Source organism: Runella sp. R5_40, from assembly GCF_057652295.1.
This window is the reverse complement of the sequence record NZ_JBYFCH010000001.1, coordinates 1-230,686: the sequence shown is the minus strand read 5'-3', so window position 1 is coordinate 230,686 and position 230,686 is coordinate 1. Positions and strand designations below refer to the sequence as shown.

The 230,686-nt window shown below is 44.3% G+C and carries 204 protein-coding genes and 1 tRNA gene (1 of these 205 cut by a window edge); 114 read left to right on the top strand and 91 right to left on the bottom strand.

From position 1 onward, the window contains the following. The 10 genes from AC23N5_RS01025 to plsY all read right to left on the bottom strand — a co-directional run. On the bottom strand, nt 1-728 hold the beginning of the coding sequence (locus AC23N5_RS01025) for an amidophosphoribosyltransferase (protein ID WP_183972131.1). 1,180 nt of this gene lie to the left of the window's left edge; the window shows 728 of its 1,908 coding nt (coding positions 1-728); the start codon lies at nt 726-728; its stop codon lies off the left edge, out of view. A 125-nt stretch (nt 729-853) separates the two neighbouring features. Then, the gene (locus tag AC23N5_RS01020) at nt 854-2,137 is read right to left on the bottom strand and encodes a UDP-N-acetylmuramoyl-tripeptide--D-alanyl-D-alanine ligase (RefSeq protein WP_487754164.1); all 1,284 of its coding nucleotides are present in this window, start codon (nt 2,135-2,137) and stop codon (nt 854-856) included. 250 nt (nt 2,138-2,387) lie between these two features. After that, the gene (locus tag AC23N5_RS01015) at nt 2,388-3,089 is read right to left on the bottom strand and encodes a membrane or secreted protein (protein ID WP_183972129.1); all 702 of its coding nucleotides are present in this window, start codon (nt 3,087-3,089) and stop codon (nt 2,388-2,390) included. A 142-nt stretch (nt 3,090-3,231) separates the two neighbouring features. Further along, entirely contained in the window at nt 3,232-4,158 is a 927-nt protein-coding gene (locus AC23N5_RS01010) for an AraC family transcriptional regulator (RefSeq protein ID WP_028524107.1), read from the bottom strand. Between the two features lie 189 nt (nt 4,159-4,347). Continuing rightward, nucleotides 4,348-5,505: an acyl-CoA dehydrogenase gene (locus AC23N5_RS01005; RefSeq protein WP_183972128.1), complete on the bottom strand. Its 1,158-nt coding sequence runs from the start codon at nt 5,503-5,505 to the stop codon at nt 4,348-4,350. 86 nt (nt 5,506-5,591) lie between these two features. Continuing rightward, entirely contained in the window at nt 5,592-6,326 is a 735-nt protein-coding gene (fabG, locus tag AC23N5_RS01000; RefSeq protein WP_122932327.1) for a 3-oxoacyl-[acyl-carrier-protein] reductase, read from the bottom strand. Between the two features lie 20 nt (nt 6,327-6,346). Then, on the bottom strand, nt 6,347-6,805 hold the full coding sequence (locus AC23N5_RS00995) for a MaoC family dehydratase (RefSeq protein ID WP_183972127.1): 459 nt from the start codon (nt 6,803-6,805) through the stop codon (nt 6,347-6,349). Between the two features lie 6 nt (nt 6,806-6,811). Next, nucleotides 6,812-8,416, bottom strand: coding sequence for a M28 family peptidase (locus AC23N5_RS00990; protein ID WP_487754163.1), 1,605 nt, complete (start codon nt 8,414-8,416; stop codon nt 6,812-6,814). Between the two features lie 30 nt (nt 8,417-8,446). Continuing rightward, entirely contained in the window at nt 8,447-9,067 is a 621-nt protein-coding gene (locus AC23N5_RS00985; RefSeq protein WP_183972125.1) for a rhomboid family intramembrane serine protease, read from the bottom strand. Between the two features lie 87 nt (nt 9,068-9,154). After that, nucleotides 9,155-9,799: a glycerol-3-phosphate 1-O-acyltransferase PlsY gene (gene plsY / locus AC23N5_RS00980; protein WP_028524113.1), complete on the bottom strand. Its 645-nt coding sequence runs from the start codon at nt 9,797-9,799 to the stop codon at nt 9,155-9,157. A 133-nt stretch (nt 9,800-9,932) separates the two neighbouring features. Between plsY and AC23N5_RS00975 the strand changes: the two genes are divergently transcribed. From AC23N5_RS00975 to AC23N5_RS00945, 7 genes are all read left to right on the top strand, one after another. Then, nucleotides 9,933-10,643 carry an SDR family oxidoreductase gene (locus AC23N5_RS00975; protein WP_487754162.1) on the top strand — a complete coding sequence of 237 codons (711 nt, stop codon included), beginning with the start codon at nt 9,933-9,935 and terminating at the stop codon, nt 10,641-10,643. Between the two features lie 88 nt (nt 10,644-10,731). Beyond that, a complete protein-coding gene (locus AC23N5_RS00970) occupies nt 10,732-11,640 on the top strand; it encodes an ROK family protein (protein WP_183972123.1) in 909 nt (302 codons plus the stop codon). A gap of 190 nt (nt 11,641-11,830) precedes the next feature. Further along, the gene (locus tag AC23N5_RS00965; RefSeq protein ID WP_487754161.1) at nt 11,831-12,949 is read left to right on the top strand and encodes a glycoside hydrolase family 130 protein; all 1,119 of its coding nucleotides are present in this window, start codon (nt 11,831-11,833) and stop codon (nt 12,947-12,949) included. A 3-nt stretch (nt 12,950-12,952) separates the two neighbouring features. Next, nucleotides 12,953-13,564, top strand: a complete 612-nt coding sequence (locus AC23N5_RS00960; protein ID WP_487754160.1) for a PH domain-containing protein — start codon at nt 12,953-12,955, stop codon at nt 13,562-13,564. Nucleotides 13,565-13,855: 291 nt separating this feature from the next. Further along, complete coding sequence (locus AC23N5_RS00955) at nt 13,856-14,545, top strand: 3-keto-disaccharide hydrolase (RefSeq protein WP_183972120.1); 690 nt, start codon at nt 13,856-13,858, stop codon at nt 14,543-14,545. Nucleotides 14,546-14,548: 3 nt separating this feature from the next. Continuing rightward, complete coding sequence (locus AC23N5_RS00950) at nt 14,549-15,430, top strand: tyrosine-type recombinase/integrase (RefSeq protein WP_028524120.1); 882 nt, start codon at nt 14,549-14,551, stop codon at nt 15,428-15,430. 12 nt (nt 15,431-15,442) lie between these two features. Further along, the gene (locus tag AC23N5_RS00945; protein ID WP_487754159.1) at nt 15,443-16,759 is read left to right on the top strand and encodes an Nramp family divalent metal transporter; all 1,317 of its coding nucleotides are present in this window, start codon (nt 15,443-15,445) and stop codon (nt 16,757-16,759) included. A 55-nt stretch (nt 16,760-16,814) separates the two neighbouring features. On the opposite strand, the gene AC23N5_RS00940 is transcribed toward AC23N5_RS00945, so the two are convergent. Then, nucleotides 16,815-17,810, bottom strand: coding sequence for a cation diffusion facilitator family transporter (locus AC23N5_RS00940; protein ID WP_487754158.1), 996 nt, complete (start codon nt 17,808-17,810; stop codon nt 16,815-16,817). Nucleotides 17,811-17,914: 104 nt separating this feature from the next. Between AC23N5_RS00940 and AC23N5_RS00935 the strand changes: the two genes are divergently transcribed. Both AC23N5_RS00935 and AC23N5_RS00930 read left to right on the top strand, forming a co-directional pair. Next, complete coding sequence (locus tag AC23N5_RS00935; RefSeq protein ID WP_487754157.1) at nt 17,915-18,472, top strand: NUDIX domain-containing protein; 558 nt, start codon at nt 17,915-17,917, stop codon at nt 18,470-18,472. 31 nt (nt 18,473-18,503) lie between these two features. Further along, a complete protein-coding gene (locus tag AC23N5_RS00930; RefSeq protein WP_183972111.1) occupies nt 18,504-19,130 on the top strand; it encodes a LysE family translocator in 627 nt (208 codons plus the stop codon). A gap of 59 nt (nt 19,131-19,189) precedes the next feature. On the opposite strand, the gene AC23N5_RS00925 is transcribed toward AC23N5_RS00930, so the two are convergent. From AC23N5_RS00925 to AC23N5_RS00915, 3 genes are read right to left on the bottom strand one after another with little or no spacing between them, the layout of a single operon-like run. Continuing rightward, a complete protein-coding gene (locus AC23N5_RS00925; protein ID WP_487754156.1) occupies nt 19,190-20,557 on the bottom strand; it encodes an alpha/beta hydrolase family protein in 1,368 nt (455 codons plus the stop codon). Continuing rightward, on the bottom strand, nt 20,554-21,198 hold the full coding sequence (locus AC23N5_RS00920) for an SdpI family protein (RefSeq protein WP_183972109.1): 645 nt from the start codon (nt 21,196-21,198) through the stop codon (nt 20,554-20,556). The genes AC23N5_RS00925 and AC23N5_RS00920 overlap by 4 nt, the downstream gene beginning before the upstream one ends. Beyond that, a complete protein-coding gene (locus AC23N5_RS00915; RefSeq protein WP_028524127.1) occupies nt 21,195-21,452 on the bottom strand; it encodes an autorepressor SdpR family transcription factor in 258 nt (85 codons plus the stop codon). The genes AC23N5_RS00920 and AC23N5_RS00915 overlap by 4 nt, the downstream gene beginning before the upstream one ends. Before the next feature lie 179 nt (nt 21,453-21,631). On the opposite strand from AC23N5_RS00915, the gene AC23N5_RS00910 reads away from it, so the two are divergent. The 13 genes from AC23N5_RS00910 (at nt 21,632) to AC23N5_RS00850 (ending at nt 37,139) form a co-directional block, all read left to right on the top strand. After that, nucleotides 21,632-22,855: an OmpA family protein gene (locus AC23N5_RS00910; protein ID WP_487754155.1), complete on the top strand. Its 1,224-nt coding sequence runs from the start codon at nt 21,632-21,634 to the stop codon at nt 22,853-22,855. A gap of 101 nt (nt 22,856-22,956) precedes the next feature. Continuing rightward, the gene (locus AC23N5_RS00905) at nt 22,957-23,625 is read left to right on the top strand and encodes a CBS domain-containing protein (RefSeq protein WP_487754154.1); all 669 of its coding nucleotides are present in this window, start codon (nt 22,957-22,959) and stop codon (nt 23,623-23,625) included. A gap of 50 nt (nt 23,626-23,675) precedes the next feature. Then, a complete protein-coding gene (locus AC23N5_RS00900; protein WP_487754153.1) occupies nt 23,676-24,551 on the top strand; it encodes an NAD kinase in 876 nt (291 codons plus the stop codon). Nucleotides 24,552-24,638: 87 nt separating this feature from the next. Continuing rightward, nucleotides 24,639-25,637 (top strand): DUF6089 family protein, encoded by a 999-nt coding sequence (locus tag AC23N5_RS00895; protein WP_183972105.1) that lies wholly within the window; start codon nt 24,639-24,641, stop codon nt 25,635-25,637. Between the two features lie 54 nt (nt 25,638-25,691). Continuing rightward, nucleotides 25,692-26,381 carry a type IX secretion system protein PorG gene (porG, locus tag AC23N5_RS00890; protein ID WP_487754152.1) on the top strand — a complete coding sequence of 230 codons (690 nt, stop codon included), beginning with the start codon at nt 25,692-25,694 and terminating at the stop codon, nt 26,379-26,381. A 57-nt stretch (nt 26,382-26,438) separates the two neighbouring features. Then, the gene (locus AC23N5_RS00885) at nt 26,439-27,449 is read left to right on the top strand and encodes a dipeptide epimerase (RefSeq protein WP_487754151.1); all 1,011 of its coding nucleotides are present in this window, start codon (nt 26,439-26,441) and stop codon (nt 27,447-27,449) included. An 18-nt stretch (nt 27,450-27,467) separates the two neighbouring features. Next, complete coding sequence (locus AC23N5_RS00880; RefSeq protein ID WP_487754150.1) at nt 27,468-28,550, top strand: aminotransferase class I/II-fold pyridoxal phosphate-dependent enzyme; 1,083 nt, start codon at nt 27,468-27,470, stop codon at nt 28,548-28,550. Between the two features lie 123 nt (nt 28,551-28,673). Continuing rightward, a complete protein-coding gene (locus tag AC23N5_RS00875) occupies nt 28,674-29,372 on the top strand; it encodes a DUF2306 domain-containing protein (protein WP_487754149.1) in 699 nt (232 codons plus the stop codon). A gap of 78 nt (nt 29,373-29,450) precedes the next feature. Beyond that, nucleotides 29,451-29,921, top strand: coding sequence for a MarR family winged helix-turn-helix transcriptional regulator (locus AC23N5_RS00870; RefSeq protein WP_487754148.1), 471 nt, complete (start codon nt 29,451-29,453; stop codon nt 29,919-29,921). A gap of 403 nt (nt 29,922-30,324) precedes the next feature. Next, nucleotides 30,325-30,975, top strand: a complete 651-nt coding sequence (locus AC23N5_RS00865) for a TetR/AcrR family transcriptional regulator (protein WP_183972099.1) — start codon at nt 30,325-30,327, stop codon at nt 30,973-30,975. A gap of 51 nt (nt 30,976-31,026) precedes the next feature. Further along, nucleotides 31,027-32,388, top strand: coding sequence for a TolC family protein (locus AC23N5_RS00860; protein ID WP_487754147.1), 1,362 nt, complete (start codon nt 31,027-31,029; stop codon nt 32,386-32,388). A gap of 17 nt (nt 32,389-32,405) precedes the next feature. Further along, the gene (locus tag AC23N5_RS00855; protein WP_487754146.1) at nt 32,406-33,593 is read left to right on the top strand and encodes an efflux RND transporter periplasmic adaptor subunit; all 1,188 of its coding nucleotides are present in this window, start codon (nt 32,406-32,408) and stop codon (nt 33,591-33,593) included. A gap of 87 nt (nt 33,594-33,680) precedes the next feature. Then, nucleotides 33,681-37,139, top strand: coding sequence for an efflux RND transporter permease subunit (locus AC23N5_RS00850; protein ID WP_183972096.1), 3,459 nt, complete (start codon nt 33,681-33,683; stop codon nt 37,137-37,139). 82 nt (nt 37,140-37,221) lie between these two features. Here the strand turns inward: AC23N5_RS00850 and msrB are convergent, their stop codons facing one another. From msrB to AC23N5_RS00820, 6 genes are all read right to left on the bottom strand, one after another. After that, on the bottom strand, nt 37,222-37,731 hold the full coding sequence (gene msrB / locus AC23N5_RS00845) for a peptide-methionine (R)-S-oxide reductase MsrB (protein WP_487754145.1): 510 nt from the start codon (nt 37,729-37,731) through the stop codon (nt 37,222-37,224). A 15-nt stretch (nt 37,732-37,746) separates the two neighbouring features. Then, nucleotides 37,747-38,112, bottom strand: coding sequence for a DUF5615 family PIN-like protein (locus AC23N5_RS00840; protein ID WP_487754144.1), 366 nt, complete (start codon nt 38,110-38,112; stop codon nt 37,747-37,749). Further along, nucleotides 38,113-38,340, bottom strand: a complete 228-nt coding sequence (locus AC23N5_RS00835) for a DUF433 domain-containing protein (protein WP_487754143.1) — start codon at nt 38,338-38,340, stop codon at nt 38,113-38,115. Nucleotides 38,341-38,445: 105 nt separating this feature from the next. Then, the gene (locus AC23N5_RS00830; RefSeq protein ID WP_487754142.1) at nt 38,446-40,155 is read right to left on the bottom strand and encodes an alpha/beta hydrolase-fold protein; all 1,710 of its coding nucleotides are present in this window, start codon (nt 40,153-40,155) and stop codon (nt 38,446-38,448) included. Between the two features lie 4 nt (nt 40,156-40,159). Further along, entirely contained in the window at nt 40,160-41,155 is a 996-nt protein-coding gene (locus tag AC23N5_RS00825) for a glycosyltransferase family 2 protein (protein WP_487754141.1), read from the bottom strand. A gap of 6 nt (nt 41,156-41,161) precedes the next feature. Further along, entirely contained in the window at nt 41,162-42,196 is a 1,035-nt protein-coding gene (locus tag AC23N5_RS00820; protein WP_487754140.1) for a hypothetical protein, read from the bottom strand. A gap of 136 nt (nt 42,197-42,332) precedes the next feature. Here AC23N5_RS00820 and AC23N5_RS00815 point away from each other — a divergent pair, with 136 nt between their 5' ends. After that, complete coding sequence (locus AC23N5_RS00815; protein ID WP_487754139.1) at nt 42,333-43,055, top strand: class I SAM-dependent methyltransferase; 723 nt, start codon at nt 42,333-42,335, stop codon at nt 43,053-43,055. 49 nt (nt 43,056-43,104) lie between these two features. On the opposite strand, the gene AC23N5_RS00810 is transcribed toward AC23N5_RS00815, so the two are convergent. From AC23N5_RS00810 to AC23N5_RS00770, 9 genes are read right to left on the bottom strand one after another with little or no spacing between them, the layout of a single operon-like run. Continuing rightward, nucleotides 43,105-44,607: a lipopolysaccharide biosynthesis protein gene (locus AC23N5_RS00810; RefSeq protein ID WP_487754138.1), complete on the bottom strand. Its 1,503-nt coding sequence runs from the start codon at nt 44,605-44,607 to the stop codon at nt 43,105-43,107. 2 nt (nt 44,608-44,609) lie between these two features. Next, nucleotides 44,610-45,674 carry a pseudaminic acid synthase gene (gene pseI / locus AC23N5_RS00805; RefSeq protein WP_487754137.1) on the bottom strand — a complete coding sequence of 355 codons (1,065 nt, stop codon included), beginning with the start codon at nt 45,672-45,674 and terminating at the stop codon, nt 44,610-44,612. Continuing rightward, a complete protein-coding gene (locus AC23N5_RS00800) occupies nt 45,674-46,798 on the bottom strand; it encodes a tail fiber domain-containing protein (RefSeq protein WP_487754136.1) in 1,125 nt (374 codons plus the stop codon). Before AC23N5_RS00800 ends, pseI begins: the two co-directional genes overlap by 1 nt. Continuing rightward, nucleotides 46,795-47,805, bottom strand: a complete 1,011-nt coding sequence (locus AC23N5_RS00795; RefSeq protein WP_487754135.1) for a GNAT family N-acetyltransferase — start codon at nt 47,803-47,805, stop codon at nt 46,795-46,797. The genes AC23N5_RS00800 and AC23N5_RS00795 overlap by 4 nt, the downstream gene beginning before the upstream one ends. Beyond that, nucleotides 47,792-48,487, bottom strand: a complete 696-nt coding sequence (gene pseF, locus AC23N5_RS00790) for a pseudaminic acid cytidylyltransferase (protein WP_487754134.1) — start codon at nt 48,485-48,487, stop codon at nt 47,792-47,794. The genes AC23N5_RS00795 and pseF overlap by 14 nt, the downstream gene beginning before the upstream one ends. Before the next feature lie 3 nt (nt 48,488-48,490). Continuing rightward, on the bottom strand, nt 48,491-49,138 hold the full coding sequence (locus AC23N5_RS00785) for a pseudaminic acid biosynthesis-associated methylase (protein ID WP_122932287.1): 648 nt from the start codon (nt 49,136-49,138) through the stop codon (nt 48,491-48,493). A gap of 7 nt (nt 49,139-49,145) precedes the next feature. Further along, complete coding sequence (gene pseC, locus AC23N5_RS00780; protein ID WP_487754133.1) at nt 49,146-50,330, bottom strand: UDP-4-amino-4,6-dideoxy-N-acetyl-beta-L-altrosamine transaminase; 1,185 nt, start codon at nt 50,328-50,330, stop codon at nt 49,146-49,148. Next, complete coding sequence (gene pseB / locus AC23N5_RS00775; protein WP_183972081.1) at nt 50,327-51,337, bottom strand: UDP-N-acetylglucosamine 4,6-dehydratase (inverting); 1,011 nt, start codon at nt 51,335-51,337, stop codon at nt 50,327-50,329. The genes pseC and pseB overlap by 4 nt, the downstream gene beginning before the upstream one ends. Before the next feature lie 50 nt (nt 51,338-51,387). Beyond that, nucleotides 51,388-53,868, bottom strand: a complete 2,481-nt coding sequence (locus AC23N5_RS00770; protein WP_487754132.1) for a hypothetical protein — start codon at nt 53,866-53,868, stop codon at nt 51,388-51,390. Nucleotides 53,869-54,002: 134 nt separating this feature from the next. Between AC23N5_RS00770 and AC23N5_RS00765 the strand changes: the two genes are divergently transcribed. Both AC23N5_RS00765 and AC23N5_RS00760 read left to right on the top strand, forming a co-directional pair. Further along, nucleotides 54,003-54,587: a Uma2 family endonuclease gene (locus AC23N5_RS00765; protein WP_487754131.1), complete on the top strand. Its 585-nt coding sequence runs from the start codon at nt 54,003-54,005 to the stop codon at nt 54,585-54,587. A gap of 2 nt (nt 54,588-54,589) precedes the next feature. Continuing rightward, nucleotides 54,590-56,527 carry a c-type cytochrome gene (locus tag AC23N5_RS00760; RefSeq protein ID WP_183972079.1) on the top strand — a complete coding sequence of 646 codons (1,938 nt, stop codon included), beginning with the start codon at nt 54,590-54,592 and terminating at the stop codon, nt 56,525-56,527. An 85-nt stretch (nt 56,528-56,612) separates the two neighbouring features. On the opposite strand, the gene AC23N5_RS00755 is transcribed toward AC23N5_RS00760, so the two are convergent. Next, nucleotides 56,613-57,437, bottom strand: a complete 825-nt coding sequence (locus tag AC23N5_RS00755; protein WP_487754130.1) for a mechanosensitive ion channel family protein — start codon at nt 57,435-57,437, stop codon at nt 56,613-56,615. Nucleotides 57,438-57,543: 106 nt separating this feature from the next. Here AC23N5_RS00755 and AC23N5_RS00750 point away from each other — a divergent pair, with 106 nt between their 5' ends. Together AC23N5_RS00750 and AC23N5_RS00745 are read left to right on the top strand one after the other, a co-directional pair. Beyond that, a complete protein-coding gene (locus tag AC23N5_RS00750; RefSeq protein ID WP_487754129.1) occupies nt 57,544-58,035 on the top strand; it encodes a dihydrofolate reductase in 492 nt (163 codons plus the stop codon). Between the two features lie 43 nt (nt 58,036-58,078). Then, nucleotides 58,079-59,536, top strand: coding sequence for a M20 family peptidase (locus tag AC23N5_RS00745; protein ID WP_487754128.1), 1,458 nt, complete (start codon nt 58,079-58,081; stop codon nt 59,534-59,536). Nucleotides 59,537-59,623: 87 nt separating this feature from the next. On the opposite strand, the gene AC23N5_RS00740 is transcribed toward AC23N5_RS00745, so the two are convergent. From AC23N5_RS00740 to AC23N5_RS00725, 4 genes are all read right to left on the bottom strand, one after another. Beyond that, nucleotides 59,624-62,686, bottom strand: coding sequence for an efflux RND transporter permease subunit (locus AC23N5_RS00740; protein WP_487754127.1), 3,063 nt, complete (start codon nt 62,684-62,686; stop codon nt 59,624-59,626). A 45-nt stretch (nt 62,687-62,731) separates the two neighbouring features. Further along, nucleotides 62,732-63,799, bottom strand: a complete 1,068-nt coding sequence (locus tag AC23N5_RS00735) for an efflux RND transporter periplasmic adaptor subunit (protein ID WP_183972073.1) — start codon at nt 63,797-63,799, stop codon at nt 62,732-62,734. A 15-nt stretch (nt 63,800-63,814) separates the two neighbouring features. Beyond that, nucleotides 63,815-65,182: a TolC family protein gene (locus tag AC23N5_RS00730; RefSeq protein WP_487754126.1), complete on the bottom strand. Its 1,368-nt coding sequence runs from the start codon at nt 65,180-65,182 to the stop codon at nt 63,815-63,817. A 72-nt stretch (nt 65,183-65,254) separates the two neighbouring features. Then, a complete protein-coding gene (locus AC23N5_RS00725; RefSeq protein ID WP_183972071.1) occupies nt 65,255-65,872 on the bottom strand; it encodes a TetR/AcrR family transcriptional regulator in 618 nt (205 codons plus the stop codon). Between the two features lie 195 nt (nt 65,873-66,067). On the opposite strand from AC23N5_RS00725, the gene AC23N5_RS00720 reads away from it, so the two are divergent. From AC23N5_RS00720 to AC23N5_RS00605, 24 genes are all read left to right on the top strand, one after another. Beyond that, entirely contained in the window at nt 66,068-66,580 is a 513-nt protein-coding gene (locus AC23N5_RS00720) for an HNH endonuclease (protein ID WP_122932275.1), read from the top strand. 127 nt (nt 66,581-66,707) lie between these two features. After that, complete coding sequence (gene rpsA, locus AC23N5_RS00715; protein ID WP_183972070.1) at nt 66,708-68,528, top strand: 30S ribosomal protein S1; 1,821 nt, start codon at nt 66,708-66,710, stop codon at nt 68,526-68,528. A gap of 110 nt (nt 68,529-68,638) precedes the next feature. Beyond that, a tRNA-Cys gene (locus AC23N5_RS00710) sits at nt 68,639-68,709 on the top strand. 293 nt (nt 68,710-69,002) lie between these two features. Further along, nucleotides 69,003-70,202: a c-type cytochrome gene (locus AC23N5_RS00705; protein ID WP_472488925.1), complete on the top strand. Its 1,200-nt coding sequence runs from the start codon at nt 69,003-69,005 to the stop codon at nt 70,200-70,202. A gap of 42 nt (nt 70,203-70,244) precedes the next feature. After that, nucleotides 70,245-73,334, top strand: coding sequence for a TAT-variant-translocated molybdopterin oxidoreductase (locus AC23N5_RS00700; RefSeq protein WP_487754125.1), 3,090 nt, complete (start codon nt 70,245-70,247; stop codon nt 73,332-73,334). A gap of 110 nt (nt 73,335-73,444) precedes the next feature. Then, the gene (nrfD, locus tag AC23N5_RS00695) at nt 73,445-74,872 is read left to right on the top strand and encodes an NrfD/PsrC family molybdoenzyme membrane anchor subunit (protein WP_122932272.1); all 1,428 of its coding nucleotides are present in this window, start codon (nt 73,445-73,447) and stop codon (nt 74,870-74,872) included. A 50-nt stretch (nt 74,873-74,922) separates the two neighbouring features. After that, nucleotides 74,923-75,450 carry a DUF3341 domain-containing protein gene (locus AC23N5_RS00690; protein ID WP_122932271.1) on the top strand — a complete coding sequence of 176 codons (528 nt, stop codon included), beginning with the start codon at nt 74,923-74,925 and terminating at the stop codon, nt 75,448-75,450. A gap of 15 nt (nt 75,451-75,465) precedes the next feature. Further along, a complete protein-coding gene (locus AC23N5_RS00685) occupies nt 75,466-76,056 on the top strand; it encodes a c-type cytochrome (protein ID WP_084332209.1) in 591 nt (196 codons plus the stop codon). Nucleotides 76,057-76,160: 104 nt separating this feature from the next. After that, entirely contained in the window at nt 76,161-77,477 is a 1,317-nt protein-coding gene (locus tag AC23N5_RS00680) for a quinol:cytochrome C oxidoreductase (RefSeq protein ID WP_183972067.1), read from the top strand. 66 nt (nt 77,478-77,543) lie between these two features. Next, on the top strand, nt 77,544-78,653 hold the full coding sequence (locus AC23N5_RS00675) for a cytochrome c oxidase subunit II (RefSeq protein ID WP_183972066.1): 1,110 nt from the start codon (nt 77,544-77,546) through the stop codon (nt 78,651-78,653). A 31-nt stretch (nt 78,654-78,684) separates the two neighbouring features. Next, a complete protein-coding gene (locus AC23N5_RS00670) occupies nt 78,685-80,562 on the top strand; it encodes a cytochrome c oxidase subunit I (RefSeq protein WP_028524171.1) in 1,878 nt (625 codons plus the stop codon). Continuing rightward, entirely contained in the window at nt 80,540-81,562 is a 1,023-nt protein-coding gene (locus AC23N5_RS00665) for a COX15/CtaA family protein (RefSeq protein WP_487754124.1), read from the top strand. Before AC23N5_RS00670 ends, AC23N5_RS00665 begins: the two co-directional genes overlap by 23 nt. A 2-nt stretch (nt 81,563-81,564) precedes the next feature. After that, nucleotides 81,565-82,440: a heme o synthase gene (gene cyoE, locus AC23N5_RS00660; protein ID WP_487754123.1), complete on the top strand. Its 876-nt coding sequence runs from the start codon at nt 81,565-81,567 to the stop codon at nt 82,438-82,440. 43 nt (nt 82,441-82,483) lie between these two features. Then, complete coding sequence (locus tag AC23N5_RS00655; RefSeq protein ID WP_183972063.1) at nt 82,484-83,068, top strand: cytochrome c oxidase subunit 3; 585 nt, start codon at nt 82,484-82,486, stop codon at nt 83,066-83,068. Between the two features lie 42 nt (nt 83,069-83,110). Then, nucleotides 83,111-83,872, top strand: coding sequence for a cytochrome c oxidase subunit 3 (locus AC23N5_RS00650; RefSeq protein WP_183972062.1), 762 nt, complete (start codon nt 83,111-83,113; stop codon nt 83,870-83,872). Between the two features lie 65 nt (nt 83,873-83,937). Beyond that, a complete protein-coding gene (locus AC23N5_RS00645; RefSeq protein WP_028524176.1) occupies nt 83,938-84,252 on the top strand; it encodes a cytochrome C oxidase subunit IV family protein in 315 nt (104 codons plus the stop codon). A gap of 4 nt (nt 84,253-84,256) precedes the next feature. Beyond that, entirely contained in the window at nt 84,257-84,775 is a 519-nt protein-coding gene (locus tag AC23N5_RS00640; RefSeq protein ID WP_487754122.1) for a hypothetical protein, read from the top strand. Nucleotides 84,776-84,777: 2 nt separating this feature from the next. After that, nucleotides 84,778-85,320, top strand: coding sequence for a DUF420 domain-containing protein (locus AC23N5_RS00635; RefSeq protein WP_183972060.1), 543 nt, complete (start codon nt 84,778-84,780; stop codon nt 85,318-85,320). 21 nt (nt 85,321-85,341) lie between these two features. Continuing rightward, nucleotides 85,342-85,620 (top strand): hypothetical protein, encoded by a 279-nt coding sequence (locus tag AC23N5_RS00630; protein WP_487754121.1) that lies wholly within the window; start codon nt 85,342-85,344, stop codon nt 85,618-85,620. A gap of 24 nt (nt 85,621-85,644) precedes the next feature. Continuing rightward, nucleotides 85,645-86,508, top strand: a complete 864-nt coding sequence (prmC, locus tag AC23N5_RS00625; RefSeq protein ID WP_183972058.1) for a peptide chain release factor N(5)-glutamine methyltransferase — start codon at nt 85,645-85,647, stop codon at nt 86,506-86,508. 24 nt (nt 86,509-86,532) lie between these two features. After that, nucleotides 86,533-87,240: a LolA family protein gene (locus AC23N5_RS00620; protein ID WP_487754120.1), complete on the top strand. Its 708-nt coding sequence runs from the start codon at nt 86,533-86,535 to the stop codon at nt 87,238-87,240. Nucleotides 87,241-87,249: 9 nt separating this feature from the next. After that, nucleotides 87,250-87,708: a membrane protein insertion efficiency factor YidD gene (yidD, locus tag AC23N5_RS00615; RefSeq protein ID WP_487754119.1), complete on the top strand. Its 459-nt coding sequence runs from the start codon at nt 87,250-87,252 to the stop codon at nt 87,706-87,708. Next, nucleotides 87,705-88,547: a hypothetical protein gene (locus AC23N5_RS00610; RefSeq protein WP_487754118.1), complete on the top strand. Its 843-nt coding sequence runs from the start codon at nt 87,705-87,707 to the stop codon at nt 88,545-88,547. The genes yidD and AC23N5_RS00610 overlap by 4 nt, the downstream gene beginning before the upstream one ends. After that, nucleotides 88,492-89,364 carry a hypothetical protein gene (locus AC23N5_RS00605; RefSeq protein ID WP_487754117.1) on the top strand — a complete coding sequence of 291 codons (873 nt, stop codon included), beginning with the start codon at nt 88,492-88,494 and terminating at the stop codon, nt 89,362-89,364. Before AC23N5_RS00610 ends, AC23N5_RS00605 begins: the two co-directional genes overlap by 56 nt. 36 nt (nt 89,365-89,400) lie before the next feature. Here AC23N5_RS00605 and AC23N5_RS00600 read toward each other — a convergent pair whose 3' ends face one another. After that, complete coding sequence (locus AC23N5_RS00600) at nt 89,401-89,844, bottom strand: TM2 domain-containing protein (protein ID WP_164490112.1); 444 nt, start codon at nt 89,842-89,844, stop codon at nt 89,401-89,403. An 84-nt stretch (nt 89,845-89,928) separates the two neighbouring features. After that, nucleotides 89,929-90,456, bottom strand: coding sequence for a hypothetical protein (locus AC23N5_RS00595; protein ID WP_487754116.1), 528 nt, complete (start codon nt 90,454-90,456; stop codon nt 89,929-89,931). Nucleotides 90,457-90,769: 313 nt separating this feature from the next. Between AC23N5_RS00595 and cmk the strand changes: the two genes are divergently transcribed. From cmk to lpdA, 17 genes are all read left to right on the top strand, one after another. After that, nucleotides 90,770-91,477 (top strand): (d)CMP kinase, encoded by a 708-nt coding sequence (gene cmk / locus AC23N5_RS00590; protein WP_487754115.1) that lies wholly within the window; start codon nt 90,770-90,772, stop codon nt 91,475-91,477. Further along, nucleotides 91,474-92,553 carry an NAD(P)/FAD-dependent oxidoreductase gene (locus tag AC23N5_RS00585; protein WP_183972052.1) on the top strand — a complete coding sequence of 360 codons (1,080 nt, stop codon included), beginning with the start codon at nt 91,474-91,476 and terminating at the stop codon, nt 92,551-92,553. The genes cmk and AC23N5_RS00585 overlap by 4 nt, the downstream gene beginning before the upstream one ends. A gap of 44 nt (nt 92,554-92,597) precedes the next feature. Next, complete coding sequence (locus tag AC23N5_RS00580) at nt 92,598-95,807, top strand: hypothetical protein (protein ID WP_487754114.1); 3,210 nt, start codon at nt 92,598-92,600, stop codon at nt 95,805-95,807. Between the two features lie 468 nt (nt 95,808-96,275). Beyond that, nucleotides 96,276-96,542: a hypothetical protein gene (locus AC23N5_RS00575; RefSeq protein WP_183972050.1), complete on the top strand. Its 267-nt coding sequence runs from the start codon at nt 96,276-96,278 to the stop codon at nt 96,540-96,542. 69 nt (nt 96,543-96,611) lie between these two features. Further along, nucleotides 96,612-108,299, top strand: a complete 11,688-nt coding sequence (locus AC23N5_RS00570; protein WP_487754113.1) for an SdrD B-like domain-containing protein — start codon at nt 96,612-96,614, stop codon at nt 108,297-108,299. Between the two features lie 5 nt (nt 108,300-108,304). After that, nucleotides 108,305-109,309, top strand: a complete 1,005-nt coding sequence (locus tag AC23N5_RS00565; protein WP_122932248.1) for a PorP/SprF family type IX secretion system membrane protein — start codon at nt 108,305-108,307, stop codon at nt 109,307-109,309. Between the two features lie 101 nt (nt 109,310-109,410). Then, nucleotides 109,411-111,795, top strand: coding sequence for a carboxypeptidase regulatory-like domain-containing protein (locus AC23N5_RS00560; protein WP_183972048.1), 2,385 nt, complete (start codon nt 109,411-109,413; stop codon nt 111,793-111,795). Between the two features lie 159 nt (nt 111,796-111,954). Then, entirely contained in the window at nt 111,955-113,961 is a 2,007-nt protein-coding gene (locus AC23N5_RS00555) for a carboxypeptidase-like regulatory domain-containing protein (protein WP_487754112.1), read from the top strand. A gap of 51 nt (nt 113,962-114,012) precedes the next feature. Continuing rightward, complete coding sequence (locus tag AC23N5_RS00550; protein WP_487754111.1) at nt 114,013-115,110, top strand: redoxin domain-containing protein; 1,098 nt, start codon at nt 114,013-114,015, stop codon at nt 115,108-115,110. Nucleotides 115,111-115,250: 140 nt separating this feature from the next. Next, entirely contained in the window at nt 115,251-116,546 is a 1,296-nt protein-coding gene (locus tag AC23N5_RS00545; RefSeq protein ID WP_487754110.1) for a TlpA family protein disulfide reductase, read from the top strand. Between the two features lie 20 nt (nt 116,547-116,566). Beyond that, nucleotides 116,567-117,946, top strand: coding sequence for a TlpA family protein disulfide reductase (locus AC23N5_RS00540; RefSeq protein WP_487754109.1), 1,380 nt, complete (start codon nt 116,567-116,569; stop codon nt 117,944-117,946). Nucleotides 117,947-118,073: 127 nt separating this feature from the next. Beyond that, entirely contained in the window at nt 118,074-119,753 is a 1,680-nt protein-coding gene (locus AC23N5_RS00535; protein WP_487754108.1) for a 7TM diverse intracellular signaling domain-containing protein, read from the top strand. A gap of 137 nt (nt 119,754-119,890) precedes the next feature. Further along, nucleotides 119,891-120,313: a nuclear transport factor 2 family protein gene (locus AC23N5_RS00530; RefSeq protein WP_487754107.1), complete on the top strand. Its 423-nt coding sequence runs from the start codon at nt 119,891-119,893 to the stop codon at nt 120,311-120,313. A gap of 114 nt (nt 120,314-120,427) precedes the next feature. Beyond that, the gene (locus AC23N5_RS00525; RefSeq protein ID WP_487754106.1) at nt 120,428-121,342 is read left to right on the top strand and encodes a PorP/SprF family type IX secretion system membrane protein; all 915 of its coding nucleotides are present in this window, start codon (nt 120,428-120,430) and stop codon (nt 121,340-121,342) included. 83 nt (nt 121,343-121,425) lie between these two features. Then, on the top strand, nt 121,426-124,200 hold the full coding sequence (locus tag AC23N5_RS00520; RefSeq protein WP_487754105.1) for a 2-oxoglutarate dehydrogenase E1 component: 2,775 nt from the start codon (nt 121,426-121,428) through the stop codon (nt 124,198-124,200). Nucleotides 124,201-124,248: 48 nt separating this feature from the next. Next, nucleotides 124,249-125,811, top strand: coding sequence for a 2-oxoglutarate dehydrogenase complex dihydrolipoyllysine-residue succinyltransferase (odhB, locus tag AC23N5_RS00515; protein WP_487754104.1), 1,563 nt, complete (start codon nt 124,249-124,251; stop codon nt 125,809-125,811). Between the two features lie 125 nt (nt 125,812-125,936). Next, nucleotides 125,937-127,340: a dihydrolipoyl dehydrogenase gene (lpdA, locus tag AC23N5_RS00510; RefSeq protein ID WP_183972042.1), complete on the top strand. Its 1,404-nt coding sequence runs from the start codon at nt 125,937-125,939 to the stop codon at nt 127,338-127,340. A gap of 39 nt (nt 127,341-127,379) precedes the next feature. Here the strand turns inward: lpdA and AC23N5_RS00505 are convergent, their stop codons facing one another. After that, on the bottom strand, nt 127,380-128,669 hold the full coding sequence (locus tag AC23N5_RS00505) for an McrC family protein (RefSeq protein ID WP_487754103.1): 1,290 nt from the start codon (nt 128,667-128,669) through the stop codon (nt 127,380-127,382). A gap of 114 nt (nt 128,670-128,783) precedes the next feature. On the opposite strand from AC23N5_RS00505, the gene AC23N5_RS00500 reads away from it, so the two are divergent. The 7 genes from AC23N5_RS00500 (at nt 128,784) to AC23N5_RS00470 (ending at nt 137,072) form a co-directional block, all read left to right on the top strand. Continuing rightward, nucleotides 128,784-129,251: a ribosome maturation factor RimP gene (locus AC23N5_RS00500; protein WP_487754102.1), complete on the top strand. Its 468-nt coding sequence runs from the start codon at nt 128,784-128,786 to the stop codon at nt 129,249-129,251. Nucleotides 129,252-129,314: 63 nt separating this feature from the next. After that, nucleotides 129,315-130,559: a transcription termination factor NusA gene (gene nusA / locus AC23N5_RS00495; protein ID WP_122932228.1), complete on the top strand. Its 1,245-nt coding sequence runs from the start codon at nt 129,315-129,317 to the stop codon at nt 130,557-130,559. 186 nt (nt 130,560-130,745) lie between these two features. Then, the gene (infB, locus tag AC23N5_RS00490) at nt 130,746-134,078 is read left to right on the top strand and encodes a translation initiation factor IF-2 (RefSeq protein WP_487754101.1); all 3,333 of its coding nucleotides are present in this window, start codon (nt 130,746-130,748) and stop codon (nt 134,076-134,078) included. A 224-nt stretch (nt 134,079-134,302) separates the two neighbouring features. Then, nucleotides 134,303-135,199 (top strand): CPBP family intramembrane glutamic endopeptidase, encoded by an 897-nt coding sequence (locus tag AC23N5_RS00485; protein WP_487754100.1) that lies wholly within the window; start codon nt 134,303-134,305, stop codon nt 135,197-135,199. Between the two features lie 54 nt (nt 135,200-135,253). Further along, a complete protein-coding gene (locus AC23N5_RS00480) occupies nt 135,254-135,466 on the top strand; it encodes a DUF2007 domain-containing protein (RefSeq protein WP_028524209.1) in 213 nt (70 codons plus the stop codon). Continuing rightward, nucleotides 135,447-136,280: a phosphatidate cytidylyltransferase gene (locus AC23N5_RS00475; RefSeq protein ID WP_183972037.1), complete on the top strand. Its 834-nt coding sequence runs from the start codon at nt 135,447-135,449 to the stop codon at nt 136,278-136,280. Before AC23N5_RS00480 ends, AC23N5_RS00475 begins: the two co-directional genes overlap by 20 nt. Nucleotides 136,281-136,337: 57 nt before the next feature. After that, a complete protein-coding gene (locus tag AC23N5_RS00470; protein WP_183972036.1) occupies nt 136,338-137,072 on the top strand; it encodes a carboxypeptidase-like regulatory domain-containing protein in 735 nt (244 codons plus the stop codon). On the opposite strand, the gene AC23N5_RS00465 is transcribed toward AC23N5_RS00470, so the two are convergent. Beyond that, on the bottom strand, nt 137,073-137,888 hold the full coding sequence (locus AC23N5_RS00465) for a UDP-2,3-diacylglucosamine diphosphatase (protein ID WP_487754099.1): 816 nt from the start codon (nt 137,886-137,888) through the stop codon (nt 137,073-137,075). It lies immediately after the preceding gene. A gap of 84 nt (nt 137,889-137,972) precedes the next feature. Between AC23N5_RS00465 and AC23N5_RS00460 the strand changes: the two genes are divergently transcribed. From AC23N5_RS00460 to hemJ, 7 genes are all read left to right on the top strand, one after another. Next, complete coding sequence (locus AC23N5_RS00460; protein WP_487754098.1) at nt 137,973-138,479, top strand: cupin domain-containing protein; 507 nt, start codon at nt 137,973-137,975, stop codon at nt 138,477-138,479. Further along, entirely contained in the window at nt 138,479-139,009 is a 531-nt protein-coding gene (locus AC23N5_RS00455; RefSeq protein ID WP_487754097.1) for a YfiT family bacillithiol transferase, read from the top strand. Before AC23N5_RS00460 ends, AC23N5_RS00455 begins: the two co-directional genes overlap by 1 nt. Before the next feature lie 82 nt (nt 139,010-139,091). After that, nucleotides 139,092-139,532: a YkvA family protein gene (locus tag AC23N5_RS00450; RefSeq protein WP_183972032.1), complete on the top strand. Its 441-nt coding sequence runs from the start codon at nt 139,092-139,094 to the stop codon at nt 139,530-139,532. Nucleotides 139,533-139,711: 179 nt separating this feature from the next. Next, complete coding sequence (locus AC23N5_RS00445) at nt 139,712-139,912, top strand: Sec-independent protein translocase subunit TatA/TatB (protein ID WP_028524216.1); 201 nt, start codon at nt 139,712-139,714, stop codon at nt 139,910-139,912. Between the two features lie 155 nt (nt 139,913-140,067). After that, on the top strand, nt 140,068-141,522 hold the full coding sequence (gene gatA, locus AC23N5_RS00440) for an Asp-tRNA(Asn)/Glu-tRNA(Gln) amidotransferase subunit GatA (protein ID WP_487754665.1): 1,455 nt from the start codon (nt 140,068-140,070) through the stop codon (nt 141,520-141,522). A 78-nt stretch (nt 141,523-141,600) separates the two neighbouring features. Beyond that, nucleotides 141,601-143,064 (top strand): lytic transglycosylase domain-containing protein, encoded by a 1,464-nt coding sequence (locus AC23N5_RS00435; RefSeq protein WP_487754096.1) that lies wholly within the window; start codon nt 141,601-141,603, stop codon nt 143,062-143,064. 11 nt (nt 143,065-143,075) lie between these two features. After that, on the top strand, nt 143,076-143,612 hold the full coding sequence (hemJ, locus tag AC23N5_RS00430; protein ID WP_487754095.1) for a protoporphyrinogen oxidase HemJ: 537 nt from the start codon (nt 143,076-143,078) through the stop codon (nt 143,610-143,612). A gap of 3 nt (nt 143,613-143,615) precedes the next feature. On the opposite strand, the gene AC23N5_RS00425 is transcribed toward hemJ, so the two are convergent. Then, entirely contained in the window at nt 143,616-144,710 is a 1,095-nt protein-coding gene (locus AC23N5_RS00425; RefSeq protein ID WP_487754094.1) for a C1 family peptidase, read from the bottom strand. A gap of 204 nt (nt 144,711-144,914) precedes the next feature. On the opposite strand from AC23N5_RS00425, the gene AC23N5_RS00420 reads away from it, so the two are divergent. The 3 genes from AC23N5_RS00420 (at nt 144,915) to AC23N5_RS00410 (ending at nt 147,612) form a co-directional block, all read left to right on the top strand. Continuing rightward, nucleotides 144,915-145,919 carry a Gfo/Idh/MocA family protein gene (locus AC23N5_RS00420; RefSeq protein ID WP_487754093.1) on the top strand — a complete coding sequence of 335 codons (1,005 nt, stop codon included), beginning with the start codon at nt 144,915-144,917 and terminating at the stop codon, nt 145,917-145,919. A gap of 3 nt (nt 145,920-145,922) precedes the next feature. Beyond that, entirely contained in the window at nt 145,923-146,780 is an 858-nt protein-coding gene (locus AC23N5_RS00415; protein WP_487754092.1) for a LytTR family transcriptional regulator DNA-binding domain-containing protein, read from the top strand. A gap of 118 nt (nt 146,781-146,898) precedes the next feature. Continuing rightward, on the top strand, nt 146,899-147,612 hold the full coding sequence (locus tag AC23N5_RS00410) for a hypothetical protein (protein WP_487754091.1): 714 nt from the start codon (nt 146,899-146,901) through the stop codon (nt 147,610-147,612). Here the strand turns inward: AC23N5_RS00410 and AC23N5_RS00405 are convergent. The 4 genes from AC23N5_RS00405 to AC23N5_RS00390 form a co-directional block, all read right to left on the bottom strand. Then, nucleotides 147,594-149,291 carry an ATP-binding protein gene (locus AC23N5_RS00405; protein WP_487754090.1) on the bottom strand — a complete coding sequence of 566 codons (1,698 nt, stop codon included), beginning with the start codon at nt 149,289-149,291 and terminating at the stop codon, nt 147,594-147,596. The two genes, AC23N5_RS00410 and AC23N5_RS00405, sit on opposite strands and share 19 nt — an antisense overlap. 170 nt (nt 149,292-149,461) lie before the next feature. Then, nucleotides 149,462-150,592: a sensor protein KdpD gene (locus AC23N5_RS00400; protein ID WP_183972025.1), complete on the bottom strand. Its 1,131-nt coding sequence runs from the start codon at nt 150,590-150,592 to the stop codon at nt 149,462-149,464. 4 nt (nt 150,593-150,596) lie between these two features. Continuing rightward, nucleotides 150,597-151,670 carry a porin gene (locus tag AC23N5_RS00395; RefSeq protein ID WP_487754089.1) on the bottom strand — a complete coding sequence of 358 codons (1,074 nt, stop codon included), beginning with the start codon at nt 151,668-151,670 and terminating at the stop codon, nt 150,597-150,599. A 21-nt stretch (nt 151,671-151,691) separates the two neighbouring features. Further along, a complete protein-coding gene (locus AC23N5_RS00390) occupies nt 151,692-152,255 on the bottom strand; it encodes a K(+)-transporting ATPase subunit C (protein ID WP_487754088.1) in 564 nt (187 codons plus the stop codon). 28 nt (nt 152,256-152,283) lie between these two features. Here AC23N5_RS00390 and AC23N5_RS00385 point away from each other — a divergent pair, with 28 nt between their 5' ends. Beyond that, nucleotides 152,284-152,511, top strand: a complete 228-nt coding sequence (locus AC23N5_RS00385; protein WP_487754087.1) for a hypothetical protein — start codon at nt 152,284-152,286, stop codon at nt 152,509-152,511. A 14-nt stretch (nt 152,512-152,525) separates the two neighbouring features. On the opposite strand, the gene kdpB is transcribed toward AC23N5_RS00385, so the two are convergent. After that, nucleotides 152,526-154,583: a potassium-transporting ATPase subunit KdpB gene (kdpB, locus tag AC23N5_RS00380; RefSeq protein ID WP_487754086.1), complete on the bottom strand. Its 2,058-nt coding sequence runs from the start codon at nt 154,581-154,583 to the stop codon at nt 152,526-152,528. 35 nt (nt 154,584-154,618) lie between these two features. Here kdpB and AC23N5_RS00375 point away from each other — a divergent pair, with 35 nt between their 5' ends. Next, a complete protein-coding gene (locus AC23N5_RS00375; RefSeq protein WP_487754085.1) occupies nt 154,619-154,915 on the top strand; it encodes a hypothetical protein in 297 nt (98 codons plus the stop codon). Nucleotides 154,916-154,917: 2 nt separating this feature from the next. Next, on the top strand, nt 154,918-155,274 hold the full coding sequence (locus tag AC23N5_RS00370; RefSeq protein WP_487754084.1) for a toxin-antitoxin system TumE family protein: 357 nt from the start codon (nt 154,918-154,920) through the stop codon (nt 155,272-155,274). Here the strand turns inward: AC23N5_RS00370 and kdpA are convergent. The 20 genes from kdpA to AC23N5_RS00270 form a co-directional block, all read right to left on the bottom strand. Continuing rightward, nucleotides 155,261-157,003 carry a potassium-transporting ATPase subunit KdpA gene (gene kdpA, locus AC23N5_RS00365; protein ID WP_487754083.1) on the bottom strand — a complete coding sequence of 581 codons (1,743 nt, stop codon included), beginning with the start codon at nt 157,001-157,003 and terminating at the stop codon, nt 155,261-155,263. The genes AC23N5_RS00370 and kdpA overlap by 14 nt on opposite strands. Before the next feature lie 10 nt (nt 157,004-157,013). Further along, nucleotides 157,014-157,094, bottom strand: coding sequence for a potassium-transporting ATPase subunit F (locus tag AC23N5_RS00360; RefSeq protein ID WP_183972260.1), 81 nt, complete (start codon nt 157,092-157,094; stop codon nt 157,014-157,016). A 281-nt stretch (nt 157,095-157,375) separates the two neighbouring features. Further along, nucleotides 157,376-157,969, bottom strand: coding sequence for a hypothetical protein (locus AC23N5_RS00355; protein WP_183972017.1), 594 nt, complete (start codon nt 157,967-157,969; stop codon nt 157,376-157,378). A gap of 36 nt (nt 157,970-158,005) precedes the next feature. Beyond that, nucleotides 158,006-158,227: a hypothetical protein gene (locus tag AC23N5_RS00350; RefSeq protein ID WP_183972016.1), complete on the bottom strand. Its 222-nt coding sequence runs from the start codon at nt 158,225-158,227 to the stop codon at nt 158,006-158,008. A gap of 67 nt (nt 158,228-158,294) precedes the next feature. After that, the gene (locus AC23N5_RS00345) at nt 158,295-159,629 is read right to left on the bottom strand and encodes a sigma-54-dependent transcriptional regulator (protein WP_487754082.1); all 1,335 of its coding nucleotides are present in this window, start codon (nt 159,627-159,629) and stop codon (nt 158,295-158,297) included. A gap of 87 nt (nt 159,630-159,716) precedes the next feature. Beyond that, nucleotides 159,717-160,592: a UTP--glucose-1-phosphate uridylyltransferase GalU gene (galU, locus tag AC23N5_RS00340; RefSeq protein ID WP_487754081.1), complete on the bottom strand. Its 876-nt coding sequence runs from the start codon at nt 160,590-160,592 to the stop codon at nt 159,717-159,719. A 15-nt stretch (nt 160,593-160,607) separates the two neighbouring features. Next, entirely contained in the window at nt 160,608-160,826 is a 219-nt protein-coding gene (locus AC23N5_RS00335; protein ID WP_487754080.1) for a PIN domain-containing protein, read from the bottom strand. Nucleotides 160,827-160,856: 30 nt separating this feature from the next. After that, entirely contained in the window at nt 160,857-161,018 is a 162-nt protein-coding gene (locus AC23N5_RS00330; RefSeq protein ID WP_487754079.1) for a PIN domain-containing protein, read from the bottom strand. Beyond that, nucleotides 161,015-161,242 carry a hypothetical protein gene (locus AC23N5_RS00325; RefSeq protein WP_487754078.1) on the bottom strand — a complete coding sequence of 76 codons (228 nt, stop codon included), beginning with the start codon at nt 161,240-161,242 and terminating at the stop codon, nt 161,015-161,017. Before AC23N5_RS00325 ends, AC23N5_RS00330 begins: the two co-directional genes overlap by 4 nt. A gap of 42 nt (nt 161,243-161,284) precedes the next feature. Beyond that, complete coding sequence (locus AC23N5_RS00320; protein ID WP_487754077.1) at nt 161,285-162,769, bottom strand: M28 family peptidase; 1,485 nt, start codon at nt 162,767-162,769, stop codon at nt 161,285-161,287. A 55-nt stretch (nt 162,770-162,824) separates the two neighbouring features. Then, on the bottom strand, nt 162,825-163,211 hold the full coding sequence (locus AC23N5_RS00315) for a helix-turn-helix domain-containing protein (protein WP_487754076.1): 387 nt from the start codon (nt 163,209-163,211) through the stop codon (nt 162,825-162,827). 86 nt (nt 163,212-163,297) lie between these two features. After that, nucleotides 163,298-164,233, bottom strand: a complete 936-nt coding sequence (locus AC23N5_RS00310; protein ID WP_183972010.1) for a homoserine kinase — start codon at nt 164,231-164,233, stop codon at nt 163,298-163,300. Continuing rightward, a complete protein-coding gene (locus AC23N5_RS00305) occupies nt 164,220-164,633 on the bottom strand; it encodes a HEPN domain-containing protein (RefSeq protein WP_487754075.1) in 414 nt (137 codons plus the stop codon). Before AC23N5_RS00305 ends, AC23N5_RS00310 begins: the two co-directional genes overlap by 14 nt. Beyond that, the gene (locus AC23N5_RS00300; protein WP_487754074.1) at nt 164,630-164,965 is read right to left on the bottom strand and encodes a nucleotidyltransferase family protein; all 336 of its coding nucleotides are present in this window, start codon (nt 164,963-164,965) and stop codon (nt 164,630-164,632) included. Before AC23N5_RS00300 ends, AC23N5_RS00305 begins: the two co-directional genes overlap by 4 nt. Nucleotides 164,966-165,061: 96 nt before the next feature. Continuing rightward, complete coding sequence (locus AC23N5_RS00295; protein ID WP_487754073.1) at nt 165,062-166,519, bottom strand: hypothetical protein; 1,458 nt, start codon at nt 166,517-166,519, stop codon at nt 165,062-165,064. A gap of 12 nt (nt 166,520-166,531) precedes the next feature. Continuing rightward, nucleotides 166,532-168,025, bottom strand: coding sequence for a hypothetical protein (locus AC23N5_RS00290; protein ID WP_487754072.1), 1,494 nt, complete (start codon nt 168,023-168,025; stop codon nt 166,532-166,534). Between the two features lie 12 nt (nt 168,026-168,037). Then, nucleotides 168,038-169,405, bottom strand: coding sequence for a hypothetical protein (locus tag AC23N5_RS00285; protein ID WP_487754071.1), 1,368 nt, complete (start codon nt 169,403-169,405; stop codon nt 168,038-168,040). Nucleotides 169,406-169,417: 12 nt separating this feature from the next. Beyond that, nucleotides 169,418-170,878 (bottom strand): hypothetical protein, encoded by a 1,461-nt coding sequence (locus tag AC23N5_RS00280; protein WP_487754070.1) that lies wholly within the window; start codon nt 170,876-170,878, stop codon nt 169,418-169,420. Between the two features lie 12 nt (nt 170,879-170,890). Beyond that, nucleotides 170,891-172,174 (bottom strand): hypothetical protein, encoded by a 1,284-nt coding sequence (locus AC23N5_RS00275; RefSeq protein ID WP_487754069.1) that lies wholly within the window; start codon nt 172,172-172,174, stop codon nt 170,891-170,893. Between the two features lie 4 nt (nt 172,175-172,178). Then, entirely contained in the window at nt 172,179-172,823 is a 645-nt protein-coding gene (locus AC23N5_RS00270; protein WP_487754068.1) for a hypothetical protein, read from the bottom strand. A gap of 76 nt (nt 172,824-172,899) precedes the next feature. Here AC23N5_RS00270 and AC23N5_RS00265 point away from each other — a divergent pair, with 76 nt between their 5' ends. Next, nucleotides 172,900-173,154, top strand: a complete 255-nt coding sequence (locus tag AC23N5_RS00265) for a hypothetical protein (protein ID WP_487754067.1) — start codon at nt 172,900-172,902, stop codon at nt 173,152-173,154. Between the two features lie 90 nt (nt 173,155-173,244). Here the strand turns inward: AC23N5_RS00265 and AC23N5_RS00260 are convergent, their stop codons facing one another. The 3 genes from AC23N5_RS00260 to AC23N5_RS00250 form a co-directional block, all read right to left on the bottom strand. Beyond that, complete coding sequence (locus tag AC23N5_RS00260; protein ID WP_487754066.1) at nt 173,245-173,808, bottom strand: hypothetical protein; 564 nt, start codon at nt 173,806-173,808, stop codon at nt 173,245-173,247. 13 nt (nt 173,809-173,821) lie between these two features. Continuing rightward, nucleotides 173,822-174,331: an RNA polymerase sigma factor gene (locus tag AC23N5_RS00255; RefSeq protein ID WP_183972003.1), complete on the bottom strand. Its 510-nt coding sequence runs from the start codon at nt 174,329-174,331 to the stop codon at nt 173,822-173,824. 101 nt (nt 174,332-174,432) lie between these two features. Then, nucleotides 174,433-175,326 carry an alpha/beta hydrolase gene (locus AC23N5_RS00250; RefSeq protein ID WP_487754065.1) on the bottom strand — a complete coding sequence of 298 codons (894 nt, stop codon included), beginning with the start codon at nt 175,324-175,326 and terminating at the stop codon, nt 174,433-174,435. A 129-nt stretch (nt 175,327-175,455) separates the two neighbouring features. Here AC23N5_RS00250 and folK point away from each other — a divergent pair, with 129 nt between their 5' ends. Both folK and AC23N5_RS00240 read left to right on the top strand, forming a co-directional pair. Further along, a complete protein-coding gene (gene folK, locus AC23N5_RS00245) occupies nt 175,456-175,959 on the top strand; it encodes a 2-amino-4-hydroxy-6-hydroxymethyldihydropteridine diphosphokinase (RefSeq protein WP_183972259.1) in 504 nt (167 codons plus the stop codon). Nucleotides 175,960-175,967: 8 nt separating this feature from the next. Beyond that, nucleotides 175,968-177,338, top strand: coding sequence for a flavin monoamine oxidase family protein (locus AC23N5_RS00240; RefSeq protein ID WP_487754064.1), 1,371 nt, complete (start codon nt 175,968-175,970; stop codon nt 177,336-177,338). A gap of 379 nt (nt 177,339-177,717) precedes the next feature. On the opposite strand, the gene AC23N5_RS00235 is transcribed toward AC23N5_RS00240, so the two are convergent. Then, complete coding sequence (locus AC23N5_RS00235) at nt 177,718-179,259, bottom strand: YifB family Mg chelatase-like AAA ATPase (protein ID WP_028524247.1); 1,542 nt, start codon at nt 179,257-179,259, stop codon at nt 177,718-177,720. Between the two features lie 244 nt (nt 179,260-179,503). Between AC23N5_RS00235 and AC23N5_RS00230 the strand changes: the two genes are divergently transcribed. The 7 genes from AC23N5_RS00230 to AC23N5_RS00200 all read left to right on the top strand — a co-directional run bounded on the left by AC23N5_RS00230 (nt 179,504) and on the right by AC23N5_RS00200 (nt 189,225). Further along, nucleotides 179,504-179,977, top strand: coding sequence for a DUF4293 domain-containing protein (locus AC23N5_RS00230; protein ID WP_028524248.1), 474 nt, complete (start codon nt 179,504-179,506; stop codon nt 179,975-179,977). Between the two features lie 329 nt (nt 179,978-180,306). After that, nucleotides 180,307-182,547: a DNA helicase RecQ gene (gene recQ, locus AC23N5_RS00225; protein ID WP_487754063.1), complete on the top strand. Its 2,241-nt coding sequence runs from the start codon at nt 180,307-180,309 to the stop codon at nt 182,545-182,547. A gap of 80 nt (nt 182,548-182,627) precedes the next feature. Further along, on the top strand, nt 182,628-183,917 hold the full coding sequence (gene purD, locus AC23N5_RS00220) for a phosphoribosylamine--glycine ligase (RefSeq protein WP_487754062.1): 1,290 nt from the start codon (nt 182,628-182,630) through the stop codon (nt 183,915-183,917). A gap of 77 nt (nt 183,918-183,994) precedes the next feature. Beyond that, nucleotides 183,995-185,467 (top strand): PSP1 domain-containing protein, encoded by a 1,473-nt coding sequence (locus AC23N5_RS00215; protein ID WP_487754061.1) that lies wholly within the window; start codon nt 183,995-183,997, stop codon nt 185,465-185,467. Nucleotides 185,468-185,862: 395 nt separating this feature from the next. Next, a complete protein-coding gene (locus AC23N5_RS00210; protein ID WP_487754060.1) occupies nt 185,863-186,615 on the top strand; it encodes a hypothetical protein in 753 nt (250 codons plus the stop codon). 24 nt (nt 186,616-186,639) lie between these two features. After that, the gene (locus AC23N5_RS00205) at nt 186,640-188,190 is read left to right on the top strand and encodes a TlpA family protein disulfide reductase (protein WP_487754059.1); all 1,551 of its coding nucleotides are present in this window, start codon (nt 186,640-186,642) and stop codon (nt 188,188-188,190) included. A 42-nt stretch (nt 188,191-188,232) separates the two neighbouring features. Then, the gene (locus AC23N5_RS00200) at nt 188,233-189,225 is read left to right on the top strand and encodes an OmpA family protein (RefSeq protein WP_487754058.1); all 993 of its coding nucleotides are present in this window, start codon (nt 188,233-188,235) and stop codon (nt 189,223-189,225) included. A 269-nt stretch (nt 189,226-189,494) separates the two neighbouring features. On the opposite strand, the gene AC23N5_RS00195 is transcribed toward AC23N5_RS00200, so the two are convergent. From AC23N5_RS00195 to AC23N5_RS00170, 6 genes are all read right to left on the bottom strand, one after another. Beyond that, the gene (locus tag AC23N5_RS00195) at nt 189,495-190,658 is read right to left on the bottom strand and encodes a serine hydrolase domain-containing protein (RefSeq protein ID WP_487754057.1); all 1,164 of its coding nucleotides are present in this window, start codon (nt 190,656-190,658) and stop codon (nt 189,495-189,497) included. A gap of 15 nt (nt 190,659-190,673) precedes the next feature. Continuing rightward, on the bottom strand, nt 190,674-191,273 hold the full coding sequence (locus AC23N5_RS00190) for an outer membrane beta-barrel protein (RefSeq protein ID WP_487754056.1): 600 nt from the start codon (nt 191,271-191,273) through the stop codon (nt 190,674-190,676). A 37-nt stretch (nt 191,274-191,310) separates the two neighbouring features. Continuing rightward, the gene (locus AC23N5_RS00185) at nt 191,311-191,940 is read right to left on the bottom strand and encodes a DUF2306 domain-containing protein (RefSeq protein ID WP_487754055.1); all 630 of its coding nucleotides are present in this window, start codon (nt 191,938-191,940) and stop codon (nt 191,311-191,313) included. 90 nt (nt 191,941-192,030) lie between these two features. After that, nucleotides 192,031-193,164: a helix-turn-helix domain-containing protein gene (locus AC23N5_RS00180; RefSeq protein ID WP_487754054.1), complete on the bottom strand. Its 1,134-nt coding sequence runs from the start codon at nt 193,162-193,164 to the stop codon at nt 192,031-192,033. A 73-nt stretch (nt 193,165-193,237) separates the two neighbouring features. After that, complete coding sequence (locus AC23N5_RS00175; protein ID WP_122932181.1) at nt 193,238-193,516, bottom strand: Txe/YoeB family addiction module toxin; 279 nt, start codon at nt 193,514-193,516, stop codon at nt 193,238-193,240. After that, nucleotides 193,513-193,737: a DUF2683 family protein gene (locus AC23N5_RS00170; RefSeq protein WP_122932180.1), complete on the bottom strand. Its 225-nt coding sequence runs from the start codon at nt 193,735-193,737 to the stop codon at nt 193,513-193,515. Before AC23N5_RS00170 ends, AC23N5_RS00175 begins: the two co-directional genes overlap by 4 nt. 157 nt (nt 193,738-193,894) lie before the next feature. Between AC23N5_RS00170 and AC23N5_RS00165 the strand changes: the two genes are divergently transcribed. The 3 genes from AC23N5_RS00165 to AC23N5_RS00155 all read left to right on the top strand — a co-directional run bounded on the left by AC23N5_RS00165 (nt 193,895) and on the right by AC23N5_RS00155 (nt 196,430). Next, nucleotides 193,895-194,482 (top strand): NifU family protein, encoded by a 588-nt coding sequence (locus tag AC23N5_RS00165; RefSeq protein WP_183971991.1) that lies wholly within the window; start codon nt 193,895-193,897, stop codon nt 194,480-194,482. Nucleotides 194,483-194,653: 171 nt separating this feature from the next. Next, nucleotides 194,654-195,439 carry an N-acetylmuramoyl-L-alanine amidase family protein gene (locus tag AC23N5_RS00160; RefSeq protein ID WP_183971990.1) on the top strand — a complete coding sequence of 262 codons (786 nt, stop codon included), beginning with the start codon at nt 194,654-194,656 and terminating at the stop codon, nt 195,437-195,439. A gap of 28 nt (nt 195,440-195,467) precedes the next feature. Next, nucleotides 195,468-196,430 carry an MlaD family protein gene (locus AC23N5_RS00155; protein WP_183971989.1) on the top strand — a complete coding sequence of 321 codons (963 nt, stop codon included), beginning with the start codon at nt 195,468-195,470 and terminating at the stop codon, nt 196,428-196,430. A gap of 38 nt (nt 196,431-196,468) precedes the next feature. Here AC23N5_RS00155 and ruvA read toward each other — a convergent pair whose 3' ends face one another. The 17 genes from ruvA to AC23N5_RS00070 form a co-directional block, all read right to left on the bottom strand. Continuing rightward, nucleotides 196,469-197,059, bottom strand: a complete 591-nt coding sequence (ruvA, locus tag AC23N5_RS00150; protein WP_183971988.1) for a Holliday junction branch migration protein RuvA — start codon at nt 197,057-197,059, stop codon at nt 196,469-196,471. A 3-nt stretch (nt 197,060-197,062) separates the two neighbouring features. Continuing rightward, entirely contained in the window at nt 197,063-197,389 is a 327-nt protein-coding gene (locus AC23N5_RS00145) for a Dabb family protein (RefSeq protein WP_374757996.1), read from the bottom strand. A gap of 101 nt (nt 197,390-197,490) precedes the next feature. After that, nucleotides 197,491-197,691: a hypothetical protein gene (locus AC23N5_RS00140; protein WP_028524266.1), complete on the bottom strand. Its 201-nt coding sequence runs from the start codon at nt 197,689-197,691 to the stop codon at nt 197,491-197,493. A gap of 73 nt (nt 197,692-197,764) precedes the next feature. Next, nucleotides 197,765-198,643 (bottom strand): hypothetical protein, encoded by an 879-nt coding sequence (locus tag AC23N5_RS00135; protein ID WP_183971986.1) that lies wholly within the window; start codon nt 198,641-198,643, stop codon nt 197,765-197,767. Beyond that, nucleotides 198,643-199,293, bottom strand: a complete 651-nt coding sequence (locus AC23N5_RS00130) for a DUF2306 domain-containing protein (protein ID WP_487754053.1) — start codon at nt 199,291-199,293, stop codon at nt 198,643-198,645. Before AC23N5_RS00130 ends, AC23N5_RS00135 begins: the two co-directional genes overlap by 1 nt. 21 nt (nt 199,294-199,314) lie before the next feature. Further along, on the bottom strand, nt 199,315-200,511 hold the full coding sequence (gene trpB / locus AC23N5_RS00125) for a tryptophan synthase subunit beta (RefSeq protein ID WP_487754052.1): 1,197 nt from the start codon (nt 200,509-200,511) through the stop codon (nt 199,315-199,317). 10 nt (nt 200,512-200,521) lie between these two features. Next, the gene (locus tag AC23N5_RS00120) at nt 200,522-201,163 is read right to left on the bottom strand and encodes a phosphoribosylanthranilate isomerase (protein ID WP_183972257.1); all 642 of its coding nucleotides are present in this window, start codon (nt 201,161-201,163) and stop codon (nt 200,522-200,524) included. Between the two features lie 55 nt (nt 201,164-201,218). Beyond that, entirely contained in the window at nt 201,219-202,025 is an 807-nt protein-coding gene (gene trpC / locus AC23N5_RS00115; RefSeq protein ID WP_487754051.1) for an indole-3-glycerol phosphate synthase TrpC, read from the bottom strand. Beyond that, nucleotides 202,025-202,624, bottom strand: a complete 600-nt coding sequence (locus AC23N5_RS00110) for a Uma2 family endonuclease (RefSeq protein WP_487754050.1) — start codon at nt 202,622-202,624, stop codon at nt 202,025-202,027. The genes trpC and AC23N5_RS00110 overlap by 1 nt, the downstream gene beginning before the upstream one ends. 48 nt (nt 202,625-202,672) lie before the next feature. Beyond that, nucleotides 202,673-203,662, bottom strand: a complete 990-nt coding sequence (trpD, locus tag AC23N5_RS00105) for an anthranilate phosphoribosyltransferase (RefSeq protein ID WP_487754049.1) — start codon at nt 203,660-203,662, stop codon at nt 202,673-202,675. 108 nt (nt 203,663-203,770) lie between these two features. Further along, entirely contained in the window at nt 203,771-204,694 is a 924-nt protein-coding gene (hemC, locus tag AC23N5_RS00100) for a hydroxymethylbilane synthase (RefSeq protein WP_487754048.1), read from the bottom strand. A 157-nt stretch (nt 204,695-204,851) separates the two neighbouring features. After that, complete coding sequence (locus AC23N5_RS00095; RefSeq protein WP_183971979.1) at nt 204,852-205,832, bottom strand: bifunctional heptose 7-phosphate kinase/heptose 1-phosphate adenyltransferase; 981 nt, start codon at nt 205,830-205,832, stop codon at nt 204,852-204,854. 4 nt (nt 205,833-205,836) lie between these two features. Then, nucleotides 205,837-206,403 carry an anthranilate synthase component II gene (locus AC23N5_RS00090; RefSeq protein WP_028524277.1) on the bottom strand — a complete coding sequence of 189 codons (567 nt, stop codon included), beginning with the start codon at nt 206,401-206,403 and terminating at the stop codon, nt 205,837-205,839. Nucleotides 206,404-206,447: 44 nt separating this feature from the next. Beyond that, nucleotides 206,448-206,897, bottom strand: coding sequence for a methylglyoxal synthase (locus AC23N5_RS00085; RefSeq protein ID WP_183971978.1), 450 nt, complete (start codon nt 206,895-206,897; stop codon nt 206,448-206,450). A 173-nt stretch (nt 206,898-207,070) separates the two neighbouring features. Beyond that, nucleotides 207,071-207,889, bottom strand: coding sequence for a DUF3800 domain-containing protein (locus tag AC23N5_RS00080; RefSeq protein ID WP_487754047.1), 819 nt, complete (start codon nt 207,887-207,889; stop codon nt 207,071-207,073). Between the two features lie 27 nt (nt 207,890-207,916). Then, nucleotides 207,917-209,941 carry an NAD(+) synthase gene (nadE, locus tag AC23N5_RS00075; RefSeq protein WP_487754046.1) on the bottom strand — a complete coding sequence of 675 codons (2,025 nt, stop codon included), beginning with the start codon at nt 209,939-209,941 and terminating at the stop codon, nt 207,917-207,919. A gap of 79 nt (nt 209,942-210,020) precedes the next feature. Further along, complete coding sequence (locus AC23N5_RS00070) at nt 210,021-210,527, bottom strand: thioredoxin fold domain-containing protein (RefSeq protein WP_487754045.1); 507 nt, start codon at nt 210,525-210,527, stop codon at nt 210,021-210,023. A 322-nt stretch (nt 210,528-210,849) separates the two neighbouring features. On the opposite strand from AC23N5_RS00070, the gene AC23N5_RS00065 reads away from it, so the two are divergent. The 13 genes from AC23N5_RS00065 to AC23N5_RS00005 form a co-directional block, all read left to right on the top strand. Beyond that, entirely contained in the window at nt 210,850-213,912 is a 3,063-nt protein-coding gene (locus AC23N5_RS00065; RefSeq protein ID WP_487754044.1) for a SusC/RagA family TonB-linked outer membrane protein, read from the top strand. A 23-nt stretch (nt 213,913-213,935) separates the two neighbouring features. Next, the gene (locus AC23N5_RS00060; RefSeq protein WP_487754043.1) at nt 213,936-215,315 is read left to right on the top strand and encodes a RagB/SusD family nutrient uptake outer membrane protein; all 1,380 of its coding nucleotides are present in this window, start codon (nt 213,936-213,938) and stop codon (nt 215,313-215,315) included. A 345-nt stretch (nt 215,316-215,660) separates the two neighbouring features. After that, the gene (locus AC23N5_RS00055) at nt 215,661-216,536 is read left to right on the top strand and encodes a hypothetical protein (RefSeq protein ID WP_487754042.1); all 876 of its coding nucleotides are present in this window, start codon (nt 215,661-215,663) and stop codon (nt 216,534-216,536) included. Nucleotides 216,537-216,549: 13 nt separating this feature from the next. Next, complete coding sequence (locus tag AC23N5_RS00050; protein WP_487754041.1) at nt 216,550-217,038, top strand: hypothetical protein; 489 nt, start codon at nt 216,550-216,552, stop codon at nt 217,036-217,038. A gap of 33 nt (nt 217,039-217,071) precedes the next feature. Then, the gene (locus AC23N5_RS00045) at nt 217,072-219,444 is read left to right on the top strand and encodes a M43 family zinc metalloprotease (protein WP_487754040.1); all 2,373 of its coding nucleotides are present in this window, start codon (nt 217,072-217,074) and stop codon (nt 219,442-219,444) included. Between the two features lie 177 nt (nt 219,445-219,621). After that, a complete protein-coding gene (locus tag AC23N5_RS00040) occupies nt 219,622-221,793 on the top strand; it encodes a nitrite reductase (RefSeq protein ID WP_487754039.1) in 2,172 nt (723 codons plus the stop codon). A 4-nt stretch (nt 221,794-221,797) separates the two neighbouring features. After that, complete coding sequence (gene cobA, locus AC23N5_RS00035) at nt 221,798-222,541, top strand: uroporphyrinogen-III C-methyltransferase (protein ID WP_183971969.1); 744 nt, start codon at nt 221,798-221,800, stop codon at nt 222,539-222,541. A 130-nt stretch (nt 222,542-222,671) separates the two neighbouring features. After that, on the top strand, nt 222,672-223,922 hold the full coding sequence (locus AC23N5_RS00030; protein WP_487754038.1) for an MFS transporter: 1,251 nt from the start codon (nt 222,672-222,674) through the stop codon (nt 223,920-223,922). Between the two features lie 56 nt (nt 223,923-223,978). Next, the gene (locus tag AC23N5_RS00025; RefSeq protein WP_487754037.1) at nt 223,979-224,167 is read left to right on the top strand and encodes a C1orf53 family protein; all 189 of its coding nucleotides are present in this window, start codon (nt 223,979-223,981) and stop codon (nt 224,165-224,167) included. A gap of 154 nt (nt 224,168-224,321) precedes the next feature. Beyond that, nucleotides 224,322-227,366, top strand: a complete 3,045-nt coding sequence (locus tag AC23N5_RS00020) for a sensor histidine kinase (protein ID WP_487754036.1) — start codon at nt 224,322-224,324, stop codon at nt 227,364-227,366. Then, a complete protein-coding gene (locus tag AC23N5_RS00015; protein WP_487754035.1) occupies nt 227,363-228,151 on the top strand; it encodes a LytR/AlgR family response regulator transcription factor in 789 nt (262 codons plus the stop codon). The genes AC23N5_RS00020 and AC23N5_RS00015 overlap by 4 nt, the downstream gene beginning before the upstream one ends. A gap of 97 nt (nt 228,152-228,248) precedes the next feature. Beyond that, complete coding sequence (locus tag AC23N5_RS00010; RefSeq protein ID WP_487754034.1) at nt 228,249-228,524, top strand: LytR/AlgR family response regulator transcription factor; 276 nt, start codon at nt 228,249-228,251, stop codon at nt 228,522-228,524. A 164-nt stretch (nt 228,525-228,688) separates the two neighbouring features. Further along, nucleotides 228,689-230,686: Ig-like domain-containing protein (locus AC23N5_RS00005; RefSeq protein WP_487754033.1), on the top strand; the 1,998-nt coding region annotated here is incomplete at its 3' end.

Genomic DNA, 230,686 nt, shown 5'->3' with positions numbered 1-230,686 from the left:
CACATGGCAAAGCCACCGTCGAAATCGCGACATGAGCGGTGCAATACGCGTACCATGTCCATGTTGTCTTCGATGACGTCCGAGAGATCTGGGTTTTCGTAGATTCCTTTAAAACGGTCAAAAACGCGTTGGTTTTCTTCGTCCAAGAAGTGCCCGATTTTTTCCATCACCGTCACCGTGTCCACGCGGTCTTTGGGGTGCTGTCCCAACGAAACAAGCTTGTTAAAGAGCGTGTCAACGTTGGTCATGTTGAAGTTTCCTGCTACCACCAAGTTGCGGCTACGCCAGCTATTTTGACGGAGCATGGGGTGGCAGTTCTCGATTTCGTTCGCCCCGTGGGTACCGTAGCGAAGGTGTCCGAGCCAAACCTCACCCGTAAATGCCACGTTTTCTTGTAGCCATTTAGCGTCGTAGCGAAGGTCTTTGTCGTCGCCTTTGAGTTCTTTGAAAGCCTTTTTGAATTTCTTCTGGACTTTCGTAAAAATCTCTGCTACAGGTTGTTGATCGACCGAACGGTAACGGCTAATGTAGCGGTGCCCAGGTGGAACTTCGATTTTGATGTTGGCCACGCCCGCGCCATCTTGACCGCGGTTGACCTGTTTTTCCATCAAAGTGTGTAATTTGTAAACTGCGTAGAGGGGTGTGCCGTATTTGTCAATATAATATTGAAACGGCTTCCGGAGGCGAATGAGGGCAATGCCACATTCGTGCTTGATTACGTCGCTCATCAGAGGGTATGAAGTGTGTGACGGATTGTTAACACAAAGTTAAGAAATCAGATTCCAAAACCTTGTGTTAAATTACAAGAAAGTTGAAAAATATAAAAAGGTAAATGATTAATGCAATTTAATACCTACAAATACGGAACAACGGTCTCCAATCCCATTCCTCTTGAGCCTTTGATAAGCACATGGGTGTTTTGTTGAGGATGATCAATAACCCAGTTGTGTAATGAGAATTTATCGGGGAAATAATAGGCTTTAGGCAAAGCAGACAAAGCATCTTGCATGAGCTTACCCGCCAAAATGACAACGTCAAATTTTTGTGCTGCCACCAATTTTCCCAGTGCTAAGTGTTCCGCAGGCGATTCGTCGCCTAGTTCGAGCATATCGCCCAAAATCACCATTTTACGCTCAGCTTTCAACTTTCCAAAGTTTTCAATAGCGGCTGCCATCGAGGAAGGGTTGGCGTTGTAGGCGTCCATAATCACCGTATTGCTTCCTTTTTGAAGGATTTGAGAGCGATTATTCGTCGGATTGTACTCCGCCACGGCGTTGTTGGCGTTTTGGTCCGAAACGCCAAAGTAAGCGCCAATTGCCAAGGCTGCGGCGATATTTTCAAAATTGTATCGGCCTGTCAGATGCGTATGAACGGTTTGTTGGTGGGCATCTTTGTAAATCACCAAAGGAGCATCTTCCAACAGTTGCGGGGCAGTGGCATCGGCTAGGTAAAGTACCTTTTCACTAAAATTACGCTCGTCGGCCATTTCTTGGAGGGTAGCATTGGCGCCGTTGACAAACACCGTACCGCCCGAAGTCGAAAGCCAGTCAAACAATTCTCCTTTGCCTTTACGCACCCCTTCGATTCCTCCAAAACCTTCCAAATGGGCTTTGCCAATGTTGGTAATCATGCCGTGGGTAGGCTCGGCGATGCTGCTTAGAAGCGCAATTTCTTGTTGGTGGTTTGCACCCATTTCTACGACAGCCATTTCGTAACTTTTGTCGATGGCCAACAGCGTGAGTGGTACCCCGATATGGTTATTGAGATTGCCTTTGGTCGCGTAGGTGCGAAATTTTTTACTTAAAACGGCCGCAATCAGCTCTTTTGTGGTGGTTTTACCGTTGGAACCCGTTAAGCCCACTACTGGGATATTGAGTTGACGACGGTGGTGGTTGGCCAATTGTTGAAGCGCTTCTAAACTATTTTCCACCAATAGGAAACGGTTATCCACAGCGTACTCAGAGTTATCCACAATGGCGTATTTGGCTCCTTTTTCTAACGCGTCTTTGGCATAGACATTTCCATCAAACTTATCGCCGCGCAGGGCTACAAACAAACAACCTTCAACAATTTGTCGAGTATCGGTTGAAACGCCATTACAGGCCAAAAAGCAATCGTATAATTGAGAAATCGTCATTTGCGTTTAACTTCATTTTATGTTTTTAAAAAGGGCTACTGCAGGAGAGGGTCGGGTTTTGAGAAACCCTCTTCACGAGAGGGTCGGGTTTTGAGAAACCCTCTTCACGAGAGGTCGGGTTGTGAGCAACCCTCTTCACGAAGGGGCGGATTGTGAGCAACCCTCTTCACGAAGGGGCGGGTTTTGAGCAACCCTTTGCACGGCACATTTGCCTCTTGCCCTTTTTGCCTTTTGTTCCTTGCCCCTTGCACTACTGCTCCTTACTCCAGACTTCATAAATTTTAGCTCCTGCACTGCTGAGGCCACTGTGGTGCCAATCTTTGCCGTCTTTGAGTTCGTAATCAAAGGTGAGGGATGCACCTACGCGGCTATTGTCGCGGCTAAAAAATTCAATCGTTTCGGTGTATTTACCATCTTTGATGACATAACTACCGCCTCCCGTACCCGAAAACTGCTTGGTTTCGGGGTTGATGGCCGCCCATTGAAAACGCGTTCCTGTGAGCATTTTGAGGGTTTTACGAGGGCCGCGTTGCATGGGAGAAATATTCCCGTCGTTGCCCATGCGTCCTGTGATGCGGTATAAGGCCGAGGCAGGCGTACTACCGTCGTCCATTTGCTGCCATTCTCCTACGTTTTCAACCGATAATTTTTTTCCCGAAATCGTTATTTTGAAAGTTAAGGTCTTGCCGACTCTGGAGGTATCCGCAGAATTGAACTCACTTTTGTAGGCAATGGTGCCGTTAGTGATTTTGTACGTTCCGCCTTCGGTATAAATAAACTCTTTTTCTTTGTATCGGGTCATCATTAAGTAGTCGTCCGAGCAAATGAGCGAAGTGATAACTCCATCGTCACCTTTTTGCTGCCAAGTGCCTTTTAATTGGGCAAAAGTGGGGGAGCTGAGCAAAAGCCCCATACCTAACATCCAGCAAGAGAAGCGAACTAGTGTTTTCATACGAGTGAAAGGGTTTTTTATTTTGAGCAAAGTTAATCCAAAACCTCCCAGAAACAATAAAGCAACTCTCACGAATGAAAGTTGCTTTATGGGGTAATTCATTTTTTCACTTGTATCGTCAGCGATGAAAACGCTATGAAAATTAGACGTTCATGAGCGATTCGCGGCGGCGCATTTTGCCCGCAGGAATGCCGAACATCATTTTGAAACGACGGCAGAAATAGGCCGTGTCTTTGTAACCAACTTCAGCACCGATGGCACGAATACTTTTCTTTGACGTACGAAGCAAGTTAACGGCTTCTTCCATGCGTTGGTATTCGATGTAGTCTTGTGGGTTGATTTGGGTCAACATTTTGAAATACTGTCCTACGTAATCTTCCGATACGTTGGCGACGTTGGCCAATACCTTGTTTGATAAATCGCCTCCCAAGTTGTCTTTGATGTAGGCAAAAATATCAATCAAACGAGGGTCTTTGAAGTAGGTACTGTTGGTGACCAATTGCTCCACAAACAGACGGTTTTTCAAAATGTAGCGAATAACTTCAATCGCAAGTTCTTCGGTTTTGATTTTGATGATACGTCCGCGACCAGCTACGTCGTTGAAATCTTCCTGCAAGATTTCACCAATCAACCGACCAAGGTAGGTGTTGTGCTTGATGATAAATGGCGGAATGTCCAATGAGGTAAAGAAGTTGACCGAGTCAAATACTTTGGCGTCAAAAGCCACAAGCCCAAACGAGTGAGGTATTTTACCCACCTGTGACGAATCGCGCAGTGTATCGAAATACAATTCGCGGCGGGTCAAGAACTCTTCGTTGCTTACTACCTTTGGTTGCACATTGTCACCGCTGCTGTAAGTAACAGTGGCGTGCTTTCCACCTGGTATAAAAAGCATGTCCCCAACGTCTATTTTTTCGTTGCCAAAAGACACTTCCCCGTCGTAAAGAATCATCAACGAGTTCTCTACGTCATAAAAGTTTTTAATGGTAATAGTTTGCAACATCCGGATGTGACGAGCCTTGATGAACTTCACTCCCAGCGATTCGATGATTTTATTATAATCTTCCATTTGAAAATGGGTTAAGTGCGTCCCGTTTAAGTAAATGCAAAATTAGCGTTTTTCTGAAAATTTGTACAAAACTAATAATTGTACAAATCTAATACAAGTGTGGAATTTTTTTCAATATAAAAAAAAGTGCGCGAATCCCGCAAGGAAACGCGCACTTTTTTTTTGAAAAACCCCCTAAAATTGGATTATTCAGGCTTTTTGCAATTCTCGGGCTATCACCAATTTTTGTATTTCTGAGGTACCTTCGTAGATCTGAGTTATTTTTGCATCCCGCATTAATCGCTCTACGTGGAATTCTTTCACGTATCCATAACCACCGTGAATCTGTACGGCTTCGGTGGCAGCCCACATTGCTACTTCCGAAGCAAAGAGCTTGGCCATCGCGGCGGCTTGTACGTAGTCTTTGTGCTCGTCTTTGAGGCGTGCTGCTTTATATACCAATAAGCGTGCTGCTTCGATTTTTGTGGCCATTTCGGCCAATTTAAACTGAATGGCTTGGTGTTCAAAAATAGCTTTTCCGAAGGCTTTGCGCTCGTTGGCGTATTTGAGAGATAGTTCCAACGCTCCTGCGGCAATACCGAGGGCTTGGGCGGCAATCCCGATACGGCCACCGTTGAGGGTACTCATGGCAAACTTAAATCCGAAACCATCGTTGCCAATGCGGTTTTCTTTGGGCACTTTCACGTCGGTAAACATCAACGAATGCGTATCCGACGCACGAATTCCCATTTTATCTTCTTTTTTACCCACCACAAATCCGTCCCAGCCTTTTTCGACAATCAGGCAGTTGATGCCTTTGTGTTTGAGTTCGGGGTGAGTTTGGGCCATCACCAAGCATACCGATGAAATATTTCCATTGGTAATCCAGTTTTTGGTACCGTTGAGCAGGTAATGGTCGCCTTTGTCTTCGCCAGTGGTATGTTGAGAGGTCGCATCCGAACCTGCTTCGGGTTCAGAAAGGCAAAACGCTCCAATGATTTCCCCCGACGCAAGTGGCGTAAGGTATTTTCGTTTTTGCTCTTCGGTACCGTAGGCTTCCAAACCATAGCATACCAATGAGTTATTGACCGATACCATCACCGAAGCCGACGCGTCCACTTTCGACAATTCCTCCATCGCCAGCACGTACGAAACCGTATCCATTCCACCTCCGCCGTATTCGGGCGAAACCATCATGCCCAAAAAGCCCAGCTCACCCATGCGTTTGAGGAGTTTTGGGTCAAATTTTTGTTCGTTGTCGCGTTCGATAATCCCAGGAAGAAGTTCGTTTTGGGCAAAATCGCGTGCCGCCTCCTTAACCGCCAAATGCTCTTCGGTCAAGTTGAAGTTGAGTCCTTCTAATACCATCGTGCTTTACTGTTTGTGAAGTGTAAGAGTTTGTTTTGACTTTGGGTCAAATGTACAATTTTGGAAAATAGTATGCAAGCATACTTTTAAGCAACTCCACCATTTACACTCAGGGTATGGCCATTGACGTAGCCCGCTTCTTCGGAGGCCAAATACAGGTACGCATTGGCAATGTCTTCGGGAAGTCCCATCCGTTTTACAGGGATGCCCGCTACGGTTTGGTTACGGACTTCTTCTGGAATCAAATCGGTCATTTCGGTTTTGATGAAACCAGGCGCTACGGCGTTGGCCGTAATGTTGTATTTACCGAGTTCTTTGGCCCAGGTTTTCACCATTCCGATGATGGCCGATTTGGTGGCTACGTAGTTGGTTTGGCCAAAATTTCCCGTTTGACCCACCACCGACGAAGTACAAATAATGCGGCCATATTTTTTCTCTACCATGTACGGAACAATGGTTTTGGTACAATTGAAGACCCCGTTGAGGTTGATGTCAATGACTTGTGCCCATTCTTGGTACGACATTTTGAGCAACGATTTGTCGCGGGTGATGCCTGCGTTGTTGACCAAAATATCAATTTGTCCGTAGCGTTCGTAAATATCGCGGGCGGCGGCTTCGATGGCAGGTACGTCGGTGACGCTGATTTTGGTAAATTCAGCTGAAAAGCCTTTGTCGCGGAGTTCTTGGGCGGTTTGTTCGCCCGCGTCGAGCATATCCCAGATAATGACTTTGGCGCCTTCGCGCGTAAAAATTTCGGCAGTGGCTTTCCCGATTCCTCGGGCTCCTCCCGTAATGATGGCAACTTTATCTTGTAAACGCATGGTTAAAAAAGGTTTTAGGGCTATTCAAAGGCTAAACTTATCATCTCGGCCACGCAGGCAGGTTTGGAATGTCCTTCTATTTCAAAGACAAGCGCCATGGTTGACTTTACGCCGTTGGGCTCTTGGTCTTCCACTTCTTTGAGGGTGGCGTGCATTCGTACGCGGCTACCTGTGGGTACGGGCGACGTAAACCGAACTTTGTTGGTGCCATAATTGAGCCCCATTTTTGCCGATTTTACTTGGTACAATTCATACATGAACTTGGGCGCTAAGGAAAGCGTCAAAAAACCGTGGGCAATGGTCGTTTTGAACGGGGAGTACTTCGCGGCCATGTCGGTATCTACGTGAATCCATTGGTGGTCGCCAGTGGCTTTGGCAAAATCATTGACCATTTCTTGGGTAATTGTCACCCATTCACTTGTGCCAATTTCTTGACCTACGTGGGCCCGAAATGCGGCGAGGTTTTCAAAAATGAGCATTTGTCTTTAAGGTTTATTGCTATCGACTTTGATACGTTCGTCGCGGTTGGCCAATTCCCACGCAGTGTGAAAAACAAGCTGAACAATTTTTGACTGCTTGTCAAACATAATTTTTTCGACGTCATCGCCAGGGCGGTGGTAGTCTTCGTGAACCCCCGTAAAATAGAAAATAACGGGTACTTTGTTTTTGGCAAAGTTGTAGTGGTCGGAGCGGTAATAAAAACGATTGGGGTCGGTAGGGTTGTTGTAGGTATAGTCTAGTTTGTAGTTGGTGTATTTTTCGTTGGCGGCTTCGCTAATGGTGTGAAGCTCCGACGAAAGTTTATCAGAACCAATCAAATACACGTATTTTGGGTCATTTTTGTGAGCAACGTCCACGCGGCCAATCATGTCGATATTGAGGTCACAAACGGTATTTGCCAACGGAATGACGGGGTTGGAAGTGTAATATTCGGAGCCCCAAAGCCCTTTTTCTTCGCCCGTTACGGTCATAAACAGAATGCTACGGCGGGGGCCATTTCCTGCGGCTTTGGCTTTAGAAAACGCCTCGGCCAATTCAAGAATAGACACCGTGCCAGAGCCGTCGTCGTCGGCACCGTTGTTGATTTGCCCATCCGAAGAAATGCCAATATGGTCTAAATGCGCCGAGATGACGATGACTTCGTCTTTCTTGTCGGTACCTTCCAAGAACCCAAGCACATTCTCGGTCATTATAATGTTGTCTTTGCGTTCAGCTTTGAGGCGAATGGTTCTTTCGGAAATGGCGTTGACAGGTGGTTTGCCCGTTTTCGTAATTCCCTGCTTGATTTTTGACCATTTTTTTTCTTTGATTCCCAATAAATCAAGCGCCATTTTTTTAGAAACAGTAAAGGTGGCGTAGCTGCTAGGCGTTTCGTTATAAGGCTTCATCGAAAGGCGGTTGAAGCGTTGGCTCATCAACATTCGGCGATTGAGTTCTTTGGTAAAATCGTCGCCCGTTAGTTCCGAAACAATCAAGACGTATTTGGCTCCTTTGCTGCTGGCGAGGTTAGCTTTGCGTTGCCAAGACATGTTGTCGTTACTCCATTTGGTGGCTTTATCGTCGCCCGAAAGCAAAAAATTGCCTTTGCTGTCTTTGGGTTCACCTTCCCAAATCAGCACGGCTTTGCCCGTGACGTTTAGGTTGGCGTAATCGTTGTACTTGTCTGACTCGATGCCGTAGCCCGCAAAAACAACAGGGATTTTTTCTTCCGAAAGCACATTAATGATGCCGTTCAGGTAAAAATCATGTTGGAGTTCGTAGCGCTCTTTTTCGGTGGCCAAATACACTTCGCCCCAGCTTTTTTGGTAGAGGGCATAAGGCTGAAAGTACGATTTTGAGCCATCGACGGCGGGAACAATCGGTTGTAGGCCGACCGATTTGAAGAAATTGGCGACGTAATTGGCCGCTTTTTTTTGCCCTGGCGAGCCCGTATCGCGTCCTTCGAGGCTATCGTGCGCAATGACGCGCAAATGGCGTTCGAGGTCTTGGGCCGTAATCGTTTGGGCAAATTGGGTAGAGGCGTCTTGGGCAATTGCCTGCGTAAAGCACAGCGCCAACAGTGGTACTGCTTTAAAAAAAAGTTTGGTCATGGTTTTGGTTTGGATGAATGAAAATATCAACTACCACAATCTCCAAGAGGCGATTTGGCTGATAAAATTAGGAATAGATTCGGGCAGAAGAAAGGCCATAAATACAATGCCGAAAAGCGCACCGTACAAGTGGGCGTCGTGGTTGACACGGCCGCGATTTTGGCGAGATTCATAAAACGAATAAGCCATGTAAATTCCCCCAAAAATGAAGCCCGGTACGCAAATCGCGAAATAGAGACACACTTTTTGGAGCGGAGCCAATAGAATAAACGCAAACAAAAGCGCCGATACGCCACCCGAAGCGCCAAGGGAATTGTAATTACTGTTGTTGCGGTGCTTCAAAAAAGTAGGAATGTCCGACACCACGATTCCTGCCAAAAAGAGAAGGAGGTAATAAATAGTGCCGTTGCTGCCAAAATACCCCCCCAAAAACATCTCCATCGCTTCCCCAAAAAAGTAAAGGCTGAACATGTTGAAAATGAGGTGTCCGACGTCGGCATGGATAAAGCCCGAAGTAAGAAAGCGGTAATATTCGTTGTATTTAGAAACACGAACGGGATTAAAAACCCACTTGTCGAGCAACGAAGGGTTTTGCCAAGCGTACCAGCTTAGACCAATAGAAACAAGAATGATGACGATAGTAAGCGACATTACAGCGAGGGTAGTTCAAAAAGGTGTTGAAATTGATACCATTACAACACAAACATAATGGAACTACCGTAAACCGCCAATGTTTCGTTATTTATTGCGACGTCGCCACAGATAGACCCTACTTTCGCTGCCGTTGAAGAGGCGAACGATGTTTTTTTGGTGGGTTAAGACTACAATCGCAAACAAAAGAAACCCAAAAACGATTAAAAGAGTACTGGCTTGTCCAAAGACCCCCAAGACCAACATCATGGGGAAGGCAAAAGCGGCGACAATGCTGCTCAAAGAAACGTAGTTGGAAGCCAATAAGACCAAGACAAATATGGCAATACAGACGGAAGCAACTTGCGGATCAATCGCAAGCACCATTCCCAACGAAGTCGCAACCCCTTTCCCGCCTTTAAAACGCGTGAAAACGGGGTATAAATGGCCCAAAACCGCCATTACACCGAGTAAAAGCTTGAATGTTAGAATTTGGGGGCCGTCGATTACCTCTAAGAAAAAAAGAATGTTGGCGAGCATCGTCGCTGTCCAACCCTTCAAGACGTCAATCAAAAGAACAATGGTCCCTGCGCGTTTCCCCAACACTCGAAATGTATTGGTGGCACCTGCATTTCCACTACCAAATTTCCGAACATCAATCCCAAAATACGCTTCACCGTACCAAATGGCAGAGGGAATAGATCCCAACAGGTAAGCGGTCACAAAGGCCGAACACACGTGCCAGAAATTCATGAAAGAAGTGTAAGTTTTTTAAGTTGAATCAAAATCGTATTTATGAGCTAAATATTGCTTTTTATTCTAAAAAAGCCAACAAAAGTAAAACTTTATCTTAACCTTTGTTTAACGAAAATAACATTTTTTTAAGATGACCCCTATTGTAATTGTCAGTGGAGGAACAAAAGGAATCGGAAAAGCGACCATCGAACGTTTTATGGAAGCTGGATTTGACGTCGCTACTTGTGCGCGCCGTGAAGCCGATTTGGTTCAGCTCCAGCAGGAACTTCAAACGACATTTCCCCAACAACAACTTTTTTATAAAACGACCGATATGGCCATAAAGTCTGAAGTAGAGGCATTTGTGGCATATATTCATAGTTTAGAGCGGCCCATTGCGGTTTTGGTTAACAACACGGGCTTGTTTGCACCTGGGCAAATTCACAACGAACCCGAAGGCACGCTCGAAAGCATGATTGATACCAATTTATACAGTGCGTATTACCTGACGCGTGGGGTGATTGAAAAGATGATTTTGGCCAAAAAAGGGCATATTTTTAATCTCTGTTCTACGGCAAGTATCACCGCCTACACCAACGGCGGGTCGTATTGTATTTCAAAGTTTGCGCTCTACGGCATGACCAAAGTTTTGCGGGAAGAACTCAAGCCGCACGGGCTCAAAGTAACGGCTATTTTGCCAGGAGCTACCCTAACGGCAAGTTGGGAAGGAGTAGAATTGCCCAAAGAACGCTTTATTCAAGCAAGAGACGTGGCTGAATCCATTTGGTCGGCCTATAACCTAACTCCTGGAGCGGTGGTAGAAGAGATTTTGATACGCCCGCAATTAGGAGATATTGGATGATTTTAGGAATTTTGGGTCGAAAATTGGTAACTTGCGCACTTAGTCTCCTTTTTTATTATCATTCACCGATAACGATTTACACGCACTGATGGAACAATACTTGGGTATAGACGTTGGTGGCACCAACGTTAAAATGGGCGTTGTTGACACCGAAACGGGTCGAATTTCTAATTTCTACAGCCACGATACGGCAAGCTGGAGAGAAATGGGACACTTCGAAAAACATTTAGGTGACGCTATTGCGATTCAATTGCACGAATACCCCAACATTAAAAAAGTAGGTATAGGTCTCCCTGGGATGATTAACCGCAAACGTACCGTACCGTTAGAAATTACCGCTATCCCCGAAATTGACAATGTTCCGTTGGTAGATTACCTTTCTGGCCGTTTTGAAGGTGTGCAGTTTTTCCTTGAAAACGATGCAAATGCGGCGGCACTTGGGGAGTTTTATTTTGCCGAAGAAAAAATCGACGAAAATTATATTTTCATCACTCTGGGAACAGGCGTAGGTGGAGCGGCAATCATCAACCGCAAGGTTTTTGTGGGCGGCGATGGCAACGCCATGGAGCCTGGGCACGTTCCGTCGAAAAACGGAAAAGTGTTGGAACGTAACATTGGTAAAAAAGAATTGCTCGATCTTGCCAATGACATGCGTAGCCGCTATACAAGCGAAACCCAATTGCCAGGCGATGGCTCAATTTCAACCACAGGTTTGGTGGCTGCCGCCGCAGAAGGCGACGAGTTGGCACTCAGCATTTGGAACGAAGTAGGCGAAATGCTAGGCGATGGCTTGGTAGCCATGATTCGCATTTTGGACATTAAATTAATCTTGATTGGTGGTGGTTTGTCCGCGTCGTTTGAGTACATCCTCCCAGCCGTTGATCGTCGTCTCAACTACTGGTTGACGCCCTATTATTTGAAAGACCTTACGATTAAGCGTGCTACGTTGGGCAACGATGCGGGCCTTCTGGGCGCGGCGTCTCTTTGCTTCGATTAAGCAAGCTTTAGCATTCAATAGCTTTATTGATAGCCGTAACAAGAGTCAGTCTGCTGATTTTTGTTACGGTTTTTTTTTGTTTAGGAGGGTAAAAACGCGAATGAAATAGGTTTGTGAAAATATCAGGTTGTGAGCAACCTGATGCACAACGGTGAGCAACCTGATGCACGAAAATTCGATACGTAAAACCATGAAACAACTAGTGCTTATTTTGGGCTTAACAAGCTCGGTGTCATTTGCCCAAAAGACACAACCGTGGATGATTGGCCCTTTCCAAAAAGCGGATGCCGCCAATCCTATTTTGGAGGCCAAAGCAGGTACGACTTTTAAATGCCCTGTGCGAAACGAAGTGGTTAACTGGGAAGAAAAGGACGTTTTCAACCCCGCAACGGTCGTGCGAAATGGCAAGGTGTATATGGTGTATCGTGCTGAAGATAAAGTGGGTAAATATGCGGGTACGTCGCGTTTGGGGTTGGCCGTTAGTGCCGATGGTATTCACTTTAAACGGATGCCCGAACCTGTCTTTTATCCCGACAACGATTTTATGAAAAAGTACGAATGGGAAGGGGGCTGCGAAGATCCGCGCATTGTCGAAACCGAAGACGGGCGCTATGTAATGACCTATACGTCTTACGATGGTAATTTGGCGCGTTTGTGCGTGGCGTCATCTGCTGATTTAATTCATTGGCAAAAACATGGATTAGCTTTTGGAAATTTTATCAAATCAACCCGCGATTTTTGGTCAAAATCAGGGGCGATTGTGTGTCGAAAAGTAGGAGATAAATTCATTGCAACCAAAATCAACGGTAGGTATTGGATGTATTGGGGCGACCAAGCGCGGTTGTACGTGGCTACTTCTGACGACTTGCTGAATTGGTACCCCGCCACTCGACCTACTCAAGCCGATTATAAACCGTTGGACGTCTCGGATGTCAATTGCGTGGCCGTGGCCACTACTCGCAATGGCAAGCACGATTCGCGTTTGTTGGAGTCGGGGCCGCCTGCATTTTTAACCAAAGATGGAATTGTGTTGATTTACAACGGCATGAATTACAACCAAACGGGAGACGGCAACTTGCCCGAAGGTACCTACGCCGCAGGACAGTTTTTGTTTGACCCCGAAAACCCAACGCAGTTGAAAGACCGTTCGGAAAACTATTTTTTAAAACCCGACAAACCATACGAAATTGCGGGGCAAATCAACCAAGTATGTTTTGTCGAAGGGTTGGCGTCGTTTAAAGGAAAATGGTTTTTATATTACGGCACGGCCGACTCTAAAATCGGGGTGGCAGTGAGCAAACAGAAATAAGCTATGTTCGTTTTCTGGATTTTTGCCTTCATTTTTGGGCTATTCGGCTGGCTGGTGTACGGCAGCAAAAAACTCATTGAAGGAGTAGAAAAAGAGTATGAGTTAGTGGAGCAAGTACAAACCTACGACATCTCGGATAAACAGTATTGGAGATGTTTTGATACGTTTGCTGGCGGCTTTTTTATTTTCATGGGGCTTATGTTTATCTGGAGGTTTCTGCGCAATTTTCCACGTACCAATAATGCTGAAACAATGTTAGCGGTGGGTTTGATAGCTTCAATGTTGTTTGGTGCAGCTATGTTGTTTATTTACCCCAACTACCATTATCGCGTATTGACCAAAAACCGTCCCGTGACTTTCGACCCCGTCCACAAAATGATGGGAGTGGGGGAGGCGGATGATGAGCGTGTTTTTTCGGTGAATGAAATCGAAAAAATAATCATTCATGCAACCGATTCACGCCTCGATATTAGGTATTGGGAAATGAAATTAAAAAGTGGCGAAACGCTTTTACTCGACCCCCGCTTTTGGATGGGAATGGCAACCGAAAAGTTCTTTGAAGGAGTTCCCCGAGAAAGAAAAACGTATTGGATTCCGTGGTTTCGGCATGAGTAAAAGAACTAACTTCAGATGGCGCGAGGTTGTGCCTCGTGCCGATGATAGGAAGGCTTCTAGCCTTTCGTGTTATTGAGGCTGGAAGCCTTACCATAGTGAGCACGAGCGTGGACGCTCGCGCAATCGGTGAAAGAAAAACGTATTGGATTCCGTGGTTTCGTCATAGAGAAGTATAGGAGTCAGCAAAAGATTTACGTTATTTACTATTTCTTACAGGTTAAACGCATTTTTTTAAAACAGCCTCGAAGAGGCGAAACATTTGTAGAAAATTAAAACCAATTTATACAAAAGATGAAAAAGAGTCGTATTGTATTATTCCTCTCGCTCCTGATTGTTGGGGGTACTGCGCAGGCGACGAAGCCAGGCCCTTGGAAAAATTTGTTTGATGGAAAAACAACCAAAGGGTGGCATACCTACGGGAAACAAGGAGTGACGGGCTGGATGGTCATGGACGGTTCGTTGATGACCCACGGAAAATCGGGTGATTTGGTCACCGATGAAGAATTTGAAAGTTTTGAGCTAGAGTTTGAGTTTAAAATTCCAGCGAAGATGAACAGCGGTGTGATGTACAAAGTCATTGAAGATCCCAAACATCCACCTTATTACTCAGGTCCTGAGTTTCAAGTGATTGACGATGAAGGGTATCCGCCATTTAACGATAACGGTAAAATGGTGAAAATCAACGATAAACAAAAAACAGGCGCGAATTACGACATGCAAGCCCCAAGCAAGTGGGTAGCAAAACCTGCGGGTCAGTGGAATAAAGCTAAAATTGTTATCGATGGCAATCACATCGAACACTGGGTCAATGGCGTAAAAGTGGTTGAATACGAGTACGGTGGCGATGCGTGGAAGGCGCAATTGGCCAAAAGTAAATTTACGAAATGGGCCTACGCGACTCCGCACGCCAAAGGTAAAATCGCTCTCCAAGACCACGGGGATGAGGTTTGGTACAAAAATATGCGCATTAGAAAACTCTAAAAAATGATAGAAACCTTCTTACAACACCTGACCTTCGAAAAACGCTTGAGCCAGCATACCCTCACCGCGTATGCCAAAGACTTGGAGCAGTTTAAGGAGTTTTTGGAGAAAACCTACCAACTGCAAGACTTGGCCAAGGCCGATTTTCGAATGATTAGAGGGTGGGCAGTAAGCATGGTGGAAGCCGAATTGCACCACCGCAGCGTGAACCGAAAATTGGCCACGCTGCGGTCGTTTTATGGGTATTTGTTGCGTTGTAAAGCCATCACGATTAATCCGATGCTGCGGGTGTCGTCGCTCAAAACCGACAAACCATTGCCGCAGTTTGTGGAAGAAAAAAGCCTACAATTGCTTTTTGACGAAATTACGTTTCCGCTCGATTTTGAAGGCACGCGCGACCGTTTGGTGTTGGAGTTGTTGTACGGCACAGGAATGCGTTTGGCCGAGTTGATTACCCTCCGCGACGGCGACGTCAATGCCTATGACCAAACGTTGCGAGTCTTTGGAAAACGGAGCAAAGAGCGCGTGGTGCCAATTTATAAAGGCTTGGTTGAGATGATTAAGCAATACCAGCAATTTAGAAACGAGCAGTTTCCGAATCCTCCAGATCAAAGCCTGATTTTGACCAACAAAGGCGAACCCGCCTATCCCGTCCTGATTCAGCGCATTGTGAAAAAATACTTGTCGGCGGTGACGTCGCTCCAAAAACGTAGCCCTCACGTACTGCGCCACACCTTTGCGACGCATTTGCTCAACAACGGTGCCGACCTTAATTCGATTAAAGATTTGCTGGGACACAGTAGCTTGGCGGCGACGCAGGTTTATACCCACAATTCGATTGAAAAACTCAAAAAAATCTACAAACAAGCCCATCCCAAGGCATAAATCCCCGTTGCTATGCTTGCGCCTCCCCAAACCCTCTTTCAACGTTTTCGTTACCTTGGCCCTGGTTTTATTCTTTCGGCAGCCATTGTGGGGTCGGGCGAGCTGATTGCGACGACGGCGTTAGGAGCCAAAGCAGGTTTTGTGACTTTTTGGGTGGTGTTGGTGAGTTGCTTGGTCAAAGTAACCTTGCAATTGGAGTTTGGAAAAAATGCGATTTACACGGGTGTGCCTACCATGCAGTCACTCAACCGCCTCGATGGTAAAAAGTGGGGAAAGGCGCATTGGAGTATTTGGCTGTGGTTGTCGCTGCAAGGCTTAAAACTGCTACAAGTCGGTGGGATTGTGGGCGGCGTTGCCATTGTACTCAATATGGCGTTTCCGTTTTTAGGAACAAACCTTTGGGCAGCAATTGCAGCGCTCGTTACGGCTGTGTTGGTCTATCGTGGTTTTTACAAACCCGTCGAGCAAGGGTCGTTGATTATGATTATTCTGTTTACCGTTACGGTGCTCATTTCCCTTATTTTGTTGCAATTTACTCCTTACGCCATTAGCTGGGAGCAACTTAGCAGCGGGTTGTCTTTCTCACTTCCGCCTGCGGTGACAGGCGTGGCGATTGGGGCTTTTGGAATCACGGGCGTCGGCGGCGACGAAATCATGTTTTACAACTATTGGTGCATCGAAAAAGGCTACGCGGCCTACGCAGGCCCCAACGACGGCAGCCCCGAATGGGCCGACCGAGCCAAAGGTTGGATAAAAGTGATGTACTTGGATGCCGTGTGTTCGATGATTGTTTATACCCTCGTAACGGCGGCTTTTTATTTGTTGGGAGCGGCATTGCTGCACCAACACGGCGAAGTGCCCGAAGGCTACGCCATGATCGAAACCCTTTCAAAACTGTTTACCCAAACGCTGGGCGAATGGGCCAAAGTGATTTTTTTGATTGGTGCTTTTTTTGTGCTTTACTCTACCCTTTTTACCGCGACGGCCAGTTGGTCACGGATTTTTGGCGATGCGTTTGGACAACTCGGCTGGGTCAAATTCGACGACGAAGCCTCGCGCAAACGCGTGATAGGAATGCTTTCGTGGGCTTTTCCTATCATTTGGTGCGTGCTTTTTTTGGTTATTCAGATGCCCGTTACGATGATTCTTTTGGGCGGAATTGCAACTTCTATTTTGCTGCTATTGGTACTTTGGGTAGCGTTGGTGTTTCGCTACCGAGAGTTGCCCGTGTCTCTTTCACCCACACCTACCTACAACTTCTTCTTCTGGTTAAGCGTCGTGTCGATTTTAATGGTGAGTTTTTACGGAGTTTGGCAGGTGGTAAAATAAATCAAAATACTACTTCTAGTTCTTGCTGTTCTTTTCCCTCTAGTTGGCCTTGTAGTCAATCGGCTTCTACGAAGTGCTTTTGATTTTTCGACAAGTTGTGGATGCTCCAATCAATGTCTTTCTTGAAGGCTTTGCTTCGTACGGGGCAGCCTTCGAGGCGGCAGTACTTGCAGCAGTCGGGAAGGCAAGGGTCGGCATGGATAAAAAGCTCCACGTTGCCAACGTAATTGGCTTCAAGCGCGTCCTCAAATTCATGAACAGCTTGGTGGACTTGTTGCAAATCCCAATAATAAGGGAGCGTCAAATGGCAGTCGATGTGGAGGTCTGAGCCGTACTTTTGAATCCGCATGTTGTGCACATCCACCCAATAGTCTTGTTTGTGGTTGCGCAAAATATCAACAGCATGTTCAAACAACTCGGGGTCGGTTTCGTCCATCAATGCCCCTACTGAGGTACGAATAAGTTTAAAACCGTTGTAAAAAATCACTAACGACAACACCAACGATGCTGCGCTATCAATCCACTGAATTTTGGTAAGCATCAACAAGCCCAAGCCGACCAAAATCAAAACGCTGCTCAAGCTGTCGGTAACAAGGTGTTTGCCGTCGGCAATGAGTGCTTCCGAGCGAGTCGTTTTTCCTACTTTTTGTAAATAATAACCCAACGCTCCGTTGATAATAACGGTCAATAGAATCAGCAAAACGCCCCAGTCGAGGTGTTCAACGGGCTGAGGATGAAGTAGATGCTGAATAGCCTCAACGGCAATCCAGACCCCAGCTATGATGATAAGTGCTCCTTCAAAACCTGACGAAAAAAACTCAATTTTGCCGTGTCCATACGGGTGGTCATGGTCTTTCGGTTGCGAAGAAAGGTAAATGCTATAGAACGCAAAGGCACTAGCAATGACGTTAATGATGGATTCGAGAGCGTCGCTAAGAATGGCGTTGGAATGGGTCAAATAGAACGCGGCGAACTTGATACTCATCAAGATTATGCTCAACACAAGGGAGACGATAATCCAGCGAAATTTAGATTTTTGGCTAACTTGCACGACTTTTTTAAAAGTAATTGGCCGCAAAGGTACGAGTTTAGGGGGAAACAATTGCCCTGTACAACACTTATTCGACCATTAAAACTTGTCAATCGACCAAACGTATGTCTTTACCGAACGAAACAATAAACCCGTGGAAAACCCTTAAAAGTGAAGTGGTTTACGATAATAAATGGATTCAAGTACGGCACGAAGATGTCATAAATCCCAGCGGTGGTGAAGGGATTTATGGGGTAGTCCATTATAAAAATAAAGCCATTGGCGTGATTCCTATCGACAGCGAAGGCTACACGTACTTGGTCGGTCAGTATCGCTATCCGTTGAACGAATACTCGTGGGAAATTCCCGAAGGCGGTGGCCCGATGGACGAAGACCCGATTGAAGGCGCTAAACGAGAATTGTTGGAAGAAACGGGTTTAATAGCGGCCAAATGGACAAAAATTGCGCGCGTTCACCTTTCCAATTCCGTGGGTGACGAGGAGGGCTTTTTGTACATCGCCGAAGACCTTACCCAAGCCCAAGCCGAGCCAGAAGATACCGAACAACTGCACGTTCGGAAAATAGCATTGTCGGAGGCCATTGAAATGGTGATGCGCTCCGAAATTACAGATTCACTCAGCGTCATGGGCTTATTAAAAATAGCCCGACTGCGAGGGATTTAGAAAGTAGATATTCAACAACAACTAAAAACGAATGCTTATTGCTGCACTTTACGGCCTCATTACGGGGGTTTTACTCTGTCTTACTTTTGGAACTGTCTTTTTTTCATTGATTCAAACCAGCGTTGAGCGCGGCTACCGAAGCGGAATTCAAATCGTTTTGGGCGTGGTGGCGAGCGATGCTTTTTTTTGCTTTACAGCTATTTTCGGAACGTCATTTTTGCCCCAAATTGAACACTTTGACAAATGGGTAGGGGCCATTGGGATTATTTTTTTGGTGGTTTTGGGGGTTAAAAACTTCTTTCGCGTCCCGACCATTGCGTCGGAAGATAAAGAAGACGAACCTCGTAGTAAGCGTTCGATGGTAAAATTGTTTTTAAAAGGCGTGGCTCTCAATGCCCTCAACCCCGTCAATTTTATGTCGTGGGCGGCCATTGCTACGTACCTTCGCACCAAAGGCCGTTATGATTTGGCCGAAATGATTATTTTCTTCAGTATGAGCCTCGTAGGGGTGTTTGGCACTCAGACTGCTTTGGCCGTTTATGCCCAGCGCCTTCGCCAGTTTATCACGGTTAAGCGCATGAAGTACGTCAACGTCATTACGGGCGTGGTATTTTTGGGCGTAGCGGGAAAACTCCTTTGGGAGCAGTTTTTGAAATAACAGCACCTTCCCGAAAGTTTTAAACTTTCGGGAAGGTAAAGAACTTTCGGGAAGGTGTTTTATCTCTTCTTCACCCAATTAGTGACCAACTCAAGGGCTTCTACGGAGAATGTTTCCTCCAAAAGACCGTATTCGGCGGAGGTGCACTTAGTACATTTTTGGAACAAATGGTTCAGGCCAGGCAGTTCAACCGTCTCAAATTGTTTATTGCCAGCAGCCGTCAAACCGCTTTTAAAACCCTCTAAATTGGGTTGAGAAGCCACCTGAACGTCCTTACTGCCGTTGAGGGCAAGGACAGGAATCGTGATTTTTGACAAAACAGGCTGCGGGTCATATTTGATAAAATACCGATACCAAGAGGAGTTCATGGTTTCGATTTGTTTCAGAAAACCCTTGCGACCTTGTTCCGTTCGGTAGCCAAGTTGCCCCAACACGCTTTCGGGTTGGCTTTTTACCCATTGGTCAAAGGTAGCTTGAAGGCTATCTTTGATGTCGCCTTCCAGTGGTAACCTAGCTACCGTTGAGTAGATGACTTCGTTGAGGCTACGCACTTGATTTCGGTAGGTTTCATTGCTACCCATTTGTTTCAAAATATCGTCGCTTTGGCGGAGAAGTAACTCTTTGCCACTCATTCCCAAACCCGCCAAGGAGACAATAAACGCCACGTCTTTTGATTGTACCGCTGCAAGAGGTGCAATGACACCGCCTTCGCTGTGGCCGATTAAGCCTATTTTTTTTGGGTTAACTTCTTTTCGCGTTTTGAGGTAACGAATGGCATTTAAAACATCTTGGGCGTAGTCGGCCGACGTTCCTATCGAACCCGTCGTTTCACCTACCCCTCGGTCGTCAACGCGCAACACGGCGATGCCTTGTCGGGTTAAGTGGTCGGCGATGACCCAGAACGCTTTGTGCCCAAAAAGGCTTTCATCTCGGTCTTGCTGACCAGAACCTGAAATAAGCACCACTGTTTTGAACGGGCCTTTCCCTTCGGGCAAAGTGAGTGTTCCGCCAAAAGTAATCGAACCCTCATTGTTCGTAAATTTGACCTTTTCATCGCGGTAGGGAAAAGGCGCTTTAGGCATTTGGGGGCGTTTAAAAAACGATAATTCTGCCACTCGTTTTAGGCGCAACGGGGTAGGAAAACTATTTTGTTTCCACTGACCTTCAAACGACAAAGAATCTATTTTACCACTGAGCAAAACGTTGACACTTTTCAGCTCACCTCGCAAACTATCTCCCTGAAATACAGTGTTTTTTAAGGGTTGCTCAAACATTCCCTGCTCAGGAATAAAAACCTGGGCGGTTTGGGAAGTAGTAGTTATTTTGAGCCCAAATTTGAGCGTTGAGATTGTACCCTCGTACCACGTTTGCGAAAAACTCGTGTGTCCAATTCCTAAGCACAAGAGTACTTTTATCCACTTTTTCATTTTTTTTCTTGTTGATATACACGGTATGAATATGCCACAATCCAGATTGTTGAGCCAAAAATTAACCCTAGCGTCCAAAAAAGTTTCCACAATTCGGGCAACCAGATGACGACAAACGCTCCTAATAACCCCATTCCAAAGTACAATTTGGCGGCCAATTGGTGGGTTTTACGCCACACGGTTTCGCTTTCGAGTGTCCACGGAGTACGGAAGCCCACAAAATAATTGGACTTGATGTTGTTGAAGTAGTTCCCAATCCCTGCAAACAGTAAAAATACCCCGACCAGCAAAATCGTCGTAAAGTTCTCGCCTGCCATTTCCGAGAGAGAGGCGCGAATAACCAAGCAATGCACCAACGCTAGAAAGGTCACAATCAGCAGCACTAACTTGGGATAATGTTCTGATAAACTAGCTTTGTTGAGACGAGGATCAAGCTGTGGAACGTACCGCAACAAAAAATATACGCCAATGGAAACGGCGCTTAATATGGTAAGCGTCCATTTGGGGCCGTAGGCATCGGGTTTACCACTTGGGCCAAAGTGCGTTGGGACGATGTCGGGAAGTTGGTTCCACACCAAAAACAGATAAACAAGGGGAAGCACAATAGCGACCCAGGCGAGGTATTCTAAGGTCTTTTTCATTGGTTTTTAAGGGTGAAAATCCAGGATAATAATTCGTCTAAAACGGTAGTGTTGAGGGTGTAATAAATAAACTGACCTCGTTTGTCGGCACTGACAAGTTCGGCTTGCTTGAGCAAATCTAAGTGGTGAGAAATGCTCGGTTTGGTCATGTCAAACCGTTCGGCAATTTCTCCCGCAGTAAGGTCGCCTTCCCGCAAGATTTCTAAAATTTGCCGTCGAGTGGGGTCGTTAAGGGCACGGAAAAGGGTGTTCATAGTTGATTAAATAATTAGACAATTATCTAAATACTTTTTCATTTAAAAATATACATTGGTAGAAATGGTCAAAAAGTGGAGTTGAATGGCGGAGAATTAACGATTTTTAACAAACAAATAGCACTAATCTTTTTTCAGAGACGTTATTCGGGCGAGTAAAAAGAATCTTTGCTAAGACCATGAAACGACTACGCTACTCCTTTTTATTATTTTTATGGGTTTCATTTGGGGCGATGGCTCAGAAAATTACCACGTTAAGCCCCTACGTTGAAGAACAATCGCAGCCAGATGTGGCACTTACTAAAGTGGAGCTGACTGATGACTACACGATATTGCATTTTAGGTTTGAGTCTGCGCAACGTAATCCCACCCTTCGCGATTTTTTTGGCGAGCGTCAAGGAAATTTAGATAGAAACTATATTGAGGTTGACCCTAAAAGCCGTTTGTACGAACCTAAAAATACAACAAAAAAATACAGGTTTATCAAGGCAGTAGGGATTCCTGTAGCCCCAGAAACCCGCACGGTTTACCCTGGCGATGTGGTGAAATTTTCGGTTTACTACGAAAGACTCGACCCAGGCATCGAGGTATTTGATATGTTTGAGGGAAAAGATTACGGAACAAAGCGGTATTGGAACTACTTTGGCGTACACATTCGTAACCCAAGGAGAGTGCCGCCCAAACCCAAGCCTGAACCTAAAAAAGAAGAACCGCCCGTTATTGCCAATACACCCACACCCGTGCCGCCAATTGAGAGCAAATCAGAAGCGCCCGTAGCCAAAGTGGTGACATTGCGGGGAACGGTGATAGATGCTAAAACGAAAAAACCGATTGCCGCAAAAATAAGCTACGTCGTACCGAGTGAAGACAATGGACTGGACTCGATGCAGTTGTCTGCGTCGTCGGGGAAATTTAAAATTAGCTTGGATGCGGGCAACAAATACGCATACGTGGCCGCAGCGAAAGGGTATTTTCCTGTTAGTGGTGCGTTTGATTTGACAAATGCAAAGGCTGGAGAGGAAGTCGCCAATGAAATTACCCTAAATCCCGTAGCGGTGGGAGAAAGCATTACGCTCAACAATATTTATTTTGATACGGGTAAGTATGATTTGTTACCTGCTTCGTCATCTGAGCTTGACCGCCTTGTTCAACTCATGCGCGAAAATACCAACATGGAAATTCGAGTGGAAGGGCATACCGACAATCTGGGTGATTTTGATAAAAATGTAGAATTGTCGCAAAACCGCGCCAACGCCGTGAAAAAGTATTTGGTAGCCAAAGGAATTGACTCCGCGCGGGTGGGAGCAAAAGGCTTGGGTTCTACCCGCCCTGTTTCCAAAGGAACATCCGAAGCAGAGCGCCGTCGCAACCGTAGGGTTGAGTTCATCGTAGAGAAACTTTAAGCTACTATTGGTGCTCATTGGTACTGTTTGTAATAAATTCACACAATATTTTTGGAAACTTTAAATAACTTTTCTAAGTTTTCCAAAAAATACACATCAACATGCTCGCTGAAGAACTTATTAACTCTACGACGCCCGTTTTACGACCGTACGATTCGGTGGGGCAGGCGGTTGACTTAATGGACGAGTATGGCCTACGTCAGTTGGCCTTGGTGGAAGAGGAAGAATATAAAGGACTGCTCAGTGAGGACACGTTGTTGAGTTTACCTGACGACGAAAAGCAGCTTTCGGACTTAAACCTTCCGCCCAACCCAGTTCATGCAACATCATTTCAACACATTTTTGAAGTAATGGGAATTGCTAACCATTACCAATTAGATACGGTTCCCGTACTGGACGAAGACAATTTGTACGCAGGTACGATTTTGGTAAGCGATATGATTTCTAAGTTTGCCAACTTGCTTGGAGTTCAAGAAAAAGGGGCGGTGGTCGTGCTTAAAATGGCCAACCGAGATTATTCATTGACCGAAATTAGCCGATTGGTCGAATCCAATAGCACAAAAATTATTAGCAGCTTTTTTTCGGGAGCCGAGTACGGCGCGCTTGATGAAGCCACGCTGACTTTGAAGCTAAATCGTACAGAAGTGTCGGCCGTAGTAGCCACCCTAGAACGCTTCGGCTACACGGTAGAGAACGTCTTTGGCAATGCACCCGTGGAAAACCCTGACCGTCATCGCCTTGATTTATTGTTACGGTATTTAGAAACCTAATCGTAGAAAGTTCTACCTTTGCGTCCTTACTTATTTGAGAAGCGATACCCATGAAAATCGCCATTCACGGACGTATTTTTACCACAGAAACGCAGCCTCACGTACAGGCTTTATTTGATATACTTCAACAAAAAGGGGTAGATTTCTCAATTTCTGCGTCCTTTTATACGCATCTTCTTCAAGCAGGAGTAGAGCCACATACGCCCAAAACGTACCCCCATCCGCACGGGGCTCCCGATGCTGATTTTATTTTTAGCATAGGTGGCGATGGTACGTTGTTGGAGTCGGTCATGCAGTCGCGTTCGCGCCAAATACCCATTTTGGGGATAAATACGGGGCGTCTAGGTTTTTTAGCGACCGTTTCCCCTGAGTGTATTCCTACCCAATTAGCAGCGCTTTTTGAAGGAAATTACCAGATTGAAGAGCGTGCATTGGTTAGTGTAAATTCGGACAACGATTTATTTGAAGATTATAACTTTGCCCTGAACGATTTTACCATCACGAAAACCGATACTTCGTCGATGATTACCATTCATGCGTACTTAGACGGGGAGTTTTTAAATTCGTATTGGGCTGATGGACTTATCGTTTCTACTCCTACGGGCTCGACTGGTTATTCATTGAGCTGCGGAGGGCCTGTTGTATTACCAACCAACGACGTTTTTGTCATCACCCCCATTAGTCCGCATAACCTGAACGTTCGCCCCATGATTATTCCCGATGGAAGTCAGTTGACTTTTCGGGTAGAAAGCCGTAGTAATAATTTCCTTGTTTCGCTAGACTCGCGGTTTCGGATTGTGGATTCTACCATTGCGTTGACCGTAAAAAAAGCAGTTTTTAAAGCGCGACTTGTCAAGTTTAAACAAGATAATTTTGTACAAACCCTACGTACAAAACTACATTGGGGGTTAGACGCCCGCAATTAATCTTAGGCGCGATTTTTGCGGGGATATTCAATAAAAAGATTCATTTTTGCGTTGAACACAAAGTCACGCATCAATCCAGTAAAGCGAATGAATTATAAGATAATTGTCGGAATCGTGTTGTTTACGCTGTTTGTGACGCTCCAATCGGAAGCACAACGCCGTCGTCGAACGCCATTTGAGCAGTACTCTACCGTGAGTTTTGGGGCGGGGACGTCTAGCTATGCAGGTGATTTGGCCCCCTATCGAAGTCCAGTGAATACCTTGTTTAAAACCATGCGCTGGAACATTAATGCCGCTTATACGAAGCATTATACACCGCATTTGGCAGCCCGTTTTGGGTTTACGTGGGCACAAATTTTTAGTGACGATGAATACTATAACCGCGGAGGTACGCCGTTTTCAGGGGCGTATGTTCGAAACTTACATTTTCGTAATAACCTCAAAGAATTTAGCTTAGTAGGTATTTACAAATTTTGGGGAGATGGACGTAGCCCAAATCGTCGCGCAAAGTTTACCCCCTACATTTTTGCTGGAGTTGCGCTGCTTGCTCATAATCCGAAAGCAATGGTTCCTGATTCAACATCTTACGACAGGTATCCTAAAAACAAGCGCTGGATAGCCCTCCAACCACTAGGAACGGAAGGCCAAGGACAGCCAGGGTTTGAGAAACCTTACTCATTGGTAACCTATTCTATTCCTTTTGGATTGGGCTTTACTTGGAAAATCAATGACCAGTGGAACGTTGGGGTAGAAGGTGGCTTCCGTTTTTCGGGGTCAGATTTTTTGGATGATGCAAGTGGGTTTTATCCAAATCCTGACATTCTTAAAAATGACATGGCACGAGCGATGTCAAACCGTACGCTTGAGCAAATTGCAGCACGTACTGGACGTGATCGTACTGAAACTGTAGCCAGAATTGTCGATCCCAATAACCCAACAGCTAATCCGTTTGCAAATGGTCCTTTGGGAGGATGGCAACAGGGTGATTTTAGAGGAAATCCTGTTCGGAAAGATACCTACATGCTTTCCAGTATCACAGTAACCTATGTGTTACCAACTAAAATTAAATGCCCGCCGATTCGTTAAGTTATTGGACTTCGTTAAAAGTTAACAAGGGCAAAAACCAAGAATTCATCATACGTGGATAGCAAACTGCACACTTATTTTATCGGCTTCCTTTTGGGAGCCTTTTCTTTACAGGCCGAAGCCCAGCGGTGGAATATTGGCGCTGGACTAGGAGGGTTTAATTACAAAGGAGACTATGCTCCTTTTTTTAACCCTAAAAACTATTTGCCTGGAGGCCATGCTTTTGTGCGTTATAATGCGTCGCCAGCAGTTTCGTTGCGATTAGGCGGAAATATGGGCATTATTGGAGCAAAAGACAGTCGCTCGTCTGACCCTTTCAATCAGGCCCGTAATGGCTCGTTTCGTTCTAGGGTAGCTGAAGGAGATTTGATACTTGAGTATAACTTTCTGAATTACTCGCAACGCCGTAAAGACGTCAACTGGACGCCCTACCTGATGGGTGGATTGGGGTTTTATAAATTTAAACCGCGCACAAAAACGGCCGAATATAAAACAACCCAAATGAATATTCCTTTTGGAGCGGGAGTGAAGTGGGAGTTTAAACGCCCTTGGAGCTTAGAGTTTGAATTTGGTACTAGGGTTCTTTTTACCGATTACTTAGACGATTTGGGAGATAACGTGCCATTGGGTCAAAAACTCCAGCTTGGCAATCCAACTACCCGCGATAAATACTACTACACGTCAATTACCCTGAGTTATACATTTTATAGTATTATTTGTCCGCCAGGATTTTCGACGGATTAAGCAACGCAAAGAGGAGAGAAAAGATGTACTTTTGTCTCCTCTTTTGTTTTTAGACGTATGCAATTATACTTTCATCGCTTCGACTTACGGCTTCGCCACACCTTTACCATCGCTCACGATTCACGCGATGTGCAACCTACGCTCATTGTAGAACTCCGAGAAGGGAGCTTTCGGGGCTTTGGAGAGGCTACTTCCAACAAATACTACGGTATTACGATTGAAGGAATGATAGGCCGCCTTGAGCAAATACGAAATGTGATTGAAAACGATACCCTAACATCTCCCGAGGAGTTTTGGCAGTTGACCAACCAATACTTGCACGATATGCCGTTTGCGCAGTGCGCTTTGGATGAAGCTGCCAACGACCTTTGGGCCAAAAAACAAGGGAAAAAGCTCTACGATGCCTGGGGGCTTTCAGCCGATGCAATACCAATTACTGATTACACCATCGGAATTGATAGCATTGATAAAATGGTGGCAAAAATGAAGGAGTTTCCGTGGCCATTGTACAAAATTAAATTGGGTACAGCAGAGGATTTGGAGATTGTCCGAACCCTACGTAGCCATACTGATGCGGTGTTTCGAGTAGATGCGAACTGCGCTTGGACGGCGACGCAAGCCATTGAGTATAGCCATGAATTAAAAAAATTAGGCGTTGAATTTATCGAACAACCCCTGCGTGCGGACGATTGGGCGGGGATGAAACAAGTTTATGCGGAAAGTGCGTTGCCCTGCATTGCCGACGAAAGTTGCATTGTAGAAGCAGATGTGGCCAAATGCGCAGGTTACTTTCACGGAGTCAATGTGAAGTTGACCAAATGCGGTGGCCTTACGCCCGCACGACGAATGTTGGCCGAAGCCAAAACCCTTGGCCTGAAAACGATGGTAGGCTGTATGAACGAAAGCAGCGTGGGTATTTCGGCGATTGCGCACTTGCTTCCCATGCTCGACTACGTGGACATGGACGGTACGTTGCTTATTGCCAATGACCCTGCAACGGGAGTTCAGTTTGATTTTGGAAAAATTATTTTTGCCACCGAAAACGGTACAGGTGCACAATTGCATTAGTACCAACGTTGACCTGTTTTGAATTCTGCTAGTTATCACCAAATCACCCACTTGCCTAATCGGACGATTGAGCTCGATGGAAAAACGTACTTGTATTTTAGCGGTACGGCGTACCTAGGTCTGCCGCAACATCCTGCTTTTCAAGCCTTGATTCAAGAAGGGTTGCAGGTGTACGGAAGTGTATATGGGAGTTCGCGTAATGGAAATCTCCAGTTACGTATCTATGAACAAGCGGAGGCTAAATTAGCGGCTTGGACGGGTTCGGAGGCGGCGCTGACGTTATCGTCGGGGATGTTGGCAGGACAGGCCGCAATTCGGCAGTTGATGTTAGATGGGTACGAGTTTGTGTATTCTCCCGATGTCCACCCTGCGGTGTGGCATTTGCCTCAAGTGTCGATTCCAGCCGTGAGTTTTGAGGAGTGGGTTGAAAACTTAGTGAAACCATCGTCTTTTCAGGATACAGCTAAAGTATGCTTAGTCACTAATTCCGTGGATGCTTTACGCGGAAAATTATACGCGTTTGATTGGATAACACGCCTTCCCGACGACCGAGAATGGGTCTTGCTCGTTGACGATTCGCACGGATTGGGGGTGATTGGCGAGGAAGGAAAAGGTATTTGGGGGCAAATTCCGTCGTTACCTCACGTTCGGATCATCGTTACGGCGTCTTTGGCCAAAGCGATGGGGTTGCCTGGCGGGGTCATTTTTTCGGACAAAATCACACTCCAAAAAATTCGTTCGACGGCTTACTTTGGCGGTTGCTCACCCATTGCCCCTGATCACCTGTACGCGTATTTACACGCTACCGACTTGTATGCTGAGGCATACCAGCGTTTGGCGTATAATGTTCGTCAATGCGCTACGCAACTTGCTTCTTTGGGGCTTTTTAATGCTTCCAACGCGTTATTTCCAGTATTTTACACTCCTCACGACGACTTGTATCCATTTTTGCTTCAGCGGGGTATTTTTGTGTATAGTTTTGCTTATCCCAAGCCAACGGACAGGGCCAATACCCGCATTGTATTGAGCGCTTGGCATACCGACGAAGACATTGAAAATTTGGTAGAAGCGTGTCGTGTATTTGCAGAGACTAAGCGCTAATTTCTCCACTCTCTCGGGGCGACACTTCACGCCAAAGATGCGACGCTTCGTCGTGTTTTGCTATCCTTGTGCCTGATTTTGTACGAGTTTTGGTTCATCAATCAACCAATAACCAGTCAGGCCATGAAAACTTTTTTCCTTATCACGCACATTGTTTTTGGGTTTTTAGCCCTTGGAGTAGGAATTGTTCCGATGCTTTCCAAAAAAGGCAATACCCTTCACAACCGAACAGGGTTGGTGTATTACTGGTCGATGGTGGTTGTGGCGTTTTCTTCGGTAGGTTTGGTGTTAGTAAGCCCTTTTACAGATGGACGCTTGTTTTTGACAGGCATCGCTGTTTTTAGTTTTTACATGTGTTTTACGGGAAAACGAGCCTTGCAACAACGTGGAAGTGAGCCAGTTCGCTGGTATGATTGGGCGATTTCGTCTGTCATGGGGGCGGCGTCAGTGATAATGATGGCCTATGGTTTGTATTTTGTGCAGCGTTCATTTCAAACGGGGCACTTTTCATCGATGAGTATATTATTTTTGGCTTTTGGTTTTTTTAGCGGCACCAATGCGTTGTACGATATTCGAAAGTACCTTGCTCCCGAAAAAGCAAAGTATGGTGCGAAAGAATGGTTTTTTATCCACATTGAGCGGATGGGTGGGTCGTACATTGCTACGTTTACCGCGTTTGCGTTAGTAAACATCCGTTATATTTTTCCCGAAGCGCCTCAAGCAGTCTATATTGCCACTTGGATTATGCCAGGTCTGATGGGTGGGTTATTTATTGGCCGTGCCGTTCGTAAGTACGCTACTAAATTTCGTTTGGCAGTATAATAAAAATAGTATGCAAGCCTACCAAGTTAAAGATTAACTTCTATATTTGCCTAAACTGATACCAACTCACAATAGGCAATGCGCAAGGAAAAAACGGTGGATTTTCATATTAAATGGGCTTGGCACGCCATTTCGAGAATGTACAATACCTATGCGTCTCGTCGCTACGACATGACGATGGCCATTGGATATGTGCTACTAAATATTGACCTCGATTACGGGACGCCTGCTACCAAGATTGGGCCGTCAATCGGGATGGAGCCCCGCAGTCTGACCCGAACACTGAAAGCACTCGAAGAACGCGGCTGGATACGTCGAGAAACGGACGAAACAGATAAACGTTTTGTCAAAGTGTTTTTGACCGACGTGGGTAAGCGCAAACGCGAACAAGCCCGCGAAGGAGTCATCTCGTTTAATACGATGTTGCGTGATCAAATTCCTTTGGATAAGTTGGTTGTGTTTTTTGATGTAATTAAAGAAATCAATCGGTTGGTTGAAGAAGAAAATAACAAGCTCAAGGCGGAAAATCTCCTAAACGAAGAATTGTAAATATAGGTTTATCCTCCTTTTCTTCCCTTTCGTCCCTGTTTTTACCCACTTTACGTAGTTTTTGTACGCTACCGTAAAGTGGGTTTTTACTTTTGTAGCGGTTGATTTTTCAGGACATCGTCCAATTTTTGAAAAACAGCTATGGTTAAATTTATTATTTGAAAAGTACAAAATTTATTTTTTGTGTACCACCTCAAAATTTCATAAAAAAAAGTTAACCCTACTGACATAGGGTTGTCACTAGCGCCCATTTATTTTGTATTATAGATAATAATCAACTTACTAGATACTTAGAGCCTAAAACACAGCCATGACTTTTTTTAAAAAAACTTCGGAAACTTTGAACTTTCATTAAGTTTCCTAAGTTTCGTATAAAAAAAGTGAAAAACTAAGTACAGTAAGAGTGAGAGAAAGAATCTTAGATAAAGCCCAAGAATTGTTTTTTCGGTACGGAGTGAAAAGCGTAACGATGGACGACATTGCAAGGGAATTGGGCATTTCTAAAAAAACCATTTATCAGCATTTTGAAGACAAAAACGCAATAGTGTATGCAGGAGTTGAGCACCATTTTGCTTGTGACCGCACCATTGCCGAACAGATGCAAAATGAAGCACCCGACCCGATTGCAGAGATGGTAATGACTTCTGAAATGATGCGCCAAACGATGGCGGGCATGAACCCAACGGCCATTTTTGACATCAAGAAGTATTACCCACAAGCGTGGGATTTGTTCTCTAAGTATAAAAAAGAATTTATTCTTGAGATGGTCAAGAAGAACCTTTTGAAAGGCATCGAAATGGGCTTGTACCGCTCCACTGTCAACGTAGATATACTATCGCGTTTGAGACTCGAACAGGTAGAAATGGGGTTAGACCCGTATCTCTTTCCACTTGGACAGTTTAACCCATTGGATACTCAATTGGAACTGCTCGATCACTTTTTACGCGGAATTGTGACCATTGAAGGACTAAATCTGTATGAAAAATATATAACCAAACAGCTTTCAACGCCTATATCCACCATGGCTTTTTTTAGCCAAAAGAATACCTATTAACAGCTCATTTTTTTTAACAACCCCACAATTTTATAATCAACACTTTACTATATGCCACAATTTCGACCGCAATGGAAATGGCTGGTACTGCTTATGCTGCCACTGTTTCCGACGTACAGCCAAACGCGTTATTCTCTTCAAGAAGCCATTCAATACGGATTAACGCACAACATCAATGTAAAAAATACCCAAACTGACGCGCAAAGTGCCGAGTCGCGCATTGGAGAAATTAGAGCTGTAGGGCTTCCGCAAGTTAGTGCTTCGGTCAGTCTTATGGATAACCTAATTATCCAACGTGCTTTTTTACCAGCGGTCTTTTTTGACCAAAATGCTCCTGCTGATGCTCCTCCAATTGCAGTTCAATTTGGGGTAAAATATTCGGGTAATGCGGCATTACAACTTTCTCAAATCTTGTTCAATGCACAGTGGTTGTTGGGTTTAAAAGCAGCCCAAGCGTACCGCGAATTGGCAGTTAAAAACGTGACTCAGTCTAAAATTCAGGTGGCTGAAAGCGTTTCTAAAGCGTACTACAGCGTGTTGGTTGCCGAAGAGAGAGCCAAAGTGCTCGATTTAAACATCCAACGGTTGGACAGCTTGACCCGCGAAATGAGTGCCATGAACCAAAAAGGGTTTGTTGAAAAACTCGACGTTGACCGTTTGGAAGTGTCACTTAATAATCTCAAAACAGAACGGACGAAAGTACAAAACCTAGTGGATTTGAGTTACTACATGCTCAAGTTCCAAATGGGAATGAAACTTGACGAACAAATCATCTTAGCTGACCGAATCAGCGAAAGTGATGTAGAACGAATTGGACGAGAAATCAAAGCCGATGATGGTAGCGGTTTTAGCTATGACCAACGCGTTGATTATTCTATTCTGAAAAGCAACTTGTTGCTTTCTGAAATGGACGTTGAAAACAACAAGCGCGGCTATTATCCAACGGTAGCTTTGTTTGGTGGCTACGGCTACAACACAGGTCGTAATAGCATTGGAGATGTTTTTGGTTCACCTTGGTTTAACAATGCTAATATCGGTTTGAGCGTGAACATCCCTGTCTTTGATGGTTTTACGAAGAAGTACAAAATCCAACAAGCCAAGTTTACGGTGGATAAAGTAAAACAAAGTTTGAGTTTGGTAGAGCAGTCGATTGATTTGCAGATTCGGAGTGCCAACATTACCATCATCAATGGCCTCGAAACGCTGAAAAACCAAAAGCGTAACTTGGATTTGGCCCAAGAAGTAGTACGGGTTTCTAAAATCAAATACCAATCAGGAACAGGTTCAAACATTGAGGTTATCAACGCCGAGTCGGCCTTGAAAGAAGCTCAAACCAACTATTTCGCTTCGTTGTATGATTTGCTACTTGCCAAAATCGACCTCGACAAAGCAAAAGGAAAATTATCCTTCTAATCTTTAAAAACTTTATTATGAGCACATTGACAACATATACTACCAATAAAAAAACTCCTTTTAATACAGGGCTTCGCGCGGGTGTAGCGGTGCTGTTCCTCTCGGTTTTTGTGACTGCCTGTGGTGGCGGAAAAACAGATAATTCGTTGGCGGGTAAAAAAGAAGAACTTGCCAAATTGAAAGCGGAGTCAAAGACATTGACCGAAAAAATTGCCAAGTTGGATGCCGAAATCAAGGCAGCTGACCCAAGCATGAAAGCGGCAGAGAAAGTATTCCCTGTACTAACAGAAGCCTTGCAGGCGCGTAGCTTCAAAAGCTTTATCGAAATTCAAGGAACGGTTGAAACCAAAAATACGGCAACAGCAACGCCTCGTATGGCGGGTACTTATACCACTGTTTACGTAAAAGAGGGCCAAACGGTGAAAGCGGGCCAGTTGTTGGCTAAAATCGACAACGCTATTTTGCGCGACCAGATTGCGGCGTTGAAACAGCAAATGGAATTGGCGAATGTTGTTTTTGAAAAACAAAAAGGACTTTGGGATCAAAAAATTGGAACAGAAATCCAGTATTTGCAAGCCAAAAACAACAAAGAAGCGTTGGAGAAAAACTTGGCCGTTCTCGAAACACAAGTGGATTTGTACAACGTGTATGCGCCTATCAGTGGTGCCGTGGAGCGTGTGATGGCCAAAACGGGTGAAGTTGCTGCGCCAGGAATGCCGTTGGCAAGCATCGTGAACTTGGGAAGCCTCAAAGCAACCGCCAACGTGCCTGATGTTTATATCAGCCACATCAAAATGGGCGATGCTGTAAAGGTTGTTTTGCCTGATTTGAACCGTGAAATCAACGCCCGCGTGACGTTCATTAGCAAGTTGGTAAACCCAGCTAACCGTACCTTCAAAATCGAAGTAGCGATTCCGACCAGTTCAGACATTAAGCCAAACATGCTTTCGGTGTTGAATATTGCCGATATCAATAAGTCTAATGTGTTGGTAATTAAGCAAAATTACATTCAGAGTACTGAGTTTGGAGATGTGGTGTACGTAGCAACTACCGAAGGCAACAAAAAAGTAGCCAAAGGGCGTAAGGTGAAAATGGGGGTAGCTTACAACGGTGACGTCGAAATTTTGGATGGACTCCAAGCAGGCGATTTAATCATCACAGACGGCTATCAAGACTTGGTCGATGGTCAGGCAATCAGTTTCTAAAAACTGTTAATTGTTATTCGTTAATGGTTAACCGTACTGATGTTGGTAACCAATTAATTGACAACGATTAACCTAAACCGTAAGGTTATGACAACCCTAAAAGACTTCAAAGTGACGCGTTGGTGTTTAGAAAATAAAACCACCGTCTATCTTTTTACAGCTATAATTTCACTAGCGGGTTTGTTCGTGTATTTCACGATGCCCAAAGAACAGTTTCCCGAAATCGCCGTTCCGACGGTGATTGTCTCGACGATTTATCCTGGCGCGAGCCCCTCGGATATTGAAACTGTCATTACAAAACCCATCGAAAAGCAAATCAAAGCGGCGAGTGGGGTAACAAAAATTAAATCAAACTCGATTCAAGACTTCTCGTTGATTACGGTGGAGTTTTCGACGGGAATCAAGGCGCAAGAAGCCAAACAACGCGTAGCGGATGCCGTTGACAAAGCGTTGGTGGACCTCCCGTCTGACCGCAAACAAGACCCTTCGGTGCAGGAGGTAAACTTCTCGGAGTTTCCGATTATGAACATCAACTTGGCGGGGAATTACTCGTTGAAAAAGTTGAAAGATTATGCCGAACAACTCAAAGACGAAATCGAGTCGTTGCCCGAAATCACGCGGGTGGACATCGTAGGGGCGCTTGACCGTGAAATCCAAATCAACCTCGACTTGTACAAAATGCAAGCGGCGGGGGTATCGTTTTACGAAATTCAAAACGCGATTCAGGGTGAAAACATCAACGTATCGGGTGGTGAGCTAAACGTGGACAACGTTCGCCGTAACTTACGCGTAGTGGGAGAGTTCAAAGATGTGCGCCAATTGGAAAACATCATTGTTCGTTCTTCGACAGGTGCTACGCTTCGTTTGGCCGAAATTGCGGAAGTGAAAGACGGTTTTGCCGAAAAACAAAGCTATGCAAGTTTGGATGGAAAAACGGTAATTACGCTCAACGTCATCAAGCGGGGAGGGGAAAACCTTATTTCGGCGGCAGATGAAATCAAGGCAATTTTGAAAAAATACGAAGAAACGAAGTTCCCTGACGGCTTGAAAGTAAGTTTGACCAACGATAGTTCGGAGCGTACCAAAGTAGAGTTGAACGACCTACTCAACACCGTTATCTTGGGCTTTATCTTCGTAGTATTGGTACTGATGTTCTTTATGGGGGTTCAAGATGCGATTTTCGTAGGACTTTCGGTGCCTTTGTCCACGCTAGTAGCGTTTGTGTTGTTTCCCGTTATTGCTTCGGCAACGGGTATTACGTTTACGCTTAACACGATTGTACTCTTTGCGTTTTTATTGGGACTTGGGATTGTGGTGGACGACGCGATTGTGGTGATTGAAAACGCCCACCGCGTTTATAACGACGACAAAAAACTGACCCGTACCGAAGCCATTTCGTATGCGGCTGGTGAGGTATTTATCCCCGTATTGTCGGGTACACTGACGACTATCGCGCCGTTTTTGCCATTGTTGTTTTGGCCAGGTATTGTGGGTGAATTTATGAAATTTTTGCCATTGACGCTGATTATTACCTTGTTTGCGTCGTTGTTTGTGGCTTACGTGATGAACCCTGTTTTTGCCGCGTCTTCACTAAAACGCGTTGAAGAACATGCCAACGAGGACAAATCATTCAAGTCGATTCGCACCCCATTGTTTGTGTTGCTAGGACTTGCGGCAGTAGGATATTTAATCAACTTTGGGATTGGTAACTTGCTTTTATTTATTGCCATTCTATATGTATTTAACCACTACATTCTGACCCCAAAAATCATTGTTCCTTTCCAAGAAAACGTGTTTCCGCGTCTTAAAAATGGCTACCGTAAAGTGATTGCGTGGGTAATTACGGGTCGCCGCCCTTACGGTGTATTTGCGGGAGTGATTGGTATATTGGTTGGAACGTTTGTGTTGATGGGAGCTTTTCCTCCAAAATCAGTTTTCTTCCCAAGCGGTGACCCTGATTTTGTGTATGTGTATTGCGTGATGCCACAAGGAACGGACGCTTCTAAAACCAACGAGGTAATGAAGCAATTGGAAGACCGAGTGTATAGCGTAATCGGGAAAAATAGCCCAGCAGTAGCCTCGGTCATTACGAACGTTGGTATCAATGCGGGTGACCCTTTCAACCCTGACCGTACGGTAGTCCCGCACAAAGGGAAAATTACGGTGGCTTTCAAGAGCGTAGAAGAACGCCTTCACCACGGAGTATCGACTTCCGACATTTTGGCGAAAGTGCGTGAAAAAGTAAAAGGAATTCCAGGCGCACAAGTAACAGCTGAACCCGAAAGTAACGGCCCTCCAACGGGGAAACCAGTGACGATTGAGATTGCGGGCGAAGATTTTGGCCAGTTGGTAGAAGTAACCGCAAAAGTAAAAAATGCCATCGTCAAATCAGGAATTCAAGGAATTGAAGAATTGAAATCGGATTTGGTGTTGAACAAACCTGAAATTGTGATTGACATCAACCGCGAGCAAGCAGCCCGTGAAGGTATCAGCACGGCGCAGATTGCGTTGCAAATTCGTGGGGCATTGTTCGGAACTGAAGTATCTAAATTCCGAGATGACAAGGATGATTATCCGATTATGGTGCGATTGAAAGAAGGCGACCGCAACCAGATTGAGAAATTGTTGAGCATGAACGTGGTATATCGCGATATGAACCTTGGTGGTGTATTGCGCCAAGTTCCTTTGAGTACATTGACCAACATTCGTTACGCAACTACTTACAGTGGTATCAACCGAAAAGACCAAGAGCGCGTAGTGACGTTGTCGTCGGATGTACTTGGTGGATTCAACGCCAACGAAGTAAACGTACAAGTGCAAGAAGTAGTGGATGGCCTAGACCTTCCACAAGGTTATACGATTCGTTTGGGGGGTGAACAAGAAGAACAAATGAAGTCAATGCAGTTCTTAGGAGCAGCCTTTTTGGGAGCTATCTTGTTGATTTTCTTGATTCTAGTGACACAGTTTAACTCCACCAGTAAGCCACTTATCATCTTCTTTACGGTACTGTTTAGCTTGATTGGGGTGTTCCTTGGATTCATGCTTACGGGCAAAACCATGTCTATCATTATGACAGGGGTGGGTATCTTTGCCTTGGCGGGGATTGTGATTAAGAACGGTATCTTGTTGATTGAGTTTACGGACGAATTGAAAACCCGTGGCTACCCAACCCGTCAAGCGTTGATTGAAGCAGGAGCCGCTCGTTTGACGCCCGTATTATTGACGGCCTCAGCTTGTATTTTGGGTTTGATTCCGCTGGCATTGGGGATGAACATCAACTTTGTGACGTTGTTTACCGAATTTAATCCACAAATTTTCATCGGAGGTTTCAGTGCCTTGTTCTGGGGGCCATTGGCTTATACCATTATCTACGGGTTGTTGTTCAGTACTACCCTTACGTTGATTGTAGTTCCAACCATGTACTGGATTGTGGAGCGTTTGAAGTTTCGTTTGGGCAAAAAGTCAGCAGCTGAAGCAGTGTATGTTTTCAACAATGGTACCTCAAACGGCAACGGCCACCACGTTGAAGAAGAAGTAGAACATTAATTATTTTGAAGGTTTAGAGAAGCTTGTTAAGAAAAAAGCCGTTCCACTGGAGCGGCTTTTTTTGTGGAGTTTTTGGAAATTATCAATGGTTATTTGAAGCTATTTTTACAAACTTCAACGCCAACGAGTTCATACAATACCGTTGACGAGTAGGAGCGGGACCGTCGTAAAAAAGGTGGCCTAAGTGCCCATTACACCGCCTACAGCGTACTTCAATGCGTTCTTCGCGTTCTGAATAGTCCTTGCGAAACAACAGACAATGGGGAGTAGCGGGTTGCCAAAAACTGGGCCAACCTGTGCCACTGTCGTATTTTTGGGCTGAGTGAAACAGCAAATTTCCACAGGCGGCGCAGTGATAGTTGCCTTCGCCTTTAAAATCATGGTATTCGTTGGTAAAAGGAGCTTCGGTTGAACCCTCCCGTGTGACAGTATAAACGCCGTCGTCCAGAACTTCTTCCCAAACACCGTTCGGTACTCGTATTTCCATGGTATCAGTCAATGAAAAGTACGGGTTTTGTTTGGGTACTTTGCTGGCTCGCTGACAGCCAGCTACCATCAATAATCCTACTAATCCTCCCCAAAGTAGTTTCATACGATTTAGGAACTGTTAGAGATTTGGTAGTTTGTATATATTGGTACCGTGCCCTAATTCAATATAGAAGGAACCTTCTTGGTGTAACTTGCTTATTAGAAGTAAATTCTGTTCAAATAAAGTGAGTAATTCTTGATTAGAGATGTTACCTAAAATTACACGAACCAATTTGCGCGGGCTATGCCTAAGAAAAAAGGAATTTCGGAAGTCTTCGTCTTTTGTAACAACAATCAAATCGTTTTTATCCGCAAATTGACAAATTTCTGAATCTTTGGTGTACCACTTATTTTCTAATGAGTTGACATGAAATGCTTCAAAGCCGCTGTTCGACAAAAATTTGACGAGCTTAAAGGAAATATGAACATCGCAAAGAAATTTCATTTAGGCAGCTTCTTTCAATGAAAATCCAGAAACCAATAGTTTTGCGTAACTCAGGCAAGCAAGAATATCTTCACGTTCCAGTTCTGGATGATCGCTCAAAATATCATCAAAAGACATTCCTGACCCTATCATATCTATCATAACTTCTACTGGCCAACGCATCCCACGGATGACAGGCTTCCCATGGCATATTTCTGGGTCGATCGTAATTCTTTCAAGGTGCTGCATTGTATTAGTCTATTGGTTATGCAAGTTACTAACAACTGGCTGGATAAACAATCGTTTGCCTAGCACTTCTACCGTTATAAAAGCCAATAGAAGTGCTAGATAATATCAATACCGCCAACTCTTTAAATCGGCTCCTGCGGGGGCACCAGCTTCGATACGCTTCAGGATTTTAGGAATGTACATGGTATTATAACGAAGCCGCGACACGTAATTCGGCACGTTGGGGTCGCCGTTCCAGCAGTGTTCAAAACGGTCGCCGTATTTTACTTCGCCGTCGTAATGCGGGTTCTTGGTTGTTTTCAAGAAATCCTCCATTAAATAGACCGCATTGTTGAGGTAATAATTGTCCATATCGCCGCAGTAGATGTGGATTTTTCCTTGCAATTTTTTCCCAACAGTGGCCCATTGGCGTTTGAGAATGTGCATCAAATCGTAGTTTTCTGACCAGTATTTTGCTACACTATGGTCGATTTTACCCGTTTCTTTGTCCCAAATGGGCTTAGGATACCCATTTTCGCCCATTGGTGAGTAGGTTGCTTGCCAAATGTCCCATTGGTCGCCCGAACGTGAGTTGTCACCAATGGCCAGTTCGCGTTGGTTGATTTCTTCAATGGTGCACTTTACCTGACCTAGATAACTGCGCATCCCTGGGCGTGCAGTTTTCTTGAAGTCGCTAGGCAAAAAGTACGCGTTTTCGTCTTTGTAAATATTAACAACCGTGTAGGCTTCAAACGTAATGGGGTCAGGACAAGCCGCAAAACAGCCGTTAAACTCATCGGGATAAAACACTTGGGCTGCAAGAGCCTCCCAGCCTCCTGTGCTGCCGCCGTAGAGAAAACGTGCCCAACCTTGCCCAATGCCTCTGAATTGTTTCTCAATTGCGGGAATCAACTCGTACATGATGGCGTCGCCATAAGGCCCCATATTGGCCGAGTTGACGGCGTATGAATCGTCATAGTAAGGCGTAGCGTGTTGGATTTCGACGATGAGCATTCGAGGGAAATCTTTGCTCGTCCATTGTTTGTAAAAATTGTAGGCTTCTTGCCAAACGAATTTTTTATACCCATAAATCCCAAAACGAGCGATGTAATCCGTCGTGTCCATGTCGGCGGGAGGAGGTGTTTCTTTGAAGCCATCAAAGTCGGCGGGAAAGTGGCCGTGGTTGATACAAATGGGGTATTTTGCTTCTGGGTGTTCATCAAAGCCATGCGGCAATAGTACGTGAGCCCCCAAATACATAGGCCGCCCCCAAAATTCAGTCAAGAGTTTGCTCTGAATTTTGATGTGTTTGATGTACTTCGTGTCTTTGGGCTCGGGCAGAAGCGGGTTTTCTTGGTCAAGTACAATTTTTACTACCTGCTTGGCCTTGGGGTCGTACTTGATTTTGAAGGGTTTTGAAAACAAATTACCAGGAGCTGTGCGGTAGTTTTGGCCTTCACCGCGGTCCATCGGTAGTTTTACGGTATGTCCCGTTTTTAGCTTAAACGTTTCGTATTTGTGCAAAAGGGCCTGTACCCAATACTCACCCGCAGGAAAATCTTTGAGGGCTTTGACAGGGTAGCCATAAGCGCTGGCGCTTACCAATGCAGGTTTGTCGGCTTGCCAAGCGTCCACATTTTGTCCAAAAAGCTGTTGGGAGTTGGCTTCATCGCTCACTTGGAAGCGCGGCTCAGATTTGTTGTCTTTGGCCAAAAAAAGCATCAAGCGCCCGTCGAAGGTATTTCCTTTTGATTTGGGAAAACTGACCGAAAATTGCGTTTGAGCTACGGTAATGTAGGCACAGAAAAGTAGTAGAAATAAAGGTACGGTTCTCATAAGTTTACTTTTTAAATACCCAGTGATAAAAACGTTTGTGAAATGAACGCTGGAGTTGAAGAAGCTTTACTGTCCACGTTGGCGGTAAGGCAAAAAGTAAAACACTCCACCCGAGTAAAATACTACTTTTTCGTTCAATAGACAAGTAAAATGCTTCGCGTATCGCAGCCTTACGCCCTTCACGTTCGAGGGTTAAGATACATTTTTCAACAAAATCATTATTTAATAACGTTTCGTTGAGCTTGACTAGCTGAGGGGTGGGTAAAATGGGGCGTAACCGTTGCCGAACTTCAATAAAACTGTTGACCATAACGATGCGGTTACGAGTCATGCTGGTATGATGCAAGCGCATGAGCGGCAAGGTATTAGGTAAGTCTAGGTACTTAAATTGGATGTTTTTATAACAACACCGAATCCAAAACTCCCAATCTTCACAAGAAGGTAAATCTTCCGTAAAAAGCCCCGTTACTTTTTCTATCGTCGTTCGCCGCATCACGGGCATGGGAGGCATAATGACGCAGGAAATCACTAAAAATGGCAAAAGAGCTATTCCTTCGCCCGACTTATCGAGGGTCCAAGGGGTGTTTTTATGTTGGGGAGAAAAAATAAGTTCTGAGGTGCCGTCATAAAAATAGCGTAGCCCGCCATAAACAAGCTCAACCTCAGCATGTTTTTCCAAATACGCCGCATGGTGTTGGAGCTTGTCGGGTTGTAATAAATCATCAGAATCCAAAAACTGAATATATTTCCCTGTTGTGGCCCTAATCCCCGTATTGCGAGCGGCAGGAAGTCCCTGATTTTGCTGATAAACGTAACGAATACGGGGGTCGCTTTCTACAAATTTTTGTACAACCTCAGCACTATCGTCGGTAGAACCGTCATCGACAACGACGCACTCCCAATTTTGAAGTGTTTGATTTTGAAGACTTTCTAGCGTTTCGGCAATAAACCGACCGTAATTATAACAAGGGACAATGACTGAAACCAATGGTTGATTCATTGGGCATTAAGTTTGAGATGGATACGACAAATAAGTGACATTTTCGAGGTAAAAACTCGGCAACAAATGACCAAAATCCTGAAAAACGGGCTGGTCTTGGCAACAGATTTTGTAGATACTCACAACCTCCGAACCAGCCAAATGAGCATAAAGCCCAACGCTACTTATACAAACATAAATAACAGGGCGCTGACTGAGGGAAATTTGTTCGATAGAGTCAGAGGCGCCTAGCGTGTAGAGACTGGCCTTCCCAGCGACTTTTTGCTGCATAAACGCTTCAATGGCTTGCAATGAAGCTTGTCCTTGAGCGGGGTGAAATTTTTGATGAATACTGGTAAAACCACGTTTGAGGGCATCGGTTACAATCACGTCAATCCATCGAAGGTAGGTAGTTGGCGTCAAACCATGGTGGTCATAGATATTGTCATGAACAATAACGCACTGGTACTTTTCCTCAGATTCAATCTTAGGAAAAGGTAAACCAACTATTTGGAGGTTGGTAAGCGTAGGAAAAGAGTGTTGTGATACGCCAAATGCACCCAAATAACGTCCCAATTTTGTCGTAAAAAAACTACGGTTTGGAAGGTTCCTTTGACCGAAATTAAGATAATAAAGTACCGAACGAAGCGGATTAAAGGGCTTCTGAATGTCCCAATCGGCGGGAGGTCGATAAGCCACTAACCCTTCTTCAATATAATAATAGCCCTGACACATCGGATGCGTCACCATGAGGTGAAAAATACTGCTGTAAGCATGGGCAGCGTAGAGAACAAAGGGCTGCTGTTGCGTTATTTTTTCAAGCCATTGGTCAAATTCTCTCACCTTCTTCCAAGATTTCCAAAAAGTGATTTGAACAGCAAACGAATCTATCGGATAGTGCGAAAAAGGCAGTGGTATAGCTTGGTAGGTGCCGTCTGGAGGCAAGAAATTACGGCTAACGAGAAGGGTAACTGCTTCGAGGGGAATCTTTTCGATGCGAATCACTTCCAGTGCCATAAAGTACGTGATTGGACTGTGGACGTTGAATAAATGTCGAGTCATGAAAATGATGTCGCTTAGTCACAAAATAGGGATTCACTAATTGTCAAAGGTAGGAATAAATGTAGCCTAGGCCAAAAAGGACTGCTATTTGCTTTATCTTTGTACCTTCTTTCAACTATTCACTTAAAGAAATATTATGTCGCTTATCGGGAAGATATATCGCCAATTAGAACCAATTATCGAGGTCTTTTTTCGAACAACACGTCAATCTAAAACGGCTGCCGACCCTAGTAAATGGAAAGCAGAGGCCCAAAAAGGAGAGTTCGCTTTTCATAAAAACGACACATGGCGCCAAACGGAAGGCTTCTTACAACAAACAAGCGTCTTGTTTAAAGCATGGGGTTTTGAAGCAGATGAATTTGCGGGCAAGGTAGTTTTGGATGTGGGAGCAGGGAGTATGCTGCGTGGTAAATACTTTAAAAATGCCAAATTGGTGGCGTTGGAACCAATGGCTGACGACGTATTGCGCGAAATTCCGTGGACGGATTTACGTGACGCGTGGAAAGTTTTTTCTACGCCCGCCGAAGAGTCTATTCCTGAATTGGTAGGGCAAGTTGACTTTATCTTTAGTATCAACGTGCTTGACCACTGTTATAATTTTGACGAAATCATCGCCAATTTATATACCTATCTAAAACCTGGTGCAAGGGCATTTTTGTCGTTTGATGAGCATTACGTGACCAACAAAATGCACCCGTTGATTCTAACTGAAACCATTTGCCCTCCGATTTTTGAAAAGGCTGGCTTTAAAATTGAAAAATTTAACAAAGGTTTTGAAGGAAAAGCAGCGGAGGTAATGAAAGTGTCAACCTACGGTCACGGACAAACTTGCCTCAATTATTGGTTAAGAAAACCATAAGTTAGGGCCAAATAGACTTTCCAAGTTTTTAATTTAAACCTGGAAAGTCTTATTTTATTATTCCCCAGATTTTTTGATAGATAGTCTTGCACTGTTGGTTAAACTCTGGGGAGTAGCCACTCATATAAAAACCACCGACAAACAGCAACGTAATGGTAACGGAACGGTAAGCCATGTCTCCTAGTATGGCAATCGGGCTGCCTGTTAAACTTGGTAGTAAACTTACTAGCCCAAAAGAAGCAATTCCCATCCCAATAACAATGGCATTTTTGGAATTAAAAGGTTGAAAACCAAACAAGTACCAAAGGAGCCCATAACGGCAAAGGTTGTAGATGAATACCGAAACAACCGCTCCAATCGCCGCCCCTTCAATCCCGAACGTAGGAATCAATTGGTGGTTTAATAATACGGTACAAAAAATAAGGACGATAAAGAAAATCGTATCGAGGTAGTAATACTTTGAGGTATTAAGAATCGTACCGTTAATGCCCGTTGCCATGTCCAACACTTTTGAAAGACCAATCCAGACGATTACCCAGCGGCCTGCTTCGTAGGCGGGAGGTAGAAACTCGAAAATGTTGTCGAGGTTGACGCAGATTCCGAGAAATACCCACAGCCCTACGAAAAGTTGAACCAAACAGCTCTTTTGGTAAATTTTGGCAATATTTTCGTGGTCGTTATTTTTCCAGGCTTCTGCTACTATCGTGCCCGCAATAAGCTGCATCGCAATCATTGGCATGGCTATGACTGTTCCAAAAAACGACGCTGTGCTATAAACTCCCACTGCATTCAAGTCAATCATATCGGTAATCATGATTTTGTCGATGTAGAGGACAATTTGCGAAGAAAGTGAGGCGATAATGGAGAGCGCGCAAAATTTAAGAATGGGAATCAATAAATGGGATTGTTTCAAAAAACCAAAATCAGGGCGTAACGAAAACCGCCCTTCTCGAATGGTTTTGAGCACAATAAGTACCATTGGTAACGAAATTCCCGCGCACCAAATCATCATAAACTGGTCGAAGTTTATCCATCGAAAGGCGTACAGAAGTGCAACCACGAGGTTGTTGAGACGTAATACAAATTGGCTTAAAAACGTACCCGTCACGGAGTCGTAATGCAAGCGAGAATAAACATCAAATACGTTGAATATCAACATAAAAGCCACGATAGGTAGCAAATACGGGTAATATTTGACTAACAGAATGGACTTCTTTTGGTATTCTTCGATAAGCCCTTCTTTGAAAAACCAGAGCGCAACAACGACGATAATAAAACCAATAAAGGAAAACAACAGGGCTAAAAATAGGTAGCCATGGTCGTTGGTTTTAGCATCACGAAAATAGGGGAAGTAGCGTGTTCCCGCTCCGTTGAATCCAAGGTTAGCAAATAAGGGCAGCAGTAGCATCAACGACAAAAACAGGCTGATGAGCCCATTTTGGTCAGTTGCAAAGAAATTAGGGATAACATACCCCTGAGTTACCAAGCCAACTGCTGCGCTTAAGTAAGAATAGATGGTACTTTGAAAGGTCTGTTTTTTGATTTGGGCCATTCCTATGACGAGGCAATTAGCCCCCATTCTAATGCAGTACCAGCTTCAATGTCGCGCGAAGCATGGCTTTCTAAAATTTGATCATAATAACGTGTATGCAATCCATTAGCAGGACGAATACTGCGAACATTCTCGGCCGTAAAAGCCTCACCTGCTTTGATGTCTTTGACTACGTACAGCGAGCGTTTGAATTGTAGGCTTTTTTGTTCTTTGGCCGATAATTCGTAGTTGACTCGCCCCATTGCTAAAAACGCCCGTTCTGATTCAACCACCAAAGCGTTGATTTCCTCAGGTTCAAGGGAAAATGCGGAGTCCACGCCCCCATCAGCTCTACGTAACGTGAAGTGTTTTTCAATCACCCGTGCGCCCAACGCTACTGAAGCTACTGCCGCACCAATACCCATGGTGTGGTCTGAAAGACCGACAGGGCATCTGAAAAGCTCGCGCATGTGCGGAATGGTCAGTAAGTGGGTATTTTCGGGGGTTGCAGGGTAAGTGCTGGTACATTTTAGGAGTACTAATTGAGTACAACCATTGGTTTTTAGCACTTGTACGGACTCTTGGATATCAGCAATACTCGCTACACCTGTACTCATAATGACAGGCTTACCCGTTTTGGCCACTTTTTTGAGAAGCGTATGGTCGGTATTCTCAAACGAGGCAATTTTGTAACAAGGCACTTCCAACGACTCTAAAAAATCAACGGCCGAAAGATCGAATGGGCTACTGAAAGCAATCATCCCGAGGGATTTAGCACGGTCAAAAATAGGCTTGTGCCATTCCCAAGGGGTATATGCTTGTTGGTACAGTTGGTGTAAGTTTTGATTCTTCCAGAGTGAATTATCGTCGCGGATGTAAAATTCGTCCGATTTACCATTAAATGTGATGGTATCGGCCGTGTAGGTTTGAAGTTTAAGTGCATGAGCACCAGCTTTGGCCGCAGCATCCACCAGCTCAAACGCTCGTTCGAGCGATTGATTGTGGTTGCCCGACATTTCAGCGATAATAAACGGCCGATGATCAGGGCTAATAGTTACATGACCGATTTGAATTTCGTTGGCAAACATTATCGTTTTTTTAATTTCTCAATCTCTTTTTGAAGCTCTTTTATTTGGGCAGCTTGCAGTTGGAGAAGTTGTTGTTGCTCTTTAATAGCTTCTACTAGAACGGGGGTAAGGCCGTCATAGTTCAGAAACTTAGTACCGCTTTCGTTGTGCGATACTAACTCAGGTAATACATTCTCAACTTCTTGAGCGATTAACCCTACTTGTTTTTCGTCGGAAGTATTCCAGTTGTAGTAGTAACCATTCAATTGGTTCACCATTTGTAACGCATTACCTATTGGGGCAATATTACGTTTGGTACGAGCGTCAGAGAGCGCATTTATGGTGCCATAGACGGTCACTTTGGCGTTTGGAACAGGAACGCCGCCAATGCCTATATTGGTACCATTGTCGTACAATTGACTATTAACCAGTACGTTCGATTGATTAAATCTTGGCAGACTATTGATAGCAGGAGAGGTAGTAGCTATCGCAACGGTTGAATTGTTTGGCAAGAAGTTTCTCAACAAAGTTCCTTGAGCATCAGTCGTAAGAAGTACACTTCCTAGTCCTACCTGTACACCTTCAAACCGAACAGAACCTGTGGTATGTAATTGGGCTTGAGGAGTGATGGTACCAATGCCTAGTGAACCATTGGCTGATAAAATCATTTTTATCACGTTTAGGTTTGTCCACGAAAATAAAGGTCGGTTCGTAACAAAACCGGGTCCTAAGAGCGCTTCTCCATTGGTGTATGTTCGAGCATCAAACTTGACAATAGGCTCATTACCAAAATCATTTTCAGGGGTTGTTGAAACGCTGAAAGACATAGAAAAACGTCTGTCTGTTTCATTATGTGCAAGAATAGAGGGCATAAAGCGCCCGTTTAAAACCGTAGAATTGGTAAATGCCAAGAAATCTTTGGGTGCATCAGCAACCTTGATTTTAAGAATTTGCTCCAATGTAGAATCACTAGGTGTTTTAAGAATAGATATTAACCCTCTTAAATTGCTACCTACCCCCAAGTTTGGAGGTAAAGTAATAGCCGTATTTGAATTGTCTTCCACCCAAGCGTCTGGGGTAGGGTCTTGTCCTTTACCAGTTAGGTGCAGAACTATAAAGACGAAAAAAAAGAACACTTTTCTCATGGCTGACGATTGGTTTGTAGTTTGTAATAATCGGCGGTGCTTTCTAATTCATGAAATCCTGCCCGTTCAAAAGCTTTTTTGGAAGCAAGATTAGCGAGCTTGATGTAAGCAATGACACTACTTTCGGTTTCAAACGTTTCAAAAAATGCTTGAATACTTTGCGCTATCATGGAAGTGGCAAAGCCATTACCTCGAAAATGGTTAGCAATTGAGATGCCAATGACAGATTCATCGTTGTTTTTGTCAATTCTAACTTGTCCAACTGGCTGTTTTAAATGGTTCTCAAATACCAACATCAGGCTATTAGGTGCCTGTATTTTTTTTACAAACCAGTCAACATGCTTATCGTACGGAATCGGGTCGGAATTGAAAGAGTTTTGTCGAGTTCCCTCATCATTGGCCCATTCAAAATACAAATCAACATCGGAGACTATTGCCTTTCGGAAGCTGAGCGTTCGATTCAATTTTGAATGAATGAGTACGTCAATAAATCGCCCATCAAAAAAACAATGTTCCTTGAGGCGAGCCTCAAGCGGAAAACCTGCCTTTTCAAGAACTGGATATAAATGAGGTCTTACATCAAAAGCATAGGTAAATAGCTTGTGAAAGTTGGCTTCGCTAAAACCTACTTTTTCAATTAATTGTAGATAATTTAGCCAAAACTCCTCGAAATAGTCTTTTTCAAGACTCGTATTCATCAGAAAAGAAATTTCGGCATATTTATCAACCCAGTTAATATGAACCAAACCACCATAAGCAACAAGTTGCCCGTCTTTGAGAAAGGAAAAAAGCAGCTGAGAAGGTTGATTTTGTTCAAACAATGAACTCACCACCGTTGAAAAATAGGCTTCCTGCGCTTCAAGGGTAAGGGGCTTTGATTGACGTAAATGATAAATTTGCTCATTTCGCCATTGCCTGATTAAATATTTGTCTTCGTCTCTTAGAGGTACTAGCTGATACGATTCATTCTCAAAAATTTGACGAGATAAACATTTATAATTTCTCATATAATAGCATGTATTTCAACTCCGCCAATTTCCAATCTTGTTCATTATCAATGTCTTGAGCTTCTAGTTCTGAAATTTCAATGCAGCTCGTATTGTCGGTCATGAGGCGCTGATTGATGAAAAAACGAGCAACGTCAAAGAAATAAAACTGCCCTGCATCGTGGTAGCATGGTTCTAAATCTTGCGAACGGGCACTAAAATACTGTGGCTCACGGAGTACGAACCGCTGGTCAGTTTTTTGGACGAGGCATCGTTGTATAGGATACGAAAACCGCATGACAGGAAACACCGCATCGAATTCTCCCTCTTTTAGTGTTTGAGAAGCCTTTTGCAATAGCTCTTTTGTGACAAAAGGCGCTGTTGGGTAAAGGCAACAAGCTGTGCTAAAATGTTGCCCGATTTGTTGATAGGCTTCCAGAACTTCATTGATTACATCTGCCGTTGTTGCAAAATCATCAGATGCTTTTTCTGACCGCTGAAAAGGAACTTTTGCGCCGTATTCTTGGGCAATTTGGGCAATTTCAGCGTCGTCTGTCGATACCATTACTTCGTCAAAAAGATTACTAGCAAGCGCTGCTTCAATGCTGTACGCAATGATTGGCTTCCCCAAAAAATCTTTGATGTTTTTACGGGGAATGCGCTTGCTGCCTCCTCGGGCCGTAATGATGGCAATACAACTCATCGGCTATTGTTTTTCCAAAAGATACATATAGTCCACATTTCCTTGCTGTGAAGCAGAGACGTATGGGTACATTTTGCGATATATTTCTTGGAGCTGAGGGAAATTTTCTTGGAAAATTTTGCTGTAGTCTGCCTTCCAAAGAAACCCTTCGTTGCCGCGGTAGTTTATGTTAACCAAAGAGCTGGCGAAGTACTCAAAACCCCAAACGTATTTTTTGCTACAACGCACCATTTCTGACATGATTCGTGGTAGGTCGTCGGGAGCAATGTGAATAAGCACGCCGTTTGTTACTACCACATCAAAGTAGCTGTCTTTGAAAGGAATATCAAACCCTGACCCTTGAATGATGTTTACGTTTTTGACGATTTCTTTAGCTTTTTCTACCGCGTAGTGCTGTAGCTCAATTCCGTATAAATTGGTGAAACCCATTTCTTGGAGACACCGTAATTGTAGCCCAATGTTACAGCCCACTTCTAAGATTTTGGCATCTTTGGGGAGGTCACGAAGGCAATCCTCGTTCATTTGAGTCTTTGTAATCCCCCATTCGTGTCGATAAAAGTCGTCATATTGAGCTGACGTCCAGTTGTTTCTATCGGAATAGGCTTTGCCAAACTCTCCGCTCCAAAACGCTTCCTGTGTGGTGGTTGACATGATGTATTTATGAGTGATAAAAATCAATAATTGTTTGAATAACGAACGCTTGTTGGGCTTCTGTGAGGGTAGGGTACATCGGCAAACTCAAGCAGTGGCGGTAATAGTTCTCGGCAGCAGGGAAATCACCTTCTTTCCAGCCTTGAGCGCGGTAATACGGCATCAAATGGCACGGAATGTAATGAACTTGGGCAAAAATCTGCTGTTCGCGTAAGTGGGTATAAAGCCCCAAACGGTTCTCGACTTCTACCACATAAAGGTGGTACGCATGGCCCTCAACCACGCCCGATTGTCCTTTGATAAACGATAATCCCTCAAAAGCTGCGTTGTAAACTTGCGCAATTTCGCGTCGTCGAGCGAGCCCTTCGTCGGCCCTAGCCAGCTGAGAAATTCCCAATGCTGCCTGAAAATCGGTAAGTCGGTAATTATAGCCTAGCGTTTGCATTTCCATGTACCAGCCTGGGTAGTTGGTGGCTTGCTCGTCGCCTGCGGCAAACGCAATGGAGTTTTGGAAACCATTGGCATCGCGACTGATGCCGTGGGTACGAAGTGTCAGCAGCTTTTGGTAAAGGGAAGCATCATTGGTAGTAATCATTCCTCCTTCACCGCAAGCAATGTGCTTTACGGGGTGAAATGAGAAAATGGCTAAATCGGCAAATTGACCATTTCCGCAACGTTGTAGGTGCCCTTGGCTATCGTTGAAATAGCCCCCTGGCGCGTGACAAGCATCTTCAATAATCCACAGGCCGTATTCATCAGCTAGGGCTCGAAAAGCCTCTAAATCAACTGCGCGTCCTGCAAAATCAACGGGGACAATTCCCTGATAGGTTCCTTTAGGAGCGGAAGCAAGCAGGTTGCGCACCGCCTTGATGTCCAATAAATAGGTGTCGGGGTCAATGTCGGCAAAAACAACCTCCCCGCCGCAGTAGCGAACACAGTTGGCTGATGCCGCAAACGTAATGGGCGTGGTAATCACTTTTTGGCCTTCGGTTACGTCCAACGCTAGCGCACACAAGTGCAACGCGGCTGTTCCGTTGGCCACAGCCACGGCATATTTTGCGCCGACATATTCCGCAAATGCGACTTCAAATTGATGAATAGTGGGGCCTTGCGTCAGAAAATCAGCGCGTAAAGCCTTGGTCACTACTTCAATATCGTCGTCGGTAATATTTTGTCTTCCGTAAGGAATCATACTTCAAAATTGGGGTCAACGTGCTGCTTGATTTGTTGGCGTAAATCATCGACTGTAAGCCATTCGTCGTTAGTGCCCGAGTTATACTCAAACCCGTACGGGACTTTGCGGCCGTTGAAGGCGTTGACGTAATCGTCCATGCTCCAAATCGGTGTACTTGGGCAAATAACGTAGTACTTGTCAAGTTCGATGGTATTGAGCGAATCGGTTTCGGTAATCATTTCCTCGTGGAGTTTTTCCCCAGGACGAATCCCCACCACTTCTTGACGTGCGTTAGGCGCAATGGCTTCGGCTACGTCAGTAATGCGGTAAGAAGGAATTTTTGGGACAAATATTTCGCCTCCCCAAGCATTTTCGAGGGCAAACAGGACCATTTTTACCCCGTCTTCGAGCGAAATATTAAAACGAGTCATGTCGGGGTGAGTAATGGGCAAAACTCCTTCTTTGCGTTTCTGCAAGAAAAAAGGAATCACCGAACCGCGCGAGCCAATGACGTTTCCGTAACGCACGACTGAAAAACGAATATCACGAGCGCCTTTAATGTTGTTGGCCGCCACAAACAATTTGTCGGAACAAAGTTTGGTTGCGCCATACAGGTTGATAGGAGCCGCCGCTTTATCGGTCGAAAGGGCTACTACTTTTTGGACACCCGTAGCCAAGGCCGCCGTGATGACATTTTGACCGCCTAAAATGTTGGTCTTGATGCACTCCATCGGGTTGTACTCCGCCGCAGGAACTTGCTTGAGGGCTGCCGCATGAATGATAATGTCGATGCCTTCGCACGCCATCGTGAGGCGGGCTTCGTCGCGAACGTCCCCAATAAAATACCGTATGACGGGGTATTTGCTGTGGCTAAATTCTTGTGACATTTCAAACTGCTTCAATTCATCGCGCGAATACACCACCAAACGCTTAACGTCAGGGTATAGCTTGAGAATCGTTCTAATAAATTCCTTGCCAAATGAGCCCGTTGCTCCAGTTACAAGGATTGATTTTCCATTTAACATTATTTAATCAAGAGGATTATTCGGTGGTTGATACCTGCACGCGAACTGCGTTAGGCTTGTTTTTTGGTACGAAAATCTAGGAACAAAGCCCCGCCGATGAGCAGTAGCCATGCTATAGAAGCGTACAAATCTATTTTTTGACCTTGGCTAACCGTTTTTGCATCAAATTTGAATTCGATGGTGTGCTTTCCTGCTGGAATAACCATGGCTCTAAGCACGTAGTCAGCTCTAAAATGAGGGGTTTCTTTTCCATCAATGTACGATTTCCAATCTTCGTTCCCTTTGTAGTACATTTCTGAGAAAACAGCTATTTGAGGGCTCGATGTGTTGGATTCGTACGCCAATTTTGTGGGGTGATAACTCGTCAAACGAATCGTCCCTGTGCTGTCAGCCGACGGCTGTGCTCCTTTTAGAATATCCGCAAAACGCTTATCTACAACGGCGGTTTTACCTGGGTTGAAATTATCTAACGCGGCCATTTCTTCGTCGGGATTGTTGACCATTTTCAACTCGCGAACAAACCAAGCGTTTCCAAGCGCCCCAGGGTTTTGTTGTACTACAGGTTGTTTTTTCTCGTCAGGTACAATGAAGTATTTTGTATTGAGCATGTTGAAAACAGCCATGTTGTTTTTAACCATCTGGCGCTCAATCAGGTCTTGGGTACGGCGCAGTTTTGAAGCACTGTAACCTCCCACCGACTTGTGGAATGCCGATGCCCGAGGGTCGGCAAAAGGATTGCTGGTAACATCTAATACGCGGTAGTCAGGGTCGGTATCTCTCAAAATTTGCTGATCTGCAGCGTTAGGTTCTACGTTTTGAGCCGATTCAAATTTAGGACGGAAATCGTCGTTGTTGAGGTAACGCTTGTTGACACTCCACATGTCTATCAACGTCAGCGCCGAGATGATTCCGACAACGGCCGTCGTATTTTTAAGTTTATTGGTAACAAAAGCCCAAAGAACTGCCGCCGCCAACAGAATGAAAAGCACGGTGCGTAAGGCATCCGAACGAAGCATAGAAGCGCGGTCTTCGACAAGCGCATTGTAAAGGTCATTAGCGGCGGCTTTGTTGTTGCCAAAGCTTTGGGTCATTTGCTCCACAAACGCGGCATCGTTGTCGCTTCGTAAACCGACCAAACTTGGAACAATGGCCAAGATAAGCGCAAGACCTGCCGTTGAGCCTAAACTAATAAAGAACGGCTTTTTGAATTCTTCCCATGAAGGACGGTTTTCAATGAGTTGCTTTACCCCGAGCGAAGCGATGATAATCATACAGAACTGCGTCAATGAGAGAATCATGCTTACTGAACGGAACTTATTGAAGCCTGGAATGTAGTCAAACAAGAAGTAGTTGAGGGCGGTGAAATTGCCTCCCCAGCCGAGCATTAAGGTAAAAACACCCGCGATTAGGAACGGAATGCGGTAGCGTTTTTCGGCATAAAATAACCCCAGTACAAACAAGAAACAGATAATCGCTCCTGAATATACCCCGCCGCCAACGAAGGTCTGGTCGCCCCAGTAAGTGGGTAATTGATAGGCAAACTGAGCGGCATTTTGCCCATCTACGCCGTAGCGAGTAAGGGTTTTGTACGATTCTGATTTGGTATCTAATTCACCGCCCGAACTACCTCCCGAAAAGTCAGGAATCAAAAGCGTTAGTGATTCAAGCTTACCATAACTCCATGCAAAAGCATAGTCTTTGGTGAGCCCTTTACTATCGTTATTGCCTGCACTTGCGGCTTCGCCTTTTACAGGGGTAAGTTCTGACCCACCGCGAATGGTCTCTTTGGAGTGATCATAAAGTGTCCAAAGCCGTGAGGTATTGGTCGCCAATGCTAATGCACAGAAAATAGCCGAAGCACCAAAAAAGATAATGAGCGATTTTACTGCTCCATTTTTTACCGCTCTAATGGTTTCAAAAATGGCTAAAATGCCTAAAACGATGGCAGAATAATACGTAATCTGAGGGTGATTGGCGTGAATCTGCAAGCCAAGCCCCAAACTAAGCAGGACGGCTCCCAACCAAGGTCGCTGATTAAACCCAAAGATAACCCCTGCGGCCATCAGAGGAAGGTAAGCAACGGCATATACCTTGGCGGTGTGCCCTGCTTCAATAATTTGAAAGTTATACGTAAAAAATGCGTACCCAATGGCGCCCAAAATGCTGGTCCAAAGGTCACAGCGAAAGCCTCTCAGCATCAAATAGGCACCAATCAAATACATCCCAATGAAGGTCGCTTTGATATTGAATAGGGTATAAATCAGTCCGTGAATTTTGATAAAAATACCGTTTGAATAATCGCCTCCTACCAAAAAAGTAGGCATTCCTCCAAATAAACTATTGGTCCAGCCAATGTATTCGCTGGCGTATTTGCGTATCTCGCTTTGAAGCGCTATGAAACGATCAACATCGCCCATCGCCAATTGCTGCCCTTTCAAAACAGGGCTCATGTACATAATGGCAAGTGCTAAAAAGCCAATAATGGCAAGTAGGTGTGGTAAAAGACGACGGAAGTCAAACTGGTTTCTCATATAAAGGTTTTATAGATTGCACAAAATTATAAAAAAACTCCAAAGGTGGTTGTTTCAAGGCTTGGATGGCTGAAATTGGGAATGATTCTCTATCTTTGCTCAACGAATGAGAGATTCCTAATTGATAGCAACCCATGCTGATTCCATTGCATCTTCCTTCTCGCGAGCAATTTACTGATGATGAATTGGTAAACTTCTGCCTTTCAAACCCCGATTTGATGGTAGAACGTAACGAGTTTGGACAAATTTTTATCAATATATCTCCCACCTATCTGCTAACCAGTTCAAACAATAGCGAACTGAATGGTGAAATAGGTATTTGGAATCGCCGTACAAAAGCTGGAAAAGTGATTGATTCTAACGGCGGTTTTTTCTTGCCCGATCGCTCCATGCGCGCTCCTGACGTGGCGTGGATTCGGAAAGAACGCTGGGCTGAGTTATCAACGGCCGAAAAAAAATCGTTTCCGTATTTAGCCCCTGATTTTGTGCTTGAGTTGGAATCTGACACGGATAATTTGGAGGATTTGAAACAAAAAATGCAAAAATGGATTGACAATGGCGTGCGATTAGGTTGGCTAGTAGCCATGAGTGAACAACGAACATACATCTATCGGCCGTATGCGGCTATTGAAACTAAATTGTTTAGTGAAACCCTAACAGGCGACAACGTTCTCGTCGATTTTGAAGTAGTATTGACCAATATCTTAGAAATACCGTAGTAATGAAAAAACAAGTTATCTGCACAATCACCTCCCTTTTACTGAGTTTAGGCGTATCCTTTGCGCAAGAGTCCCCTTCAGAAGAAGATTTTTACAAAATTGTTACGCCACCTGTCCCTGAGGGTATTTTGCTCGAAGTAGGAGGGATGACCACCCTTCCTGATGGTCGTTTGGCCATTGGAACGCGCCGAGGCGATGTTTGGTTGCTCGAAAACCCTACTGGTTCGAAGCCGTACTACAAAAAATTTGCCTCTGGCTTACACGAAATCTTAGGGCTTGTTTACCAAAACGGCGCGATGGTTTGTGCGCAACGTGGAGAATTGACAAAATTGATTGACAAAGACCACGATGGCAAAGCCGATGTTTATGAAACAATCTACGCTTGGCCGTTGTCTTCGCACTACCACGAGTACAGTTTCGGCCCCAAAATTGCTCCAGATGGTTCGTATTTTGTATCGGGTAACGTCGCTTTTGGGGACGAAGAGTGGTGGGCAGGTGAAAGCCGTCGCCCGTTGCGTGGTTGGATTTTTAAAATTACGCCTGATGGCCAAATGGAACCGTGGGCAACGGGCGTTCGCTCTCCTTGCGGTTTAGGAATGGTGGATGGGGAGTTGTTTTATGACGACAACCAAGGAGACTGGATGGGTTCAGGCGGTATTTGGCACGTGAAAAAAGGGGCTTTTATGGGCCACCCTGCGGGCTTGAAGTGGGCTAACAGCCTTACTAATTCTCCCATCAAAATTACCCAAGAAGAAGTATATGCGATGGTAGATCCGCGCAAAACGCGTGACAAAAACGGTAACGCCATCAAGCCTGAAAACGTACAAAATGAGAAATTTTTGACGTTGGCCGATATGAAGAAAAAATATCCTGAAACCCAACTTCCAGCAGTGTGGCTGCCACACGGTATCTTAGGGGTTTCAAATGCTGAAATTTTAGCGGATCAAACGGGTGGTAAATTTGGCCCTTTTAGTAACCAACTTTTTGTGGGCGACCAAGGACAAAGTAAAGTGATGCGCGTTTTCTTAGAAAAAGTAAAAGGCGAGTACCAAGGAGCCGCGTTTGATTTCCGTTCGGGTTTCCAGTCGGGGGTGTTGCGTATGGCGTGGGCTAACGACGGCGGCTCACTTTACATCGGAGAAACCAACCGTGGTTGGGGCTCGTCGGGTGATGCTAACCAAGGCTTGCAGCGTTTGGTGTGGAATGGCAAGACACCGTTTGAAATGAAGGCGGTTCGTGCCATGCCTGATGGTTTTGAAGTTGAATTTACGCTTCCAGTGGATAAAAAATCAGCTGAGAACTTAGCTTCTTATGCCGTTCGTAGCTTTACTTATAAGTACCATCCTGTCTATGGAAGCCCGACGGTGAACGAAGCTAAATGTGCTATCAAAGGGGTAAAAGTATCGGAAGATGGCTTGAAAGCGCGTATCGTAGTGGACAACTTGCGTGAGCACTACATCCACGAATTGAAACTTGACGGCGTGCGTGCTTCTACGTCGTATTGGTCTTTGGTACACCCAACGGCTTTCTATACATTGCATAATTTGCCCGACGGCGAGAAGCTGAAAGCGGCTGACATGAGTACAAAATCGTCGGCTACTACAACGACAGCCACTGCCAAAGTAACGGAGAAAAAAGCAACGACAACCGCATCGGGCAAAGCACCAACGTTTGAGGAAGTTAAGCCTTTATTGGCCAAAAATACGTGTTTGGCTTGCCACGCGGTTGACAAACGCCAAGTGGGTCCTGCTTACACAGAGGTGGCAAAACGTAAGTATTCCAACGAAAAAATTGTAGAGCTTATTTATAATCCTAAGCCTCAAAACTGGCCTGATTATGCTACACCAATGGCTCCTATGCCGCAGGTACCGCGTGATGAAGCGCTCAAAATTGCCGCTTGGATCAACTCACTAGCACCTAAGTCGGCTCCAAAGCCGTAAGTGAAATAGATTTTAAATAAAAAGTGCGTAACCCACCTAAATTCAGGGTTACGCACTTTTTATTTTTAGGCTTATTTGGATAAAATTATGCTTTCGTAGGCTGCATCACTACGTGAACCTCGGCAGGAGCAGGCGCTAAAATGGTATCGGTTGCAAATTGCTTGCTAATGTGTTCGTGAATAAAGTAATAAACATCCCAGTAACGGTCTGGGTGTGTCCAAACGCGAACGTCGAAGAAAATAGCATTTTCGGTTAATTTTGTTACCAAAACATCATGTTCGATGTCTTTGAGCGCACTAGGGCAACTAGCAATAACTTTTTGAATCGAAGCCCTAATCTTGTCAACCCCATTGGGAGCACCTGCTGCAAAAACCATGTCCACGCGAATTTTACCTTTGCCAGAAATATTTGTAATGGCTCCTGTAGAAAGTCCGCCGTTAGGTAGGGTAATGGTTTTGTTATCGGGAGTAAGTAAAACGGTATCAAAAATACGAATGGCTTCTACGTGCCCAGTAAAGCCTTGGGCAGAAACTAAATCTCCGACACGGAATGGTTTAAAAATCAGAATTAATACGCCACCAGCAAAATTGGCCAAACTACCCTGAAGTGCTAAGCCAACGGCTAATCCAGCGGCACCTAAAATAGCCACAAATGAAGTAGTTTGAACACCCAGGACGCCTGCACAACTTAGCAACAACATGATGTTGAATGTGACACTGGTGAGAGAAAGTAAAAAAGGCTGAACATCGCGGTCAATTTTTGCACTGTTCATCCGCGTGCTTAAAAAGCGCATGATAGTGCCAATTAGCATTCGCCCAATAATGAAGGCAAAAATAGCCAGTAATACTTTGCCTCCGTACTGCGTGACGGCTGCCATAAGTTGATTTTTAAACGTAGTTAAGTCTAGCATTGTCGTACGATGTTTGGTGTAAAATGGAGAATTTGCCTTTTGACCACGTCACTTTCTATTAGTCACGTTAAATTTGCGTAATTATAGAATTAACAGAATTGAACTTATGCTTCTTTCCTTGATTGTAGCCGTTGCCCAAAACGGCGTTATCGGGCGCGATAACCAGTTGATTTGGCATTTGCCCAATGATTTAAAACAATTTAAACGCCTTACTACGGGCCATCCCATCATCATGGGGCGCAAAACGTTTGACTCTATTGGAAAACCGTTGCCAAATCGTACCTCCATTGTTATTACTCGCAGTAAAGAATGGCAGCATGAAGGGGTAGTGGTGGTACATTCCGTGGAAGAGGCCATCGCAGCGGCACAACAGACCCAAACCGACGAATCTTTTGTCATTGGTGGGGCGGAGATTTATCGTAAAATGTTGCCTTTGGCAGATAAAATTTATTTGACCGAGGTCAAAGCAGATTTTGAAGGAGATGCGTATTTTGAAGCCATTTCTAACAACGAATGGAAAGAGGTAAGTCGGGTTGCTCATTCGGTCGATGAAAAGCATTCGATCCCGTTTGATTTTGTGGAATTAGTTCGTAAATAGCGCTGAATACGCTTTATTTTCAACTAATTACCCCTAACGCCCGATGAAAAAGATTTTCCTTTCGCTTGCCGTATTGTTGTTGGCGCTGATTTCTGTGTTGGTTTTTAATACGTTTCGACTAAGCTCCAAACAGATGCAAGGAGTTGCGCCTTTGCCCGTGCTTACGCTCAACGATTCGGTCGTGAGTCACTTATCGGAAGCGATTCAATTTCGGACGGTTTCGTACGAAGACTTGTCGTTGATGGATAGTACGCAATTTGAAAAATTTGTGGGGTATTTGGCAAAAACGTATCCCTTGGTACATAGCCGTTTGAAGTTAGAGCGAGTGAATTCGTATGGGTTGTTGTACGAGTGGAAAGGGAAAAGTACTAGTCTAAAACCTGCCCTTTTGATGGGGCACTACGACGTAGTTCCTGTAGTGCAAGGCACCGAAAAAATGTGGAAACATCAGCCTTTTGCGGGCGATATTGCAGAAGGATTTGTGTATGGACGCGGAACGCTCGACGATAAAGTAACGGTAATGGGCGTGCTGGAAGCGGTCGAATACCTTTTAAAGTCAAACTTTACTCCCGAAAGAAGTTTTTACTTGGCATTTGGGCACGACGAAGAAATTTCGGGAAGAAATGGCGCGCAGCAAATCGCGGCTTTATTGGAAAGCCGTAAAGTGGAGTTAGAATATGTAGTTGACGAAGGGGGAGTGATAAAAATCGACGGTGTTTCGGGAATTAACCAACCTATCGCGCTGATTGGTGTGGCGGAAAAAGGTTATACAACCTTGCAGTTGAGCGCGACAGGTGACGGTGGACATTCGTCTATGCCTCCCGCCCAAACCAGTATTGGAATGCTCGCGGAGGCGATTGATAAACTTCAAAAACATCCGTTTCCTGCGCGATTGGAAGGCGCCGCAGGGTACATGCAAGATTATTTAGCCCCAGAAATGCCCTTTTCAACCAAGTTGGCGATGGCAAACCGCTGGTTGTTAAACTCGGTCATTATTGGCATTTTGGAAAAAACAAATGCGGGAAATGCCATGGTACGAACCAGCATTGCCCCGACGGTTATCCATGCGGGTGTTAAAGACAATGTTTTGCCCGTAGAAGCAATTGCCAAAATTAATTTTCGGATTTTGCCAGGTGATTCGGTCAAAACAGTGATTGATTATGTGAAGAAGGTTGTTGGAAACGAACGAATTACGGTAGAGTCGCTCAAACAGTTTGACTCAGAACCTTCGCCCGTTTCGGACACTGCAACGGTAGGTTTTCGCGCCCTTCACCGAACTATCAAAGCCTGTTTTCCTACGTCTATTGTAGCGCCTTACTTAGTGGTTGGAGCTACGGATGCGCGTTACTACAAAAATGTCTCTAAAAATTTATACCGTTTTATGCCCGTACGCATGAACGACGAAGACCTAAAGCGCCCGCACGGCACCAACGAACGTATCAGCATCGAAGACTTCAAAAATGTAGTGCGTTTTTATGTTGAGTTGGTGAAGGGAAGTTAGATAAAATTTGCTTTTAACCATGAAAATTGAAAATCAAACTTTCAATTTTCATGGTTGATGATGAACACGCTCTACATTTAATTCATCTTACTGTTTCACCTCCACCTTCGGCGGAATCAACCGATACAAAACAGGCGTCACAATCCGTGATAACAGCGTCGAGCTAATCAAGCCCCCAATCAACACCCAAGCCAGCGGCGAATAGAGCGGGTTGCCTTCGATGGCCAATGGAATCAATCCACCAATGGCCGTGAGCGACGTCAGTACAATAGGAACAAAGCGTATTTCGCCCGCTTCTTGAATTGCTTCTAACAACGGCCTGCCTTCTTCTCGAAGCTGATTGGTAAAATCCACCAGCAAAATGGAATTTTTTACCTCAATCCCAATCAAAGCAATAAGACCAATCACCGCTACAAACGAAAGCGGATAGCCCACAATCCAGAGCATTGTAAAAGCCCCAATAATCCCTAATGGAATGACAGAAAGCACAATTAATGAGCTTTTGAACGTGCCAAATTCAAGAATTAACACCCCTAAAAAACCAAAAGCAGTAATCAAAATGATGGTGCCGAGACCGCCAAAGGATTTTTCACGGGCTTCGAGTTCTCCCGCTGCCTTGTAGCTAAAGTCTTTCGGAAACGGATGTTTTTCAAGTTTGGCCAAAATATCGTTATAGACGTTGTCCACCAAAAAACCGCTTTTCACAAAGGCCGAAATTGTCACAAAACGGTCGCGGTCAAAGTGGCGAATTTGGTTGGTTGAGGTTTCAAATTGCACATCTGCAATTTGGCGAAGTGGTACAGCCGAGCCCGTCAATGTGTTGATATATAGGCTGTTTAAAACGTCAGGCGTGGTGGTTTTTCCTTTGGGAAGTGTAACATTGATGGCGTAGTCGTCGCCGTCACTATCTTTGAACGTTCCAATGTTTAAACCTGCAATGGCCAAACGAACCGTGCGGTTAATATCGGCAATCGACATTCCCAACAAACCTGCTTTTTCTTTGTTGATTTTTACCCGCAAATCGGTTCGGCGAGTGGTGAGTGGATTTTTTACGTAAATGGTGCCTTGCGTATCTTTCAAGATTTTTTCTACGTCTGCCGCTACCGTGCGCAATTGCTCCAGGTCGTCGCCCAAAACGCGAATGGCGATAGGCGCTTCGGTGTTAGGCCCTTGCTCAAAATCAACTACTTCGACGTTGGCATTGGGAATGTAACGCAGCTTTTCGCGGAGTTTGTCAATGATTTTCTCTTTTTGAGGTGGATGAATTTCATCTTGAAGTTGGACAAATACCTCCGCATAATTGCTTGCCTCAGAGCGCTCGATGACGTTGTAGTACATCCGAGGGTTGCCTCGTCCAACGCTGGTTGAAAAGTACTTAACCTCAGGGACTTGTTTCAGTTCGTTCTCGACCAAACGAGCTACGCGGTTGGTTTCGTTCAAGCTACTTCCTTCAGGGGTTTCAAACGTCACCCTAAACATGGGTTTTTCTGACTTTGGAAACAGTGCAAAACCAATTTGTTTTGGAATCATTAACGAGGCACCAAAAATGACGCCTGCAAATAAAAGAGAAGGCAGTGGATGACGTAATGCCCAGTTGAGCAAACGACTGTACGAACCAGAAATTACTTTTTTCAATGCTCTCAAGAAGATATTACCTTCGGACGGTCCGCCGCCGCGGGTGTGGCTATTTTCTAACAAACGACTGCTCAAAAATGGTACAATCGTGAGCGATACAATCATGGACGCAATGATGGTCATGGTGACAGCGGTAGGAAGACTTCGAATAAAATCGCCTGACGCCTCGGGCAAAAACATCAAAGGTAAAAAGGCCAACACAAGCGTAACCGTACAACCAATGACGGCCAGGGTAATTTGTCGGGTGGCTTTGATAGCGGCTTCACGTTTGCTAAATCCATCCCGAATCCAACGCTCGATATTTTCAACTACGACAATGGAGTCGTCCACCAAAATTCCTAAGGCAACGATTAAACCTACGACACTCAACTGGTTGATGCTGTAACCCAAATAGTTGACGGCGGTAAGCCCAATTGCCAGTGAAAGCGGAATCGAAATCATCACCACCAACGCGGCCCTGAAACCGAGTGGTAGGAGAGTGAGTGCCACCAGCAAAATGGCAATGCCGAAGTCTTTGGCAAAGCGTTCGAGGCGTCGGTCCACACTCACCGATTGGTCAAAGTACTTCACCATTTTGATGTGCTTTGGCATCGTTTTTTCAAATTCGGTCAGGCTTTGGTTTAGTTTCTTACCCGTTTCTGAAATGTTTTTACCCGATTTTTGAGCGGCCACCACCAACACCGCCCGACGGCCGTTGAGTCGGGTCAAATTGGTTTCTTCTTCGTAATTGAAATCAACGTCGGCTACGTCGCGGAGGTAAATGATTTTTTGGCCATTGGTAGCTACAACTGTATTTCGTATTTGGTCAAGAGATTCGTAGTCACCGCTGGTTTTTACGTTAAAACGCCGCGCACCTTCCTGAACACTTCCTGCGGGGATATTGAGGTTTTCACTTTGCAATGCTCCTAGTACTCGGTTGACCGCAATGCCTTCTTGCGCCATTTTTTCAACATTGAGCGAAATCCGAACGTTTTCTTTGGGAAAACCGTAGTCTTTCACTCCGCGTAAATCTTTATTTTTCTCAAGTACTTTTCTCAAACGTTCGGAGTACTGAGCCATTTCTTTGTACGAGGCTACCTCCGATACCAAAGCGACTTGTACGATGTTGACCAAACCAGGGTCAAATTGAAAATAACGAATATCGAAAATATCATTAGGCAAAATACCCCGCATCGAATTGACTTCACGAGCGATTTCTTGCTTCTTTTCGTCGTTGTCAACTGCATAGTCGTATTCCAGCATAAACACCGCCAAACCGTCGTCGATGGTGGTACGGATATTGCGAACATCTTTTAGCTCATTGAGGCGTTTTTCGACGGGGTCCACCACCAGTTCCTCCATGTCTTTGGGGTCAGTACCAGGGTAAATTACCGATATAATAAATGTAGGAGCCTCGAAAGTCGGGTCTTCGGAGCGAGGCATGGTGAAAAGTGAGTTGAGCCCCAGCGCGACCACTCCCACAAACATCACCAGCATAAACTGCCAGTTTTTGACGGAAAATTCGGATAGATTCATTGTTTTTAGCGTCTTTGCGTGATTAAAAATTGGTTCATCAATGCGTTATTTTACAATCACGGTAGAGGACTCAGTTAGGAAAGCGCTACCCGAAGTGATTACTTCTGAGATGCCTTCTAAGCCATTTGTAATCAAAACTTTATCCCCGTCCACAAAGCCGATTTGTACAGGCAAGCGCTTCACTTTTTTGCGGGTTTCATCCAATACATAAATGAAAGCTTCTTTGCCATTTCCTTCTACAATTGCCTCTAGGGGCACAACGGTGTAAGTGCGGCTTTGGACGGGTTTTAATTCAACTTTGGCAAAAAGTCCTGTTGCAAGGCGCTTTCCTTTGGGCGCAATCCGTACTTCAATGTCGTACAACTTATTCATGGGGTCGGCGGCAGGGGCGAGTTTGGTAATTCGACCTTCAAAAGCTTCTGTGGGGTAAGCATCAAGCTGCACATTGGCTTTGTCGCCTACTTTTAAGCGCGCCCAATCTTTGTCCGAAACTCCCACACGCACCACCCAGTCGCCTTGACGATTGGACGTAATGTAAAAAATAGGCGTCCCAGGCCCCGTCAATTCACCTTCGTTGCCCATTTTTTTGACAACTGCGCCGTCGATGGGCGAAATAATTTGGGCGTACGAACGGTTAAACTGAGCGATTTGTAGATTTTGCTTGGCAATGTCCAGTGCGGTTGTCACGTTTTGCATTTGCTCTAGCGTCGCGGCGGTGTCCTTTAGCATATTTTCGACGCGTTTAAAATCTCGTTCAGATTTTTCAACGCCGTATTTGGCCTGATTCACTTGCGCGTCGATTTCAGTCGTATTAAGCGACGCAAGAAGTTGGCCTTTGCTGACTTTTTGGCCTTCGGTCACATAGACTTTTTGGATTATTCCGCCAATTTTAAATGATAACCTCGCTTCTTCTGACGAGGCTACCAACCCAGACGCAACGATACTTTCAGAACGGGTAGCTTGGTCAACTTTGGTGAGTGAAACGGGCACCAATACCTCATCAGTTTCGGCGGTTTTTTGCTGGGTTTCGTCTTTTTTATTACAACCAATAAGAAGCAAACTCAATAATAATGAGCTACTTATCAAGCGGAATGTGTTATATAAAGAGTTCATAGTCAGAGAAGTAGATTAGTTGACGGCTGTGATTTTATTGAGAGTTGCTTGTTTAGAAAGTATATCAAACTGTGCCAAAGATTCTTGCAATTGAGCATTTAGCACTTCGTTTTGCGCCTTGACATACTCAATTAGAAGAACATTGCCATTACGATAGCGACTGTCGATGACCTTGAAATACTGCTCGGCTTTACGGACACCGTCGGCCAATGATTTCATTGATTCTTTGGCGGCTTGAAGCTCAAAATAAGCCTGCGTCGTTTGGAGTTCAATCTGTTTTTCAACTTCCGATTGCTTCGTTTTTAGCAACTCCGTTTGAATTTTAGCCTGTTGAATTTTTGATTTTCGCTCGTATCCCTTAAAAATATCCCATTGTAACCCTATTTGAGTAACAAGGTAGGCTTGTCCCGAAAATTTATAGCCATATCCCTGAAAACCAGTATTCCCACCAATGAAAACAGAAGGCCGTTTTGCAGCTTTTTCATGGAGCGTAATGGCAGTTTGCGAAGCTAAAATGGATTGAGCAAGCTGTTTTAATTCTTGACGATTTTGAGTGGCTAAGCTAGTCAAGGAATTTAAAGCGGGCGAGGGGGCAATGAATTGCTTTTGATTAGAAGCTAAAAGCAAAGAATCGGTTTTAATGTCGCTTCCGAGCTCGCGATTGAGCAAAAAATTAAAATAAGCTTTGGCTACGTTTGAGTTTTTTGCGGCCACAATCGCTTGTTGTTCGAGTTTACTTAGCTCATATTCAGCACCTACCACGGCATCTTTGGTAACCACATTGTTAGAAACAAGCTTTTGGTTGAGCCGTACAAGTTCATGCAGGGTTTTCTTGGCGTTTTCAAAAATCTGTAAAGCCTCCTGCGATTGTAAATACTGAAAATAGGCCGTTTCGATGGTATATCTTAATTCATTCTCAACCACTCGCTTGCGAGCCTCTTGGGCTGATAACAACGTTTTCTGAATCAGATAATTGTACTGAATTTCAGGGTTATAAACGGAATATTGGAAGCTGAGCTTTGTATCATGAAAATGATTGGGTGCCAATAGTTCATTGACGTTTTCCACTTGGGGAAAATTGTTGGTCTGAGTGAGTTTGTTGAGCGTCGTATATACTGGATTCAACAAATCCCCGACGGGAAACGCCAACCGACGCCCACCTGCGGCCAAGGAGTAGGTGGGGTTGAAGCTAACTTTTGGATAAAAAAGTGATTTTGCTTGTACGATGGCTTCATTCACTTTTTGAATTTCAAGCCCTTCTTGTTTGAGGGAAAGGTTGTTTTGCAAACCTTCTTGTACGTACGTTTCCAAAATGGCCGATTGTTGGGCTACTGCTCCTAAACTACAAAGAATCAGTAACCACAGGTAGATAGTTCTAATCATATATTATTTAATAAACAGTGTTCAGATAGTAAGCAAAAAAAACGAATTTAATCGAGTGCCAATCGTAGGTAATTAAAGGGTTTCCTTAATCATTTTGGTAAACAGGACAAACGACTGCTGCATTCGTTGCAATTGTTGGTTGTCTTGAAACATACTCATGCGATTTTTTAAGTAAATAGATACCAAACCGTGCATATAAGACCAAATAGTAATGGCCGAAACCTCAATATCCGTATTTTTAAAATAGCCTGCATTGACACATTCTTGGATTGCCCATTTGAGTAATCCGAACGATTTTAGCCCATCTTCCCACACTTCATCGCGACAGGCTAAGGCTTCAATGGGGGCTTTCATAATAAACATAAGATCGTATAACTCAGGATTTTCGACTGCAAACTTGATGTACCGATGCCCCATTTCAATCAAGCGAGCAAAGGAGTCTTGGATGGTTTGTAGCGAACTCAGTTCCTCCATCAGTTTTAAGAACGCTTCTTCATGGAGGGCAAAAAATAATTCGTTTTTGTCTTTATAGTATAGATAAATGGTGGCTGGACTGTATTCTATGACGTCTGCGATGTTCCGAATACTTGTTTTTTCATACCCTTGCTCCAAAAAAAGCTCCCGTGCGGCGTTCAAAATGAGCCGTCGCATGTCTTCTCTCTCTCGTTCTTTTCGCTCTAGTATTCCCATGAAATAGAATAAATTGTTGATTGATAGTGCAAATTTACTGAACAGTGTTTAGTAAACAATAGATGTTTATTTTTTTGTTCCAAAGCCAGCCCAAAAATTTCCTAGCAAGAAGATTATGTTAAGATATTGACTGAGGGAGAGGATATTACCTCAGAATTTTATAAATTGCAAAAACCTAAAAAACTTGATGTCGGTATGGGTAGGAAAGTCTTAATTTTGAATCAAGATTACTCCGCTTTAGGCATTTGTTCGGTTCCTAAAGCCTTTTTACTCGTCTATTTAGACAAGGCCGAATTGGTTGCTGCGTCTTCGGCGTTTCAATTACACACCGTAAGCACTTCATTTCCGCTGCCAACTGTTATTCGCCTGAACCGTTACATTAATCTTCCCTACAAAGGCGTGATGCTCACGCGGCAAAATATTTTCAAACGAGACGGGCATCGGTGTGTGTATTGTAGTTCGACGGAAGACCTTACGTTAGACCATGTGATGCCAAAATCCAGGGGAGGGCGAACAAGCTGGGAAAATCTGGCTACGGCCTGCAAGCGCTGTAATGCCAAAAAAGGGGATTGCACCCCCGAAGAAGCCTCCATGCCCATGCGTCATCGACCCTTTAAACCTTCATTTGTGCTATTTTTGCGCGATTATTCTGGGGCTGTAGAAGAATCATGGATGCCTTTCCTAACAAAGAGAGAAAAGGTGTATTAAAAATTGCATTTTTTTTGGAAAACATCTACCTTTGCACTCCGTTTTGCGAAAGGCGGAGGTTTGTTTCACCAAATTTCAACCTAAATGCCGATAGGTTGATGTATAAAAGGCAATTTTAAAACTTATCATGAGTAAAGCTCAATTAGCTGATTTTGATTGGGATAGAATTGATAACCGTGGCTTTGGTAGCGGTTACTCAGTAGCTGAAAAAGCCCAGCTAGAACAATTGATTAACGGGACTCTTGCACCCGTCGCCGAAAAAGAAGTAGTTAAAGGTGTCGTGGTCGGTATGAATGACCGCGAAGTGATTTTGAATATTGGTTCAAAATCGGACGGTATCGTACCGCGTTCAGAATTCCGCGATTTGTCGGATTTGAAAATCGGCGACGAAATTGAAGTATATATCGAAAACCAAGAAGACCCTAACGGTCAGTTGGTTCTTTCTCGCAAAAAAGCACGCGTTATTACAGCTTGGGATAACATCCAAAAGTCATTCGACGAGGATTTGGTTATCGATGGTTTTGTGAAGCGTCGTACAAAAGGTGGTCTTATCGTGGATATCTACGGTATCGAAGCCTTCTTGCCAGGTTCACAAATTGACGTTAAGCCAATTCGTGACTTCGACATCTTCGTAGGTAAGAAAATGGAAGTGAAAGTTGTGAAAATCAACCACGCTAACAACAACGTGGTCGTGTCTCACAAAGTTCTTATCGAGAAAGACCTTGAAGCACAACGTCAACTTATCCTTACAAACCTTGAGCGCGGTCAAGTACTTGAGGGTGTAATTAAAAACATGACTAAGTTCGGTGTGTTCATCGACTTGGGTGGTGTTGATGGTTTGTTGCACATTACAGATATTTCTTGGGGACGTATCAACGATCCTTCGGATTTGTTGAGCCTTGACCAAAAAATCAACGTAGTAGTACTTGACTTCGACGAAGATAAGAAGCGTATTTCACTTGGTATGAAGCAACTCCAGCCTCATCCTTGGGAAGCACTTTCTACCGAGGTTGAAGTTGGCTCGAAAGTAAAAGGTAAAGTAGTAAACGTAGCTGACTACGGTGCTTTCCTTGAAATCATGCCAGGCGTAGAAGGTTTGATTCACGTTTCAGAAATGTCGTGGTCACAACACCTACGTAACCCACAAGATTTCTTGAAAATCGGTGACGAAGTAGAAGCAGTTGTATTGACATTGGATCGCAACGAGCGTAAAATGTCTCTTGGCTTGAAACAATTGACCGCTGATCCTTGGACACGCCAAGAAATCATCGAAAAATATGCAGTTGGTTCAAAACACAAAGGTGTAGTTCGTAACTTGACTAACTTTGGTCTTTTCCTTGAATTGGAAGAGGGTATCGACGGTCTAGTTCACGTATCTGACCTTTCATGGACAAAGAAAATCAAGCACCCAAGTGATTTCATCAAAGTTGGTGAAGAACTTGAAGTAATGGTACTTGAACTTGACGCTGATAACCGTCGTTTGTCTTTGAGCCACAAACACCTTGAAGAAAACCCATGGGATACTTTTGAATCAGTATTCGCAGTAGGTTCAGTTCACAAGTGTACTGTCGTTGGTAAAGGTGACAAAGTAGCTACGCTCGAATTACCTTACGGTATCGAAGGCGTTGCAGTGTTGAAAAACCTTGCTAAAGAAGATGGTTCGGTTGCGGAAGTAGGCGAGTCACTTGATTTCAAAGTAACTGAGTTCTTGAAAGAAGAAAAACGCATCGTTCTTTCTCACGCCAAAACTTGGCAAGATAAAGAAGAGCCTAAAGTAGAAGAGAAAGCGGCGAAACCTGCTAAGGTTGAAAAAGCAAAAGACGCAGAGAAAGCTACACTAGGTGACCTTGAGGCACTTTCGGCATTGAAAGAACAATTAGAAGAAGGCGAAAAAAAGAAAAAATCGACTACTTCTAAGAAAGTTTCAAACGAAACAGACGCTGAATAGTGAATTATTCAAAATAAAACACTATATTTGCACTTGGATATGAGTTAGCGATTTCGCTAACACTTTTAACAAAGTTTAGTATTTATCTAACACATTATCCAAGTGTTTTTGGTCCTGTGGCCGAGTGGCTAGGCAGAGCTCTGCAAAAGCTCGTACAGCGGTTCGAATCCGCTCGGGACCTCACTAAAATACATATTTCTAAAAAAAGTACCATTCAGCTATGATAACCATTTCACAAGCTGAATGGTATTTTTGTTTTTAATTCTACCTGTTTTTCCTCAAATACAGAATAAAATTAGGTTTTAGGTGGGTTCTGCTCTTTAATTAGAAGAAGTCTAAATAATTAAATTATTGCAAATTAAGAATAGAAATACTTTGGCACGTACCTATTAGTGCATTACTTTTGTAGGGTCAAGAAGTATCATGTTTTTGTTAATTCATACACGAATGAAGAGTAGTTTATTTTTCAAAAAAATGCGCAACATCAGTCGGCTATTAGTAGTAGCAATGTTGACTACTGTTGGATTCAGTGCAGTAGCTCAAGATGGTGATGCAGCCAATGGCGAATCACTATTTAATAACAACTGTAAAGCTTGTCACTCAGCAAAAGACGAAGTAGTCGTCGGGCCAGGATTGAAAGACATTCAGAAACGTCGGGACTTAGCTTGGCTTGTTAAGTGGGTAAAAAACCCGAACGGAGTAATCCAGTCAGGTGACGAATATGCAGTTGCTTTGTACAACAAATTCAACAAAGCGCAGATGACTGCCTTCCCAGCATTTGGTGAAACGGAAGTAAAAGACATCGTAGCTTACATTGAAAAAGCAAATACAGCAGTGGCGGCAGCTCCTGCAGCGGCGGGTGCTACTGCGGCAGCGGGTGGAGCAGCAGCTGAGTCGTCTGATTTGTTTACGTACATTTTGGTTGCATTATTATTAGTGATGCTACTTGTTCTTGGAGTATTGCTGGCAATTGTATCTATTCTCTCAAAAGCAGTGAGCGGAGAAGTAGGTGCTGGTGATGGCGGTTCTTTTGGCGACAAACTTCGTAACGGTTTGGTAGCCATGAGCAAAAACTCAGCTATCCGCAGTGCAACAGTATGGTTCTTTGTATTGATGGTGACGAAAGCTACCCTTGATGGCTTGTATGGCGTAGGTATCCAACAAGGATACGCTCCAAAGCAACCAATCGCTTTCTCGCACAAACTGCACGCAGGTCAATATAAAATTGATTGTAACTACTGCCACACAGGGGTTAACCGTGGTAAGTCTGCGACAATTCCTTCGGCAAACATTTGTATGAACTGCCACGGAGTTATCAAAAAAGAATCTCCAGAAATTCAAAAAATTTACTCGGCTATCGAGGAAAACAAGCCAATCCAGTGGGTACGTGTTCACAACTTACCTGATTTGGCGTATTTTAACCACGCCCAACACGTAAACGTGGGTGGTCTTCAGTGTCAGCAGTGCCACGGTGAAATCCAAACGATGGAGGTTGTTCAACAACGTTCAACCTTGACAATGGGTTGGTGTATCGACTGTCACCGCAAGACAGACGTTAACACAAAAGAAAACGCCTATTATGACAAGCTAGTTCAGCTTCATGCTGAGAAAAGCGATAAGCCATTGAAAGTGGCTGATATTGGCGGCTTGGAATGTTCAAAGTGTCACTACTAGAACTAGAAAATATAAGAATCCAGAATCTACATTCATAAATATATGGAAAACCAAACGAAGAGGTATTGGAAAGGACTAGAGGAGCTTCGGAATGATGAGACTTTTGTAAAAAACGCCCATAACGAATTTGGTAGCTTTGAACCTACTAATTCCAGTGAAAACAAGAGCATCGTCGATGGTATTGGTTCAGACCGTCGCGATTTCTTGAAAGTGCTGGGATTTGGCGTTGCTGCCGTGTCGTTGGCTGCGTGTGAAGCTCCCATAAGAAAAGCTGTTCCTTATCTCAACAAGCCAGTAGATACCTTCCCGACTATCGCAGATTGGTACGCATCGACGTACGCTGAGGGCGGAGATTATGCTAGTATTCTAGTAAAAACTCGCGAAGGACGTCCAGTCAAAATTGAAGGGAACAAACAATCGAGTGTAAGCAGAGGAGGGGTTAGTGCTCGCGCACATGCCTCTTTGTTGGCGTTATACGATATTGAAAAATTGAAAGGCCCTAAAAAAGGGGATGCTGATGCTGACTGGGATGTAATTGACAAAGAAATCTCAGCTCAATTGGCAAAAGGCGGACAGATTCGTATCGTTTCTTCTACCATTTTAAGCCCTTCAACAAAAGCTGTTATCGGCGACTTTGCTGCAAAATATCCTACAACAAAACACATTTCTTACGATGTAAATTCAGCATCTGGCTTAATCAAAGCGAATGCTGAGTCTTTTGGCAAAGCAATATTGCCATCGTATGATTTTAGTAAAGCAAAAGTAATTGTAGGTTTAAGTTGCGACTTTTTAGGTACTTGGGTTGCTCCAGATGCGTTCTCAACCCAATATGCCAAAGGCCGTAAAATAAGCAGTGCAAAAGGCGGAAATAAATCAATGTCGCGTCACTTCCAGTTTGAGACAACATTGTCACTTACTGGTTCAAACGCTGACTATCGCACAGCCATCAAACCTTCACAAGAAGGTCTTGTAGCGTTGGCGTTATATAATAAGATTACTGGCAACGGAAGCGCTTCGTTAGGTGCTGAGGTTGACAAAATGCTTGATAAAGCAGCGAAAGAATTAAAAGCTGCTCAAGGGGCTTCGTTGGTCGTATCTGGCTCAAACGATGCGAGTGTTCAAGTTGTAGTAAATGCTATTAACCAAACACTTGGTTCGTATGGCGCTACGATTGATTTGGGCACACCAGCGTACTTCCGTCAAGGAGATGACGCTGCCATGAACACGTTGATTGATGAAGTAAAAGGTGGTTCAGTAAGCGCCGTGATTTTCTACGGTTGCAACCCTGTCTATGATCATCCACGTGGAGCTGAATTGAAAGAAGGACTTTCTAAAGTAGCGCTTTCGGTTTCATTTGCTGATCGTGCCGATGAAACATCTTCACTTTGCAAATACATTGCACCTGCTCCTCATTATTTAGAAAGCTGGGGTGATGCACAACCAGTTGCTGGATTCTACAGCTTACAGCAACCTGCCATTTCACTGATTTATAAAACGCGCCAAGCACAATCAAGCTTATTGAAATGGGCTGGTTTGAATCCTGACTTTTACGCTTATTTGCGTAACTACTGGAAAGCCAACGTAATTGGTGGGGCAGATTTTGAAAATGCTTGGACAAAAGCATTGCATGACGGTGTTTATGAAAAAGGAGCCGTAGCAGCTAGTGGTGCTGGAACAGTGGCAGGTGTAGAAGCCGCAGTCGCTGCAATCAACGGTGCCTACAAAGCAAATGCTTCTGGCCTTGAAGTGGTTCTTTATGAAAAGGTAGGAATGGGAACAGGTGCATTAGCCAACAACCCTTGGTTGCAAGAGTTCCCAGATCCAATCACAAAAGCTTGCTGGGATAACTACGCATGTGTTTCTCAAAAAACAGCAAAAGAACTAGGAATAGCGCAAGACGACGTTGTTAAGGTAGAAATAAAAGGTAAATCTGTTGAATTACCAGTCGTAATTCAGCCAGGTCAAGCCAACGGAACCGTCGCTATTGCGATTGGGTACGGTCGCGAGAAAGCTGGAAAAGCAGGTAATGGTGTAGGGGTAAATGTATATCCTCTGGCTCAACTGAAAGGCGGAGCTGTTAGCTTCAGTGCAGGTGAAGGTACCCTAACTAAAACTGGAAATACACACAAAGTTGCGCAAACACAGACTCACGACACCGTAATGGCGCGTAAGTCGGTGCTTCAAGAAGCTCGTCTTGCTGAGTATCAAAAAGATAGCAAAGCAGGTCGTTACTTCCCGCACGTTGTTACTTCAGAAGGGGTGAAAGCACCAGGAGAAATTTCATTGTGGAATGGTTATGAAAAACCAAACCATTCTTGGGGATTGGCGATTGACCTTAACTCATGTACAGGTTGTGGTGCGTGCGTAATTAGCTGCCAAGCAGAAAATAACGTTTCGGTAGTTGGCCGCCAAGAAGTAATCAACCGCCGTGAAATGCACTGGATTCGTATCGACCGCTATTACAGCAGCGATGCACCAGTGGATGATTTGAGTGGTTTGGAAGTTGCCTCTGAAAACCCAGAAGTAACATTCCAGCCGTTGATGTGTCAGCACTGTGGAAACGCTCCTTGTGAGACGGTTTGTCCAGTATTGGCCACAACCCACAGCACAGAAGGTTTGAACCAAATGGCTTATAACCGTTGTGTAGGTACACGTTATTGTGCAAACAACTGCCCATACAAAGTACGTCGCTTCAACTGGTTTAAGTACTTCGATAACGATAAATTCGATTATCACTTCAATAACGACCTTGGTAAAATGGTCATCAACCCAGACGTAACTGTACGTTCGCGCGGGGTTATTGAAAAATGCTCAATGTGTGTGCAACGTATCCAAGAAGGTAAGTTGAATGCGAAGAAAGAGCGTCGTCGCCCAATTGACGGAGAAATTGAAGTAGCATGTTCGCAATCATGCCCAACAGAAGCGATTGTGTTTGGTGATATGAATGATCCAAGCAGCCGTATCTCTAAGTTGTTGGCAGAAGAGAAAGAAGGACGTGCATTCCAAATGTTGGATGAAATCAACGTCAAACCGCAGATTTCTTACTTGACTAAGATTCGTAACAAAGATGTGGATACTTCTAAAGCTACGGCTCACGAAGGGCACCAACATGCTGAGCACGGAGGTCACTAATAAATCAAAGCCCCTGCTTTTCGGAGCAGTGGCTCTCGATAAAATAGTCGAGCTATTTTGTCAAAATACATAGAGAAAAATCAATAAAATAACTATTAACTCTTAAAAATATGCACGTTACTTCACCCGTAAGAACCCCTCTTGTAACAGGTGGCAAGACGTACGCTGACGTAACAGAGGATATCTGCAAGCAGGTGGAAGGTAAACCAACCAAAGAGTGGAAAATAGCATTTGCCATTTCTGTTGTGGTTTTACTGTATGGTACTTGCTGTCTCTTCTGGACTTGGTGGGAAGGTTTGGGCGTTTGGGGCCTTAATAAAACTGTAGGTTGGGCATGGGACATTACCAACTTCGTATGGTGGGTAGGTATCGGTCACGCTGGTACACTTATCTCCGCAATCTTGTTGTTGTTCCGTCAAAAATGGAGAACTTCTATCAACCGTGCTGCTGAAGCGATGACGATTTTCGCCGTTATTTGTGCGGCTTCGTTTATCTTGATGCACATGGGCCGTCCGTGGATGGCGCACTGGGCTTTGCCTTTGCCAAACACATTCGGATCATTGTGGGTTAACTTCAACTCTCCATTGGTTTGGGACGTATTCGCGATTTCAACGTATTTTTCAGTATCTTGTTTGTTCTGGTATGTAGGTCTTGTGCCTGATTTGGCTACTATCCGTGACCGCGCTCAAAACAAAGTATCTAAATTTATTTATGGTACATTGGCAATGGGCTGGAATGGTTCAGCCAAAACTTGGGCACGTTACGAGTACATCAGCTTAATCTTGGCTGGTTTGTCAACACCACTCGTACTTTCAGTACACACGATTGTATCCATGGACTTTGCAACCTCGGTTATTCCTGGTTGGCACACGACCATCTTCCCTCCTTACTTCGTAGCAGGTGCGATTTTCTCTGGTTTTGCCATGGTACAAAACTTGATGCTTATCGCTCGTGTCGTATATAAGTTGGAAGATTATATCACATTTGAGCACATCGAAATGATGAACAAAATCATCACGTTGACAGGTTCGATTGTGGGGGTAGCTTATTTGACTGAGTTCTTTATCGCTTGGTATTCAGGCGTTGAGTACGAAAGCTACGCATTTATCAACCGTGCTACGGGGCCATACTGGTGGGCATACTGGGCGATGATGACGTGTAACGTAATCTCTCCACAGCTTTTCTGGTCACGTTCCCTTCGTCGTAGTGTTAAATGGACGTTCTTCATTTCCGTTATTGTAAACATCGGTATGTGGTTTGAGCGTTTCGTAATTATTGTGACGTCACTTCACCGCGACTATATTCCGTCGAGCTGGGCAATGTTTTCACCAACAATGTTTGACATCGGTGACTATATCTTCTCATTTGGTTTGTTTGGCACTCTTTTCTTATTGTTCTCTAAGTATTTGCCAGTAATCAACATGGCAGAGGTGAAGGGTGTATTGCGGACAACTTCTGAGCAATTGCCCAAAAAAATCGCAGGCGTTTCTAAAGCAGACAGATTAGCTTCTCCTGCCTACAAAAAAGATGCAGAATAAGAGAGTAAGGGAAGTTAAAATTGAGTTTTCAAAAAATAATTGAGACAACAATGACGGACGCAAATAAGAAGTTTTTGGTAGGTGTTTATGACGATGATGACGTAGCACTCGCCGCAGTAAATAAAATTAAAAGCGCTGGGGTGAAAATCTACGAAGTGTATTCACCTTTTGCTATTCACGGAATGGACATAGCAATTGGCCACCCACGGACTCGTATCGGTATTGCGGCATTTTGCTTTGGTTTGACTGGGTTTTTATGCGCAATTACGTTGACTACTTGGACAATGGGAATCGATTGGCCGATGGTTATTGGTGGAAAGGATCCCCTTTCTTTTCCAAACTACATTCCAATTATGTTTGAGCTTACGGTACTTTTTACGGCTTTTGGTATGACAATTACCTTTTTCCTGTCAAATGGATTAGGGCCAACCGTTGAGCCACTTTTGTTTGACCCACGTTGTACTGACAATAAATTTGTGATGGCGATTGACCTAAGCAAAAACAAAATGTCAGAAGCTGAAATCGCTAGTTTGGTAAAAGCTTCAGGAGCAGAAGAGGTGAGTGTTAAACAGGTTTAATGTTTTTAAATGAAGATGAAAAAAATTAATACATTAATTGCTGGTACGTTTGCTGTCGTCGCTGCTTTGAGTTCTTGCCAACGTGGTCACGATGATGCAGGTTTAGAATATGCTCCTAACATGTACAACTCGGTTGGTTATGAGCCATATACCCAAATTGAGAAAAACCCTATCAATGCTGATGGTAAAAACATGCGTGAGCCTGTAGCAGGAACGGTATCTCGCCGTAACTACAAAACTCAATTTGACAGCTCAAGCGTGGACTTGATGATTTACCACATAGGTAAAGATGAGCTCGCTACTGCGGAAGCCGTTTTGAAAAACCCTGTTCCAAATACTGCAAAAACACTTGCAGAAGGAAAAGCACTATATGGAAGATATTGCCAACACTGCCATGGTGAAACAGGGGCAGGGGATGGCCCAGTAGCTGACATGTACAAAGGGGTACCTAATTACAAAGCAGATGCTTACCTCAATATGAATGATGGACATATTTTCCACGTAATTACGCACGGAAAAGGTCGCATGTGGGCACATGGTTCACAAGTGACTCCCGAAGAGCGTTGGAAAATTGCTCACTATATTCATAAATTACAGAAAGGCTAGTACTAAGTTACTGTAATAAACCGAAGCGGCAAACCGCTAATTACGAACAAGTTAGCGGTTCGCCGCTGCGATAACCAACAACAACTTAAAGATAAAGATTTATAATGGGCGCACATCATCACGAAGTTGTTTCTGTCGAAGAACAATTTGAATTTACCGCCGAATCAAAACGCAATTTGCTCATTGGGATGGGTATTGGCGCTGCGCTGGTATTGATCGGAGCATATATGTTATCTCAAGGTGGTGGACATGGGCACGAAGCTCATGGGGCTGCGGGTCATGCTGCTGAACATGCACACGACCATGCCGAACACGCTTACCACTGGTCACAACGTATCATTTCTAACCTTTGGGTAAATAGCGTCTATTTTGCTGGTATTTCTGTCATTGGCTTATTCTTCTTAGCTTATAATAACCTTGCTCAGGCGGGTTGGTCGGCCGTATTTAGAAGAATCCCAGAGGCAATGCCTGCATTTTTGCCAGTACCAGCTATTATTATTTTGGTGCTTGCTGTAGGCTTTGGAGATAAATTATTCCACTGGATGCACGAAGGTATTATGGATCCCAATAGTCCACACTACGATGCCATCATCGCAGGTAAAAAAGGATTTTTGAACAAGCCATTTTATTTCATTCGTCTCGTATTGTATTTCGGTTTGTGGTATGGCTTGTGGAAAGTATTGAGAAATTTGTCGCTTCAAGAAGACGAAATTGGTGGAACTGAGAATTACGAAAAAGCCATCAAATTCGGAACGGCATTTTTGTTAGTTTTTGGCGTAACTTCATCTACTTCAGCTTGGGATTTTGTGATGGCAATCGATACTCACTGGTTCTCAACCATGTTTGGATGGTACACACTCGCTAGTTGGCACGTAGCAGGTTTGGCAACAATGACGCTTACCATTGTTATGTTGAAAGAGCGTGGCTATTTGAAAGCAGTAAACGAAAGCCACCTACACGACTTAGGTAAATTCTGTTTTGCCTTCTCAATTTTCTGGACATACGTTTGGTTTGCGCAGTTCTTGCTTATCTACTATGCTAACCTTCCAGAAGAAGCTATCTACTACCGTGAGCGTTTTAGTGGTTATGGTGGTATTTTTAAAGCACCATTTTTCATCAATCTTTTCTTAAACTTTGTTACCCCTTTCCTAGTTTTAATGACAAGGGATTCGAAGCGTACGCCATTGATTTTGAAAATCGCTTGTTGGTCAATCCTTGTAGGTCACTACTTCGATTTTTATACCAACATCATGCCAGGTACGGTAGGCGAACATGCTGGTTTTGGGCCTGTTGAGTTTGGCTTTATTTTATTGTTTGCTTGTGCGTTTATTTGGTCAGTTTCAACTCAGTTGACGAAAGGCAATCTAATCCCTCGCAACCATCCAATGTTAGAGGAGTCTCTTCACCATGATGTTGCGTAATTTGTAGAAATTGATTTTGTCGTAACTAGCAAAATCTCTAAATCAATATAAAACGACACAATAACAATGATTTATTTAGTTGGATTACTACTGGTTGTGCTGCTTGGAATTGCAATAGCCGTAGCAGCAAAATTGCAAAAGGTAATGGGTAGTACTCAATCAGAAAGTGATGCTCCTGTACCAAACAACAAAGTCAATGCCGCACTTTGGATGGTGTTTTTGGTTGCAGGTTCAGTAGCAATGGTATGGTCTTACCTCGCATCGAGAGATGCTTTTTTGCCAGAAGCGTCTTCCCCACATGGTCGGGAAACAGATAGCCAATTTTGGCTTGATATGGGTTTGTTAACGATTGCGTTCTTTATCGTAAACTTTTTGCTTTTCTTCTTCTCTTGGAAATATCAGTACAAAAAAGGCTATAAAGCTACTTTTTACCCTGAAAACCACAAGTTGGAGTTGATTTGGACTGCGATTCCTGCCGTAATCATGGCATCATTGGTATTTTTAGGATTCCGTTCATGGACTAAAATTATGGCCGATGCTCCAGCTGATTCTCAGGTGGTCGAAATTATGGGAAAACAGTTTGGTTGGATTGTTCGTTATGGAGGTGTTCAGGACAATAAGCTTGGAGCCTATAACTACAAGTTAATCACTTCAGATAACGAAATGGGCGTTGATTATTCAGACGAAGCATCAATGGACGACTTTATCAATCCAAGTGAAATGCACGTGGAAGTAGGTAAGCCTGTCTTGTTGAAAATCCGTGCTCGTGACGTTTTGCACAGTGTGTATATTCCTCACATGCGTGTTAAAATGGATGCAGTTCCTGGTATGCCAACAAAATTTTGGTTTATTCCAGATAAGTCAACGGAGCAAATGCGTGCAGAATTAAACAATCCTAATTTCGATTACGAAGTTGCATGTACAGAGGTATGTGGACGTGGTCACTTTGCAATGCGCTTGCGCCTGATTGTTGAAGACAAGGCTTCTGCTGATGCTTGGAAACAACAACAAAAACCTTTGCTATCGACTATTTTGGAGGCAAACCCTAAGTTTATCTCTAAAATCCCTGAAAAATTGCGTGCAAAGGCAATGAATTATGCTCCTTACGTAGAAGAAGCTGATAGTACCACTGCTTCTACAGGTTCGGCTGCGGCTGCAAGTGCATCGATGCGTTAATAGAAATTATAACTTTAAAATCTAAATAAAAATGTCAGTAGTAGAGGCTAACTTGGGACATGATGTCCACTCTCACGATGAACATGAGCACCACGAGTTAAACTTCTGGCGCCAATATATCTTCTCTGAAGATCACAAAGTGATAGCCAAACAGTACATGATAACTGGTATTTTTTGGGCTATCATTGGAGCTGCGATGTCGGTTATCTTCCGTTTGCAACTAGGGTTTCCTGGCGCAGACTTGAGCTGGCTAAAGCCATTTCTAGGTGATTGGATTACTGAAACAGGCGCATTAGACCCTAACTTTTACCTTGCCCTTGTAACCATGCATGGTACCATCATGGTATTCTTTGTATTGACGGCAGGTTTGAGTGGAACTTTCAGTAACTTCTTGATTCCATTGCAAGTTGGAGCTCGTGATATGGCATCAGGGTTCTTGAACATGCTTTCGTTTTGGTTGTTCTTTGTTTCAGGTTTATTGATGTTTATCTCTATCTTCCTTGAAACAGGGCCAGCAGCAGGTGGTTGGGTAATTTACCCGCCATTAAGTGCATTACCACAAGCCCACATGGGTTCTGAAATGGGGATGACGCTTTGGTTGTCAAGTATGGCGATTTTTATCATGTCTTCGTTGTTAGGAAGTTTGAACTACGTTACAACCGTAATCAACCTTCGTACACGTGGTATGACTTTCACTCGTCTTCCATTGACAATTTGGGCGTTCTTAATCACGGCCGTATTGGGAATTATCTCTTTCCCTGTATTGCTTTCAGCAGCTTTGTTGTTGATTTTTGACCGTCACTTCGGAACAAGTTTCTACTTGTCAGAAATTTATATCAACGGTGAAGCTTTGCCAAACGTTGGTGGTAGCCCAATCTTGTTCCAACACTTGTTCTGGTTCTTAGGACACCCAGAAGTATATATCGTATTGTTGCCAGCCCTTGGTATCACGTCAGAAGTAATTGCAACAAATGCCCGTAAGCCAATCTTTGGTTACCGTGCGATGATTGCCTCTATCATGGCGATTGCATTCCTTGCCTTTATCGTATGGGCGCACCACATGTTCGTAACAGGTATGAATCCATTCTTGGGCTCAATCTTTATGTTCTTGACGTTGATTATTGCGGTTCCATCGGCGGTAAAAGCGTTTAACTACATCACAACTTTGTGGCGTGGAAACATCGTCTTTACGCCAGGTATGTTGTTCTCAATCGGTCTGGTATCGTTGTTCGTATCAGGTGGTTTGACGGGTATCATTCTTGGAAACTCGGCATTGGATATTCAATTGCACGATACTTATTTTGTAGTAGCTCACTTCCACATTGTAATGGGTGCTGCTTCTGCCTTTGGGTTCTTCGCGGGTATTTACCACTGGTATCCAAAAATGTTTGGCCGTATGCTTAACAGTACACTTGGTCAAATTCACTTCTGGCTTACTTTTGCTGGGGTATATTTGGTATTTATGCCAATGCACTACATCGGTATTGCAGGTTTCCCACGTCGTTATTACCAATTCACAAGCTTTGACTTTGGTAAGTCGTTCACTGATTTGAACATGTTTGTTTCGATAGCTGCCATCTTTACTTTCTTTGCTCAGTTTATATTCCTTTGGAATTTCTTCTACAGCATGTTTAAAGGTAAAGTAGCACCTCAAAACCCTTGGAATTCAAATACTTTGGAGTGGACAACACCAGTAAACGTAGGTCACGGAAACTGGGTAGGAGAAATTCCTGCGGTATATCGTTGGCCATACGATTATAGCAAGCCAGGATCTGACGTTGATTTTATTCCTCAAAATATTCCTCACTCTCAAACGCTCGAATCTAACTTCCCGCATGAGAATGAGTATATAGCGCAGGAAAAAGAAATTGAGGCTCAAAATTATAATGACCAGTTTGCGTCACACTAATTCTGATACAAATAATCGCTTATTTCAGAAGCTAGCACTTCTAACAGTAGTTGTCGTTTATGTTTTGATAATAATCGGCGGGATTGTTAGAAGTACTGGCTCTGGGATGGGTTGCCCCGATTGGCCAAAATGTTTTGGCTCTTGGGTTCCTCCAACGGAAGTTTCTGAACTACCTGCCAACTACCAAGAAATTTTTGGTGCCAAATTAAAAGGAGAGGTAGAATTTAATGTAGTTAAGACGTGGACAGAATACCTTAATCGGCTTTTTGGGGTATTTACCGGGCTCTTAATTTTTGCTACTCTTCTCGCTTCTATTCCTTTTTTTAAACGCGACCGACCTATTTTTTACATGAGCTTACTGGCATTTTTGCTAGTAGGGTTTCAAGGTTGGTTGGGTGCAAAAGTGGTATCTTCGGAGCTTGCGCCCGTTATGGTCACTTTGCACATGTTGCTGGCGATTGTCATCGTATTTGTACTGATTTATACCATGGCAAGGTCGTACGTTGGGGATGTGCAACTCGCTGAAATCAAAAAGAAAACGTTCATAAATAAGTGGCTTATTTGGACGTTGATTTTATCACTTGTACAGGTCTTACTAGGAACACAAGTGAGAGAGGTAATGGATGTGGCGATAAAAGAACTTGGAGAAGCTGGCAGAAATCAGTGGATAGAGCATTTGGGCGTGAAATTTTACATTCACCGATCTTACTCCATTTTGCTTTTTGGGTTGCACGTAGGTTTACTTTATTGGCTACGAAAAGCGGTCTCTCAAAGCGGTATCATTTATAAGTTGACGCTGGCGTTGTTGGTGATGGTTATCATTGAAATAGCTACTGGGATTATCATGGCATATTGGTCAGTCCCTGCATTTGCGCAACCTCTTCACTTGACACTCGCTACAATTGCACTGGGATTACAGTTTGTTCTTTTGTTGTTAATTAATGCCGAAGTAGTCTTCAACAAAAGACAATTATTCACTACTGAAAATATTAACGCCTAACAATGACATTGGCAATCAATTTATTTTTTGAAAAAGTACGCAGCTATTTGGAGTTGATGAAACTTCGCTTGGCGTGGTTAGTGGCTTTTTCGGGGGCGTTTGGATATAGCCTAGCGGTCGAAAAAGTAAACTGGCCTAGCCTATTACTTTTTATTTTGGCGGCTTTTTCAATCACTGGTGCGGCAAATATCATCAACCAAATCATTGAGAAAGATTTGGATAAATTGATGAAAAGAACCCAAAATCGACCACTTCCTAGTGGCCGTGTTTCGGTGAATGAAGCTACTATGTTTGCCTTAGTCTTATTCGCTTTTGCGACGTTCATATTTTTGACAGAGTTCAATGTAAGAGCGTGTGCTTTGGCCATCCTTTCCACGATTTTATACGGCTTTGTTTACACACCTCTCAAACGCGTGGGGACGATAGCAGTTTTCGTAGGAGCCATTCCTGGGGCATTTCCGCCAATGATTGGCTGGGTAGCTGCCACAAATCAGTTTGGACTAGAACCAGGCATTTTGTTCGCGATTCAATTTTTCTGGCAATTCCCACACTTCTGGGCCATTGCTTGGGTGTTGGATGAAGATTACAAAAAAGCAGGCTTTAATCTTTTACCTTCAAAAGGAGGAAAAGACCTAAATACGGCGATTCAAATGATGATTTATACCTTATTTCTCTTGCCAGTAGGGTGGTTGCCGTACGAGCTTGGAATGACAGGAATTAACTCAGCGCTGGTCGCTATGCTGTTTGGCGTGTTGTTTTTGGCTCAAACGTTTCATTTGATGCGGAAGTGCTCAGACAAAACAGCCCTACAGCTTATGTTTGGCTCATTTGCGTATTTGCCCATTGTACAAATCGCTTATTTGTTGGATAAGGCTTAGTTGTTGAAAACTAAGTTAATGACTTAAAATAATTTTTAAAACTATGGCAAAGGTTGAAAAACTAAGGATAGAGGAAGCGCCAGAAACCTTGTCGATGGATCCCAAGAAGTTTATCTTGTGGGGTTTTATCGTAACAATTATCATGCTTTTTGCCTCGCAGACAAGTGCCTATTTGGTGCGTAGAGCAGAAGGAAACTGGGTTGAATTTGAGGTTCCTCAAATTTTTTGGACAAGTTCTGTTGTCTTGATTATTAGCAGTATTGCCATGCACTGGGCATATTTAGCTGCAAAAAAAGACAATTTCAATACGCTCAAAATCGCAATTTCTATTACTTTTGTGCTTGGACTGGCGTTTTTGTGGATGCAAGTAGAAGGATGGAAAGACCTAGTGGCCCAAAACATTTATTTTGTTGGTAACCCCTCAGGTTCGTTCTTTTACGTTTTTACGCTTCTTCACGGCGTTCACTTGGTAACAGGTCTGATTGTGTTGTGTGTTACTTTTATCTCAGCAATGCGCCTAAAAGTTCACGCAAAAAACTTGAGAAGAATCGAGATTTGTACCACATATTGGCATTTTCTTGATATTCTTTGGCTTTATTTATTTGCATTTCTTTTGTATTTCCGTTGATTAAACATTTTACTTAAAACCTGAATTTTTAATAGAATAACGATGGCTGCTACTGCACAACCGAATGTGAAAAATGTATGGCTAGGTGGAGTTGAGCCCATGAAGGCTAGCTACGGGAAGTTGATGATGTGGTTCTTTTTAGTATCAGATACATTTACTTTCTCGGCCTTGTTGGTTTCTTATGGCTTAGTTCGCTTCAGTTATCCTGCCTATGCGGGTAAGGTCGCTGATTTTGTATCATCACCTGCCTATTGGCCAATTCCTGAAAAGGTATTTGATGCCCTGCCATTTATGCACGGCCTTCATGCCCCACTCGTTTTTGTAGGGATTATGACCTTCATTTTGATTCTTAGCTCGGTTACAATGGTACTTGCAGTAGAAGCAGGTCACCGTATGGATCGCGCTGCGGTTGAAAAATATATGTTGTGGACAATCCTCGGTGGCGCTACTTTCTTGGGTTGCCAAGCATGGGAGTGGACGCACTTTATCCACGGTACAGACAATGGCACTGTGATCAAAGAATTGGTGGATGGCTCATGGGTGTCTAAAACAGTTTTTGGCGCTAACTTGACCCAAAACCAATACGGCCCTCCAGCGTTTGCTGATTTGTTTTTCTTCATTACAGGATTCCACGGTACACACGTATTCTCAGGAGTAGTGCTTAATTACTTGATTTTCTACAGAACCTCAACTGGTTTTTATGATCGCCGTGGGTCGTATGAAATGGTAGAAAAAGTAGGTCTTTACTGGCACTTTGTTGACTTGGTGTGGGTATTCGTATTTACATTCTTTTACTTGGTATAAAATGCTGTTGGGAAGGCTTTATTTCCTACTACCTAATTTCTAATCTCCTTTAATTAAGAAAAAATATGGCACACGTTCACGAACACGACGAAAACGCTGGCGCAGAACAACGCAAAGCAATTTGGCGTACATTTTGGATCTTACTTATCCTTACGGCTTTAGAGTTCTTGATTGCATTCACATTGACCGCAGGTACGCTTAAAACAGCTATCTTCGTTGGAATGACGATTGTAAAGGCGTTCTATATCGTAGGTGAATTTATGCACCTTAAACACGAAGTAAAGTCGTTGATTTGGGCAACTTTACTTCCTTGTATTTTCGTCGTTTGGTTGCTAATAGCATTAATGACAGAAGGCGGTTCTATTTTTGATTTGAGATAGTACGATGCAAAAGTATATAAAAGCCGGAATGCTGACCTTGGTGTTGGCATTACCGGCTTTCATTGTTTTATTCTTACATAGCTTTGGTGAAAATCACTTTGAGCTACCCTATTTTGTCCCCGCAGTTGATGCTGCTGGAAAGCCAATTTTAAACGGAAAAGATACCGTTTTTTATCAGGTTCCATCGGCTGCCCAAGGGACGATAAAAGTTGTTGGATTCTTCCATCCAGATAGTGATGCGGTAGTAAGACAGCATTTTGACAGGGCAAAAAAGCTATTTGACAAAGAAGCAAGCTTTAGTGTGGAGAAAGGAACTCCCGAACTACTGATAGATACGTACAAGCTTGGTAATTTAAAAAATGGGAAATCAAAACAAACCATTCCCTACAACGAACAGTTGGTGTTAGTGGATAAACAAGGCTATATTCGAGGTTTTTACAATGGTAAAGATGAGAAGGATGTAGAACGTTTGGTGACCGAAATAAGCGTACTGTTAGATATCTATCAAAAAAAGGAAAAATAAGTATGTCAACTATCACTGTTCCGCAAAATAAAAAATTCAATCAGTGGATCAACATAATCGCCGTTGCGATTCCCGTTGTGGTCGCTATTTTGTTGAATCCAAGTATCCCAAAAGTGAACTTGGGCGAGTGGACAAAAATATTACCTCACGTCAATGGAGTGATTAATTCTCTCACGAGCGTGTCGTTACTTGCTGGGTTTTATTTCATCAAGCGTAAAAATATCGCCGCGCATCGGGTTATGATGACCATTTCCTTTTGTTTAGGGGCACTTTTCTTGGTGAGCTACGTCTTATATCATTTATCGAACGAATCTACCGTCTTCGGAGGCGAAGGAATCATTCGTCCAATTTATTATTTCTTGCTCATTACGCATATCACGCTTTCGATTGGGGTCGTGTGGTTTGTGCTACGCGCAGTATATTATGCGTTTAGCAATCAGATAGACCTGCACAAGAAAGCTGTCAAATGGGCGTTTCCTATTTGGCTCTATGTCAGTATAACGGGCGTAATCGTTTATTTAATGATTTCGCCTTACTATCAATAACCGATATTAATCAACAACACTATGAAAAAGTATGGTATTCTTTTAGTGGTGATGCTCCTGTTTGTGGTAAGCACTGACGGGGCGTTTGCTCAATGTGCCATGTGTAAAGGGGCGGTTGAAACCAATATGAGCACTGGAAAAAACGTGATTGGAAATGGCATCAACATAGGCATCGCTTATCTGTTTGTTTTTCCCTATCTAACGGTGGCTGTGATTGCTTATTTGTGGTACCGAAATAGTCGTAAAGCCTTAGAACAAAAAATGGCGCTACAGGCACGTATGCGCGAAGTGCTTAAATAAAACCAACACGTGTCGAAGAGCTCTATGTATTCCTCAGCCAAACCTCTTTTTGATTATATCGTTCAAAACATAACTGCGTATCCTCACAAGGAAGCGAGGGCCATGGCATTTATGCTGATGGAACATTTCTTACGGCTTCGCAACGTGGATGTGCTCGTAGATAAGCCTATCCCCGCCAATGCTTCGCAGCCTGACTGGGATACCATCGTCAAACGTTTAAACCAAAGTGAGCCAGTACAACACATCATCGGTTCGACGTATTTCTGCAATTTGGAGTTTAAAGTATCGCCGTCGGTGCTTATTCCTCGTCCAGAAACCGAAGAATTGGTGCGGTTGATTGTCAAGGATTGTTATTGGGAGGAAAACCCCGTTAAAATCGTTGATATTGGCACAGGAAGCGGCTGTATTGCAATTGCGCTCGACCGATTTATGTCGTTTGCCAAAGTGTGGGGTTGGGATGTGTCGGAAGATGCCTTGGCGATTGCGCAAGAAAATGCCCACCGTTTGTTGTCAGAAGTAACGTTTGAAAAATACGATATTTTAAGAGAAGACACTTTCGCGGGTGAGTTTGATTGTGTGGTGAGTAATCCGCCCTACGTGACTTATTCCGAACAGTCGAGCATGGAGCCTAATGTATTGCGTTTTGAGCCGCATTTGGCGTTGTTTGTGGAAGATACCGATCCCTTACTTTTTTATCGTGCCATCGCCGATTTTTGCCTCAAACACCTGAAAAAAACGGGTGCTTGCTACGTCGAAATCAACGAACATTTTGGACAGGCAACCAAGCAACTTTTCTTAGAAAAAGGCTTTGTTAAGGTTGATGTCATTCAGGATATGTACGGAAAAGACCGCATCGTGAAAGCAAAGTTGTCGATAGAGGGTCTGTAATACTACATCGGTTTTTGTTTAAAAATGAGTATCCCAGTGAGTTATTGGAAATTATTTGTAGCGTTTTTCGTTGTAAATCAGCTTGTTGCTCAAAGCGTACGTAAAGTTAGTGCAACGATGACAATGCGCACGGCCCACAAAGGAAAAACCATCAATACCCGTGCTGAATTGTGTTACGCAACTTCTGGGCGGATGGTCACGCTTTTTCCTAAACCTGCTGAATTGTACGTCTTTAACAACTCCAACGGCGAAATTAAGGTTTTTGACCCCACTAAAAATACGGTATTGCAGCAGCAAAACGCGACTTATAGTACCGAAACAACCCAGTTTTTCTATTTTCTACATAATCGGAAAGCAGATTTGGGGTTGTCGAGCATGGGGTTTTCGTTGAGCCAAACAAAGTTTGAAGATGGCCTTATGATTTCGACTTGGAAATCACCTACGCCGATGGCAAAAAGTATCAAACGCGTTGAATTGGTACACAAAGGGCAGAACCCTATTTTTATGAAATACATAGACCCCTCCGAACGGACGATAAAAAAGGTCTATTACTACGAATATACCAAACTAGGAAGCGTTGATTTTCCGCAGACAATCACGCAGATTGACTACGTAACTGCCAGGGATTCGATTATCACCAAAACGGCCTATGGCGCATTAAAAATCAATGAGCAAGTAACTTCTACCTTGCTTGATTTTGTGATTCCTGCTAACGCGAAGATTCTCAAATAACGTTGTTGGATGGCTAACAAGACCAGAAATATACTCCTGTGCGGAATGCTGTTGTTGGCTTGTACAATGGGCCAATTGCGGGCGCAGGTGTCAGACCTAGAGCTGCTGGCTGAATCTGGATCGGCCCCAACGGTTTCGTTTGGGAAGGTAGAAAAGCCCAAGCTATCCCCTTTCTTGCGTTATAATCCTGTTTATTGGTTGCTCAATGGCGCATTGACAGGCTATCAAAAAGTAATTTCACCCCAAATATCAGCCGATTGCCTTTACGAATTATCTTGCTCGCGTTTTAGCAGGGTGGCGATACAAGAATTTGGCGTTTTTAAAGGCATTGCCCTCACTGCCGACCGAATTTCACGCTGCAACCGTGTGGCTGCCACAAGCATTGAATTGCTCCGAATCAATATGCAGACAGGGAAAGTGGTGGATACGCCCGCTATGTATCGGATAACCCCCAAAAAGACTCCATGAGGTATTTGAAAGAATGGATATGTATTGGGTTGGTAGTAGGGCTAGGCTTGGCAACGATGGCGCAGCAAACCCAATCGTCGGATTCACTTTTTTTGGAATATTTGCTGGAAAAAAAAGCGTATAACGATGTCCTCAACTGGACAAAATACCGAAAAGCATTTCCCTATTATCGGGGTTTGGCTTATTACAATCAGCTTCAGCTTGATTCCGCTATTTCTTGCTTCCGTCAGCTTCCTGTCATACATCCCCATTTTGAAAAAGCTCGCTTTTTGGAAGGAATTGGGCATACGTTTTTAAAACGTTATGACAAAGCACAAGTGGCATTGACGGATTTTGTCCCCAAAGATTCGTTGTTTATTGCTTTGCAAAATTTCCAGTTGGCGGGAGTTGCATTGCTGAAAAGAGACACAGCAGGCTTTGTAAGGCGCCAAAAGTCCTTCACAGGGCATTATTTCGCATTTAGTCAAGAGGAAGACAACCTCGAAAAAAACTACCGTCAGATTCGGACACATCGACGCAAATCTCCTTGGGTGGCGGGGATGATGTCGGTGGTGATTCCTGGAAGTGGGAAAATATACGCTGGAAAAACGGGGCAGGGAATTATTACATTCATTCAAAATGTAGCGCTAGGGGTTCAAGCCTACGAGGCATATCGCCGCGATGGATGGAAAAGTCCTCGCTTTTTGATTTATGGAGGATTGTTTTCTTTCTTCTACGTGGGCAATGTGTGGGGAAGTGCGTTAAGCGTGCATGTACGACGACAAGAATTTAATGATAAGGTGAATGAACAGATTCTATTCAATATGCAAATTCCTATTCGTACTGTGTTTAATCAGTAGGGAAGGACTTACGCAGTCGCCTGATAGTCTGATGGCCCAACAAAACTATGGGCTGGCGGCGGTGTTGTATGAGAAACAAATTTTTGAATTGACCCAATCAGCCTTGTCGGAAGATTCACTTCGGCAAACGTATAATCAATTGCTTACCCGAAAGATTCAGGCGCAAAAATCTGAGCGCAGTTTTGAAGATGCTTGGCAAACCGCCCAACGTTTTGATTTGAGCGAACCAGATAATTCCATTGCTTTTCGGATGCGGTATGAAACTATTTTGTGCGGGTATTTGGCCCAGCACTACAACGAGACGTACGGGCTGTTGCAACAAACCAAGTTTTATACCCAAGATTCACTGCTTTCAGAATCGCTGCAGGTAATAGAAATCTTCACGTTGAATGAACTAGAGCGCTGGACAGAGTCTAAAGCCGTATTTCAGCAATATGCCGCGCGTAAGGGCCTAAACATAAATGCGGACGAGCTGTATAAGTTTTTGAAGAAAAAGCCTAAGAATCCAGATAAAGCCCAATTGCTGTCGTTCTTGATGCCAGGGCTGGGGCAGGTGTATGCAGGGTATCCTAAGGAAGGAATAGTTTCGTTAGGCTTACAAGCCATTGCCCTCGGATTTGGGGTGTATCACGTCTGGCACAAGTATTATTTTATTGGCTTTTTTACGGGTGCAGGAATGTTTCAAACGTTCTATTTTGGAGGAGGGCGCAGGGCGGCCATCATGGCAGAAACAACCAATAAAAAGCGAAAAGCCGCTAATAACCAGCGAATACGAACGGTGGTGATTGGGGCAGAAACAAAAAAGGGAAGTGAGTAACTCACTTCCCTTTTTTGTTAACTTGTTCTGTTTTGCTTAGTTGGCAAACATGAAGAACTTCTTGTTGTTGACGTACTTGTCAAAATTCTTCTCTTCAATTACTTCTAAGAGAAGAACAATCCAGTCAATCAAAGCAACAATACCCAAACCACCGCAGGTAAGGATATAGCCAACGATAACCCCACCAGCAGTTCCAAGGTAAGCACGGTGGATACCTAAGAAACCAACTACCCATGCCAAAATAAATGCAACAACTGGTTTTTTGTCACCTGCCATTACTTTTGTCATTTCGTTTCCTTGGCCCATTAGGCTTTCAAGCGCTGTGGCAGCTTGTTCAACGTTTGCTACGTCCAACTGATCGCCTGAGTTAAGCGTTTGTTCAACAGAAACTGCATCAACATAATACTCAGCAGTAGTAGCGTGGCTCTTTGTAACAAGAAGTACAGCAAAGCAAAAAACAAGTGCAAATAGTTTTTTCATAAAATTACTTGGAGGTTTAAAGTTCGATTACGTCCCAAAAATAACCTATGAGACGTAATCAACAAATGGACAATGAAAGATTTTTTAAAATTTAAACGAAATACCTGCTTGAAGCGATGAACCACCCGAGCCCAATTCAGCAAAACCAGATAGATTATTCGTGAATTGGAAGCCAGCGCCTACACGTGCCAACAATCGAATAGAACCATAAGACGAGTCAATGCCACTGCCGTACCAGTAGTCATAAGGATAAGTAACGTGGCGGTAAAGAACTCCACCAGCTACGTAAAGATCAAATTTGTCGTCTTTCATGTTAAGAACGCGATTCAAGTGATACGCAGCACGTGGGCCGATGTTGATTTCGTTATAGCTGTAACGCACACCCAAAGCAGCACCGATAAGACCAGTATTAGGGCGTTCATAAGAGGCAAACAAACCTACGCCGAGGTCGTCCATGATACCGTATTCTACCGATGCGTTGGCACCAATAGAACCAAGGCCAACGCCAATGTTGACTTTCTTATCACCTTTTGAGAATTGGGCTAATGAAGATGTGGAGGCACAAAAGAAAGCTGTGAGTGCCAATAATGAAGATAATAACACCTTTTTCATGGTAAATTGTAATTTATGGTTGTAAAACGCTTCAAAGAAAACACAAAAAAAGTTTGCTTGCATAAATAGGATACCGAAAATTATTATTCGGTATTTTTTTATGCTTTTTACCGAGCATGGAACGTAAATGTACAAAAATGAAATACGTAAATACAATGACTTTTGTAATTTTAATGTACAGAAAACTAGCCAATATGCGTAAAAATGTACCGATGAAAAGAAAAGGAAACTGACAAAATTCATTTTACCACAAAACGGTGGAGTGGGATAGGGCATTCTGCGTATCTTTGCCCCAACTATATTAATCTGTTTCATGCCAAAAATTATTATTGCTGTTGACGGCTATTCGAGCTGTGGAAAAAGCACTACGGCCAAAGGGGTAGCCGCCTATCTGGGCTATGCGTACATTGATACGGGGGCGATGTACCGCGCCGTTACGCTTTATTTTATGACGCAACATGTCACATTGACCAACCCCAAGGAAGTCGCCAAAGCACTGGAAAATATCAAAATAGATTTTAGACGAAACCCCGAAACAGGCCGCAATGAAACTTATCTGAACGGACTGAATGTGGAAGACGAAATTCGTAAATTGTACATTGCCAACTGGGTAAGTGAAGTGAGTGCGGTGTCGGAGGTGCGCCGTGCGATGGTGGCCCAGCAGCAACGAATGGGTAAAGCCCGTGGTGTAGTCATGGACGGGCGTGACATAGGCACCGTGGTGTTTCCTGATGCTGAGCTGAAAGTATTTATGACCGCCGAGCCCGAAATCAGGGCGGAGCGTCGTCAAATTGAATTATTGGCCAAAGGAGAAATGTTGGACCTTGACGATATTCTTCAAAATATAAAAAAACGAGACCACATTGATACCACGCGTAGCGATAGCCCACTCCGTCAGGCGTCGGATGCCGTAAGTGTTGATACGTCGTTTATGACGCTTGACGAACAAATAGATTTGGTAACACAATTGGCAGATGAACGCATAAGCCGTTCGATGCGAAAAAGAACAAACGCTTCATGAAAGCCGATTACTTAATTGTAGGGCAGGGGATAGCTGGTTCGGTCTTGGCTTGGACGTTGGAGCAACGAGGCTATCGAGTCGTCATTATTTCAAGTGCTGATTTGCCAACGGCGTCCAAAGTTTCAGGAGGAATCTTTAATCCGATTACTGGGAAGAAATTGGCACGTACTTGGAAGGTCGAGGAGATTTTTCCGTATGCACGTACATTTTACCAGGAAATGGAAGAAACGTTCCAAACGGAGTTAGTTCACTTGTGTGATGTATATCGCCCGTTTCGCTCCATTGAAGAACAAAATACGTATTTGGCCCAAACCGCCGATCCCAACTTGGCGAAGTATGTAGCTGCGGAGGCAAATGACGAAAAATTTGCTCCATTTATCGAAAATCAGTACGGAGGACTCCAAATTACGCATTCGGGCTGGGTCGATTGTCCTGAGATGCTTGAAAAAATAAAAGCGTATTTTGTTGAAAAAAGTCAATATTTGGTCGAAAATTTCGATTACAATAGCATTGTTTTTCAGGAAAATAGCGTGATTTACAAAGAATGGGAGATTAAAAAAATACTATTTTGTGAAGGCTATGAAGCGCTTCAGAATCCATTTTTTAATTGGCTGCCGTTCAATCCTGTAAAAGGACAGACGCTGATAACGCACGTAGAGGGCTATTCGATTGAAGAAATTGTGAACCAAGGAACGTTTATTCTGCCCATCGACAAAAAAGGAAAATGTCGATTTGGGGCAACTTATACCTGGCATGATTTGAATTGGGAAACAACTGAGGACGCTCGTCAGTTTCTAATAGATAAGATAGGTGTATATTTCAAAAAACCATATACCATTCTTGAACAGCAAGTCGGGATTCGTCCGTCCACCAAAGACCGTCGGCCATTGGTAGGGATACATCCAGAGCATCCTCAATTGGGGATTTTCAACGGGCTTGGAACAAAAGGCGTAACACTCGCTCCCTTTTTTGCCTCCCAATTTGTGAATTTTTTAGAATTAGGTGAAGAATTGGACCCAGAGGTGAATATTACGCGCGTTTTTTCGTTATATTTTCGTTCTAAATCAAGTCAATAATTGACTCACCCTGAAAGTTATTGGCAGACAACAGTTTCGATTCTATGAAAAGGTGTTCTATTTTTCGGATTTTTTGGATTGGACTTATCCTTTGTGGAGCAATCGCACAAGGCCATGCCCAAAACTATCCTTCGCAAGAGCAATTTGGTAAAAACCGAGTTCAGTATCAGAGATTTGATTGGAAAATCCTCAAAACCAATAACTTTGAGATTTACCACTACGGAAATGGAACGCCCTTGGCGACCTTGGCTGCCCAATATGCGGAGTCAGAAATAGATCGTATCACGGAGGTATTGGGTTATACGCTCTATAACCGCATCAAAATCTTCTTGTATAATTCTCCTCAAGAGCTTTTGCAAAGCAATATGGGGATGGCCAATAGCTCCGATTTAAGTGAAACAGAGCTAAATCTCGCCAAATCTCGCTTAGAAATTGCATTTACGGGCGACCAAATCAGTTTTAAAAAACAGCTCATTAGAGAAGTTTCGAGGCTAGTCGTATATGATATGTTGTACGGCGGAAGCCTTAAAGATGCCCTACAAAGCTCGCTGTTATTGACCCTGCCAGATTGGTTCATGTCAGGAATCGCTGCCTATATCGCCGATGGTTGGAGTACCGAATTGGACGATTATATGCGCGATGCTATTGTGAATCGCCAGATGAAAAAACCTTCTTTATTGACTGGAACGGAGGCAACGATTGTTGGACAATCCATCTGGAACTACATTGCTGAACGATACGGGAAAGACAATATTTCTAACATTTTAAACCTTACCCGTATTATTCGTACCGAGCAAACAAGTGTAGCCAGTACCCTTGGGGTATCGTTTACCAAGTTTCTGAAAGATTGGCGTGATTTTTATTCCAACATGGCCACGACAGTGAGTGCAACCAACAAAGAACCGACGGGCGATTGGCGGGAAGAATTGGATTTGCCGCTGGGAGGGTTAGCAAACTCTGTACGATTAAGCCTTGATAATCAGTATGTAGCGGTTACAAATCGGAAAGAAGGAAAATACACAGTAGAGGTTATCAATGTCGAAACAAAAGCAAAAACGACCATTCTCAAAGGGAAATATTCACTGGAGAAAAAATCATATTTGAGCCGTGTTCCGCTCGTTGCTTGGAGTCGAAACAATGGGTTAGCAATTATTACGGAAGAAAATGGACGCGTATTTTTGGAGATTTTTGACATCCTAGAAAAAGGAAAATACAAGCTTCGGATGAGCCGCGAAATTAGGGGCATTAACCAAGTCACGGACTTTGATATTTCTAACGATGGCTCAACATTAGCCCTCAGTGCAGATAGCCGTGGACAAAACGACTTGTATTTGTTTAGCGTGGGTAGGGCTTCATTGTTACCGCTTACCAGCGACCTGTACGACGACAGAACGCCTCATTTTGTAGCAGGTTCTTCAACAAGAGTGGTATTTACGTCTAACCGAATCAAGGACTCTCTTTTAATTTCAGATAAAGGCTCATACAAAACGGTAAAGGATAAAATGGCATTGTTTGTTCATGACGGGAACCCGCGTGCGCAAACAGTATCCCGTATTGTTGATTCTTTGGGGATAATTTCTAGTCCACGTACATCAGATGAGAATACTTTTTATTTCTTGTCTGATTATAAAGGTATCACAAATTTGTATCGCTATGAGTCAGATATAAAGAAATTGACTCCCCTCACCAACTTCAATCAAAACATTCGGGATTACGATTATTTGCTTACATCGGGGGCGTTTACAAGTTTAAATTGGACCAAAGACCACGAATCGGTCATCTACCAAAAAACACTGTCGTCGTTGTCAAATGACTCAGCACCAACACCTCGAATGCAGAGTATGGCGGGGATGTCGGTGTATAAAACTGAACTGCGTAACAACCCCGCGGCGGATGCTAGCTTGATTGCTCAAATGGCTAACCCTCGTAAAATGCAACTAGACTCAGGAGAGGTTGATACGGATAATTATGAGTTTGATGCAGATGTATTAAAAACCTTTGAGTATCGTCAACGTAGAGGGACTGCCGTGACGAGTGCTGCCAACTTACCCGTGCGCAATAGAAGACGTGAGAACATTACCATCAAAGGTCCCATTACGTACAAGAGTTTGTTTATCAGTAACGATGCTACCTCCGATTGGCGAATAGATCCCATCCGTGGTTTTGGGTTTTCACAATCCCTAACGATGAACGATTTGCTTGAAAACCACATCGTTAAGGCTGGGTTTTTCTTAGGATTACTCAATTTTAGAACCAATAATCTTTGGGCAGAATACAGTAATTTAGCGCACCGAATTGATTTCACCGCTCGGGTGGATCGGCAAAGTTTGTACGTACAACCGCCCGCAAGTCAGAAGTATAGATACAATCGTGTGGCTGTAACGGCCGCTTACCCGTTCAATAATTTTGCCAGAGTAGCAGTGACTCCTTTCTTTGCTGAGTCTCGATTATTGGATGTGAGTAATATTGCAGCAGCGGATGTTACTTCTACTTACTTAGGAGCAAGGGCTGAGTTTGTGTATGATAACTCTCGCATCAATGGCATGAACATGATGGAAGGCACGCGCTTTAAAGTACGCTACGATTGGTTTGGCGGAGTTTCGGGTACGAAAGGTTTTAATCGCTTGGCCATTGATTTACGGCATTATCAGAAAATTCACCGTGACCTCATTTTTGCGACCCGCCTTTCATTTGCCCATTCGGGTGGGCGCTCACCCAAACAAAGTGTCATGGGTGGAATGGAAAACTGGACGGGAAATAATCAAGAAGGAAGGTCGGTAAATCCGCTGGCAGTGGGGCTAAGTAGCTCGTTGATTCCAATTGATAATAGGGATATATTTTTTGTAGAATTGGCTACAAATTTAAGAGGGTTTAATTTTAATAAAGTATCAGGGACTACCCATGTACTCTTTAACGGCGAGCTACGGATGCCGCTTGTGAAATACTTTTACCGCGGGCCAATTACGTCCAATTTCCTTCGTAATTTCCAACTTGTCGGATTTACCGATGTGGGTACTGCATGGACGGGAAAATGGCCGTTTAATCGTCAAAATAGTTTAAATACGGAGATAGTTCGCTTAGATTTCTTTAGTGCTACTGTCAACAATTTCCGTAATCCTTTTATGGTCGGATATGGTTTAGGGGCAAGAACGATGTTGTTTGGTTTCTATGTTAAGTTCGACTACGCATGGGGGTTAGACAACGGAGAAGTAAACAAAGCGATTCCTTATCTGACACTTGGTTATGATTTTTAGGATAGTAATTCTACCAACAAAAAAGCCGGGCGAGAAGCCCGGCTTTTTTGTTGGTAGGGAGGTACTTAAACGGCATATTTTTATGGTTAAATAAGCCAAATTAGCACATTTGAGCCGTTTTGGAGTAGTAAAAAAATGGTTTTGTTGGCACGGTTTTAGCTAAACTCAGTGTATAGTTTCAAACTTGAAATAGTTATTTAAAATATTAAAAAAATTAAATATTGTAGTGTTTGCTTTTTTTTGTAATATTTATTGTTAAGTGCCTGTAAAACAAACACTTATTGCGGTAGTTTAAAACTCTTCTGTGCGATTGTTGACTTTGGCATAATTTTAGATACTTTCTGAGTGGGATAAACCCCCAATTGTAGTTAGTTCAGAGGAGTTATTTTCTGGCGGTAGTATTCTACTGGAATACCACTTACTTCTGACTAAATATAATATACCGAAATCACATAATCACCGTGACCGATGAGTGCAACATTTACTAAAGTCCAGCACCTAGCTACGCTTCCCATTCAGGTGGGAATGAGTCGCATTCTGAGTACTTTTTTGGGCAACACAATGGTTTGCTTGGAGATGCTTACTTTTAGAAGAAAAAAGGAGGATGGGCATAAAGTGACAGATTGGAGGACTTACCGTCCTAAACTCTCAGCGGGAGGACAAGGTGCTGTATGGGTTAATTCTGTAAGGATAGACCAATACTACCATTTACCAGGCGCGTCGCCACCACCCTAAAGTATTTTCATTAAGTTAATAGTAAATACCCCAAAATTTTTATACTTTCAATCAATTATTTTGCAGACTATGAGTCAGTTATCCATTTCTCCTCCTCAGAATAAGCAGCGTGTTCTGGGGACGCGTTTCGACGAAAAGTCGAGACGATGGGTATCTACCTCCCCGCCATTGACGGAGGAGGAGGTAAAAGGCTATGAACCAATAGGATATGTTGGTTCGGCTGTCCCGAAAAATCGCATGCTGAAGCCCATTAAGTCATTGATGGGAATGCTTATGTTAGTGCTAGTTACTGCCATTTCAGCAGTAGCTCAGGTAGCACAAAAAACAGTAGATGTTAAACTTACCAAGCAGGTTAGTGTTTCTCAACCTACCATTGGTCAATCTATCAAGTTTACGATCTACGCCAAAAACGACGGACCAGACGCTGCTACGGCTGTCGTGGTGAAGGACATCTTCCCATCGGGAGGTGCAACCCTCACTGGAAACTCTCCTGCTGCAGGAACAACATTCGACGCTGTAACAGGGTTGTGGAGTATTCCCACCATCAGTGCTGGAGATTCTGTTAAACTTGAGTTAACAGGAACAGTTACTGGTCGAGGTGTTTACTTCAACATCGCGGAAGTGATGTCAATGGGTGCGAATCAGGAAGATGCTGATTCAGACCCGGGCAACGGTGTTTTAGGGGAAGATGATTACGCAACGGCCTGTTTCTCAGTGCCGCTTTTGTGGTATCCGGGCGATGAGTACACAGTTGCTCTCGCTGTGCCAGGGTATTCAAACCTAACATGGACAAAAGTAGGCAAAGGCCCAATTACTGGTGCCGCGGCTGATAGTGCCTCTGTAAGTGGTGATACCTTAATTATTAAAGGTACAGGACGTTTTTCATTTACGGCACAGGTCAATACTTGTCCCGCTACTGGATGTTGTGAAATTATCGTGATTCCAGGGCCACTTGGAAGCATTGGTGATTTTGTATGGAAAGATGTGAATGATAATGGTATTCAAGATTCGGGCGAAGCTGGTGTAAACGGCGTTCGTGTGATTCTTTGGAGCGCCGTAAATGGTGTGCCAACAACACCACTTGATTCAACCCTGACAACGACAAACCCTGCCGATAATACAAAAGGCGGGTATTATAGTTTCACAGGATTGGTAGCTGGTGATTACATTGTTCAAATTGACAAGTCAACGTTGCCAACAGGTTGTATTTTAAGTACTAAAGTCAATCAAGGTGGTGATGATACCAAAGACAATGATTTTAACGCAACGACAGGCATTAGCCAAGTTATTACGTTAGATCCAGAACAAGGTGGCATATTAAAGGATAACCCAACTGTTGATGGTGCATTGTTTAGCCCACTTGGTAGCATTGGGGATTACGTTTGGAAAGATACCAATAACAATGGTATCCAAGATGACGGCAATACAGGTGTAAATGGTGTTAAAGTAGTTCTATTCCAAAGAAATCAAGGAGGAACTTTAGTAGCAGTAGATACAACTACCACTGCAAACAACCCATCGGGAGGAAATCCTGGTTGGTATTCGTTTGAAGGGTTGTCAAAAGGAGATTATCAATTGAAAGTATTGGTGGGTACGTTGCCAGCAGGTTGTGTGTTGAGCGACTCTACTAATAAAGGAAGTGATGATACCAAAGACAACGACTTTAGCCCAACGACTGGACTTAGCCCAATCATTGCACTTGACCCAACGTTAGGTGGAATTAATAAGGATAATCCAACGGTCGATGCCGCATTGCGCAACTTGTTGGGTAGCATTGGAGACTATGTTTGGAAAGACACAAACAATGACGGTATCCAAGATGCTTCTGAAACAGGAGTCAATGGGGTGAAAGTGATTTTGTGGAGTGCCAACTCAAGCGGTTTGCCAGTTTCTAAATTAGATTCAATGGTGACTGTAACAAACGCTGGCAAGATGGGTTATTATACATTTAATAACTTAGTCAAAGGTGATTACATCGTTCAGATTGTAACAAGCACCTTGCCTGAAGGTTGTGTGTTGAGCACGAAAGTGAATCAAGGTGGTGATGATACTAAAGATAGCGATTTCAATCCAACATCAGGCTTGAGCCCAGTTGTGAAGATTGATCCTGCTTTGGGTGGCATCAGCAAAGACAATCCTACAATTGACGGTGCATTGTTTAGCCCACTTGGCAGCATCGGCGACTTTGTATGGAAAGACTTGAACGACAATGGTCAGCAAGACAGCGGTGAACCAGGAGTGAAAAATGTACGCGTTATATTATATAAAGGTAGCGGCAACACATTCTCTCCAATTGATACGGTTTACACAGGCATTAGCGGAGACTATCTCTTTACTAACCTAGCAGGTGGTTCTTATCAAGTAGTGTTTGACCCAACTAGCTTGCCTGATACTTGTCAGTTGAGCTTGAATCAGAATGTGGGTTCAGATGTAACGGATAATGATGCCAACCCTGTAACAGGACGCACAGCAACCATTGTGATTGATCCAACCAAAGGTGGTATCGATAAAGACAATCCAACGGTTGACGCCGCAGTTACATCGTTCGACCTAGCGTTGACGAAGTCATTGGCAGCGGGTCAAAGTGCAAACGTAACGCCAGGCGATTTGGTAACGTTTACGTTGACAGTGAAGAACGAAGGTTCGATGATTGCGACAAATGTCGTATTGTCAGATTCATTGCCAGTAGGCATGACGTTGGCAGATGCAGATTGGACAGCAGCGGGTCAGATTGCGACGTTAAACACAGCGATTGCAGGCCCATTGGCACCAGGTGCAACAGCTTCGGTTGACATCACAGTACGCGTAAATGCAAACTTCACAGGAACAAGCCTAACGAACTACGCGCAGATTAAAGACGCGAAAGATAAGAATGGCAATACTGTGAAAGATAAGGATTCGACGCCAGGCAACGGCTTCACCCGTGGTGAAGACGATGATGACGACGAGCCAATTCAAGTGACACCACTTGGAAGCATTGGAGACTTTGTATGGAAAGATCGCAATGACAATGGTCAGCAGGATGCAGGAGAGCCAGGCGTGCAAAACGTGAAGGTGATTTTGTGGACAGGCAACGCGAACGGCCCAGTATCGAAGAGAGATTCAGTGTTGACAGGTGTAAATGGACAATATTTGTTCAGCAACTTGCCAGTAGGAACGTACTATGTACAGTTTGACACGAAGAGCTTGCCAGACACATGTCAGCTGAGCTTGCGTCCAAACACTGGTTCAGATGTAACAGATAGTGATGCAAATCCTACAACTGGCTTTACAGGCGCAGTAGTATTGACACCTGAGAAACGCAGTGATTTGACAGTAGATGCAGGTTTGACATCGTTCGACCTAGCGTTGACGAAGTCATTGGCAGCGGGCCAAAGTGCAAACGTAACGCCAGGCGATTTGGTGACGTTTACGTTGACAGTGAAGAACGAAGGTTCGATGACAGCGACAAACATCGTATTGTCAGATTCATTGCCAGTAGGCATGACGTTGGCAGATGCAGATTGGACAGCAGCGGGTCAGATTGCGACGTTGAACACGGCGATTGCAGGCCCATTGGCACCAGGTGCAACAGCTTCGGTTGACATCACGGTACGTGTAAATGCAAACTTCACAGGAACAAGCCTAACGAACTACGCGCAGATTAAAGACGCGAAAGATAGAAATGGCAATACTGTGAAAGATAAGGATTCGACGCCAGGCAACGGCTTCACCCGTGGTGAAGACGATGATGACGACGAGCCAATTCAAGTGACACCACTTGGAAGCATTGGAGACTTTGTATGGAAAGATCGCAATGACAATGGTCAGCAGGATGCAGGAGAGCCAGGCGTGCAAAACGTGAAGGTGATTTTGTGGACAGGCAACGCGAACGGCCCAGTATCGAAGAGAGATTCAGTGTTGACAGGTGTAAATGGACAATATTTGTTCAGCAACTTGCCAGTAGGAACGTACTATGTACAGTTTGACACGAAGAGCTTGCCAGACACATGTCAGTTGAGCTTGCGTCCAAACACTGGTTCAGATGTAACAGATAGTGATGCAAATCCTACAACTGGCTTTACAGGCGCAGTAGTATTGACACCTGAGAAACGCAGTGATTTGACAGTAGATGCAGGTTTGACAACGTTCGACCTAGCATTGGCTAAGTCATTAGCAGCGGGTCAGAGCGCAAACGTAGCTCCAGGCGATTTGGTAACGTTTACGTTGACAGTGAAGAACGAAGGTTCAATGACAGCGACAAACATCGTATTGTCAGATTCATTGCCAGTAGGCATGACGTTGGCAGATGCGGATTGGACAGCAGCGGGTCAGATTGCGACGTTGAACACGGCGATTGCAGGCCCATTGGCACCAGGTGCAACAGCTTCGGTTGACATCACGGTACGTGTAAATGCAAACTTCACAGGAACAAGCCTAACGAACTACGCGCAGATTAAAGACGCGAAAGATAGAAATGGCAACACTGTGAAGGATAAGGATTCGACGCCAGGCAACGGCTTCACACGTGGTGAAGACGATGATGACGACGAGCCAGTATTCTTGGCACCTTGTCCAATTCCGCCAACTCCAACATGTACGGGTACAATTACGAATGACTGCCCAGAGGTTTGTGTGAACTTAATGGCACATATCTCAAGCGATATTCGTACGCCTGGTGGTAAGTTTGAGTGGCGCACAGGCCCACGCCCAACTGATCCATTGGTTGCTGATCCAACAAAAGTATGTGCTTCTGGTAAATACTATTTGTTTGAAGTAGCTGCTTGTGGTGTATATAGCAATGGTGCGTTGGCTGAGGTAACGATTAAGAGATGTCCAGCTGATTTGAGTTTGGCTAAAACAGTTAGCAACAAAACGCCAAATCAGAACGATAACGTTACTTATACTATTAAAGTAACTAACAGTGGGCCGTCAAAAGCTACCAATGTAGAAGTAACAGATACATTGAAAGCTGGATTGCAGTACGTATCAGGTGATGCTGCATTTACATTGACAGGTTCAGTATTGACTGGAAAAATTGCTCAAATTGATTCTGGTGCAACTGTTTCACTTTCGTTTGTAGTAAAAGTAACTGGTTCAGGAACCATTAAGAACTTTGCTCAAGTAAGCAAGTCTGACCAACCTGATCCTGACTCAACTCCAGGCAACGGTACAGGTACACCGAAAGAAGATGATGAAGATGATGAGGTTATCACCGTGAAAGTACCATGTGTCATTCCTCCAACACCAACTTGTGGTGGCATGGGCGAAAATACATGTCCTAACGAGTGTGTTGACTTGACTAGCTTCATCCACAGTGAAATTCGCACTGAAGGTGGACGTTTCGAATGGTACACTACTTTTGACCACAAACCTGGTACACAAGTAGCTGATCCAACGAAAGTATGTACATCAGGCGAGTACTTCTTGTTTGAAGTAGCTAAATGCGGTGAGTATAGCAATGGTGCATTGTTGAAACTTACAATCAAGCCTTGTATTAAATTCACTGACTTAGCAGTGGCAAAATCAGTAGTAGAAGCAGGTCCTTATACAGTTGGTCAAACAATTACGTACAACGTGGTTGCTTCTAACAATGGCCCAGTAAACGCTACAAGTGTAACAGTAAGCGATGTATTACCAGCGTCATTGACGTTTGTAAGTGCAGATCCAGCTGCTGAGTACAATGCTGCTTCTGGTGTTTGGACAATCGGAAACTTGGCAAATGCTGCAAACCGTACGTTGAAAATCCGTGCAACAATCAACGCTGTTGGTACAATTACTAACACGGCGATTGTGAAGAGCCCAGACAACGACCCAAGCAAAACGTCTAATGACACGTCAAGTGTGACGATTAAAGTGGATTGCGTGAAACCAGAACCACCAATCTTGGCATGTGCTACTACGAATATCTGTCCAAGTGAAAGCGTAGAAATTCATGCAGTAGGTTGTGCAGGTGGAACCATCCTATGGTCAAACGGCGCAACAGGTTCTAGCATCACTGTTAGTCCAGTAACTACTACTACTTACACGGCAACATGTAAGAAAAATGGTTGCGAAAGCGTGCCATCAAACGTAATCACGATTTATGTAAATACACCAACGACGCCAACAATCACAGTAAGTCCTTCGACGACTATCTGTGCTGGAAGCTCGGTTGTATTGACAGCTGCTAATTGTGCAGGTACACTTTACTGGAATACAGGTGCAACAGGCGCTCAAATCACAGTAACACCAGGCACGACGACAACTTACACTGCTTATTGCAAAATCGGTAAGTGTGAAAGTCCAAAAGCAAGTGTAACAATCACTGTAACACCAGGCGGTCCAACACCAGAGGTTATTTGTAGCACAGACAAAGTTTGTCCAGGCGAAAGCGTAACACTCGAAGTGAAAAACTGCACGGGAGTTGTAGAATGGTCAACGGGCGAAACTGGTCCAGCGATTGTAGTAACACCATCTACAACAACTGCTTACTGGGCAGTATGTAACAATGGTGGATGTAAGTCACGCTCGAAAGACTACGTGATTACTGTAACTCCAATTTCGGCACCGACAGTAACAGCTAGTTCAAGTGCAGTTTGTAACGGCTCAAGCGTAACCTTGACTGCCGCAGGTTGTGCAGGAACTGTATTGTGGTCAAATGGCGCATCAGGTGCAAGCATCGTGGTGACACCAGCTTCTACAACTACTTACACTGCCACTTGTACAGTAGGTAAGTGCGTAAGCGCTCCATCTGCTCCAGCAACAATCACAGTAGGTAACCCAACTGCACCAACAATTGCAGCGGAACCAACGTTGATTTGCGCAGGCCAGAGCACAACGCTTACAACAAGCAGCACTTGTGAAGGTACAATCGTTTGGTCAAACGGTTTGACTGGAAGCTCAATCGTAGTAAGCCCAGCTTCTACAACAGAGTACACAGCGGTATGTAAAGTAGGTACTTGCGAAAGTGCTAAATCAAATAAAGTGAAGGTAACTGTAACAACAGCGGGTGCAGCACCAACCGTAGTTGCTTCTAACACAAGCATCTGCGCAGGTGAAAGCTCAGTACTCACAGCTTCAGGATGCTCAGGCACATATGTGTGGAGCACAGGAGCAACGGGTGTAGCAAGCATTACAGTATCTCCAGCAACGACAACGACTTACACAGTTTCTTGCCGCGTAAATGGTAAGTGCGATAGCGCACCAGCAAGCGTAACAGTAACAGTAGGTCAAAACGCAACGGCGCCAACAATCACCGTAAGCCCATCATCAACAGTATGTGCGGGTACGAAAGTGAAGTTGACAGCAGCAGGATGTAACGGTGGAACAATCACTTGGAACACAGGAGCTACAGGTTCAAGCATCGAACCAGTAGTAACAACGACAACTACTTACACAGCAATCTGTAAAGTAGGTAAGTGTGAAAGCGCTCCAGCTACGGCTACTGTAACAGTAGTACCTGCGCCAGAGAAACCAGTGGTAATTTGTAGCACTGACAAGCTCTGCCCAGGTGAAAGCGTAACACTTGAAGTGAAAAACTGTGCAGGCATAGTTCAGTGGTCAACAGGTCAAACAGGCCCAGCTATCGTAGCTACACCTACTGTAACTACTACTTATACTGCCATCTGTAAAGTAGGTGAGTGCTCAAGCCCAGTATCGGCTGATTACACCATCAAGGTGATTCCAGTAACACCTCCAACCGTGACAGTAGCACCATCAAGCATCAAGCTAGGTGAGTCTTCAGTGTTGACTGCAACAGGTTGCGAAGGCGAAATCACTTGGTCGAATGGTCAGACGGGAGCAAGCATCGTGGTATCACCAACTTCTACAACTTCTTACACAGCAGTATGTAAAGTAGGCGTATGCGTAAGCTCGGCATCAGTTCCTGTAACAGTAACTGTGAAGACTTGCACAGCACCAGTAATTGCTGCAAATGCTGCGGTTGTTTGTGAAGGTACGCCAGTATCGCTTACTGCAACTGGTTGTGAAGGTGGTACAATCAACTGGTCAAACGGTGCAACTGGAAGCAGCATCACTGTTAATCCAGTAGGTACAACTACATACACAGCTGTATGTCAGAAAGGTGATTGCACAAGCGAAGCATCGAATGCCTTGACTGTGGTCGTTACAAAAGTATATGCACCAACAATCTTGGTATCGAATACATTGATTTGCAAAGGCGAATCAGTAAGCTTGAAAGCGTCAGGTTGTGAAGGAACAGTAGTATGGTCAAATGGAGCTACAGGTAGCGCAATTACCGTAACGCCAGAAACAACTACTACTTACACGGCCACATGCAAAGTAGGTAACTGTACTAGCTCGGCTTCTACACCAATCACAATTACGGTTGGCAAACCAGAAGCTCCAGTGATTACAGCATCGAAAACAAGCTTGTGCTTCGGTGAGTCAGTAACGCTCTCAACAACGAGCCAGTGTAATGGATACATCCAATGGTCAAATGGCCAAATTGGAAGTTCAATCACGATTGTTCCAGCGGCAAGCACCATTTATGTAGCATACTGCTGCAACAATGAAGCTTGTAAGAGTGTAGCATCGAACCCAGTGAACGTCTCAGTAGCGCCGAAAGTAACAACTCCAGTGGTCGTAAACATCGCCAATGTTTGCCCAGTGAAGACGGTTGATTTGGCAACGGCTGTTAAGAACTACACGGCAGGTTCGGGTCTAGTACTTGAATTCCGTAAAGGAAATACACCAAGCTCACCGTTGGTAGAAACCCCATCGGCAGTAGGTGTAGCAGGTACTTACTACGCATTCTTCCGCTCAACAACAGGCTGTTATAGCGAAGGTGTGGCGATTTACGTACAGATTTCATCTTGCGAAACAACGCCATGCGAAACTAATCCAGCTACGGCGGATGCAGGTGCAGATGCTTCAATCTGTGCGGCTCTTGAATACAAACTCGATGGTAAGATTGGTGGTGTAGCGACAAGCGCGGTTTGGACAACAAACGGTACGGGTCGTTTCAGCAACGCTCTTGCACTTGATGCAACTTATTATCCATCGTTGGAAGACTTGATTAAGGGTGACGTAATACTCACCCTTACCACCAACGATCCAGACGGTGACGGTAAGTGTGTTGCAGGTAAAGATGCCTTGAAGTTGGTGTTTGAAGGTATCAAATTCAGACCTCAAATCATCGTAAACGGTACGCTTAAAGCAGATACATTGCCACAAACAATTACTATCTGCCAAGGCGACACCGTGAAATTGAAAGCAAGCGAAGAAGGCTATCAAGTGAAATGGTTTAAGGATGGTAAAGTGTTGTTCCCTGCCTCTGATGGTATCAGACAGTGGAATGTGACTGAGCCAGGTACTTACTCTTACGCCTTGGTGGACGCTAAACGTTGCTGCTCAGTGAACTCCGCTTACATTACAGTAGTAGTGAAGTCGGTACCAACGCCAATCGTGAAAAACATGCGTAATACTTGCCCAAGTACTACCGTGGATTTGACAAAAGCGATTGAAGGTGGTTCAAACTACACGACGGAATTCCGTTCGGCAGCCGAACGCCTTTGCACTTGCTTGGTCGGAACACCAGAAGCAGTTGGAGCTGGCACTTACTACATCTACTACAAGAAAGATGGATGCTACAGTGCACCAGCCGCAGTTGAAGTGAAAATCTTTGACTGTGCTACTGACACGCTTCGTTCAGATGTAAGCATTGCAAAAACGGCTAACAAGTCGGTTGTAAGCTTAGGTGAGCAAGTAACGTATAAAATTGTAGTGAAAAACGGTGGCCCTCATACAGCAACTAACGTGGATGTACGTGACGTGATGCCAGCTGAACTTGAAGTGGTTTCTACTTCAGGAATGACAGCATCAAACGGTACACTTACAACACGCATTGCAACGTTGGCATCGGGAGATTCGGCTACATTGACTGTCGTAGCGAAAGCAATCAAAGCAGGTAACCAAGTGACCAACAAAGCCTTGATTACGTATGCTGACCAAGTTGACCCAGCTACTTCAAACAACCAATCTTCAGTAAGTATCGTAGTAAGCGATGGTACAGTTAGCCCAGCTATCGGTGTTGCGCTTGCGGTTGATAAAATCACGAAGAAAGGTGAAGGAAGCGATGAAAGCTACGACGTAACGTACAAGATTACAGTTAAAAACGTAGGAAATGTGCCACTTACGAATGTAGCAATTGCGGATAGCTTAACTAGTAAGATTGGCGCACCAGCTACGTTTACCGTAGTGGGCGCACCAGCAGTAGCTAGTGGAAGCACGTTGGTTCCAAATGCCAACTACAACGGAACGACTGATAAGAACATCTTAGGTACTGGAAGCGCACTTGCAGTAGGTGCAGAAGAGGTGATTACAGTAGTTGTAAATATCAAGCCTAACGGCAACTACGGACCGTTTGCTGGTAATGTAGTAGCAAGTGGTGATGGAAGCGGAACACCAGTATCTGATGTGTCAAACAAAGGTACAGTGGTGGATGCCCCAGCGAGCACTTCTACAGCAGTACGTTTCGATTTGCCAAGTACCTTGATTGGTTTGTCTAAGTCAGCAGGTTCACCAGTATTGCTTGAAAATGGAACTTTCAAAATTCCATACACAATCACTGTGACGAACTTGGGTACAAATGACCTTGCAAAGGTTCAAGTAAAAGACGACTTAGGTCTTACATTTGGAAACAAAGCGGCGATTATTGGTAAGCCACTTGTAACTGCCGACGAAGGATTCGCAGTAGAATCTAACTACACAGGTCAAGGGCTTCTTACAAACATGTTGGTAGATTCGTTGAGCTCATTGCCAAAAGGTGCGTCTCGCAAAATCAACCTTGCAGTAATTGTATCGTTGTTCAACCCTGATTCGGTAACAACGTTCAATAACATTGCGATTGGTTCGGCACTCACCCAAGCAGGGGTTGCAACGTCGGATACGTCAACGGTAGGTTCAAATGCTGACCCTGACAATGACCTTGATCCACGTAACAACAGCGAATCGACACCAGTATCGCTTAACTCGACTCCAGGTAAAGGATTGCTTGGTTTGGCGATGTCAATCAAAGATACCTTGCGCAAAGGCGACGGTAGCTTGAACATCACTTACCGTGTCATCCTCAAAAACTACGGAACGGGTACATTGACGAACGTTCAGGTATCAGACTCATTGTCGAAAGTATATGGCTCATTGACTGGCGCAAGCTATCAATTGGTTGGTACACCAACGGCAAATGATTCAAGCACACTACGTATCAACCCTGACTTTGATGGTCTTCGTGATGTTAATCTCTTGATTGCAGAACAAAGCCGTTTGGCAGGTGGACGTACTGACTCGTTGTTCTTCACAATCAATGTGACAACGGATGGACGTTTGACTCCTTACCAAAACCGTGCTCTTGGAACGGCCCTCGCTGGTCAAACTACGGTAACAGACTTGTCAACAAACGGTCTGAACCCAGATTTGAACAACGACAACGACCCAACAGGGGCAGCAGAGTCTGAGTTTACTCCAATTGTGATTCCTTCGGATGGCGGTATGTTTATCCCAGAAGGTTTCTCACCAAACGGCGACGGTATCAATGATAAATTTGTCATTCGTCACCCATCTGGCACGAAGATTGTATTAGAAATCTATAACCGCTGGATGAATTTGGTGTATCGTAACAACGATTATAACAACGATTGGGAAGGTACATCAAACGTAGGTATTGGAACAAGTAATCAGAGCATCCCTGCTGGAACTTACTTCTACAACGTAGTTCTGATTGACCAAAACGGCGGCGAGATTAAGAAGTCAAGTCGATTTATGACCATTAACCGCTAATAACGATGATCAACCTCATCAAACAAAAGTATGCGTTCTTACTGCTGCTAATCGCTCTGATTAGCAGCAGTAAAACCTGGGCCCAGCAGGACAAGTTGTTCTCGCAGTACATGTTTAACATGATGGCCTTGAACCCCGCGTATGCTGGGAGTCGTGACGTGCTAAGTGCAACTGCACTATACCGTAACCAATGGGGCGGAATGACAGGAGCACCCCAAACCGCAACTTTCAGTATTGATATGCCCGTAAACCGCGAAAGAGTAGGGTTGGGCTTGCAGTTGTTCAACGACCAAATTGGTCTCGAAAACTGGACAGGTGCGATGCTTTCTTACGCTTTCCGAATTAAAGTTGGCGAACGTACAACTTTGGCATTAGGTTTGCAGGGTGGTGCCATGAATTTTCGCTGGGATTTGGCCAAGGCAGATTTAGGAAATAACTTATCCGATCCTGCTTTTGCTAGTAACATCTCGAAAATTCTGCCAAACTTCGGTACGGGTATTTACCTGAGCAACGACCGCTCATACCTCGGGGTGTCAGTACCTTATTTGATTGAGAACAATTTGAATGATTATGACAACGACCAACGTGCGAAAGTACGTCGCCACTTGTACGCAATGGGTGGGTTTGTCGTAGGCCGTAACTCGGTTAAACTCAAACCCTCAATGATGGTTCGCTACGTAAATGGCGCGGGTCTATCGTTGGATGGAAACATGAACTTGTGGTTCAACGACCGCATCGCTTTTGGGGTGTCGTATCGTCACAATCGCTTTTCAACTTATGCGGGCAAAATTCAACAACTTCCTGATGGTAGCATCATGAAAGGCGACGCACTCGTAGGAATGATTGAGCTTCAGCTTTCTGATCAATTCCGATTGGGATACTCGTACGACTGGACTCGTAACAACCTCAATCAAAGTCGTAAGTTTTTGAACATCCCAACCCACGAAATCATGCTGCGTTACGAATTCGGATTCAGCAAGAGTAAGATTCTTACTCCACGTTATTTCTAAGGGTTTAATAGTAAAATCTAGTTAAGGGTATATTCTTCATGAAGGGGTATTGCAACGCCAACAGGGGAATATACCTTTTTCTTTACCCAAATTTTGGAATTATGAAGACGTCTATCTTATCGACTCTATTGGTAGTTGCGCTTGCATGTGTTGAAGTGAAGGCCCAGACGACGTTGAGTCACGCAAATCGCCAATACGAAATGATGGCCTATTCAAAGGCTATCGAGCTTTATGAGCAGTCATTAAAAGACAACCTAAAAGACTCTACCAAAGTAAATACACTCGTCAAACTAGGGCATAGCTATCACCAAATTAGAGATACCCAAAATGCCGAACGTGTGTATCGACTTTTGTTTGGAGAAACAAAAAGTATTCCTAAAAGTCAAGCAAGTAGCTATTTGTACTACGCCCAGGCATTGGCAAGCAATGGCAAATACGATGAGGCAAAGGACATGTATGAGCGCTACAGCCAAGCACAACAAGACGACAACCGTGGCAAAGAATTTACAAAGCTTTACGGCGACGTAAATAAGCTTAAAAAGAATAAAACAAGTTATAAGATTGAGGCACTCGATAATATAAATACCAATAGAGCAGAATTTAGCCCTACCTATTATAAAAAAGGCTTGGTGTTTGTGTCTTCAAGAAATGAAGGTGTAAACATCAAACGAACCTACGGTTGGAACCAAACCGCGTTTTTGGATTTGTACGAAATCCCTGATTTGTCGGTGGTCAACTCGGCTAAAACAAGCCGTGTGGGTGGTTCTGAAACCACCGCAAGAGCGGCCAAAGGTAAAGGCGTGTATTTGCTTGGCGCGGATGAATACACCGAAAGAACAGCCAACGATTCGAATACGCCAGGGAATTTCAAAGTAACGAGCAATGGTAAACCTGACCCTCTTCAAAATGCGAAAATTGAATCGCAAAACATGGGGAAAGCCATCAACTCAAAATACCACGAAGGCCCCGTGGCTTTCTTTAAAGATGGAAGTAAAATGCTCTTTACTCGTAATAATTACTTGGATGGCAAGTACAAAACGAGCAAAGACGGTGTGAATAAATTGAAACTGTACATCGCCGATAAAACAGGCAGCGACTGGGGAAAAATTAAAGAACTACCCTTCAACAGCGATGAATATTCGGTAGGGCATCCTGCCTTGTCGAAGGACGATAAGTTGTTGTATTTTGTCTCCGATATGCCAGGTGGCTTTGGGGGAACGGATATTTATGTAAGTAAGTACGAAAACAACAACTGGTCTGTGCCCGTCAATCTAGGCCCAGCAGTAAATACCAAAGGCAACGAAATGTTCCCGTTTGCCGATGAGCAAGGAAACTTGTATTTCTCCTCAGATGGCCACGCAGGACTTGGTGGATTAGACATGTTTTATGCCAAACTCATCGAAGGCGTAATGGCCAAAAAGCCAAAGAACCTTGGTGAGCCTATCAACTCAACCAAAGACGACTTTGGACTGATTACCGACGGCGAGCGTAAAAGTGGCTTTTTCAGCAGCAACCGCCGTAACGGTGGAGCCGACGATGATTTGTACCGTTTTGAGCGTTCGGGGCCACTAGACCCTTGCCAAGACATCATCGTAAATGTGTTTGACGCTGAAACCAAGAACGCCTTGGCCAACGTGGACGTAGAAGTCATTAGCAAAGACGAAAGCGCGCCAGAGTCAAAAACCATGACGACCGACAGCGAAGGAAACCTTCGTTTGTGCTTGGATAGCGATATTGATTTTGTGTTTAAAGCGTCGAGCGAAGGCTATTTGAACAATACCCGCAATTTTACCACCAAAGACTTGGATATTTCGGAGCTGGTAAAATTGGAAATCCCGCTCGACAAAGCAAAACCTAAAAATACGGGGCCTAAGACCTTTACGTTGCGCGGGTTGGTAACAACGCAAAAAGAACGTAAACCCATTCCTGGCGTAAAAGTATTGCTCCACAACGAATGCGATGGCTCGACCCAAGAGTCGGTGACGGACGAAAACGGAAGCTATAAATTTGAGGTGCCTATTGGCTGTGATTACTCGATTGAAGCCATGAAAGATAACTTGGGTACGATGGGTAGCAAAGTCAAAGGGGGCGAAACGACCGAGGCCAACATTACGATGTTTGAAAAAGGGGATGTCATCAAAATTGATAATATCTACTATGACCTCAACAAATGGGATATTCGTTCAGACGCAACGGTAGAGCTCAATAAGCTGGTTGACCTAATGAAAAAATACCCGAAAATGAAGATTGAGTTTGGGTCACATACCGACAGCCGTGCCTCGGCCAAGTACAACAAAACGCTCTCAACGCAGCGGGCAAAATCGGCCGTGGCGTACATCGTAAAACAAGGTGTCAATTCAAAGCGGATTATTGCGGCGGGTTACGGTGAAAGCAAACTCGTCAACAAATGCAAAGACGGCATTGGCTGTACCGAAGAAGAGCACCAACAAAACCGCCGTACCGAAATCAAGATTTTGAGTTTGTAGAAATAGATGTTTTGAAGGTGAGTTAGTAGAAAAGCAGAGGTTCGCGAGAGCCTCTGCTTTTTTGTTAGGTATGGGGCTCTCTGGAGTAAAAAAACAGTTGCTAGTTACTGCATAATTCACTAACTTTCTTGGAATAATGGCACCATTCGCCCAAATCGTATGCTCAAATTCTGGACAAGAAAGTTTATCGTCGGTTTACTGTTGGGTATCTTCGTCAAAACGACTGCCCAAACGCAGGTGTTGGTTGGTAAGGTAATAGATGCCCACACTTCGGCGCCTGTTCCTTTTGCCGTTGTGTTTATTAGCAATACTTCCAAAGCCACCGAAACCGATACGCTGGGGAATTATACCCTAAAAAATGTCTTTCAACACCTGCGCGGTGGTAGCGTAGAAGTCGTGGTTTCGTTGTTGGGTTACACTACTTTTCGCCAGAAAATTACGTACAGTCAACGAGACACGCTTTTGCTGCCCATTTCGCTGGTTCCTTCCCAACAAACCATCGCCGAAATAGCCGTTAAAGGTACGCGCGACCAAACGTGGCTCAAGCAGTACAAAAAATTTGAGAAGGCGTTTATCGGGACGGGTGAAAATGTTCGCCATACCAAAATTCTGAACGCTTGGGTCGTTGACTTTGATGGCGACGGCAATACGTTTTCGGCTTCGGCCAAACAGCCCATTGCCATCGAAAACAAAGCGTTGGGGTACAACATCTATTTTGAACTTCAACGGGCAACGGTTTCGCCTATACGCAGTAGCTTTGCGGGCTTGGCGCGGTTTGAAGAACTGAAATTGACAGACCCCAAACAACAAAAGAAAGTCGCCGAAAACCGCCAACGGGCGTATGAAGGCTCGGAGCGGCACTTCCTGAAAGCACTGGCCCAAAACAAACTCAAGCAAGAAGGGTTTGTGGTGTATGAAGTCAGTCCTACCTACCACGAAAAAACCACATTTACGCATTTGAACCCGCAGTTGGGCAAGCGTCTGTTTCCTTTCAACGATACGGCGGCCGTACGAATGGGCAAGTTTCCGACGTCGAGGGAATTGTACATTCGGAATGAAATTGAGGTACTCAATGTCAACCAAGTGGCGCGAATCGGGACGTACCAAGATGCCCCTTTTCCCGTGTCGTGGCTGCGTATAAAAGGCGGCAAAGCCGAAGTGACAACCTCGGGCTTGCTTTTTGACGCTAACAGCAGCGAATGGGCGGGGGACATTGCCGAACGGCGAGTCGCCGATTTGTTGCCGCTGGACTTTGACCCTGAGCCGCTGCCCGAATCCGCTAATTGGCAGTTGTTATTGCCTAAAACGGAAGCCGAAGCTCCCATTTTGAGTGCGTTAGAGGCACTTCCCGCACCGCTGGTGTCGGTCAAACATTCGTTTGAAGGAGATTCGACGGTTTTTCGCATCCAAGTGAAAAAAACAGACGGAACGCCCGTGCAGGGAAAAGTGTCGATTGCGGTTATCGAAGACCTGCAAGCGAGCGCGGCCGATACGTCGTTGCCCGTCGTGGCCATTACCGATACGTCGTCGATGGCTGTCGCTCCCAACAATGGCATTACGTTGGAAGAGGTAAAAGTGAAGGTCAAACAAAACAAACGCGCTACCCAAACTTTGTTGGGAAAAATAGACTACGTGGTGGAAAGTAAAGACCTCCGAGACATTATTTCGGGGAACGCCATCACGGCGTTGCAAAGCAAAGTGCCTGGCGTTGATATTTTCGAAACGACCGATAATGGCGGTTTTAGCCGAAAAGGGGCAAGAATCCGAGGCGGAGGGTACAGCCTACGGGCGACATCGTCGGGGGAAGAGGAACCGCTTTTTTTGTTGGATGGCATTCCGTACGGAACTCTGCAAAGCCTCAGCGCCATTCCCGTAAGCGAAGTAGAACGCATTGAAGTCATCAAACGCGCGAATCCGCTGTTGGGGTTGCGCGGTAAAAACGGAGCCATCAACGTCGTGACCAAGCGGGCGGTGAGCCACTCCGCTGCGCCTACGGCCTCCGTCAACGAAGGAAAACTGTTTTATTGGCAGCCAACCACGGAGTTGTCGAAAGAAGGAGAGGTGTTGGTTCGATTTCTTTTGCCCAGAGGTGTTACCTATTACGTCACCATCAACGGCCTAACGCTCGAAAACCAGCCTTTTACGCACGAGCTTCGGGTACGTTAAAACCAAAAATTAGCACAATCTATTTTTATAAATCCCTCAACAAACGTTACGATGAAACTTTGGACATTGCTAGTAGGCACATTGGGGGCTGTGTGTAGCCTGACTGCCGTCGCACAAAACCTCACCATTCAAAACACAACAGAGAAGCCAATAACGGTTCAGGTGGAAGTAATGGGAGGATACAAATCAATGCAGCCATTTGACTCACTCACAATCGCTGCCAAAGGAACAGCGACACTAAATCGCAAAAATGCACCTTTGACGTTTTACAGAATTGTTGCAAATAACGTAATAGAAACCTTCAGAGATTTTGTTTGGGAGCGCGATGTGGAACTGGTCTTTGATGAATCCAGTAAGTTTGCTGTCAAAGGCAGCACGTTAACAACCGAATGGGATGATTTTATTAAAAATATGGTATCGCCAGTGCACGGCAAATTAGTAGCAAATACAATTGAGTACAATAAATTACTAGCAGCAGGGGATACATTAGGGGCAGAAAAATACATGTTAAAGTCTAACCAAGCGATTGGAGAGCTAAACAAACAGTTGGATAGCATCATTTTTGCGCCCCGCAGGAATTTTATAGACTTTTATTTGTTGGCAGGCCGATGGGAAGCTTGGTCTAAAAGTGTGCGCAATGAGCAGCTGCAAGCGTATGCAGCCGCTTGGGGAAACCATCCGTTTCACAAAGCGATTGTGGATGAAATCAAGAAAATAGAGAGTGTGGGCGAAGGGGTTCGCATTCGGCCGTTTAAGACGACGAGTATTGAGGACAAAGAAGTCAACTTGTCGGAAATAAAATCGGATTACATTTTGCTGGATTTTTGGGGGAGTTGGTGCGGGCCGTGCATTAAGGCGATACCTGAGTTACAAAACTTATACACGACTTTTGACGCGTCATGTCTTCAAATCATAGGGATTGCGGGAGAAAATGAAGTGCCCAGTGCGCAGCTTCGCGCGCTTCTCAAGAAGAAGGACATTGGTTGGACGCAAATAGAGGAGTTACGTCTGGGGGACAAAACGTTAGCGAAACAGTTGAATATCACCTTTTATCCAACGTACTTTTTGCTGGACAAAAATCTTAAAATCATCAAGAGAGGTGATTCGAGAATTTTGAAAGAAGTAGAAGAGATATTGCGCAAAAAATAAACCTCTCAATTTTTATGCATCTCAAAAAGACCTGGACTATCCTCCTTTTGTCTTACAGCTATTTATTGGTTTTTCCACTAAAGGTTTTCTCCCAGAACGTAACTATTTCTGGAGAAATCAAAAACCCGCTTGATTCGTCTATGTCTTTTATTTTGCTTCGGCATGGTTTAGTAGGAGAGCGTGAAATCATAGAAGCGAAGCTAGACAAATCGAATAAGTTTACGTTGAAACTGGTTTTAGATGACTTAGCTTACATTCATTTTTATCACAGTAATGAATCGTCGGTTGTGTTGAGAAACTGGCTTATCGAAAAGGGGGACAGTGTGACCATGTATTTTGATGCCACAAAAATTTTGGAAACAATGTCGTTTAAAGGAGTAAATGCTGCCAAGTATAATTATTACGTGGAAGATGCCCGCAATTGGGGTTCTTGGGGCGAGAAGTTTATGCAAAATTTGGGTAAGCCTATTGAATTTCAGTTTAAATACATTGATTCTGTTGAGGCGGGAAGGATAAATTTGTTAGCCAAATTTGAGAGAACAATGTCGCCTCTGTTTGCAAAGGTCAGGTATGCTGACATCAAAGGAGAGGTAAATAGTTACCGTTTTACGCCATTATTGCCCGAAAACAAGCCTCCAATCCCATTCTATGATTTGCCAAACGAACTGAAGAAGTTTACGCGAGCAATGCCTTTACAAAGTGATACTACGGCAAAATCATTGTATTACGTTGGCTATTTAGATGCCTTATCCTCCTTTCTGTACAACGACATGAAGGTGATGTTTAAAAGTTCGACGATGAGCTTGATGGATTTTCAGCGGAGTTTATACCATCCAAAGGTGGCAGAAAACCAGTTTGCGTACCAAATTTTTGATAAGCTCAGAACAGAAGGCTGGAATCCCACGAACCAAAAACTTTACGATAAATACGTTGAAGATTATCCAAATAGTCCATACATCCCTTTTTTGAAAGGTAGGCAAATCAAAGCAAAAGTAGTGGCCGAAGGACAAAAAGCATTTGATTTGGGAGTTGAGGCATTGGCGAAGTTAGAAAGCTACAAAGGCAAAGTAATTGTGTTGGATTTTTGGGCAAGTTGGTGTAGTTCTTGCATTGCGGAGGCCAAAAACGTCAAAAAGATAAAAGAATCCTTGAGTACGCCTGACAAAGTAGTGTTTTTGAGCATTTCTTTGGACGACAAAGAGAGTGATTGGAAGAAAGCCATTGCTAAATGGGGGATAGTGGGGCATCATATACGGTTAAAAAATGGCTTTAAAGACACAGTTGCAAAGCAATACGGTGTCATGGGGTTGCCAAGTTACTTTATCATCGACAAAGAAGGTAAGTTTGCGGATACCAATCCACCGAGACCTAAATACAATGAAGGAAAGGATTTTTTAAAGACGATTGAGCGAGTTTTACTTGAGCCTACTCACTAAAATAATAACCTCCATCCGTTATGAAAACGTTTCAGCTTATTTGTCTGGTGGTTTTTTGTGCGACCATCGAACTCTTGGCACAGGAAAAGCCCAACGTCTATATCAAAGGAAAAATTACTGCGACCAAGCTCTCAAAACTAAGGGTGCGCCACTTTGACTTTGTTCTACAAAAAAGTACGATTGTGGCAGAAGCAGCCCTCGACAGTACGAATCGGTTTGAGCTTGCTTTCTTTTTGCCAAAACCACAGTACTTGCAACTAGGGAATGCTTACGTCTGGATTAGCCCCAATGATACAATCGCTGTAGTGATGAGTGACGAAAACTATGTAACCGAGGCGAAGGGTAAAAACAAGTACAACTACTTGATGAAGAGCAAGCTAAAAAGCTTGAATTATACCGTGATTGATAGAAATCTGAGTGATTGGTCACTTTATTACAAAGATTTGTCAAGTGAGTATGACGAAAAAATGATAATGATTGCCAAGTACGCAGACAGTATGGCGGTTGACTACAAAAAGTACGTGGAAATAGATACCAAATACAACATAGTCCATCGAAAACTTGTCCCCATCAAAGCGGGTTTTGTGCCACGTTCGGTGGCCGATGAGTTTATCAAAGACGTTGATTTGTCCCTTTTCAATAGAAATGAGGTTGACAATTACGGTTATGCAGTGGCGCTAAAAGAGTTTTATGATTTTAAGCTAGGGAATAACAAAGAGGACTATAACCGAGAGAATTTGGCCTTCAAATACGAGTTAATCAATGCGCTTTTTCGAGAAGAAGACCGAGAAGCGCTCATTTTGTTGATGTTAAAACCATTTGCTTCGCAAACGATAGAGCCTTATGCTGAGCTCATCAAGCAGTTATTTGCCAAGGAAAAAGCGGCGTTTCAAGATTCAATCCGCTTGAATCAATTAAAACACATTGAATCAATTACGACGACGACCAACCAGTATTTCAGTAAGGAGGTATTATCGACCAAATTTAAAGATGCTTCCAACAATGACATTACCCTGTCTGCCATTATTGAGGCCAATAAAAACAAAGTAATCGTGGTTGATTTTTGGGCAACGTGGTGCGGGGCTTGCATCGAAGCTTTTCCTGCGCTTTCGGCCGTACAACAACAAACGGAGAACAGCGAAGTAGTGTATATGTTTGTCTCCTTTGATAGAAAATATGAAGACTGGATGAGGGGTAAAAGTCGTTGGCCGAAGAGTAATTTACATTATTTTTTGCCTGAAGGTTTTAATTCGTTGCTGTGTCGCAATCTCTATTTTACAGGTATTCCAAGAACGATTATCATCAACAAAAAAGGGAATTTAGCGATATACAATGCGCCAAGCCCAATGAATGGCAGCCGACTGTATGATTTAATAAAGGAAATTGAAAGCCAGCCTTAATACAGGCTTCAGCAGGTTGAACGCATTAAAACCAAAAGCTAAGATTTCCTCCCTCTGAGGCTACGTTGTTTTTAATACATTTTTACTAATATTGAGCTTAAAAGAAAGTAGCCTCAAAACCTCCAATATGCGTTTCTTCCTATTCTCGTTGTTGGGTACTTTATTAACGCATCACTTATTCGCTTGGCAAGATACCGCCACGCTAGTGTATAAAGATACAACCAAGTACGTGGAAACGAGTGCTTTTGCGGCCGTGTTGGAAGATACAAAAAGTGAATGGACTATTCAGCAGGTAATGAAAATGCCTGATAGTGTTTTTAAACGTGCTCAAACGAGTAGGCTTAATTTAGGTAATTCGGCATCGCGTTTTTGGGTGCGATTTCGGATTGATAACCAAACCGATAAAGATTTATACTTCCTCAATGTTGTTCCCATTATTCAATACTTGGATTTGTACATAGTCAATGCCAATGGAGCGATACAAGCCCATTTGCCAAGTGGTATTTTACGCCCTTTTGAGAACCGTACGCTTCCCAATCATAAAATTAACTTCCTCCTTGGGAAGAACCCCCATACGTTATATTTTTCTGTAAAAGGTAATCGTACGCTTTACTTTTCCAATTACATCGGGACAAGGGAGGTCATTGATGGCTTTGTGAGCCGCGACGAGCGAATTTTTCTTTTTTGTTTTGGAATCTACTTTATTTTAATTGTCTATAATCTAGTTATTTATCTCTACGACCGAGATTCCCCTTTTTTGTGGTATAGTATCTTCCAATTGGGGTCACTTTATTATTTTTTATATTTCTCGGGCTTGGGTTTCGCTTACGTATGGAAGGATTTCCTTTTTATGAACAAAGACTCCAACATTCACGTGGGGGCTTCACTCATTCCTGCTTGTATTTTTACCATGTATTTTTTGAATACCCGCAATTTACTACCTCGTTTTCATGTCTATTTAAAAGCGTTGGTTGTAGGTTATGTAGGCGTTTTGGGAGTGCAAGTACTTGGGGTTAATGTGCTCGACAACAAGTTAGCCCAGTTTTTTAACTTTACTACCTATTTGAGTCTTTGGGTGGTGGCTTGGGCGGCCTATTTCAAAAAACACAAAACCGCTCGTTTTTATCTCATGGGTTGGACTGTCTATTTATGTACTGTTATCATGACGGTTCTCTTTGCAACCAATGTCATTCCAGCTTTTGCCTCTTTTTCTATTGATAATTATGCCATCAATTTTGGGTCCATAGTCGAAGCAATTTTTCTAGCTTTTGCCTTGGCAGACCGAGTACATGAAATTCGCCAACAAGCGCGTTCAGCCCAAGATTTACTTGTTAAACAGTCCTCAGACTATGAGGTGTTGGTCGAAAAGCATAATCAATTATTAAACATCAAACCCAATTCAACGGCTATCGAAAGCCCTGCCGAAGTTGCATATCGTTTGGAAACGCTCATTCAATCCATCCAAACAGAGAGAGATTTGATTCGGAAAGTATCCATTCCAACCATTGAAGGAGTTATTCTCTTACCATTATCTGACATTATATACGTGGAGGCCATGCGCAGTTATGCTCAATTTCATCTTTCTAATGGGAAAAAGATTATTGCTTCTCGCCCAATCGGTGATTTTGAAGATGTTTTGCCCGACCCAACGTTTTTTCGTATTCACAAGTCACACACCGTCAACCTCAATTATGTAGAGCGATACATTAGAGGCGAAGGAGGCTCGGTCGTCCTGCAAGATGGCTCCGAGATTGGCGTATCCAGAACGGCCAAAGCAGAATTGCTCCGTCGATTGCAGATTTCATAAAGTTGAATTGTCGCATTTGGGAAACTCATTGTCGCATTTGGGGAAAAAAGACAGATGAAACGTTTTTTTGAGGTGAGATTTGCCTCACTCTAAAGAGAGAAAACGAATTTTTTATCACTTTTAAACACAATTGTACAATGAAAAATCGAAACCTTATTTTACTACTGATGCTGGTTAACTTCACTGCTTTTGCACAAGGGTTTAACGAAAAAACATTTGCGGCCTTTACAGAATCCTTTGACAAAAATCCAGTTAAATGCCTTCAAACAGAAACGGATCCGAATTTTGTGTTTGTAGGCACAACGGGCGAAATACTTGATTTAAAAGGTGCCATTGCTATTTGTGAAAATGCAGTAATGGAAAATCGTACCAATTCTGATATGAAAATCAGACAATATGGCAATATCGCTATTGTGACTGGGCACTCTAAAAGGCTTGCAAAAAGAATTACAAGTGGCCATACTCGAATATATGACGAACTGATCACGTATGTGTTTGTCGAACGGGATGGCAAATGGCTGTGGGCATCGGCGCAGCATAGCGACTTGCCGAAAAAATAAAACAATAAAAAATGAAGGGAAAGCAGAAGCTCTTAAGGACTTCTGCTTTTTTTGTTGTGTTTGGCAAGATTCCTGCTTTCTTTTGCGTTGATGAATGAATCAACTCGTGTAATGATGAAAAAACGATATTTACGAAAAACGGCCAATTTTCTGCTAACAGCTTCCTGCTTACTACTAACCGCTTACCACGCCCAAGCCCAGCGCGAAGTGCAGTATGCCCAGTATTTGGTCAATCCACTGGCGATTAACCCCGCAGCGACAGGAGTGCGTGAAACCTTTCACTTCAATGCCGTATTGCGGCGTCAATTTGTGGCGGGTGTGCAAGGGCTGCCCATTACCCAATCGTTTGCCATGGACGGAACCGTAGCGAATGGAAAAATTGGCTTAGGACTCCAAGGGCTAAACGACCGCGTGTCGGCCAATACGGCCGTGTTTGGGAGCATTAGCTACATTCACAAAATATCGGAAGAGCAAAAATTGTCGATTGGGGCATTGGGTGGAATCAACGTTTTGCCTGCCCGCGATGTGCTCAATACGGGCGGAAACATCAATAAAGCTTTGCCAAGTGCAGGGGTTGGAATTTATTACGAAGATGAAACGTTTTTTGGAGGAGTGTCGATGCCCGAAATCCTCAAACAGCAGTACGGATACAACAGCACGAGCGGATTAATCAATTACCAACGACCCATTTTTGTCCAACTAGGTATGAAGTCAGAAGTAAGCGACGGAATCATTGTTAAGCCATCTCTACTTCTTACCAAGCCCGAAAAGTCAAAAATGCGCCTTGATTTAAACGCCATTGCTACGGTACAGGACCGCTTTACGGGCGGGTTATCGGTTCGATTTGGCAGTACGACTTATTGGCAAGCACTGCTTGCGTACGACATATCGAAGAACATTCGGATTGGTTATGCGTATAGTTCGCGCCGAGTAGAGGATTTTAACGCCCAAACCAATAACATCGCAGGAGTAGGAAAGGGAATCCACGAAATTGTTTTTACCCTTCAACCGAATCCTCAAAGAGATTAGATTTTTGCTAAAACTATACGATTTTTGCAATTAATTACAAATTCAAAGCTAACTTTGCGCCCCTGAAACTAAGTGGTTTTTAAATGGAAAAATACTCATATATAGCGAATTCAGAAGCTGCGTACATTGAAGAGTTGTACCAAAAATACCAACAACAACCTGACTCCGTTGATTTAAGCTGGCAACGTTTCTTTGAAGGGTTTGAATTTTCACTCAAATACGGTGATTCAAAGCCTACTCTAAACGGAAACGGAACGGCTACGACCGAAAAGCCCGTCTCGGCTAGTCATACCCGTAAAGAGATGGAGGTAGTACACCTTATCAGAGGGTACCGCCAACGGGGACATTTGGCCTCGCAAACCAACCCACTCGGGCCTCGTAAAAATCGCTATCCAGAACTCGATTTATCGGATTTTAACCTCGCAGAAGCAGATTTAGATACTGTTTTTGAAGCAGGTATTGAGGTGTTTGGCCGTGCCGCTACCCTCCGCGAAATTGTTACGGCTCTCCAAAAAGTTTATACGGGTAAAATTGGTTTTGAATACCAATACATCCGCGACCGTAAAGTGAAGAGCTGGTTGCGTAAAAAGATTGAAAATGAGTTTCTAAACTTCAATCCGACGATTGAACAGAAGAAGCGCATTCTCGAAAAATTGAACGATGCTGTTACGTTTGAAAACTTTTTGCATACCAAGTTTTTGGGTAAAAAGCGTTTTTCACTCGAAGGTGGTGAAGCTACGATTCCAGCGTTGGATGTGGCCATCAACCGTGGAGCTGAATTAGGTGTGGAAGAAGTGGTAGTGGGGATGGCTCACCGTGGTCGCCTCAACGTATTGACCAACATCATGCACAAGCCCTACGAGCAAGTATTCAATGAGTTTGAAGAAAACGTAGTATTGGACGAGTTCAGCGATGGTGACGTAAAATACCACATGGGCTACGAAAGCCAAATCGAGACGCCTGAAGGTAAACGCGTAAGCCTCAAGCTGATGCCGAATCCGTCGCACTTGGAGGCGGTCAATCCTGTCGTAGTTGGATACGTGCGTGCCCGTGCGGATGAGCACTACAACCACATTCCGGGTCAAGATAAATATGATCCTGTATTACCTATCTTGATTCACGGTGACGCCGCCGTGGCTGGACAAGGTATTGTCTATGAAGTAACACAAATGTCGAACCTTCCTGCGTATTATACAGGAGGAACGTTGCATTTTGTCATCAATAACCAAATTGGTTTTACGACCGACCACGAAGACGACCGTTCGTCGATTTATTGTTCGGATATTGCCAGAATTGTGGACGCGCCTATTTTCCACGTCAATGGAAATGACCCAGAAGCAGTGGCGTTTGTGATGAAAGTAGCGGTAGAATTCCGTCAGGAATTTAACCGTGATGTGTTTGTGGATATGGTTTGTTACCGCAAATACGGCCACAACGAATCGGACGAGCCGCGCTTTACGCAACCGACGATGTACGCTAAAATTTCACAGCAACTCAACGGCCGTGATTTGTATTTGAAAGAACTGACCGAACGCGGTGAGTTGGATGCGCAAATTGCCGACCAAATGCGCGCTGAGTTGGAGGGAGAGTTGCAAGAGTTATTGCAAAAAGTGAAACAAAAGCAATTGCTGTACGAGCGTCCAAAACTCGAACGTGATTGGGCAGAATTACGCCGTTCAGTACCTGAGGATTTTGAGCAATCGCCCGAAACAGGTATTTCTAAAGAAGTAATTGAGAAAGTGGGTAAAGCCCTTTCAAGCCTTCCTGCCGATTTCAAGGTGTTGAAACAAATTGAAAAAGTGTTGGAAGAACGCAAGCAGATTTTTGCGGGCGAAAAACCTTTCAACTGGTCAGCAGGTGAGTTGCTGGCTTACGGTTCGCTTTTGGCCGAAGGCAGAACGGTTCGTATGACAGGACAGGACGTGCAACGTGGGACCTTCTCGCACCGCCACGCGGTATTGCACGAAAGCGAAACCAATGCTACGCACAACAGCTTGGCCTACATTGGCGAAGGACAAGGTAAATTTGAAATCTATAACTCATTGCTTTCAGAGTACGGAGTAATGGGTTACGAATACGGGTATGCGATGGCAAACCCCCACGCATTGGTGATTTGGGAAGCACAGTTTGGAGATTTTGCCAACGGTGCCCAAATCATGATTGACCAGTTTATTGCGGCTACCGAATCAAAATGGAATGCCATGAACGGCTTGGTGATGCTTCTGCCACACGGCTACGAAGGCCAAGGCCCTGAGCACTCAAGTGCCCGTCCAGAGCGTTTCTTGATTCTTTCGGCTGAGTACAATATGTACGTGTGTAACATCACGACCCCTGCCAACTTGTTCCACATGATGCGCCGCCAGCTAACGACGCCGTTCCGCAAGCCGTGTATTTTGATGTCGCCTAAGTCGATGTTGCGTAGCCCAATGGCAGTTTCTCCAATGAGCGATTTCTTAGAAGGAAGTCGTTTCCAAGAAACCATCGGCGATACGTATGCGGATCCTAAAAAGGTGAAAAAAGTGTTGTTGTGTACTGGTAAAATTTATTGGGAGTTGTACGACAAACAACAAAAAGACCAGCGCAAAGACGTGGCCATCATTCGGGTTGAGCAATTGCATCCGTTCCCTAAAAAGCAGATTGAAGCGCATTTGGCTCAGTACAAAAAAGCCGAAGTTGTATGGGTGCAAGAAGAGCCAGAAAACATGGGTTACTGGTCGTTTATTCTTCGTGAATTCCCAGAAATTGGTTTGGGAAGTGTGATTGCCCGCAAAGCAAGTGCATCACCTGCGACGGGTTACATGAAAATTCACACGGTGGAACAAGCCGACCTCATCGAACAAGCTTTTGCTGGAAAATAACAATTAACGATTAACTTGTGCCTCAGCACGTAAAGGATAATAAGAAGGATGTCACAAATTGAAATAAAAGTCCCAACCGTTGGGGAATCTATCACCGAAGTAACCATTGGTTCTTGGGTGAAAAAAGACGGGGAAAGCGTCAAGCGTGATGAAGTAATATGCAGCTTAGACTCTGATAAAGCATCTTTTGAAGTAGTGTCAGAAGCCGATGGCGTATTGCGTATCAAAGCACAAGAAGGAGATGTTCTGCCGATTGGTGGTTTGATTTGTATTATCGAAGCGTCTGCTGCGGCACCCGCACCCGCTCCTACACCCGCTCCTGTAGCCGCGGCACCTGCTCCTGCTGCTCCCGCAGCATCGGCACCCGTAGCCGCTAAAGTGGTAGAAATGAAAGTGCCAACGGTGGGCGAGTCAGTTACGGAAGTGACGATTGCGAACTGGAACAAAAAAGACGGCGATGTAGTACAATTAGACGAGGTTTTGTGCGAACTTGAATCGGACAAAGCAACGTTTGAACTTCCTGCTGAAGCCGCAGGAACGCTCCGTATTGTTGCCGAAGCAGGTGCTACCTTGCCTATTGGTGCGACTATCTGCCGCATCGAAGTAGGAGGAGGGGTTAGCCAATCCGCTGCTCCAGCCCCCGCTCCCGTAGAAACCCCAGCTGCTGCGCCAGTGGCATCGGCAAGTGGTTATGCCTCGGGTCATCCATCGCCAGCCGCTGCCAAAATCCTTTCGGAAAAAGGAGTGAATGCAGCAGACGTACAGGGCTCAGGTGTTGGTGGACGTATTACCAAAGAAGACGCTGAAAAAGCGCAAGTGGCAGCGCCAGCGGCAGCTACGCCTGCTCCTGCCCCTGCCCCTGCCCCTAAAGCAGCCCCTGCGGCACCAGCAACTCCGAAAGCGGCTGACCCGCGCGGACAGCGTCGCGTAAAAATGACTTCGTTGCGTAAAACCATTGCTCGCCGTTTGGTAGCAGTGAAAAATGAAACGGCCATGTTGACAACCTTCAACGAGGTGGACATGAAGCCTGTCATGGAGTTACGCGCCAAATACAAAGATAAATTCAAAGAAAAACACGGTGTTGGCCTCGGCTTTATGTCGTTCTTTACCAAAGCGTGTGCGATTGCGTTGCAGGAGTTTCCTGTCGTAAACTCGTTCATCGACGGGGAAGAAGTGGTGTATAACGACTACTCAGACATTTCAATCGCCGTTTCTACTGACCGTGGTTTGGTGGTGCCTGTGGTTCGCAATGCTGAAAAAATGACCTTTGCCGAAATCGAGAAGGAAATCATTCGTTTGGCAGGCTTAGCGCGTGACAACAAATTGACCATCGACCAAATGCAAGGTGGAACGTTCACCATCACCAACGGTGGTATCTTTGGCTCGATGCTTTCAACTCCGATTATCAACGCACCACAATCGGCGATTTTGGGGATGCACAACATCGTAGAACGCCCAGTCGTCGTAAATGGCGAAATCGTGGTACGTCCTATCATGTACGTGGCACTTAGCTATGACCACCGAACCATCGACGGTCGTGACTCAGTGAGCTTCTTGGTACGTGTGAAGCAAATCCTTGAAGACCCAACACGTTTGTTGTTGGAAGTCTAAAAAAATAATGCAAAGACGCTTTTTCAAGGCGTCTTTGCTGTTTTATAGAGAGTTCTGGTTATGCAAAAGTGAGACTAAAAATAGCTAATAACTCGTGCTTCGGCACATAAATTCATAACTAACCAATGCAATACGACGTTATCGTTATCGGTTCAGGGCCAGGAGGCTATATCTGCGCCATTCGTTGTGCTCAATTAGGCTTGAAAACGGCCATCATCGAAAAATATAAAACGCTTGGAGGAACTTGCCTTAACGTAGGTTGTATTCCTTCAAAAGCATTGCTTGATTCGTCGGAACATTACCACAATGCGGCGCACAGCTTTGCTGAACATGGCATCAAACTCGAAAACCTACAAGTGGATTTGGCACAGATGATTGCCCGCAAAAGCGAGGTAGTTAGCCAAGTATGCAAAGGCGTAGAGTTTTTGATGAAGAAAAACAAAATCGACGTTTACCAAGGGAAAGGCTCTTTCGTGGATAAAAACACGGTGAAGGTGACCAAAGATTCGGGCGAAATTGAAATGGTAACGTCAAAAAACATCGTTATCGCCACAGGCTCGAAACCTTCGTCACTGCCTGGTATCACCATCGACAAACAACGCATCATTACTTCTACCGAAGCTCTTCAAATGAAAGAAGTGCCTAAGCACCTTATCGTGATTGGCGCAGGGGTGATTGGGGCAGAATTGGGCTCAGTCTATGCACGTATCGGTGCCAAAGTGAGCTTTGTAGAGTATGCTTCGGCCATGATTCCTACCATGGACAGTACGATGGGCAAGGAGCTTCAACGTAGCATGAAAAAGCTTGGTGCTGATTTTTATTTGAGCCACAAAGTAAAAACGGTAGAAAATACGGGAGATGAAGTGGTCGTAACGGCCGAAAATCCGAAAGGAGAAACGGTTACTTTCACAGGCGACTACTGCTTAATGAGCGTAGGACGCCGTCCATTTACCGATGGATTGGCCCTCGAAAATGCAGGCTTGACAACCGACGCACGTGGGAAAATTGAGGTGGACGAACATACACTTCAAACCAAAGTGTCTAACATTTATGCCATCGGTGACGTGATTCGCGGGGCAATGCTCGCCCACAAAGCCGAAGAAGAAGGTGTATTTGTGGCGGAAACCATCGTGGGTCAAAAACCACACATTAACTATTCGCTCATTCCAGGTGTTGTTTATACTTGGCCAGAGGTAGCAAGTGTCGGAAGCACCGAAGAAGAACTCAAAGCCAAAGGTGTGCCTTACAAGTCTGGTTCGTTTCCGTTCAAAGCCTTGGGACGTGCCCGCGCTAGTATGGACATCGACGGTACGGTAAAGGTATTGGCCCACAAAGAAACGGACGAAATTTTGGGCGCTCATATCATTGGCCCACGCGCTGCCGACATGATTGCGGAAGCCGTGGTAGCGATGGAATACCGTGCATCGGCTGAGGACATTAGCCGCATGTCGCACGCGCACCCGACTTATACCGAAGCGTTTAAAGAAGCGTGTTTAGCCGCCACTGGCAACCGCGCCTTGAATGCGTAGTAATTGACTTAATAACAACAGTATGGATACCCCGATGAGCTAGCTTGTCGGGGTGTTTTTTTGATGGTCAATAATTGCCCGAACTGTTCCGATGGCGGTCGATAAAGGTTGGGTAATGTCAAAGGGCAGAATAATTAGCTGAAGCGCATCATCAAAGCGGAAAGCGGGGAGGGGAGTTGTAAAACTTTCGTGAGCAGGATAGAGCAAATACAACTCGGTTGCGCGGTATTTCTGGCCGTAGGCGTAAAGCTGGTACAAATCTGCTTGGTCGATGCCATAATTGGGAGCCTCGGGAGAGATGCGTTTCCATTTTATATCAATCACAATCACATGTTTGTGGAGTCGCAAAACCAAGTCGGGGCGTAGTTTAAATTGGGGTTTCCCGTCGTGGCGTTGAAGTAAGTAGTGGGCTGTTTCTTGATAAACAACTTCGTATTCTTGACAATAGCGTTTAAAGCCTTGTGCTACGTATCGTTCAAACAATTGTTCGGTAGGAAATAAAAGCGACTCGTTGGTGTTTTTGCCGAAGGCACTCCACGATTGATTCATCAGCAGGATTTTAGCCCATTTTAACGCTTGTGTGTAGCGGTCAAAACTTCGCGCTAAGTGCTGAGCTTTCTGAAAGTCTTCCGTCAGCGTAGAAGAGGGCTGTATTTCGTCCCAAATAAAACGTAGCTTTCGTAGTTTGGCCTGATTAGGTAGATAGTGGCTTCGTTTGGCCAAAAACTCAATGCAGGTTTTGAGCAGCCGATTGGGTAAAATATCGGCGATAAACTGGTCGTGTTCAATGGCCAATAATTCGGGATGAGCGTGGTTTTGGCGATGATACTGCCATTTCCCCTTCAAAAAACGACTTTGCTCCTCTACCGTCTCGTATGCTTTTTGAATCCCTTGTCGGGTCAATTGTTCAATTTCAGCAATAAACGCAGAAATAAAAATCTCCCAAACTGGTAAGTTTGCCTGCTGTAATTGCGCTTGCGAAAGCCGATGAAAGGGTAAATCAGGTACTGTTCGCAGCATTCTAAGCAGCGCCAATCGCATCTCTGCCACCTGAGCAAAGTCAGAGATTTTAGGTAAAATTTCAATGTGGGTTCCGTCGGGTAGTTGTAGCAATCCTACGTAGTTTTTGAGCCGAATAAACTCTTGCCCTTTCTGAACCCCATAACTTAGAATCGGTTCGGCATTGCCCCGAAAAGAAAGTTGTTTCATTAGTTCAAAAACTCGGTCAGGAACAAAAACAACGGACTGTGTTTCTCTTTGTTCGTTATGAAGTGCAATAGATGCTTTTCGGATGTGCCCGTATTCGGGAAGGGTAAAGTGCTGTGGCATAGCATAAGTTAGAGTCACACTTGCTAAATTAGTAAAAATCAATTACCTTTGTCCCTAATTATATGATGATTGATTACAGAGGGGAACGAAATTCCCCTTTTTTGTTGGCAAAAAATGAACCTAAAAGAAAGAATAATCGCTTTGCTGTCAACGCTTTTGGAAGAGGATAAATTCTTCATTGTGGAGGTACAAGTTTCCCCTTCAAAAGTTCGACAAAAGGTGACGATATTGATGGATAGTGACGCGGGAATTAGCATCGACGAATGTGCCGAAATAAGCCGCAAACTAGATGATATGATTGAAGCGGAGGAGCTTATTCCGCACGCTTATACCCTTGAGATTTCCTCGCCAGGCGTAGATTATCCCTTAGCTTTTCCTCGTCAGTTTCAGAAAAACATTGGCCGTACGCTAAAAGTGATTCTGAAAGATGGAATCGAAAAAAGGGGAGAGTTAATCGCTGTTTCGGACGAAGGTTTTACCGTCAAGGAAGAATTGAAGAAAAAGAAGAAAGACCAAGTCCCTGCGGAGTTGACTTTTGCCTATGGTGATATTGCCAGAGCAGAAGTACAAATCAAATTTTAATACGAATAAAAACTAACGAATAATCATAAACTGTGGCTTGCCACTTAACTCTTTCGAAAGAAAATGGATAGTGCAGTATTGATAGAATCATTTGCGGAGTTTGCGCGTTCCAAAAACATCGATCGTCCTACGATTATCAAAGTATTGGAAGATGTGTTTCGTACAATGATTCGTAAGAAATATGGAACCGATACCAATTTTGACGTAATCATCAACCCAGACAGTGGAGACCTCGAAATGTGGCGTACCCGCGAAATCGTGGACGATAACTCGGAAGATATTTGGGAACCGGATAAAATTCCATTGGCAGAAGCCCGTAAAATCCAAGATGACTTTGAAGTAGGTGAAGAAGTAGCCGAAGAAGTGAAATTGGAGGACTTTGGCCGCCGCATGGTACAAACAGCTCGCCAAACATTGATTCAAAAAATCAAGGATTTGGAGAAAGAATTGTTGTACTACAAATACAAAGACATGGTGGGCGATTTGCTCAACGTGGAAGTGTATCAAATTTTGAAAAATGAGCTTATTTGTTTGGATTCGGAAGGAAACGAACTCGTATTGCCCAAACAAGAGCAGATTTTCAAAGACAAGTACCGCAAAGGGGAGCCTGTAAAAGTGGTAATTCACAAAGTAGAGTTAAACAACGGCACGCCACGCATCACCTTGTCGCGTACGTCGCCAGTGTTCTTGGAGCGTTTGTTTGAAAACGAAATCCCTGAAATCTACGATGGCCTTATTCATATCCGTAAGATTGTCCGCGAACCAGGCGAAAGAGCCAAAGTCGCAGTGGAATCATACGACGACCGCATCGACCCCGTAGGAGCTTGCGTGGGTATGAAAGGTTCACGTATTCACACGATTGTACGTGAATTGAACAACGAAAACATCGACGTCATCAACTACACTGAAAACTTAGAGTTGTTGATTCAGCGTGCGTTGAGTCCTGCAAAAATCACCTCGATGGTGATCGACCGCGAAGCCAAACGAGTATCGGTGTATTTGAAACCAGACCAAGTGTCGTTGGCAATTGGTAAAGGAGGACAAAACATCAAGCTGGCAGGCCGCTTAGTGAGCATGGAAATCGACGTATTCCGTGATGTAGAAGGTCAGGAAGACGAAGAAGACGTTGACTTGAACGAATTTACGGACGAAATCGACGAGTGGATGATCGAAGAATTCCGTAAGATAGGTTTGGATACTGCGAAACAAGTAATCAGCATCAGCAAAGAAGAATTGATTCGCCGTACCGATCTTGAAGAAGAAACCGTTGATGAAATCTTAGAAATTTTGCGCCGAGAGTTTGAATAATTCGGGACTTTTAGATTTAAAATGTCCATTACAAACGGTTTTTAGGCGTTGTTAGTACGAGAGATACTAAGACTTGACAAATAAATCTGTATCTTTGGACTAATTTTCAGGGTTTTTCCAGAAAAACGAATAAACAATAACCCGTACTTTAGTACGAAAATTTCCAATATGTCGGAAGAAAAAAGTATGCGCCTTAGCCAAGCGGCCCGAATTCTCAACCGTAATCACGCAGCGGTTGCGAGTATTTTGGCTGCAAAAGGGTATAAGGTGGACAACAATCCTAATACAAAGCTAAACGCAGAACAACTTGAGTTTTTGGCGAAAGAATTCAAGGCTGAGTCGTTGTTGGGGGGAAGTGCACCCAAAAAAGAAGAAGTAGTAACCACGCCACCAGCAAAGGGAGAAGATAGCCCCGTGCTGTATTTCCGTAGCTCACAAGCAGCAGGTAACAACAAACCTGCCAGTGAATCAGCCTCTGAATCAACGTCGCCAAAAGAACCAGAGATTTTACGTGCCGAGACATCTCAAATTGGATTGAAAGTAGTAGGTAAAATTGATTTAGACGCGCCTAAATCATCGGTTACACCTCCTCAGCCAGCTCCCAAGCCAGTTGAAGAGCCGAAACCTGTGGTGGTAGTTCCTCCTGTTGAGGAGAAAAAACCAGAACCACCTGTGGCGCCTAAGGTAGAAGAACCAGTAGTAGTTGTGAAACCACCAGTGGTTGAAGAAAAACCAGCACCAGCACCAGTACCAACTCCAGCCCCTGCTCCTGTAGTAGTGGAAGTAGTGGAGACAAAACCAGCTCCTGCTCCAGAGCCAATAAAACCACCTGTGGAAACCCCGAAAGTGGAGGAGAAAAAAGAAGAACCAGTGCAAGAGGTGAAGCCAACTCCAGCTCCACCAAAAGTTCAAGAGCCACCAGTGAAGGTAGAAGTAAGCCAACCGCAACCTAAACAGGAGGTTGAGAAACCAGCTCCACGAGTTGAAAAACCTCAGCCGCCAGTAACTCCTCCCCAGCCAGCCAAAGAAGAGCCGGCCGCTGCCCCCGAAGTGGAGGCACAACCTGTACTTATCGAAGCGAAAGCTGATCCACTAAAAGGTTTGACCATTTTAGGGAAAATTGAGCTTCCAACGGATCGCCGTAGTGGTGATGCGGGAGGAAATCGCGATAAGGACAAGGATAAAAAACGCAAGCGTAAGCGTGTACGCAAAGGGGAAAAGGTGGTTGAAAATGCGCCTGCTAACCGTAACAACAACAATAATAATAACAACGGTAACAATACTACTGGAAATAACAACGGTAACAACAACACAAACGCCAACAATAGTGGCAACAGCGGAAGAACGGGAGATCGACCTGCAAGGGACGGTCAGAACAGACCGCAGCAAGCCTCTGGAGGAAATGCGCAAGGTGGAGGTAACAACAATAATTCCAACAATAACAACAACCGCAGAGGTCCAAACTCGGGTCAAGGACAAGGTGGGAATACAAATACTAACAATACCAACACCAGTAACAATACCAACAATAACAACAACAGTAATAATAACAATAAAAAGGGCGGAAACACGTCCAATAACAACCGCCGCGAACGCAAAGAGGAAATCTCTGACAAAGAAGTATCAGACTCAATCAAGGCAACAAATGCTCGTTTGACTGGTACTACGCGTGGTAAAAACTTTGGAGCTGACAAACGCCGTGAGCGTCGTCGGGTTCGTGCAGTAGCAGAAGAAGATCGCTTGATGCAAGAACAAGAAGATGCAAAAGTACTCAAGGTGACAGAGTTTGTCTCGGCCAATGAGCTTTCGTCTTTGATGGACGTGTCGGTGCAAGAGGTTATTTCTGTGTGTTTGAGCATGGGTATGTTCGTCTCAATCAACCAGCGTTTGGATGCAGAAAGTATTACCTTGATTGCAGATGAGTTTGGTTATGACGTTTCTTTCATCTCTGCCGAAGAAGAAATTCAGGGCGATGTACAGGAAATTGAAGACGATGAGGCTGATTTGCAAGAACGCGCCCCTATCGTAACCATCATGGGTCACGTTGACCACGGTAAAACCTCGTTGCTTGACTACATTCGCCGTACTCGCGTAGCAGCGGGTGAAGCAGGGGGAATCACGCAGCACATTGGTGCCTACAGTGTAAAAACAGATGGCGGTCGCCGAATTACCTTCCTCGATACACCAGGTCACGAAGCCTTTACGGCGATGCGTGCGCGGGGTGCGAAAGTAACCGACGTCGTTATCATTGTAATTGCTGCGGACGACTCTATCATGCCTCAAACGCGGGAAGCGATTAACCACGCACAAAACGCGGGAAGCCCGATTGTGTTTGCTTTTAGTAAGATTGACAAGCCTGGAGCTAATACGGAAAAAATCCGTGAAGCATTGGCAAATATGAATATTTTGGTGGAAGAGTGGGGTGGAAAGTACCAAACACAAGAAATCTCGTCAAAATCAGGGGTTGGTATTCCTGATTTGCTCGAAAAAGTATTGTTGGAAGCCGACTTGCTCGAACTCAAAGCCAACCCAGAACGCCGCGCTTCGGGTACTGTGATTGAAGCATCGCTGGACAAAGGCCGTGGCTATTTGGCAACGGTATTGGTTCAAACGGGAACCCTTAAAGTAGGAGATCCTATTTTGGCAGGTTCACACCATGGACGTGTGAAGGCCATGTTTGATGCGTCAGGAACGCGCCTAAAAACTGCGGGGCCATCTACACCAGTGCAGTTGCTTGGTTTGAACGGGGCGCCTCAAGCGGGGGATAAGTTCAATGCGATGGAATCAGAACGTGAAGCACGGGAGATTGCCAACAAGCGCGAACAAATCATGCGTGAGCAAACAATCCGTACTCGTAAGCACATTACGCTCGAAGAAATCGGTCGTCGTAAGGCCATCGGAACTTTCAAAGAGTTGAACATCATCATCAAAGGTGACGTGGACGGTTCGGTAGAAGCCTTGTCGGATTCATTGTTGAAACTTTCGACAGAAGAGGTACAAGTGAATATCGTCAACAAAGCGGTGGGTCAAATCGCTGAGTCGGATGTCAACTTGGCGATTGCGTCGGATGCCATCATCGTTGGTTTCCAAGTACGACCTTCTATCAATGCCAAGAAACTTGCAGAACAAGAACAAATCGAAATCCGCCTCTATTCGGTCATTTATGACGCTATCAACGAAGTAAAAGACGCGATGTTGGGTATGTTGGAGCCAACAATGGAAGAAGTCATTGTGGGTAATGCTGAGATTCGCGAAGTGTTCAAGATTAGCAAAGTGGGTACTGTAGCAGGATGTTACGTAACCGATGGGCATCTTAAACGTAATAACAAAGTGCGCGTTATCCGTGACTTTATTGTGGTTCACGAAGGTGAAATTTCACAACTTAAACGTTACAAAGACGATGTAAACGAAGTTAAATCAGGGTTTGAATTTGGTCTTAGCATCAAAGGGCTTAATGATATTCAAGTAGGGGATATTGTAGAAAGCTTCGAAATGAAAGAAGTAAAACGGACGCTGTAAACATACAAATACATTGATTGCGACGGGCTTTTGGTATCACCAAAGGCCCGTTTCGTTTTAAGGAAGGCAGAGAACGTCGCACAAACGTTGCCTGAGTGTGGGACAAAGTATCATAATTTGGTAGGGAATGTTATATTTGTGTAAGTTTATTTAGTTAATCCGTGGAAGAAATACAATCAGATATTTTTCATAGTGTCCCCCAAAGACCCCCTTGGCGTAACGTCATGTTACTTTTTGGGTTGGTTTTGCTGGGCTCTTCGCTAGGTAATCTCCTTGCGATGGCGGCGATTATGGCCTTGAGTATGACGCATGGTGGGTTGGGGCTCGAAGACATCGCTCAAATGCTGCAAAAGCCTGAGACTTACCCGCACTCATGGTGGTATTTGATGTTGATACAAGCCGTATCACATTCGTTTACATTTCTTATTCCTAGCGTTATCTATTGGCGCTGGTCAGAACAACATCGGGTCGAAGAGTTCGTGCGTCGTCCGTTACCTTCTTTTTTACTGCTAGGAGTGGCTTGTCTGGCCGTGCTGGCTTTTATGCCGTTGAATAGCCTAATTATTGAATGGAATAACAGTGTACATTTACCTCAGGGGCTATTTAGGGTTGAAAGCTGGATGAGACGCAAAGAGCAAGAATTGGCGACAATGACCCAGTTTTTGACCGAATTTAAGTCATTGACCAAGCTATTAGTAGCCATGACGGTGATGGCTATTATTCCAGCCATTGGCGAAGAAGTGCTGTTTAGGGGAATTATTCAGCGGAAAATATTTCATAAAATTGGAGACATGCACATCTCCATTTGGTTGACGGCGGCGATATTTAGTGCTACCCATTTGCAGTTCTTGGGCTTTATACCCCGAATGCTCCTAGGCGCCATGTTTGGCTATATGTATGCGTGGAGTCGAAATTTATGGACACCTATTTTTGCTCACTTCGTCAATAATGCAGCTACACTGCTAATGGTTTACCTGTCGAACCAGCAGCTAATTTCAATGAATGTTGAGAATCCCGAATCTACTATTTCATGGACGGGGGCATTCGTATCATTAGTACTAACGGTAGGTTTGCTTTTAAACTTAAAAATGATTTCTCACCGTAGAGTGGCCCAGTTGTAGATTGTTTAGCACTATCTGCATAGCACGGAGGCGCTTACATTTACAATAAATCAAATGACTGTTGATAATTGGGAAAAAATCTTTGAGACAAGTTTCCAGCATCGTGCCGAAATCGTGCGGGAATACTTAGAGCAACAATCTATTTCGGGAGTTGTTATTAATAAACAGGATAGCAGTTACCACTTTGGCAAGTACGAGTTGTATGTTCCTTTGAAAGATGCTATCATTGCCAAAACTATCGTAGAGAATGAAATCTCCTTTGAATAACCTATCTAATCTTCAACAACGTATTATTGCCGCAATTGTAGGGGTAGCCATCATTTTATCCGCTATTTTATACAGTGATTGGACGTTTTTATTGCTTTTTTGTGCCATCAGTATTCTTACGCAATTAGAGTTTTACAAGCTACTAGGGCTTGACGGAAATCAACCCTTAACCTATTATGGCACGTTATGCGGGGTATTTATCAACCTTCTGACATTTTTGATTGAAAAAGAAGTAATTGATTTCCAAAATTACTTCCTGATTAGCCCGATGGTGACCATGATTTTCTTTATAAAATTATACAAGAAAAAAGACCTAAAGCCCTTTCAAAACATCGCTTTTACGTTTTTGGGTATTATTTACGTCGCCATCCCTTTTTCGTTACTAAGTGTCTTGGCGATGCGTGGTGGAGTATATAATTACGAAATCGTACTCGGAAGCTTATTTCTATTGTGGGCAACCGACGTAGGTGCGTATTTTGCGGGTACTTATTTCGGAAAAAGAAAGCTTTTTGAACGTGTTTCTCCCAAAAAATCATGGGAAGGGGCCGTTGGTGGGGCTTTTTTTGCAGCCATTGTAGCTTTTATCCTTGGGATTTACTTCCGCTCGTACGAAGAATGGGCCTGGTATTGTATCGGAGCAGTGATTGTGGTGGCAGGTACATTAGGAGATTTAGTGGAATCTCTTTTTAAAAGAAGCATCGCCATCAAAGATTCGGGTAGTACAATCCCAGGACACGGTGGCTTTTTAGACCGTTTTGATGGCTTGCTGCTTTCGGCACCGTTTATTGTGACATTCGTTAAAATTTTTTCATAGGTAAAAACGTTACTCATTATAAGGACACACCTTTGCGTTCATTTTTGACCAGAAACTATGCTACAAAAACATACATACAGCTACTTCCTTGTTGGGGTTATTTTTTTACTTTCATTGCTGAACACAGTAGAAGGACGTGCCCAAGGGCAGGTAAAAAGCATTATGTTTACGGGGCGTGTAGTCGGAGTAAAAGGGACACAAACGCTCGCGAAAGCCTATATTTTTATTCCAAAAGCAGGGCGAGGAACTTTGGCGGACGAAGCAGGATATTTTGCCTTGCCCGTATTTCCTGGGGATAGTGTGGTGTTTAGTTATTTGGGATACCAAAAACAATACCACGTGGTTCCAAAACGCCACATGGAAGAATCGTATTCGGCCATCATTTTGATGAAAGAAGACATAAAAACGCTGGCTGAAGTGAAGGTCTATCCGTATGCAACGGAAGAAGACTTTAAAAAAGCGTTTATCGCCATGAAATTGCCTGACGAATTTGAACGCGAAAACCTCGAACGAAATACGCGCCAAGAGCTCTTGATGCAAATGGCGGCCGCCACACCGATGAGCGCTGCTTCTAATTACCGAAGTTTTATGGACCAACAAATTTTTGGTCGTGATAATGCCGCCAACCGAAGTTTCTCAAACACCCTGCCTTTCTTGAATCCCTTTGCTTGGGCAAGCTTTATTAAGTCAGTCAAAAACGGTGACTTGAAAAAGAAAGAATACCGAGATATTCTTAAACAAGCCCCGCGCGAAAATATCTCCCGCCAAGATATTTTGAAGAAAGACAATTAATTACGCTTTTTGGGGTTCGTCGTAATCGACGAGCTGGGTTTCTTGGCCGTCAAAAACGGCGTAAGAATTATATACAATCCAATCTCCCAAAATGAGGGTTCGACTGCGCTGATTGATGGGCAAATCGAGCTTGATGTGTCGGTGTCCAAAAACGTAAAAATCGTGATGGTGTAGTTTTTCTTGTTCCTTTGCATACAGAACAAGCCACTCTTTGTCTTCGCCCCAATACGACGGCTGCCCTTCTTTTTCGTGTTTGCGCCAGCTATGCAACGCCCACGATTGCCCCATCCAGAGTGCAACATTGGGGTGCAAAAGGTTGCCAAAAGCCCAACTCGCCAGTTTACTTTCAAAAACAATGCGCAGTAATTTGTAAAAATGGTCGCCTGGGCCAAGCCCGTCGCCGTGCGCAACGTGAAACGACCGAATGGGCGCATTGGGTGTGGTTTCGACCAGTAAATCAAGCGGGCGGCGGTAGGTTTTGATGTTTAATTCTTTTTCAAAATAATCGGTCATCCACATGTCGTGATTGCCAGGGAATGCGATAATCTGGATGCCTGCATCCGTCAGTTCCCCGAGTTTTCCCAACAACCGAACAAAACCACGCGGTACGACGCGTTTGTGTTCGTACCAAAAATCAAACAAATCGCCAACCAAGCAGATAAGTTGGGCATCGTGACGGATACTTTCTAGCCACCGCACAATGCGCTTTTCGCGGACGAGGCTATCGGCATGAGTGGGGGCACCAAGGTGAAAATCAGAGGCAAAATAGATTTTCTTTGCGGGCGAAAGGCTAACTTTTAAAGATTGAAAAGACATGTGACTTTGAAACATTCGGGCAAAAATACGGAGATTACTTTACAAGATTTTTTCTAATTTTACGACTTACCCAAGCAAATGTTCATGGAAACACCCATCCCCACTAAGTTAGAAGTAGTTGAAACCATCGCTGTGCAGTTGGCCGAGCAAGGTTTTAGCATTGTTAAGCAAGATCAAACCCGCCCATGGGGAGGTTTTTTTGTGATTAACGAAGACCAAACGCCGCAGTTTGCCGCCACCTATTTCCCGACAGTTGAGCTGTCAAGCATTCAAATTACGCAAAAACTAAGCCCTAAAATACTACTCGTTGCACCCGAGAAACGATTGTCGTGGCAATACCACCACCGCCGTGCGGAGATTTGGCGCGTTGTGTCAGGCACAGTAGGGGTTGTGAAAAGCGATACCGACGAGGAAACCGAGGTGCAGTCGTACCAGCCAGGTGATTTGATTACCTTGCGTCAAGGAGAGCGTCACCGTTTGGTGGGGCTGTCAGAATGGGGCGTCTTGGCCGAAATTTGGCAACATACCGACCCCGAACACCCTTCAGACGAAGATGACATCGTGCGTGTACAAGATGATTTTGGAAGATAATGGAAAAGCTAAAATACCCCATTGGTCGTTTTGAGTTTGGAAAAACCTATTCGGCGGCTGAAACGCAAGCGCATATTCAGGAAATCAGTGCGCTGCCTTCAAAGTTATTTAACGTGGTGAATGTACTTAATGAGGCACAATTAGAAACACCCTACCGCCCCGAAGGCTGGACGGTACGCCAAACGGTCCATCACGTTGTTGATAGCCACATGAATGCTTACATTCGCTTTAAGCTGGCGTTGACCGAGGACAATCCCGCAATTAAGCCCTACGAAGAAGCCTTGTGGGCTGAATTGGCCGATGGCAAAGGCGCGCCTGTGGAGTGGTCGTTGCAGTTGCTGAAATACGTGCATTTGCGTTGGGTAATGTTGCTCAACTCGCTGACCGATGCCGATTGGGAACGTACCTATTTTCACCCAGAAACAAAACGGGTATTCCCGCTGCGCGAAGTAGCAGCGCTGTACGCTTGGCACAGCGAGCACCATTATGAGCATATCAACCAGCTTTGTATCAAACAAGGTTGGAAATAAGATACGCGCCTAGCAAATCTTTTCAACCATTTTTACGTTTATGAGGGTGTAAACAAATTAACACCCAATTAATAGTACCGAAATGCCTTCCGCGTCCACTTCTGACAATATCTTAGTTCGGGTATTGAAGTCTGTATTTTTTAAAAGCGCCACTGGTAAAGCAGGGCGTTATGCCCGCAATGCGGGCAGCCTTTTAGAGCTTTTGGGAAAAGTATTGAACAAAACCAACGCGTTAAAAGGGGCGACCTACGATTCCCTCAGGGAAAAAGTGATGTTATTGGTACGTTTGCTCAAAGCCTACGTTAAGGGAGAATACAAAGCCGTACCATGGAAAACGCTGACCCGCATTATTGCGGTTTTGCTGTATTTTTTGTCACCAATTGATGTCATTCCTGATATACTACCAATTGTAGGATTGACCGATGACATTGCCTTGGTTGTTTGGTTGTTTAATGCCATTGGCGACGACCTTGATGCTTTTCGTGAGTGGGAGTCAAAACGAAATACTATCACGATTGGCTGATAATCTGCGAAATAGTTGTTAATTTTGCCAAAAGATTCCTTAAAATAGGGTTAAAAATCGAAAATCAACGGTAAATAAACAGTCCTATTTCGTTTTATTACTGTAATCAATACATTGCTTGAATGTACAGCGATGTATAAAAGCAACAATTTAGAGAAATCACTAACCGCATTTTCAAAATGAATACGCTTTCAATTTTTTTAATCATGGGCTTGGGTGGACAGGAACTCATTTTTATCGCCCTTATCGTGTTGTTACTTTTCGGCGCAAAGAAAATTCCTGAGTTGATGAAAGGGTTAGGAAAAGGCATTCGTGAATTCAAAGAAGCTTCTAAGGAAGTGAAAGAAAACATCGAAAAAGGACTTGACGAAAGTCGCTAAGGTCTGCCCGCTAATTTTCGGGGAAATGTTGCCGAAAAGAGGCTTTTTTACGACAATTTAGCTAAAAATCAGCAGTAGCCTTCGGACTACTGCCGATTTTTGTTTTGTACCAATCCCAATTTAATGCCAATTTCGTTGGCGGTAATCTATTGATTGTGAGCTATCATTATACCTCTCTTAGTGAAATTCAAACCGACCTCCGTTCGGGTGTTGTATCGTGCCGTGAGCTAGTGGCGTATTATTTGAAAAACATAGAGGAAAAGAATCCAGTCTTGAATGCGTTTGTGGCGGTGTATGATCAAGAAGCAACGCAAAGAGCAGAAGAAATTGACCAAAAAATTGCGGCAGGAACGGCAGGACGCCTAGCGGGAATGGTACTCGGAATCAAGGATGTCCTTTGCTATCAAAATCACGGATTACAAGCAGGAAGTGCCATTTTAAATGGTTTTGTGTCACAGTTCACTGCCACTGCTGTGCAGCGGGTATTGGCCGAAGATGCAATCATCATTGGCCGTCAAAACTGCGATGAATTTGCGATGGGTTCTTCCAACGAAAGCTGTGCGTTTGGGGTGGTGCGCAACGCTGCGGATACATCCCGCGTTCCTGGAGGTTCGTCGGGAGGCTCGGCAGTGGCAGTCCAAGCAGACATGTGCTTGGCATCATTAGGCTCAGATACGGGTGGTTCGGTGCGTCAGCCTGCGGCTTTTTGCGGGCTTGTTGGCCTAAAACCTACCTATGGACGTGTATCGCGTTGGGGGCTGATTGCCTACGGCTCGTCGTTTGATTGCATAGGGCCAATCACCAAAAGTATAGATGATGCTGCTCTTTTGCTAGAAATCATGGCTGGAGCGGATGATTTTGATAGTACGGTATCTCAGCAGCCTGTGCCTTCATTTACGCAAGCGGTAGCCAAAACGACGGTTCAAAAACAAAAAGTAGCGTATTTGCGAGAAGGCGTAGAAAGCGAGGCATTACAACCCGAAATTCGCCAAGCCATGCAAGCAAAACTTGACTGGTTACGTGAGCAAGGGCATGAAGTAGAGCCGATAGATTTTGCGCTACTTTCGTATATTTTGCCTACCTACTACATTCTTACCACGGCAGAAGCGAGTTCTAATTTATCTCGTTTTGACGGCGTGCGCTACGGTCACCGTACGGCGAGTCCCGTGGATTTGATGGAACTTTACAAAAAATCGCGCAGTGAGGGTTTTGGTAAGGAAGTAAAAAAACGCATCATGCTTGGTACGTTTGTGCTCAGTGCGAGTTATTATGATGCGTATTATACCAAAGCTCAAAAAGTACGTCGTTTGGTAAAAAATCAGACCGATGAGCTTTTTAAGAAATATGACTTTTTAATAATGCCAACTACGCCAACAACGGCCTTCCCGATTGGAGACAAAACCGAAGATCCGTTACAGATGTACTTGGCCGATATTTTTACGGTACAGGCAAACGTGATTGGGTATCCTGCCATTTCGATTCCTGCAGGAACCGACGCGCAGGGCCTTCCCATGGGGCTTCAAGTACTAGGAAAACCCTTCGGAGAAGCTGACTTGCTGGCTTTTTCAAAATACATAGTAGCCAAAGAACCAGCAAGTTCTTTGGCCTAATACTCAACATAAGCGATAAAATAGCCATTGAAAAACGAACAAAAAAGATGTAAAACCTAACGAGAAAACAACGGAACGATGATGGAATTGAAGCGAATTGTGGGCATGGGATTGGTAGCGGGGATGTGTTGGCTTGGAACAAGCGTGGGTGCCTGTGCACAAGAAGTAGAGACTGACACCAACGTAGTGGAAGAACAAATTCAAGTAGAAGCAATGGCCGACTCAACGGTGTCTGAAGCGCTTGTACGCGAACGTCTTGCTAAGTTGGAAAACATCATTCCACTCCGTTATCATAAGGTAACGCATCAGTTTGTGGAGTATTTTATCTACCGCAAGCCGAGCTTTGTGAAGCGAATGTTAGAGCAAATGCACTTGTACTTTCCGTTGTACGAGCAGATGCTTGAAAAACACGGAATGCCGCGTGAGTTGAAGTTTTTGTCACTGATTGAATCGGGGCTAAACCCGCGCATTATTTCGTACGCAGGAGCAGGAGGGTTGTGGCAATTTATGCCTGCAACGGGTCGTGAGTATGGGATGAAGCAAAACGACTACATCGACGAGCGTTTTGATCCCGTAAAATCAACCGAAGCCGCTTGTGTGTATTTGAAACGTCTTCACCGTGCTTTTGGTGATTGGGAAATGGCTTTGGCCGCTTATAACGTAGGGCCAGGCAATGTAAAAAGGGCGATGCGCCGCTCAGGTTCAAGTACTTTCTGGGGAATCTATAATTTCTTGCCCAAACAAACGCGCCATTATGTGCCTCAATTTGTGGCCATGACCTATTTGATGCACTACCACGCCGACCACGGTATTTTTGCAGAAACCCCCGATTATCCCATGCTTTTTGACACGATTCAAGTGTCGGGATATGTCAATTTGCATACGTTTGCCAAACTAAGCAATATTTCGTTGGATGAGTTTTATAAACTTAATCCACAAGTTATCAACACCGAACTCCCCGCGACGACCAAAGAATACGTGCTCCGTGTTCCGAGTCATAATTTTGACTTTTTTCAAGAAAATCGCTTAGCGATTTGGGATTCAGCAACGAAATCACCCTTCCAAAGCCGTATGTTATTGGCAACGAACGGGGAGGAAACGACCGATAGTGCTGGCGCTATCAAAAAAGTAGGTGGATTGGTTGCGGCGGGCGACGAAAATGAAGATCCAGAAACCATCATTACGCGCCAGACGCGGAAAATGTACCACACGGTGCGTCGAGGGGAGACACTCGGGAAAATAGCAAGCCGTTATGGGGTAGATACGTACGACCTAAAACGCTGGAACCATTTGCGAGGCAATAGTATCATGCGTGGTAAGCGATTGGTTGTCTTCAAAGAGACCGCCAAAAACGCCAGTGCGCCAGCGCAGTTGGCATCGGATACAAAGACGAAAATTAAGATTCGTTATCACCGCGTTCAGCCAGGCGACACGCTTTCGACCATTGCCGAACGTTATGGAATCAATATCAGTCGCTTGAAAAAAATCAACCGCTTAAAAGGCAATACTGTTCGTAAAGGACAGAAACTTATTGTAGGGTAACAGCATCATACATGGCACTTTTTTATTTTAAAGCTTTCCACATTGTGGGGGCAGTTGCGTGGTTTGCGGGCTTGTTTTACTTGGTACGAATGTTTGTGTATCACGTAGAAGCCGAACAAAAGCCTACTCCTGAGCTTCGAGAAGCGTTTAAAGCGCAGTTTAACCTTATGGAATGGCGGGCGTATAAAATCATCTGCAACCCCGCCATGATGCTTACATGGACGTGCGGCCTCACGATGACCTTACTCAATCCAGGCTATTGGCAAATGGGTTGGTTTCACGTTAAGTTGGCCATTTTGATTTTACTAACGGTTTATCACCTTTGGTGCAAACGTATTATTGTGCAGTTGGAACAAGGTAAAAATCCGTTTGATTCCTTCCAATTTAGGCTTCTTAACGAGCTTCCTACGCTCTTTTTGGTGAGTATTGCGTTGTTGGCGGTTTTGCGCGACACGCTCAATTTCCTGTACGCTTTTGGCGGCGTTTTGGCCTTTGGCGTACTGCTGTTTATGTTTGCCAAAGTGTACAAGAAACGGCGAGAAGGGTAGAAGTTATTCCGTCACCTCATAGCTATAATTTTCATCGAGGGCGTATTCGAGGCAAAGCTCGTCGAGGGCTTCTAAAAACGATTCGTAATCTTCGGTGAGGATTTCGAAGCTAGACATTTCAATGTAAATACAGTCGTCTTCTTCAGTTTCTTCGTATTCAAAATAGAAATCTTCTTCCGATTCTACGTATTCGAGGCAAAGCTCTTCGAGCGCAGACGCAAAGTCTTCTACGTCGTCGGAAGATTCTAATTCGACCCAAAATTCTTCCAAGTACGTTAAACCCTCTTCTGCAAAATACGATTCTTCGTCATCAGAGGCAATGTCTTCGCTGAAGTCTAAGTTTTCGACTGCTTTGATAATCCAAGAATCATGGGCATTCAAATCTTGGTGGATGATGTAGTCGTAAGGAATGTAGCAGTAGCCGCTGTCTCCCCACTCTTCACCCCATGAGTTGCGGACAATAAATCGCTGGTCAGGGTCTGAATAGCCCACGCACAACATAGCGTGCCAGCCGTGCGTTTCGCGTTCGGTTTCGCGCGCACGAGGCAGGGGCACTCGGCCTTTGTTGGTCGTGGCGGAGTCAAATGAGTTAAAAGTATTGAGGGCAAAAGCAATGGGATAGCCTTGGGCGAGGGTTTGTTTCCACAGTTCGAGGTCGGTTTCGAGGTATTCTTCCTCCACTACTTTAAACAAACTCGCTTGGTTGTAAGAGTCTTCATCGGGTTCTTCGAGAATCATTTCTTCGTCGTTTGCCCAGTAGTCTTCGGAGCAAGCTCCGTATTCTTTTAGGGCTTCAATTGCTGCTGTCATGGTGGTACCTTCGTCTTCGCTTTCCATTCCTTCCACGGAGCGGGCATTGTAATAAATAAAAAGCCTACTTACATCGCCTGCTTCACCGAGCGTTCTTTTGGCGAGGTACTCGTAGGCGCCCGCAAAGGCATTGGCCACGCAGCTGTTTCCTACTTGGTATTCGATAGAAGTTAGGAAATTTCGTAGGTCAACTTTGGGAGGAAGGGATTGTTTTTTAGCCACTTTTCGATACGTGGTATTGTCAGGGACACTACCTGCTCGGTAGCCGCCAATCTTCGGTTTGGGCATAGTTGGGTAAAGGTTAGTTGAAAAACCAAAGTTAAATAATTCAGCAGATATTCATAGGTAGCATCCTCCGTACCAGTCATTTTGTTACGTTAAAAGGATATTTCAATATAAAAACTGAGCAAAATGTGATTTTACAAGCATCGAAATGCCTTTTTTTGCGTATCTATACGAAAAGATTAACAAAAACAGACTAAAAGAAAGGTTATGATACGTTGGGGAATAATCGGGCCTGGGCGGATTGCTCATAAATTTGCTCAAGATTTAAAGCATGTCGAAGGAGCGGTTCTGATGGCGGTTGCATCGCGCGACAAAGGACGGGCGGAAACATTTGCCAATGAATACGGAGCTAAATATGCCTATGGTAGCTACGACGAAATAGTGGCTTGCCCTGAGTTAGATGTGGTTTATATTGCGTCGCCGCACGTATTTCATTTTGAACATACGCTACTTTGTCTAAGCGCAAATATTCCTGTACTGTGCGAAAAGCCGTTTGCGATGAATAGGTTGCAGGTGGAGACGATGGTGGAATCGGCGCGAATGAGAAATACTTTTTTGATGGAAGCCTTTTGGACGCGCTTTTTGCCATGGACCCATAAAATGCTCGAAATCATTGAGTCGGGGGCCATTGGGAAAGTGATGGGCTTAAAAGCGGATTTTGGTTTTCGGGCAAACCAAGATTTGACGCAACGTGCCTACAACAAAGACCTTGGTGGAGGAGCACTGCTTGACATTGGTATTTATCCTGTATTTTTGGCATACTTAGTTTTTGGGATGCCTTACGAAATTGCGTCGCATTGTACGTTTGCCGAAACAAAAGTGGATGAGTCCACTGGAATGACATTGACCTATCGCGATGGTAGTTTTGCTTTTTTGAGCTGTACTTTTAGGGCTGAAACTACTTCTGATGCGGTTATTTATGGTGAGAAAGGCATGATTTTTATTGAACCTCGTTGGCACGAAAGCAAGGCATTTACGGTCAAGTACCAAGATGGAACGACCGAGCGCTTCACTTTTGATCGTCCGACGTGGGGCTACCAATACGGAATAGAAGAAGTAAATATTTGTTTGAGGGAAGGAAGAAAAGAAAGTGATTGGTGGACATTGAGGGATAGTCTGAACCTAATCCAAATTTTGGACGCTGTTCGTAATACCATGGAGTTGGTTTATGAAGACCACGATGATGTACCCACAAGACCGTTTAAGCTTTGATTTGTGAGCAGAAAGGTAGTATCGAGGTGGCAAGACTGGATGGCAAGGGGTATTTTTGTGCCTATTGCTGCTTTTGTGGCATCTCATGTGGTATTTACCAAGCGCTTCCCCTGGCAAGAAGATTATGCTTTTCCATGGCCTTATTTCCTGACAGTTGCTACGGTGATGCTGTCATGTTGGGAAATAAATCTACGTTTGTATTGGTGGTTAGATGCATCTCTTCCATTTTATATCAACCCATTGAAGCGAATTGCTCGGCAATTAGCTTTTAATGGGGGGGCAACATTGCTGACGTTTCTGCTTGTTTTTCCACTGGCTCAGCGGGTGTATGTGGGGCATTGGCCTGCATTTGCGTTGCTGTTTACGGGGGTAATCGTTTGTTTTACCATTGCAATTGTTGTGAACGGGGCTTATATCTCGCTTTATTTACTCCAAACGATTTATTGGCAAAAAACGAATTCTTCCCCCGAAAAACTACCTGTGGCATCGCAAAAATCGTTGATTCGAGTAGCGACGCCTTACGGGCAGTTGATGGTACAACCCGCAGAAATAGCCTATTTTTATTCTTCAGGCGGGGTGATTTTATTAGTGAAAGCGGATGGCAGCAAACACACAACAAGTTATGCCTCTTTGATAACATTGTCCGAGGAATTGGGCGTTTATTCGTGTTTTTTTGTCATTAGTCGCCAATTCGTAGTTTATGTCAATGCCATAAAAGCGGTAAAGGAGGAAGCCAATCGAAAGCTAATAATTTCATTAGTACCTGCATTGCGACAAGTGGATGCCACCGAAGAGGTGGTGGTGAGTCGCTATCGAAGTGGTGAGTTTAAAAAATGGCTAGAAAAAGCGACTTCCACCTGACCATTCATCCCCAAAATCGCTACCATTCGTTTTTTAAAGGATAAATCTGCTCTACACTTCGCCAAAAACTACGGTTACTTTGGCTGGGTAATAACGCCCAAACTTTGACCGTTGAATAATGCAGGCTAATCTTGATTTTCTTCCTATTCCCATTTCTGATGGGCTTTCTTGGGCCTTTGGGAGTGTAGTTATCTGTTTTGGATGGTTTCTTTGGCGCTTGTTGCGCACCGTTTCACGGCGTATTGCCTCCTACTTTTTGGGGGTTGGCTTGGCGTGGTTAGGTATGCTTTGGGGGCTTGCTCAAACCCCCTTTTTTACTCAGTTGGATGCCAAGCCTCCGCGCTTTTTGGTGGTCTTAGTCCCGCCAATGGCATTCGTTGCCTCCTTGTTTTTAACCCGCCAAGGGCGGTATTTTCTTGACCAACTTCCGCTGAAACCGTTGACTTGGCTGCATACCGTTCGAGTGGCGGTTGAGGTATCACTTTGGTATTTGTTTTTGGAACATCAAATCCCACAAATGATGACGTTTGAAGGTTATAATTGGGATATTTTGGCGGGGATTACTGCACCACTACTCGTATGGTATCTTCAACGTGGCACATTGTCTCGGTGGGTTGTGTTGGCATGGAACCTAGTGGCGTTGGGCTTGCTAGTAAACATTGTAGGCATGGCGCTTCTGTCGGCCCCGTTACCATTTCAGCAATTAAACTTTGCTCAGCCCAATGTGGGGGTATTCAAATCAACGTTCATTTGGTTGCCAGGGTTTGTAGTTCCTGTGGTACTTTGGGCGCATTTGGTGGCTATTCGGCGGATTTATGCCACAGGCAATTGAAACCAAAAGCGGCTTCCCAGACCAATTTCACTTTCGACCCCAATGTTTCCTTTTTGGGCTTCGATAAACTCTTTCGAAATGGCCAACCCGAGCCCCGTACCTGCTTTGCTTTGGCCGTTGGAGGGCACTTGAAAATAGCGTTCAAAGACCCGTTGTTGGTATTTGGGGTCGATGCCTTTACCCAAGTCTTTGACCGAAAATTCAATGCAATTAGTTTTTGAACTGGGTTTTACTTCTACTTCAATGATTGATTTTTCGGGGCTGTGACGGATGGCGTTGGAAAGAAAGTTTAACAATACCCAAGTGGTTTTGTCCGAATCGGCTTGAACCAAAGGTAGCGTCGATGGTATGTGTACTTGAATGTCGATTTGTTTTTGGGAAGCAAAAAACTGAAGGGCTTCCACGGCGGGAGTCACGATTTCGGTGGGTGAAACGCTCCTAAAATTGAGTTGAAGATTGCCCGTCTCTACCTGCGATAAATCCAGCAATTCGCCCGTAATCTTGAGTAATCGTTGGCTGTCTTCTTGAATCTGGGTGACAAGTAGTTTTTGTTCGTCGTTAAGGTTGCCAATGCGGTCGTTTTCGAGCAATTTTAAGCTCATTTTTATACTAGCAATGGGCGTTTTAAGCTCGTGCGAAATGGTGGCAATAAAATTGGTTTTGGCTTGGTCGAGGTCATGAAAAGGCGTAATGTTTTTGAGAACGATGACTTTACCCAAACGTTTTTCTTCATTGGTGACCTCCAACGTTTCTTTTGAAAAGTAGCTTTCGCGTTCATTGGCGAAAATCTTGAGTGGTTTGGCCGTCGGTTCGTTGTTGAGAAGGCTACGAAGCAAGTCATTTTTGAGGGCAATATCGGGGGCGTATCTTCCTACAATTTGAACGGCATCAAGCCCGAGCATGGTGGCTGCGACTGAGTTGATAAACAACAAATGATTGTGCTCATCAAGCCCGATGATGGCGTCGTTCATTTGGTTGATGATGGTTTCGGTACGGCGTTTTTCAAACAAAACCCTCGCCAAACTGCTGTGTTCGTATTCATCGAGCTTTTGCGCCATTTGATTGAACGCTTTGGCCATTTCGCCTAGTTCATCGTTGCGTTCTACACCTAGGCGAGGTTCGTAATTTTTGCGGGTAATTTCGCGTAAACCTTCGGTAAGCTGCTGTATTGGGTCAGAAATGTACCGAGGGAAGTTAATAATAAACGAAAAGGCAATGAGTGCACAAAACGTGGCGATGAAAACCAAGTAGGAATAGATTTCGTCAGCCATTTTTTTGACCTGTTCGTTTTTTTGAAAAATGGATTGCATGTTGAGTTGAACAATCGTATTCAGCTGTTTGTTGATAAGTCCAATGCGGCTGCTGTCTCGGGTAGTCCGAAACGCATTAAAATGGTTGCGAACTTGTCGAGTGCTTTCTCCTTCCCCGAGCTCTGTAATGTTGCGTTCTTGTTGAAGGAGGGCTTCATTAAACGATTGAAAATCTTCGGATTTCCAGTTGTTTTCGTCGATGATTCCACGCATCGCGCGAGCGTACTCAAGCGAAATATAATTGTCTTTTAAAATCCCTTGGGCTTCTTGGGAAAGTTTTTGCAGATACCAAGCGCCTAACCCGCCAAGGAGAAGTATCACGACGAATAAAAAGCCAAGTGCTAGGCGTAATTTTACTTTGAGTTTCATGGAGAGGGTTCTATTAGGGTCAGACGGTAGTCAGACCAACGGTTTCGGTCTGACTACCGTCTGACCTTTTTTGCGATTTCGGTCTGACTACCGTCTGACCTTTTTTGCGATTTCGGTCTGACTATCGTCTGACCTTTTTTGCGATTTCGGTCTGACTGTCGTCTGACCTTTTAGCTGATAACAATTAAGTCAATGTCTTTGTCGGCTACTTTTTGGAGCAATTTATGAAAGAGCGAGTTTCCCGTTACGCTTCTCCAAAAACCTTCGTGTGGTTTGCCGATGCAAATGTTCGTGCTGTTTTGTTTTTGGGCCATGTCAAAAATAGCTTGCACTACGTCGTCGCTTTTTATACGTACGACTTCGCCGCCTAGTTCGGTGGCTAATTTAAAATTATTTATCAGGTGCCGTTGCGCTGCTAACCCAATTTTATCGGCATCTTCTTTGGAGGTTTGCACGTAAAGAACGCACCATTTCCCTTGGTAATAACTGGCCAAACGGGCTGTTTTGCGTAAAATCTTGCGGGCAATTTCGTGGTTAGAACTGATGCAGGCCAGAAATCGTTCGGAACGAAGCCCCACTTTTTGAACGACTTCCGTTTCCACTTTTCGCTCCACTTGGGAGGCTACTTCTTTGAGGGCCAATTCGCGCAACTGCAAGATTTTTTCGGCCTGAAAAAAGTGGTTTAGCGCCGTCTCTACCTTCGATTTGTCGTAGATTTTGCCTTCTTTGAGCCGAGTGATAAGTTCATCGGCGGTGAGGTCAATGTTTACGACTTCGTTGGCCTGCTGCAAAAGGCTGTCGGGCACGGTCTCTTTTACTTCAATGCCCGTAATGTTAAACACCTCTTCGTTGAGACTTTCTAAATGCTGAATATTAACCGCCGAGATAACATTAATGCCCGCGTTGAGAATATCGAGTACGTCTTGCCAGCGCTTTTCATTTTTTGACCCTTGAATATTGGTATGTGCCAACTCATCCACCACTACCACTTCGGGATGCAGGTTAAGAATGGCCTGCACGTCCATTTCTTCTAATTCTTTTCCACGGTAAAAAACGGTACGGTGCGGAACCATCGGCAGCCCTTCTAGCAACGCGTGGGTTTCGGCGCGGCGGTGGGTTTCGATAAATCCGATTTTAACATTGACGCCGTGCCGCAAAAGCGTGTGTGCTTCTTGCAACATGCGGTAGGTTTTGCCTACGCCCGCACTCATGCCAATATACACTTTGAACTTACCCCGCTTTGATTTTTGAATCAGGTCGAGGAAATACGCTGCGTTGGGTTCGGGTGGTTGAGCGGGCATAAGGTTAAAAGGAAAGGGCTATAGAGGTGGTCAATGTAAAATTTTGACGAGTGGTCGTTCCGCGTTTTTCAAAAATCGCATCTTTACTTTGTAGGTTTCTAGCTTCTATCCGCCACGCAACGTTGGGAAGTGGTACAAAGTCAAGGTTGCACGAAAAACCATTAGTGACAAACCCATTAGGTGTTCCTGTCGCAATAACGACCCCCGTTTTATCGGTGTAGTTTTCGATTCTTCCCGCGATGACCCATTTGGGGTGTGCTTGGTATTTGAGAACAACCGCCCAACTACTCCATGGGTCGTACTGTGAGGAACCCGTTTGCCGTTGTTCCATCCCGTAATCAATGTCTGCGATAATGCCCCATTGGGGAGTTAACTGAACAATCCCGTAAAAATTATGAAAGAAACGGTTTCGGTTAGAATCATCGGGGCGACCTCCCAAAAAAGTACTAGAGTTGAGCGTGACGTTTGCGGTGGGTTTGAACGTTACTTGCGTGCCTATGGCTAGGCGTGTACTGCCGTCGGGGCGACGTATTTGTTGCCATCCGTTGAGAATTAATCCTGACACCAACCATTTTTCATTGGGGGAAGTGTAGCCAATTTTTGCCCCTGTTTCGTAGTAAGGCGTATTGTCGGCCATGAGGCTGCGGGTTAGAGCCCAACAATCTTTCGAAACGGCACTTTCAAAACCGATGTGCGATGAAAATACGCCCATATCGAGCCAAAGTTGTCGGTTTTTGGAAAGCTTAATCCCCACATTGGCTTCGTAAATGTTGCGTAAAGTGGCAGGTTCGGCCGCTAAGTTAGCGTTGGAATATGTCCCTGCCATGAGTGCCAGGTTTGCGCGCAATTGTTGCGACGTATAAGCCGCTTTTACAAAACCTAAATTGATGTTAAACTCATTGTGACGGTTGTGACTATAGATAAACGATGGACGTTCATTGCGGACAGGCTGATTGAAGTCATAACTGTAATAGGCTTCTACGTAGCCACTTATGCTAAGTTTGGACGTAGAGTCATGTTGCGCAAAAAGAGAAAATAGGGGTAAGCCTGCGAGGAGAGCAATTAAGAACGATTTCATCTTGATTTTTGGAAAAATGACCTATTTCAATTGGTCTAATGCGATATTAAGTGCTAAAATATTGACTTTGTCGGGGCCAAACAATCCTAGCCAAGGGGATTCGGTATGGGTCTGAACAAGGTCTTTTACTTGAGTTTCTGATAAATGACGGATGTTAGCAATACGAGGTACTTGAACATAGGCTGCTTGGGGCGACAAATGAGGGTCAAGCCCGCTGCCCGAAGCGGTAACCAATTCAGCAGGAATGTTAGCCTTTTTGACAGCAGGGTTGTGTACTAAAAATGTATCGATACGTGCCTGCACTTGTGCAAGGTATTCGGGATTGGAAGGACCTTTGTTGGAGCCTCCCGAGCCAGCGGCATTGTACTCAACCGCCGAAGGACGCGACCAAAAATAGGCATCATGAGTGAATTTTTGACCTACTTTGGCAAAACCAACCACCCGACCGCTGGCAGAAATTGTCTCGCCACGGCCTTGGGCAGGAGCTACCAACGCAGCTCCCCAAACGAGTAAAGGATAAATAACGACCAAAAGCACAAAGGTGGTGAGGGTCATCAGAAGAGCAGGAACAATGTGTGTTTTCATTTTTGTATTTTTGAAAAAAATCTTTGTTATGAGTCGTTCTAAAAAGAAAGTACCTATTTTTGGTCATTGTGCAAATAGCGACAAAATTGGAAAACAGCAAGCCAATCGAAAGTTTCGTCTAGGTATAAAAACACGTCTTCGTAAGAATTTTGAGTCAGAAATGCCGCTTTTAAGAGAGATTACAAGTGTGTGGGATATGCCTAAAGATGGCAAGTATTTTTGGGCAAAGGCAACGCCGAAAGATTTAAGAAAATAACCCATTTCCTGAGACTAGAATATACTCCCCACCAATAAATCAATGAGTTTGATGCCGATAAAAGGAATAATAAGCCCTCCCAAACCGTAAACTAGCAGGTTTCGACGAAGTAGCGCGCTTGCCCCAATCGGCTTGTAAGCTACCCCTTTCAATGCCAACGGAATAAGCATTGGGATGATGATTGCGTTGAAAATAACCGCCGATAAAATGGCACTTTCAGGACTACTGAGGTGCATGATGTTGAGCGATTGCAAGGCAGGAATGGACGTCATAAACAAGGCAGGCACGATGGCAAAGTACTTGGCGACGTCGTTGGCGATGGAGAACGTAGTGAGTGTGCCGCGCGTCATCAAGAGTTGTTTGCCAATCTCCACAATTTCAATGAGTTTCGTTGGGTCATTGTCCAAATCCACCATATTTCCTGCTTCTTTGGCGGCTTGGGTGCCGCTGTTCATGGCTACACCTACGTCGGCTTGAGCAAGGGCGGGTGCATCGTTGGTACCGTCGCCCATCATGGCTACCAGTTTGCCGTTGGCTTGCTCGGCGCGGATGTAGTTCATCTTATCTTCGGGTTTTGCTTCGGCAATAAAATCATCTACCCCTGCGACTTGCGCAATGTACTTGGCCGTAAGCGGGTTGTCGCCCGTTACCATCACGGTTTTTACCCCCATTTTGCGCAATCGTTCAAAACGCTCTTGAATGCCAGGTTTAATCACATCTTGCAGCTCAATGACGCCTAGCACGCGCTCGTTTTCGGAAACCACCAGCGGAGTTCCTCCGTTGGATGCAATTTCGCGAACCTTCGCTGCCGTATCTTCAGGAAAAGTATTGCCAGCTTGTTCTACCAATCGGCGAATGGCATCCTGCGCACCTTTCCGAATACGAACACCGTTAGGCAAGTTTACCCCCGAACAACGAGTTTCGGCCGTAAACGGGATAAATTCCCCCGTAGCCCCGCGCTGGGTTAGGGACGGTACGCCGCGCGGGCCAGCCAACTCAACAATGGATTTACCTTCAGGAGTGTCGTCGGACTGAGAGGCATAAAGAGCAGACGTGACAAAATGTTCACTTTGAATGCCTGTGGTTGGCCAAAAATGGGTGGCCTTACGGTTGCCAATGGTGATGGTTCCTGTTTTGTCCAATAAGAGCGTATCCACGTCGCCAGCCGTTTCAACGGCTTTTCCCGATTTGGTAATGACATTAGCGCGGAGGGCGCGATCCATTCCTGCAATGCCAATCGCGGAGAGCAAACCGCCGATTGTAGTGGGAATCAGGCAGACAAACAACGAAATAAAAGCCGAGATGGGAATGGGTGTATTGGCGTAATCCGCAAAAGGTTTGAGGGTGACACACACAATCACAAAAATGAGCGTGAAGCCTGCCAAAAGAATCGTAAGCGCAATTTCATTGGGCGTTTTTTGACGGGACGCTCCCTCCACCAACGCAATCATTTTGTCCAAAAAGCTTTCGCCTGGTTGGGTGGTGACTTTGACCTTGATTTGGTCGGAAAGAACTTTTGTCCCACCCGTCACCGACGATTTATCGCCACCTGCTTCCCGAATAACAGGAGCCGACTCGCCCGTGATGGCCGATTCATCGATGGTTGCGAGTCCTTCGATAATCTCGCCGTCAGAAGGAATGATATCGCCTGCTTCGCAGACAAAAATATCACCTTTGTTCAGCTGTGAAGAAGGGATGATTTGTAGTTCATTGACCTTCATATTTCCTACAGGACGAATGACTTTCGCAGGCGTTTCTTCGCGGGTTTTGCGGAGGCTATCGGCTTGGGCTTTTCCACGGGCTTCGGCCAAAGCTTCGGCGAAATTGGCAAAAAGAAGGGTAAGCAATAAGATGACAAACACCAGGAAGTTGTACGTCAGACTACCTTGGGTGGTATCGCCTCCGAAGGCTACTTGGAGGCAAACAAAAAACATCACCACCGTTCCTAACTCTACTGCAAACATGACGGGATTCCGAAACATCACAGTAGGGTTAAGTTTGATAAAGGATTCTATCAGAGCGGTTTTAGCCATTCCTCCTTGCAAGAGAGAGGAAGATTGAGAACGTTTCATATTTTTTGTAATTTTGAATAAAAAATTATTTAGCTATGTCTATTCAGCAGACCGAAGCATTAGTGACCACAGTAAATGAATTGGGGTATGATTCCGTAGAAATGTTTGCCTTGGAGAAAGCCAAGGAAGTTTTGTGCGCCGAAATGGCAATATATCAGCAGGAAGTAACTGAGTTTGAACATAAGTACGGAATGGATTTTCAGTCATTTTTAGAAAAATTTGACTCAATCAGCCAGTTTGGTTTGTTTGAGAAAGAAGATGACGAAATGGAGTGGAGGGCATGTTTAAAAGCAATTGAATTGGTAGAGCGCAAATTGAAAACTTTGGAATAACAATGCCGTTACCTGATTTAGCTGCTTTTGAGGCTGTTCTTACAAACTCCACTCTAATCAAAGAACTGTTAACTCCGCGCATTTACATTTTGAAATACAGGCTTAATTTGATAGATAGTAGCACACTTTACGTTAAAGAAGTTAGTGTCTTTGAAGAAAATAAAATCGATTATGGTTACCAATGGCAAAGACCTGATGCTTCTCTAATTGTGCGTTGGGACAATGCGCATGAGTATCCTAATCTTTCAACTTCCCCTTTTCATAAACATGTCGGTTCTGAAACTAACGTGTTACCCTCCGAGCCGATGACCATTCAAAAAGTACTGACTTATATTTCCAATCAACTTAGCGCAACGTAAAATACTCTGCCAAAGGCCCAAGTGCCAACGCTGGGAAAAACGACAACGCAGCGACAATGAAGATGACGGCCAATACCATAAAACCAAAGGTCGCGGTGTCGGTTTGGAGCGTTCCTGAGGATTCGGGAATGTACTTCTTGTTGGCCAAGATACCTGCTATCGCTACTGGGCCTATAATGGGCAAATAACGACTTAACAGTAAGACAATTCCGCACGTAATGTTCCAAAAAGGGTTGTTGTCGGCAAGTCCTTCAAAGCCTGAACCATTGTTGGCCGAAGACGAGGTGTATTCGTACAGCATTTCTGAAAACCCGTGAAAGCTAGGGTTGTTGAGCCATCCAATGTTGGGGTTTTGAACAAAAACAAAGCTAGATAAAGCCGTAAACGCCAAAATCAAGAGCGTATGGAGCAAGGCGACCAGCGTGGCAATTTTCATTTCTTTTGCTTCTATTTTTTTGCCCAAAAATTCGGGTGTACGCCCTACCATCAGCCCCGAAATAAACACAGCAATGATGATAAAAATGTAGAAATTGAGAAAACCAACGCCAACCCCACCGTAGAGCGCGTTGATCATCATGTCGAGCATCTGTAAAGCACCCGACAGTGGAGTCATGCTGTCGTGCATGGCATTGACCGAACCGTTGGAAGTGGCAGTCGTGGCCATTCCCCAAAACGCTGACGCGGCTGCTCCAAAACGAACTTCCTTGCCCTCCATACTTCCATGCGATTGGTCAATCCCCAATGCTGAAATAGCAGGGTTGCCTTGCATTTCGACGTAAACCGAAGCTCCCGCCATCAATAAAAAACCGAAGGTCATTACGCCAAAAATCATCCAAGCTAGTTTTTTGCGGTTGAGGTAGAAGCCTAACGCAAACACAAATGCAATAGGAATGAGAAGTATCAGGATGTTTTCGACGGCATTAGTGAAGTAGCTGGGGTTTTCTAAGGGGTGAGCTGAATTTACCCCAAACCAGCCACCTCCATTGGTTCCGATTTGCTTGATGGCAATCATGGCGGCGGCAGGCCCGCGCGATACTTGTACGGAATCGCCTTGCATCGTAACAATCGAGGCTTTCCCTTCCCAATTCATAGGAACACCATTAAATACAAGTAATAGTGCCGATACCAACGATAATGGAAGTAAAATACGGGTGCAAGATTTTAGGAAATACACGTAGAAATTTCCTAAACCCCTCTCCAAACCTCTCCTTTCTGAGGGAGAGGCTTTTTGACTTGAGAGGGATTGAGGGCTGGTTTTCATTGCTTTAAACACGATGGCGCCCGCAGCCATGCCCGTACCAGCGGTCACAAATTGCATAAACATTAACCCTGCAAGTTGCGAAAGATACGTGACCCCCGTTTCGCCTGAATAGTGCTGTAAATTACAGTTGACCAAAAATGAAACGGCGGTGTTAAAGGCTAAATCGGGGCTCATGGAGGGGTTCCCATCAGGGTTCAGTGGTAACCAGCCTTGGTTCATCAAAATAAACATCATCCAGAAAAACCAGAGGGAGTTGATGGTAAGCAGCGCGACGAGATGTTCTTGCCACGTCATTTCTTTCTTGGGATTGATGCGGCAGAGTTTATAAATCCATTCTTCGAGCGGAGACAAAAAGTCCAACCATGTGGGCTGACCTAAATAGACGTTGGCAATGTAGCGCCCGAGGGGCAATGCTAGCAGGACAGTCAAACCAAAAATAAGTGTGATACCGAGAAGTTCGTACAACATAGGAGTAAGATTAAAATTTTTCAGGCTTGAGCAGAACGTACAGGAGGTAGCCAAAGACGGCCAAAGCGAGGATGAATAATAGAAGAAACATGAGGCTATCGTTTTGTTAAGTCAAAACCGCTTATGCGGACATAGCCATAGGTGCCAAAGCCGTGCCACAGCTTTTGGTGTTTTTATAAACGGCTTGTAATTAGGAAGTTGTCTGTTTAGTGGCGTTGAAAGGAGATAGGGGATTTTTTCAAAATGGAAAAAGAGTTTTTCATTTTGAAATTTTCAAGCGTATGTTAACAGGCTGAAGTGCGTTTCAGATTGGTACCAATTTGATTGATGAAGAAGAAAAAATGTATGATTGTTGGTACTATTATGAATAGTTTACGAACCTATTTCAGGAAAATTTTTAACTATCCAATTGGGCAGGATGTGGTGGCTAAATTCATGTACTTGATTGGGATAGTAACCCGAATAAACTAATTCAAGAGAATTGTAAGTGACATTGATAAGGGTGATATGTTTAAATTGAGCAATATTCTTTCTGAGTAAGCCAATAGTATTATAGCACATATCCCTAATAACGGCAGGCTCAACCTCATGTCCTCCTGAATTGGCCCGAATTGCGGCTCTATTCAAGCAAATCTGGTAAAAGTCAGTAAAAAAGAGAAGAACATGAATTTCGTAATGAGGGCAATATCCGTGAATCCTTTTGAGTAATCCATATTGATTATTTGTCCCTAGATTAAGCTCAATACCAAATCCAGTATTAAGAGCGATGTTATCATGGATAAGCTCCCATATCCTTTGATTGGCACGTTCCTCATAATTGAGGATGCCCATTTTTTTAAACTCAGCTTCTATTTCGTCATGATTGAGTACCTTTATCTGATAAGGAATAAAGAATTGCCCATTGGTACTTTTGCCGATTCCTGGAGGACCTGCGATTATATAGAGGATTGGAGTTTCTTTAATCATAAGTGATTGACAAAATAGACGTATATTTATACCTATTTAGTCAATGATTTCAATTCTTCCATCGGCATATTCTGCTAGAACTTGCCCGTTTTTTTCATACACCCAAGGCTGACCTATTGCAAATAGGTGCTCTTTAGCTTTGAGTGCGACAGCTTTGTAATAGACTTCCCGTTCTTGGGGAGTCATGTCGATAATACGCTTAACCATTGTACCTTCGTGGATACCTAAATTGAGCGGTGGTTCTACTGCTGCTGCCATCTTAAATAAGGATTGATTCACTTAATAAACAAATATAAAACCAAAAAAGAAAAAAGGAAGACATTTCCTACAACTTATACTCCTCAATCTTACGATAAAGCGTAGTAAGGCCGATGCCTAACAAGCGGGCTGCTTCGGGTTTTTGCTGTTGGGTGTGGTGAAGAATGCGGCGGATGTGCTGTTTTTCGAGTTCGGTGAGGGTCATCATGCCCTGAAACGAAGAATCATTGCCCCCCTGAATATCATAAGGCAGTTCATTAGGCGTCAACTCCGACTGAGGAGGGAGTAGGATAATGGCTCGTTCAATCACGTTTTTCAATTCACGGATGTTGCCTTTCCACGAATGTTGTGCTAGTTTTTGAAGAAATTCAGGCGAAATTGAAGGAGCCGAACGGTTCATTTTTTTTGCGTACAACTGCACAAAATAAGCAGCTAAGAGCGGAATATCGCTCGGACGCTCGCGAAGAGCAGGAAGCGGAATTTCAAATACCGATAACCGAAAGTACAAATCGAGGCGGAAGTGTTGCTGCTCGGCTTCTTGGCGCAGGTTACGGTTAGTCGCGGCTACAAAACGGACATTGACGTTCGTAGGCTTGGTATCGCCCACTTTATAAAACGAGCTAGTTTCGAGTACGCGTAGGAGTTTTGCTTGGAGGTCGAGGCTCATTTCGCCGATTTCATCCAAAAACAATGTCCCGCCGTGAGCTTCTTCGAGCAATCCTTTTTTATCTTTCAAAGCACCCGTAAATGCTCCCGCTCGGTGCCCAAAAAGCTCACTTTCGAGGATTTCTCGGCTAAAGGCGCTGCAATTGAGTGCGACAAAGGCTTTATCTCGCCGTGGACTTTCGTGGTGAATGGCTTGGGCAAATACTTCTTTTCCCGTTCCCGTTTCTCCTAAAAGTAAAACAGTTGTGTCGGTTTGGGCTACTTTTTGAGCGAGTAAAATGGCTTGTTGTACTACGGCCGAAGTGCCTACAATGCTTTCAAACCCTACTTTTTGGCGAACCTTCTCTTCGAGTCGTTTTACTTTTTGCTGAAGCTCGGCTTTTTCTACCGCCCGTGCCACTAGGGGAACGATACGGTCGTTGTCGTCACCTTTGGTGAGGTAGTCAAAAGCGCCATTTTTTACGGCTTGTACTCCGTCAGCAATCGTTCCGTAGGCCGTCAAAAGAATAAATTCGACGAGTGGGAAGCTTGCTTTGAGTTGCTTTGTCAATTCTACCCCGTGGGCGTCGGGTAGTTTGACGTCGCAAATAACTGCTTGAATGTCTTGTTTTTCTAAAATAGAAAAGGCCGAACGCGCATCACCTGCCTCGCTGACGTGGTATCCTTCCAGTTCTAAGATGCGTTTGAGCAACCCACGTAGTTTGACTTCATCGTCGATGAGGAGAAGATTTGCCATAAGTAAGAATGCTATCCGTTAACTGTTATTGCTAGTCGGTTAATCGCCTGGACTCCTGATAACAGTTAACGGATAACAATTAACATTTTATTTACCTTCGTACTCCGCCAACGTCTCACGCAAGAACTTCAAGAAAGGAGCTGAAAATTCTTTGCGTTTGAGGGCAAATTTGACGGTGGTTTTCAAGAAATCAAGTTTGTTGCCAATGTCGTGGCGCTCGCCTTCGATGCGGTGCGCGTAGATATTTTCACGACGAAGTAAGATTTGGAACGAATCGGTCAACTGAATTTCGCCGCCTTTTCCTTTGCCTGTTTGCTCAATCGCCGTAAAAATTTCGGGAGAAAGAATATAACGTCCCGCAATCGCAAGGTTCGATGGCGCTGCTTCGATAGAAGGTTTTTCGACGAGGCTATCGAGCTTCATGATGGTTTCGCTCAAAGCGTCGCCACCCACAATTCCGTAACGATTTACTTTTTCGCGAGGAACGGTTTCTACTGCAATGACCGTGCTTTGGTACTGCTCGTAGGTATCGATGAGTTGTTGGGTAACAGGAATCACTGAATCCATGATGGTATCACCCAGTAGTACCGCAAATGGTTCGTTTCCAACATGTTGCTTAGCGTAATAAATGGCATCTCCGAGGCCGTTGGTTTCACGCTGACGGACGTAATGGATGTTGGCCATGTCGGACAAGCGGCGCATTTCGTTCCAAAGTAGCTCATCTTGTTTTTCTTCCAACTTCGCCTCCAACTCTACGTTGCGGTCAAAGTGGTCTTCGATGGCGCGTTTGCCACGGCCTGTGATGATAAGAATATCTTCAATTCCCGAATCGACGGCTTCTTGCACCACGTACTGAATGGTCGGCGTGTCGATGATAGGAAGCATTTCCTTGGGTTGGGACTTGGTAGCAGGTAAGAATCGAGTACCTAGACCTGCGGCGGGTATAACGGCTTTACGAATCATTGTGGGGGGAGAGCACTAAGGCCAATTGATTATTTTTTTAAATTCTTTTGGTTTAACAACTTTAAGTTTTGGAAAAGTAAGTTCGTTGAAGACATTAAAGTGGCGGTCGAAACTGACTAAACAGAAGGCATTTGTTGAAATAGCTAAGTCGGAAAACTTATTATCATCAGGGTCATCAGCAATAAGATTCCAGCGAAAGGCAGGTTCTGAAAAAAGTACATTTGGTGCAGCCATGAGGATATTTAGAACCAAATCTGCTGTTTCTTATGAATAAAATTCAGTTAATTTTTCGTGATATTCATTTAAAATCTCCGTACTTACTACCCATTCAAAGACCTCTGCTTTGAAAGCATCATAGATAAATCGTTCAAAATTGCCCTTTTTAATGGTAGTGCGCAGAACATTCGTATCAATAACAACTCTCATTTTTTAGGAGTACGTTGGTGTTGTTTACGAAGCTGCTCAAAGTCGTTGCCTGTGATATTTTTTTGTTTGACGACTTTCTCAATTTCGTTGTCTAATTCATCAGATAAGAACTGAACAAGTGCTCGCTTTATTTTTAATGTTTGATCCTCTGACATGGGGCGTGCAAACATCCTAAGTAAGCTAAGTTGCACTTCATTAAGTGGCAATTGGTCAACTGTTTTCATGAATGAACATAGTTTTTAACAAAATTAACAAAAAACAACTACTTACTTTCCATACAATGCTTTAGCGGCTGGTTCGTATTTGTCGCCTGCGGTCCAGTAAGGCTTTACGGGTTTGTTGCCAATGAGGCGAGCCGTGTAGGCAAACGATTGGCAGAATTTTAATAAATAATCGAAATCGACCGAGTCAGGATTGTCGGCAGCTTGGTGGTAATACTTGGCAATTTCCCCGTCAAAACTCTTAAAACCTGGGGCAAAATCGGGAGCGGGGACACCTTTGGCGGCCAAACTAACGTTGTCTGAGCGATCAAATAACCCTTGCTCGGGCGATGGGTCTCCAAAAACGCCTAGCCCAAACGCTTTGCAACCTGCTTCGATTTCGGCTTTGCAGTTGGTGCGGTCAAGCCCAATGACTGACACAAGGGTTTTGTCGGCGTAGCCTGCACCGTCGCTGTTGAGGTTAAAAACGCATTGATTGAGTGGAACAAGTGGATGGTCGGCGTAATATTTACTTCCCAACAAACCTACTTCTTCGCCCGTGTAAGCGATGACTAAAATCGAACGTTTGGTGGGTTTGAGCGAAAGGGTTTTAGCCGCCGTAAGCATGGCTACCGTTCCGAAGGCGTTGTCGCGCGCACCGTTGAAAATGCTATCAGCAGCTGTGTAGGTATTACCCCCTTTTTTGCCCATCCCTACGTGGTCGAAGTGCGCGGTTACGACCACATATTCGTTTTTAAGGACAGGGTCGGTACCCTCAATTACTCCCACTACGTTGTGCGATTTGACGGAAGTTTGCTCACGGCCAGTGGTTCTGAAAGTAGCCTGCGTAGCGCCACTTTTAAATAAATCGGCGTATTTTTTCTGTTGTCCATTGACCCACACGTGTGCGACGGCATCGCCTAAGCCATTGTCTAAGCTTGTTTTTTCTCCCCCAAAATAGCGAGAAGCAAACGACCACGGGATTTGGGCCGTAAACAGTTCTATCAATAATGCCGCTCCTTTTTGCGTGGCGAGTTTTCGTTTTTCGTTGGAGGCTGTAAATAGCTCTTGAGGCGTTTTGGATTCGGGAGTGCCAATTTGAGCTACTACAATTTTTCCCTTTACGTCGGTTTTATAATCATCAGCCAATCCGTACCCTACAAAGACGATATCGGCGGTGAGGTTGGCTGCACCACTTCCCAAAATTACAAATTCTTTGTTGACCCGCAGCGTATCGTTGTTAGCGATAAGAACGCCTTCTTTGGCCGACTTTTGGATGGCAAAAGGGACCAATTGTAAATAATCAGTTTGGCCTGGCGCGGGCTTAATGCCTAACACGCGGAATTGCTCGGCGATGTAGCGCGACGCCACCAAATTCCCCTGTTCACCCGTGCGGCGTCCCTGCAATTCGTCCGATGCTAAAAAACGCATGTGCATTTCTACTTCGGCACGAGGGTGTTGGGTTTCGGGTAATTTTTTAGGGGCTTGCCCTATCGCAAATTGCGATGCGAGGACGAAAGCAATGGCTGTTTTTTGGACGATAGAACGCATGAAAATGTTGATGATTGGTTAGGATTTGTGAATACTTGTACTTTCTTGAAGCCTATTAATAAGCTAAAAGAATTTCGGCAGGAATACCCAAATGTTTGTGGATTTGCCTTATCATTTTCAAGGTAAGATTCCTTTTTTTGTTCAAAACTTCTGACACCCGATTTTCTCCTCCAAAGTATGGCGCAACCTCTTTTTGAGTAAGTTGAAGCTGCTCAATTCGTTCTTTTATGGCCTCAATGGGGTCTGGTTTAGGTATAGGATAATGTTTTTTCTCATATTCGCTGGCCAAAATGGTGATGGCCTCCAAAATATCCAACGCCTTTTTACGCTCATCTTCATCTTGGATAAGGTCAGCATCAATTAATGAATCAATAATAGAAGCAGCATTAGCAAACTGCTCTTCGTTTGTAATTGGCTCAATTTTTATACTTGATAAGTCCATTTTGTCCACAATGTTGGATAGTTAGCCCACCGTATCCGCGCCTCATAACAAAGGCATATAAACTTTAATTCCCAAAATGGGAAGTGTTAAGCACTTTCCAAAATCTTGGGGCCGTCTTGGTTAATTTGTGAAACATAGCTCTTGGTGGTAATCCCCACACTGCCAAAGGCTTCACTCATGGCTTTGGCGACGCGGTCGGCGGTTTCGCGGCCACGGCTCAAGGCAAACATTGAAGGCCCTGCTCCCGAAATGCTGCAACCCAAAGCGCCGTTGTCGAGGGCGGCTTGTTTTACGTGGTCAAACTCAGGAATCAAAATCGAACGTACAGGTTCGATGATGACATCGACCATGGAGCGACTGACCAAATCGTAATCTTCTTGCATCAAGCCCGCAATCAGTCCCGCTACGTTGCCCATTTGGGAAATGGTGTTTTTGAGCGATACCTCGTTGCGAAGGATATAGCGCGCGTCTTTGGTATTGACCTCTACATCGGGATGGACGAGGGTGCAGTAAAGCTCGTTGGGAACTTTTACCTTGAATACATCCAAAGGGTTATAACTACGAATAACGACAAACCCTCCCAAAAGCGAAGGTCCGACGTTGTCGGCGTGGGCGGCTCCGCAGGCGATGCGCTCCCCTTCCATGGCAAACGGTAGGAGTTCTTGGCGAGAAAGCGGGCTTCCCAAGAGTTCATTGATGGCAAACACACCGACCACCGAACTTGCTGAACTGGAGCCCATTCCGCTACCCAATGGCATGTTTTTGTGTAAAACTACTTCTACGCCTTGGTTAGACCCGATGTGTTGTAAAAACTTGAGCATGACCACCGTTACGGCGTTGCGTTCGGGGTTGCGGGGGAGGCGGCCGTTGTCGCCGATAATATCTTTGATAACCACCCCTGGCTCGTCGCGTTTGCGAAGTTCGACGATGTCGCCAGGCTGGTCGAGGGCAAATCCAAAAATATCAAACCCGCAGGCTACGTTGGCAACAGTAGCTGGGGCAAAAGCTTTAATGTAATCCATCTTGAGGTGGGGTGATTAATAAGGGTACTATATAATTTGAACAAATTTCGATAAATAAAGCCGCTTCTTCTACTGCTGACTGCGCAATGTCTTCAGACACGTCCTCTAGCTCATAATCTCCAAACTGGCGTTTTTCAAAACAATTGAGCATGAGTTTTGACGCATTTGAGGGCAGGATATTTGTTTTTACAAAATACTCGCTAAACTTGTTGTGTGCTCCTTGATGGGTTTTTGGATAAACTTCTACGGTCATTAACAGCGTTTGTGCAGCATGAAAAACAGCGTAATAAGCACGATTTGTTGCCGCTTCTAGGAATTTGAGTTTGAATAATTCTTGAGAATCATTCAAACAGTCTAATGCTTTTTGCCAGCTAAGGTGTAGTTCGGATGCCTGATTCATAGGAGAATGCCCTCATTTCTTATGTTTTGATAAAGAGGGAGTTTTAAATTGAATCTTGATAAAGAGGCTGCTTTGGCAGATACAAGCAAGTTATACTTCCAATAAAGAGCATCCGCCAAATCAACTAATTTCGGAACTTCACTAATTCCGTTAATTTTCTCGTCATTCAGAACTACTAAAACATCTACATCGGACTCCTCATGTTGCTCGCCACGAGCATAAGAACCAAACAAAATTACTTGATACAAACTACCTCCATATAAATCTGTTAGCCCTCTTTTAAGGTCAGTTAAGAGGAGTTTGAGTTCAGCGGGTATGATTCGTTGGCTCATAAAAATATCTTTTTTGACAAAAGTACATAAAAACCTAAAAAAACAGCACGACTTCAAAAGCCGTGCTGTGAGGAGTAAAACAGAGTAAAATGTTAATCAGAGGGCAAAGCCGAGTTTGAGGTCAAGAAGGAAGTTATTAATACCCAAAACGTAGGGTTTTCTGTCCAATAATCCCTTTGTAAGGTTGAGGTCAACAAAGCCATTTTTGAATAATTTTCGTTGGTAGCCTAGCAGTAACCCAGTATTGATAAACGCAGGAGTAAAGGTGAATGAATTTTTGTAAAGCTCGGTTTTGGCAGAGCTATGTGAACCGAAAAAAATGGTATTCAGCCCCGTATAAAGCCCTGACAGGTTATTGCCAGATTTACCCAAACGCATTTGGCGGTTCATGAGCAAATACCAACGCGGTTGAATAGCCAACTTCGCCGTCAAAATCACTCCTTGAGTATTTACTCTGAAAGACGTTCCTGTTTCAGGGTTATAGAATGATACGTTTTTTTGGAAAGAATTGGATGCTGATAAGTCCAAATACGAGTTGATGGATAGCGGCGATTGGGCGATTTTGTGTTCATACCCGATGCTTCCATGAAATAGTTGAGTAGAGGCGCTTAGGTGGATTATGGGCCAGTTGAACTTCCACAAACTACGTTCGTTTTCAAGGCACTGAAATACGTCACGGGGCACTTTTGCCGTCTTTTTAAAATCAGCTAGTGCTATCCCTATTTTGAAGCGGGTGGTGATTGACCAATTGTGATGAGGTTCTGAAGTAATACTTTCTTGAATGTTGTTCCAATCAACGGGCTGTATCATAGAATTATCTCCGTCCAAAAAGGTCAGTTGTCGGTGGACTTGTTGGTCAGTTCTTCGGTTCAATGACAGAGACATGTCAATGAGTCCATATCTAAATAAACGCCGTTGTATCCCGTAACTCAGACTTAGTTGGGAATTGTAATAGTTACTGAAATAATCGGTATCCCATTTCCCATTGAATCCAGAGAGAGTAGTTCCAATAGATCCGTTATTTTGCCAAACCTTTTCATATTTAAAAGATACATAATTGCCAGAGAAGTTGTTGCTGCTTTTGCCTTCTCTAATGCGAGAAGCCATATTATAGTACCACCGCGCTTCTGCTGATGTTGCCCAGTTTTTGTTAGAGCCAGATGAATACAAGTCAGAGTAATCAACGAACCCGCTTGGAGTAATTGGCATTTTAGGGAGCCGAGTTACATCAATGCCTACCGAAAAAGATGGGCTGATTTTGTATTCTACGCCTAATCTAAAGTCAACTACTCGCTTCAAGTAACCTTTTTGAGAGAGGCTAGAGGTAAGCAAGTTATTGATGTTTCCATAGCCTTTCAGCATCCACTTCGTCGGCTCTTTGGTCATAAAGACATAATCGTAACGGTCGATAAATCGCTGTTTTTCGAGCGTACCTGTTTCCTGCGTGTGGGTAATGCGGACGGAATCAGCGCTTCCTTGCCCCCAAAGAGGGATAAACAATGTCGAATGCAGAAGGCAGAGTGTCGAATAGAGGAGGGTGAATGCTTTTTTCATGGCGCTGGGAGGTTAGAGAGCGAAGCCGATGTTGAAAGTAGGTCTGATATTCCATTGATAGCCTGGACGTACCTTTTGCGGGGTGCTAAGAATGGCAGTATTGGCAGAAAGCCCTAAATCTATGTAGCCTCGATTGAAAAGCTTTTGCTGAAAACCAACTTTTAAGCCTACGTCTGAGTACACACTGTGGTATTTCCCAGAGGTAGATGTTGTATTCGCCACGATTTGGTCTTGAGTATGGATTAGGAAAATGCTGATAGGTGTACTTAAATACAAGCCTGATAAATTATTCCCTTTATTAACTCGTCTGATGCGGGCGGCTTGAAGCATGTAATACCTTACTTCTGATACAAGTGCCAGATTGCTACTTTTATAATTTCGAGTATGCAGTGTTCCGTCAGGGAGGGGGCGGCGTGACTTAGTGGAGTTGAAAGCATAATTCACCTGATTGTTTATAGAAAAAGCTGATTTGCCAAGTTTATGCTCATAAGCCAAAGACAGTAATGCTGATTGGTTATTTTGTCCTATTTGAATGGATGGCCAACTTAATTTAATGATTGACGATTCATCTTCAAAGCAGTGTAAAACTTCGCACAACGGCGCTTTTTGTCTCTTTTTAAAGTCGCCAATTGCTATGCCTAACCTAAAATTACTATTTACATACCATTCATGCCGATTAGGACGGCGGTCCAGATTGACGGACTCAACTCGTTCAAAGGCACTGCCATTTGAATAGATGGTATTGTCTCCATTTTTGAAAGCCAAAGTTTGAGTTGCTCTTTCAAAAGAAGAAATACCTAAGTTAATTCCAAAATCAATTAGGCCGTGTTTTAAAAAGCGTCTTTGAACTCCATACCTGAATTCGGTACTTTGTTTAAATCTCTCCAAATAATACTCTGTATTCCATTTGTTGTCGTTACCACCCCCATAAAGTATTCGAAGGGTTTCTAACTCATTTTCAGTTAGATTAATGTTACTACTGAATCGAACCCCGATATAATTTCCAGAGAAGTTGTTCGCACTTAGATTTTGCTTTATACGTCTAGGTAAGTGATAAAACCAACGAAGTTCTCCGAAGGCAATTAATTTTTGTTTACCTACCGAAGAAAAACTTGTATTTATTGTGCTAAAGTCATGGTAGGTTCGCATTCGATACCCATTCTTTGCCCCGACACTTAAAGAAAGTGCTGGACTTAACTTGTATTCTGCTGCAAGCTCAATTGGTGGAAATAGTTTGCCAATTAAATTGTCGTAGGAAATACGATAAAAAAGCTCTTGGGTAAAATTGAAGTCGTTGTTATATAACTTCAGCATCCACTTCGTCGGTTCTTTGGTCATAAAGACATAATCGTAACGGTCGATAAATCGCTGTTTTTCGAGCGTACCTGTTTCTTCGGAGTGGGAGAGACGGATGGAATCTGCGCCCTCTTGCCCCCAAAGAGGGATAAACAATGTCGAATGCAGAAGGCAGAGTGTCGAATAGAGGAGGGAGAATGCTTTTTTCATGGCGCTGGGAGGTTAGAGGGCAAAGCCGAGTTTGAAACTGCTGTAAGGTTCAAAAATAGGTTGATGATGGGTGGTGGAGCGCTCCTTGTAAACTAATCCGAGCTGAAAATCAAAAAAGCCTTTCTCAAATATCCTTCTTTGCATTCCCCAAGTCGCGTAGGCCGCTCTGGTGTTGCTCCAATGTGTTTCTCGGTTCACTTGAAAAATAGGATTATAATCCATGTCGCTGAAAGACAACAGTTGACTGCCCATAACAGCAAAGTAGTTGCCCGAAAGGTTATTGGCCGATTTCCCTTCACGTATTCGTTTCTTTAAGTTGTAATAGTACCTAGGCTGTACTAAGAAGGCCCCGCCAGCTACCAGAAATTGCGAGCCAAATGATTGGAGTGCCTTGCGGCTCAAGTATGAAAAAGAGAGATTTAACTCTGTATTGATTGACCAAGCAGATTTGGCAATTTTTCTTTCATACGAAATGGGTAGCGAGAAGTTAAATTGGCGATTGGTAAGGGTGAAAGGTGAGGCGATATTGATTTTAAAAAGTTGATTTTCTTCTTTAAAGCACTTCCAAACGTTGCAATCGCTGGGATTAAGAGCGGCTGTTTTTGGGGCAGAAGTAAACCCTAAACCAAATTTTACATCCGAAAATAGAAACCATTCATCTTTGGGGAGGGGAATATTGATACTAGATTGATTAGGTAGGGTCAAATCGTAGGTAGTGCGCCCGATATTAAGAGAGAAGTCGGCAAATCCTCGCTCGAAAAATCTTTTTTGAGCACCTAATTTTAAAACAAAAATTTGAGAATTCTTATACCACCCATTGAATTGGTTTCCGATAAATGGTACTTGTAGTAACGTGCTTACAAACTTAATAGAAGGGATTTCAAACGCTTGTCCGTATTTAAAACCTACATACGAACCTGTTAGGTTGTTGGCTTGTAAACCTTTTTGTAAGCGTTTTTTCATATCATAAAACCAGCGAATTTCGGCGCTGGCAAAATGTGATGACCATTGAAAATCATTAATGTAGCCCCCGCTTAAACCTACATCAATGGAGAAGGAGGAGCCAATTTTATGTTCATAGCCAAAAGCATAGGATAACGAACTAGGTAAGCTTCCTGAGATTTCATTGCTTGGCCCTCGTAATTGCAAATGAGGAACAGGACTGGCTGATAAATACCCTTTCAGCATCCACTTCGTCGGCTCCTTCGTCATAAACACATAATCGTAACGGTCGATAAATCGCTGTTTTTCGAGCGTACCTGTTTCCTGCGTGTGGGTAATGCGTACAGAGTCAGAGCCCTCTTGTCCCCAAAGGGGGATAAACAATGTCGAATGCAGAAGGCAGAGTGTCGAATAGAGAAGGGTGAATGCTTTTTTCATGGCTTGGGGTGGTTAGAGGGCAAAGCCGAGTTTGAAATCAAGAATAAAATTGTTTCGTCCCAGTATGTAGGGAGTTTTTTCCAATAGTCCCTTTGTAAGGTTGAGGTCAACAAAGCCATTCTTAAATAATTTTCGTTGGTAGCCTAGCATCAATCCTGTATTAACGAAAAAAGCACTGTTGCCGAATGAGTTTTTGTATCGGTCGTTTTTGGTGTATCCGTATGAACTCAAAAAAACATTATTCAACCCAGTGTAAAGCCCTGATAGGTTATTGCCAGCTTTTCCTATGCGCATTTGACGATTCATGAACAGGTACCATCGTGGTTGAATATGTAACTGCGCGGCTAAACTCAAGCTTTGGATATTACTTGTAAAATGAGTTTCTGTTGAAAGGTCATACTGTGCTACATTTTCTTGGGAGCGATTGGAAGCATACAGGTTCAGGTACGTATTGATTGAGAAGGGCGATTGGGCGATTTTTTGTTCATACCCAATGCTGCTTATACCTATTTGCGTGGATGGGCTTAGGTGGATTTGTGGCCAGCTAAATTTCCATAGACTGCTTTCGTTTTCAAGGCATTGAAATACGTCACAGGCAGGCACTTTCGTCGTTTTTTTGAAATCAGCTAGTGCGACTCCTACTTTGAAGTTGGTGTTAATTGACCAATTGTGTTGAGAACCAGAAGTAATACTTTCTTGAATGTTGTTCCAATCAACGGGTTGTTTTACCGAGTTATCCCCGTCCAAGAAGGTCAATTTTCGGTGGATTTGTTCGTCAGTTCGTCTGTTCAAGGACAAAGACATGTCAATGAGTCCGTACCTAAAAAAGCGCCGTTGTATCCCATAACTCAGACTTAGTTGGGATTGGTATTGTTGTTTAAAATAATCAGTGTCCCATTTGTTGTTAGAACTAGAAAGCCCATTTGAGGGTAATAGTTCTTTTTGCCACGCTTTCTCTATGTTAAAGGAAATATAATTTCCCGAAAAATTATTGCTGCTTTTGCCTTCTTTGATACGAGAAGCCATGTCGTAGTACCACCGTATTTCCGCCGATGTACCCCAAATTCTACCAACACTAAGTGAATAAAAGTCTGAGTAGTCAATGAGCCCTATTGGCAGCAAAGGGCGACTTGGGAGACCAGTTACGTCAACACCGATCGAAAAAGAAGGACTTATCTTGTATTCTGCACCTAGTCGAAAATCAACTACTCGCTTCACATAGCCTTTTTGGAAGAGGTTATAGGCAAGCAAGTTATTGATGTTTCCATACCCTTTCAGCATCCACTTCGTCGGTTCTTTAGTCATAAACACATAATCGTAACGGTCGATAAATCGCTGTTTTTCGAGTGTACCTGTTTCTTCGGAGTGGGAGAGACGGATGGAATCTGCGCCCTCTTGTCCCCAAAGAGGGATAAACAATGTCGAGTGCAGAAGGCAGAGTGTCGAATAGAGGAGGATGAATGTTTTTTTCATGGCGCTGGGAGGTTAAAAAGTAAAACCAATTTTGAAACTAGGACGAAAACCATGAATACCGTCAGAGGTGCCGTTTTTATCAAACCGATAAATTGTTTTTCCGACTGTGAGCCCAAAGTCGAAATAATTATTCTTAAAAACTTTCATTTGGATTCCGATGGTGGGGCCGACTTCTATTCCGTGGTATCTGGTGAGTTTAACTCTTTCATTTCCATGGGTATAGTTTATTCTTTCATACACGTGCATGAGAGATGCGCCGACATAAAATCCTGAAAGTGAAGATTTCGGATGTAGAGTTCGTCTGAGTTTACTCAAATAATAGCGAGCCTGAAGGTACGTAGTTGAAAGAAAACGCATATCGTTCACATTCTTTAATGTATTAGTAGAGTCTATAGGTAAGCCATTCCAAGTCCATCTTTGCCAAAGCAAATTGTTTTGGAAATTGATAGAAAAAGGAGATTTTCCAAGCTGCCTTTCAAAAGCCAAAGACGTTAAAAGTGTTTGATTTCTTGTTCCAATCGATAAATTAGGCCAAGCTATTTTCCATAGGCTTTGAGAGGTTTCGTAACATTTGAGGACATCGCAGGGAGGAGGAAGTGTTTTTGATTTGAAGTCACCAAAGGCAAGTGATGTATTCCAAAATGTTTGAACAAATACCTCTGATTGAGACAAGTTTGTAGCACCTATTCGATTAGCGTTCTTTATTCCAGCTCCAACTCCAAAATCCACTAACCCATGATTAAAAAATCGACGTTGCATTCCCCAACGAAGTTCTGTAGCACTTGTCATTCCAACAACGGGAATATACTCACCAATGCCTGTGCCAGTGAATCCGCCCGTACTCCCTTGAGAAAAAGCTTTTGTGTAGGTTAGCGCAAAATAATTTCCAGTAAAATTATTGGCGTTTTTACCCTCTCTCATGCGTTTTCGCATATCATAATAATAACGAACCTCGCCAAAAATACCAGCATCAGTACCTAAATAAGATGCTGCTGAGCGAAAATATGCCCCTGCCCCCAAAGAAATAGAAGGTGAGAGCTTGTATTCGTAACTTCCAACTAAACCCCCGTATGTTTGGCTTGAAGTTCCTGCTAATTTCAGCATCCACTTCGTCGGCTCTTTGGTCATAAACACATAATCGTAACGGTCGATAAATCGCTGTTTTTCGAGCGTACCTGTTTCCTCGGAGTGGGAAATGCGTACAGAGTCAGAGCCCTCTTGCCCCCAAAGGGGGATAAACAATGTCGAATGCAGAAGGCAGAGGGTCGAATAGAGGAGGGTGAATGCTTTTTTCATGGCTTTATTGTTTGGCAACGGTGCCGTTGCGGAGTTCGGTGTTTTTGGTTTCTACGTCGAGTTTTACTTGTGCTTTATCCGTCTGAATATCAAGGCTCCCATATTGTGCACGTACGCGACATTCGCCTTTGATTTGTTGCAAAATCAGGTCGGTTCGTTCGGAGAAAATGCTCAATAACCCATTGAAATTCTCGGTTCGTAAGGCGCCAAACTGCGTTCTGGCCGTCAATGTTCCACGCAAATCGTTGAGTTCGATGGTGCAAAATTCCGTTTGCAATTGCATGGTTTGAGTTTGCAGCCCTTTGATGGAAATTTTCCCAAAACTGTTTTGAATTTCTACGGCGCAATTGGCAGGTACAAACAACGTAAAACGTGCTTTGAGGTTGGATTGTGGCTTACTTCCGTTTTTGGCCAGCACCACAAAATTGTGCAGACTCACCGTTTTCCCTTTTTGGTCGGCGGTATAATGTAAAGCTTCCAAATCTTTCTCCGCCGTGCTGCGTGTGGGGTGTTTTGCGGTAAGCTCGATGGTCGCTTTTATCTCATTTTTATTCCAAGTCACTATCTCTATATCGCTCCGCTCTCCCCATACCTGCACCTTTGCGTATTGTGGCACTTCAAAGGTTTTTTCTATTGTTTTGGTAATCACCTGCAAGGTTTGAGCAGAGGAAATAAAGGGCAAAAGGCAAAGGGCAAGGGGCAAAGGGGCGAACCGCAAAATTGAAATGGGCAAAGGGCGAGGGGCAAGGGGCAAAGGGGTGAACCGCAAAATGTTAAATGGAAAACTGAAAAACCGCAAAATTGAAATGGGCAAAGGGCGAGGGGCAAAGGGCAAAGGGGCGAACCGCAAAATGTTAAACGGAAAACTGAAAAACCGCAAAATTGAAATGGGCAAAGGGCGAGGGGCAAGGGGCAAAGGGCAAAACCCGAAACCGAAAACCCGAAACCGAAAACCCAAAACCGAAAACCCAAAACCGTAAACTCGAAACCCCAAACGGATAAAGAGAGGTGGGGAAAAGTTGTGGATAAAGTGCAAAATATTCTTCATGGCTATTTTTGGTGTAATGTTATTAAATCCGTTCCGATAGTTTTTTTAATAACTCCGCTCGTTCGTGTTCAATATCAGAGAGTTGCGACGAAAGCGAAGCGTCCGTATTGTACTCGCCCAATGCTTCTTTGAGCTGTCGGCTGGCGATGGTAAGTTCGTCGAGTTGGTGTTTTAAGTCCTTAAATTCTGGTTTTTCACACACGGGTGTTTTGGTTTCGCAGAACGCCTGCAACTTCTCGTATTGTTGGTCGAGGGCTTCATTTTGAGTTGGCAGGGCGCTGGGGAATGCTTTTTCTTGGGAATAGGTCAGTTTGGCATCCTCCGATTGAGAGTGCAGAAAAATATACCCAACAAAACACAGCAAGCCCGTTATTGCCGCTGCCGCCGCGTATCGCCACCACCGCAGCGGACGAGCCGCGGGCAGTGTTTCGTCTAGCTCCAACCACACCTGTGCGGGAGGTTCGTGCGTGGGCAAGTGCTGGAGCGCTTCTTTCAACGGAGCCTCATTTAAGCCCTGCTCCACCGCCTCCCAAACCGATTCGGGTGGGGTGTAGGTAGGTAGTTTATGTTTGAGTAGGTCTGACATAATGCGCTTTGTATTATTTTAACAACTCCCTCAGCCGCTTTTTGGCATAGTTTAATTGCGACTTCGACGTTCCTTCCGAAACGCCCAACAACTCAGCTACTTCTCGATGGGTGTAGCCTTCTACCTCTATGAGCACAAATACTGCCCGTGCGCCTTCGGGTAGGCTCAAAATAGCTTTTTCGAGGTGGGCGGCGTCAATGGCATCGTTGCCCCAATCGACCGACGAGGTGTCGGTGGGAAGCGTTTCCATCAATAAATAAGCAGGTGTTTGCTGCGAACTTCGGTGCGCTTTACGCACCAAAATCGCTTTTATCCACGCTCCTAACGTCGCTTCACTACGGTACTGACTCAAGTTCTGAAAAACGGCTAAAAACGTATCTTGCAACACACTATTGGCTTGGTCAAAGTCGCCCGTCATCCGATACGCGAGGGTGTACATGGCCGTTTTGTAGCGGTCATAAAGCAGCCGTTGCGCAGAGCGGTCGTGTTGGAGGCAGCGTTGAATCAGTTCGTTTTCAGTCATGAGTGGCACGTTCAACTACAAAGAGGAGCCGAACAACCCAGAAGGTTGGAATGAGAGAAAAAAAATAAAAGAGAAACGTTGAGCGATAAGGGATGTGAGGGTTAAAAACCCGAGGTGGTAAGCCAGTGCAAACAGCGACCAAACCACTCGTCGAACGACGGTGTTTTGAGATAACCGTGTTCGCCTTTGGCATAAATGTGGAGGTCGCTCAAGATGCGGTTTTTCTGCAAGGCTTCGTAAAAAAGTAGGCTATTTTTGACAGGCACCACGGTATCGTCGCTGGCGTGGGTGATAAAAGCAGGAGGCGTATTTTGCGTCACTTGGAGGTCGTTGGAGTAACGGGTCAACTGCTCAGCGGAGGCATTTTTGCCCAAAAGATTCACGCCCGAACCCTTGTGCCCGACTCCATCGGCAAAACTAATGACGGGATAAACCAGCACCAAAAAATCAGGACGGAGGCTAGTGCCCTGAGGGTTAGGTAAAACGGTGCGCTCAAAATGAGTGCCAGCCGTAGAGGCCAAGTGCCCTCCTGCCGAAAAACCCATGATCCCGATTTTTTGGGGATTAATATTCCATTCGGCAGCTCGTTCCCGTACGGTTTTAATCGCCTGTTGGGCGTCTTGGAGGGGGCCAATCGACGGGTCAATCATGGTGCGTTCGCTGGGAAGTCGGTACTTCAACACAAAAGCCGCAATGCCGCGTTTGGTAAATTCCTCGGCTACATCGTAGCCTTCGCGTTTGATGACCAATACGCCGTACCCGCCGCCTGGACAAATAACCACTGCCGTGCCCGTTGCTTTGTCTTTTGGGGGAAGAAACACGCTTAATGTTGGTACCGAAACAGTAGAAACGATCTGCGACGCGGTGCGTTTTTCTTCGTTGGTGGCTTCTTTGGCATTGGGAATGGCACCAGCATACAATGGTATTTCTTGTTGGGCAATGCTTACAAAGGCCGAAATACAAAAAAACAGAGACAGAAAAACGGAGCGTAGCATGGTTATTAGGTTTAAAATGGAGGATTAAAGTCGTTTTCCTATAAAGACAAAAGTAGGTCTTTTCTGCTGAGTCTGACATTTTACATTTTTCGGCGTATTATTATTCCGTTCCTTACCTACCTTTGTGGCATGAATCAGTACCCTGTTTTTTTGTTGTTGGGAGCCAACTTGGGCGACCGCGAAGCAACACTCTCAAAGGCGATTACGCTGATTTCGGAGCGAATTGCTCCTGTCATTTCAGCATCATCGTTGTACGAAACCGCGCCTTGGGGCGTTGAAGAGCAGCCCGCTTACCTCAATCAGGTCATTTCACTGACCACCGAAAAAGAAGCAAAGCGCGTATTGCAAGCAGCCCTTGCCATTGAAAAAGAGCTGGGACGAGAGCGGAGATTGCGCTGGGGCGCACGGGTTATCGACATTGATGTGTTGTTTTATGGAAATAAAATACTGACATCGGAGGAGTTAGAAGTACCCCATCCACGGCTGCATCAGCGTAAGTTTACGCTGGTTCCACTGGCAGAAATTGCCCCCGAGTTTGTTCATCCTTTATTAAAAAAAACAATCCAACAACTGCTCAATGAATGCACGGACGAGGGGATTGTGAGCTTGTTTAAACGTTTTAAAACCAATTGATTGTCACTATGCAACGTCGCGATTTTATCAAACATACTTTGCTCGCCACTGGAGCCGTAGCGTTGGAAAATTGCCAACCCAAAGATCCCTACGCCCCCCGCAAATACGAAGGCCAAATCGCCATCATTGGAGCAGGAGCGGCGGGATTGTACGCGGGCTATTTGCTAGAACAACAGGGCGCGAACTATACCATCTACGAAGCTGCCGAACAAATCGGGGGGCGGATTCGTCCGTTGAAAGGTTTGGCTGATTTTGACGTGGAATTGGGCGCTGAAAAAATTCGTGGCAGTAGATCGACATTGTACGATTGGGCCAAAGAATCAGGGGCATCGTTGTTGCCTACTTCTGGCACCGATTATTATCAAATAGGAACGTTGCTTCGCACTGAAGCACAATGGAATACCGACCTTGATTTTCGTTTGGCCATGTTACTTTCTCAGCAGGCACGGTCATATTCGGGCAACGAAACAACCCTGGCGCAATTGATGGAAAGCACAAAACTGGTGTCGAGAGTTCGACATATTCCTGATGCGCTCATTGCCAACAATTATGGCACCTCGGCCAACCGTTTGGGGCTTTTGGGCGTAGCCGAGACCGAAGCAATTTGGAGTGCGGGAAGGGACAATTATTTGTTGGGTAATCGTTCGTTGCTTTCGGTACTTGAGGAAAAATGCAAAAGTGTTATTCCAAAAGTAGTGCTCAATAAACAAATCAAACGCATTGATTTTACCAATAGCCCCATTGTTTTGGAAGATGCGCAAGCCCAGCGGCGTTTTGCAGATAAGGTGATTGTGACGGTACCACTGTCGATTTTACAAGCCAATGACATTCAATTTACCCCCTCACTGCCCGAAGCCAAACTCACGGCCATCCGCAACATCGGCATGGGCGCGGGCATCAAGGTTGCTTTGGTCTTTAATCGTCGGTTTTGGGAGGCCAATACGGGTTCTATTTATACCTCTGGCTCGGTGCCCGAATATTGGGTGAGTTCCGCAGGACGAAGCACATCTTCGTTTGTACTGTCAGGGTTTGTGACGGGAGAACGAGCCGAAGTTCTCAGTGGACAGACCTCTACGGTCATTATTCAGAATTTGCTAAAAGAATTGGATACCATTTACGGAAAAGGAACGGCGACGGCTGCCTTGACCAACGCCAAAGTGATGGATTGGGGCAAAGAACCTTTTATCAAAGGCGCGTACTCTTTCCCAATCCCCAACGGTGGCGGCTTACTGACGCGCCAAACGTTGTCGCAGCCTATTCAGCGCAAAGTCTATTTTGCGGGAGAAGCTACCCACTACGGCGGGCATAGCGGAACGGTACATGGCGCCATGGAATCGGGCCGCCGCGCGGTGGAGGAGTTGCTGAGGGATGTGGTATAATTCTAACGGTCGGGTTGTGAGCAACCCGATTCACAGAGACCTTCCCGAAAGTTCTAAAACTTTCGGGAAGGTGAAACGTTTACCCCGCCCAATTCTCACGGTCTAAACTTCGGTATTGAATAGCTTCATCCAACAGAGACCTTCCCGAAAGTTCTGAAACTTTCGGGAAGGTGAAACGTTTACCCAGCCCAATTCTCACGGTCTAAACTTCGGTATTTAATAGCTTCATCCAACAGAGACCTTCCCGAAAGTTCTAAAACTTTCGGGAAGGTGAAACGTTTACCCCGCCCAATTCTCACGGTCTAAACTTCGGTACTGAATAGCTTCAGCCAACAGAGACCTTCCCGAAAGTTCTAAAACTTTCGGGAAGGTGAAACGTTTACCCCGCCCAATTCTCGCGGTCTAAACTTCGGTACTGAATAGCTTCAGCCAAGTGTTCAATCTTAATGTCGGGACTGGCGGCAAGGTCGGCGATGGTGCGAGCTACTTTTAGAATACGGTCATACGCCCGAGCCGACAACCCAAGCCGTTCCATGGCGGCCTTGAGTAGGGCTTTGCCTGCGGGGTTGATTTCACACACCTCTTTCACCATCGGTGAGGGCATCATGGCGTTACAATAAATCCCTTCTTTGTCTTTGAAACGCTCCGTCTGAATTTCGCGGGCGGTAATCACACGCTGACGAATGTCTTCACTTTTTTCGGCTTTACGGTTCGACGAAATTTGGTCGAACGACACGGGCGTGACTTCTACATGCAAGTCGATGCGGTCGAGGAGTGGCCCGCTGATTTTATTCAAATAGCGCTGAACGGTTCCAGGTGGACAAACACATTCCTTTTCGGGGTGATTGTAGTAGCCACACGGGCAGGGGTTCATGCTGGCAATGAGCATAAAGTTGGCAGGAAACTCAATCGCCCATTTGGTGCGAGAAATCGTTACGCGGCGTTCTTCGAGCGGTTGGCGCATCACTTCAAGTACTGTTCGCTTAAATTCGGGCAATTCGTCTAAAAACAACACGCCGTTGTGCGCCAACGAGATTTCGCCTGGCTGCGGGAACGTGCCACCCCCAACCAGCGCGGCGTCGCTGATGGTATGGTGAGGTGCGCGAAAAGGTCGCCGTGCAATGAGTGATGCTTTGGTGCCAAGCTTTCCTGCGACGGAATGGATTTTGGTCGTTTCGAGCGATTCGTGCAGCGTCAACGGGGGTAAAATGGAAGGTAATCGTTTGGCTAACATCGTTTTACCTGCCCCTGGAGGCCCAATCATAATCACATTGTGCCCGCCCGAAGCGGCGATTTCGAGGGCTCGTTTGATATTTTCTTGGCCTTGAACGTGTTCAAAATCAGCATCATAATCGTTCAGGGTATTGAAAAATAAATCGCGCGTGTCCACCTTCAACGGGGTGATTTCTTTGGTTTCCTCAAAAAAGCCGATGGCGTCTTGTAGTGTTTCCACAGGAATAACGTCGAGGCTATTGACGATGGCGGCTTCATGGGCATTGGCCGCAGGCAAAATAAATCCTTTGTAGCCAAGTTTCCGAGCTTCCACGGCGATGGGAAGGACGCCTTTGATGGGGCGGAGTTTGCCATCCAACGACAACTCGCCCATGATGATGTAGTCTTCGAGGCTTTTCTTGGTTACGATTTGGTCCGACGCCTGCAACACACATAGGGCAATGGGCAAATCGTAGGCCGAGCCTTCCTTGCGAATGTCGGCGGGGGCAAGGTTTACCACTACTTTTTGACGTGGCATTCGGTAGTCAAAAAACTTGAGAGAGGCTTCTACGCGCTGCTCACTTTCTTTTACGGCGCTGTCGGGCAAGCCTACCATAAAAAAGCGCATTCCTTGCCCCACTGTTACTTCAATGGTTATCATTGTGGCATTGACACCATAGACCGCACTACCGAACGTTTTAGAAAGCATGTTATCCTTAATTTTAAAGCTACGAAGTTGTAAAAATAACGGTTCTGCCCCAAATCAGCGCGTTAGGCCGAGTAATTGCCTTAGGTACTGTATTCTCTTGGAAGACTGTTCCAAAATCATCATCAAATGATTACCTTTGCCGTCCATTTTTGGCAGAACTTATTTTTCTATACACCCAAAAGACGAAAAAAATGAAGTTTGGTAACTTACTTCGACTCGTCAACTTATAATTTTTCGTACCATTATGTTACAACGTATTCAAACACTCTTTTTAGCCGTAGTGGCCGTTGGTATCGTCGGGCTGTTGGCTTTGCCCGTTTGGGACAAGACCGCCGTTGATGGCACCCAATCGGTTCACCTTACTGCCCTTCGATTGGTTCACGAACAAGGAACAAGTTCGTTTATTACCCCTGTTTGGTACATCGCGCTTGTCGGCGGGATAGTGGCTGGAGTGGCGATTTTTGCCATTTCTCAGTACAAAAACCGCTTACTTCAGTCGGGGCTGTGTGCCGCAAACTCTATCCTGATGACCATCATTATGGGGCTAATCATGTATTTTATTTTTGGGAAAGCCAAAGATTTGTTCGAGCCCAATGTCACAGGCAGCTTTGGTTTTGGCTTCTACGCACTCGTGACGTCAATGCTGGCGAATGTTTTGGCCAATCGTTTTATCCGTCGTGACGAAAAACTGGTTCGTTCGCAAGACCGTATGCGTTAAAATCAAGCTTGTATTATGCTAATTTTAGGGTAAAAAAGCACCTTTTTTGAAATGCTCTTTATAGGTTAAGTGCTTGATTGTAAGCTGATTTGTGAGAGCGTGTGAGCCTGTTCTAAAAAAAAGTTAACCTTTTGCTCTCAAAAATTTGTTGCGTCAAATTTGATTATTTTTACTAATTTCAAACGTAGTTAGTGACTTTGCCCACTTTGCCACTTCTCAGCAGGAGCAATCTTCAGTAACTTCCCATTGATTTCCAATTAACTCACTAAAAAAGCTGTTTAAGTACCTGTTAACCAAGGGTATAAAGGCAAAAAATACAACGAAAGAGGATGATTCAGGTAGATACGAGCGTACAGCATACGCTAAAGGAGCGACTCAAAGAAATTTTTGGTTACAGTCAGTTTAGAGGCGAACAAGAGTCGATTATTCATAGCATCATGGGAGGCAATAACACCTTCGTTATCATGCCTACAGGTGCGGGGAAATCGCTTTGTTATCAGTTGCCTGCTATTACCACTGAAGGCGTTGCCATCGTTATTTCTCCGTTGATTGCCTTGATGAAAAATCAAGTGGATCAACTGAACGCTTTCGGCATTAATGCGCAGTTTTTGAATTCTACTCTCAACAAGGCTGAAATCACAAAGGTTAAAAAAGATGCCCTCGATGGCACCTTGAAACTATTGTACATTGCGCCAGAATCGCTAACGAAAGAAGAAAATCTTGACTTTTTACAGCGAGCTAACATTTCTTTTGTGGCAGTTGACGAGGCACACTGTATCTCGGAGTGGGGGCACGATTTCCGCCCAGAATACCGCCGTATTCGAGGAATTATTGACAACATCAACCCCAACCTGCCACTGATTGCGCTGACAGCTACAGCCACCCCGAAAGTGCAGCAAGACATTGCGAAAAACTTGCGGATGGAAGAGGCTGCCTTGTATAAGTCGTCGTTTAACCGCAAAAACTTGTACTACGAAGTGCGCCCGAAATTGGGGGACGTCAATAAGCAGCTGATTAAATACATCAAAAACAACAAAGGAAAGTCGGGTATCATCTATTGCTTAAGCCGTAAGACCGTAGAAGAGGTGGCTAATTTGTTGGCAGTGAATGATATAAAAGCACTCCCTTACCATGCGGGCTTGGACGGACAAACGCGGATGAACAACCAAGATGCGTTTTTGAACGAAGAAGCGGATGTCATTGTCGCGACCATTGCATTTGGAATGGGTATCGACAAACCCGACGTTCGTTTTGTCATTCACTACGATGCGCCTAAGTCGTTGGAGGGTTATTACCAAGAAACAGGTCGCGCGGGTCGTGATGGCTTGGAGGGGAATTGCGTGATGTTTTATAGCCTAGATGACATCCAAAAGCTAGAGAAGTTTAACAAAGATAAGTCGGTAACGGAGCGCGACAATGCCCGCCATTTATTGAACGAAATGGTGGCCTATGCCAACCTTGGCGCGTGCCGCCGTCGTCAGTTGCTGAGTTATTTTGGCGAATACATGGAGAAGGACTGCGGTTTCTGCGACAACTGTATCAAGCCAACGCCAAAATTCAAAGTGCAAGAAGAAGCAGTTATCGTTTTGAAAGCGATTCAACTGACCGATCAGCGTTTTGATGGCGATCACATTGCAGATTTGATTACCGCCACCGATAACATGTATGTGACGAGCTATGAACATAACAAACTCGAAATGTATGGAGCAGGTAAATTTAAGGATGAAGAAGAAGGGGAAGAATATGGCGTAGAGTATTGGCGCTCAATGATTCGTCAGTTGGTGATTTTGGGGTATTTGGGAAAAGATGCTGAAAATTTTGGTGTGTTGAAAATCACCGAAAAAGGCGTCAAATACATCAATGACCCGTATCCGATTACGATTTCAAAAGACCATACTTTCGACGAAAACGACACGCAGAAGTCAAACGACGACGAAGATGTGACGGATTTGGCACCGTCGGGCGGCGGAAATGCCTACGATGAAGCGCTTTTGGGGCTTTTGAAGGCACTCCGCAAAAAAATAGCGAAAGAGAAAAACCTTCCTCCGTATGTTATTTTCCAAGACCCGTCGTTAGAAGAAATGGCGACGACTTATCCCACTACTTCCCAAGAAATGGCCCAAATCAACGGGGTAGGAATGGGGAAAGTGCAGAAATTTGGTCGTCCGTTCATTGACCTCATCACGCGTTATGTGGAGGAAAACGAAATCGAAACGGCCAAAGATGTGGTGGTAAAATCGGCGGCTAATAAGTCGAAAGTGAAGATTTTTATCATTCAACAAATCGACCGAAAAGTAGATTTGGACGAAATAGCCGAAGCCAAAGGGTTAGCAATGGACGAGCTGATTGAGGAGATTGAACACATTTGCTACTCGGGTACGAAGCTTAACTTGGATTATTATATCAACCAGATCATGGACAAAGACCGCCAGTACGATATTTACGATTACTTTATGGCGGCTGAAACCGATAGTATCAAAGTTGCGTTAGATGAATTGGCCAAGGACGATGTCACCGAAGATGAGCTTCGTTTGATGCGTATCAAGTTTATGTCCGAAGTGGCCAACTAAGTAAGTGAAAAACTCCTAGTAAGGCGCGAAACAATTGAAAGGGATTTCGCGCCCTACTCTATACACTTTAACCTCAAAAAATGAATATTTTAATTCTGGGTTCGGGCGGACGCGAACACGCGTTTGCTTGGAAAATAGCCCAAAGCCCACATTGTGACGAGTTGTACGTAGCGCCTGGAAATGCGGGAACCGCACAAGTGGCTACCAACTTGCCCGTTGGGTTCAATGACTTTGAAGGCATTGCAAAAGCTATTGTTGATTTTAAAATTAAATTAGTAATTGTCGGCCCCGAAGAACCACTGGTCAACGGAGTTGTTGATTACTTAAAAGCTCAACCAGCGTTGGCAAGGGTCAAAATTGTGGGCCCTGATCGCCTGGGGGCACAGCTGGAAGGAAGCAAAGATTTTTCCAAAAACTTCATGGCTAAGTACGGAATCCCTACGGCAGCGTCGCAGACATTTACGTCTGAAACACTAGACCAAGGGCTGAACTACTTGAGCACACACGCACTCCCAATCGTGTTGAAAGCCGACGGACTGGCGGCTGGCAAGGGAGTAATCATTGCCGAAACACTCGATACAGCCAAAGCGGCCATGACAGACATGCTTGTGGGTGCTAAATTTGGCGAAGCGGGTAATAAAGTGGTGGTAGAGCAGTTTTTGCGCGGTATTGAGTTGTCGGTATTTGTGCTTTCGGATGGTGTCAATTACAAAATCCTTCCCGAAGCCAAAGACTACAAACGCATTGGCGAAAAAGATACAGGCCCCAACACGGGAGGAATGGGAGCGGTGTCGCCCGTGATTTTTGCGGACGAAAACTTCCTGAGAAAAGTAGAACAGAAAGTTGTAAAACCAACCCTCGCGGGCTTGCAAGCCGAAGGGATTACGTACGTTGGTTTTATTTTTATTGGATTGATGAACGTGAAAGGCGAACCGTACGTGATTGAGTACAACGCACGCATGGGCGACCCCGAAACGGAGGTTGTTTTGCCACGTATTCAGTCGGATTTAGTGACGCTTTTGCTGGCCGCCGCCGATCAAAAATTGGCCGACAGCGATTTCGTTATTTCGCCCCAAACGGCCGTCACAACGGTGATTGTGTCGGGTGGGTACCCAGATGCCTACGAAAAAGGCAAGGTAATTGCTGAATTAGAAAAAATGGAAGACATTACGGTGTTTCATGCAGGAACTACCACCAATGACAAAGGAGAAGTCGTAACCAATGGCGGACGAGTACTGGCACTGACAGCACTCGCAAACTCCCTCGAAGGGGCTGTAAATAAGTCGCAAAAAGCAGCGACAGCAGTGCAGTTTGAAGGGAAATACTACCGCAAAGACATTGGTTTAGATTTGATTCGTTATACGGATTAGTTTGACGCAAAGCGGGTCGTAACGTAGTTGAAACCGTAACGCGCTCGTATAAACGTCAGGCTGTAAACTAAACAGAAATGAGTTGTAAATCATGTTCAACGGGCGGATGCGGAACGAAAGGAAGCAACGGAAAAACCGCTGGTTGTCAAAATAATGGCGCGTGCAACACAGGTGGTTGCAATAAAATGAACGTTTTCGATTGGCTCAGTGATATGGATGTGCCCATCGCAAAACGTTTTGACGTGGTAGAAGTGAAGTTTAAAGGAGGGCGGAAAGAATATTTTCGCAATATCAACCAGCTTGAACTCCTCACGGGCGACTACGTCGTGTGTGAGATGGCTTCGGGCTATCATATTGGAGCGGTATCGTTGCAGGGTGACTTGGTGCGTTTGCAAATGACCAAGAAGAAAGTAGCCGACGACGAAAACATCAAGAGCATTTATCGGGTGGGGAATCCACGCGATATGGAAAAACACGAGCAGAGTGTTGCGCGTGACCTGCCAACGATGTACCGCGCTCGCGAATTGGTCAAAGAGCTAAAACTGAACATGAAATTGTCGGATGTGGAGTTTCAGTCCGACAATACCAAAGCGACGTTTTACTATTCGGCCGACGAACGGGTTGATTTCCGTGAACTGATCAAGGTTTTGGCGGGTGAGTTTAAGGTGCGCATCGAAATGCGTCAAATTAGCCTACGCCAAGAAGCAGGGCGTTTGGGTGGTTTGGGCGCATGTGGCCGTGAATTGTGTTGTTCAACTTGGTTGAGCGACTTTAAAAACATCACGACCTCAGCTGCTCGTTACCAAAACCTATCGCTGAACCCAACGAAGCTTTCGGGCCAATGCGGACGTTTGAAGTGCTGCCTCAACTACGAGCTGGAAACCTACATCGACGCCCTCAAGGACATTCCGCACGTGGATGCACCCCTTCAAACCCAAAAAGGGAAGGCGCACTTGCAGAAAACCGATATTTTCAAGAAAATCATGTGGTTTGGCTACGAAAACGATAGCACGACCTGGCACCCAATCACGATGGAGCAGGTGAGCAAAATCTTGCAAATGAACGCAAGAGGCGAAAAACCTGTGTCGTTGGATGTGTTGGATATCGAAGAGGCAGTGTTGGCATTGCCTGCGGCAGGTATCAATAGCGACTTGGCCAAAATGGACAAGAAGTTTAGCCACCGCGACCAACAAAATGGTGGTGCAAATCGCCGTCCTAAGAAGAAAAAAGGGGGTGGTACTACCAATACCAACGCGGCCAAAGAAACGGCGCAGCCAGCGGCAGCCACTACGCCTTCAGCTCCTGCGCCGAAGCCACAGGCATCAGCTCCCAAGGCACCTACTGCCCAGGCTCCTGCGAAAGTGCCCAGTGCCCCAGTGGGAAATCCTGCTCAGAAAGGAAATAATGCCAACAGTAACAACAACGACGCAACAAAGCCTGCCAAACAACACTCAAATAGAGGAAATCATCACCGCAGAAATCATAATCAACCCAAAGGTGGTGGTGGCAATAGTGGCAACAGCGGCGGAGGCAACGAGAAGAAGCAATAGTAAGCACTAAAGGTGCATAGGAGGGAATCATCGAGAGGTGATTCCCTTTTTTTGTGGCCTAAAGGATGAAAAAAACTATTTTTTCTAAAAAAAATCTAAATTTATTTGTTTTTACTAGATTTTTAAATATTTTTATCAAATCATTAGTAAATAACACTTTTATTATAGTCAATAAGTAGTGATTTATGTTCAGGTTAATACGTTGTGAAAAAATAATTTTCTTACTCATTTTTATATATGCTTCTGCTTGTTTTGGACAATCAAGTACAGTTATTGTAAACTTAGCACCTACCAAGAGTATATTTTTTTACGAGAGAACAAAATATCTATATCCTAATCGTAAATATCACCACTATCTTCAGTCGGAATCAAAATTTAAAACGGATACAATTAATGTGTTAAATAATTCTCCATCTGTACTTATATTTCAAGAAAATAATGAGGCTATTATTCCTGTAATTTTATTTCCAAATGATACATTAAACGTTAGTATAGACATTTTTGGTAAATTAGTTTTTGAAGGAACTAATGTAAACGAATGGAAAATAATGAAAAAACTGGTAAGTTCTCAGTCATTTATTGAGCCATACTTGTTTAATATAAATTTTAAAATATGGAAAGATGTGCAAAATAACTTAGATTTAATTAGAGAAAATGAAATGAATTTAATTAAAGAACTCAGAGGGAAATATGCTCTTTCGGAAAAATATGTATCATACCTAGAAAAAGAACGTAATTATCAATGGATGGCATCTTTACTAATCCATCGAAATAAATCATTTAAGGGTATTCCATTACCGCCTCAAGTGACAAGTATGAAAAATGAATTAATGAATGATACACTTAATTACAGTTCTTTATTTAGAATACCAGCTTTGTATAGTATCATTCAGGCGGAGTGTAGTTGCTACAGTAATTATACTTTTCCGAGCCCACAAGAGTTTACGGTTTTGTTTGATTACATATGTGAAAGATATTCTGGTATGTTAAGGTCTCAACTTTTACTAAATCTGCTTTATGAACAAATTGTAATAACTCAAAACTACGCAGCTAATGAGTTGTTTTACGAGAAGTTTTTAAATAAGTTTTATCAATTATGTACTGATGAAGATTATGTTGACTTTATAAGAAGTTCCTTGAAAAAATAAAAATCTATTTAAATACTTGAAAACATGAAAACAACACTACTTCGATTATTAATGTTAAAAATGGCATTTTTGTGTCATATAAATGTGTTTTCAAACGACACGGAAGGTGTTGTTCACGTTTCCTTTAAAAATACTCAAAAGATTGATAATTATTTTTATTATACAAAAACAGCATGGACTCAAAATAAGCACTTGTTACGATTTGTGTACGATGATGAGATGAAATGGATTGAAGTTGAAAGTAACATTAAAAATAAAGATATTCGGCTGAAAATGAAAAATGATCATTGTATTCTTCGGCACTGGGTTAACTACTTTGACTATAACGACTACATTTTGCAAAAGGGAGACTCCATTGTCATTGAATATAATAAAAATATTCCCGTCGTAACGGTTATAAACCGAAAGGCTCCTAAAAATGATTATCAGGTGGATGACCTAGTAAGGAGCCAGTGTGAGTTTGTGAACTATTCGCCAATTGGGGAATATTTTGGTGCCGTTAGCTTGCACGGGAAAAAGATATTGAATGACGAAAGTGCACGTGCTCTGTCAAAAAATATGACAGGAGAGCAAATAATGAATAGAAACAAAAAAGGGATTTTGTTAATGAAAAATGAATTATACCCAAAGTATATGAGGTATCTTGATATAAATAGAAGGGTTATTGATTCACTCAGTAAGCAAGGTTTTGTATCTGAAAATGTGTATAAATTTCAAAAAAATAAAATCGAAAATTTAAAAAAATTAATAGAGGTTGAAACAGAACGACTTTCGATTGATGACGTCTATCATTGGTGCAATTCTCAAGAAAACATCCTAGAGAATTATGAAGGAATCTATTTTAAAGATTTTGTTGATGCAGTAGAGCATAGATTTGTCGTGGAAAAAGCACCTTATTTGGATTTAACAGATGGAATTAATAGGGATTATAAGGTGATTTATGATAAAATAAATACAGAATTTAATTTTCCAGAAACAATCAAAAATTATTTGCTGATAAAAAATATTGGCAGAATTTCGGAGTCACTTTCAAAAAATGACTTTTTGAGCTACTTTAACAAGTTAGAGAAAGATGTAAAAGATTCTTCGCTCGTTGAGAAACTTAAAGTAAAGTATGTCCTTGAACTTGATACAACGCGCTACGTACCTACATCACTTACGTTGATGGATAACAATAAAGGGAAAACCTCGCTTGATGCAATTATTAAACAAGCGCAAGGCAAAGTGATTTATGTAGATTTTTGGGCAAGCTGGTGCGGGCCTTGTAGAGCCGCTTTTCCACATTCTGTAAAGCTAAGGGAATCATTAAAAGACAAAAATATTGTATTTGTTTATTTGTCGATTGATAAATCTATGGAAGCATGGTTAAAAGCCTCAGAAAAAGAAGAATTGAATGAATATCCAAACAATTTCTTGGTTTTAAACTCACAAGATGCTGATTTCTTGAAGCAGCAAAAAGTTAATTCGATACCCCGTTATATGATTGTTGACAAACGCGGTAAACTGATATATCCAAACGCACCTAGAGTAGAAAGCAAAGAACTTACGCAACTTTTGACAGAGCTGTCGAAATAATAAGATGTTTTATATAAACCTCACCAATAAATAATTAAAAATATGCTTGCCTATGTACTGTCCATTCTCCTTTGTATTTGTAGTAATGGATTTAATCAATTATTGCCAATTCAAGATAAAAACACCGTTAAAATAGGTGGATTTTGTTATGACCCAGCAAATGGCTTCGATTTGAAAGTACATGTTTATGCATTTGAAGGTGAGAAAAAAATAAGCTTAGGAGAAAGTAAAGTAAATAATCGTATTAATAAATTTAAAATACAATTGCCGAACTCAGCAGAATTTTTATTGTTTGAATCAGAAGGTTATCGAGCCACTAAAATGCCAATAAGGCGTATCGGAAATATCGAAGAAAACTTTGAATTTGAAATGAACGTGCCGATGGCATCCAAGAATTCACCACCACTTCCGTCAGAAAACCAACTTCATTGGCATTTTACATTTCCCGAGAATAAAAATGTAGAATTTAAAGTAAACAATATATTGGTTTTAAATCCCTTGATAAGAAATAATTATTTATACTTAATTCCTATGCAACCTGGTAAACATTTAATTCAGGCACGCTCTAACGAAGGGGAATTGTTGCTTAATCAGGAGTTTGTACTTGAATCAGGATTGACACTTATGGACGTTCGAATTGATGCTACCAATCCTTCTTTGGTTTCTAGACCTGTAAATGTGGGTATTGCTAAGAAGCCATTTGATACCAGAACATTATATTTTGACCAAAGTAATTATGATTTAAAAACGGAAGTGAAAGCTACCTTAGATTCAATTGCCACGTTCTTAATAGAAGACTTTAAGCTAAAAGCTCACGTGACAGGATATACTGATAATGTAGGTGATAGAGATAAAAATATGACTTTGTCTGAGTACAGAGCACGTGCGATTGGGGGATACCTTATTCAAAAAGGGGTTTCTGCTGAAAGAATAAAAATGAATTGGAGAGGCGATGAAGGTTTAAGTGCTAACGATAAATCTGAACAAAAAAGGGAGAAAAACAGAAAAGCGGTCATTCAAATAGTAACCAACTAGGGTACAACTGTATTCGTTATGAAAAAAATATTTTGCTATTCATTCTTGCTTTCTCTGATAATAAGCTGTGCTGATTTGACGGTAGTATTCCAACCACTTTGTTTGTGGATAACAAAGGGCAAATTGTGGAAAAGTTTGTGGGGTACGATGATAACAGTTTAGAGAAATTTGAACATTTGATAAAAAATCGCCTTAACGACACGAAGTAGTAATTTCAAAATCCCTGCGTTTTTCCAGACAGGTGGAAAAACGCAGGGGGCAACCTATTTTTACAAGGCCAATTTAATCGTTTCGCGGTCGTATAAAGCTTCGTCTAATTTGCTGGAATAGCTATTGAGCGCAATAGCGATACTGACTTTTTGTTCGGGGAAATAATAAGCAACTGCGTTGAAACAATGCACATTGCCCCCGTGCCCAACTCCCTTCTTTCCCTCAATATCAAGCAAAAAAAGCCCTAGTCCGTAATCCTTGATGTATGAAAGGTTTTCGGGAATGCCTTTGACTTGGATGTTGGTGGGAGATTCCATCAGGGCAATTGACGCCGCCGAAAGGAGTTTGCCCGTTTTGAGGGCTTCCATAAAAAGGGCCAAATCGTAGGAATTCGAAACCATTCCGCCGTCCAGTATGTCTTGTCCTCCCACGGCGAAGCCATCAAATTTGGTTAGGTCACGCATCATGCCGTTGTTAAACGAATCGTAGTAACCCCTCGACAAACTCGCGGGGCGGGTCGTGGAGGCGTAGGTGTTTTGGAGTTTGAGGGGCTGTAGCACTTTTTCCATTACCGTTTCAAAGGCGTTTTTGTTGCCAACTTTCTCGATGATTAAGGCCAAAATCAGGTAATTAGAGTTGGAGTAACTCCAGTCGGTACCCACTTCAAACAGGGCTTTTTTTCCAAAAATTGTTTTTAAATTTTCGTGAGCTGACTGAGCTTTGACCGATTGGTTGTGGATGTTGAGCAAGCCTACAAGCCCCAAATAATCGCGGATGCCCGAGGTGTGCTGAAGCAACTGCTTGATGGTGGCTTTGTTGAGGTTGTGGATGTTTTTGACGTATTCGTCGGGAAGGTATTTACTCGCTAAATCATTGATATTGAGTTTACCTTCTTCCTGTAATTTTAAAACTGTGGCCGCCGTAAATGTCTTTGAAATACTCCCAATGCCAAGCGTATGGCAAGGGCTAAGGTCGATGTGGTTGGCAAGGTCGGCTTTGCCAGCGGTGGCGCTCCAAGTGCCTTCGGGCGTGCGAACGGTGACGCTCACTCCCACCGCGCCCGCTGCCATAAACTTGTCGATAATTTTTTGGTAATTAGCGGCTTTGGGGTGGGTGGTGTTGGTCAATGGGCAATTGGGCAAAGGCTGCGCCGAGCCAAGTTCCTCGCGGCATGAACCAAGCGAAAACAACGCAATAACGAGGATGAATGAGATACGTTTCATGGACTGTTGTGAAGTTTATGGTTGTAAATGAATGTTGAGACCTACCCCTAAGAAGGTATGGATAGAAAAAGGAAGAATGCGGTCGCCAAACGGTGCGGCGACCATTGTTTTGTAGTCAACCGCGACGGAGTAGCGCTTCGAAAGCGGGTATTCCAGCCCTAGTCCGAGTTTGAGGTTGGCTTGGGCTTTGCCAAAATGCGAGGTAGGTTGGTATTCGCCGTTTTTTAGGGCATACTTTTGACCTGCCAAAATCGCGTGTTTGTAGCCAAGCGCGGTGTGTAGGTTGGTTTGCAACCCAAAATTGAACCGATACCCAAGTCGATACGAAGCATCGAGCATGAGGGCGTGTTCCAACGACTGTTGGTAATAATAGTACAGGTCAACCCCAAAGGCTTTTTGCCAGTGGTGGCCCGAACGTACCCGTAGGTCGGTGCCAATACTTACTGCTGGGTGAATGGGAAGTTTGGTTAGTTTGGCGGAGGGGACACCCAACGTTTCGTTGTAGAGCGAGAACCGCAGCGTTTTAAGCGACGTCTGGGCGGTGGCGTCGGAAGCGATAAACCCCGCCACGAGCAAGCAGGCATAGCGGAGCGTTTTTGTGTTGAAAAGGGACATGTGTGCTAAAAGTTTGATTTCGGCACAAACATCCCCTTCAAATCGCTGCCATGCGCCCTTGCTTGTAAGGTGAGCCTCTTTTTTTGTTGACCCAAAACGCAATTCCCAAGTTGAATAGCCAACTCAACCACGCCACCACGTTGTACACCGATGTGTATTCATAAGGAAGCAAAACCGAGAGCGGTATAAAAATTCTCAGGCTCACCGCACCCAGACAAGCCGCGTAGCTATAGGTCATCATAGCTTGGTGTTTGACTACGTTTTTGGCCCGAATCAATACATAACCTCGAAGGGTTGTGTAAAAGTAAACGCAGCCTCCGCAGACAAAACCCGCCATTGCGATGGGGCCGCCGTGGGCATAAAAACCAATGAAAATTCCTGCTCCAGAGCAGAGCAAACCCGTGATGACGTAGGTTTTGCCAATGATCCGATGCCATTTGGGGAAGTTGGTCAACAGTTTATGGCTGAATTGTAGCCAGCCGACCATAATGGCTACCGCCCCAAACGCAATATGCGTGACAAAACCTATTTGCCAGAACGTATTTTGACGTGTTTCGGGAGATTTTAGTTCTAAATACCCTTGCTTGACATCGGTTAGGTACGAAATCGGGATCATTCCGACAAGTAGAGCCAGCACAACGACGAGAATCCAAGCTATTTTTTTCATGGCGATAGTGGTTAAAAGTGATGCCACAAAAGTGACTACTTCCCACTTTCTTAGCGCCCTTGCTTGTAAGGTGAGCCTCTTTTCACATAGCTATTCGTACACCGCTTTCAACTGCTTTGCGTACTCAGAAGGAGAGAGCCCCGTGGTTTTCTTAAAACAGCGATTGAAGGCCGATTTGGAGTTAAAACCGCAGTCATAAGCAAGGGCAAGGAGCGTAAATCGTTGGTTTTCGGGGAGTGACAGCAGGCGCTTAAATTCTTCGACCCGCAGCCGATTAACGTAATCATAAAAATTAATACCTTCTACTTCGTTGATGACCTGTGATAGGTAATTGGGGTGGGTATCCAAACGATTGGCCAAATCGGTCAGTGTCAACTCGGGTTCGATGAACAACCGCTCAATGAGCATCAGTTCTTCCAAACGCTCGCGAAGTTCTTGGGCGCGTTCTTCGTTTAAGCCCGATTTTGCGTATTTTTTGCGTTGAAGGTCTGAGGTAGTTTCTTCTACTTCAGCAAGTTGTAAAGCCGATTCGGGGTGTGTGGAAGGCGATTCGAGAGGGGCGGTGAAAATGCCCGTTTGCTTGATGCCAAAGTAGCCGATAAGCACCACAAACACGCTACTGCTTGAGAAAATGAGCGGGTCGTTTTGAAGGAAAATGATAAAAAACCAGATAATCCCCATGGCATAAAAAAGAAACCGTAGCCAGTTGAGGTTGATTTTTTCTTGGTTAGAAAACTGGTTTAAAATTCGTTTACGGTGCTTTTGAAGGAGGTAATGGGTGGCCAAAATGTAAAAAATCCCCGAACTCGTCAGCAGTAGGCTACTGATTTCCATCACGTCTTCGTAGCCTTTGCCTTCTTGTTTGAAAACCTCCACTTTTTGTTCTGCCGATAAACGCCAAAAAGGAGCATAGATGGCAATGATAATGAGCGGTAAAACTCCGTGCAGTAGCCACTTTTTCGATTGAAACTGTTCGGGGCGAGTAAGGGCAAGGGTATATAAATACAGCAGTGGCCCGTGCAGAAAAGGCAAAGGAAAATTGGAACCCAAAAAAGCAGGATAGGTATAAATGAGCTGGGTCAGGTAGCTATAAAACGAAAATACGTGTAAACCAACGACTACCATCCAAATACCCAAAAGGAGGTCGGCGGTGGTGCGGCCTTTTTTCGTGAGGGCTATGGCGGCAAGAAACAGCGCAATGAATGTTCCGACGAGGTAAATCATAGAGGCGGTAGCGAGGGTTTTCTTCTATGACAACTCAAATGAGAATTACCCTATACGAAAGAAATGCTGTGCGTTATTTTTCGCCATAATGCCCCCAAGAGGCCAAAACTAGCACAATAATTTTTTCTTCTTGAACCCTGTAAATCAGTCTGTGCTTATCGGTGATTCTTCTTGACCAGGTCGGGACAGAGTAATGCTTTAGTTTTTCTGGTTTTCCTGTTCCTGTAGTTGGGTGGGCTCGAAGCTCGTCCAAGAGTTTGTCGATTTTTATTAATACTTTTTTATCTCCAGCCCTTTTGTGTTTCTCAATGTCATCAATGGCTTCTTCGGTAAATTCTATGGAATAACTCATAAGCCCAAAAACTTTTTCTGTTCATCCTTAGAAATATGTTTTGTTTTTCCAGCTTCAGCTTGCTGTATCGATTTATCTATTTTAGCAATAAACTCTGATTCGGATAAAGCAGTTGTTGGGTCGTCATTTCCTATCTCAAAACGCACTTTCATCTCTTTCAAGAGTGATTTGAGTAAAGACGTTTGTTGTTCATTTTTGGGATAAACAATGATACTTTCCATTTTTGTAGGTTTAAAGTTCTATACTAACAAAGTTACCACAAAATAGCTAACAGCGAACAAGCAAACCAAAATGCCGAAAGTTTTGTTGCAAAGGGGACGGTCTTTTCAGGATTGTCTATTTATTTTGATGAATCAAACAACGAGTCATACTTTTTCTATGCAACCCGTATTTATTTATACCGAGGCAAGCCCCAATCCAAACTCGATGAAGTTTGTCTTCAATTTTGAACTTGTTCCCCAAGGCTTATCGTTCGATTATCCCGATTTGGCTGCTACACAGGCCGAAGGAAAGTCGTCGCCTTTGGCGGGAGATTTGTTCCAATTTCCTTTCGTGCAGCGCGTATTTTTGGCGTCCAACTTCGTGACCCTCACCAAAGATGACACGACTGACTGGGGTTCAGTAATTTTGGATACCAAGCAGTTTTTGAAGATTTACTTCGAGGAAAACCACCCTGTATTTGAGCAAAAAACAGTCGAGCGTAACACCACGATTGTGGATACTGATAGCCCAACGGTGCGCCAAATCAAAACTGTTTTGGACGATTACGTGCGTCCAGCGGTGGAGTCAGACGGGGGCGCTATTTCGTTTCATTCGTTTGAGGAAGAAACGGGCGTCGTAAAAGTACTTTTACAAGGTTCGTGCAGCGGCTGCCCGTCTTCAACCCTGACCCTCAAAGCAGGTATCCAAAACCTGTTGACGCAGATGGTTCCGACCGTCAAAGAGGTAGTTGCGGAAGGAGTATAGGCGCTTCCGTGTGCGATTTACCGTATTTTTGAGTTTCTTTGTGAAAAATATCCTCCAAAACCTTCTAAGTTTGTCAATTAGACAAAAATTTAGAAGGTTTTGGAGCGTTTATTTATGGTCGAATACCTCTCTTACTCATTCACAATAAGCCATAAACTTAAAGAACCACTCATGTTGAACACGTTCAAAATAGGATTACTGCTTGGTTGGATCACTTTTTGTAGTTTTACTTTCAAATCGGACTCCGATGGGAGTATCGATCTTATCGTGTTGGATGCGGGGCATGGAGGAAAGGATACGGGTGCCAAAGGAAAAATTTCAAAAGAAAAAGACATTGTTTTAGACATAACAATGCGACTGGCGCGAAAAATAAAGCTCGAAATGCCAGAAGTGAAAATAATTCTGACGCGGGCTTCGGATAAGTTTGTTGATTTGAGTGAACGTTCCAATATCGCTAATCGTCGCAAGGCCGATTTGTTTATTTCGATTCACTGTAACTCTTTGCCCAAAAACAAAAAGAGTCCAGCTGGAACGGAGACCTTCGTGATGGGATTGCACAAGTCGGATGAAAACTTAGAAGTAGCAAAACGCGAAAACTCCAGTATTTTGTTGGAGCAAAATTACGAAGAGCGCTATAAAGGCTTTAATCCCAATTCTCCATTGGCGTATATTATGTTGGCCAACCGCCAAAACGCCTACATTGCGAGCAGTTTGAGTTTTGCGGGTAAAATCGAACGCCAATTTCAAAAATATGCCGATCGCAACAGCCGTGGCGTAAAACAAGCGGGGTTTATGGTACTTTGGCAAACGGCCATGCCGAGTGTGTTGGTGGAAGCAGGGTTTATTAGCCACGCACAGGAAGAAAAATACCTCAATTCAGACGACGGCCAAGACGAAATAGCGGAAGCTATTTTTCGGGCGTTTAAGCAATACAAGCAAGAAGTAGAAGATCGGTAGTCATTAAAACAATCAACGATTCACATTCATGAAAATTTCTAAGGAAGCAAAAGTAGGGTTGATGGCAATCGTTGCGTTGTCTATGCTCTATTTTGGGTTTAATTTTTTAAAAGGAGCTGATTTCTTTTCGAGCAAATACAAGTATTTTGTAGTATATGACAACGTGGGCTCACTTCAGCCATCGAACCCCATCAAACTCAACGGGGTGCAAGTGGGGCAGGTCAAAAGCACAGAACTGCTGACCGACCGTGGAAACAAGGTGTTGGTGACACTAGAAATTCAAAAAAATGTATTGTTGACCCAAGGGTCTAAAGTAATGCTGACGTCGGAGTTGTTGGGGGGAAGTGCTCTAATGCTCCAAGTTGCGACGGGCGGTAAACAACTTCAGCAAGGCGACACGCTAGTGGCTGATTCAGAAAAGGGGATTCAGGCGTTGCTCCAAGAACAAGCCTTGCCCGTGGTAAAAAATGCCGATTCGCTCATTATTAATTTGAACCGTATTGTAAAGCAGTTTGACCAAACGGGGTATGTGTTGAATAAATTACTTACGACAACCGACCAAACGGCTTCGGGTATCAACGCCACCGTTGCCCAAAATCGTCAAGCCATTGCGGCGACTTTGGCGAATGTCAATGCCCTTTCTGCTTCTTTGATTGAAACCGAAAAGAGTTTTAAACCTATTTTGGGAAATCTGAAAACCGCCACTGATTCGTTGAAAGCGCTTCGTTTGGGCGAGACATTGGCACAGGCCAATTCGGCAGTAGCGACGCTTCAAAAATCACTGACTGCTCTCGAACAAGGCCAAGGAACGGCAGGGAAGTTGTTGAAAGACCAAACTTTGTACGATAATATCAACCGTACGATTGTGAGTGTAAACAAACTGATGACCAATTTCCGTCAATATCCTAAACGCTACGTCAATGTGTCGGTCTTTGGCAAAAAAGACAAAGGCCCCGCCGACAGCCCCGCCGATACGACGTTGAAGTTCTAGTGGAGCCTTTAGGGGTATAAAAGATGTATTGCTAGGCACTAGCGAAGCGCCAATTTGATGAGCTGTTCGACGGTGATTTGGTCGCCTTCGCGTTTTAGAATGGTATCGACACTCTTCTCGGCGGTAGGCTTTGGAATCCCCAACATAACCAAAGCCGCCAGCGCTTCGCTGCGCACTTGGCTATTGGCTGCCATAAAGACATTGGGCTGAGGCGCGATTAAGCCCTCTTTCTTGATTTTATCCTTCAAATCAATGATAACGCGTTGAGCTGTTTTCCCGCCAATTCCTTTGATGGTCTGAATCAGCTTCACGTCTTCGTTGACAATCGCCTGCTTGATTTCGGGTGCCGACAATGACGAAAGCATAATCAGCGCCGTTGCTGACCCTACGCCCGATACGCTCACCAAGTCCAAAAATAAGGTCTTTTCGGTAGGCTCGGCAAAGCCATACAGCGTGTGGGCGTCTTCGCGGATTTGCTGGTAGGTATAAATTTTGCAGGAATCTCCTACATTGGGCAGCGCCCCGAAGGTTTGTAAAGATACTTTTACTTCATAACCAACGCCGCCTACGTCGATGATTACGTAGGCGGGGTCTTTATGAGCAAGTTTACCGTGTAAGTAAGCTATCATGGTTTATTTTTGAGTCCAATAATCAACCACCAATACTTTATCGAGGTAAGGTCCTAAGACTTTACCGAAAGCTTTGTGGTCGGGGTGAGGCAAATAGACCGCACGGTCGGCTTCCGACGCAAACGTCAAGAAGAAGCAATGGGTAAAACCTTGGTCGTGGCCTTCTGGGCTATTGTTGGTTCCCCACTCAAATCCTTTGATTTCTTTGATTTGGGTAGGAAGTTTACGAAAGGCAGCTTCTACTTTCTTTACTTGCTCGGCCGTGGTGCCGTCTTTAAATTTAAACAAAACGACGTGACGAAGTACTTTGTCGGAAGAAGATTGAGCCATAGCGCCAAAAGTGAATAATGCCAGAAATAGGGCTAAAAATGTTTTTTTCATGTGTAAATATCTGTTCTGTGTTTAGTAGGGAAGTTTCAAAACCTCAAAATCTACCCAGAGCAGTTGATACACTCGCCTGTGTTATCAAAAACACTGCGCTCAAAATCGCCAAGTTGTTCTTTTAACTCCAAAATCTCGTCCTCAATTTCGCAACGGTCAAACAGCGATAATTCGCCCGAAGCAACTTGATTTTCAAGGTTTTTGAGCTTGAGTCTCATTTCTGAAACTTCCATTAGGGTTAATGTTGCCATGGTAATAGTAGGAGTATAAATGGATAATGTGGTTAAATGTCAATCAGAATCAGGCGGAAAAAGTTCGATACCTTTATTGAATTGTGGGGGTGTCGTGCCACCATTCGTCGTTTTCCCAGTAATTGTCCCAGCCGAGGTGGCGGTATTTTTTATTGATTTCAACGTCGCGTTCACCAATAGAAAAATCGGTTAGAATATCGTTGGCAAAAATGAACAAGTCTTTGGCCCACACCACGGGTTTTGTTTGGTTTGTTTTATAGTTTCGCCAATTTCCGTCAAATTTAAAGCCACTTCCCTGCGCAGGTGCGTTTTGAGAATAGTACCAAAGGTCAATTGTTCCGTCTTTGCGTTCGTAAAAATCGAGGAACATTTTTCCCGAAAATACACCAGAGCCTTTAAAAATGGCGTTTTCTTTTAGCTCAAACGTAGCTTGGGCCGAGTACGACTCTTTCAAAGCAAACTCATCGTTGTCGTAGTGTTCTTCGTTATGGTTAGGGTCTTTGAAGGTCGCCAGTTTATCAAACGTTACGGTACCTTCAAAAGGCGTAATGTTCTTTTTATAGCGGTTTTTCCCTTTTACATAATAGACCGTTGGGTTCAACGAATCGCGGCGAACTTCCGAGAAATAAAACTCAATTCGGTAGTGGTCGGCTCCGTAAAAACCATCAAAACGGTTGGCATATCCGCCTTCGGCATCAGCCATAAATAACAAGGGCGTAATATCGTGTTCTCCAAAAAAACTTGCCAATTGTTTCTCCGAAAGCGGGCTAACAATCAACGCTTTCAACGGGGCCGTGGTATCTTTCCGCAGCGAGTCCACGGCTTCTTTATGCGTCACGAGTTTGACGGGTACGGCCGTAGGTTTTGAGTTCTCGTTGGTATTGCGGGCACACCCATACCAAGTAAGAGCAGCGAAGCCCAGGAAAAAAGCTTTGTTTAAAAAGAAGCGCATCAACGAATTTTATGGATTAGGTATGTACCAAGGTTGTTATAAATCAAAACTTCTGCAATTATCAAATTGACGACCCACGATGCCCACGTGACCGTTAGATAGGTTTCGATGGGTTTAGTACTTAAAAAATACACCATCACGTAGCTTCCCACTCTCAAACTCATCGCGGCCAACGTCACGGCATAGCTGCGCATCATCCATTCTACGTGTCTTTGCCACTGGTTTTTACGGATTTCGTACCAAGCAACGAGGGTAGTTAGCCACCATACAAGGCATTGCAACGAAAACCCTACTTTGGCAGGCAAGCCGCCGTTGGCGTACCATGCCAGTACAAAACCCGACGGGGCGGCCAAAAACAGTATCGAAAATACGTAAACTTTTCCAAGGGTTTGGTGCAAACGGCGATATTTTTTTACAAAACTTGGAATGAATTGAAACAAGCCAATTCCCATCACCCACCAGCTACTTAGGATATGGACGTAGAACCCCACTTGAAAGTCTTTTTTTGCCAAAACTCGGTCGGTTTTGGTCGTCAAGAAGTCTATTTCTGGTTCAAAACTTAGGTAAGGAATTACCTTCGTGAGCATCAGGATGGTGAATGCCGCAACGGAGAGGAAGAAAAGGGTAGCAGAAAATCGAGAAAAGCGCATATTCAACTACCCTTTCATTTTCTATAAATACTTCATGTACGTAGCCAAGTCTTTGTCGCCACGACCTGAGAGGTTAATCACTACTGTTTCGTTGGAAGCCGCTTTTAAGTAGGGAAGTACGGCTAAAGCGTGTGAGCTTTCGAGGGCAGGGATAATACCTTCTAACTTAGCAAGCTCCATGGCTGATACCACCGATTCGTCGTCGGTGATGGCGTAGAACTGCGCCCGCTTGCTGTCGTGCAAATGCGCGTGCAACGGCCCAATGCCTGGATAGTCCAAGCCTGCGGAAATAGAGTGAGGTTCAACCACTTGGCCGTCTTCGGTTTGCATCAGAATGCTTTTACTGCCGTGCAATACCCCGATTTTACCCAAAAACGTGGTTGCGGCCGACAAGCCAGACTGAATACCGTGGCCGCCAGCTTCTGCCGCCACCAATTGTACCGAAGCATCGTCTAAGAAATGATAAAATGCTCCTGCGGCGTTGGAACCTCCACCTACGCAAGCAATGACGTAGTCGGGGAGTTCGCTGCCCGTTTTTTCTAGCAACTGTTTTTTAATTTCTTCCGAAATCACCGACTGAAAACGCGCCACCATGTCGGGGTATGGGTGTGGCCCCACGACAGAGCCAATGATGTAGTGCGTATCGGTCGGATTATTAATCCAATGGCGCATGGCTTCGTTGGTCGCGTCTTTGAGGGTTTTAGAGCCACTCGTTGCTGGGCGTACTTCGGCGCCGAGCATTTTCATCCGAGCCACGTTTGGTGCTTGGCGCTGAATGTCAATTTCTCCCATGTAAACAATGCACTCCATGCCCATCAAGGCACATACCGTAGCTGTTGCCACGCCGTGCTGGCCTGCGCCCGTTTCAGCCACAATCTTTTTCTTCCCCAAGCGACGTGCCAACAGAATTTGACCAATCGTATTATTTACCTTGTGCGCTCCCGTGTGGCACAGGTCTTCGCGTTTGAGGTAAATAGTTGTGTTGTATTTTTCGGAGAGGCGTTGGGCCAAATACAGCGGAGTAGGACGCCCTACGTAATCGCGGAGAAGCGCCTGAAACTCTTCTTGAAAATCGGGTTGAGCGATGATGTGGAGGTAATTTTCACGAAGCTCTTCCACGTTTGGATAAAGCATTTCGGGAATGTATGCCCCGCCAAACTGGCCATAATAACCGCGTTCGTTGACTTGGAAGGGGGAATTTACGGACGTTATTGCCATTGTGATGTTATTAAAGTTCGATTTCTTCTTCGGCGGGTCGAACCAAGTCGAAGAGTTGTCTTAGTTTTTCAATGTCTTTAAACGCAGGTTCAGTTTCAAATTTACTGTTGACATCCAATCCAAAAATTTTGATGCCTAGTTCTGCAACCTGCTCTATATTTTCTAATGATAAACCACCGCTTAGAAAGAATGGTTTATCGTTTTGATAGCGTTTTAATGTGTTCCAATCAAATGTCACTCCGTTTCCACCTGGTTGTGAACCTTTTGCGTCAAACAAGAAATACTCGCAATGCGGGGTGTAATTATTAAGGCTGTTGAAGTTAAACGCTTCGTCGATTGAAAAAGCTTTAATGATATTGACACCTCGGCTTTTGAGGGTTCGGCAAGCGTCGGGCGTTTCGTTTCCGTGGAGCTGCACAAATTGTAAATCGTAGCGTTTTACTTGCCTAAGGATAAAGTCAGGGTTGGCATTGACAAAAACTCCTACCTTTTTACTGGTCTTGGGAATATTTTTGATAAATTCCTCATCGAGGCTTTCCCCTACGAAGCGAGGTGATTTGTCGTAAAAAATAAATCCGATAAAATCAGGTTTCAACTCCAGCAATTCGGCCAAATTAGCCGTGTCACGCATTCCACAAACTTTAATTTTCATCATAAGGCAAAAAGTGCGCAGGCACCATTAAAAAAGTTAACTAATACGTCGGCTATTAAGCAAATTGTGTTTTTGACGTAATCTCAGCGACCAAACCGCGCAAGGCAGCGGCGGGGTCTTCGGTTTTCATAAACGTTTCTCCAATGAGAAAGCCTTGATAACCAGCCGCTCGCAATTGCACGATTGTATCGGCATCTTTGAGACTACTTTCGGATATTTTGACGAAATTATCGGGAATAAGTTGCGCTAATTCCAACGATGTTTCGACTGATGTAACAAATGTTTTAAGGTTTCGGTTATTAACCCCGACCATGTCCACGTGCTCGCACAAGCTCTGTTCCAATTCCTCGCGGTCGTGTACCTCTAGCAGCACTTCCAAACCAAGGCTGTGCGCCTTTTGTCCTAAGTAGCTAATCTCGTCAGGAGTTAAGCAAGCCGCAATGAGCAAAATCACATCGGCGCCGATGGCTTTGGCTTCCCATAACTGATATTCGTCAATCATAAAATCTTTGCGAAGCATGGGCGTTGTTGGATTGGCAGCGCGTGCTTTGCCAAAATCTTCAAACGTACCACCAAAGAAATCCGTATCGGTCAATACCGATAGGCCATTTGCACCTGCTGCCACGTATCCTTGGGTCACGATGTCGGGCTGAACGCGGTCGTTGATGATGCCTTTGGAAGGAGACTTACGCTTAAATTCGGAGATAATGCCCGAAGCACCGTTGGCGGTAAGGGCGTTTTTGAGCGAGAGAGTGGGGCGACCAAAAAGTGGCGCTTGTTCAAGTTGGGCAAGGCTCACCCGACTTTTGGCGTCGGCTACTTCGGTACGTTTGTGGGCTACTATTTTGTCGAGAATATTCATTAGGGTTCAAAAATTTTGGCGACTGATATTTCAAGCTCAGGCAAGATACTTGTCGTTATCACGTCGTCTTCTGTAAAAGGCCGTAAGCCAATGTATTTTCCTTCGTCATTGAGTACATACACAAAGATAGCGTTATCGTTGGGTTCTACCAACCAGTATTCTTTCACGCCATTTTCTTCATAAACTTCGTATTTATCGCGCATTTCTTTTTTGGTGTTTCCTGGCGATAAAATTTCTATGATTAAATCGGGAGCACCAATACAACCACGGTCGTCGAGTTTATCACTATCACAAATCACACAAATATCAGGCTGAACCACCGTGTAAATTTGATTATCCGCGCGTTTTTTACCTTTCAATGGCGTGAGACGTACATCAAAAGGAGCTGTGTACATTTCACAACGTTTTCCATCGAGATAGTTACCGATGGGTAAAGACAATTGCCGTGAAATCTTCTGATGTCGTCGTGCTGGTGCAGGCGACATGTTAAAAATCTTTCCTTTGATGAGCTCCAAACGTTCCTCAAACGTCCACGTTAAATAATCAGCGTAGGTGTAGGTACCATTAAGGTCTAATTCTTCAAATGTCATCACACTCATAAGAAATACAAGTTTTCTTTGGGTTATAAGTAACCCAAAGCACGCTACCTACTCTTCAATCAACGTTTTGAACGCCGCCAGCGCTCGCTTGCTTTCCAATGACTCTCGGGCCATGGCTACGGCGTCAGTGAGTGACAAAGTAGAATCAGCAGCAAAAAGCGCCAAACCTGCGTTGGCCAATACAGCTTCTTTTTGGGCGGCTGTTGCCTCATCATTCAGTACATTCAGAAATATCGTTGCCGAATCTGCTAATGTTTCTCCTCCAAATAGCTCTTCTGGTTTCAGCGTCTTTAATCCTAAGTCGGCAGGTACGAGAATCTGCTCATTGTGTGCCGTAATAATCTTAAAATCACCCGTCAGTGATACTTCATCGTAGCCATCCAACGAATGAACAATCAAGTATTTCATGTCCGACTGCTGATAAAGATAGGCGTAAAGGCGCGCTAATTCAAGGCTAAAAACCCCCACCATTTGTTTAGGCGTAAAACTCGGGTTAATCATCGGCCCCAGCATGTTGAAAAATGTTTTTATCCCCAACTCTTTACGAATGGGAGCGACGTTTTTCATGGCAGGATGAAAGAGCGGCGCGTGTAAATAACAAATGCCCGCTGTTTCCATTTTCCGACGGAGATAATCAACGTCGTTGGTGAACTTGATGCCCAAATACTCCAATACTGTCGATGACCCTACTGCGGACGACACGCCGTGATTACCCTGTTTAGCCACTTTCTGCCCCGTTCCTGCGACAACAAAAGCCGAAAGCGTCGAGACATTGAACGTATCCTTTCCATCCCCCCCCGTACCGCAAACGTCCATGGCATCAAACTCCGAGAAATCGACGGGAAGAAGTAAATCGAGCATGGCCTTACGAAAACCCGTGAGTTCTTCTACCGTAATGCCTCTAAGCGCAAAAACGGTTAGAAAACTAGCGATTTGAGAAGCATTATATTCGCCACGGCCAATGCCCAAAAGCGTCTGGTAAGCCGTTGGTTCGTCGAGCGTTTGGTAGTTCAGTAGGTGGTTGAGGGTTGCTTTCATATCGGTTTGGTGCCAGACCCTCCAAGTTTTTTTCTATTTAGACCCTCCAAGTTTCAAAAACTTGGAAGGTCTTCTTGCGACTTGGAAGGTCTAAACCTCATTTTCTGTTTACAAATTCTGTTTTATTTGGGCTAAAATCTCAGCCGCCCCTTCGGCCAATAGTTTTTCGGCTAATTCGCTGCCTATTGCTTCTGGGGCTGAAGTATCTCCCGTTACGGTATGTTTCAGCAAGGTTTGCCCATCCAGACTCACGACTCCTCCTGTGATACTCAAACCTTCTGCTTGGTGCGTTGCTAGTCCAAATACAGGCACACTACAACCGCCTTGCAAACGTCTCAAAAAGGCACGTTCGGCCAAGAGACAGGCTTCGGTCGCGGGGTGGTTGAGTAGCGCTCGTAGTTTTTCTTTTTTTTCTGGGGCAATGGTAGAGCTGCATTCGATAGCCACGCTTCCTTGTCCCACCGCAGGTGTAAATTCATCAAGCTGCAAGTGTTCACAAATCAACGAGTCGTATTCCATACGGTGTACGCCTGCATAGGCGAGCAAAATGGCATCACACTGCCCTTCTTCCAGCTTACGAAGACGCGTTTGGAGGTTTCCACGCATATCCACCGTTTTGATGTGGGGATAAAAATGTTTCAACATCGCCACTCGACGCGTCGAAGAAGTACCCACCACAAATGCCTCTCCGCTTTTTAATGAAAGCGTTGTGTTGTGGCTTACGAGCACATCGTTTACGCGTTCACGCTCGGTAAAAGCAATCAGTTCCAGGTCTTCGTCCAGCTCTGACTGCAAGTCTTTGGCACTATGAACGGCAATGTCAATGCGACCGTCGCGAAGCTGGTCTTCAAGTTCTTGGGTAAAAACCCCTTTACTTCCGATTTTGGAAAGCGAGCGGTCAAGGATTTGGTCTCCTTTGGTTTCAATGATGACAATCTCCGTCGAAAGCCCTCCCTGTTGAAGTGATTTTTCGACGTAATACGCTTGCCAAAGAGCCAAACGGCTTCCACGTGTTCCGATTTTTATGTGCATGAATAACTTCCGTTCTGAGTATATTAAACTTTACTGTTTTCTCAATTTTTACCCGCAGAGATTCGCAGATTAGAAAAACGCTGATTTTCGCTGAAGTTGACTATCTGCGTTCATCTGCGCCTTTAAATTCTGCGTTAATCAGCGGGTAACACTTTCTCTACCCTAAACTCTTCTTCGCCTCCGCTTTCAGTATTTCTTTATCAATCGGTACTACCCCCACGTGTTCGCAAACGAGCCCGCCGCCTAGGTTGGAAAGTTCCGCCACTGTCGCTGGAGCAACCCCCAATGCTACCGCACAAGCTGCAATACTAATTACGGTATCTCCTGCCCCCGACACGTCCGCGATTTCGCGTTGGTGTGCTGGGCTGCGGTGTTGTTTATCCAAATAATCAATATACACGCCTCGCTCCGAGAGGGTTACAAATGCTCCTTTGGCGTTGAGTTCGTAGCGGAGTTTTTTTACGACAGCTTTCAGTTCGTCTTCGTTGCGTACATCAAACTCTACTTTCAGCCCTTCTTTCAGCTCCTTTAGATTCGGTTTGAACAAAGTGACGTTTTGGTAGGCCAAGAAATTGCGCTTTTTAGGGTCAACCACCGTTGGAATCCCTAATAAGTTGGCCGCATCCGTAATTTCTTTGATGACATTGGGGCACAAAACTCCTTTGTCGTAATCTTCAAAAAGCACAACGTGGCATTCGGGCAATAACGCTTTGGCTTTCTCAATCAGCTGCGCTTGTTCTTCCAGTGTAATCACCTTGTCGGTTTCGGTGTCCACCCGAACCACCTGCTGCGAACCCGCAATGATACGTTCTTTGATGGTCGTGATGCGGTCGGGGCTTTGTAAGATTCCGTCGGTACGCAACTGACGTTTTGTCAATTCGCCCACTAAATTTTGCCCTTCCGTATCTTGACCCACTACTGAGCAAATAATGGGCTCAGCGCCGAGTGCGTGTATATTCAAAATTACATTCCCTGCTCCTCCCAAGCGGTATTCGCGGCGTTGGGCCACGACCACAGGAACGGGTGCTTCGGGCGAGATTCGTTCTACTTTTCCCCACACGTAGGCATCCAACATCACATCTCCTACAATCAGTACGCGTAGTTGGTTAAAAGAATCGAACAGTTGATCAATAGTCATACGATTAAATAGCAAGCCAATTTTGTAGCATTTGTTTTCCGTGCTCTGTTAGCACCGACTCAGGGTGAAACTGTACCCCACGCACATCGTACGTATTGTGACGAAGTGCCATCACTTGGCCATTTTCATCCACGGCCGTGATGGTCATGGTATCAGGTACGGTTTCGCCCACCACCGTCCATGAGTGGTAGCGCCCTACTTGAAACGACGATGGAAGCCCCTTGAACAAAGGCTCATTGGCATCTGTGACAATGGCTTTATCACTAATGCCGTGAAGGACATCCGACATATTGTTAAGGCTTGCCCCAAATACCTCCCCAATGCCTTGATGCCCTAAGCATACCCCCATGATGCTCTTTGTAGGGGCATAAGTGCGCACTAAATCTTGTAAAATTCCTGCTTCTGACGGAATGCCAGGGCCAGGTGAAAGAAGAATTTTATCATAGTTGGCTACATCTTCCAGCGCAATTTTATCATTGCGGTGTACTTCCACGTCATCGTGCAACTCACGAAGGATATACACCAAGTTGTAGGTGAAAGAGTCGTAATTATCAAGAACCAAAATTTTCATAGTAATAGCTATTTGTGGCAAAAGTACCCAATTCCGTCCGTACCTCAAACCTTACGTTTAAGATAGGAGTCGTAGTCGGGCAAGTTGGTTTCATATTCTTGGTACATAAGAGGAGAGGTAAGAACGTAGTCGGCCGTGATGCGGTCGCAAGCCATGGGAATGTTCCAAAGTACTCCTAAACGCAAAAGCGCTTTGATGTCGGGGTCGTGCGGCTGAGCCGACATAGGATCCCAGAAAAAAATAAGCACATCCAAGCGACCTTCGGCAATCATTGCCCCAATCTGCTGGTCACCGCCAAGCGGGCCACTAAGTAGGCGCGTTACGTGGACATCGAGGGCATCTTCGAGCAGGCGACCCGTCGTGCCCGTACCAAATAACTGATGGCGTGCTAGCGTGGCTTTGTTGTACACCGCCCATTCAATGAGTTCGGCTTTTTTGTTATCGTGTGCCACAAGCGCAATTCGCTTTCGGGCTGGAGTAAGGCGGGTTTGCATATTGTAGTTAAATATTCGCTGTAAGGTTGGTATTTAGGATACAAAAAATATCATCAACTTCTTTGATAAATCGGCCAAAATCACCGACATTTGTGACAGAAAAGCTTTTAAAATTCCGAAGACTTACGTGCTACGTGAGCGTTTTAGGTAGGATTTTAGGGGCTTTTCTTCGTTTATACTCCTTCATATTCATACTCGCTGGGTACAAAAAGCCAATGGCGATACGAGTGTATAAATCTATTTGTTACATTCCCGTCTATTCCCGTCGTCATTCCAATATTAAAGTTAGGTCTCACTTCACGTATAAGTTTATTAATGTGCTGATAGACCTTCTCTTTCGCTATCGTACGTTTTCCGCGCTTTAACTGTCCAATAGGTTTTTCTTTGTGCATGTCGTTAAGTCTAAAAGCCATAGCTCCCAAAACTACATCTAAACATTGCATCAAAATATGGTTTTTGGAGTCCACTTCGTAAATAGAATCTTCCTTTATCTGAATTTTAGCCTCTTGGAAGTCAGGAAGGAATTGCAATCCAAAAACGTACCTCTTAAATTCTCTGTTTTTCTCTTCTTTATCTGGAATGTTATCAAAAAATATTTCAAGGTCTGTGATAGACCCTGAAGGTATATATTTGAGGCCAAAAGCATGTTTGAGAAAATGATAATATAGAATATGGTACTGCTTGTTTTTATGATTTTCTGTAAGCTTTGTTGGCTTTAAACGGTTATCTGTAAACATAATTCTTACCTTGACGATGTCTTGTTTCACTAATTCAAAAAAAACATCCATCATGATTTTGTAAGGTTCAAGTCGTAAGACATTAATGTTCTGCCATTTTAGCTCGCTATCCTCAAGGTTCAAATCTTGCATTTTACTCAAAAGGGCATTTTTGACCCATTCAAAATCACTTTTACTTATGAGTACACCACCATAGAAATTCGAGTACTTTTTACCCGATTTTAGTGATTCGTCGCAAAAAATATAAAAACCCATATCTGACTGTACTTTCTAAAATTTAACCTAAAACCCAATTTTCCCCTTACGAGCTTTGGCATTCTTCCCTTCAAAATAGGTTTTAAGCTCTTCGAGTTCTTTCTCAAACCCTCCCGAAAGAATCGGGAAGCGGCACCAAGCGCGCGGGTCGAGGTTGTAATCGTCGAGGTGGAATCCTGGGGCATAGCGTTCTCGTTTCCATTGATTTCGACTCCATAATTTGAAGAAACGGTCCACCGACGCATACAACGTTTCGCGAGAATACTTTTCGGCAAAACGAACTTCCATGCTACGGAAACAGTCAACGGGTGACTTCTTGTCTCGAATCGCTACTTCCTCAATTGCATCTAACACCTCGTAAGGCATCAGGTCTTTCTCGTCGGTTTGCATTCGCTCTTTCGGACGCAATTCGGCCGTGGGTTGCAAGCTGTTTACTTTTTGCAAACCTTCCACTTTAATATGATGCCCTTTGACGTGGCAACCAATGGTTTCGAGCCACACTAACCACTGACGAAGCCAGTATTTATCAATCCCCGCAATAGGGCTAATGCTCCCCGCCGTGTCCCCATCCATGGTGCAATACCCCACGGCAACTTCAGAACGGTTGGAAGTTGCTAACAACAAGTGTCCGTATAAATTGGCCAACAGCCACACGCTCGGGGCACGTACCCTCGCTTGGATATTTTGCAACGGAATATCGTCTTGCTCCCACGTAAGGTCACGACCTATTTGCTCTTCAATAAGCCCTTTGTACGTTTCTACAAGTCCATTTATATTAATGTTGTGGAAAGTCGCGCCTATTGATTGGGCCAAACTTGCCGCCGATTCGTAGGTATCGGTAGAACTGTTTTCTGTTCCTTGATAAATACTATGAATCAACTGTTTGGCAATACCCTCGACGGTTGTTTCTTGTTGAATTTTTTTGATATGCCCCAGTTTTTGTTTGAACGCTTCAAGACCAATACTTTCATCCGCCAAACGAATCATTAAACCACACAATGCCACGCAAGCACAAGAATCGGCCCCTCCTGAAAGCGATACTGTAAAGCCATACGAACGGGATTTGCGCAAATAATCGAACAACGCCAAGCATACTGCCCGCGCAAACTCCTCTTCCTTTAAATACCCGCCTCGCTCAAATGGCTCTAACTCCGCTGTTTGATACGCGGGCGCTACTTCGTGCCACTGGAAGGTGTCAGTCACTTTCCAATTGCCGCCAGCAACGGGCGATTTTATTTGCGAATGAGAAAGTCGGGTGACATCCGTATCAATGACCGCCGAAGTAATGTAATAATCGGCATAGCCAAACCGTGGGCTAGAAGCCAACAACGTACCATCGCTGGCAATCATGGCATCGCCGTCAAAAAGAAGGCGGCCAGCTTCGTTGCCCAGTAAGTTGGTATAAACATAACTACACGAAAACGAGCGAGAGCCGTCAATAACGAGCCGCTCGCGGGTCATGAATTTTTGGAAAGCAAAGGGGCTGGCACTAGGGTTGAGGATGATGTCAACGCCTCGGTCAAAGTGCAAACGGCCTGGGCGCTGAGCTACCCACGCATCTTCACAAATTTCAAAACCTACCCGAATTCCCGATAAGTCAAAAATCAAATCGCCAATAGGGTATTGAAAATCACCGACTTTGACCTCGTCGCGTAAGCCCGCAGGCCAACGATGAAACCAACGGTCTTCGTAAAAAAGCCCGTAGTTGGGCAAGTGTTGTTTTGCCGCAAAACCAAGAATACGTTTGTTGACAATCAAACAAGCCGTGTTATATAATTTGTTATTAAACCGCAAAGGAAGTCCCACTGCCACGGCGATACCAGCCGTATGCGCAACGATTTCGTGCAAACTTTCGATGGCCTGCGTGAGGGTATTTGCACTGTAAAAAGCATCGTCGCAGCCGTAGCCTGTAATACATAATTCGGGCAAGCAAAGCAAGCTAATCTCTTGTCGGCGAGCGTCTTCAATCGCACTTACGATGTGTTTACGATTCGATTCCCACGCTAAAGGAGTGGTGTTGATGGTGCCTGCGGCTACTTTAATGATAGACATAGCAGAAAGAATGGTTTATAAAATCCCTGCAAAGGTGCAAAGTTGTCCCTTTTTATCAGCGTATCGGGGGCTAAAACTTTCAGCTACTTTTTTTACGGTTAATGAGGCAGCCTACGGCTTCGGTGCGAGGAGGTACGATAGGTTTTCCTGAAACAAGCGCTTCAAGTGCATTTTGGAGATAAAATTCGGTGGTTTTAGGACGGTATTTCCCAAGTCCAAAAAATTGGTTGTCAACCGCCCCGCGATACACTTCTTGGCCTTGTGCATTTAGTAATACAACCTCGGGGGTGGTGCGTGCGTCATACCGTTCGACCAGCTTATGTTTTCGGTCTATTACGAAGGGCAATGTAAATTGGTATTCGTTGGCAAAAGCTTTTACTTCCGACTTTTTAAGAGACTTGGTGGAAAAAACGGCCGTAAACGCAACGTTTTGGCCATATTTATCGTACATTTCTTGTAATCGTTTGGTCGTTTTTTGGCAAATTGGACACTCGGTATCATAAAAAACGAACAAACGTCCCTGAGAATGAGCTGCTAACCCACAAAGATAGAACGATATGAATAAAAGCAACTTTGACCAAACCATCTTAAAGCCGTCGTTAATTATCCCAAAATTAGATACAGTACTTTGCAAAACATTCAGTAGAATCTTTCGTTCTTAAAAGTACAAATAATTTGGATAAGCCTGTTTTTGCCTGACTTTTTTGTCTAACTTTTCGCCAGCAACTAAGCCACGTAGCGAAGATGGTGCTTGTTTTTAGATAAACTTTGTTGATTATCAATTGTTTACTGAAAGTGACTTTGTTTGTCTAGTCGCAAAAACGCCGACAATTAGCCCAATTCGTATATTTTTTCTAACCTAATAGCTAATTTTTTTCCGAAACGCCTGATTTATAAAATACGTTTACATGAATCAATTGTTACGCAAGTCTTTCTTCATTTTAAGCATGACCTTGGGCTTCTATGGAGCACTCTGGGCCCAAAATCGTACGATAACGGGTAAGGTCACTTCTGCTACCGACGCGCAGCCTTTGCCAGGCGTAAACGTTACCCTCAAAGGCGCTACCACGGGGGTTTCGACAGATGCCGAGGGTAGTTATCGGATTGTAGTGCCCGACGGTAAAGTAACGTTAGCTTTTTCGTTTGTCGGAATGCTCAGTCAAGAGGTGGTGGTCACGAACCGAACCATCATCAACGTCGAACTTCTCGAAAGCCCTACCCAACTTAACGAAGTCGTGGTGACAGGTTACACAACCACCCAACAAAAGGATGTCATTAGTGCCATGACAACCGTAAAAGGAGATCGCCTCAAAAACTTGCCTGTTTCGGGGATTGACCAAGCCTTACAAGGACAAGCGGCGGGGGTTCGCGTATCGGCCGCGTCTGGAACACCTGGGGGCGGGGTCAAGGTTGTCATCCGTGGGAATACCTCAATTAATGCTTCCAACCGCCCGTTGATGATTGTCGATGGCATTCCAGTGTATGACGGAGCCGTATCACAATTTAGCTATGGAGGCCAGCAAGACAACGCGATTTCGGCTTTTAACACCAGTGATGTTGAGTCCATTCAAGTTCTTAAAGACGCCTCAGCTAAGGCAATTTATGGCGCAAGAGGAGCCAATGGCGTGGTATTAATTACGACAAAACGCGGCAAGGCCAACCAAAAAACCAATATTACATTTGATGTACAGCGTGGGGTTTCGGACGTGGTTAAGCGGCTAGATTTGTTAAGCTCCAGCGAAATTTTGACCCTTCAACGTGAAGCGGTAGCCAATTTTAACGCCAAACAAACGCGCTTTCAGGACATGGTTGATCCCGATGCCCTTGGCTTGATTCCTGGCGTAACGGATGCGGTTAATACCAATTGGGTCGATGAAGTACTTCGTAAAGGGATTTATCAACAATACCAACTTTCTACTTCGGGAGGCAACGACCGTACCCGCTTTTATTTGAGTGGTAGCTACCGCGACGAAGAAGGGGTGCAGCTCAACAACCGCTTTGCGCGTTACACGGGTTCTTTTAACCTTGATCATAAGGCGTCTCCTAAACTTTCGTTTGGACTGAACCTAAGCATTGGGAGTACCAAAAACCGCCGTGTGTTTAGCGACAATGCCGTGGATGGGGTCTATGGTTCGGCACTTCGTAGCTTACCATATTATGCACCTTTCAACGAGCAATCAAAACTTTATACCCCCAACGACCCCAACTACCAAGGCTTCCCTAACGGTAATCCCGTCGCCGAGGCATTGTTGCCGCGTCAGTTGACGTACGGGATTAAGTTTTTGGGTGGTGTAAATGCCGAATATGCTTTCATGCCAAACCTTCGCCTTCGTACCAAGTTTAGCATGGATTACAACGGTTCGCAAGAAGATACCTACAACCCGACTGGCACCTTTTACGGAAGCTTACCTTCTGTAGGTGGACAAGGATACGGGGCGTATGGAACGTCTTCGTTAGCAACCTTCTTAAATTCAACCATTTTGACCTACAACACCAGCATTTCGGAAGATCACCACATTAGTGGATTGGTGGGAGGGGAGCTTCTGCATTCGCAAGGTCTTACCTCGGGAGTGCAAGGACGTGTTTTCCCTCGCGATGAGTTTACCTATATTTCATCCGCTGGGGTAGTAGATGCAGGTAGTTCGTTTTTTGCTCAAAATGGTTTAGTATCTGGTTTTGGAGAAATAAAATACGATTACAAAAACAAATATTTGTTTAGCGCCACCGCTCGCTACGATGGTTCGTCTCGTTTTGGACAAGACCGCAAATTTGGTTTCTTCCCATCGGCTTCGGTAGGATGGCGTTTGAAAGAGGAAAACTTTTTGAAAGATGTGGACTTTATCGAAGACATTAAACTTCGGGCGAGTTATGGATATACAGGGAACGAACGCATCGGAAACTACCAATTTTTAGGAACATGGGACGCCACTACTTACAACGGTTCCTCAGGAGTAGGGCCTAACAGCCTTAGTAATCCTAATTTGCAATGGGAACGAACGCGAGAAGCCAACATTGGTTTGGACGTGGCGTTTTGGAAAGGCCGCTTGAGTTTCACGGCCGAAGTGTATGACAACCTGACCGATGCGCTTTTGTTTGCCGAACCACTACCTGCAACTACGGGCTTTGGCTCGCTTCAAGGGAACATCGGTAGCATCTCAAACCGAGGGCTTGAGTTTACCTTACGTTCGGTCAATTTTGATGGTGCATTTCGTTGGACAACTGATTTGAACGTTTCGCGAAATGATAACAAGGTGGTATCACTGGCTTCAGAACAACCGCTATACCGTGGTTTCTCAGCGGCGGGCGTAGGAGCTACCAATGTCATCAAAGTAGGTGAGCCACTTGGTACGTTTTGGGGGCTTAAATACCTTGGGGTGGACGTGGCTACTGGTGATGCCTTGTACGAAGATTTTAATGGCGATGGCCGAATTACAACCGACGACGCCCAAGTGATTGGAAACGCCCAGCCAAAACTGATAGGTGGTTTGACAAACACATTCTCTTGGAATGGCTTTGATGTCAGTGCTTTCCTTCAATTTTCGTACGGAAATAGTGTGATGAACTACGGAAATTCGTTTTTGCTTAACCCAGGCACAGACCTACGGGTGAACCAAACGCGGGCATCGTTGCGCCGTTGGCAGAAAGCAGGTGACATTACAGACGTGCCTCGTTATGAGTATAACAATACTTACAACAGTTACTCAAGTAGCCGCCTTGTGGAAGATGGCTCGTATTTGCGTCTTAAGAACGTGGCCATTGGTTACACGGTTCCAGCCAAGTGGACAAGCAAAATTAAGCTTGGCACGGTACGCTTGTACGCCACGGGTACAAACCTCTGGACGTTGACGCGCTACACGGGCGCCGACCCAGAAGTAAGTACGCTCGATGGCTCGACGGCCGCCCAAGGTATCGACTTCTTTACGTTACCGCAAGTGAAAACGATTGTGGGTGGGGTAACCGTAAATTTCTAACCAGCTTTAATCTTCCGAATTTTATGAAACGTTTATCATACGCATTCCTTCTAACAGCTTTGATGTCGGCCTGTAACACGGTGGTTCTTGACCCACCTGCCGTTGATTTGCTGATTGACGACATTGTATTTACTACCGCCAGCGATTTGCCTTCGGTACGAATTGGGTTGTATTCGGCGGCACGGAGCATTGGAAGTCCTACGGTGCAAGCGGGCGATTTTACGGCCGATAACATTATTCACCTAGGAACTTTTACGGATTACCGAGAACTGGGTACCAAACAAATTACCCCTTCCAACGGGGTTGTTGGGGCTTTGTGGGGGAGTGTGTTTCGCTCGATTTATTTGGCCAATTTTGTGCTTGAGCGCCTTCCAACCATTGCGAGTGTGCGAGCGGCTGATGCGAAGGCACTGACGGCAGAAGCAAAATTCTTACGAGGCTATGCCAATTTTATTGGTGCGCATACTTTCGGAGGTATTCCCAAAGTCACTTCAACGACATTAGCTACCAACCGTACCATCCCACGCGCTTCCAAAGAGGAGATTTTGACTTGGGCGCTGGAAGATTTTCAAGCGGCGCTTGCTGATTTGCCCGATGGCGACCCGCAAGACCGTAACGTGTTTGCAGGATACGCCACCAAAAACGCCGCCCGTGCTGCATTGGCTCGTTATTATCTCTACCAAAAAAACTGGGCGCAAGCAGAAGCGTATGCGACACTTCTCATTAATTCAACCAATTATTCGCTGGTATCGTACAATGACGTGGTAACAAAGGATTTTACCCAAGAGTCTATCTTTGAATTTGGATATACCCTCAACGATTATTCGGGAGATATTAATAATTATTTTGTAGGTCGTCGAGAAGTGGTTCCTTCCAATCAGGTGGTGGTTTCGTTGTTGTCAAGGGAATCGGGGAACCGCAGCCAAACCCTTGTATTTGATTTTACCAAACAAAAAGGCAATGACAATGGTTGGACACTCCGTAAGTATGGAACTGCCGATGAAAGCAACCGCAATTTTGTCATATTCCGTTTGGGAGAAATGTACTTGATTCGGGCTGAAGCTCGTGCGCAGCAGGGGAAAATTACGGGTACAACGGGGGCCATCGCCGACATTAACAGGTTACGTACCCGCGCTGGTGACGGGTTGGCCGACAGTGCAAAACCTCCGTTGATTACGACGGCTACGCAAAGCGAGATGCTGAGTATTATCGAGCGTGAACGGGTTTATGAGTTGTCTTTTGAAGGTCACCGTTGGTACGACCTTGTGCGTACTGGGCGGGCGCAGGCTGTGATGTCGGCTTTTTCAACCAATTGGAACGTCAAGTATGAATTATGGCCAATACCACAAACTGAAATTCAACGAAACCCCTCTTTGGCGGGTCAGCAGAATCCTGGTTATTAGGTTTGATGTTTCCTGTTTGAGGTTAGAAGTTTAGAATATTAATACCTTGTTTGAAAAGTAGTATGATATTTTTTATCCCGCAGATAAACGCAGATTAAAATTCAACGCGGATTGGCGCAGATAAGCTCATTAGCCGAATTAATCACCCAAAATCTGCGGGTAAATTATAAAGAAACTTAATAAACAACATATTAACGATAAACCCGAAACTGAAATTGGCAAAATAGCAAAGGGCAAACCCGAAACTGAAATTGGCAAAACAGCAAACCGCAAACCCGAAACAGCAAACGATAAACCCGAAACAGTAAACCGTAAAACCGAAAAAAGTAAATTAAAAATCTGAAAATGAAATCTAACTATTCAATCATAAAATCAGTCATTTTTGTTTTTCTGATGGTATCGGCGGGGCTATGGCTGGCGAGCTGTGAAGAAGAACGGATCACCTACCAAGGAGGGAATTTTGTGGTTTTTAATGACACTGCCCTCAGTTTCAAGGAAAGTTATTCCAAAGCCATCAAAATCAAAGTACACAATGGCGGGGCAGTACTCAATGAGTCAATTAACATCAGTTATACCGTAGGTGGTACTGCCCGTGAAGGCAGAGATTACCGCATCGAGGGCACGAAAGGAACAGTGATTATTCCTGTAGGCCAGAGTTTTGGTGAAATTACCCTGTATCTGCTCAACAATGCCAATAACATTCTCGAATCGAGTACCATTGAGTTTGCTTTGACGGCCGTAAAGCCTGCCGACAAAGTACAAGTTGGTTTTGGAAAAGGAGGTATGGGCAACAAAATGGTGTTCACCATTCGGGATGCTTGTTTGATGGACGGGCTTTATACGGGGCAATTGCCCGTCAACGCTACCCAATCATATCAGTTGGCCGATATTGAAATTTCAAGCACGGATTGCAAACGTTATACTATCTCCAACATTAACGTTGGATTGATAGGTTTTCAACAGTTTTTTAACTGGGAGGCACCCGTAGGTTTCCAAGCCGAAAAACCAACCCTCGATTTTATTGACAACGGAAATAATACCCTGACCATTCCGCAGCAGGTGATTCCGCAATTTGCCAGTGGGTATGATACTTTGTCAGGAACAGGGGTTTGGAATCCTGTCAATAAGCGAATCTCGCTGAATATTAAGATGAAGGTATATAGTTATGCCACTAAAAAAGATACAAACGTCATTATTCCATTAAACTACGTCCCACAATAACCACCTTATAGAGATGAAAAAAAGTATGCTTATTACCTTCGTCGGTATAATCATAGGTGCGCTAAGTGGGTGTACCGAAAAGTTAGATCCTAAGCCGTTGACTTACTCTCAGTTACTCACGGGTACTGAAAAGAAAACGTGGGTGCTGAGTGGGGTTACGATTGTTGATGAAAAAGACCCGTTCGATTTGGCAGGAAGCGATGTCCTTGAGGCTTGTCAACTCGACGACCAGTTTGTGTTTTATGCAAACGCAGAAAAGAAAATGGAATACACCAACGGGGCAACCAAATGCCGTACCACGGAGCCAGATATTCTCATCACAGATGTGTGGCAATTGACGAGCGCCAATGCAACGCTCGAAATGGGCATTCCTCGGTTGTTTGGCAGCTTTAAGTTGCCGTTTATCGTAAAGACATTGACCGAAAACACAATGGTTCTTGAGTATTATTTCGGAGATGTTGATGCGAGCTATCGTTTTAAATTTACATCCACAGGGAAATAATTTAGTGCCTCGTCTCAATTTTGTACAATTACTATGCGCCAGTTACTATACATTTTTGCCCTTTCTATTCTAACGAATTTTGCCGCCCACGCACAGCGGCGCCCCGAACCCTGTGCCACCATGGAAATGGACAGCCTACGCCGACTTCGATTCCCTAGCGAAGGTAGCCTTGATGATTTTGAGCGTGATTTACAGCGCAAAATGGTCGAGCTAAAGTCCAAAATGGCATCTAGCAGAGGGGCGGCAGATATTATCACCATCCCCGTTGTTGTACACGTGATTCACAACGGAGAAGCAGTAGGAGTGGGGAGAAACATCAGCCAAGCGCAAATTCAGTCGCAGATAGAGACGCTTAATGAAGATTTTAGACGAAGAGTAAATACCAACGGTTTTAATAATGACGCCCGCGGAGCCGACATCGAAATTGAGTTTTGTATGGCCCAATTTAACCCCAACGGCCAACGAATGACGGAGGCTGGTATTGATCGGGTCAATGGAAATCGTACAAGTTGGGCACGTACTGACATTGAAGGTTCGCTCAAACCAACTACTTCGTGGGATCCCAACAAATATTACAATATCTGGGTGCTTGATTTTGCCGCACAAGATGATAACCTGTTGGGATATGCCCAGTTTCCAAGTAGTTCGGGACTGTCGGGGATTCCATCGGGTGGTGGGGCGGCCAGTACCGATGGGGTTGTGATTAACTACGCCAATTTTGGAAATTCTCAAAAAGGTAGCTTTTCTCTATTGAGAGCACCTTATAACCTCGGCAGAACACTTACGCACGAAACAGGTCACTGGCTGGGCCTTCGCCACATTTGGGGAGATGCCGCTTGTGGAGATGACTTTTGTGCCGATACCCCAACCCAAGCGTCAGAAAGCCGTGGCTGTCAAAAAGGACGTATCAGTTGCGGAGGAGCAAACATGGTCGAAAACTACATGGATTATTCGGACGACGGTTGTTTTAATATTTTTACAAAAGACCAAAAGACACGGATGCGAACGGTCATGGAGGTTAGTCCGCGTCGGGCAAGTTTGCTTACTTCTAACGTCTGTGGTCAACTCATATCGGGGAGCCCAATTCCCAATTTTGTGGCTGAAAACCGTACGGTATTGCTAGGTGGGCAAGTACGTTTCACGGATCTTTCTACCAATTTTCCAAACGCCTGGAAATGGGAGTTTGAAGGAGGTGACCCCGCTACTTCGACGAGCCAAAATCCGACGGTAACGTACACGACTGCGGGTAAGTTTAAGGTAACACTCACTGTGTCAAACACCGCAGGAACGTCAGCCCCACTTGTACGAACAGAATATGTTGAAGTAATAAACGCGGGATTATGCGCTACCGTCACCAATTTTTCTGGAACAGGCACTGTCTTACGTCAAACGGGTGGTACGGGATACATTGCAGGACAAAATAGCCGTCGAACCCAAGCAGTGGCAGAGTTGTACTCAAACCCGCTTGGATACACCAACTTACGAGGTGCGACCCTGAAATTTGGCGTAGCCAAGGCCGCAAAAAGTACCGAAACGGAAAGCGTCGTACGGGTTAAAGTATGGAATGCCCGCGGTTTTCAAGGAGGGCCAGGTTCGGAGTTGACAGTTAAAGAAATTCCGTTGCGTAAAATTTTGGACGATGTGAAAAACAACCGAGAAACCAAGGTAGTTTTTGACCAAAATATCAACCTTTTAAGCCAAAATAACCTCGCATTCTTGATTGGAGTAGAGTTTGATTACGTGGCGGGAGATACCGTAGCCCTTGTCACTACCCGCGATGGCGAATCGCTTAACGCCACTTCTTGGGAGCGAAATTCAAGTGGTAGTTGGGATCGTTATATTGTGCGTACAGGTTTGAATATTGCTCATTCTATCACTGCCGATGTAGGGATGAAACCTTCGGTGCAGATACAAGCATCGGCACAATTTATTAACCCTGGTGAAGCTGTTATTTTACAAGCACGGGGAGCAGGGGTAATCAATTGGTCGCCGTCGGAAGGACTCAGCTCAACGCTGGGGCCTCAAGTAACCGCCCGCCCAACCCGTACACTGACGTATTTAGTGAAAGGCTCAGGCTCGGATGTGTGTCGTGACTCGGCAAGTGCCACAATTTATGTTCGTAATGTTCAAATTTTGGGCAGTGAAACCTTGCCAGACAAAGAACTAACGCTGAGTCCTAACCCAACCGATGGCATGGTAGAAGTGAAATTTACCAATTCATTGCGCGGAAAAGTGCTCTTGCGCTTGCGAAGTATCACGGGTGCGGAAGTGTGGCGAGCCGAGTTTGAAAAGAACACCGATGCGTTTGTGCAGCCAATCAACGTTCGGACTTACCCTGCGGGCGATTATTTCATTGATTTGCAATTGGGAGATTATGCCGACCGAAAACGCCTCGTGAAGTTTTAATCATAACCTTTGGTTATTGCCTATTCGTTGTTTTTGGGCTTATTATTAGGAAATTAACACGGCAAGCCCGTACTTTGTATCACCAATAAAGGGAAACCTTATTTTAAAGGGAGTAAAATCCCTTTAAAAATTTATAAATTAAAATATTAACTCGATAGAGTTTAAGTGTTAATAGATATGTCAAACATCCAATTCACATCAAACATAAGCGAAGCCGCGCGCCGCGATATTCTTGAGTTAGAAAGCAAAATCAGCTTTTTTAGCGGCGGAAACGTACCCGAAGAGGCTTTTCGTAAATTCCGCCTTGCAAGAGGGGTGTATGGTCAACGCCAAGCGGGGGTACAAATGATTCGTATCAAACTTCCTTATGGTCGTATTACTGCCGATCAGTTGGTGCGAATTGCCGATTGTTCTGACAAATATGCCACAGGAAATCTCCACGCCACTACGCGTCAAGATATTCAGTTGCACTTTGTAAAGTTGGCCGACTCGCCAGCTTTGTGGGCCGATTTGGAAGATGCGCAAATAACCCTACGCGAAGCTTGTGGTAACACTGTTCGTAACGTAACAGGTTCTGCGCGTGCGGGAATTGATCCGTTGGAACCGTTTGACATTACCCCGATTACCCACGGCATTTTTGAATATTTTCTGCGCAACCCAATCTGCCAAGACATGGGGCGTAAGTTTAAAATTGCGGTGTCATCTTCCGAAAAAGACTCGGCCTATGCTTTTATGCACGATGTGGGTTTGATTCCACTCGTACGTCTCAATGAGCAAGGCGAGGAAGTCAAAGGCTTTCGGGTGTTGATTGGTGGTGGCCTAGGCGCACAGCCGCTTTTGGCAAAACCTGCGCACGAGTTTTTGGAAGAAAAATTCGTTATACCGTTCATTGAGGCCGTTATTCGCGTATTCGACCGTTACGGAGAGCGCGTGCGCCGTCACAAAGCGCGGATGAAATTCCTTTTGGCTGACATCGGTTTAGAGGAGTTTTTGAAGCGGGTAAATGAAGAATGGACATCCATCAAAAACAAAGAATACCTTCCAGAAGGGCTCGACTTTGCGAGTTCGGACTTATACACTTCGACGCGTGAAGGTGGAGTGACAAAAGAAGAACTAATCGCGGCTTCGACCTATGATACCTATACAAAATGGCTTCAAACCAACGTTTTTGAACAAAAACAAAAAGGCTGGTACGCCGTGCAGCTCCGCGTTTTGTTGGGTGATATGCACTCGTCAACAGCGCGTAAATTGGCCGACATTGTGCGCCAATACGCCGCTGACGATATTCGCGTTACCGTAAATCAAGGCTATTTGCTTCGTTTTGTAAAAGCAGAAGATTTGGCCACGGTTTATCAACAATTGAGTGATTTGGGATTGGCCGAGCCTGGTTTTGATACCACCGCCGACATCACCACTTGTCCAGGAACGGATACCTGTAACTTGGCGATTTCGAGCAGCTATGGTATTACTCGTGCGCTCGAAATTATGATGAAAGAAGAATTCCCTGACATCATTTACAACAACGACATCAAAATCAAAATCAGCGGTTGTATGAACGGCTGCGGTCAGCACAGCGCTGCCAATATCGGTTTTCACGGAAGTTCCATCAAAAATGGTAAACTCGTATTGCCAGCCTTGCAAGTGTTGTTGGGTGGTGGATTCAACGGATTGAACGAAGGCATGATTGGCGATAAAGTGGTGAAAGTGCCGACCAAGCGTGGCCCTGCGGCACTGCGTTTGTTGTTGCAAGACTACGAAGCCAATTCGTTTGAAGGCGAGTATTACAATGATTACTACCTCCGCCAAGGAAACAAATATTTCTACGCGATGTTGAAGCCGTTGGCCGATTTGACAACCGCTACGCCAAGCGACTACATTGATTGGGACCACGAAGAGCCTTTCCAAACGGAAGTCGGAGTAGGAGAATGTGCCAGTGTGTTGGTGGACTTGGTGGGGACGACGCTCATCGAAGCCCAAGAAAAACTTGGTTGGGCTTACGAAAACCTTGAAAAAGCCGTTTGGGCCGACGCTATTTATCATTCATACAACGTGTTTGTAACGGGTGCGAAAGCCATGCTTGTGAGCAAAGGCGTGCCTACCAATACACAGTACGGCATTATCCGCGACTTTGACGAGCACTTTGGCGCAGAATTTGGTCATTTGACGGAAGGTGGTTTCAAAGAGCTGGTATTTAGCATCAACAAAAACGAACCAAGCGAAGCCTTTGCTCGTCAGTTTGTGGAAGCTGCTGGTCAGTTTTTGAACAAAGTAAACGAATTGCGTCAAGCACAATTGGAAGAAGTAGAAGAGCCAGCGTTATCGTTGGTAGAATTTGGAAAAGACAGCTAGTTTTATGAAAGTCACCCTCATTGGAGCAGGCCCAGGTGATCCCGAATTAATCACCTTAAAAGGCATCAAAGCCCTCAAAAGCGCTGATGTAGTGTTACACGACGCTTTAGCCAGTACCGAACTGCTGGAGTATTGTAAACCCGATTGCGTGATTGTCAACGTGGGTAAGCGTTTTGCCCAACACAGCTGTAACCAAGACGTTATTAATCACCTGATTGTCGAATACGCCCAACAATACGGCCATGTGGTACGCCTCAAAGGTGGTGATTCGTTCATTTTTGGTCGTGGCTACGAAGAACTCGAATATGCGGAGCGTCATGGCATTACTGTAGAGGTAGTGCCAGGGATTTCGAGTAGCTATGCAGTGCCTGCTTTGGCGGGGATTCCGCTCACGACCCGAGGTATGAGTGAGAGTTTTTGGGTGATTACAGGCACGACCAAAGACCACAGCCTATCCAACGACTTGTCGTTGGCGGCGCGTTCGTCGGCTACGGTGGTGGTATTGATGGGTATGCACAAACTTCCCGAAATCGTAGAGACGTTTGCACAGTTAGGAAAGATAAATTTGCCCGTAGCTATCATCCAAAATGGCAGCCGTCCCGACGAAAAAATTGTCACGGGGAAAGTCGGAAATATACTTCAACTAGCCCAAGCCGAGGGAATCGGCTCGCCCGCCATCATTGTGATTGGCAAAGTAGCGCAACTCGCCGACAAAGTAAAAGAAATTTCTCAATTAGCTGATTATTAGCCCACCCTTCATTTATTTGACAAGTCCCCCATCGTCGATGGGGGCTTTTTTTTAGTACCCCAAGCAACTTTACCCGCTCAAATTGGGTTGAGTTTTTGAGTACGTTTCTTAATCAACCAAAAAATTTACGTTGAAAACTATCTCCACCGATCCTTACGCCGCGCTGCGTTATCCAGAGTTTGTCAACCTGATAACCACCAATAGCCTCATTACGGCAGCGCTTTTGATTCAGGAAGTGGTGATTGGGTATGAATTGTACAAAATTACCCACGACCCACTCTCATTAGGTTTTATTGGGCTGGCCGAAGCCATTCCTTACATTTCGTTGGCCTTGTTTGGTGGCCATTATGCCGACCGCAAAGACAAGCGCACCATCATGCAAATCAGCCAATCAGTGATTTTGGTTTGCTCTTTGGGGCTCATTGCGTTGATGAACCCCGAAAACCGCAACCACCTTTCGCAGACGTCGTTGTTACTGACAGTTTATGGTATTTTGGCGGTTATTGGTTTTGCCAAAGGGTTTTATTCACCCGCCGTGTCGTCGATGAAAGCCTTTTTAACCCCTCGCGAAGTATATTCAAACGCTGCTACGTGGAGCGGGACTTTTTGGCAAGTAGGCGCCATTGCAGGCCCAGGCGTAGCTGGATTTTTATACGCTTATTTGGGATTGATAAATACATTGTGGGTTGTGGTCGTGATTTTGGCCATCACGCAGGGAATGCTACTTTTGATTTCCAAGAAGCCCATTCCGCGGGCTGCCGAAGAAGAAACGGTCAGTTTGTGGCAAAGCATCAAAGAAGGAATTCAATTTGTATATCAACAAAAAATTCTCCTCTACTCCATTTCGCTCGATTTAGCAGCCGTGCTTTTTGGGGGAGTAATTGCGATATTGCCCGTTTTTGCCGAAGACATTTTAAAAGTAGGCGCCGAAGGGCTCGGAATCTTACGTGCTGCGCCGTCGGTAGGGGCAGTCTTGACGATTTTTATGACGGCGTACTTTCCTCCCGCTCGGCATGCATGGCGCAATATGCTTATTTCGGTAGCAGGTTTTGGGGTAGCTACGCTTGTTTTTGCAGTTTCAACCCACTTTTGGTTATCGGTCGTGATGTTGTTTTTCACGGGAGCGTTTGATGCCATTAGCGTCGTCATTCGCCAAACAATTTTGCAAGTTGTCCCGCCCGATCACATGCGGGGACGCGTTATTTCGGTCAATAGTGTCTTTGTGAGTTCGTCCAACGAGATTGGGGCGTTTGAATCAGGAGTGCTTGCCAAAGTAATGGGAACCGTACCGTCGGTGCTTTTGGGCGGAAGTCTGACGATGGTTATCGTCATCTGGGTGTGGATTAAATCCAAGGAATTGTTTAAAGTTGAATTAATGTAAAAAACATTTTTGGGCACAATTGGTTACATACCTACTGTGCCCAAAAATCTATAAAAGTGCGCGAACCTTCCTCTTCACAAAAATCAACAGTTACCTCTGGCCGTCATGGGTTAGAGAAAGAAGATTATTATACCGACGAAAACGGTTTCATTGTATTCACGGCGGCGTATCATCTCAAGCGGGGTTACTGCTGCAAAAACGGCTGCCGCCATTGCCCTTATGGGTTTAAGAAATCCCAAGGGTAGTAGGCTTTTAACCTGATTTTTTGAGAATCGACCAAATTATGGGTTATAATTGTAATATGTAGTTAAGAAAAACTATATTGGAAAACGAGTTCAGGGGAGTTAGGCATGGCTAATGATGAGGCTGCTCTAACCAAGCACTTGGACTTGTTTTTATATGCGCATCGTTTTACTCATTTTCTTTAGTGCTGTTGTATCAATGTGCATTGCGCAGCACTATCCTATTCTCCATTATACCCCCCAAGACGGCCTGTCGCAGCTGCAAGTGATGGCGACTCTTCGCGATAGTAGAGGGTACCTTTGGATTGGGACAAAATACGGTTTGTGTAAATTTGATGGAGAACGTTTTGAGCGATTTGCCCCCAATGGTAAAACGATAGGAAATATCGTTCAAAAATTGGTAGAAACGAAGGATGGTTACCTCTATATAGAATCCAATGCGATGATTTCGCGATTTGATGGCAGAACTTTTGTTGCGCTTAAACAAGACGAGGCTAGCTATTCGAATGTATGTATTGACAACGCAAATCACCTTTTTTGCTTGAATACCGCCACGGGAGAGTTATATACCAACATCAACGATTCGCTGGTTGCTGCCAATTGGCCTTCACTTAAAAACAAAAGGCTATCTCGACTTATCTATGATGCTCCCAAAAAGGCACTAATCGCCAATATTGATTCTTTGGGTTTGGTAGCAATTACTTCCCAGCAGCTTACTCCCATTTACCAATTGCCTCAAAAAGTGAGTATTGTAGATTCGTGGTTGCGTTCTCGCGGAGGGCAAGCAGTGATTCATCGTCAATTCGGTGGACAAAACGAGCAGTTTTTAACCGAATTTGGATCTAATAATTGGCAAGCATTTTTGCAAATAGTTGATAAAAAATGGAAAGTACTTCACATTGTTCCGTTTGATTGGTTATTTACGTTTGAAGGTAAGACGTATTTGCTGGAGGCTAAAAGCCAAAAAGTAACACAGGTGTTTCCCAATGAATTTAATCACAATACTATTACCTATTCTACGTACGGAACTTGGATAGGTACCGAAAAAGGGCTTGTGTTTATTGTCCAAAATGGCATTAAGTATTTCCCAGAAAGTGAGGTGCCTTACGCATGGTCGGTGGTAGAAGATGCCCAAAAAAGAATGTGGTTTTTGAACTTTGCTAACCCCATTCAGCAGTTTGATGGAAACCGACTTGAAAACGTCAAAGGGTATTCAGAAAAAATCATTAGCCAATTAAAAGCAGCGAAAGTGACCAATAGTCCGTCTTCACAAGATGGGTGGTATTATGCGGCATTACGGGATAAATTAGGGCATTTATGGTTGCCAAATAGCAGTGGTGCCGTTTGGTACGATGGAAAAAAGTGGGAGCTTCTTTTACGACCCACCCTAACGAATAAGACTTCGATTGCGTTTGGGTTGCTGGAAGATGCCGACCGAAACGTAGTTTTACAAGGGGGGGAAGGAACGGTTCAAATTTTTGAAAATAAACCTCCCTTTCGTACGAAGACACTCAATGCTACAAACGGGATGAATATCAAACCATACGTACTCAGTATGGCACTTGAAAAAGCAGGGGTGTATTGGTTTGGAGGGGGAAGAATACTCAGCAGGTACGATAGCGACAAGGAAAAATGGACAGAATACTCATTCGACAATCAAAAATTAGCAGCTCGTGGGATTTTTGATTTGAAATTTGATCGTAAAAAAACGCTTTGGGTCGCTACTTTTACCAAGGGGCTTTGTTATTTGGATAACCGACGCGATACCGTTAGGTGCTTATCTACGCCCGAATTAAAAGAGCCTGTACATGCCATTTATCCAGTCAATGACGATTATTTACTGATTGGGTCGTTACGAAATTTGTACATCCTGAATTTAAAAAAATGGTATGCTTCTCGAAAAGTAGAGCTGCGATGTTTTAATCATCATAACGGTTTTGTCGCGATTGAGCCAGGACAAAATGGGTTTTACCGCGACTCGAAGGGCCAAATCTGGCTCACTGGAGGAGCGGCTTTGTCGGTGATTGACCCCGAAAAAATCAATTTTAAACCAGAACCACTTCGTACCTACATCAGTAAACTGAATGGTCGGCGGTTGCCATTTCTACAGTTCTTATCGGATAGCGTTTTTGCACTGCCGTTTGGCGAAGGAAATGTACGCTTAGAGTTCGAATCGGTAGGGGAGGATAAGCCTTTTGTGTCTCAGTACAGTTACCTCGTAGAAGGGCTCATGGACGAGTGGTCGGCTTGGCAAGAAGAGCCCGTCGCAACGCTCGTGCATTTGGCTTCGGGAACATACAAAGTACGAGTGAAGTCGCGTACGGGAGGGACTGGTACGAATAAAAGCCAAGAAGCCACGCTGCGTTTTTCGGTACGGGTATGGCCTTGGGATTCGCCGTATTTTCCGTATTATGCTTCTTTGGCAATGATTGGTTTATTGGCTGTGGGTGGGGTGATTTATCGGAAAAATCAACAGCAAGTACGTCGCGAAAAGCGGGCGGCGCGAGAGCAAGCCGAGAAAGCCGCCAAAACGGAGCAACTGGTCAAAGTGCTTGAAGTACAGACCGCTCAAGCCCAAATGCACCCGCATTTTATCTTTAATGTACTCAATACGTTGCAGGGATTGGTCTATAAACAAGAGACTGCCCGTGCCAACGAACACATCGTAAAGTTAGGGGATTTGATGCGAAATTATTTGTCGGCTTCTTTGTCGTTGGATGGAACGCGCGAATCGCTGGAACGAGGAATGATTACCCTTGAGCAAGAGATTAAGTTGTTGCAGATGTACGTCGATTTTGAGCAGTTGCAATACCGCGACCGTTTTGATGTTTTCATTGAAGTTCCATCATCACTCAGCCCTGATTTTTATCGTATTCCTCCGCTATTGATTCAGCCATTTGTCGAAAACGCTATCAAGCACGGGGTGTTGGGTGAGCTTTCAAGAAAAGGAAACGTATGGATACGGTTCTGGTTGGATGCCGACGAAACGTTGGTCTGCGAAGTCGAAGACGATGGAATTGGTCGCAAAGCGGCCGAGCAAAAAAGACGCAATGCGTACCAGACGCACCGTTCGGAAGGAACAAATTTGGTAAAAAATCGCGTCCAATTACTCAACCAACTTGGTTTTTACATTGAGATACACACCATTGACCGTCCCGAAGGGGGAACACACGTAACAATACGAATGAACGACCGATTATGAAAAAACTAACCACTCTCATTGCCGAAGATAGCCAAGAACAGCTGGAACTCATTCGTCACCTCGTGGAAGACCATTGCCCGCAGGTTGCGGTCGTAGCCGAAGCGTTGACGTTGGAAGACGCCTACATTGCAATCAAGCAGTTTCAGCCCGATTTGGTATTGCTTGACGTAGAGTTTCATGCCCACGAAACCAGCTTCAATTTATTGGATCGCTTAAAACAAGAAAACGAGCTTTCTTTTCAGGTGGTTTTTTTTTCGGGTCATGCCAAAGAGAAAAATTATGCGTATTCGGCCCTGCAGTACGCCGCCTTGCAATGCCTCCAAAAGCCCATTGACTACCGTCTTTTGGTAGAGGCGGTGGAAAGGGCTGCGCTTTTTGCCGAGGCCAAAAATGTGGTTCAGCTACGTGCTCAATACGAAGTACTCATGAACCTTGTCAAGACCCGAAATTTTAGCGATACGCCCCTTTTTATCCGTACGTCAAAGGGGAAATGGGAAAATGTGAATCCCGATGATATTCTGTATTTAAAGTCGGCGGCTACCGTTACGATGATTTATCTCAAAGGAGGCAAAGAAATTATTGGAATGGAACTGATAGGCTATTATGAATTTTTGACGGAAAATCCTCAATTTTTTCGGGTTCATCAAAGCCACATTGTGAACCTAAAGCACGTCAATAGCTATGACCCCAAAGAGCGTATGTTGTTTCTCACCAATGGCGAAACACTGGAGGTAGCTCGCCAACCCGACCGAGAATTGCGAAAAAGACTAGGAATGAGGCTATAAAGCGACCGAATTATGCCTAATACTACCAAATTCTGGTTTTGAATTGCTCGCCGTTGGTGGTTGATGTAGTTTAGCTACATACTCAACCGCCAGCCTTATGCGATTTCTTCAATTTGACAAAGACAAACTTGCCGACGTTTTTTTGTTTGAAGCCGAGCGTAATTATACGATGGTGTACTACCACAATGGCCATCGCGACGTATATAGCTTCCCGCTCAAGCGCTTTCATGAGTTCTTGCTCAACGAACCCAGTTTTGTACGCATCCACAAGTCGTACTTAGTCAATCGCCGTTACATCAAGGCTGTTGCCCGCGACCACATCCAGCTTCACAATGGGCAGTTTTTACCACTGGCTAGAAGAAGGATAATGTGAAGAGATTTAGCATTTATATGTTATTCTGAACAGAGGCTTTGTTGCATGAATTGAGTAATGTGCTGTAAATTAGTTAGTTATCAAATAATATCAGATTTTTAACTACATAAAAATATTCATACAACAAAGTCCTGAATGGAACGTAAATTTAAACTATTCACAAAATGAAAAAAAATAAGTTAAGCATATTGATTTTACTGGCAATTTTAGGAGGTAGAATTAAGGTATATTCTCAGAAATCTATTCCACTGTGCGGAACAGATATAGTAATGAAAAATGACATAGTATTACAGAGAAAATTGTTGGAATTTGACCAAGAATACTTTCATGATAAAAGAGCCAGAATAGCTTCCGCTGATACAACAACTATTTATACAATTCCTGTTGTTTTTCATATATATCATTTAGGGGAACCAGTTGGTACAGGTTCTAATGTGTCAATTGAAAGTATTCAAGCCACTTTAGCTTCTATCAATGATGTGTTTCGTGCTAAAGGTTCACATAAAGGTATAACTCCTGATACTAAGATACAATTTGTTTTAGCTTCACGTACTCCTGATTGTCAGGCAACCAATGGTATTATTCGCATAGATACCCGAACTATATCAGAATACGAATCTAATGGGTTATCTATTGGCAGTAGTATTGTATATTCGCTTAGAAATTTGAGTAGTTGGCCCAAAAGCCATTATATTAATATAAGAGTAGTGCATAAAATCAATGGAGATGGTGGATTTGCTTTTTATTTTGATGATATGTTTATGCCCAGCAATTCAGTGAATGGGAATGATGGTACTTTTTGGGCTCATGAAATGGGTCATATTATGAATCTTTATCACACCTTCCAAGGTGATGGAGGCGGCCAATTTTGTCCTGAAAATTCAGACCCTGAAAATCAAGGTGATCAAGTAAGTGATACTGAACCTCATAAAAGGGATGACGACTGTAATCAAAGTGCCATTAATCCTTGTACAGGTCGTTTTTTTGGTCCTGTATTGAAAAATATTATGAGCTACTCTTGCAATGAACTTTTCTCACCTAAGCAAGTAGAACGAATGCGATATTCGCTAATAAATTCAAATAAGGGTCTTGTCAATTCTTTGGGTAAATATCCTCCTTCAGCAGGTTCTCCTGCATCTGCGTGTTTAGTCCAAGCTACAAAAGGCCCCAGTTATGATTGCACTATCAAGAAATTTAGTTTAGGGGAGTTTACTTATAAGGGTATACTTCCTTCTGAGGGTTCATCGGCTATAAACTATGAAGATGCTAGTTGCGTATCAAAAACTAATTTGAGAGCAGGAAATTCATATGAATTTACCTTGACTGCAACATGGACTAATTCTGTTTACGCTAAAATTTATATTGACTATAATAATGATGGTGATTTTGATGATAACAAAGAAATTGCATTTAGTGGAAACAATGATTTGTCGACTTTTAATGGAAATATTACAATACCAACTAATACCATTAAAAATACGCTTATAAGAGCACGCGTAATGCTTGACCCTAGTCCTAATATTGATGCTTGTAATTTGCCAGGTGATTACAGAGGTTCGGGGCTGGCAGTTGATTTTGCTATTAATATTTTATCTGATAATTGTATTGAACCACCTGCTCCAACTACTACTAATGCCAGTCGATGTGGGTTAGGAAGTGTTAATCTAACAGCATCTGGTTGTTCAGGTACTTATAATTGGTATACGGCTCAGGAAGGGGGAGTTCATTTAGGAAGTGGAAAAGATTTTACTACCCCATCATTTGATATTACGACGATTTATTATGTTGATTGTACAATAGGAGAGTGTATAAGTTATAGATCTTCCGCTATCGCAGCAAATTCAGGCCCTTTAGTACCCATAATAGGGGACATAGTTACTGGAAGCGACCAGTCGGTGACATTATCAGTGGCTAATTGTAGAGGTAATGTATCTTGGTATGATGCTGTAGTTAATGGCAATAAATTGGCTTCAGGGCCTACCTTTATAACCCCTGTTTTGACTGCTACCACTACTTATTATGCCAGTTGTGAAATTAATGGATGTGTGAGTTCCAGAGGAAGTAGTGTCATTAAAATAGTGCAGCTGGAGTGGTCCTATTTAGACGGACAGTCGAAAAGCGTAACTTTACAAAGTTATGTCATCAAAAACAACCAAGCAACC

What these genes read in the sequence shown, in the direction of transcription:
- AC23N5_RS00700 (WP_487754125.1), top strand. Translation starts at nt 70,245, where the DNA reads ATGGAAAACCAAACGAAGAGGTATTGGAAAGGACTAGAGGAGCTTCGG.
- AC23N5_RS00960 (WP_487754160.1), top strand. Translation starts at nt 12,953, where the DNA reads ATGTTCGTTTTCTGGATTTTTGCCTTCATTTTTGGGCTATTCGGCTGG.
- AC23N5_RS00905 (WP_487754154.1), top strand. Translation starts at nt 22,957, where the DNA reads ATGCTCGCTGAAGAACTTATTAACTCTACGACGCCCGTTTTACGACCG.
- AC23N5_RS00740 (WP_487754127.1), bottom strand. Translation starts at nt 62,686, where the DNA reads ATGAATCTATCCGAATTTTCCGTCAAAAACTGGCAGTTTATGCTGGTG.
- hemC (WP_487754048.1), bottom strand. Translation starts at nt 204,694, where the DNA reads ATGCACATAAAAATCGGAACACGTGGAAGCCGTTTGGCTCTTTGGCAA.
- AC23N5_RS00535 (WP_487754108.1), top strand. Translation starts at nt 118,074, where the DNA reads ATGCGTTTCTTCCTATTCTCGTTGTTGGGTACTTTATTAACGCATCAC.
- AC23N5_RS00120 (WP_183972257.1), bottom strand. Translation starts at nt 201,163, where the DNA reads ATGAAAATTAAAGTTTGTGGAATGCGTGACACGGCTAATTTGGCCGAA.
- AC23N5_RS00045 (WP_487754040.1), top strand. Translation starts at nt 217,072, where the DNA reads ATGCGCCAGTTACTATACATTTTTGCCCTTTCTATTCTAACGAATTTT.
- AC23N5_RS01005 (WP_183972128.1), bottom strand. Translation starts at nt 5,505, where the DNA reads ATGGTATTAGAAGGACTCAACTTCAACTTGACCGAAGAGCATTTGGCG.
- AC23N5_RS00400 (WP_183972025.1), bottom strand. Translation starts at nt 150,592, where the DNA reads ATGCCCGCTCAACCACCCGAACCCAACGCAGCGTATTTCCTCGACCTG.
- kdpA (WP_487754083.1), bottom strand. Translation starts at nt 157,003, where the DNA reads ATGTTGTACGAACTTCTCGGTATCACACTTATTTTTGGTTTGACTGTC.
- AC23N5_RS00235 (WP_028524247.1), bottom strand. Translation starts at nt 179,259, where the DNA reads ATGCTTTCTAAAACGTTCGGTAGTGCGGTCTATGGTGTCAATGCCACA.
- AC23N5_RS00640 (WP_487754122.1), top strand. Translation starts at nt 84,257, where the DNA reads ATGCAAAAGTATATAAAAGCCGGAATGCTGACCTTGGTGTTGGCATTA.
- AC23N5_RS00720 (WP_122932275.1), top strand. Translation starts at nt 66,068, where the DNA reads ATGGGTAGGAAAGTCTTAATTTTGAATCAAGATTACTCCGCTTTAGGC.
- AC23N5_RS00305 (WP_487754075.1), bottom strand. Translation starts at nt 164,633, where the DNA reads ATGAATCAGGCATCCGAACTACACCTTAGCTGGCAAAAAGCATTAGAC.
- AC23N5_RS00785 (WP_122932287.1), bottom strand. Translation starts at nt 49,138, where the DNA reads ATGTCAACCACCACACAGGAAGCGTTTTGGAGCGGAGAGTTTGGCAAA.
- AC23N5_RS00840 (WP_487754144.1), bottom strand. Translation starts at nt 38,112, where the DNA reads ATGAAATTTCTTTGCGATGTTCATATTTCCTTTAAGCTCGTCAAATTT.
- AC23N5_RS00620 (WP_487754120.1), top strand. Translation starts at nt 86,533, where the DNA reads ATGAGTATCCCAGTGAGTTATTGGAAATTATTTGTAGCGTTTTTCGTT.
- AC23N5_RS00320 (WP_487754077.1), bottom strand. Translation starts at nt 162,769, where the DNA reads ATGCGTTCTATCGTCCAAAAAACAGCCATTGCTTTCGTCCTCGCATCG.
- AC23N5_RS00540 (WP_487754109.1), top strand. Translation starts at nt 116,567, where the DNA reads ATGAAAACGTTTCAGCTTATTTGTCTGGTGGTTTTTTGTGCGACCATC.
- cmk (WP_487754115.1), top strand. Translation starts at nt 90,770, where the DNA reads ATGCCAAAAATTATTATTGCTGTTGACGGCTATTCGAGCTGTGGAAAA.
- purD (WP_487754062.1), top strand. Translation starts at nt 182,628, where the DNA reads ATGAATATTTTAATTCTGGGTTCGGGCGGACGCGAACACGCGTTTGCT.
- AC23N5_RS00425 (WP_487754094.1), bottom strand. Translation starts at nt 144,710, where the DNA reads ATGCCCAAACCGAAGATTGGCGGCTACCGAGCAGGTAGTGTCCCTGAC.
- AC23N5_RS00145 (WP_374757996.1), bottom strand. Translation starts at nt 197,389, where the DNA reads ATGGCTCAATCTTCTTCCGACAAAGTACTTCGTCACGTCGTTTTGTTT.
- AC23N5_RS00370 (WP_487754084.1), top strand. Translation starts at nt 154,918, where the DNA reads ATGCCGTTACCTGATTTAGCTGCTTTTGAGGCTGTTCTTACAAACTCC.
- AC23N5_RS00635 (WP_183972060.1), top strand. Translation starts at nt 84,778, where the DNA reads ATGTCAACTATCACTGTTCCGCAAAATAAAAAATTCAATCAGTGGATC.
- galU (WP_487754081.1), bottom strand. Translation starts at nt 160,592, where the DNA reads ATGATTCGTAAAGCCGTTATACCCGCCGCAGGTCTAGGTACTCGATTC.
- trpB (WP_487754052.1), bottom strand. Translation starts at nt 200,511, where the DNA reads ATGGCAATAACGTCCGTAAATTCCCCCTTCCAAGTCAACGAACGCGGT.
- ruvA (WP_183971988.1), bottom strand. Translation starts at nt 197,059, where the DNA reads ATGATAGCTTACTTACACGGTAAACTTGCTCATAAAGACCCCGCCTAC.
- AC23N5_RS00300 (WP_487754074.1), bottom strand. Translation starts at nt 164,965, where the DNA reads ATGAGCCAACGAATCATACCCGCTGAACTCAAACTCCTCTTAACTGAC.
- AC23N5_RS00335 (WP_487754080.1), bottom strand. Translation starts at nt 160,826, where the DNA reads ATGGCTGCACCAAATGTACTTTTTTCAGAACCTGCCTTTCGCTGGAAT.
- AC23N5_RS00020 (WP_487754036.1), top strand. Translation starts at nt 224,322, where the DNA reads ATGCGCATCGTTTTACTCATTTTCTTTAGTGCTGTTGTATCAATGTGC.
- AC23N5_RS00200 (WP_487754058.1), top strand. Translation starts at nt 188,233, where the DNA reads ATGCTTGCCTATGTACTGTCCATTCTCCTTTGTATTTGTAGTAATGGA.
- AC23N5_RS00170 (WP_122932180.1), bottom strand. Translation starts at nt 193,737, where the DNA reads ATGGAAAGTATCATTGTTTATCCCAAAAATGAACAACAAACGTCTTTA.
- AC23N5_RS00385 (WP_487754087.1), top strand. Translation starts at nt 152,284, where the DNA reads ATGAGTCGTTCTAAAAAGAAAGTACCTATTTTTGGTCATTGTGCAAAT.
- AC23N5_RS00745 (WP_487754128.1), top strand. Translation starts at nt 58,079, where the DNA reads ATGAAAAAGATTTTCCTTTCGCTTGCCGTATTGTTGTTGGCGCTGATT.
- AC23N5_RS00410 (WP_487754091.1), top strand. Translation starts at nt 146,899, where the DNA reads ATGCAGGCTAATCTTGATTTTCTTCCTATTCCCATTTCTGATGGGCTT.
- AC23N5_RS00945 (WP_487754159.1), top strand. Translation starts at nt 15,443, where the DNA reads ATGCTTGCGCCTCCCCAAACCCTCTTTCAACGTTTTCGTTACCTTGGC.
- AC23N5_RS00750 (WP_487754129.1), top strand. Translation starts at nt 57,544, where the DNA reads ATGCTTCTTTCCTTGATTGTAGCCGTTGCCCAAAACGGCGTTATCGGG.
- AC23N5_RS00885 (WP_487754151.1), top strand. Translation starts at nt 26,439, where the DNA reads ATGCAATTATACTTTCATCGCTTCGACTTACGGCTTCGCCACACCTTT.
- AC23N5_RS00575 (WP_183972050.1), top strand. Translation starts at nt 96,276, where the DNA reads ATGAGTGCAACATTTACTAAAGTCCAGCACCTAGCTACGCTTCCCATT.
- AC23N5_RS00195 (WP_487754057.1), bottom strand. Translation starts at nt 190,658, where the DNA reads ATGAAACGTATCTCATTCATCCTCGTTATTGCGTTGTTTTCGCTTGGT.
- AC23N5_RS00010 (WP_487754034.1), top strand. Translation starts at nt 228,249, where the DNA reads ATGCGATTTCTTCAATTTGACAAAGACAAACTTGCCGACGTTTTTTTG.
- AC23N5_RS00345 (WP_487754082.1), bottom strand. Translation starts at nt 159,629, where the DNA reads ATGGCAAATCTTCTCCTCATCGACGATGAAGTCAAACTACGTGGGTTG.
- AC23N5_RS00760 (WP_183972079.1), top strand. Translation starts at nt 54,590, where the DNA reads ATGAAAAAACAAGTTATCTGCACAATCACCTCCCTTTTACTGAGTTTA.
- AC23N5_RS00095 (WP_183971979.1), bottom strand. Translation starts at nt 205,832, where the DNA reads ATGACTATTGATCAACTGTTCGATTCTTTTAACCAACTACGCGTACTG.
- AC23N5_RS00800 (WP_487754136.1), bottom strand. Translation starts at nt 46,798, where the DNA reads ATGAGAAAAGTGTTCTTTTTTTTCGTCTTTATAGTTCTGCACCTAACT.
- AC23N5_RS00465 (WP_487754099.1), bottom strand. Translation starts at nt 137,888, where the DNA reads ATGTCTTTTCAATCTTTAAAAGTTAGCCTTTCGCCCGCAAAGAAAATC.
- AC23N5_RS00110 (WP_487754050.1), bottom strand. Translation starts at nt 202,624, where the DNA reads ATGAGTGTGATGACATTTGAAGAATTAGACCTTAATGGTACCTACACC.
- AC23N5_RS00525 (WP_487754106.1), top strand. Translation starts at nt 120,428, where the DNA reads ATGAAAAAACGATATTTACGAAAAACGGCCAATTTTCTGCTAACAGCT.
- AC23N5_RS00065 (WP_487754044.1), top strand. Translation starts at nt 210,850, where the DNA reads ATGAATCAATTGTTACGCAAGTCTTTCTTCATTTTAAGCATGACCTTG.
- AC23N5_RS00050 (WP_487754041.1), top strand. Translation starts at nt 216,550, where the DNA reads ATGAAAAAAAGTATGCTTATTACCTTCGTCGGTATAATCATAGGTGCG.
- AC23N5_RS00600 (WP_164490112.1), bottom strand. Translation starts at nt 89,844, where the DNA reads ATGAAAAAACTATTTGCACTTGTTTTTTGCTTTGCTGTACTTCTTGTT.
- AC23N5_RS00265 (WP_487754067.1), top strand. Translation starts at nt 172,900, where the DNA reads ATGGGCAAAGGGCGAGGGGCAAGGGGCAAAGGGGTGAACCGCAAAATG.
- AC23N5_RS00190 (WP_487754056.1), bottom strand. Translation starts at nt 191,273, where the DNA reads ATGTCCCTTTTCAACACAAAAACGCTCCGCTATGCCTGCTTGCTCGTG.
- AC23N5_RS00165 (WP_183971991.1), top strand. Translation starts at nt 193,895, where the DNA reads ATGCAACCCGTATTTATTTATACCGAGGCAAGCCCCAATCCAAACTCG.
- AC23N5_RS00920 (WP_183972109.1), bottom strand. Translation starts at nt 21,198, where the DNA reads ATGAAAAAGACCTTAGAATACCTCGCCTGGGTCGCTATTGTGCTTCCC.
- AC23N5_RS00690 (WP_122932271.1), top strand. Translation starts at nt 74,923, where the DNA reads ATGACGGACGCAAATAAGAAGTTTTTGGTAGGTGTTTATGACGATGAT.
- AC23N5_RS00420 (WP_487754093.1), top strand. Translation starts at nt 144,915, where the DNA reads ATGATACGTTGGGGAATAATCGGGCCTGGGCGGATTGCTCATAAATTT.
- AC23N5_RS00545 (WP_487754110.1), top strand. Translation starts at nt 115,251, where the DNA reads ATGTCTTTTATTTTGCTTCGGCATGGTTTAGTAGGAGAGCGTGAAATC.
- AC23N5_RS01010 (WP_028524107.1), bottom strand. Translation starts at nt 4,158, where the DNA reads ATGGAAGATTATAATAAAATCATCGAATCGCTGGGAGTGAAGTTCATC.
- AC23N5_RS00015 (WP_487754035.1), top strand. Translation starts at nt 227,363, where the DNA reads ATGAAAAAACTAACCACTCTCATTGCCGAAGATAGCCAAGAACAGCTG.
- AC23N5_RS00155 (WP_183971989.1), top strand. Translation starts at nt 195,468, where the DNA reads ATGAAAATTTCTAAGGAAGCAAAAGTAGGGTTGATGGCAATCGTTGCG.
- prmC (WP_183972058.1), top strand. Translation starts at nt 85,645, where the DNA reads ATGTATTCCTCAGCCAAACCTCTTTTTGATTATATCGTTCAAAACATA.
- AC23N5_RS00350 (WP_183972016.1), bottom strand. Translation starts at nt 158,227, where the DNA reads ATGGCAGCAGCAGTAGAACCACCGCTCAATTTAGGTATCCACGAAGGT.
- AC23N5_RS00580 (WP_487754114.1), top strand. Translation starts at nt 92,598, where the DNA reads ATGAAAAGGTGTTCTATTTTTCGGATTTTTTGGATTGGACTTATCCTT.
- AC23N5_RS00275 (WP_487754069.1), bottom strand. Translation starts at nt 172,174, where the DNA reads ATGAAAAAAGCATTCACCCTCCTCTATTCGACCCTCTGCCTTCTGCAT.
- AC23N5_RS00910 (WP_487754155.1), top strand. Translation starts at nt 21,632, where the DNA reads ATGAAACGACTACGCTACTCCTTTTTATTATTTTTATGGGTTTCATTT.
- AC23N5_RS00810 (WP_487754138.1), bottom strand. Translation starts at nt 44,607, where the DNA reads ATGGCCCAAATCAAAAAACAGACCTTTCAAAGTACCATCTATTCTTAC.
- AC23N5_RS00870 (WP_487754148.1), top strand. Translation starts at nt 29,451, where the DNA reads ATGCGCAAGGAAAAAACGGTGGATTTTCATATTAAATGGGCTTGGCAC.
- AC23N5_RS00480 (WP_028524209.1), top strand. Translation starts at nt 135,254, where the DNA reads ATGACTGTTGATAATTGGGAAAAAATCTTTGAGACAAGTTTCCAGCAT.
- AC23N5_RS00820 (WP_487754140.1), bottom strand. Translation starts at nt 42,196, where the DNA reads ATGACTCGACATTTATTCAACGTCCACAGTCCAATCACGTACTTTATG.
- AC23N5_RS00605 (WP_487754117.1), top strand. Translation starts at nt 88,492, where the DNA reads ATGAACAGATTCTATTCAATATGCAAATTCCTATTCGTACTGTGTTTA.
- nadE (WP_487754046.1), bottom strand. Translation starts at nt 209,941, where the DNA reads ATGTCTATCATTAAAGTAGCCGCAGGCACCATCAACACCACTCCTTTA.
- AC23N5_RS00260 (WP_487754066.1), bottom strand. Translation starts at nt 173,808, where the DNA reads ATGTCAGACCTACTCAAACATAAACTACCTACCTACACCCCACCCGAA.
- infB (WP_487754101.1), top strand. Translation starts at nt 130,746, where the DNA reads ATGCGCCTTAGCCAAGCGGCCCGAATTCTCAACCGTAATCACGCAGCG.
- AC23N5_RS00930 (WP_183972111.1), top strand. Translation starts at nt 18,504, where the DNA reads ATGCTTATTGCTGCACTTTACGGCCTCATTACGGGGGTTTTACTCTGT.
- AC23N5_RS00770 (WP_487754132.1), bottom strand. Translation starts at nt 53,868, where the DNA reads ATGAGAAACCAGTTTGACTTCCGTCGTCTTTTACCACACCTACTTGCC.
- hemJ (WP_487754095.1), top strand. Translation starts at nt 143,076, where the DNA reads ATGGCACTTTTTTATTTTAAAGCTTTCCACATTGTGGGGGCAGTTGCG.
- msrB (WP_487754145.1), bottom strand. Translation starts at nt 37,731, where the DNA reads ATGAAACTACTTTGGGGAGGATTAGTAGGATTATTGATGGTAGCTGGC.
- nrfD (WP_122932272.1), top strand. Translation starts at nt 73,445, where the DNA reads ATGCACGTTACTTCACCCGTAAGAACCCCTCTTGTAACAGGTGGCAAG.
- AC23N5_RS00735 (WP_183972073.1), bottom strand. Translation starts at nt 63,799, where the DNA reads ATGAACTCTTTATATAACACATTCCGCTTGATAAGTAGCTCATTATTA.
- AC23N5_RS00295 (WP_487754073.1), bottom strand. Translation starts at nt 166,519, where the DNA reads ATGAAAAAAGCATTCACCCTCCTCTATTCGACACTCTGCCTTCTGCAT.
- AC23N5_RS00460 (WP_487754098.1), top strand. Translation starts at nt 137,973, where the DNA reads ATGGAAACACCCATCCCCACTAAGTTAGAAGTAGTTGAAACCATCGCT.
- AC23N5_RS00610 (WP_487754118.1), top strand. Translation starts at nt 87,705, where the DNA reads ATGAGGTATTTGAAAGAATGGATATGTATTGGGTTGGTAGTAGGGCTA.
- AC23N5_RS00520 (WP_487754105.1), top strand. Translation starts at nt 121,426, where the DNA reads ATGGAAAAATACTCATATATAGCGAATTCAGAAGCTGCGTACATTGAA.
- AC23N5_RS00040 (WP_487754039.1), top strand. Translation starts at nt 219,622, where the DNA reads ATGTCAAACATCCAATTCACATCAAACATAAGCGAAGCCGCGCGCCGC.
- AC23N5_RS00485 (WP_487754100.1), top strand. Translation starts at nt 134,303, where the DNA reads ATGTTACTTTTTGGGTTGGTTTTGCTGGGCTCTTCGCTAGGTAATCTC.
- AC23N5_RS00850 (WP_183972096.1), top strand. Translation starts at nt 33,681, where the DNA reads ATGACAACCCTAAAAGACTTCAAAGTGACGCGTTGGTGTTTAGAAAAT.
- AC23N5_RS01020 (WP_487754164.1), bottom strand. Translation starts at nt 2,137, where the DNA reads ATGACGATTTCTCAATTATACGATTGCTTTTTGGCCTGTAATGGCGTT.
- AC23N5_RS00290 (WP_487754072.1), bottom strand. Translation starts at nt 168,025, where the DNA reads ATGAAAAAAGCATTCTCCCTCCTCTATTCGACACTCTGCCTTCTGCAT.
- AC23N5_RS00530 (WP_487754107.1), top strand. Translation starts at nt 119,891, where the DNA reads ATGAAAAATCGAAACCTTATTTTACTACTGATGCTGGTTAACTTCACT.
- pseB (WP_183972081.1), bottom strand. Translation starts at nt 51,337, where the DNA reads ATGTTAAATGGAAAATCAATCCTTGTAACTGGAGCAACGGGCTCATTT.
- AC23N5_RS00445 (WP_028524216.1), top strand. Translation starts at nt 139,712, where the DNA reads ATGAATACGCTTTCAATTTTTTTAATCATGGGCTTGGGTGGACAGGAA.
- AC23N5_RS00970 (WP_183972123.1), top strand. Translation starts at nt 10,732, where the DNA reads ATGGAACAATACTTGGGTATAGACGTTGGTGGCACCAACGTTAAAATG.
- AC23N5_RS00560 (WP_183972048.1), top strand. Translation starts at nt 109,411, where the DNA reads ATGAAGACGTCTATCTTATCGACTCTATTGGTAGTTGCGCTTGCATGT.
- AC23N5_RS00055 (WP_487754042.1), top strand. Translation starts at nt 215,661, where the DNA reads ATGAAATCTAACTATTCAATCATAAAATCAGTCATTTTTGTTTTTCTG.
- AC23N5_RS00060 (WP_487754043.1), top strand. Translation starts at nt 213,936, where the DNA reads ATGAAACGTTTATCATACGCATTCCTTCTAACAGCTTTGATGTCGGCC.
- AC23N5_RS00755 (WP_487754130.1), bottom strand. Translation starts at nt 57,437, where the DNA reads ATGCTAGACTTAACTACGTTTAAAAATCAACTTATGGCAGCCGTCACG.
- AC23N5_RS00855 (WP_487754146.1), top strand. Translation starts at nt 32,406, where the DNA reads ATGAGCACATTGACAACATATACTACCAATAAAAAAACTCCTTTTAAT.
- trpD (WP_487754049.1), bottom strand. Translation starts at nt 203,662, where the DNA reads ATGAAAGCAACCCTCAACCACCTACTGAACTACCAAACGCTCGACGAA.
- folK (WP_183972259.1), top strand. Translation starts at nt 175,456, where the DNA reads ATGAATCAGTACCCTGTTTTTTTGTTGTTGGGAGCCAACTTGGGCGAC.
- AC23N5_RS00665 (WP_487754124.1), top strand. Translation starts at nt 80,540, where the DNA reads ATGACCAGTTTGCGTCACACTAATTCTGATACAAATAATCGCTTATTT.
- AC23N5_RS00585 (WP_183972052.1), top strand. Translation starts at nt 91,474, where the DNA reads ATGAAAGCCGATTACTTAATTGTAGGGCAGGGGATAGCTGGTTCGGTC.
- AC23N5_RS00550 (WP_487754111.1), top strand. Translation starts at nt 114,013, where the DNA reads ATGAAACTTTGGACATTGCTAGTAGGCACATTGGGGGCTGTGTGTAGC.
- AC23N5_RS00565 (WP_122932248.1), top strand. Translation starts at nt 108,305, where the DNA reads ATGATCAACCTCATCAAACAAAAGTATGCGTTCTTACTGCTGCTAATC.
- AC23N5_RS00360 (WP_183972260.1), bottom strand. Translation starts at nt 157,094, where the DNA reads ATGTTTCTTCTATTATTCATCCTCGCTTTGGCCGTCTTTGGCTACCTC.
- AC23N5_RS00390 (WP_487754088.1), bottom strand. Translation starts at nt 152,255, where the DNA reads ATGAAAACACACATTGTTCCTGCTCTTCTGATGACCCTCACCACCTTT.
- AC23N5_RS00310 (WP_183972010.1), bottom strand. Translation starts at nt 164,233, where the DNA reads ATGGATTACATTAAAGCTTTTGCCCCAGCTACTGTTGCCAACGTAGCC.
- AC23N5_RS00915 (WP_028524127.1), bottom strand. Translation starts at nt 21,452, where the DNA reads ATGAACACCCTTTTCCGTGCCCTTAACGACCCCACTCGACGGCAAATT.
- AC23N5_RS00965 (WP_487754161.1), top strand. Translation starts at nt 11,831, where the DNA reads ATGAAACAACTAGTGCTTATTTTGGGCTTAACAAGCTCGGTGTCATTT.
- AC23N5_RS00240 (WP_487754064.1), top strand. Translation starts at nt 175,968, where the DNA reads ATGCAACGTCGCGATTTTATCAAACATACTTTGCTCGCCACTGGAGCC.
- AC23N5_RS00355 (WP_183972017.1), bottom strand. Translation starts at nt 157,969, where the DNA reads ATGATTAAAGAAACTCCAATCCTCTATATAATCGCAGGTCCTCCAGGA.
- AC23N5_RS00375 (WP_487754085.1), top strand. Translation starts at nt 154,619, where the DNA reads ATGTCTATTCAGCAGACCGAAGCATTAGTGACCACAGTAAATGAATTG.
- AC23N5_RS00285 (WP_487754071.1), bottom strand. Translation starts at nt 169,405, where the DNA reads ATGAAAAAAGCATTCACCCTTCTCTATTCGACACTCTGCCTTCTGCAT.
- AC23N5_RS00140 (WP_028524266.1), bottom strand. Translation starts at nt 197,691, where the DNA reads ATGGCAACATTAACCCTAATGGAAGTTTCAGAAATGAGACTCAAGCTC.
- pseC (WP_487754133.1), bottom strand. Translation starts at nt 50,330, where the DNA reads ATGATTCCTTACGGAAGACAAAATATTACCGACGACGATATTGAAGTA.
- AC23N5_RS00450 (WP_183972032.1), top strand. Translation starts at nt 139,092, where the DNA reads ATGCCTTCCGCGTCCACTTCTGACAATATCTTAGTTCGGGTATTGAAG.
- AC23N5_RS00215 (WP_487754061.1), top strand. Translation starts at nt 183,995, where the DNA reads ATGAGTTGTAAATCATGTTCAACGGGCGGATGCGGAACGAAAGGAAGC.
- AC23N5_RS00085 (WP_183971978.1), bottom strand. Translation starts at nt 206,897, where the DNA reads ATGCAAACCCGCCTTACTCCAGCCCGAAAGCGAATTGCGCTTGTGGCA.
- AC23N5_RS00795 (WP_487754135.1), bottom strand. Translation starts at nt 47,805, where the DNA reads ATGAGAAATTATAAATGTTTATCTCGTCAAATTTTTGAGAATGAATCG.
- AC23N5_RS00730 (WP_487754126.1), bottom strand. Translation starts at nt 65,182, where the DNA reads ATGATTAGAACTATCTACCTGTGGTTACTGATTCTTTGTAGTTTAGGA.
- AC23N5_RS01015 (WP_183972129.1), bottom strand. Translation starts at nt 3,089, where the DNA reads ATGAAAACACTAGTTCGCTTCTCTTGCTGGATGTTAGGTATGGGGCTT.
- AC23N5_RS00875 (WP_487754149.1), top strand. Translation starts at nt 28,674, where the DNA reads ATGAAAACTTTTTTCCTTATCACGCACATTGTTTTTGGGTTTTTAGCC.
- pseI (WP_487754137.1), bottom strand. Translation starts at nt 45,674, where the DNA reads ATGTTTGCCAACGAAATTCAAATCGGTCATGTAACTATTAGCCCTGAT.
- pseF (WP_487754134.1), bottom strand. Translation starts at nt 48,487, where the DNA reads ATGAGTTGTATTGCCATCATTACGGCCCGAGGAGGCAGCAAGCGCATT.
- AC23N5_RS00925 (WP_487754156.1), bottom strand. Translation starts at nt 20,557, where the DNA reads ATGAAAAAGTGGATAAAAGTACTCTTGTGCTTAGGAATTGGACACACG.
- AC23N5_RS00975 (WP_487754162.1), top strand. Translation starts at nt 9,933, where the DNA reads ATGACCCCTATTGTAATTGTCAGTGGAGGAACAAAAGGAATCGGAAAA.
- AC23N5_RS00455 (WP_487754097.1), top strand. Translation starts at nt 138,479, where the DNA reads ATGGAAAAGCTAAAATACCCCATTGGTCGTTTTGAGTTTGGAAAAACC.
- AC23N5_RS00435 (WP_487754096.1), top strand. Translation starts at nt 141,601, where the DNA reads ATGATGGAATTGAAGCGAATTGTGGGCATGGGATTGGTAGCGGGGATG.
- AC23N5_RS00505 (WP_487754103.1), bottom strand. Translation starts at nt 128,669, where the DNA reads ATGCCACAGCACTTTACCCTTCCCGAATACGGGCACATCCGAAAAGCA.
- plsY (WP_028524113.1), bottom strand. Translation starts at nt 9,799, where the DNA reads ATGAATTTCTGGCACGTGTGTTCGGCCTTTGTGACCGCTTACCTGTTG.
- AC23N5_RS00395 (WP_487754089.1), bottom strand. Translation starts at nt 151,670, where the DNA reads ATGAAATCGTTCTTAATTGCTCTCCTCGCAGGCTTACCCCTATTTTCT.
- AC23N5_RS00955 (WP_183972120.1), top strand. Translation starts at nt 13,856, where the DNA reads ATGAAAAAGAGTCGTATTGTATTATTCCTCTCGCTCCTGATTGTTGGG.
- AC23N5_RS00185 (WP_487754055.1), bottom strand. Translation starts at nt 191,940, where the DNA reads ATGAAAAAAATAGCTTGGATTCTCGTCGTTGTGCTGGCTCTACTTGTC.
- AC23N5_RS00135 (WP_183971986.1), bottom strand. Translation starts at nt 198,643, where the DNA reads ATGCGCTTCTTTTTAAACAAAGCTTTTTTCCTGGGCTTCGCTGCTCTT.
- AC23N5_RS00650 (WP_183972062.1), top strand. Translation starts at nt 83,111, where the DNA reads ATGGCTGCTACTGCACAACCGAATGTGAAAAATGTATGGCTAGGTGGA.
- AC23N5_RS00685 (WP_084332209.1), top strand. Translation starts at nt 75,466, where the DNA reads ATGAAAAAAATTAATACATTAATTGCTGGTACGTTTGCTGTCGTCGCT.
- AC23N5_RS00670 (WP_028524171.1), top strand. Translation starts at nt 78,685, where the DNA reads ATGTCAGTAGTAGAGGCTAACTTGGGACATGATGTCCACTCTCACGAT.
- AC23N5_RS00070 (WP_487754045.1), bottom strand. Translation starts at nt 210,527, where the DNA reads ATGGTTTGGTCAAAGTTGCTTTTATTCATATCGTTCTATCTTTGTGGG.
- AC23N5_RS00175 (WP_122932181.1), bottom strand. Translation starts at nt 193,516, where the DNA reads ATGAGTTATTCCATAGAATTTACCGAAGAAGCCATTGATGACATTGAG.
- cobA (WP_183971969.1), top strand. Translation starts at nt 221,798, where the DNA reads ATGAAAGTCACCCTCATTGGAGCAGGCCCAGGTGATCCCGAATTAATC.
- AC23N5_RS00230 (WP_028524248.1), top strand. Translation starts at nt 179,504, where the DNA reads ATGTTACAACGTATTCAAACACTCTTTTTAGCCGTAGTGGCCGTTGGT.
- AC23N5_RS00090 (WP_028524277.1), bottom strand. Translation starts at nt 206,403, where the DNA reads ATGAAAATTTTGGTTCTTGATAATTACGACTCTTTCACCTACAACTTG.
- AC23N5_RS00500 (WP_487754102.1), top strand. Translation starts at nt 128,784, where the DNA reads ATGAACCTAAAAGAAAGAATAATCGCTTTGCTGTCAACGCTTTTGGAA.
- cyoE (WP_487754123.1), top strand. Translation starts at nt 81,565, where the DNA reads ATGACATTGGCAATCAATTTATTTTTTGAAAAAGTACGCAGCTATTTG.
- AC23N5_RS00250 (WP_487754065.1), bottom strand. Translation starts at nt 175,326, where the DNA reads ATGCTACGCTCCGTTTTTCTGTCTCTGTTTTTTTGTATTTCGGCCTTT.
- AC23N5_RS00130 (WP_487754053.1), bottom strand. Translation starts at nt 199,293, where the DNA reads ATGCGCTTTTCTCGATTTTCTGCTACCCTTTTCTTCCTCTCCGTTGCG.
- AC23N5_RS00725 (WP_183972071.1), bottom strand. Translation starts at nt 65,872, where the DNA reads ATGGGAATACTAGAGCGAAAAGAACGAGAGAGAGAAGACATGCGACGG.
- AC23N5_RS00935 (WP_487754157.1), top strand. Translation starts at nt 17,915, where the DNA reads ATGTCTTTACCGAACGAAACAATAAACCCGTGGAAAACCCTTAAAAGT.
- AC23N5_RS00080 (WP_487754047.1), bottom strand. Translation starts at nt 207,889, where the DNA reads ATGGGTTTTTATATTTTTTGCGACGAATCACTAAAATCGGGTAAAAAG.
- kdpB (WP_487754086.1), bottom strand. Translation starts at nt 154,583, where the DNA reads ATGAAACGTTCTCAATCTTCCTCTCTCTTGCAAGGAGGAATGGCTAAA.
- AC23N5_RS00470 (WP_183972036.1), top strand. Translation starts at nt 136,338, where the DNA reads ATGCTACAAAAACATACATACAGCTACTTCCTTGTTGGGGTTATTTTT.
- AC23N5_RS00180 (WP_487754054.1), bottom strand. Translation starts at nt 193,164, where the DNA reads ATGATTTACCTCGTCGGAACATTCATTGCGCTGTTTCTTGCCGCCATA.
- nusA (WP_122932228.1), top strand. Translation starts at nt 129,315, where the DNA reads ATGGATAGTGCAGTATTGATAGAATCATTTGCGGAGTTTGCGCGTTCC.
- AC23N5_RS00205 (WP_487754059.1), top strand. Translation starts at nt 186,640, where the DNA reads ATGAAAACAACACTACTTCGATTATTAATGTTAAAAATGGCATTTTTG.
- AC23N5_RS00280 (WP_487754070.1), bottom strand. Translation starts at nt 170,878, where the DNA reads ATGAAAAAAACATTCATCCTCCTCTATTCGACACTCTGCCTTCTGCAC.
- AC23N5_RS00325 (WP_487754078.1), bottom strand. Translation starts at nt 161,242, where the DNA reads ATGAAAACAGTTGACCAATTGCCACTTAATGAAGTGCAACTTAGCTTA.
- AC23N5_RS00825 (WP_487754141.1), bottom strand. Translation starts at nt 41,155, where the DNA reads ATGAATCAACCATTGGTTTCAGTCATTGTCCCTTGTTATAATTACGGT.
- AC23N5_RS00985 (WP_183972125.1), bottom strand. Translation starts at nt 9,067, where the DNA reads ATGTCGCTTACTATCGTCATCATTCTTGTTTCTATTGGTCTAAGCTGG.
- fabG (WP_122932327.1), bottom strand. Translation starts at nt 6,326, where the DNA reads ATGCGTTTACAAGATAAAGTTGCCATCATTACGGGAGGAGCCCGAGGA.
- AC23N5_RS00555 (WP_487754112.1), top strand. Translation starts at nt 111,955, where the DNA reads ATGCTCAAATTCTGGACAAGAAAGTTTATCGTCGGTTTACTGTTGGGT.
- trpC (WP_487754051.1), bottom strand. Translation starts at nt 202,025, where the DNA reads ATGAATATTCTCGACAAAATAGTAGCCCACAAACGTACCGAAGTAGCC.
- odhB (WP_487754104.1), top strand. Translation starts at nt 124,249, where the DNA reads ATGTCACAAATTGAAATAAAAGTCCCAACCGTTGGGGAATCTATCACC.
- AC23N5_RS00655 (WP_183972063.1), top strand. Translation starts at nt 82,484, where the DNA reads ATGGCAAAGGTTGAAAAACTAAGGATAGAGGAAGCGCCAGAAACCTTG.
- AC23N5_RS00990 (WP_487754163.1), bottom strand. Translation starts at nt 8,416, where the DNA reads ATGACCAAACTTTTTTTTAAAGCAGTACCACTGTTGGCGCTGTGCTTT.
- yidD (WP_487754119.1), top strand. Translation starts at nt 87,250, where the DNA reads ATGGCTAACAAGACCAGAAATATACTCCTGTGCGGAATGCTGTTGTTG.
- AC23N5_RS00475 (WP_183972037.1), top strand. Translation starts at nt 135,447, where the DNA reads ATGAAATCTCCTTTGAATAACCTATCTAATCTTCAACAACGTATTATT.
- AC23N5_RS00900 (WP_487754153.1), top strand. Translation starts at nt 23,676, where the DNA reads ATGAAAATCGCCATTCACGGACGTATTTTTACCACAGAAACGCAGCCT.
- rpsA (WP_183972070.1), top strand. Translation starts at nt 66,708, where the DNA reads ATGAGTAAAGCTCAATTAGCTGATTTTGATTGGGATAGAATTGATAAC.
- AC23N5_RS00255 (WP_183972003.1), bottom strand. Translation starts at nt 174,331, where the DNA reads ATGACTGAAAACGAACTGATTCAACGCTGCCTCCAACACGACCGCTCT.
- AC23N5_RS00835 (WP_487754143.1), bottom strand. Translation starts at nt 38,340, where the DNA reads ATGCAGCACCTTGAAAGAATTACGATCGACCCAGAAATATGCCATGGG.
- AC23N5_RS00630 (WP_487754121.1), top strand. Translation starts at nt 85,342, where the DNA reads ATGAAAAAGTATGGTATTCTTTTAGTGGTGATGCTCCTGTTTGTGGTA.
- AC23N5_RS00765 (WP_487754131.1), top strand. Translation starts at nt 54,003, where the DNA reads ATGCTGATTCCATTGCATCTTCCTTCTCGCGAGCAATTTACTGATGAT.
- AC23N5_RS00330 (WP_487754079.1), bottom strand. Translation starts at nt 161,018, where the DNA reads ATGAGAGTTGTTATTGATACGAATGTTCTGCGCACTACCATTAAAAAG.
- AC23N5_RS00995 (WP_183972127.1), bottom strand. Translation starts at nt 6,805, where the DNA reads ATGCTCATTTTTGAAAACCTCGCCGCATTTCGGGCCCACGTAGGTCAA.
- AC23N5_RS00595 (WP_487754116.1), bottom strand. Translation starts at nt 90,456, where the DNA reads ATGAAAAAGGTGTTATTATCTTCATTATTGGCACTCACAGCTTTCTTT.
- AC23N5_RS00570 (WP_487754113.1), top strand. Translation starts at nt 96,612, where the DNA reads ATGAGTCAGTTATCCATTTCTCCTCCTCAGAATAAGCAGCGTGTTCTG.
- recQ (WP_487754063.1), top strand. Translation starts at nt 180,307, where the DNA reads ATGATTCAGGTAGATACGAGCGTACAGCATACGCTAAAGGAGCGACTC.
- lpdA (WP_183972042.1), top strand. Translation starts at nt 125,937, where the DNA reads ATGCAATACGACGTTATCGTTATCGGTTCAGGGCCAGGAGGCTATATC.
- AC23N5_RS00830 (WP_487754142.1), bottom strand. Translation starts at nt 40,155, where the DNA reads ATGAGAACCGTACCTTTATTTCTACTACTTTTCTGTGCCTACATTACC.
- AC23N5_RS00315 (WP_487754076.1), bottom strand. Translation starts at nt 163,211, where the DNA reads ATGGACTTATCAAGTATAAAAATTGAGCCAATTACAAACGAAGAGCAG.
- AC23N5_RS00405 (WP_487754090.1), bottom strand. Translation starts at nt 149,291, where the DNA reads ATGAAACTCAAAGTAAAATTACGCCTAGCACTTGGCTTTTTATTCGTC.
- AC23N5_RS00705 (WP_472488925.1), top strand. Translation starts at nt 69,003, where the DNA reads ATGCGCAACATCAGTCGGCTATTAGTAGTAGCAATGTTGACTACTGTT.
- AC23N5_RS00160 (WP_183971990.1), top strand. Translation starts at nt 194,654, where the DNA reads ATGTTGAACACGTTCAAAATAGGATTACTGCTTGGTTGGATCACTTTT.
- AC23N5_RS00815 (WP_487754139.1), top strand. Translation starts at nt 42,333, where the DNA reads ATGTCGCTTATCGGGAAGATATATCGCCAATTAGAACCAATTATCGAG.
- AC23N5_RS00645 (WP_028524176.1), top strand. Translation starts at nt 83,938, where the DNA reads ATGGCACACGTTCACGAACACGACGAAAACGCTGGCGCAGAACAACGC.
- AC23N5_RS00895 (WP_183972105.1), top strand. Translation starts at nt 24,639, where the DNA reads ATGAATTATAAGATAATTGTCGGAATCGTGTTGTTTACGCTGTTTGTG.
- AC23N5_RS00950 (WP_028524120.1), top strand. Translation starts at nt 14,549, where the DNA reads ATGATAGAAACCTTCTTACAACACCTGACCTTCGAAAAACGCTTGAGC.
- AC23N5_RS00675 (WP_183972066.1), top strand. Translation starts at nt 77,544, where the DNA reads ATGATTTATTTAGTTGGATTACTACTGGTTGTGCTGCTTGGAATTGCA.
- AC23N5_RS00680 (WP_183972067.1), top strand. Translation starts at nt 76,161, where the DNA reads ATGGGCGCACATCATCACGAAGTTGTTTCTGTCGAAGAACAATTTGAA.
- AC23N5_RS00860 (WP_487754147.1), top strand. Translation starts at nt 31,027, where the DNA reads ATGCCACAATTTCGACCGCAATGGAAATGGCTGGTACTGCTTATGCTG.